Consider the following 227912-nt stretch of genomic DNA (forward strand, 5'->3'; position numbering starts at 1 on the left):
AGCGCGGCGCTCACCGGCCAGTCGTTCATCGTCAGCCACGGCTGGTTCATGCAATAAGGAGCCCATGATGGCGCAGCGCAAAGTAAAAAACGCGCGCGCCGACGCCCCCGTAGCGGAGGGCGGCGAGCGCGCTCGTGAGCAGGAGACGGATGAAAGCCCCCGCATCGTCGTGCCTGACTACGAGAGCATTGCGCTCGTTCTGCAGGGCGGGGGCGCGCTCGGTGCCTATCAGGCCGGCGTCTATCAGGGCCTCCACGAAGCCGGCATTCTTCCCAATCGGTTTTGCGGCATTTCGATCGGCGCGCTCAATACGGCGATCCTTGCCGGCAATGCGCCGGAGCAACGTGTGGAGAAGCTACTCGAGTTCTGGGAGCTGATCTGCCAGCCGGCGTTTGGGCCGCCAATGCCACCGATGGTCGAGCGGGCGCTGTTCAATTCGAACGATACGATGCGCAAGGCGTTTACGGCGATGCAGGCGTTTGGCGCGCTCGTCGATGGGCAGAAGGGATTCTTCGTGCCGCGCTTCCCGCCGCCCATGCCGACCGGGTTCGGGTCGCCGCTGACGGCGAGCTATTACGACACGACGCCGCTCAAGGCCACCCTCGAACGGTTCTGCGATTTCGATCGGATCAATTCGACCGAGGTGCGTGTCTCGGTGGGGGCCGTCAATGTCGGCACCGGTAATTTCGCTTACTTCGATAACACGCATATCAAGCTGCGGCCGGAGCATTTCATGGCGTCGGGCGCGCTTCCGCCAGGTTTCGCGGCGGTGGAAATCGATGGCGAGTTCTTCTGGGACGGCGGGTTGATGTCGAATACGCCGCTTCGGGAGGTGATTCAGACGACACCGCGACAAGATACGCTCGCGTTTCAAGTCGATTTGTGGAGCGCGCGCGGCCCGGTGCCGGACAACATCACCGACGTGCAAGGCCGCATGAAAGACATCCAGTATTCGAGCCGTACGCGTTTCGTCACAGACATGATGCAGCGCTCGCAGCGTTTTCGGCACGTGCTGCGGGAAGTGCTGACGCGTGTTCCGGAAGAGCACCGAAACGACCCGTGGTGCAAGCTTGCGGAAGAGCTTTCGTGTTCGAAGCGCTACGACGTGATTCACCTCGTCTATCACGACAAGCAGTACGAGGGTAATTACAAGGACTATCAGTTTGGCTTATCGACGATGCACGACCACTGGGAGAGTGGACTGCAGGATATACGCGCGAGTCTCGCGCAGCCCGGCTGGCTGGCGATGCCGGAAAACGACGCGGGTTTCGTGACGCACGATATTCATCGCGATCAGCGTTAGCTCGTTTGCCGCGCCCGCAGTGGCAGAAAGAAAAATGGCGCCCTGAGAAAGGCGCCATTTACGTCTGTCGTGAGTCGCAACCTACAGACTTCAAGTCGGCGAGCGGCGGCGCGAACACCGCGCCGCTACCGCAGCAGCCAAACCTTACTTCAACACTTGCGCGATGGCATTCGCCACCACGTCGATGTTGCGCGTGTTGAGCGCGGCCACACAGATACGGCCGGTGCCGACCGCATAGATGCCGAACTCTTCACGCAGGCGGTCCACCTGCGCGGCGTTCAGACCCGAGTACGAGAACATGCCGCGTTGTGCGTTGACGAAGCTGAAGTCGCGATCCACGCCCGCTGCCTTCAGGCGCTCGACGAGGCCGCCGCGCATCGCGCGGATGCGGTCGCGCATTTCGCCAAGTTCCTGCTCCCACGTCGCGCGCAGTTCCGGCGAGGCGAGCACAGCCGCGACCACCGAGCCGCCATGCGTCGGCGGGTTCGAGTAGTTCGTGCGGATTACGCGCTTGAGTTGCGACAGCACGCGCACGGCTTCGTCCTTGCTGTCGGTGATGATCGACAGTGCGCCGACGCGCTCGCCGTACAGCGAGAACGACTTCGAGAACGACGACGACACGAACACGTTCAGTTCCGATGCCGCGAACAGGCGCACGGCGGCGGCGTCGGCTTCGATGCTGTCGCCGAAGCCTTGGTAGGCGATGTCGAGGAACGGCACCAGTTGGCGCGCTTTCACGACTTCGACGACTTGCTTCCATTGCGTGTCGGTGAGGTCGACGCCCGTCGGGTTGTGGCAGCACGCATGCAGCACGACGATCGTGCCCGCGGCGTAGCTGTTCAGCGCGCTCAGCATGCCGTCGAAATTGACGCCGTTGGTTTGCGCGTCGTAGTACGGGTAGGCGACGACTTCGAAGCCCGCGCTTTCGAACAGCGCACGGTGGTTTTCCCAGCTCGGATCGCTGATCGCGACCTTGGCGTTCGGGTTCACGCGCTTCAGGAAATCCGCGCCGATCTTCAGCGCGCCCGTGCCGCCGAGCGCCTGCGCCGTCACGACGCGGCCGGCTGCGATCAGCGGCGAGTCGTTGCCGAGCAGCAGCTTTTGCACGGCTGCGTCGTAGGCCGCGATCCCTTCGATCGGCAGGTAGCCGCGCGGCAGCGCCGCGTCGACGCGCGCTTTTTCCGCGTCACGAACTGCGCGCAGCAGCGGGATCTTGCCCTCTTCGTTGGTATAGACGCCCACGCCGAGGTTGACTTTGGTGGTGCGGGTATCGGCGTTGAAGGCTTCGTTGAGGCCCAGGATCGGGTCGCGGGGAGCGAGTTCGACAGCGGAGAAGAGAGACATGATGGTTCGGCGGTTGTGAGAAGAAAGAGGCAGGCTCCCGGCCTAACGGGTCCGTCCAAATGCGGTTGGATACTACCCGGACGGGCGGCGCGCGAGCACAACGTGCCATTGTAGCGAATCCGAGCCCAGGATTCGGAAAAGCCAGGCACACAAAATCGCGGACGGTCGTGCGCTTTTGTCTGTGCTTTTATCTGCGATCCACGCCGATCTCGCCCCCGATCTCGCCCTCATTTCGCGGCGACAGGAGGCGCATCGCCCGAGTCGACAGCCCATCAGCCCGCCCAAGCCCGAGGCGCTAGAATAGCCTTTTGCCTGCCCTCGGCGAAGGAACCGCTTCCTCATGTCCGAACACCATCTGTCTCCAGTCGACGACACACTCGACGAATCGAAATTCGTCGAGTTCGAAGGCTCCCCGTTTCATCTGTACCAGCCGTATCCGCCCGCCGGCGATCAGCCCACTGCGATCCAGACGCTCGTCGAAGGCGTCGAGGACGGCCTGTCGTTCCAGACTCTGCTCGGCGTGACGGGCTCCGGCAAGACCTTCACGATGGCGAACACGATCGCGCAACTCGGCCGCCCGGCCATCGTATTCGCGCCGAACAAGACGCTCGCCGCGCAGCTCTATTCGGAGTTTCGCGAGTTCTTCCCGCGCAATGCGGTCGAGTACTTCGTCTCGTACTACGACTACTACCAGCCGGAAGCCTATGTGCCGCAGCGCGACTTGTTCATCGAGAAGGACTCGTCGATCAACGAGCACATCGAGCAGATGCGGCTGTCGGCAACGAAAAGCCTGATGGAGCGGCGCGACGTCGTGATCGTGGCGACGGTGTCGGCGATCTACGGTATCGGCAATCCGTCCGAGTACCACCAGATGATTCTGACGCTGCGCACGGGCGACAAGCTCGGCCAGCGCGACGTCATCGCGCGGCTGATCGCGATGCAGTACAGCCGCAACGAAGCCGAGTTTCAGCGCGGCGCGTTCCGCGTGCGCGGCGACACGATCGACATCTTCCCTGCCGAGCACGCGGAGATGGCGGTGCGCGTCGAGCTGTTCGACGACGAAGTCGACTCGCTGCAGCTGTTCGATCCGCTCACGGGCCGCGTGCGGCAGAAGATTCCGCGCTTCACCGTCTACCCGTCGTCGCACTATGTGACACCGCGCGAAACCGTGATGCGCGCTGTCGAGACGATCAAAACCGAATTGCGCGACCGGCTCGAGTTCTTCCATCAGGACGGCAAGCTCGTCGAGGCGCAGCGGCTCGAGCAGCGCACGCGGTTCGATTTGGAAATGCTGCAGGAGCTGGGTTTCTGCAAGGGCATCGAGAACTACTCGCGGCACTTTTCGGGGGCGGCGCCGGGCGAGCCGCCGCCGACGCTCGTCGACTATCTGCCGCCCGACGCGCTGATGCTGCTCGACGAGTCGCACGTGCTGATCGGCCAGCTGAACGGCATGTACAACGGCGACCGCGCGCGCAAGGAGAATCTCGTCGACTACGGGTTCCGGCTGCCGTCGGCGCTCGACAACCGGCCGCTCAAATTCCCTGAGTTCGAGCGCAAGATGCGCCAGGCGATCTTCGTGTCGGCGACGCCCGCCGACTACGAGCAAAAGACCTCGGGCCAGGTCGCAGAACAGGTCGTGCGGCCGACCGGCCTCGTCGATCCGGAGGTCGAAGTGCGGCCGGCGCGCACGCAGGTCGACGACGTGCTCTCCGAGATCAACGTGCGCGTCGCGGCCGGCGACCGCGTGCTCGTCACCGTGCTCACGAAGCGCATGGCCGAGCAGCTGACCGAGTTTCTTGCCGACCACGGCGTCAAGGTGCGCTACCTGCACAGCGATATCGATACGGTCGAGCGCGTCGAGATCATTCGCGACTTGCGTCTCGGCACGTTCGACGTGCTCGTCGGCATCAACTTGTTGCGCGAGGGGCTCGACATTCCCGAGGTGTCGCTCGTCGCGATTCTCGACGCGGACAAGGAAGGCTTCCTGCGCGCCGAGCGTTCGCTGATCCAGACGATCGGGCGCGCGGCGCGCAACGTCAACGGCAAGGCGCTGCTGTACGCGGACAGGATCACCGATTCGATGCGCCGCGCGATCGACGAAACCGAGCGGCGGCGCGTGAAGCAGATGGCGCACAACGAGAAAATGGGCATCGTGCCGCGTGGCGTCGTGAAGCGGATCAAGGACATCATCGACGGCGTCTATAACGCCGACGAAGTGCGCGCGGAGCTCAAGGAGCAGCAAGCGCGCGCGAAGTTCGAGGATATGTCCGAGAAGCAGATCGCAAAGGAGATCAAGCGGCTCGAGAAGCAGATGATGGAGCACGCGAAGAATCTCGAATTCGAAAAGGCCGCTCAGGTGCGCGACCAACTCGCGCTGTTGCGCGAACGTGTGTTCGGTGCGAATGTCGGCGACCATCTGACCGGCACGGATTGATGGTTGCGATGGTTGCGATGGTTGCGATGGTTACGTCAAGCTTTGCGGCAGCGCGCCGCACTACGAACCAAAGAGGATGCTCGTGAGAACCAAACTCGTACTGACCGACGAAGACGTCAAGAAAATGGCCGCCGCCGCCGAAGCGAATGCGGTCGCGAACCATTGGGCCGTGACCGTTGCGATCTTCGACGATGGGGGGCATCTGCTGTATCTGCACCGCATGGACGGCGCTGCGCCGAGCACGGTCGAAATGGCGATCGGCAAAGGACGCACTTCGGTGCTCGGCCGCCGCGAAAGCAAGGTCTACGAGGAGATCATCAAGCAGGGCCGCACGGCGTTTCTGAGCGCGCCGCTGGTCAGCATGGTGGAGGGCGGGGTGCCGATCGTCGTGGACGGCGAAGTGGTGGGCTCGATCGGCGTGTCGGGCGTGAAGTCGGAGCAGGATGCGGCGGTGGCGCGCGCCGGTATTGCGGCGCTGGGCCTGAGCGAATGAGTGTGCTCAGGCCGCGGTAATTCAGAAGGAAATTAGCAGGAAACCGCGCAAAAAAATGGCATGGCTCGCTTCGACGGCTGCTTGAAGGTGTCTGCACGAAGGGGTCTAGATCTCGCGTGCAAGCCGTCGTGGCTGGCTACTGCCCAACACCTCTCTGGAGGTGGTCCCCACAATACTCGGTGCTTACTTCGTCAGGATCAGCTTGCCCAATCGGGTTGCGCGAAGCTGGTAGGTCTCGCCGTTGTGCGCGATGCTGATGTGGCTGCGTCCTTGCAGCAGCGCATCGCTCTGCAAGACACGTTCGCCGTCATCGTTCGATCTGGCCGTTTTCGTGCGATCGACGCCCGTAGACGTTGCGACGTGCTTCGACCGGCTGCTGGGCGCGGCGCCGCTGTTGCGGCGCAGGGTGAGCGTGGGAGTCCGTGAGAAGTCGTTCATTTGTCGTTGTTGGTTCGTCGATTCGATGGGATTGAGTATAAATGAGAACCATTCCCATTTGCAACCGCAACGTATTCATCGGCGAAAATTTTCGATAGGACGAATCGGAACGGAGGACTGCCGGCGCTCAGTGCAGCGCGCCAGGCTCCTGCGGATTCTGTACTGCGTACTGCCGGATGAGCCGCACGGTGTCGATATCGGCTTCCCGGTAGGCCGACTTCACGATCTCCTGCGTTTGCCGTGCGTCTTCCGTATCGGCCACGGGCAGGGTGGTGCGATATTCGAAGCGCAGGAATAGCTGAAGCTCATCGGGCTGCTCGATGCTCATCGTCAACGAGCCGCCGACGTGCGCCTCGGTCGCGAGAATGTCGTAGCGCACGCTTTCCTGCGGCGTGAGCGTGACGCGATCGCGCACTGTCGCGTGGCCGTAGTGCAGCTCGCGCTCGAGCGTACTGTCGGTGCGCGACAGAATCGTGCAACTGTCGAGGCCGATCACGAACAATTGCGGCTGCTCGGCTCGCAGCACGAGCCCTTCCCAAAGTTGGGCGCGCGTCAGCGTATCGACGAACGGGTTCAGCGGATCGTTAATCTGAATCAGGTGTTCAAAATTCAAGGCTGGAGCTTCCTCTCAAAGCGTAAAGCGCTGCAAGCGTCGGATCATGCGCCCCTAATCAGACCGCGACAAGCCCCGTATTAATCTCGATGGGGTGCGACAGGATCTTGTGAACCGGGCACGCATTGGCGATTTGCAAGAGCCGTTCCCGCTGCTCGTCTGAGAGTTCGCCTTCGAGATGGATGTCGCGGGTGATCGTCGAGCCTTCCGCGCCCGTTTCCATCGACAGTTCGACGCGCACTGCGTCGAGCTGCCAGCCTTTGCGCTTCGCATACATCTTCAGCGTGATCGACGTGCACGTGCCGAGACTCGACAGCAGCAGCGAAACGGGCGTGGGTCCCGTGTCGCCGCCGCCCGCGGATTCGGGCTCGTCGCCGAGCCAGGTGTGGGTGCCGTCTTCGAGGCGGACCTGATAATCGACTGAACCGATGCTGGCGACGACCGTGGTTGCTGACATGCGTGCGCTCCGAAAGCGAGGTGGGGTTCCTGCAGCTAGGTGAATGTGTCGCCTATTGTGCCGCGATTTGCCCCATGCGGCCCGCTTGGTAGTCGACGACGGCCTGACGAATCTCGTCTTCGGTGTTCATCACGAACGGGCCGTAGCGCACGATCGGTTCATTCAGCGGCACGCCGCCGAGCAATAGCACGTCGAGCGGCTCGTCTGCGGCGGCGAAGCTGATGGCGTCGCCGTCGTTGCCGAACACGACCATATTCTGCGCGTCGATCTTGCGCCGCTCGTCGCCATACAACCCGCTGCCCGACAGCGGATAGGCGAACACGCGGTAGTCTCGCGGCACCGGTTGCACGACCGATGCTCCCGGCTGCAGCGTGAAGTGCTGATAGAGAATCGGCGTGTGCGTTTCGACTTTTGCGCTGACGCCGAACGCTTCACCGGCGATCACCTTCACGCGCACCTTGCCGTCGGCCGACGTGGCCGTCGGAATGCCGACCGATGGGATCTCCTGATAGCGCGGCGCGGTCATCTTGTCGCGGCGCGGCAGGTTCACCCACAGCTGCAAGCCGTGCACGCGGCCGCCTGCGCGGACGAACGCCGGGTCGGGCATTTCGCTATGCACGACGCCCGAGCCGGCCGTCATCCATTGAACGTCGCCCGCCCGCAAGGTACCCGAATGCCCCGCCGAATCGCGGTGCGAAGCCTGGCCTTCGAGCAGATAGGTCACGGTTTCGAAGCCGCGGTGCGGATGGTCGGGGGCGCCGATGGCCTCGCCCGGGGCGTAGTCGACCGGGCCCATTTCGTCGAGCAGGAGGAACGGATCGAAGTCCATCAGCATGCGGGTCGGAAACGGCCGATGGACGACGAAGCCGCCGCCCTCGATCGTGCGAACGGATGGGAAAGTACGTTGAATCGTGCGGATCGTAGTCATCAAAGGTCACCTGGAAATACGGGAATAGCGTTATTTTTGAAACGTAAAGCTATTATATGAACCGATTCATGGACTTCTAGACGCCCTTCGGCAATGGATTGTTCTATCAATGGAACGATAAGATGAAACTCGATCAGCACAATCTGAACGACCTGATGTACTTCTCGCAGGTCGTCGAGCACGGCGGTTTCTCGGCGGCCGAGCGCGTGCTCGGTATTTCGAAATCGCGTCTGTCGCGGCGCCTTTCCGAACTGGAGGCGTCGCTCGGCGTGCGGCTTTTGCAGCGCTCGACGCGCAAGCTCGCGCTCACCGAAGCCGGCCAATTGTTCTATCAGCATTGCCGGGCGATGTTGTCCGAGGCGGAGGCCGCCGTGACGGTGGTGCAGCAAATGCGGGCGTCGCCGCGCGGCACGGTGCGCGTGAGTGTGCCTGTGACGGTGTCGCAGACGATCCTGTCGAGCATCCTGCCCGAGTTCATGCATCGCTATCCGGAGGTGCGGGTCGTGGTGCGCGTGACGAATCGCGTGATCGATCTGTACGAGGATTCGGTCGACGTCGCGCTTCGCGTGCGCTCAGATCCGCCGGAAAACGCGAATATCGTCGTGCGGCCGCTATGGCGGACCGAGCAGATGCTGGTGGGCGCGCCGAGCCTCTTGAGCCAGAATTCGCCGCCGCTCGCGCCGGCCGATCTCGAGCGCTTCGAAACGCTCGATACGCCGAGCTCGGACGGACGCCACGCGTTCAATCTGATCGCACCGGACGGCACGCGCCACATTCACGAGCACGAGCCGCGTCTCGTGAGCGCCGATTTGCTGATGATTCGTGAGGCCGTGCTGGCCGGCGTAGGCATCGCCGCATTGCCGGAGATGATGTACGGGGCGGCGCTGCGTTCCGGCCAGTTGTCGCCGGTGATGCCGGGCTGGACTCTGCCGACGCCGCAGCTCTATGCGGTGTTCGTGTCGCGGCAGGGGATGGTGCCGTCGGTGCGCGCCTTTGTCGACTACCTCGTCGAGATGCTCGACGAGGGGAAGCTCGAGGCGACCGAGTGTCCGGAAGGCCGGCAGGCGGACTACCTGCGCAAGCTCAAGGCGGTGAGCGACGCGTCGGAAAAAATCGCGCCGTAACACGTGGTTCCAGCGGGCAAAGACCATGGCTCTCGGTACCGCTGTGTGATGACGCGTGATGGAAATCGGTTTTGCCATTTAAGCGTCATCGGCGATCAGTAGTTTCAATGGGCGTTTTCTTGAATGCGCGCGCTGCGCCGCCTATATTGAAATCCCTTTCGCAGTGGAGATTCCGCTACGGAAAATGATGGCTGCTCTTATAGCAAGCCTGATAGGGCTGAAACGCGCTGTCCGTGACGACCACGGCTGTCGCATACGGTGACTCCACGAGCTACTCCGATGGCAAGTGAGCCCGACGCCCGAAGGCGCTGCGTGCGCAAGACAAAAGGCCCTCATCCGACGATGAGGGCCTTTTACTTTGTACGACGCTGTCTGGGCGGTCGTTTGCGTTATATCGCCGGCTACTTCGTTTTCGGTTCGGTCACGAAGCCGATCTTCGTCAGCCCGCCTGCCTGCGCGGCGGACATCACATCGGCGACGCGCTCGTACGGCACCTTGCGGTCCGCGCGCAAATGCAGCTCCGGCTGTGGATCGGCTTGGGCGGCCTGGGCGATGTCGGCGCGCAGCACGTCGTCGGTGACCGGTTTGTCGTCCCAGAGAACGGTGCCGTCCGCCTGGACCGACACCGTCACGTGCGTGGGCTTGGTGTCCTGCTTCTGACTGCTAGCATGCGGCAAATCGATTTTCACCGCGTGATGAATTGCGGGAATCGTCACCAGGAAGATGATCAGGAGAACCAACATCACGTCGACGAGCGGCGTCATGTTGATCTCGTTCATCAGACCGTCGTCATCGTCTTCGGCGAAAGCGTTCATTGACATCGTCGCCTCGCCCTCAGTTCGTGCGTGCGGCGAGGCGCAGGCCGTCGCGCTTGGCCGATGCCACGTGCGAGCCGGTCACGAAGTACGCGTGCAGACCGTGCGCGAAGCGGCGCAGCTTGCCGACGACGGCCTTGTTGGCGCGGGTCAGCGCGTTGTAGCCGAGCACGGCGGGGATGGCGACGAAGAGGCCGAGCGCGGTCATGATGAGCGACTCGCCGACCGGGCCCGCGACCTGATCGATCGAGGTCTGCCCGGTTGCCCCGATGACGAGGAGGGCGTGATAGATGCCCCACACCGTGCCGAACAGGCCGACAAACGGCGCGACGCTGCCGATCGACGCGAGCACGGCCAGGCCGCCTTGCATGCGGGCGATGCCGTCGTCCATCGTGTCTTTCAGGCAGCGTGAGATCCAGTCCGACACGTCCATTTTGTCGTGCAGATGCGGTTGCGTCTGATGATGGTGATCGGCCGCTTCCTGCCCCGACAACGCGAGCGCGAGAAACGGGTTGGCGTTCGCGTTCGACGACGACGCGCCGAGCTTCTTGATGCCGTCCGAGAAGTCGTCGGAATGCCAGAACGCCTGCTCGGCGTTCTTCGTGAGGCGCTTCAGGCGCACCACGTTCATGCCCTTGATGACGATGACGCACCACGACAAGATCGACATGAAGATCAGCGCGACCGCGATGCCGCGCGTCACGAAATCCCCTTGCACCCAAACGTGCGAAAAACCGTAGTTCTGCATTTCAAGTCCTTTTCTTCTTTTCCAATCAATCGTTAAAGCCGAACGTGAACGGCTGCGTGTAGGCCGCGCGCACCGGCGTGCCGTTTTCGACGTAGGGGCGGCAGGCGCTTGCGCGCATCGCGGCCATGGCCGCTTCGTCGAGGCGAGAGAAGCCGCTGCTCTTTTTCAGTTCGACGTCTTCGATCCTGCCGGTCAATCCGACCACGAACCGCACGTAAGCGGTGCCCGCTTCGCCGCGGCGTTGCGACAGCGCGGGGTAGGCCGGCTTCGAGATGCTGCAGTCGAGGTGGGCGACATCCTTCGGCGCTGCGATCGCAAGCGTTTCGCGGCCGGTTGCCGGCCCGCCGGCCGCGCCGGTTGCCGGACCCGCCGGCGCTTCGGCGGCGGCGGGAGCTGTCGGGGCGGTTGAAGCCGAGGGAGCGGGTTCCGATGGCGCAACTACGTTTGGCGATGGCGCAGCCGCTTGCGGCAACGGTTCAGACTTCGTCTTGGGAATCGGGGCCGGTTTCGGCTCGACCTTCGGCTTGGCGTGCGGCACCGACGGCGCGGGTTTCGGCGCAGGCGCGCTCGACTGCAGCGCGGCGGGCGCTGCGGCAGGAGCAGGGCTTAGCAGTTCAGCGGTAATGGAGTGCGATTCGAGCGGGCGCGCGGGCGGCTCGTTTCGGATCGTCACCAGAAGGGCAATCAGCGCGGCGTGAAGCAGCACCACGACGGTGACCGCCGAGACCACACGGGAATTCATTGTTGTAAGCGCCGCCGACGCTGTGTCGACGGACATGGAAGGCTGAACCTGCATGTTAACTGGGTTGAGCGAGTGCGCGAACGACGCGCGCGCCGAAGCTTGCGTTAGGTCGCGTCATTTGCGAAAGATCAAAAGGGAGATGCCTAAGGTCACCACGAAGCCAAGCAGCAATTCCATCTCAGACTCCTTGAGGAACGAGTGGTCGCTGGCTAGTGTGAGACTGGCTTGCTGACGGGATTAAAGCGACAGGCTGGGCGAAAAGTTAAAGCGTGCCCTGGCCGGAAAAGCGCTGCTGGCGCGTGGCGGCGCCGGCTTGGAGGTTAGTAGCGTACGGAAACGATCAAGCGGCCTTGCGCTCGTAAAACGTGACCGGAATCGCATGCGTGTGATGCTCGGCGCCGCAATGGCTCTGGCAGACGCCGCTTTGGGCCATCACGTCGCGCACGGTTTCCTCGCACTTGCCGCAGCAGGTGGCGACGCCCAGCTCGAACTGAAGTTCGTCGAAGGTATCCATGCCTTCAGCGATGGCGGCGCGGATCTTCCGGTCGGAAACAGACTTGCACACGCAGACGATCATGATTAATGAGTACGATAGCTAACGTTAATGCGAACTATTATCATTATGATTGAGCCGCTTGGCAAGCTGTGAGGCCGGTTTTTTTGTAACAGAGCTGGGTGGCTGGCAGGGTTACTGCAGCAGGTGCGGGCGTGCGGCGACCTGCCGCTTAGCGGTGGTGTGGGATACAACGGGGTCGGAACAATAGATGGGCTGTCGACCGCTGTCGACCAGTCAAGCAGCTCGTGACGCGGTCGCCGCAGTGCGGCGCGATGGCACGTGCACCCGCTCGACCGGCGCTTCAAGACCGAGCAGCGTGCTGGCCAATAGGCGCAGATGCTCGCCGTCGCTGGTCGAGCAGAAGCGGGGCAGCCCAGGCGTTGCGCCGGGTTCGGCCGCGCTCGCCCGCAGTCCGTTCGCGTCGAGCACGCGTTCGAGCTGCCGCGCAATGGCGATGCTCGTATCGATCAGCATGAGACGATCGCCCGCGATGTCGCGGATGACGCGATCGAAGAACGGGTAGTGCGTGCAGCCGAGCACGAGCGTGTCGGCGCCGGCGTCGAGCATCGGGTCCAGATAGCTTTTGAGCAGCGCGCGCACTTCGGCAGAGTCGACGTCGCAGCGCTCGATGGCTTCCACCAGGCCATGCCCGGGCTGGCACAGGAACCGGCAATCGCCGGCATAGCGTTCTTGCAGCGCCTGGAAGCGAGCGCTCCTCAACGTGACCTGCGTGGCGAGCACGCCGGCCACGCGTGTTTTCGATAGCAGCGCCGCAGGCTTGATGCCGGGCTCCACGCCGATCAGCGGAATCGCGAGCCGCTCGCGCACGAGCGAGATGGCTTGCGCGGTGGCCGTATTGCATGCCACCACGAGCGCCTTCGCGCCCTGCGAGATCAGCCATTCGCCGATGGCGAGCGTGCGGTCGGCGATGAAGTCGTCGTCTTTCTCGCCGTATGGCGCGTAGGCCGAATCGGCGACGTAGATGAGCGCTTCATCGGGCAGTTGCGCACGCACTGCGCGCAGCACGGACAGGCCGCCGAGGCCTGAATCAAAGATGCCGACAGGCGCGCTCGACTGGCCGAAAGCGTCTGTCGAATCTCGGGCGGACCCGCTGGCGGGCGCGTCGTGCGGTGCGGTCATAGGAGCGTGCGGCTGGAACAAACACGAAGCGCGCATGTTACCAGCTTGGACTTACGACTCGTCCGCACCACCCATGGCGGACTGCTGGTAGTTCTGGATGCCGACCTTGTCGATGAGATCGAGCTGGGTTTCGAGCCAGTCGATGTGCTCTTCGGTGTCGTCGAGAATCTTCACGAAGATCTCACGCGAAATGAAATCGCGAACCGATTCGCAATACACGATCGCTTCCTTGCACGTGCCCTGAGAAATCTGCTCGAGCTTCAGATCGCACTCGAGGATTTCCTTCGTCTCTTCGCCGATCAGGAGCTTGTGCAGGTCTTGCAGATTCGGCAGGCCGTCGAGCATGAAAATGCGTTCGATGAGCCAGTCGGCGTGCTTCATCTCGCCGATGGATTCGTCGTACTCATGCTTGCCGAGCTTCTCGAGCCCCCAGTGCTTGTACATCCGCGCGTGCAGGAAGTACTGGTTGATGGCCGTCAACTCGTTCTTCAACTGGGCGTTCAGATATTCGATGACCTTTTTATCGCCTTGCATAGCTGTTCCTTATTGGGGGGTGACGTCGACTCACAACGATAAACGCTGCGGATTGAAAAGCCAAGATCGCAGTCTTTCGTTGACCGAAAGGGCGGCGTCTCGTGGCCGTGGGCCAGACAAAGAAAAAGCCGGGCACGAGGCCCGGCTCTCGCTTAAAAACCTGCGTAAATCAGGCCGCTGCGACCGGAATCTTGCCGATCTTCGCTTGCCATTCCTTCGGTCCGGTCTGGTGCACGGAGGTGCCGTTGGAATCTACAGCAACTGTTACAGGCATATCGACGACGTCGAATTCGTAGATCGCTTCCATGCCGAGATCTTCGAACGCGAGCACCTTCGCTTCGCGGATCGCCTTCGATACCAGGTACGCCGCGCCGCCCACCGCCATCAAGTAAGCCGCCTTGTGCTTCTTGATCGCCTCGATCGCGACCGGGCCGCGCTCGGCCTTGCCGATCATCGAAATGAGACCCGTTTGCGCGAGCATCGTCTCGGTGAACTTGTCCATGCGCGTCGCGGTGGTGGGACCGGCCGGGCCGACCGCTTCGTCGCGCACCGGATCGACCGGGCCGACGTAATAGATCACGCGGTTCGTGAAATCGACCGGCAGCTTTTCGCCCTTGGCGAGCATGTCTGCGATGCGCTTGTGCGCGGCGTCGCGGCCCGTGAGCATCTTGCCCGAGAGCAAGAGCGTCTGGCCCGGCTTCCAGCTCGCGACTTCTTCCGGCGTGAGCGTGTTCAGATCGACGCGCTGGCTCGTTTCCGTGTTCGGCTGCCACGTAACCTTCGGCCACGCGTCGAGCGGCGGCGCTTCGAGCTTGGCGGCGCCCGTGCCGTCGAGCGTGAAGTGCGCGTGGCGCGTCGCCGCGCAGTTCGGGATGATCGCGATCGGCTTGGAAGCCGCGTGCGTCGGCGCGGCCATGATCTTCACGTCGAGCACCGTCGACAGACCGCCCAGGCCTTGCGCGCCGATCCCGAGCGCGTTGACCTTCTCGTGCAGCTCGACACGCAGTTCTTCGATCCAGTCTTGCGGGCCGCGCGCGATGATCTCTTGAATGTCGATCGGGTCCATCAGCGATTCCTTCGCCATGACCATCGCCTTCTCGGCCGTGCCGCCGATGCCGATGCCGAGCATGCCCGGCGGACACCAGCCCGCGCCCATCGTCGGCACGGTCTTGAGCACCCAGTCGACGATCGAATCGGACGGGTTCAGCATCGCGAACTTCGACTTGTTCTCCGAGCCGCCGCCCTTGGCCGCGACCTGCACGTCGACCTTGTCGCCCGGCACGATCTCGTAGTGGATGACGGCCGGCGTGTTGTCTTTCGTGTTCTTGCGCGCGCCTTCGGGCGGGCTCACGATCGAGGCGCGCAGCACGTTGTCCGGGTTCAGATAACCGCGGCGCACGCCTTCGTTGATCATGTCGGTGACGCTCATCGTCGCGCCGTCCCAACGCACGTCCATGCCGACCTTCACGAACACCGTGACGATGCCGGTGTCCTGGCAGATCGGCCGATGGCCTTCGGCGCACATGCGGCTGTTGGTGAGGATCTGCGCGATGGCGTCCTTCGCGGCCGCGCTCTCTTCGAGCTCATACGCGCGGCCAAGCGCCTGGATGTAGTCGAGCGGGTGGTAGTAGCTGATGTACTGGAGCGAATCGGCGATGCTCTGGATCAGGTCTTCCTGTTTGATGACGGTCATGGCTTGGGCTCTGTGGGGACGAGGTGCTTTGTAGTGTGCTGGAAGGCGAAAAAAAGCGCGTTATTGTAACGCGCGAAGCATTTTTTCCGCTTTGCCGCTCACGGCGCGGCGGGCGCCGCGCGCTTGACCTTGAGGCTCGCGAGCGCGATGCCCGCGACGACGCAGGCGAGCGCGATGCCGTGCGCGAGCGTCGGACGCTCGCCGAGGAACACCATGCCGTAGACGGCCGCCGCGATGGGCAGCACGGCGCTGAACACGCCGGCAAGGCTGCCCGGCACGTGGCGAATACCCTTCATCCACAGCCAGAACGAGAAGATGCTGGCCGACAGTCCGTACCAGACCACGAGCGCCCAGACGTTGCCCGGCACGCTCGAATAGTCGAACGAGACGAGTGCGCCGATGCCGAGCGGCAGCATCAGCAGCAAGCCGAACAAGTGGGTGTAAGCGCAGATGTCGATGGGCGCGAGCGTTTGCGTGAGGCGCCGCGAGAGGATCACATAGAACGATTCGCAGCAGACGGCGCCAAGCACCATCAGGTTGCCGGTCAGCGAGCTTTCGCCTGATACCGCGCCTTGCGCCGAGCCGCCGTGCGCGAAGTTGATGACGACGACGCCCGTCATCGCGAGCGCGATCGAAATCAGCGCACGTCCGTTCGGTTTCTCGCCGAGAAAGAACCAGGAGAAGAGCGCGACCACGGCAGGAATCGTGCTCGTGATGACGCCCGCCGCCACCGCGCTCGTGCGTTGCACGCCGTTCAACATCAGGAGCGTGAACATGAAGGTGCCGAAGAACGCCTGCAGAAACAGATTCAGCCATTCGCCGCGCTTCACGCTTTTCATCTTGACGGGGCGAAAGAGCGGCCACAGCACGGCGATCGCCACCACGAAGCGCAGCAGGGCGAGGACGGAAACGGGAACGAAAGTGACAATCGATTTGCCGACGCCGACGTTGCTGCCGACGAGCAGCATCGCGGCAATGAGGAGTAAAGCGTAGCGGTTCAAGCTGGAATCCAAACGGGGAGTTCAGTTAGCATTGAGCATTGTAGGTTGTCGCTTAATACGGCGTAAAGGCGGCTGCAAGGTGCTGGCGCGACGATGGGCGTTCGGAGCAACCGCTTGGTGCGGCAGCGGTCGAATACGTAAATACGTATGACGTAGACCGATAAAGCGCGCTTTTGCGTGTCGTAAGTGCGCGGTAAGTTGATGTGGTTATCGTCACAGTTGAGTGCGCTGCCCGCGCTACATTCGGATGCTGCAATGCCGTATCCGCAGTCTCAGGCGCGGCACGTCGACGGCGCGTACCACGGCAAGCGGTACGCGTGAGGGTTTGGGGACAAGCGCAGCACCAAAGCTGCGTTCCATATACAAGGCGCGCCCAAGCGCGCCGGATACCGGATTCACTTTCACCTTCATGAAGGGGTTGTCGATGTCTACGATTGAATCGGTTCTTCACGAAAGCCGCGTTTTTCCGCCATCCGCGGACGTGGTGGCCAATGCGGCAATTTCCGGCATGGACGCCTACCGGGCGCTCGTCGCGGAAGCGGAACGCGATTACGAGGGCTTCTGGGCCAAGCTCGCACGCGAAACGCTCGCGTGGCACAAGCCGTTCACGAAGGTGCTCGATGAATCGAATGCGCCGTTCTACACGTGGTTCGAAGATGGCGAGCTGAACGCGTCGTACAACAGCCTCGATCGCCATGTCGAAGCGGGCAAGGGCGATACCGTCGCGATCATCTTCGAAGCCGACGACGGCACCGTCACGCGCGTCACCTATCAAGACCTGCTGCAGCGCGTGAGCCGCTTCGCGAATGCGCTCAAGAAGCGCGGCGTGAAGAAGGGCGACCGTGTCGTGATCTATATGCCGATGTCGATCGAAGGCGTCGTCGCGATGCAGGCGTGCGCGCGCATCGGTGCGCCGCACTCGGTGGTGTTCGGCGGCTTCTCGTCGAAGTCGCTCAACGAGCGGCTCGTCGACGTCGGCGCGGTCGCGTTGATCACCTCGGACGAGCAGATGCGCGGCGGCAAGGCGCTGCCGCTCAAGAACATCGCCGACGAGGCGCTCGCGATGGGCGGCTGCGAGGCGGTCAAGAGCGTGATCGTCTACCGGCGCACGGGCGGCAAGGTGGCCTGGAGCGAAGGCCGCGACTTGTGGATGCACGAACTCGTCGCCAACGAATCCGACACCTGCGCGCCCGAATGGGTCAGCGCCGAGCATCCGCTGTTCGTGCTTTACACGTCGGGCTCCACGGGCCGGCCGAAGGGCGTGCAGCACAGCACTGGCGGCTACGTGCTGTGGGCCGCGCAGACGCTCAAGTGGACCTTCGACTGGAAGCCCTCCGATATCTTCTGGTGCACCGCCGACATCGGCTGGATCACCGGACACACCTACATCGCCTACGGGCCGCTCGCGCTGGGAGCCACGCAGGTGATGTTCGAAGGCGTGCCGACCTACCCGGACGGCGGCCGCTTCTGGAACATGATCGAGAAGCACAAGGTCACGCTGTTCTACACGGCGCCGACCGCGATCCGCTCGCTGATCAAGATCGCCGAGGCTGACGCGAAGGTGCATCCGAAGAGCTACGACTTGTCGAGCCTGCGCGTGCTTGGCACGGTCGGCGAGCCGATCAACCCGGAAGCGTGGATGTGGTACTACGAGAACGTCGGCGGCGCGCGCTGCCCGATCGTCGATACCTGGTGGCAGACCGAAACCGGCGGCCACATGATCACGCCGCTGCCGGGCGCGACGCCGCTCGTGCCGGGCTCGTGCACGCTGCCGCTGCCGGGCATCACGGCTGCGATCGTCGACGAGACCGGGCAGGACGTGCCGAACGGGCAGGGCGGGATTCTGGTGGTGAAGCGTCCGTGGCCGTCGATGATCCGCACGATCTGGGGCGACCCCGAGCGCTTCAAGAAGAGCTACTACCCCGAGGAGCTCGGCGGCAAGCTGTACCTCGCCGGCGACGGCAGCGTGTGCGACAAGGTCACCGGAAACTTCACGATCATGGGCCGCATTGATGATGTGCTCAACGTGTCGGGCCACCGGCTTGGGACGATGGAGATCGAGTCGGCGCTGGTGTCGAATCCTTTGGTTGCCGAAGCGGCCGTCGTGGGACGTCCGGACGATACGACCGGCGAAGCCGTGGTTGCGTTCGTCGTCTTGAAGAGTGCGCGTCCGATGGGCGACGAGGCCGCGAAGCTCGCGAACGAACTGCGCGCGTGGGTCGGCAAGGAGATCGGGCCGATCGCGAAGCCGAAGGACATCCGCTTCGGCGACAACCTGCCCAAGACGCGCTCCGGCAAGATCATGCGCCGTCTCTTGCGCTCGCTCGCAAAGGGCGAGGCGATCACGCAGGATGTGTCGACGCTCGAGAATCCCGCGATTCTCGATCAGCTCGGCGAGGCGCTTTAAGCGGGCGGCGAGCGTCGGCGGCTGCGGTGCCGGGCTTCATAGCCTGGCGCATTGAGTCGTTGCAGGAAGTCGCCAAGTCGCGAAGTAGAGGCACGGCGCGGACAATCCCGATTGTCCGCGCCGTGCCTTTTTGATACATAGGCGCATGGCCGCGCCCCACACACCACACGCTCTCCCGCTGAACCCTCCACCCGAACCGCCGCCGGTCACGGAGGCGATGGCGCGCGCCCATCGGCGCTATTGGCGCTTCAATGTCGCGCTGATCGCCGTGCTGATGTCGATCGGCTTCTTCGTGTCGTTCGTCGTGCCGGCGCTGGCGCGACCGCTATCGGCCGTGCGGATCGCCGGTTTTCGACTGCCGTTCTATCTCGGCGCGCAGGGCGCGATCGTGATCTACCTCGTGCTGATCGCCGTCTATATCGTGCTGATGCAGCGCGCGGACCGCACGCTGCGGCGCGCCTTCGATGCGGACGCGGCCAACGCCGACAGCGCGACGGAAGCCGTTCGATGACGCTCACGCACCGGCTGATTCGCGCCTACGCGCTCTACACGCTCGGCTTCTTCGCGTTCATCTATGTGCTGTGGCGGATCGAGCGCACGACCGGCGCGGGCGTATGGGTCGGCTACGTGTTCCTGTTCGTGCCGATCGCGGTGTACGCGGTAATCGGGCTCTTGTCGCGCACGTCCGATCTCGTCGAATACTACGTGGCCGGGCGGCGTGTGCCGTCGGCGTTCAACGGGATGGCGACGGCGGCCGACTGGCTCTCGGCGGCATCGTTCATCGGCCTTGCCGGGTCGCTCTACGCGACCGGCTACGACGGTCTCGCGTACCTGATGGGCTGGACCGGCGGCTACTGCCTCACGGCTTTCCTGCTCGCGCCATATGTGCGCAAGCTCGCTCGCTATACGATTCCCGATTTTCTCGGCACGCGTTTTTCGAGCAACACGGTGCGCGCGCTTGCCGCGCTCGCCGCGATCCTCTGCTCGTTCGTCTATCTCGTCGCGCAGATCCAGGGGATCGGGCTGATCGCGACGCGCTTTATCGGCGTCGACTTTGCGATCGGTATTTCGTGCGGGTTGGCCGGGATACTCGTCTGTTCGTTCCTCGGCGGAATGCGCGCAGTGACGTGGACCCAGGTCGCGCAATACATCATCTTGATCAGCGCGTTTCTGATTCCGGTGTCGATGATCGCGCACAAGGACGGCCTCGGCTGGGTGCCGCAGTTGAGCTACGGCCGCTTGATGGAGAAGCTCGAAACGCTCGAGCACGACGTGCGCGTCGCGCCGAAAGAAGAGAGCGTGCGTGCGTGGTACCGGCAGCGCGCGACGCAGATCGATGCGCGGATCGCGGCGCTGCCTGCGTCGTATGACGACGAGAAAGGGCGGCTCGCCCACGAGATCACCGAACTGCGGCGGCACAACGGTCCGTTACGCGAGATCGACCAACGCGAGCGCGAGCTTTCCGAGTTTCCGCACGACGCCGCGGCGGCGCGCATCGTCTGGACACAGGAGCGCGACGAAATGCTTGCGCTTGCAACCGATCCGGTGCCGATGCACGAGGCGTTTCCCGCCCCGAGCGAGGACGAGCGGCGCATCCATGAACGCAATTTCCTGTCGCTCTTGCTGTGCTTGTCGCTTGGCACCGCGAGCCTGCCGCATATCCTGACGCGCTATAACACGACGACGTCGGTGAGCGCGGCGCGGCGTTCCGTCGGGTGGACGCTTTTCTTTGTCGCGCTGTTCTATGTGACCGTGCCGGTGCTTGCGGTGTTGATCAAGTACGAGATCCTGACGAACCTGGTCGGCCATTCGTTTGCCGACTGGCCGCAATGGGTGACGCAGTGGCATCGCGTCGAGCCGTCGCTGATCGGCGTCGCCGATACCAATCGCGACGGCATCATCCGCTGGTCCGAGATCCGGATGCAGCCCGACATGGTGGTGCTCGCCGCGCCGGAGATCGCCGGGCTGCCGTATGTGATGTCCGGGTTGATCGCGGCGGGGGCGCTGGCCGCCGCGCTTTCCACGGCCGATGGTCTGCTGCTGACGATCGCCAACGCGCTCTCTCACGATGTGTATTACCACATGGTCGATCCGTCGGCGTCGAGCCAGCGGCGCGTGACGATATCGAAGATCCTGCTGCTGGGCGTGGCGTTGTTCGCGTCGTATGTGGCGTCGCTCAATACGGGGAATATTCTGTTTCTCGTGGGGGCGGCGTTTTCGCTGGCGGCGTCGAGTTTGTTTCCGGTGCTGGTGCTGGGCGTGTTCTGGAAACGCACGACGAAGCTCGGCGCAGTGGCGGGCATGGTCGCGGGGCTCGTGGTGTGCGTCTATTACATCGTGTCGACGTACCCGTATTTCGCGCAGTTGACGGGCTTCGCCGGGCAGCGCTGGTTCGGCATCGAGCCGATCAGCTCGGGCGTGTTCGGCGTGCCGGCGGGGTTCGCGGTGACGATCGTCGTGAGCCTGCTGGATCGCAAGCCGGATGCTTATACGTCGGCGCTCGTGGACTACATTCGGCACCCGTGACAGGGGAGGAGTGGGAGGTGGGTGGCACAGGGCCCGAAGTTTGCTATAATGCGCGTCCCGCCGGAGAGATGGATGAGTGGTTTAAGTCGCACGCCTGGAAAGCGTGTATAGGTTAATCGCCTATCGGGGGTTCGAATCCCCCTCTCTCCGCCAGAAATATCAGCAAAGCCCTGTAAGTTCGACGACTTGCAGGGCTTTTGTGTTTTTGGCCGTCAGATCGCTTATCGGGCGAATTCAGCGACGTCGCGTGAGGCAGTAAGCGAGTGTGCTGAGTGCGAGTGGTGGTGAATGTTTGCGCCTATCTCGGCACGCGCAGCACGTTATCGCTTCTCCTCGTCCGGCTTTGCCTTCTCACTCGTCCCGCTGTCACGCGTCGCGTTATGAATCGCGTTCTTAGTCGCGTGGTACCCAAGCTCGGTGGTATTCGCCACCCAGTGCCCCGTTTTCTTCGCCCCGCAGGCCGTCGCATGCGCTGCATCACGCGCACCGTGCCCGACCTTCGTGCCGGCTTCCTTCACGTCTTCCTTGACTGCGATCGATTATGCAAACGATTGCTTATCCTGGCTCTTGAGTTGCACCGCACGCTACACCGCGACTAGGGTTAACGCCCAATTTCCCGGCACGTAATGACGCGTATATTCAGTTCCGTTATGCAAACGGTTGCATAGGAGCTGAATCGTGTCCCACTTAACCATTCCGAAAGGCGTTATCGACGACGTGGAGTCCGTCACCGAGGTCGTCAAAGCCGCCATGTCCGGCACGCAGGATTCGAGGCTGAAGGAAATCGTCGACGCGCTCGTCGATCACGGCCATGCGTTCCTGAAACAGGTGCGCTTGACGGACGAAGAGTTCGAAAAGGGCCTGGCATTCCTGAAAGACGTCGGGCAGGCATGTCACGAAAAGCACAATGAAATGGTCCTGCTCGCCGATGCGCTGGGCTTCTCGACGCTGGTGGCGTTGCTGAACAACTCGGACGCGAGCGAGCGGACTCCGGGCACGCTACTCGGGCCGTTCTACCGCGGTCGCTCGCCGGCCTACAAGAACGGCCAGTGCATCGCGTGCGAAGAGTCGCCCGGTTCGCCGCTGTTCGTTCGCGGACGTGTGCTCGACAAGCAAGGCCGCGCGGTCCCCAACGCGAAGGTCGACGTGTGGCAAGCATCGCCGGTCGGCTTGTACGAGAACCAGGATGCCAGTCAGCCCGACATGAACCTGCGGGGTCATTTCCATACGGACGCAAGCGGCGCGTTCCGTTTTAGGAGCGTCCGCCCCGCAGGCTATCCGGTGCCGACCGACGGCCCCGTCGGCACGTTGCTCGCGCTGCAGCAACGTCACCCATACCGGCCGGCGCACCTGCATTTCGCGATCTTCGCCGAGGGCTACGCGACGCTCGTGTCCCAGGTGTTTGCAGACGATTCGGAGCACCTCGAATCGGATGTCGTATTCGGTGTGAACCGGCGTCTTGTCGGTGTGTTCGAGCGTCATGAGAACGGTTCGGGGCCGCACGCGGAAGTCGGTGGGGCGTACTACACCCTCGATTTCGACTTCATCCTGGCCGAGGGGACGCCGACGTACCCCACGCCGCCCATTCAGTAGAGAGGAGCATGCCCGTGTCCAGCACGCTGCAAGGAAAGGTAGCCGTCATTCTCGGCGGCACAGGAGGGATCGGCGCCGCAACCGCGAAAGGTCTGGCCGTTGCGGGCGCGCGCGTGGTGATCGTCGGCCAGCGCGACGAGACGAAAGCGCGGCAGATAGCGGATACCTTGCCTGGTTCGGGGCACGGCTCGGCAGTCGCGTCGATCACGGACAGCAGCAGCCTGAACGCGCTCGCTGCGCAGGTCCGCGCGCAATACGGACGCGCTGACATGCTCGTGAACGCGTCGGGTTTCACTCAGGCTGTCAAGCACGCCGATCTGGATGCGCTGACCGACGAGCTGATCGACGAGATCATGAAGGTCAACTGGCGCGGCCAGTTCGCCGCCATCCGCGCGTTTCGCGCGCTGCTGGACGAGTCGGGAGATGGCCTCGTCGTCAACGTGTCGTCTATCGCGGGCTCTACCGGCTCGGGCAGCAACATCGCGTACTGCGCGGCCAAGGCGGGACTGGACGTGATGACGGCCTCGCTCGGCCGCGCGCTCGCGCCGCGCATCCGTGTGTTGAACGTGTCGCCGGGCGTCGTCGACACGGCATTCGTGCCGGGGCGCAGTGCCGATTTCAACGACAAGGCGGCAGCAACGACGCCGCTCGGCCGAATCGGAACACCTGACGACGTGGCGGCCGCGATCGAAGCGTGCGCCACGCACCTGACGTTCAGCACCGGCGTGACGATCGTCGTCGACGGCGGCCGACGCTTGAACTGATTCCCCGGAGGCCTGCATGCATTCCCGCAAGACCATCATTACCTGTGCGGTGACGGGCAACCTTACGCGCCCCGAGCAGCATCCCGGCTTGCCGATCACGCCCGAGCAGATCGCGACCGCGTCGCTCGAAGCCGCGCAGGCGGGCGCCGCGGCTGTCCACATTCACGTGCGCGACCCGGCGACAGGCCGGCCTTCGATGGGCGTTGCTTTGTACCGCGAAGTTATCGAACGGATCCGCGCCGTCGACGACGCGCTGATCATCAATCTCACCACGGGCCCCGGCGGGCGTTTCATACCGAGCGACAACGATCCGAAAATCGCGGCGCCGGGCACCACGCTCTTGCCGCCCGAAAAGCGCGTCGAACACATTCTCGAGCTCAGGCCGGACATCTGCAGCCTGGATCTGAACACGATGAATTCCGGGGGCGATGTCGTCATCAATACGCCGAAGAATGTGACGCGCATGGCGAACATCATTCGCGAGGCGGGCGTCAAGCCGGAGCTCGAGATCTTCGATTCCGGCGACTTGCACCTCGCGCGTGATCTGATCCAAGCGGGCGTGCTCGACGGACCCGGCCTCTGGACGATCGTGATGGGCGTCAAGTACGGATTCGCGGCCACGCCGGAGACCCTGCTTTATGCGCGCGACCTGCTGCCTGCGAGCGCGGTCTGGTCGGCGTTCGGCATCGGCCGCTTCGAGTTTCCGATCGTCGCGCAGGCGTGGCTCGCGGGCGGTCACGTCCGGGTCGGCCTGGAAGACAACATCTATATCGAGAAGGGCGTGCTTGCCGAAAGCAATGCCGCGCTCGTCGCGCGTGCGCGCGAGATCGTGGGCCTGCTCGGCGGCGAGGTGGCCAGCTGCCGCGAAGCGCGCGGCATGCTGGGACTGTCATGAAGGAGGGCGTACTCGAAACTCGCACGCCGGTCGTTGATCCGAGCGCGTATGTCGCGCGCGGCGCGGTGCTGGTCGGCGACGTGACGATCGGCCGCTCGGCATCGGTCTGGTTCAATTGCGTGCTGCGCGGCGACGTGCAACGCATCGTGGTCGGCTGCCGGACGAATATTCAGGACGGTACGGTGATTCACGGTTCGACCGGCGGCTCGCCGGTGATCATCGGGGATGACGTCACGGTGGGGCATGGCGCGATCCTGCATGCGTGCACCGTGGAGGATGCCGGCTTCGTGGGTTTCGGCGCGCGGGTGCTCGACGGCGCCGTGATCCGGTCTGGCGGCATGCTCGCCGCCGGCGCCGTACTGACATCCCGCAAAGTCGTCGGCGCCGGCGAGCTGTGGGCCGGCAATCCGGCGAGGCTACTGCGCACGCTGGCTCACGAAGAACGCGAGGGACTGTTGACGTCCGCCGCCAGATACGTGGCGTTAGCTGAACGTTACAAGGCAGCGAAGCCTGCCTACGTCGTCGTTTAGGAGACTTATCAGTATGAAAAACGTCCGTGTTCTGCAAAAAAGCATCGACATCGATTCGCTGGCGTTGCACATCGATACGCAATCCGTTCCACAGGTCGGGGCGGCGGAGTGTCTCGTCGAGATCGAGAGTGCAGGGGTGAACCCGAGCGACGTGAAGGCGGCGCTCGGCCTCATGCCCCATGCGGTGTGGCCGCGCACGCCCGGTCGTGATTACGCCGGCCGCGTGATCGACGGCCCCTCGCATCTGCTCGGCATGGACGTCTGGGGCAGCGGCGGCGAGCTGGGCATCCGGCGGGACGGAACGCATGCGCGCTACCTCGCCGTGCCCGCCCACAGCGTGCGCGAGAAACCGGCCAATCTCACGATGGATGAAGCGGGCGCCGTCGGGGTGCCGTTCATCACGGCTTTCGAGGGGCTGCGGCGCGCCGGTCGCGTGAAGCAGGGCGACGTGGTGCTGGTGCTCGGCGCCAACGGCAAGGTCGGTCAAGCCGCGATCCAGCTCGCTACGATGGCGGGCGCGACAGTGCTGGGCGTCGGGCGCAGTGAGCAGCCTTACATCGGTCATGCCAGCGGCGACGTGAAAATGATCGACGCGTCATCGGTCAACCTTGATGAGGTCGTCCTCGACATGACCGACGGTCATGGAGCGGACTACGTTTTCAATACGGTGGGCAGCCCGTATTTCGAGCGCGCCAACAAGGCAATGGCGGTTAGGGGCACGCAGATTTTCATCTCGACGATCGAGCGGCCGGTGCCTTTCGATATCTTCGCGTTCTATCGCGGGCAGCACACGTACGTCGGCGTCGATACGCTCGCACTCGACGCCAAGGACGCCGCGCTGATGTTCGACGTGCTGAGGCCGCATTTCGAGCAAGGCACGCTCAAGCCGTTTCCGATCGACGACGATTTCGTGTTCGATCTCGCCGATGCGACGCTGGCCTATCAGGCGGTGTATCGCGGCGCGGCCAACCGGGTGCTGCTCAAGCCATGAACGTGACCCGCTTTGATGAGGCGCCCGAGTACTTTCCCGCCAATCACGTTCTGATGCGCTGCGTGCGGTTGCAGGGCCACGAGGCGGGGCCGGCCGAATCGCTGTGGCTCGGCGTGTCCACGCTCGAACCGGGCGGATACACGTCGATGGACGCATCTTCGGTCGAAAAGCACTACGTGGTGCTCGAAGGCGAGGTCTGCGTAGCGACCGACGACGGGGAGGTCGCCCTGCGGACGTTCGATTCGTGCCGGCTCGCGCCTGGTGAGCGCCGCGCATTGCGTAACCGTTCCGATCGGCCTGCACGACTGCTGCTTGCCATGCCTTTCGCGCGACCGGCCCCGCGTTGAGCGAGCACATGCGGCGCGACGGCGATTCGCGGAGGCTGCGCGCGTGAGCGATCGCGCCTGCCACGTGGCGGACATGCAACTCGGGCCCTCGGAATGGCGCGATTTCCCGCGCGATGCGAGCGGACGGTTCGTCTATGTCGGGCGCGGCGGGATCTGGGTCGCCAGCGCACGCCGTGCATACTGCCTCACGCGCGGCAGCGGCATCTGGTTGCCGCCTTCGGCGGCGTTCCGGGTCTACGCGGCCTATGAGGCGCAATTGTGCGAGTTGCGGGTGGCGCCCGCGTTGAGCGCCGGATTTGTTCGCGCAGGGCGAGTCGAGCGTTGTTCGAGCGTGCTCGCGTCGCTTCTGTCCGCACACGGACGGCAGGCGCTCGCGCGCTCCCCGCAGGCCGCCGTTGCGTTGCTGTTCGACGAACTGCGCGCCGCAGGAAACGGGGCGTGGGGACTCGCCATCGACATGCCGTCGCCACGCAGCCGGGTCGCGAAACTGTGCGATGCGTTGATTCTGAATCCGCGCCGGGACATGCGTCTCGACGAGGTGGCCAGTCAGGCGGGGGTCAGCATCCGCACCCTGCATCGGATCTTCGTCGGCGAGCTTGGCACGAGCGCGGGGCGATGGCGCAGACATGCGCAGATCGGCGCCGGCATGTGCGCACTGGCTCTCGACTTCCCCGTTGCGGAAATCGCTCGCGGTCTAGGGTTCACCGCGAGCGCGTTTTCAACGTTCTTCAAGGCGCAGGTCGGCTATGCCCCGCGAGAATGGTTGGCGCAGCGTCGCGCGCTGGCCCATGAGGACCCGGCATGACCGCGGCGAAGGCGCGGCGGCTCAGCGCGCCTGTGCCGCTGAGCGCGAACGCGACGTGGCTTGGCGCGGCGCGGCTGTCGATCCTCGAACCATGAGTTCGGGGGGGAGCGTGATGCGCAGCGGCGCGGCGCCCGGTGTCGAGATCATGCCGAGCAGCAGGCGCGCCGCCTGCCGGCCCATCTCGTGATGCTGAATTCGCAACGTCGTCAGCGGGGGATGCAGCATGTCGACAAGCGGCATGTCGTTGTGGCCGATCAGCGAGATGTCTTTGGGACACTCGATCCGGAGCGCGGCGAACACGTCGTAGCAGCCGAGTGCGATGAGATCGTTTGCAGCCACGATCGCGGTGACGCTGCGGTGGGTCTTGAGCAATTGCTCGCACGCCACCCGGCCAGCCTCGCGCGTGAATTCCGCGGCCTCGAATACGACGGTCGAGCTCAGACCGTGCTGCTGCGTCGCGATCTGGAAACCCTGGAGCCGCGACAGGCCAGTGGCGAGCCGCTCCGGCCCGGACAAATGCGCGATGCACGTGTGCCCGAGCTTGACCAGATGCTCGACCGCAAGCCGCATGGAAAGGAAGTCGTCGTTGACGACTTCCGGAACCTGCCCGCCGTCCTCGCCGCGATTCACGAGCACCACGGGTACGCCGTCGCGCATGCAGCGGCGTACCAGCGGGTCGTGCCGTGACGCCGTCGCGAGCACCAGTCCGTCCACCTGGCGCTCGAGCATTTGTTCGAGCATGCGCTCCTGGTCCTTCGGCTTGCCGACGACATTGGCGATCAGCACGCCGTAGCCCTCGGCAGCCAACGCTTCCGAGACGCCGCAGACGATCGGCGGAAATACCGGGTTTTCGATGTCGGGCAGGCAGACCCCGATCACTTTTGACTGACCGCCGCGCAACGCGGAGGCGAGCCGGTTCTGGCGATAGCCGAGGGACTTCGCGGCCGCAAGCACTCTGCGCACCACTTCGTCGCCGATCAGGTGGCGCGTGGCCGGATTCAGAACTCTCGACACGGTGGAAGCGTTGACGGAGGCTGCAGCGGCGACTTCGCGAATGGTGACGCGGCCGGCGCCGCGCGTGTCTGGTGTATTGGCCATGGAACCTGTTGTTCGATTTCGGCCGATTATAGATGCAAAGGGTTGCTTTCGATGTCGCAGTAAAAACCCTCATGTTTTCAGGCGTTAAAACGCTTGGACATTGTGCGGTGCGTCGGTAGGATATGCACACGTTTGCATGAAACTGATTCGAGCTAATCGCTTGATGTGCTTCACGGTTGCGAAATGCGCGCTGCAATAAAGGTGTCAGAGTAAAGCGTCGATTAGCGGGTATTCATGCAAACGGTCGCATACGAGCATCTACAAGTGCCGCGACGCTGGCAGAGCCGCTTTCGCGTCTCGGCGTCGGCAATGTGCAGGATTACGTGGAGGGAGACGAACTTGAAAGTCGAACGGATGCCATCAGGCAAGAGGTCCAGGGGGCGCATCGCCATCGCATGCGCCGTCGCGCTCGGCGTGAGTCATGCATCGAGCGCATTCGCGGCAGGCGAAAATCTTGCCGCTTTCTACAAGAACCAGGTCGATCCGCATTTCGCGCTGGTGCACGCCGGCGTCGATGCGGAGGCCAAGCTGCTTGGCGTGTCGGTGACGCATTACGCGCCGACGCGGCCCAACGACCTAGGCGAGCAGTTGAGCGAACTCGAGGACGTGAGCGTCAAGAAACCGGGCGCGGTGCTGTTCATGGGGGTGAACCCGCGCGGCGTGGTGCCCGAGATCGAGAAGCTGAACACCATCGGCATTCCCGTCGTCAACTACAACGACCGGGTTGCGGGCGGCGCGTTCGCGTCGGTGGTGGTGGCCGACGACTTCAATCTCGGCCTCGAGATCGCGCGATACCTGTTCACGAACATGGGGGGCAAGGGCAATGTCGTCATCCTCGAGGGCGTGAAGGGTTCGACCACGAGTGACGAGCGCGTGCGGGGCTTCCACAAGGCACTCGAAGAATTCCCGGGCATCCATCTGCTCGCCTCGCAGCCGGCGAACTATCAACGCTTGCAGGCCCTGCAGGTGACGGAGAACCTGATCCAGGCGAACCCGAAGATCGACGGCGTGCTCGCTGCGGCGGACGTGATGGCGATGGGTGCCATCGAGGCGCTGGAGGCCGCCGGTCAGAAGCAGACGAAGGTGGTCGGCATTGGCGGCGTGCCGGAATCCGTCAAGGCGATCAAGGACGGCCGCCTGCTCGCCACCGCTGAATTCAACGGCTTCAAGATGGGCTGCATCGCGACGATGGCGGCGGTCCGAACCCTTCGCAAAGAACCCGTTCCGAAGACCATCTTGTTGAAGGGCATCGTCATCGACAAGACCAACTACGCGCCATTCGAGCTTCCCGGCGACCAGCGGCAATGCCCGGCATGGGATGACGTAGCCAGCAATTGACGCGACGGCGGGCCACGCGGGGCGCATTCAGGTGCGGCGCTCCAAGGCGCCTCGCGCGTCGTGGCCGCCGCCCTGTCAGCACCGCGGAGGCGAACATGGAAACCACGGCTTCGACCGAGTGCGTGCCGCGACTCGAATTACGCAAGATCTGCAAGAGCTTCCCCGGCGTTCGCGCGCTGACCGATGTCGATCTGCGGCTGTATCCCGGCGAGGTCCACATGCTGCTCGGCGAAAACGGCGCGGGAAAATCGTCGCTGATGAAGGTGCTGTTCGGCGCCTATCGAGCCGATTCCGGCGCGTTCTTCTTCGACGGCGAGCCGATTACGATCGACTCGCCGGCTGACGCGAAACGCTTGGGCATCGCGGTGATCTTTCAGGAATTCTCACTAGTTCCGCATCTGTCGATTGCGCAGAACATCTATCTCGGTCGCGAACCGCGCAATCGTCTTGGCCTCGTCGATCATCGCAGGATGCACGCCGACGCCTCGGCACTGCTCCGCGAACTGGGTCTCGCGTATGACACGCGTGCACATGTAGCGGATCTCGGCGTCGCGCAGCAGCAGATGGTCGAGATCGCGAAGGCGCTGTCGCACGACGCGCGCGTGCTCGTCATGGACGAGCCGACCGCGGCCATTTCGGACCGCGAGGCCGAAGCACTCTTCGCCGTTGTCCATAAGTTGCGCGATGCGGGCGTAGCGATCGTCTATATCTCGCATCGGATGAAGGAAGTCTTCGATCTCGGCGACCGAGTGACGGTATTGCGCGACGGACGCCTCGTGAAATCGATGCCGGCTGGCGAGACGACGGCCGAGGAACTGATCGCGCTGATGGTCGGCCGTCCGGTCGGAACCGTGTACCAGCGGCGCTATTTCGGCACGCCCGGCGAAGTTGCGCTCGACGTGCAGCGGCTGACGACCGCGACCGGTGTGAAGGGCGTCGATCTTCAGGTCAGACGCGGCGAAATCGTCGGCTTGTCGGGGCTCGTCGGTGCGGGGCGCACGGAAGTGGTCCGCGCGGTGTTCGGCGCCGATCCGATCCAGGGCGGCCGCATCGAGATCTTCGGCGAGCCGGTGACGGGCGGGCCCGACAAGGTGGCGGCGCGGGGCGTGGGCCTGATTCCGGAAAACCGCAAGCAGGAAGGGCTGGCGCTGAACCGCTCGGTCCACGAGAACCTGCTCGCGTCGAGCCTGTGGCGGCTCTTTCCAAAAGGCTGGTATCGCGCCGAGCGGGCGCGGCGCGCAACGCAGGAACTGATCGAGACACTGCGCATCGCGCCGGGCGATCCGGGCAAGCGCGCGCGGTTCCTGAGCGGCGGCAATCAGCAAAAGATCGTGATCGGCAAATGGCTCAGCGCCCGCTGCCGCCTCTTCATCTTCGACGAACCGACGCGCGGCATCGACATCGGCGCGAAGACGGAAATCTTCAACTTGATCGAGCGGCTGGTGGAAGAGGGGGCAGCCGTGCTGTTGATCAGTTCGGAACTCACGGAAATCGTGCACGTCTGCGACCGCGCGTACGTGATGCGCGATGGCGCCATCTCGGGTGAATTGCCGCGCGAGCGGTTGAGCGAGCAGAACATTCTTGGCCTGGCCATGCACGGAGGGTAACGATGTCACGCAATGAGAAGCAGGACAGGAAAGTCGAGACGGCACGGCGCAGCCGGCCGCTGCCGTCGATCGTGTGGGCGAGCGTCGCGCTTGCCGTGGCCGCGTCGATCGGCGTGCCGGGATTTGCATCGCGCGCCAACGTGACCGATATCGGTCTGCAAATCGCGATGCTCGTGATGATTGCGATGCCGATGACACTCGTCATCCTCAGCGAAGGGCTCGACCTCTCGGTGGGTGCGCTGCTCAGCCTGTGCGGTGTGGTGTTCGCCATGACGCTGGGAGCAGGGTTCGGCATGGCTATCGCGCTGCTGAGCGCGGCGGCGGTGGGCATGGCGATCGGCTTCGTGAACGGCACGCTCATCGCGAGGCTCGGGCTGCCGCCCTTCGTCGTGACGCTGGGCACGCTCGGCATCTCGCAGGGCATTGCGCTCGCCCTGACCGACGGCAACGCCGTCGTGGTCGGCACACCCGCCGTCGCGCAGCTGTACGCGTGGTCGGTGTGCGGCGTGCCATTTCCGGTCCTCTGCGCGCTGGCGGCCTATGCGGCGACGCATCTGCTGCTCTATCACACGAAGTTCGGCGCCTATGTGTTCGCCATCGGCGGAAATCGCGAAGCACTCGTGTTGGCAGGCGTGAAGGCGAGAGCATTTCACGTCGCGATCTACGCATTGAGCGGCCTCTTTGCCGGTCTCGCGGCACTGCTGCTGGTTGGCCGCATGAACGCCGCGGAACCGACGTCGGCGATCGGCATGGAGTTCGACGCGATTGCCGCGGTCGTGCTCGGAGGCACCTCGTTCGAGCGCGGCCAAGGCGGATTGCCCGGCACGGTGATGGGCGTCGTGACGATCGGGGTGCTGCGTAATGCGCTCAACCTGCTCGGCGTCGAGTCGTCCCTTCAGGTCGTGTCGGTGGGCATGCTGGTCCTGCTCGTCGTCGTGGTCGACAGCGTTCGCAAATCCCGCGTCATTGGAGTGCAAGCATGAATATCCCGAATCACACCCGGTCCTTGTGGGCTCAAGTGGGCCAGTTCGATGTCCGCCGTCGCGTACGCGAGGAGCCCGCCGGGCTGATCTCCCGCGCGATATTGGTGGCAGCGATCGCGTTGGCGCTCGCAGTGGCGACCGACGGATTCGCCACCTCCGCGAATCTGCTGAACGTGTTGCGGCAGGCGAGCCTGATGTTCCTGCTGGCCTCGGGCCTCACGCTCGTGATCCTTTCCGGCGGCTTCGATTTGTCGATTGCGGCCAACATGACGTTGTCCGCATGCCTTGCCGCTGGTGCGATGAAGTCGGGTGGATCGCCGATGCTGGCGGTCGCGACCGCGCTTCTATGCGGCACATCGATCGGGTTGCTGAACGGACTCGCCGTGACGTTCCTGAGGCTGCCGCCTTTTCTGGCGACATACGGAATGCTGTGGGTCGTGCAGGGGCTTGCCTTTCACTACATGGGCGGAAACGAGATCTTTGGGTTTCCTGAGGGATTTCGAGCGCTCGGTACCGGATTCTGGTGGCACGTGCCGTTGCCGGTCTACATGATGCTGTTCGTCTTGATCGGAGGCACGGTTGTCACCGCCTGCCTGAACTTCGGCCGCGAGATCTACGCCATCGGTGCCAATGCGGAAGCGGCACGGCTCTCCGGCATTCCGGTGCGGCGGCGCCGGATCGCTGTTTATACGATCAGCGGCTTGATGGCGGGGATCGCCGCTATCGTCTTTCTGGCACGAGTCAATGCGGCGGATTCGGCGATGGGAGAACCGGTTCTGCTGCCCGCGATCGCTGCGATCTTGATTGGCGGCGCGTCGCTATTTGGTGGAGCAGGGTCGTTGCTGGGCACGGTGTTCGGGTGCGTGATCCTCGCGCTCGTCATCGATGGGATGAACCTGTTGAACCTCAACGCGAACTGGCAGCCGCTCGTTGTGGGTTCTGTCTTGCTGGTCGCAGTGCTTACCGATGCTCTTGGTCGGCGGCGTGCGGAGAAGGCCCGCTAACCGTTGTCGCGTTGCGGGGCACAACAAAGAGACGATTTGATAAGCGGCGGGACTGTTCGGCGACCGCGCATTAGAGAGTTTTCCGTAGCATTGATGTAACGACGCCGCATGCGGCATGTCCTGACAACAGCGGCGAGGCACTAAGCCACTGCGGTCAATAGGGCGAACGATCCGTTATCGATTTTGAATGCCGCTGACCGGCATCGCTTCATCGAAACGGAATCGAAATAACAAAATAAATTCGCAGTACGAATCGGGTAACGATCGAAATGCGACATGCACCAGTTAATGGTTTGCTGACATGGAGGGGATGGTGGAGATGAAAAGAAGGATGATCGCGGCGTCAATTGTTGCGGCAATCAGCAGCACGGCGTTCGCACAGAGCAGTGTCACGCTTTCGGGCCGGATCGACGAAGGTCTAACGTATGTCTCGAAAGACGGAGGGAGCAACAACACGAAGATGGACAGCGGCGTGCTGTTTCCGAACCTGTGGATACTCTCGGGCACCGAGGATCTCGGCGGCGGAAACAAGACATTGTTCAAGCTGTCGTCGATCTACAACCTGAACAACGGAGAACTGGGCCAGCCCAACACGCTGTTCGGTCAGCAGGCCTGGGTGGGCTTGCAGACCAAGTACGGCACGCTCTCGTTCGGCAACCAGTTCGACTTGAGTGCCGATTACTTTGGGCAGTTCAACATCAGCTCGTCGGGCAGCGGCTATGCGATTCACCAGGGCGACTTCGACCACACCAACAACGACCGGCTGAAGAACTCGGTCAAGTACGTCAGTCCGACGTGGGGCGGGTTCTCGTTCGGCGCGATGTACGGTTTCAGCAACGCGGCGGGAAGCTTTCACGACAACAGTGGCTGGAGTGCGGGCGCGCAGTATGCGAACGGTCCGCTGACGGTCGCGGCTGCGTACACCTATGTCGCGACACCGACTGTGGATCCCTATGCACAGATCGGCACGCACTCGTTCTTCGGTTTGCCGGTGGCGAGCGTGGCGAACAATGTCGCTACCGATCTCGAACCCAATTTCCAGCTTCGCTCGCTCGGCACGTTGGGCGTCGGCGCGTCATACGCGATCGGTGACTTCACGCTGTACGGCAACTTCAGTGACACGGTGTTGAAGTACCTGAACGAGACGTCTGTCATGCACGTCTACGAAGGGGGCGCCAGCTGGCAGTTGTCACCTGCCACCCAATTGGTGGCGGGCTATCAGCACACGACGTTCGAAGGGCATGCATGGAATCAGGTGACGGCGGCCGCGCTTTACGCGCTGTCGAAGCGGACCCAGGTCTACGTGTCGTCCGACTACCTGAAGGCATCGGCCGGCGTCGATCCCGTGATCGGCGCGAGCTTCGCGCCATCGCTGGCGGGACAGCAGGCCGACGTGCGCATCGGTATCTATCACAACTTTTAGTCGAAGCCCGCCGCGCGCCGGCGGGCGTGCCGCGGGCGAACGGCTGCAACAACCTGTCCCAGCTTCGGCTGGAGCTATCAACGAGTGTAGGAGGAGGCGAACATGAAACGAGCATTGGGTGCAATCACATTGGCAGGCACGCTGGCAGCGTGCGCGTACGCATGGGCAAGCGATGCGGGCAACGCGCCGAAATGGCTCACCAACATCCCGATGACGAGCGCGAAGCCGTTCGGCTTCGACATCAGCGCGACGGCGGACGGTGCCTATTATTTGGCGGACGGTTCGAACGCGACGCTCGACGTATTCGACGCGAAGACGATGACGCTGCGCGATCGGATCTCCGCGGACTTCGCCGGCATCGGCCCGAGCCACGACAAGTCGGGGCCGTCGGGCGTGATCCCGGTGCCGGGGACGTCGCTCGTCTACGTCGGCGACGTCAACGCGGTGAAGGTGATCGACGTGGCGTCGAAGCAGCTCGTCAAGCGCATCGAAGTCAGCACGACTGGAATCCGGGCCGACGAGGGCTGTCTCGATCCGCAGCATCACATCGCCATGTTCTCGAGCGGCGCCGAGGAGCCGCCGTTCGCTACTTTCATCAACACCGAGACGCAGTCGGTCATCGCCAAGGTCACGTTGAGCGACTCGACCGGACTGGAAGCGTGCGCGTATGACCCGAAGGGCAACAACTTCGTCCTCAACAACGACGGTACGAAGGCCAATCCCAAGGGCGAGGTCGATGTGATTCCGGTGGCATCGGTGCTGGAGGGCAAGCCGGCCGTATCGAACGTCTTCAAGTTGAAGGGCTGCGAAGGGCCGAGCGGCATCGCCATGGGGCCGGGCAACGACGCATTGATCGGCTGCGACCCGGACGAAGGCGGCAAGCAGTCCACCGTGATCATCGATCGCACCAACGGCACGACGCTCGCCGAGTTGCCGTTCGGCGGCACGGACGAAGCTGTCTACGATCCGGTCTCGAACCGCTACTTCCTCGCCGCCGGCCATCACTCGGCGGACAACGTCTCGCGTGTCGGCAACAAGGCAGCGAAGTTCGATCCGGCTCTCGGCATCGTCAATGCGAGCACGCGCAGCCTGGTCGCGATCGTTCCGACCGGCGCTGGTGCGCACTCAGTGGCGGTCGACGGCGAATCGCATCACGTGTTCGTTCCGTTTGCCGCAGGCCCGTCGGAGCAATTCACGGGTACCGGTGTGTCGGTCTTCGAGACCGAATGACGGTTTCATCGTCGCGTGATTGAAGCGGCTTCCCCGTGAGACCGCCGGAGGGTCTCACGGGCTTTTTTCCCGCGCGGCGGTTTCGTCATGCCGTGTTGCGGTCCCGGCCGCGTTCAGGAGCCGGTGTGCTGAGCGGTGTCTGGCGCGGGCTGGCTGGAGTCGCCCTGACTCTGCGGCGGCGGCTGGTTACGCGTGCGGTCGTGTTCGTGATCGACGTGAAAGTGATTGCCCGCTACAGCCGGACCTGCCAGGAGCACGCCCAGCATCAGCGCGGCGCCATACATCAACGTTTTCATGAGGGTTCTCCAGGTTCTACGTTACGCAAACCTGAATTCAAGGCTAGGCAGATTTCGCCTGCCGCTCTAACTCGTGAATACCCGTAAAAGTGGCCGATTTTAAAAACATTTTGGATGTCGATTCGAATGACGGACGCGACCCGGTCGTCAGCAACAAGAAGGAGAGGGATGTGAAAGTCAGGTTTTCGATTCAGCGGCTGGCGCAGGTGGCGATCGCGTCGTTGGCATTCGCGGGTGTGGTTCATTCCGCGGCTGCCGACGAGACCGCCGCGCTCACGCCCGCGCCGGCCTATTCGCTCAGCTTCACGCAAACCGAAAAGCTGATCGGGCTCGCGGTCGCCGCAGCGAACGCGCGCCATCTCGCGATGAGCTTCGCGGTCGTCGATCCGGGCGGTCATCTGATCGCCGCCGCGCGCATGGACGGGGCGCCGTTCGCGAGTCTCGATTTCGCGCGCGGCAAGGCGTTCGCGTCGGTGGCGCTCGGCGGCCAATCGGGCACGACGCTCGAGCAGCGGTACCGCGACGATCCGTCGGAATACAGCAACGTGTCCGGCGCGGGCTATTACGCCCCTTTCCTGCCGGCGGGCGGCACCTTTCCCGTTTTCTCGAACGGCCATTTGCTGGGCGCATTGGGCGCCAGCGGCGCGCCGTCAGCGATTGACGACCAGGTGGTCAAGCAAGCGATCGAAGCGCTCGGCGCAAGCACCACGCGTTGAGCGCGCTTTGTCATTGAAACTTTGTCAGGATGACTTATGACACGCAACACAGAGATTGACCGCTCGGCCGAGATGGCGGCGAGCGGCCTGGAGACGACGGGCGCCGAGACGCGGGATGCGACGACGATCTGCCGGCGAACGATGCTGCGGCTCGGCTTCGGCGCGCTAGCCGCGGGCGCGGCCGGCATTGCCGGCGCGGCCCGTGCGCAATCGACTCATGCGGCCGCAGGCGGCGCGGGTCCCCATGCGGTGCGCGGCGGCAAGGTCGTTCGCCTCGTGCCGTCGTGGGACACGGTTCAGGTCGGGCGCATGGAGCCGAACGCGGCGCCGGCCGTCACGATCCATTCGGGCGATACCGTCTGGTACGACGGCACGTGGACCAATTGGGGCAACGAAGCGAAGTACGGGATGGGGTTCAAGGAACGCGAGCCGATTCGCAAGAAGTATCCGAACGGCGCCTTCTCGCTGATCGGCCCGGTTGTGATCGATGGCGCGGAGCCGGGCGATCTCGTCGAATGCCGGATGCTGAAAATGCGGACCATCGACTGGGGCTGGAACTCGGCGCCGCCGGGCGTCGGCGCGTTGCCGCACGATTTCAAGCCCTATCTTCGCTATCTGAAGATCAACAGCGAGCGTACCCATGCGGCGTTTGTGCCCGGCGTCGACATTCCGCTGAAGCCGTTTCAGGCCTATCTCGGCACGCAACCGCTGGGTGACCGGCCGGTCAGCGCGAACTTCGCAGGCAGCTACGGCGGCAATCTGGATTGCGCCGTGCTCGGCGTCGGCACCTCGATCTTTCTGCCGGTGCAGATGACAGGCGCGCGGGTTTGGACGGGCGGCTCGATGGGTGCGTCGGGCGAAGGCAACGTCGATCAGACGTCGATCGAAACGGCATTCGAAGAGATGCGGATCCAGTTTCTGCTGCACAAGCAGTCGGCTCTCGACGGCCCGATGGCGGAGACGCCGGAGCACTGGATCGGTTTCGGCTTCGCCGACAGTCTGGATAGCGCGCTGGTCGCCTGTCTGCGGCAGATGATCGGTTGGCTATCGGCCGCCACCGGCATCGCGCCGGAAGACTGCTATGGCATCTACAGCGTGGCGGGGAGCTTTCGCGTGTCGCAGTACGCGAATCAGACCGGCACGGTGTACGCGACCAAGCCGCCGAAAGGCATTCATTGCATGCTGCCCAAGCGCATTTTCTCGGCGGAGCTGCAACAACGCATCTCGGCCTACACGCGGGCGTGATGCGGCATTTCTTTCCAATGTATCGAGCAAACGGCGATGCCGGCGTCTCCGTGTTTCGAACGGGGGCGTGCAGGCTCGCGCCGTGAGGAGTGGATGTGATGGAAGTGAAAGAGAAGAAGGCCGCGGTCGCGGACGAAGTTTCAGTCGAGGTTTCAGTAATAGGCAGCACGGGCCGGTGTTTTGCGCTGGCGGTGTGCTTTCTGATCGTCGTGCTGGACGGATTCAATACGACGTCGATCTCGTTTGTCGTTCCGACGCTCGTGCGTGCGTGGCAACTGGCGCCGGCCTTGTTCACGCCGGTGTTCGTCGCGACGAACGTCGGTGCGGCGATCGGATTCGTCGTCACGGGGCCGCTCGCGCATCGCGTCGGACAGAGGTTCGTCGGGCTCGCGAGCGTCGTGCTGTTCGGCGGCTGCACGCTGCTCTCCGCGTACGCGGGCGACATCATGAGCCTGTCCGCGATGCGCCTGCTAGCGGCGATCGGACTGGGCGCGGCCTTGCCGATCGCCATCACGGCGTCGGCGGGCATCCTCGGCGCGAAGCACAAGGTCGCCGCATCGATTCTGGTGACGACCGGCATGTCCGTGGGGGCCGTCATCGGCGGCCTCGTGGGAGGGCCGCTCATGCATCGGTTCGGTTGGCAATCCGTCTTCGTGCTCGGCGGCACGCTGCCGTTCGTGGTGGTGCCCGCGTTTTACCGCGTCCTGCGAACAGCCGGGCAGGCGAGCGGAGATCACGCGGCGGGGCGGAGCGCGAATCAGTTTAAGGCGCTATTCAAGAACGGCCTTGCGGGCTACACGTGCCTGCTTTGGCTGTTCTCCTTTCTGATTTTCATGGACGTCTATGCGCTGCTGTTCTGGCTGCCGACGCTGTTGGTCGCATTCGGCTTCTCGCTCGATCATGCCCCGGCCGGGATGGCGGCATTCAGCGTCGGCGGGCTGAGCGGCAATCTGTTGATGACGGCGGCCGTTGCTGCGATGACGCTGAAGGGCAATCTGCGGATCAAGTCGGCTCTGACGATCGGCGTGGCGTGCGTGATCGCCAGCATCGCGGCGCTGAGCCAGGCCGCCTTGCCGCCGCCCGGTGTGCTGTTGCTGATCGGCGTGATCGGTGCGGGACTGGTCAACGGCATCATGGGACAAACCGCGCTCGCGGTCGCTTTCTATCCAGCGAACCTCCGCGCGACGGGTGTGGGCATGGGCCACGCGATGGGGCGCGTCGGATCGTTCGTCGGTCCGGCGATCGGCGGTGCATTGCTGTCCCTGGGCTGGGCGCCGCGCGACATCATCCTGACCGCGATCCTGCCGGCGCTCGGCGCGATCGTTACGCTCGTTGCCTTGTCGTTGGCCGGACGCCGGGCAGGTAGCCGGGCAGCCAGTCATGCGCTGGTCGAGCACTGAACTTCCAACTACCGCTTTCGTTTTTTTAACTCAACTCGAAATCACGTCTTAATCATGAAAATCATTGCTTATACGGACGCGGGTCGTACCGCGCTTGGCGTCGTCACCAGCGCGACCCACTTCATCGCCGTCCACGATGTCGCTCCTGACTTGCCTACCCGTCTCATCGATATCCTCGAAATGCGCGATGGCCTTGCGCGACTGCGGCAAGCGGTCGAGGGCAAATCGGGCGACCGGGCGCTCGCCGACGTGACCCTCAAGCCGTTCCTCGATCGGCCGAACGCGATGTGGGCGCTGGCGCTGAATTTCAAAAGCCACATCGCGGAAACCGGCTTGCAGACCAACCCCGACTACCCGCATCTCTTCATGCGCACGGCGGCGTCGTTCGTCGGCGCAGGAGAGCCGATCGTCGCGCCGCCGGACGAAGTGGCGCGCGCATTCGATTACGAGGGCGAACTGGCCGTCGTCATCGGCAAGCCGGGGCGCTATATCCCCGTCGAGCAAGCCATGGAGCACGTGGCGGGTTACACCTGCCTGAACGAAGGTTCGGTGCGCGAGTTTCAGATGCACAACCGGCAATTCGGCTTGGGCAAGAACTTCGAGGCATCCGGCTCGTATGGCCCTTGGCTGATGACACCCGACGAGTTCGGCGATCCGCAACGGCACACCGTGCTCACGCGCGTCAACGGCGTCGTGCGGCAGCGTGCGCCGTTGGACGACATGCTGATCGATGTCGCCAATGTGATCAGCTACCTGAGCTGCGGCTACTCGTTGCGCCCCGGCGACCTCATTGCGATGGGCACGCCCGGCGCATTGAAGCCGCAACCGGACGATACGGAGGGTCTCGATCTGTCGCGGCAATACGGGCCGTTCCCGACACCGGGTCTGGTCCACATGCGGCCGGGAGACTGCGTGGAGGTCGAGATCGACGGGCTGGGCGTCCTGCGCAATCGGGTGATTGCGGACCCGTCGTACGCTGGCGTCGAGTGATTGATGCTGCCCGCAGGCGCCTGGCGTATGAGCCGGGCGCGTGCGGCGGCGGGGCCGTCTTCGCGCGATCAGCCTTCGCGCGTATTCAGCGTGACCGAGTGCCGCCGGAATTCGCTCGGCGGCACGCCCATGTGCTGCGCGAAAAAGCGCGTGAAGTGACTGTGTTCCTCGAAGCCCAGTTCGTCTGCGATGTCGGCAAGCGGCTTGTCGCTTCCGCCGAGCAGCTGGATCGCGTGCGACATGCGCACCCAGTCGATGTAGTGCTGCGGCGAAATCCCCATGCAGCGCCGGAACTGCTCGAAGAAGCGCGATCGTGAAAGCCCGACCTCCGCGGCGACTTGCGCCACGCTCGGGTTCGCGACCGGTGACCGCTTGATGAAGTCGAGCGCCTTGCGGATCCGGAAGTCGACCGGACGACGTGACGGCACAATGCCCGTCGTGAGCGCAGGGTCCGCGAAATCACGCCCGAGCGCCTTGATCAGATCCTCCAGAATCGGCAGGCAGCCCTCGTCGTGTGCCACGAGGTGATTGGTGATCGCGGCGGCGAGACGGTCCACGTGATGACGCACATCCGGCGTCACCACGACCAAGCGGTTCGGGAAGAGGTCGGCCGATCCGTTGTCGGCCATCTGCAGCCTGTCGCGCAGCCACGAGGGTTCGATCACCAGCGAAAGGATCAGCGACGCACCTTCGCCGTTGCCGTCTTTCGCATGCTCGACCCAGGGGTTCAGGCAGATCGCGCGTTCGGCGGTCAGCGTGCAGTCCTGTGCCGCGATACGGAAATCGCAATCGCTTCCACCCAGCTTGAACAGGAACTGGTACTGCGAATGCGCGTGCGCGACGAGCGGGCGGACGATGAAGTTGACCGTCGCGCGGCCGAAATCGCCGCGCAAGATCCAGACCGGCTTCTCTGCGTTCTCTGCATCGGTGACTACGGTCGGCATACCCAATTTCTCTCTTGGCGGATCGGCTAAGCACGTGCCGTCACGCGTGTTTCGATCAAATGCTTGCGGCAAGCATCCCATTGCGCGCGCACTGTTTGGCTCCGGAATGCGCGCACGAACGTCACTTAATCAAATGCCTGCTAACACGTCAATCGGTGAAAGCCTATTCGCGCCGCTCACGCTGCGCAGTCGCACTTGGGTGAACGAACGATTCGTGTCCTGCCAGCGATGCAGGCAAATATCGGACGATTGGGTAAGTGACCGGCGCGTTCGACCAATCGCTGCGAGAGCGGCGACCCTATATTGAGAGCCATGCGCATCGTGGCGCGAACAGAACGACTCGACGTTTGACGAGAGGCTAGACATGGGATGGTTTGAACGCGAAGGAATCCGCTTCGCTTACGAGGAATTCGGCCCGCGCGCCGCACCGACGATCGTGTTCAGTCACGGCTTTCTGATGGACGGAGCGATGTTTCAGCCGAACGTTGCCGCGCTCAGCGACGTGTTTCGATGCATTGTTTGGGACCAGCGCGGCTTCGGTGCGACCGGACCGACCGATCGCACCTTCAGCTACTGGGATTCCGCTCGGGATCTGATCGGTTTGCTCGATCATCTGGAGGTCGATTCGGCTTCGCTCGTCGGCATGTCGCAAGGCGGGTTCCTGTCGATGCGAGCGGCGTTGCTCGAGCCCAACCGCTTTCGCGCGCTCGCGTTGATCTCGACTCGAAGCGATCTGGATGCCGAGCCGGTGAAACAATCGTTCGAACAACTGAAGAACGAATGGGCGCGTCATGGTGCGACGAACGTCGCGCCGCAAATGGCCGCCTTCCTGTTCGGTCCGGACTATTCCGCTTCGGCGTGGACCGCGAAATGGCTACAAATGAGTCGCGACCATTTCGAGCGCCCGGTCGATGCGCTGACGACGCGAGACGATATAACGCCTCGCCTTGACGGCATTACGCACGCGTCGATGGTGTTCCATGGCCGGGACGATGCTGCGATCAGCCCGAACTGTGGCGAGGCGCTCGCCTTGGCGCTGCCGAACTGCAAGGGGCTGGTGCTAGTGGAAGGCGCTGGGCACACGCCGAATCTCACGCACCCTGCGAGCGTCAATCCGGCGTTGCGGGAGTTCTTGTTGCGATACGGGCGTTGATGTGCGGCTCTATAGCGAGTCTTCCGCCTGCGGGTGCGCAGCGGAACGTTCGCGTCGACGCTCGAGGAGCGGGCCTTTTCGAGCCATCTGCACAGGCCTGCTCCGTGAGCGCGGCTTGCCGTTATTGTTTTCCCTCTTCCGGCTTTGCCTTCTCACTCGTCCCGCTGTCACGCGTCGCGTTATGAATCGCGCTCTTAGTCGCGTGATACCCATGCTCGGTGGTATTGGCCACCCAGTGCCCCGCTTTCTTTGCCCCGCTGGCCGTCGCATGCGCCGCATCGCGCGCACCGTGCCCGATCGCAGTGCCGGCTCCCTTCACATCTTCCTTGAACTGGTGGGCGGCTTCATGCACGTCCGCGTACGCCGCCGATTGAAACACGCCGAGCACCAGCGCGGCCAACAGCAGTTTTCGAGTTTTCATTAGTAAGGTCCCTTAAAAAATCACAAAGACAACAACGGCAGCGATCACGTACCCGCGTCCGGCTTCGCGGCTTCCCCCATCGAACCCAAACCGGAAGCATCGAGAATGACGGCGGCGCGTCCGGTCATCACAAGCCGTTCACCGCAGCGCAAAGTAAAACGGTAAAGCACGTTATTCGCGTCGCCACCAATACGATCGGCTTCGACGATCAATGGAGCGTCGAGCGTATCGAGTCGTTCCACCTGCATCTCGACGTTGCGCAAGCTCGCGAGAAATCCCGCGCGCGGACGTTGCGTCTGACTGGCGAGCACCGCCCCGTGCACGGCCATGGCCTGCGCCGCGTATTCGATGCCGCAGACCGCAGCAAGACGCCCATTCGATCGCAGCGGATTGGCTGGATCGAGATGAGTCGTCGCCACGCAGCGAATCGCTTCGTCGCTCCACGTCTCGACGGCATCGAGCAGACACATCGCGTCGCTGTGCGGAATGTGCGAAGCGATCCACGCATGATCCAGCTTAGGCGAAAGGGGAGTTGTCGAGCTCATCATGCGACGTCTCCACAAGACCCGCACATCGTGATGCCGACTGCGAGCCGTAGATCGTCCAGATAATCGAGCACGACGTTCGACGAGCGCCGCAACGCAAGCGCTTCGATCAACGGCAGCGCGCGTGCGGCGGGATTGTTGAGCCGCAGCGCCTCGAAATCGGAAGAGGCGAGTGTGGTCGCGGGTTCGTCGGCGAGTCGAATGTCGATGCGCGCCAGCGCTCGTTCGCTCTCTTGCGGCGTCAGCACGAGCGCCACCCCGAATGAATCCTCGACGGGACGCACGTCGCGAATGGGCCTGGGGTAGTCCGCATCGAACGCGATCAGGAGCGTCGGCTTCGCGTCGATCGCCACTTGCGTGACGCTTTCGAGCAGCCCCGCGGCGAAGCTGCCGTCATGCGCGCACAGCACGTTGGACGGAGCCATCGAGCCCATCGCGATGCCCCAGTATCCGGCCGGCGCGTTGTGGACGGAGTTGTGAAAACGCGTCGGCGACAAATCGCGGTCGTCGCCCGCCAGCGTTTCGCACACCACGTGGCAATTGTTGCCGTCGCCGCCCGATGCGGCGAACACGGTGGCGAGCGTCGCCGGATCGCGTCCGCTTGCGAGCGCGGCTTCGCGGCCGACCGCGAGCGAAAGCTTGACGGTGGCCACAGTGCGGCGGCGTTCGGGCCCAGGAAGTTCCGACGGCACGGGCAGTACGGTGCGCTGCGGTTCGTACGCGGCCTTGCCCGCCAGCACTTCCGCCGCTTGCTCCCAGTGGCTCAAGCCCGGCCCGAGCAGCCCGATGCCTTCGATGAATGCGCTCAAGCTCTTCTTCATGACGAAGCGTCCACGTTGCGTGCGGCGTCTACGCGGCCCAGCAGCAGCGCGCAATTCGTGCCGCCGAAACCGAACGAGTTGCTGAGCGCGGTGCGCAAGCGCGCGTCGCGGCTGGTCAACACGTAGTTGAGCCCCAACGCCGGATCGGGATGCGTCGTCTGCACACCGGCGGGCACGAACTGATCGCGCAAGGCGAGCGCCGCGATGACCGCTTCGAGCGCGCCGGCCGCGCCGAGCGTGTGGCCGGTCGCGCCTTTGGTGGAGCTGCAAGGCGTGCCGTCGAAGAGGGCATTGACCGCGTGGCTTTCGGCGGTGTCGTTGCTTGGCGTGGCCGTGCCGTGCAGATTGATGTAGTCGACTTCGCGCGCGTGGACCTTCGCCATCGTGAGCGCCTCTTGCATCGCGAGCCGTGCGCCGAGTCCTTCGGGATGCGGCGACGACATATGATGCGCGTCGCTCGATTCGCCGACGCCGAGCAGGGCGATGGCGTCGTGGTTCGATGCATTCGCACGTTCCGCCGCGTCGCTGGGACGTTCGATCAGAACGAACGCCGCAGCCTCGCCGATCGAAATGCCCTTGCGTGCGATGTCGAAGGGTTTGCAGGGCTGCGTCGACAGCAGTTCGAGCGAGTTGAAGCCGTACAGCGTCGTCAGGCACAGCGAATCGACGCCGCCGACCACGGCCGCGTCGATCAATCCGGCTTCCAGCATGCGGCGAGCCGACCCGAAAACCTTGGCGCCCGAGGAGCATGCCGACGATACCGACATCGCCGGCCCGCGCAAGCCAAAGAACACGCGCACGAACGCGGCGAGCGAATACGGATTGTGCGTGTGCGCGTAGTGGAAATGCGCGGGCAGGGCACCCGTTTGGGGATCGCGCTGACGAAAGGCTTGCTCGGTTTCGAGAATGCCCGCCGTGCTCGTGCCCATGAACACGCCGATACGTCCTGCGCCGTAGCGCGCGGCGGCCGCTTCGACCGCTTCGGCGAAACCGTCTTGCACGAGGCCGATTTGCGCGAGCCGATGATTGCGGCAATCGAAGTCGCTCAAGCGCGCTCGCACAGGTTCATCGTCGACGCCCGCGACGGCGCCGATCCACGTGTCGAGCGTCGCGCGCTCGAAGTCGCAAGGAGTCAGTCCGGTGCGCTGCTCGCGCAGGGCTTGCGCGGTGGCGTCAAGCCCGCGTCCGAGGCAGCTTGTGGCGGTGAAGTGCGTGAGAGGTAACGGGTTCACTGGGTTCCGTCCGGTTGTCGGCTCACTTCAGCGCGTGTGCCGACGATCTGTGGGTCAGGCGTCAGTGTGGAGTAGGTGGACGACGACGGCTGTGAATCCAGCGCCGCACGCAGCGTCGTCCAACGCAATTGCGCATCTTGCGCGGCGCGCAGGACCATCGGCAGCGTGTCCAACACGATCGGCCTGCCTTGCTCATCGCGCGCGGCGTTGCCGTCGTGCAGCAGCAGGATGTCGCGCGCTGCGAGCCCGGTGACGAGCCGCCGCGCGATGTCCGCGGCATCGCGGTTGCGCGTGTCGAAGCCGCGCCGCGTCCAGCTCGCCAGCTGCAAGCCCAGCGCGCACAGCACCGGCTCGAGAAACGGATTGCGCAATCCCGCAGGCGCGCGGAAGAACAGCGGACGAACGCCGCTGATTTCGGTCAGCGTGTTCTGCGCGGCTTCGATTTCGCGGCGCAGCGCGCGCGGGCCTTGAAGCGAGAAATTGTGGCGATGGCGCTGGCTGTGGTTCTCCACGGCATGGCCGCGCGCCACGATCGCCTCGACTAAGTGCGGATGCTGGCGCGCGGCATCGCCGATGCAGAAGAACGTCGCGCGCGCATCGTGGCGATCGAGCAGGTCGAGCACGCGTGGCGTGACTTCGGGATCGGGACCGTCGTCGATGGTGAGCGCGATTCGATTGCCCGCGCTCAGCGGCAGCGTCGTCCAGTTCGGTCCGAGCAGGCTGCTGCGCGGCCAGAGACCCGCCGCCGCCAAGGGGATATGCGACGCGATCACGCATCCCGCCGCCCATGGCCACAGCGCGTGTTGAGCCGCGACGGCAGCCACGGCCCCGGCGTGCAGCGCGATCGTGCCGCTGATGATCGGCGTGGGCTTCCAGCGGCGCGCGCCGATGCCGTTGGCCATGCTGTCCGCTGACATCGTGACGATAGGTGAGGTGGGCTTCATATCGGCTTCTCGGTGCGCTGGCCTTCTTGCTGGCGCAAGGGCGAGTGCGACGCTTGCGGCGCCAGGATAGCGGAGAACAGCAGCGCGAGGATCGCGCCGGGGCCGACGGTCAGACCGAACGATTCGAGCAGCGGCACGCGCGAGAGCGCCAGCAAGCCGAATCCCGCCACCGTCGCGAGATTTGCGATCAAGAGCGAGACGAGTGTGGGCGCGGCTATGAACGGTGTCTCATGCCGAGCCGCTTCGCTGCCACGGTTGCCCCGGTTGAAGAACAAAGCATAGTTCGATCCGACGGCCACGATCAGCAGGAGCCCGATCAAATGCAGGATCGTGAGCGGCACACGCGCGAGCGCGAACCCGGCGCTCACGACGAGCACGGCGGCAACGAGCGGCGCGAGCGTGCGCGCGACGCGCGCCGGATCGCGCAGCGAGACGAGCAACAAGACGACGATGGCCGCGAACCCCGCCAGTGAGAGGCGAATGTCCTCGTTCAGATAGTTCACGTAGAGCCGGTCGGCTTCGGCTTTCATGTCGACGAAGAGCGCGTCGGGCACGCCCGCTTGCGCGACGGCGGTTCGGATGGCGTTCGCGTCGAGGCTCGAATCGTCGTTTGAAGCGCTCAACGCTTGAGAGGCAGACGATGAAGTCGACGGCGCGCGCAGCGTCAGCATGGCGCTCCACCGGCCCGCGCGCTCGGTCAGGAGCGCATCGATCGCCAGCGCCATCGACGTGCCCCGCAGATCGGCGCGATTAAGCAACGGCTGTTGGCGCGCTCGCTCGACGTCGGAGAGGAATGGCGTCAACGCGTCCGGCTTCAAGTCGATCGATTGGTTGGCGAGTGCTGCGTGAAGGCGGGGCGCGAGAACGTCGGCCGCAGGCAGACTCGCGAGCCGCGCGCGCTGCATGGCGTCGCTAGGCAGATAGCGCGCGGGGCTCTCGTAACCGGCGAGGGTGCCCTGGTCCACGAGCGGCTGAAGTTGCGTGCCGATCTTTTCCGCGCCTTCGAGCACGGCTTGTTCGCTGTCGCCCGAGACCACCACCAGATAGCGCACGTCGGGCGCGCCGATGTCGGCGCGCAGCGAGGCGTCGAGCGCCTGGCTTTGCAACGGCACCGGGCTCAGCGCGGACAGCTCGTGACTCCACAACGCACCGCGATGCAGTGCGAGGATCGCGACCGAAGCCGCCAACAGCGCAAACAGCGCCCAACGCAGCGAAGGCGCGGCGCGGACCACGCGAGCCAGCACGTCCGCGAGCCGCGACACGTCGCGAATCGCGCCGGCCTTCTCGCGCATGTGGGGCAAGACGTAGCGCGTCACAGTGGCCGCGGCGACCAACCCGGCGATCGAATACAGCCCGAGTTGCACGAGGCCGGGAAAGCCGGAAAACAACATCGACGCGAAGCCGCACACCGAAGTCAGCACGCCGAGCCGGATCGTCGGCCAGTACGCCGCGATCCACTCGCGCATGGAATCCGCGCTGCGCGAGCCTGCCGCGCGCGAGGTTGGATTCGTCGATTGAACAAACAGATAGATCGAGTAATCGACGGCCTCGCCGATGAGCGTCGTGCCGAAGCCGAGCGTCAAGCCATGCACCGTGCCGAAGGCGAGACTGACCGCCGCAATCCCGGCGGCGACGCCCGTTAGCACCGGCAAGAGCCCGAACGCGAGCGTGAGCGGCGAGCGGTAGACGACGAGCAGCAAGCCGACGATCAACACGAGGCTCACGCTCGAGAGCCGTTCGACGTCGTGCTTGATCGTGTCGCGTGTGTCGACGGAAAACACGCCGGGGCCGCTGAGCAGCAAATGGTAGGGGGAGGCGTTTCCCGCTTCGTGCGCGGCGGCATCGAACGCTTGGCGCACCGCGCGCATCGCCCGTTCCTGCGCATCGGTATCGGAGCCTGCGCCGGCGGTCTCGACGACGAGCACCGCACGCTTGCCGTCGCGCGACGCCCAGGCGCCGTCGATCGACGACGGTTGCGCGCCGCTGTCGAGCTGGCTCGTGATTGAGGCCACTTCGCCCGTGGGATCGTGCGGCAGCAGCGCCTTGACCATCATCCCGGCCGACGAGCTCAGCAGATCGATGCTGTCGCCGAGCGCTTGATGCAGCCCTGCCTCGGTGAAGCGCTGCGGCGTCACCACTGGGCTCAGCAGGTAGCGATGATCGAAGACGAACTGCTGATCGCGCGTCTCGGTGACGGGCTCGCCGTTATTGACCGACGCAAACTGCGAGTCGCCGCGCAGGCTCGCCGCCATTTGCTTCGACAGCGCCGCGCGTCCCTGCGCATCGCCGCCTTCGATCGCGACGAGCATCAGCCGCGACACCAGCCCGTCGCGCAGCTGATCGACGAGGACGCGCTGCGCCGCGCTAGGCGCGCGCGGCAGGAACGCGGATAGGTCAGCCGTGAACGACGCGCGATGAATGAGGACCGCGCAGGCGACGAGAAACACCAGCCAGAGCTGCACCGCGCGCTTGGCGCACAGCGTGCGAAGCCATGGTCGCGCGGAACGTTGGAGCGCCGGCTCGTCCATCAGTCTCTCGATGCATCTTTGAGCTGCATCACCGAATGGTCCCCGTCGGCCTGCTCGATCGTGACGGTGCGCAGCGCGTCGCGCGCGCCGCACAGCGTCACGGTGCGGATCACCTTCGAGGTGCGCGCGTCGAGCGGCGTCAGCGTCAAGGTCCAGTCGTCGCGATTGCCGTCGAGCGCCACTTGGTAGACGCGTTCGAGCGCCGCGCGATCGCCGTCGAGCGTCGCGCGGATGCTCTCGATGAATGCCGACAGCTCCGGATAGCGGCTAAGCGCGAGCGTGACCGTGCGCTGATCGCGCTCGATGGTCAGCTTGTCGCCATCGACGACGAGGCGCTCGGGCTTCGGGCTCGTCGTGATTTTCTCCAGATGATCGGGCGCGGCGAATACGAGTTCACCCGAGGATTCCACGGGCTTCGCCGCGATCGAGAGGGTCTTGGTCTCGACGAACGTCGCACGGCCTGATTTGTTGTGCGCGAGCATCGACATGAGCGAGTCGAGTGTCCAGCCCGGCGTGCTTTGGGTGCTTGACGTGCTCGACGCGCCCGAGGCGCTTGCGGCAGACGCTTGTGCCCGGCACGGCGTCGCGCTCAAGGCGAGTACGGCCGCCGCCGTCATCGCGGCGAGCGATGCGGCGGCAGAGTGGCGAAAACCCAAGCGACGAAAACCCAAGCGGCCCCAGACAGTCATGCGTCACGACTCCTCGACGACGGGCACACGCAGCGCAGCCCGAGCTTTCGCATCGACGTCGCGCTTGACGCGCGGCGCCGCGACGGCCGCTTTGCCGCCTTGCCAGAAGTCGAAATAGTTGAACCAGTTGAAGGGCGCCGCACGGCAATGTGCTTCGAGCAGTGCGACGTATCGTCCGAGCGCGGCGCGGACTTCATCGTTGCGTTCGCTGCGCGGCACCGAAGAGAAATCGGCGATCGTGTCGAAGTGCACGTCGTAGCGATTGCCGCCGCGATAGAGGCCCGTCATGAAGATGACCGGGCGCCGCAGCATCGCAGCCATGCGCAGCGGCCCGAGCGGAAATGCGGCGGGCGCGCCGAGGAACGGAAGGTGTACAAGCGAGTCGCTGTCTTCGGAGAGCAATGTGCGGTCGGCGAGCATGCCGATCATGCAGCCTTCGTCGAGACTTTCACTTGCCTTGAGCATCGAATCGGCCCGTCCGAGACTGATGACGTTCGGTTTCGCGGCGGGGTTCACGGTCTCGAGAATCGCGTTGATGTTGCGCGCGTTCTCCTCATACATCATGACGGCGACGCGCAACTCGGGCAGCGTGCGGCCGATCGTGCGCACGACTTCGAAGCTGCCCAGGTGTCCGCCGAGCAGAAACGCGCCGTCGCCTTGCGCGAGCGCGGCAAGCACGTGCTCGCCGCCGTGCAGGCGGATGTCGAACAGATCGAAGCGCCCGGAGAGCAGGTAGATGCGATCGTGGATCGTCGTGCCGAAAGTCAGCATGTGCCGATAGACGTCGCGCCAGCCGGCGGGCCGTCCGAGCACGCGGCCGAGGTAGTCGCGCGAGGCTTCGCGCGCTTGCGGCGAGAACAGCATGAAATAGGCGGCGATGGCCCGCAGGACGACGCGGCCGAGCGGCCGTCCGAGCCGCAGCGAAAGCCACGTCATGATGCGCAGCAGCGTCGGATTGCTGCGTTCCTCGCGTTCGGCCCAGGCGGCGCGGGCGGTGGTGCCGGGGAGTTTCATGCTGTTGCTCCGCTTCGTTCGGTCAGCACGCCCGTCGCGACCGTGCGTGCGCCGGCCGTGACGGCAAACTGAATCGCGCCGTTGTCGGCCGTGCGATACGTGAGCTCGAGCGGTATGCCCGGCATCGCGGAGTTCGGAAACTTCGCGGAACTGATCTTGAACGCATGCAGAGGGCGCTCTAGCACGCGGCCGATGCTGCTGATCGCATGATCGAGGAGCACCACGCCGGGCACGATCGGATGCCCGGGGAAGTGACCGGGCAGGGCGGGATGGTCGAGCGGGATGTCGAAGATGAGCGGCTGGGCTTCGCGAGCGGTGTCTTTCGCTTCGCGACGCGCATGTTGAGCGGCAACCTGAGCGGAAAGCGAAACCAACGCTTCGCGTGGCAGCTTGCCGGCTTCGTTGCGCGGCAGCGCATCGACGAACAGTAGCGGACGCGGCATGAACGCGGCGTCGATGCGCTCGCGCAGGGCACGCTGCAGTTCGGCTGCGGAAAGCATAGGGGCCACGACGAACGCAGCGAGTCGCGTGACCGTTTCGCGCCGCTCGTCGTTGGCATGCGCCGAGGTGTCCGGCATGAAAAACACGCCGTCCGTCACGCCCGGTATCGCATTCAGTTGATGGTTCAGATAGCCGAGCGACGTGCGCTTGCCGGCGATGTTGATCAGGTCGGCCTTGCGCCCGTGCAGCAGGAAGTGCGACTCGTCGAGCGGCTCCAGCACGTCGCCCATTGGCGACGGTGCTTCGATGTGCCCGCCGGCGGCCCAAATTTCGGCCTCGCCATCGTTGATGTCCGGCGTCCCGCTGCGCACTTGCAGTTCGACCTCCGGCACAAGCTGCCAGGCGTCACCAAGCGCCGTGCGCCGGGTCGCGATCTTGCCCGTTTCGGTGCTGCCGTAGATTTCCACGAGCGGCGCGGCAAGACGCGTTTCGGCTTCCGAGGCCAGCGTCGCTGGAAGCGGCGCGGTGGCCGACAAGATCAGCGACACGCGCGGTTCAGGCGTGCTGTCGGACATCAGCAGCGCGCGCAGATGAATCGGCGACGTGACGAGCACGCGCGGCTCCGGCACGGCTTCGAGCGCCAGGCGGATGTCGGCGGGATAGAACGGCTGACGGTTGCTGAACGCCAGCCCGCCGATCAACGCGAGCAGGATCGTGTGCTCGAAACCGTACATGTGCTGCGGCGGCACCGTGCCCACGAGCGTGGCGCCGTGGGCGCCGGCCAGGCCGAGCGGCTCCAGTCCCGCGCGCACGCTCTTCACGAGCGCGCCCCAGGTCTTGCGGTGAGGGACGGGCGTGCCGGTCGAGCCCGACGTGAAGAGAGTCGCGGCAACGCGCGAGGCTTCGATGCGCGGCACGGCCTGATGCGCGCCGGCATCGGCGCCGCTTACGCTCGAGGCGGCGCGATCGAACTCGGGAAAGCGAAACCCCGGCAGCCCGATCGCCAACTCGTTTGAATCGTGCAGGCAGAACGTATCGGGTGCGAACGAGGCAAGCTGGCGTAAGGATTCCGGTGTGTGCGTCGAGGGCAGCAACGTCACTTTGGCGGCGACGAGCGCCGCGCAGAAGCCGACCGCGAACCGGTAGCGGTCCTTGCACGCGTTGAAGACGTGCCCGCCCGGCGGCAAGGCTGCGGCGAGCTGTGCCACGTCGGCGAGAAACTCGCGGACCGGAACCGGCGCGCCATCGCGCCAGGCAATCGGCTCATCGAGCGTCGAATGGGTTACGAGCGGAAAACTCGGCATAGCGTCAACAAAAGCAGTAGCAGTGCGCCCGCGACGCGTCGAAAGCGTGCGCTGCGGACGGCGGTTTCAACGTGCCCTCAGTGTGCATCGACGGCGGCGTTGCCGCGCATCGAGCGTTGGTAGGCGCGGACCCCGTCGAGAATGCTGGAGCGCTCCTCCGGCAAGGCGAAGCGGCGGCACCCGTACTCGGCGGCAAACATCAGCGCGACGAGCGGCAACATCAAGTAATTGGCGAACGTCGACCAGACCACGATCGAACTCAGCGCGAACAACAGCGTCGATACGCCGGCCATGGTTATGAAGAAAAGCGTCCACGCGAGCGTGATGCGACGCGTGTAGACGGCGACGGCCGGCGTGAGCGGCCCGTGCACCATCGCGGCGAACCGGCTGCACAGCGGCTCGTGTCCCGGGCGCAGCGTGCGGCCGAAAACGGCGGCCATCATGAGATTGAACGACAGGTGCTCGAGATACAGCCCCCATTCGAAATGCTGTGCAAGCGGCGCGCGCGCCATCCACAGCGCGGCGCTTGCGGCGAGCCACAGCGGCAGCATCCAGCTGCGACGGCTCGGCTGCAGCGCGACGGCGAGCGTGAGCGCCAGGAGCGGCGTCAGGGCCAGCGCGAGACCGACGCCTTGCAGGCCGGGCGTGCTCACCGCGTAGTGGGCGCCGATCTCGTACCCGGCGACGAACGCGATGCCGAGCGCCGCGCGCGCGAGGCGAGCCAGCGCGTTCACGCCGCGCCCCCCGTGCGGCCATGCAGCGGTTGCCGCTCGACTGTAAGCCGATGATTTAAAATACGGTCCATTCTAGTATCGCGAAGCCGGCAAAGAGCCGACGAAATCTGCCTGCGGCTGGGGAGCTGTCCCCAGGGTCCGAGTCGACGGATGTTACGGTTTTCCCATGACGCAAAGGTTGCGTTTTGTAACCGTTTGTATGGCGCGCGAGCGGGTGCGCAAGGTCGCAATTTTAACGCATGCGCCGCCTTTTCAAGATATCTGGGCGCTTTCGCCGCCAAGCGGAGCGCCGCTGAGGCAGGCAGACCAAGAGGTTCTGTAACCGTTTTTTCGCGTACCAGGCGTCACCCGTAGTTAGAATCGCTCCGAACCTGAGCGGGCCCCGTTTCCGGGCGTACCGGCTCCGGACGCCCCTGCCGCCGGCCCGGCTTGCCCGCGAGCGTGGCCGTCGTCCGTCGCTTGCTCAGGCCATTTTTCGCTGTCAATCGCCGATGCACGCATGATGAACGAACTGGAAAAAGAGCTTGCCGGATTGATCATCCGCGAACTGAACCTTGAAGACATTCGGCTCGAGGAGGTGTCCGCGGAGTCTCCGTTGTACGGCGAAGGCTTCGGGCTCGATTCCATCGACATTTTGGAAATCGCGCTCTTGATCTCCAAGAGGTACGGCTTTGCGCTGCGCTCGGACAATCCCGACAACGCGAAGATTTTCGCCACGCTGGGCGGGTTGGCCGCCTACGTCGCGGAGCATCGCGTCCGCTAGGCCCGCGCTCGCTCATTCACGCTCATTCAAGCTCACATCGGGAACATGACGAACGCACGGAAGAGAGCGCTGGTCACGGGCGGCAGCGGCGCGTTGGGGCAAGCGATCTGCGTTGCCTTGGCGCAGGCCGGCCACGAAGTTTGGGTCCATGCGAACAGCAGCCGCGCGCGTGCCGAAGACACGGTGCGGCGCATCGTCGAGACCGGCGGCGCGGCGCATGCGATCGCGTTCGACGTGACCGATGCCGACGCGGCACAAGCCGCATTGGAAGCCGCGCTCGAAGGCGGCGCGTTTCAGATCCTCGTCAACAACGCCGGCATTCACGATGACGCCCCGATGGCCGGCATGACGCAGCATCAATGGAAGCGCGTGATCGACGTCTCGCTCAACGGCTTCTTCAACGTCACGCAGCCGCTCCTGATGCCGATGATCCGCGCGCGCTGGGGGCGCATCGTCAACATCGCGTCGGTGGCCGGCGTGATGGGCAATCGCGGACAGGCCAACTATGCGGCCGCGAAGGCCGGCTTGATCGGCGCGACGAAATCGCTTTCGCTGGAGCTCGCGTCGCGCGGCATTACCGTCAATGCGGTGGCGCCCGGCATCATCGCGTCGCCGATGATCGAAAGCGCGTTTCCGCCCGAGCGCATCAAGCAGATCGTGCCGGCGGGCCGAGCAGGCGAGCCGGAGGAAGTGGCGGCGATGGTCGCGTACTTGGTCTCGGACGCAGCCGCTTACGTCACGGGGCAAGTGCTGTCGATCAACGGCGGACTCGCCTGACGCGCTCGAGTCGCTGTACCCATGCCCATTCCACGAGCGTCTTCCACCCACCTCGTCCTGATCCCGAGCTACAACTCGGGGGAGAAGCTCGACGAGACCGTGCGCAGTGCGCGAGCGCATTGGGCGCCCGTATGGGTCGTCGTCGACGGCAGCACCGACGGCAGCACGCCGCGTCTCCTGGCGATGGCCGAAAGCGATCCCGGGCTGCATGTCATCGTGTTGCCGGTCAATCAGGGCAAGGGCGCGGCCGTGCTCGCCGGGCTCGACGAAGCCGCGGCGCGCGGCTTCACGCACGTGCTCACGATGGATTCCGACGGGCAGCACCCAGAGCATTTGATCGAGGCGTTCATGGAGGCGTCGAAGGACGCGCCCGGATGCATGGTGCTAGGTCTGCCGAAATTCGACTCGACGGCGCCGCGTGCGCGCGTCTACGGGCGGCGGCTATCGAATCTTTGCGCCAACATCGAGACCCTCTGGGCCGGGATCGGCGATTCGCTGTTCGGTTTTCGCGTGTACCCGGTCGAGCCGCTACGCACGCTGATGCGCAGGCATGCGTGGATGCGGCGCTTCGACTTCGATCCCGAAGCGGCCGTGCGTTTGTGCTGGGCCGGCGTGTGGCCGATCAGGCTCGATGCACCGGTGCGTTACTTTCGTCGCGACGAGGGCGGGGTCTCGCATTTCAACTACCTGCGCGACAACGTTCTGTTGACGTCGATGCACCTGCGGCTGCTCTTCGGGTGTGTGCTGCGGCTGCCGTGGCTGATCGCGCGGCGTTTGGGCGGGCGCTAGGCAACAGTTGGGGCATGGTTAGGCAACGTCTCGCAGCGCATGTCATGATGCGCGCACTCAGCGCAATGGAACCAGACAATGACAAAAGAACGGCGCGGCATTCAATCGATTGAAGTCGGGGGCGCGTTGCTGCAGGCGCTCGTGGATCACGGCGGGCCAATGCTGCTCGGCGATCTCGCGAGGAAGGCGGGCATGTCGTCGGCCAAGGCGCATCCGTATCTCGTGAGTTATGGCGTGCTCGGCCTGATCCAGCAGGATGCGGCCACGGGCCGTTACGAACTGGGCCCGTTCGCGCTGCAGATGGGGCTCATCAGCCTGCAACGCTCGGACCCGGTGCGCACGGCGGTCTCGGTCATCGACGAAATGGCGGCCGGCATCGGCCATACCGTCGCGCTCGCGACGCCCGGCAGCAGCGGCCCGACCATCGTCTATATCCGGCACGCGAGCGATTCGATTTACGTGGCGATGCGTACCGGCACGGTGATGTCGCTCCTGCAGACGGCCACCGGCCTCGCGTTCGCCGCTTATCTGCCGCCGATGACCGTCGCGGCGCTCGTGGCGCTGGAGGAATCGAACGCGGCCCGGCTCGGCGTCGCGAACCGCAAGTTCAGCCAGAAGGAAATCGACGCGAAGCTCGCCGAAGTGCGGGAGCAGACGCTGGCGCGCAGCGTCGACGCGCCCGTCGCCGGCATCAGCGCGATGAGCGCGCCGGTGTTCGATCACACGCGCAACGTCGTGCTCGCGATCACGGCGATCGGCCCGAGCGGCTCGCTCGACACGGCCTGGCAAGGCGAACTCGCGAACACGCTGCGCGCGAGCGCGGCGGCTGTCTCCTCCCGGCTCGGTTTTACGGCCATCTAAGTCTCTTTCGCTTCCCCTTAGTTTCGTTTCTCGCGATGCACGCCGACGCGTGCGTCGCGGTTTTTGTTCGCCTGTTGTCTGAGGTTTTGGGGTAAACCGTGATTCACCATTGAGAAATCATTTATACAATGCTGAACCATGCGCAAGGGATTAACCCATTCGCATACAAATCGAGACATTTGGAGCGAGACAGCATGAGCTATTCCCTTTCCGCGGAGGCCGCGCCGCGCGCCGCTTCCGCCGCCGGCGATCAGGCGATGTTCCGCAAGGTGGCCTGGCGCATCATTCCGTTTCTGTTTCTTTGCTACGTCGTGTCGTTTCTGGACCGCATCAACATCGGCTTCGCGCAACTGCAGATGAAGCACGATCTCGGCTTCAGCGACGCGATGTACGGGCTCGGCGCGGCCGTGTTCTACATCGGCTACGTGCTGTGCGAAGTGCCGAGCAATCTGCTGCTCGCGCGCTTCGGCGCGCGCCGCACCTTCACGCGGATCATGCTGCTCTGGGGGCTTGCTTCGATCGGCATGATGTTCGTGTCGAAGCCCACGCATTTCTACGTCCTGCGCTTCATGCTCGGCGTGTTCGAGGCGGGGTTCTTTCCCGGCATCGTGCTGTATCTGTCGTACTGGTTTCCCGCGAACCGGCGCGCGGCGGTGATGGCGGTGTTCTTTGCGGGCGTGGCGGTGGCCGGCGTGCTCGGCGGGCTCATGTCCGGTTGGATCATGCGCGACATGGGCGGCGTGCTGGGGCTCTACGGATGGCAGTGGATGTTCGTGATCGAAGGCTTGCCCGCCGTGGTGCTCGCGTTTTTCGCGCTGTTTCGCCTGGTCGACCGGCCGCGCGACGCGCGCTGGCTCGAACCCGCGGAACAGGAGCGGATCGAGACGCTCTGCGCGAGCGATCAGCCCAAAGGCGCAGGCGGGGCGCACCAGGAGCGCAGCTTCGCCGCAGCGCTCGTCAACCCGCGCGTGTACCTGTTCGCGTTCATCTACTTCTCGCTGACCTGCGCATCGCTGACGCTGAACTTCTGGATGCCGCTCATGATCCGCGACTTCGGCATCAAAGATGTGCTCTCGGTGAGCCTCTACACCGTCGTGCCGAATGCGATCGGCGCCATCGGGCTGCTGCTGATCGCTCGCCGTTCCGACCGGACCGGCGAGCGGCGCAAGCATTTCGCGGCCTGCACGATCGGCGGCGGACTCGCGCTTGCGGCGCTGACGCTGCATCTCTCGAGCTTTGCCGCGATGCTCGCGATTCTGTCGGTCGCGTCGATCCTGATCTTCGCCGCGCTGCCGATTTTCTGGGCGATTCCGTCGAGCTATCTGTCGGGCGAGGCGGCCGCTTCCGGCATCGCGCTGATCAGCAGCATCGGCATCACGAGCGGCATCGTGAGCCCCTGGGTGATCGGCCAGATCCGCACGAGCACGGGGAGCATGGACCTCGCGATTTATCTGCTGGCCGGGCTGTTGCTCGTGAGCGGGATCGCGTTGATGGCGGGTATTCGGCCGAAGGCGAAGAAGCTTGGTTGACGGGTGCAGACATCGTGCGGTGCGGCACGAAGAAAGTCGGCGGAATCTGCGTCGCGTCGGTTGCTTGCTCTATAAATAAAGTGTCGGCGTGTGCTTGCGGCGATCACGTTTTACGTTCGGCGTCCAAGGCATCGACATCCTGCTATAGCGACCATAGCGACTGTTTTGGAGGTGCGTCGTGTTCCGCCGGTCTATTGCCCGCACCTTGCTCCCTGCTGCCGTCGCAGCCGGACTTCTCGGGAGCTATTCGCTTGCGCAGCCTGCGACGCTCGCCACCGGCGCCGCGCCGCCGCCCCCCAAGGAGAAACGGCTCGCGCCGCTCGGCGCCGCGTTGCCGATCGACTATCCCGCCATCGTCGAACGTTACGGGCGGGCGGTCGTCAACATCAGCGCGGCTTCAGACAAGCAAACGTCGCCGCCCGCTCCTGAAGCGGTCGATTCAGACGATCCCTTTGCTGCGTTTTTCAAACGCGTCGTGCCGCAACAACCGGAGTCTCCAAGCAACGCGCCGCGCGCCATAGCGGGCAGCGGCTCGGGTTTCATCGTCACCCCGGACGGCCTCATCGTGACCGCCGCGCATGTCGTCGATCAGGCGGCCGAGGTGATCGTCACGCTGACCGATCGACGCAAGTTCAAGGCAACGGTGCTCACCGTCGACACCGAAAGCGGCGTCGCGTTGCTGCAGATCGACGCCACGAAACTGCCGACCGTCAAACTGGGCGACTCGTCGCGCGTGCGCGTCGGCGAGCCGGTTCTGACGATCGGCTCGCTCGACAGCTTCGCGAATACCGTGACCGACGGCATCATCAGCGCGACGCCGCGCGCGTTGCCGGACGGCAGCCGTTTCCCGTTCTTTCAAACCGATGTCGCCGCCAATCCCGACAACTCGGGCGGCCCGCTGTTCAACCACGCCGGAGAAGTGATCGGCATCGACGTGCAGATCTACACGAATGCGGAGCCGTACCAAAGTCTCACCTTCGCCATCCCGATCAACCTGGTCAACACGGTGCGGATGCAGTGGCAGGCTCAGCGTGGCGACGGGGCGAGCGGCGGTCTTGGCGTAGACGTGCAGGACGTCGCTCCCGGGCTGGCGGCGGCTCTCGGGCTGCCGCGACCGGCCGGCGCGCTGGTCAACGCCGTCGCGCCCGGCACGCCGGCGGCCGCCAGCGGCCTCAAGGCGGGGGACGTCGTCACGCAGATCGGCGAGAAGGCCATCGATGGTTCCGCCGATCTCGTCGACTACGCCTCCGGTATGCAGGCGGGCACGAAAACGGTCGTTCGGGTGATTCGCGATCGGCGGCCGATGACGGTAAGACTCATGGCCGGCTCGGGCGGGGGAGGCCTGGCGGCTGGGCGTATTTCGCAGGCGAAGCAGAGTCCGGAGGCGAAGCAAGCTCCAGTCGCTGAGCCAGTCGCCGAGATGAAGCAGGTTCCTGCCGTCGGGCCAGTTCAAGAGGTGAAGCAAGTCCCTGCCGCTCAGCCTGTCCCGAAGGTGAAGCAAGTCCCTGACGCTCAGCCGGTCCAGGAGGTAAAGCAAGTCCCTGACGCACAGCCAATCACCGAGGCAAAGCAAGTCCCAGCCGTCGAGCCGGTCCTCGATGCAAAGCAAGTCCCAGCCGTCGAGCCAGTCCCCGAGGCGAAGCAAGTCCCTGCCGCTGACCCAGTCCAGGAGGTGAAGCAAGTTCCTGCCGTTGAATCAGTCCAGGAGGCGAAGCAAGTCCCCGCCGCCGAGCCACTCCCGCAGGCAAAACCGATTCCCGCCGCCGCGCGAGTCCCCACGGCTCAGCCAATCCCCGCCGCCGGACAGAACGCAGCCGTTGCGGCGGATCGCCTTGGCTTGAGCATGCATGCGCTCAGCGAGGACGAGAAACGCGCGAGCGATCTTCCGCTTGGCTTGATGGTCGACGAAGTAACGGGGCCTGCTGCACGCGCCGGCATTCAACCCGGCGATATCGTGCTGTCGTTCAACGGCGAACTGCTCGAGTCGCAGGACGACGCGAGCGCCCTGGAAGCCAAGGCGAAGAAGCCGATTGCGGTGCTGATCCAGCGCCATAACGTGCGCCGTTTCGTTTCGATCGAGGCGAGATGAACGGCGCGAGTGCGCGCGCGCCGCTCACTCGCTGCGGCGGGCGCTTTTGTTGATTCGATTTTGCGGCTATCCGCATTCGGCGGTTGATTCCGGCGCTCTCTACTGCATCGCAGAAGTTGGCACGCTTGCCGTGCGTCGCTCGGCGGGCGCATTTCGACCCGTTTCAGCCAGTCGCCTTTCCTCAAAGCGGCCGCTCAGGATAGTTTGCAATGCTTAAGGCCATTCAATACGTTGGAAACGTCGGAATGGAACCGAAAGCACCTACGTCAGTTGAGACGCTGACCGCTTGCCAACGATCTGCATCGGCTGCTCTTGCTTGCTCCGCCTGACGCGCCAAATGGAAAGCGTCGCTTCCGAGCAGAATGTGCGGCGGCACTGTCTCCGTGTCGGCGATCCGGAGAATAACCTGTGCAACTTTGATGGGGTCCCCAGACTCATTGCCCCAATAGCCCTCCAGCTGTTTCATGCTTGCACCGACTGAGGGTTCGTAATCCGGCAATAAGACCGGCCGGTCTGCGTTCGCACGCTTTCCCCAATTGGTACGCATTCCACCCGGCTCAAGCGCGGTAACCTTGACGCCGAACGGTGCAGTCTCCTCTGCCAGACCTTCGGTGAAGCCACCGACGGCCCACTTCGACGCGAAATAGGCCGCGTTGCCCGGGAACGCCGTACGACCACCCAACGAAGAAATCTGAATGATGTGTCCGCTACGCTGCCGCCGCATGATCGGAAGCGCCGCGCGAGTGAGATTCACGACACCGAAAAAGCACGTCTCGACCAGTCGGCGAAACTCATCCGAGGGAACCTGCTCGAACGGACGTGTGTCCCCGTACCCAGCATTGTTCACGAGCACGTCAAGTCGCCCGAAGCCATCGATCGCTGCATCGACGGCCGCCTGACCTTGAGACTCGTCCGTGACGTCGAGCTCGACCGCCCGGACATTCGCGCCGTATTGCGCTACCAGTGCGTCTAACTGGCGGACGTTACGGGCGGTCGCGACGACCTGGTTTCCAGCGGCCAAAGCTGCCTCGGCAATAATTCGACCCAGACCGCTTCCGCTTCCAGTAATTAGCCAAACTTTAGACATGTTGAATTTCCCTTTCGTTACATGTATGACTAGACAGTCATTTAAACGAGAAAAAATTTACCGCAATGCTTTCCACAGGAACTCGAATGTCGACATGCAGATCTCTTCGGCATGCTTCGGGTCCCGACTCATGAAATCCATCGTCGTGTTCGCCAGGGACTCCACGACTGCTCCGACGAACGCCAAATCCTGATTCCGCAACGCGCCGTGACGCGCAACCTGACGGATCAGGTTGACGGACCGATGGGCGGCAGCAAACCCCGCCGTTTTTGTCGATTCCAGTACGTCCTCCGACACGCTTAGCTGGGCCAGAACTCGCCGCTTCTCGTCATTGGCTGCGCCCCACCGAGTCCACCGCGCCCATATGTGCAGCAACTGCTCGCGCTCGTCCCCCGCGTTCGATAGACCATCGTCAACTGTGGAAATCAACTCTTCCTTGATCTCGATATAGAGCGCGTTGAACAGTTCGACCTTGGTCGGAAAATACGTGAACAGGGAGCCATTAGGCACCCCCGCTTCTTTCGCGATGGCAGCCGTAGCTGCACCCAAGCCTTCGCGGGCGATCAGCTTGATCGCACTATCGATGATCGTCTGGCGCCTCTCCTCACTTTTCGGTCTGGCCATCGCTTGGTCGCTCCAACTTCTTTGATAAGTGTCTGGTCAGTCATTTTATTCATCGCCGGATAGTTGTCAAGTGCTTCGTGTTGGGTGTTTCGATGGTGCACGATCCAGCAGAGGGGCTTGAACGGCAGAAACTGGCCGTTCTGCGAGGCCTCAGTGTCACTTGTACTCCGCTGCTTTCACTGCGCTACACAATGACAAATCAAGCGCGGAATACGAATACGAGATGTTGCATGCCTCTCGCCCGTGATTCCTGCCTAACTCTGAACGCGCTCAAAACGAAGCGGGGCGCGCGTCCATCGTCGCGGACTGCATGTATCGCGACGGATGGACGAGGTAGCGATTACCCCCGCGCCTCGACGATCTCCCTGATCGCCCGCCGAACGAGTTCGAGTTCGGTCGACTTGTCGAAGAAATGCTGCGCCCCTGCAGCCAGGCATTCGTGCTCGTATTCGGGTCTGGGGTTGTTGGTCACCACGATCGACACCACCGGCGACGCGCGCTCCGCGAGCTTCTTCAAGAGCGCGAGCCCGCTGCCCTTGGCAAGATGCAAATCGACGATAGCGACGTCCGCGGCGGCCTCGGCAATGCCGTCGAGCGCCGTGTCCGAATCCTCAGCCTCGCCGACGATCAGCACGCCGTCGATCGCGCCCACGAGCTTGCGAAGGCGCCGTCGAATCATCTCGGAGTCTTCGACCAGAAACACTTTCACGGGGGCGCTCGCGTTTGTCGATTTCATGCAGCCAGTATGGCGCGCGGGCAAGGCTGGCGAAATCAGCGATGGATAAGAGTCCTGTAGGAAGGAGGGAAGGCCTGTACGCCGATTCCTACAGGTTCGCTTGGCGCCGCCCCCGGCGTTCGGCCTCAATCACAACCCGCCGCTTTCCTCGTCCTCGAACAGCTTATTCTTGATCGCGTAGCGCACGAGCCCCGCATCGTGCGGGATCTGCATTTTCTCGAGGATGCGCGTCTTGTACGTGCTGACGGTTTTCGCGCTCACGCAGAGCTTGTCGGCGATTTCTGAAATCGTTTCCCCGGCGACGAGCCGCCGGAACACGTCGTACTCGCGGTCGGACAGCTTGTGATGCGGCGCTTCATCGGGCGGCGTGGAGAGGTTCATCGCGAAGCGCTCGGCCATCGCGACGCTCACGTAGGCGTTGCCCGAGGCGATCCGGGTCACGGCCTTGACGAGCTCGGTGGGCGCGCTTTCCTTGGTCAGATAGCCGGCGGCGCCGGCCTTGAAGGCGCGCACCGCGTACTGCTCCTCGGCGTGCATGGTGAGCACGAGGATGCGCAGCGCGGGCATTTCTTCGTGAATTTGCTTGAGGAGTTCGAGCCCGTTACGGCCGGGCATCGACAGATCGAGCACGAGAATCTGGGCGTCGCCCTTGCGCGCAAGCTGCAGGGTGGTGGCGGCGTCGGCGGCCTCGCCGACCACGGCCACCTCTGACGTGCTTTGCAGGATGCGGCGCAGACCATCGCGAACGAGGGCGTGGTCGTCGGCGAGCAAGACGCGGATCATTGCAAGGCTCCTTTGTCGCGATCGCATCCGGTGTGGCGGTCGCGTCGGTAGCGTAGGAGCAACGATTTTCCATCATACGAATGCGCTTGGCGAGCAGGGATTGCACGCAGTTCCCGCGAGGCGCGTCATTGGGCGCAAACGGAGTCGAACGCGGGAGTCGAACGCGCCGGCGCGCTCAGGCGGTTTCCGGCGCTTCGACGGCGCGCGAGGCGGCCGTCTTCAAGGTCTTCCCGGCGCGCGGCGGCGGGCAGCAGGCGCCGCACACCAGGCCGTCGCAGAGGTCGTATTTGTAAGCGACGAACTTGCCGCGGCAGCGGGTGCACGGGGCCATCTGCACGATGTTGGCGCTGAAGAAGCGCACCAGCGTCCAGGCGCGAGTCAGATCGAGCAGCAACTCGGCGCCCGTCGTGCGGCAGTGTTCGACGTAGATCCGGTACGCCTTGGTCAAGGCGTCGAGGTGGGTCTCGCCGGCGTCGTGGCGCATGAACAGGTACGCGTTGTAGAAGAGCGACGAGTGGATGTTCGCGAGCCACGTCATGTACCAATCCGCCGACGAGGGCAACAGGCCGCGCGGCGGCGCCTTGCCTTTGAGCTCGTGATAGAGGCGGATCATGCGCTCGCGCGGCAGCGTCAGCTCCGTTTCCAGCACCTGCATGCGCGCGCCCAGTTCGATCAGCTCGATGGCGCGCAGGACCTGCTGGGCGTCCTCGGCGACGCTTTTCCTGGCGGCGCTGGCGCCATTGGCGGCCGTGGCGGCGGACGATTTCATGCGAAGACCTCGGCGGGCTGCGCGGCGAGCACGATGGCGGCATGCGCCGGGATCACGTCCGCGTTCTTGGCCGCGTGCGTGAGCGACGCGAGGATCGAGTAGTCCTTGAAGCGGAAAAAGCACAGCAGGTGTTGCGTCGCGGCGATCTTGACGATCTGCGCCGGCGACAGGTTCTGCAGAATATCCGCGACTTCAGCCGAGATGCCGAGGCGATACATGCCGATCGCCTTGTCTTCGCGCAACAGCCGCTGCGCGAGGAGCATGTACGACAAGTTGAGTTCTCGAATCAAATCCAGCGGGTTCTCGATATCGTTCATTTCCTTTTCCCCGGTAGGTGGCGCCGCAAAGGGAGGGCTCGCGGCGTGCCGTGGCGGTCCTTGAGGGTCCTTGACGGTCCGCTCAGGCGGCCACGGATTCGCGCACGGCTTGAGCGAAACGCTCGAGCGACGTCAGCGAGCCGAACACGCTTTGATACTGCGAATTGCCGATGCAGCCATCGAGCGTGATCAGCATGCCCACGCCGCGGGCGAGGGCGACGATGTCGAGCGCATGGCTGGGCGCGGCCGGCGTTGTTAATGCGGTCGGCGTGGAGGGTGCTGCGCTCGCTTGCAGAGCGTTGGTGCGGCGACGTTCTTGAATGGCGTCGTTCGTATCGTAGTAAAGGCATGTCATGGCGAACCCCCGGTGGTGTGTGGACTGCGTCTCTCAGGTATGGCGCTTGGGTATGACGCTTAGGTACGACGATTTGTGAGCCAAGTATTGGTCACGACCGGGGGAATGAAAATCGGCGATGGCTTGAGTTTGCGTAGGCGTACGGGAACGCCTATAGGCGATTTCCTACAAGCCGGCAGAGGAGGCGGAAAGCGGGGCGGGTTTACGCGGGGCTGTCATCGCTGACGTCGGCGAGGGGCAGGTCGACCGTCAGGCGCAGGCCCCGGCCCGGCGAGGTTTCGATGGCGGCCGTGCCGTTCAAGAGGCGCACGCGCTCGCGAATGCCGAGCAAGCCGAACGATTTGTCCTTGCGCGGCGCGTCGGCGGCGATGCCGCGGCCGTTATCCGCGACGGTCACGCGCCATGCGTCGTCGACGAGCAGCGCCTCGACGTGCACTTGCGTCGCCTGCGCATGGCGCGCGACGTTCGTCAGCGCTTCCTGCACGATGCGGAACACCGCGGTCGAAGCGGCGGCGTTGAAGCTCGGCTCGCCCGTGGGGAAGTCGAGCAGCACGGGGATGCCGTAGCGGGTTTTGAAATCGCGCGCGAGCCATTCGAGCGCCGGCACCAGACCGAGATCGTCGAGCGCGACGGGCCGCAGACCGGCCGCGATACGCCGCACCGAAGTCACCGTTTCGTCGATCAGCGATTGCATCGACTGCGCCTGTGCGCGCAGTTCAGGCGACATCGTGCGGTCCTGCAGATCGGCTTCGAGCATCGTGAGGTCGATCTTGATGGCGGTCAGGCGCTGCCCGAGATCGTCGTGCAGTTCGCGGGCGATGCGTTTTTGTTCCTCTTCGCGCGCCGCCTGGATGCCGGCCGACAGCAGGCCCAAGTGCTCGAGCTCCTGCACGCGCATGCGCTCCTGCAGGTCGCGCCGCGTGAGCGCCGCGAGCCGCGCATAGAGCATGCCGCTTTCGACGAGCAGCACCACCAGCACGAAGCTCGCGGATAGCAGGCCATAGACCCGGCCGACGTAGAAGCCGAGATCGAAGCGGCTTTTGTTGAGCATCGCGGCGAGCGCGATGTCGATCATCCAGGCGCACAGGACGACGCGCAGCCACATATCGAGCTTCGAGTGCGTGCCGTAGCGCAGCAGCACGAAGAACGCGGCGAAGGTCGTCGACCAGACGAGCCCGATCGTGATGCGATATGTCAGCGTGTAGGTCGGCGCGAAATGCGCCGGGACGAGCAATGCGGGTAGCGCGTCGCGTCCTGCGGTTGCGAGGGCCGCAAGCCCGCACACGAGCGCGAGCACGAGCCCCGCGCATAGCGCGATGGCGCGGTGTGGCGAGGTTTCCTGAGTCGGGAGGCGCGCTCCGTCTTCGATGCGCTCATCCCTGAGCAGCGCATAGGCGATCACGAAGAGCGGAAACCCGGTGTGCCAGAACATATAGATCCACGCGGTGCTCTGCGGGCCCGCGCCGATCAGGCCGCCAGGCGCGAAGAGGCCGGGAAAGGTGAGCGCGTGCGAGACCGTCATGCCGGCCGTGAAGAGGTAGCCGCAGGCGAGCACGAGGAGGCGCTGGGATCTCAGGGAATAGAACTGCCCGAAGAGCAGCATCGAGGTGATCAAGTCGGTCACCACCAATGCCGATTCGTAGGTCGGGACGAATGCCCAGATGATCGGCCACTCGCGCTTGGCAAACGGGACGGCGATGAGAAACACGATGATGCTCACGAGCATCAGCGTGAGCGCAAGCCGCCGCTCGCCGGGCCCGGCCGGCACGGTCGACAGGAACATCCGATTGCCTTGCGCGAAATCGCGTCCAGCGTCGTTGCCAGGACCCCCCGAATAGCTGGCGAACTGTTCCATTCTTGACCTCACTTCACCGCTTGTTGGATTGCCGCGAAAGGCGAGCGGCGTTTTGGAAGTTGGTGCTGAGCTTGGTGCGGGAAGTGTACTACCGGGTAAGCGGATGAGCGAGATGTAGGGGCGGCTTACATGGACGCCCCTGCATCTCGCCTGACGTCGTGCGAACGATCACGCGATCGTGCCGCCGCCGTCGACGAGCACGGTGGAGCCGGTTGCAAAGGGCGTCGTCGCGAGATAGACGACGGCGTTGGCGATGTCGTCGGGTTGTCCGACGCGGCGTGCCGGCAGGCGCGCGGCGGCGCTGTCGTACATGGCTTGGCGCGCTTCGTCGCCGAGCTTGTTCCACAGCGGCGTGGCGATCAGGCCGGGCGACACCGTGTTGACGCGCACCGGCGAGAGTTCCAGCGCCAGCCCGCGCGCCAGCGCTTCCAGCGCGGCGTTGATCGCGCCTTGCAGTACCGACGACGCGCTCGGCCGAACGCTCAAGAAGCCCGACACGAAGGTCAGCGAGCCGCCCTCTGCGATCTTGGCTGCGCGCGCCACGCGGTAGGCGCCCCAGAACTTGCTTTCCATGGCGGCGTAGGCGTCGTCGAGCGCGAGCTGACGCACGGGGCCGCTCGGCGTTTGCGCAGCTGAGATCACAACGTGATCGAAGGCGCCGGCTTGCGCGAAGAAGGTTTCGACGCTTGCCGCATCGGTTGTATCGAGCACGGCCGTCGTGACGCGCTTGCCTATTTGCATGGCGGCCGCGTCGAGTTTCGCCTGATTGCGCGACGCGATGACGACGTCCGCGCCGCGTTCGGCAAACGCCTTCGCGGTTGCGGCGCCAATGCCGGAGCTGCCGCCGACGACAAGAATGCGTTGGGATGCAAGATCGCTCATATCAAGCCTCGAATCGTGAGTGGAGTGGAAGGTCGTTGCTACGACGTGACTCCATTCTGCGAATCGGACAGCGTTTTGATAATTGGCGTAGCTCTTGAATTACTTTCAACGGCTGTCAAAAGATCACGGCGGCCTTCACGCCACTGAACCCCTAACGCGGCGACGGATTCAAGTACGCGTCCAGCTCGCCGGACACCGCGTTGAAGCGCTCGATCAGAAAGTCGAGCAACGTCCGCACGCGCGGCGCCATGTAGCGGTTGCGTTGATAGATCGCGTGTACCGGCGCTTCGGGTGAGCGCCATTCGGGCATCACCACGCTCAAGCGGCCGGCGCGTAAATCAGCGCCGATGTCCCAGATCGACTTCATCGCGATGCCATAGCCCGCCACGGCCCATTCGCGGGCAACGGCGCCATCGTTGGTTTCGCGGGCGGCGGCCAAGGGCACCGTAAACGTTTCCCGCTCTTCGCCTCGCACGAAGTGCCACTCGTTGGCGTAGCCGCTGGCCGAGCCAAGCACGATGCAGGGGAACCGTTCGAGGTCGCGCGGCTGCTCGGGCGCGCCGTGTTTCGCGAGATAGTCCGGCGACGCGCACAGCACGCGCCGGTTTGCGGCGAGCGGCCGAGCGATCAGCCCGCTATCGGGCGGCACACCGAAGCGGATCGCCAGATCGAGATCGTCCTGCAACAGATTCGCGAGCGAATCGGACAGCACGAGCCCGAACGTGACCTCCGGATACTGCTGGTTGAACTCGTCGAGCCAGCCCTTGAGCACGTGACGGCCAAAGTCGGACGTCGCCGATATCCGGACCTTGCCGCGCACGACGGTGCTGCCGGCCTGCAGTGCGGCATGCGCATCGTCGAGCGCCTGCAGCGCCTGCTGGCAATGCGCGAGGTACATCCTGCCTTCCTCCGTCAGCCGCAACTGACGCGTCGTGCGCTCGAAGAGCCGCGTGTGCAGCGCCGCCTCCAGTTTGACGAGCCGCGCGCTCGCCGCGGCGGGGGACAGGCCGAGCTTGCGGCCTGCCGCCGATAGTCCACCAAGATTCGCCGCTTCGACAAAAAGCCGGATGTCGCCCAGGTTGTCCACGAGTTTTCCGTTTTGTTTGAAATTGATTCAAAGGCTACGCCAATTATCAATCGACAGCGTGGTTTGCAGAATGCGGACATTGCCTGTTTGCCACCGCAACCTCATGAAGCTCGATCACGCCACGATCGTTACGAAGGATCTCGAAGCCGCGCGGCATTTTTTCTGCGCGGTCGCGGGCCTGACCGACGGTTGGAGGCCGCCATTCGGTGTCCGTGGCCATTGGCTCTATGCCGACGGGCGGCCCGTCATTCACCTCGTCGAAGCGACCGTGCCGTCGCTCGAAGGCCCGCTCCTAGGCCGTATCGCGCCGCGTATCGACCACGTCGCGTTTCGCATCGGCGATGGCATCGAGTGGCGGGCGTTGCTCGAACGTCTGCGCGCGAACCGCGTGCCGTTTGAAGTCGCCGAGGTGCCGCTCATGGGCGAGCGGCAGGTGTTCGTCGCGCTGGAGTCGGGCGTCGTAGTCGAATTCGTAAGCCGGCTTGACGGCTTCTTCGAAGAAAACTTTCGAGGATAATGCGGACTAGCTAACTCCACTGGTCCCTCCCATGCGCGTGCTGATTTCGAGCGCTCGTCTCGTCTGCGTCTTGTTCATTTGGGTCGCCATCGCCAACGGCATCGTCGCCAAGTGGGACAACCCGGCCTTCGCGCTTTCCAACTACTTCAGCTACTTCACGAACATCAGCAATCTGTTTGCGTCGGCGGTGTTGCTGATCGGCGTATTCAGGCGCGGCAAGTCCGCGTCGCGCACCGTCGACATGCTTCGCGCGGCCGCGACGCTATACCTGCTCGTGACCGCCATCGTCTACGCGCTGCTGCTCGCGCCGATCGACGCGCTCACGCATGGGACGCCGTCGTTCAACAACTGGGTGCTGCATCGGATCATGCCGATGGCCATGGTCGCCGACTGGCTGATCGACCCGCCGCGCACGCGCTTGCGCATCCGCGAAGCGTGGATGCTGCTGATCTTCCCGATCGCCTATGTGACCTACACGCTGGTCCGCGGGCTGATCGTCGACTGGTATCCGTATTCGTTTCTCAACCCGCAGCGCAATGGCTATGGCTTCGTATTCGAGTATTTGCTCGGGATCGTCGCGGGTTCCATGCCGTTGATCGCGGCGATCGTGTGGTCGGGGAACGTGCGGCTCACGGCTAAGCCGATCGTCTAAGCCGGGCCGCGCGGCTGGGGTGGCCGGCGCCTCAGTGCGTCATGACGGCGGTCAGGCTCGACTCGTAGCTGATACCAACGTGGTTAATCGCGTTTGCCAATGCTTCGAATGGCGCCGAAAGCCGTTTCATTGCACGCGGGACTCGGAAATTTTCGAGGCGAATTGGCGATTTTCCAAAGGCGTGTGCGGCGTCCCTATCGAGGCAATTCTCTTTTCCGAGCCTTGAATCAACACGTGTCGCCGATGAGGATTTTCCGGACGGCGGCGCTGTCGTTTGCATCCGATTTGGCTATTTCATTCCCCTCGTCCGCCTATGCGGATGTCTTCGTGTGCGCGGTGGTTTTTTAGACGATCGGAGTGGCGTACGCGTGCTGAGACCGCCAGCCTGAGGCCGCCGCCGTTGTTTCAATTCGATGGCGCATATCCGTTTTATTGCGCGATTGTTTCAATTTGAATGGGATTTCAATTCGGCATATATGTAAAAGAAGTATCAATTCAATTCGATTTGCATAGTTCTTATACCGACTGTCACAAAGCCGCGTTGTATTTTCGTATCGAGTTATGAGATATTCGACGGAAACTGCCAATGCAAGGCGTTTTAAGCGGGGAATTTTCCGTGCTCTATTTCCGCATTGAATCGCGGCATAGCGCCGGTCAATCCCCTGACACTCCTTTTTATCGAGGTGCAAATGAAAACAATGACGATTGGCGCAGCACTTTTCCTCGCAGCAGCCGTGATTCAGCCGGCCATGGCGCAAGACTCGATGGCGAGCACCGCGCAGGCCATCGTGGCGACGTCGCCGGCTACGCACGTGAAGGCCACGATCGTCGGCATCGAGCAGACGACGCGCACGCTCACGCTCAAGGGGCCTAAGGGCAATATCGCCGTCGTCGCAGTCAATCCGGAAGTCACCGGGTTCGACAACCTGCATCTCGGCGATCGTGTCGACGTGCTGTACAAGAGCGCGGTGCTGCTGGCGGCCGACAAGGTCAAGAGCGACAACGACGGCATTCGCGAGCGCGTCGATACGCAAACCTACAAGCCAACCGGCACCGGTTACGACGCTGCGCATCGCGTCGATCTGATCGCCACGGTGCAGAAGATCGACAAGAAAGAGCGGCTCGTGACGCTGCGCGGCCCGAACCAGGCGCAGACGCTCCAAGCCGCGCCTGACATTTCGCTCGATAACGTGAAGGTCGGCGATACGGTTCACGCCGTGTTCGTTTCCGCGACCGCGGTGCAAGTGACGCCGCAAGGCGCAGCCGCAGCGCAGCCGGCGCCGCAGAGCTCGGGTGCAGCTGCCGCAAAGCCGCAAAGCTGATCGAAGGGCCCACCTAAGGGTCCACTGAAGGGCTTCACCGAAGGGCAGGCCGTCGCCTGCCCGTCACGGTGCTTCACATCACGGCGCCCGCTGTTCCTGCCGGCGCTCGACCTCCAACGCACCCAGGAGAATTTCATCGTGAGACGATCATGGGCACTCAGCCCGCATGCGCTTATTGTGTGCGCTGCATTGGCCGGCGCGCCGATGCTGATGTGCGTCGCGCCGACCGCCACGCTCGCGCAAACCGCCGCCAAGCTCTCCAGTCAGCAGCTCGATTCGCTGACGGCGCCCGTCGCGCTCTATCCCGATGCCTTGCTCGCGCAGGTGCTGATGGCCGCGACGTTCCCGCAGGACGTGGAGGCCGCGGCGGCCTGGTCGAAGTCGAATGCGAAGCTGCAGGGCGATGCGGCCGTGAAGGCCGTGGCGTCGGAGCCTTGGGACCCGAGCGTGCAATCGCTGGTCGCGTTTCCGCAAGTGCTGGCGACGATGTCGGCGAAACCCGACTGGGTCGCGCAGCTCGGCAATGCGTTTCTCGCGCAGCCGAACGACGTGATGGATTCGGTGCAGCGCTTGCGCAAGGAAGCGCAGAAGGCCGGCAATCTGCAAACGAATACGCAGCAGAAGGTGGTGGTCGAGCAAAGCACGATTCAGATCGTGCCAGCCAATCCGCAGGTCGTGTACGTGCCGACCTATAACCCGACCGTGGTCTATGGCGCATGGCCTTATCCGGCCTATCCGCCGGTTTATGTGCCGCCTCCGCCCGGGTACGCGTTTGCGAGCGGCGTTGCCGCCGGGATCGGCTTCGGTGTGGGCGTGGCGGTCACCAACGCGCTGTGGGGCGGCTTCGACTGGAATCACCACGACGTCAATATCAACGTCAATCACTACAACAACATCAACGTCAATCACCGGATCGACGCGACGACCCGCACGACGAGCTGGAATCGCAACACGACGAACGTCAACCGCAACGTGACGAACGTCAATCGCAACAACGCGAACTTCAGCAACACCGACCGCTCGCAGCGCGATCAATATCGCGGGCGCGATACGTCGGCGTCGCGCGACGCCTCACGCGATGCCGCGCGGCAAACGCTGCAGACGCGCACCGGCGAGAACCTGAGCGGCTCGGCGAGTCAGCGCGTGCAGGATATCCATCAGGGCGGCGCGGCCGGCAGCCATGAATTCGCCGACAACCATCCGAACGCACGCTCGAGCGCGTCGGCCAGCGACCTGCGCTCGAACGCGCAAGCGGCGAACCGCAACGGCGCGCTGCACGATGCGGGCGACGGCGACGCGAGCCGGCGCGACCTGCAGCGCGGCCAGACGAGCCGCGCGTCGGTTTCGAGCGCGCACAGCGGCGGCGTGCGCAATGCCGATTTACCCAGAGGCGGCGGGCTGAGAGGCGGCGAATCGGACCGTCGCGGCGGCCTGCGTCGATAAACGATAGAGAGGAGCTTCAGATGATTCGCTTTTCTGCACGCGCGATTTCGCGCGCACGTGCCGCGGCCTGCGCTGTCGTCCTCGGCAATGCGGGGCTCGCGGCCGGCTCGGCCGCCATGCTGCTCGCGCTCGCGTCCAATCCGGTTCACGCGCAGGCGGTCTATGCGACGCCTGACGCGGCCGCATCCGCCTTCGCCGATGCGTTGGCGAGCAACGATCGCGACGCCTTGCACAAGGTGCTCGGCAACGACTCCCCGCGCTTCGTCCCGGCCGAATCGTTCGACGAAGACGACGTGTATCGCTTCCTCGGCGCTTGGGCGCAGGGGCATCGGGTCGTCGACGATGCGGCGCCGTTGAACGGACGCCCGAGCGCGCATGTCGAGGTCGGCGCAAGCGGCTGGACGCTGCCGATTCCGCTCGTGAAAGCGGGGCAGGGGTGGCGCTTCGATCCGCAGGCCGCGCGCGACGAGATCCTGACGCGCACGATCGGCCGCAACGAGAACGCCGCGATGCTGACCTCGCTCGCCTATGTCGATGCGCAAGGCGACTATCACGATCTCACGCAGCACTACGCGTCGCGTTTCGTGAGCACGCCGGGCAAGCGTGACGGCCTCTACTGGAGCACGGCGCCGGGCGAAGCCGAGAGTCCGCTTGGCCCGCTCGCCGCGGTGATGGGGAAGGAGACGTCGCCGGATGACGCGTACCACGGTTACCACTACCGCATTCTCACTGGGCAGGGTACGCGAGCGTTGGGTGGCGCGAAGAGCTATGTGAAGGACGGTCAGCTCGAAAACGGCTTCGCGCTCGTCGCCTGGCCCGCGCAATACGGGAAGACCGGCGTAATGAGCTTCATCGTGAACCAGGACGGCCAGCTCTTCCAGAAGAACCTCGGGCCGCAGACGGCGCGCGTGGCCGATGCGATCAAGTCGTTCAATCCCGATGCGTCGTGGGCGGCGGTGACGCCGTGATTCAGCGCTGATGCGATAGCGCTCGGCATAGGAGCGCCGAGCGTTGAGCAAGTGTTCGCGCGCGGGGCTCGCGTGAGCGGCGAGCCTCCTCGGCTTACGGCTCGCGCGGCGCGCCCGTTGACGCTCTCACGACCAACCGCGGCGCCGATGTGACGCACAAGCGCGGCGCCGATTCCGCCGCGCCGACATAATCCGGCGACGCAGTCAGCAACTCCCTCAATAGCCCCACCGCAAGCTCAGCGGCTTCGGCTGTCGGCACCGCCACGGTCGTCAGCGCGGGACGCGCTTCGCGCGCCGGCTGAATGTCCGTGATGCCGACGACCGACAGGTCGTGCGGCACCTGCAGCCCCAGATCCGCCGCCGCATGGAGCGCGCCGAGCGCGGGCAAGTCGTTCGACGCGAAGATCGCGGTGATCCCCGGCTCCGCTTCGAGCAGCGCGCGCGTCGCGGCGTAGCCGCCTTGCACGGTGTCGGGCGCGTGCCGCAAGCGCGCGTCGGGTTCGTCGAGCCCCGCGTGCTGCATCGCATCGAGGAATCCTTGGTAACGCGCGGCGTGGATCCCCGACAGCTTGCTGCCGACGATCGCTCCGATCCGCCGATGCCCCAGCTCGACGAGATGCGTGCCCGCCAGCTCCCCCGCCAGCCTGAAATCGACCGCGACGCAATGCAGCCCCGGCGGCTCCTGCGGACGCTCCCACATGCACAGCACGACCGGCGCGCCGCGCGCTTCGGTCTTGTGCAGATCGGCGAAGTCGAGATTGGCGTTCGTCACGAGCACGCCTTCGGAGAGCGTGCCCGCGATCTGCTCGAGATAGGCGCGGCCCGTCGCCGGATCTTCGTTCGTATTGCAGACGATCACGAAATGGCCGCTCTCGCGCGCCGCGCGCTCGACCGCGAGCACGAACTCCGGATAGAACGGGTTGGCGATGCTCGACACCATCAGTGCGATAGTCGGCGCACGGCCTTCGGCCAGCGCGCGCGCCGCGAGGTGGGGGCGGTAGCCGAGCGCCTTCACGGCGTCGAGCACGCGCAGCCGCGTCTCTTCGCCGACCCGGCCGCGGCCGCGCAACACGTTCGACACGGTGGCGGCGGTGACGCCGGCATGGCGCGCGACTTCGCTGAGCGTGGGCATCGGTCTATCTCACTATTTAGGCTGATTGCTCAGCATTTGCATCCTGCGACATGACGCGGCACTATCGGCCCCATACACAGAACGACATCGGAGACGCCGCAAATCACGATCGCCATGCGATCGCTTTTTTCGGTCCAGCTGATTAAGCGCTTAATCTCCGATTGCGTGCCGATTAGATCACGGAGACGACGCGATGGCGAGCATTTCGTTAAGAGGCGTGCAGAAGGCTTACGGCGACGGGCCGCCGGTGATTCGCAACGTCGATCTTGAGATCGGCGAGAACGAGTTTTGCGTGTTCCTCGGGCCGTCGGGCTGCGGCAAGTCCACCTTGCTGCGCATGATCGCCGGCCTGGAAGACGTGACCGACGGCGACCTTTCGATCGGCGGCAAGCTCGTCAACGACGTGCCCGCCGCGGAGCGCGGCGTGGCGATGGTGTTCCAGAGCTACGCGCTGTTTCCTCACATGACCGTCTTCGAGAACATGGCGTTTGGCCTCAAGCTCGCCAAGAAGCCGAAGGACGAGATCGACCGCCGCGTGCGCGAAGCCGCGCGCATCCTGCAGCTCGAAGCGCTGCTCGAACGGCGTCCGAAGGCGCTCTCGGGCGGCCAGCGCCAGCGCGTCGCGATCGGCCGCGCGATCGTGCGCGAGCCCGGCGTTTTCCTGTTCGACGAGCCGCTTTCCAATCTCGATGCCACGCTGCGCGGACAGACGCGCGTCGAGATCGCGCGCCTGCACAAGCAGTTCGCGAAGGCGAGCGTCGTCTACGTGACGCACGACCAGATCGAAGCGATGACGCTCGCCGACAAGATCGTGCTCCTGCATTCCGGCAAGGACACCGAGCGCTACGGCAGCATCGCGCAGATCGGCGCGCCGCTCGAGCTCTATCACCGCCCGAAGAGCCGTTTCGTCGCCGGCTTCATCGGTGCGCCGCGCATGAACTTTCTGCCCGGGAAGGTGGCGTCGAGCGATGGACACGGTGTCGTGGTCACGCTCGCGGATACGGGGGAGGCGGTGCGCGTCGCCGTCGACGGCGAGCGCTTGCGTGCCGGGCAAACCGTCACGCTCGGTGTGCGCCCCGAGCATCTCGAACTCGCCGATGACGCGAGCGCGGAGGCGAGCGATCACGTGCAGCCCGAATGCGCGGTGCTCACGCGCACCGTCTCGCTTGTCGAGCAACTCGGCGAACACAGCTACGTGCATCTGGACCAGCCCGGCGGCGCCGCGCTGATCGCGAAGGCGCCCGGCGATACGCGCTTGAAGCAGGGCGATGCCGCGCGCTTGTTCGTGCCGTCCTCGGCCTGCCATCTATTTACTGAAGACGGCTTTGCGGTCGCCGCGCTCGAACCGCTCGAGCTTCACGCCTGAGCCGGCCGCGCCTCAATCCCCCATATACAAAGGACCTTAGATGCGCCTCGGAGTCTGCTACTACCCCGAACACTGGCCGGAATCGCTCTGGGAAGACGACGCCCGGCGCATGAAAGCACTCGGCATCGAGCAGGTGCGGATCGCCGAATTCGCGTGGAGCCGCATGGAGCCCTCGCCCGGCGAATACGATTGGGCGTGGCTCGATCGCGCGGTCGACGTGCTCGGCAACGCCGGCCTCAAAGTCGTGATGTGCACGCCGACCGCGACGCCGCCGAAGTGGCTGATCGACCGCCATCCCGACATCCTGCCCGTGGGCGCGGACGGCCGGCCGCGCGCGTTCGGCTCGCGCCGTCACTACGATTTTTCGTCGCCTTCGTATTACGAGGCGTCGCAGCGCATCTGCACGGCAGTGGCCGAGCGCTACGGCAAGCATCCCGCGGTCGCGTACTGGCAGACTGATAACGAATTCGGCTGCCATCAGACCGTGGTCAGCTATTCGCCCGCGGCGATCGCGCGCTTTCGCGAATGGCTCAAGGCGCGCTACGGCACGATCGATGCGCTGAACCGCGCGTGGGGTACCGTGTTCTGGAGCATGGAGTACCGCAGCTTCGACGAGGTCGACGCGCCGATCGCGACCGTCACCGAAGCGCATCCGTCGCATCGGCTCGATTACCGGCGCTTCGCGTCGGACGAAGTCGCGCGCTACAACCGCATGCAGGTCGAGATCATCCGCGCGCATTCGCCGGGGCGGCCGATCGCGCACAACTTCATGCAGCTTTTCACGGAGTTCGACCACTACAAGGTGGCGGCCGATCTCGACGTCGCCGCTTGGGACAGCTATCCGCTCGGCGCGCTCGAAGAGCAGTGGTTCGCGCCCGAGGTGAAGGCGAAGTGGCTGCGCACCGGGCATCCCGATTTCGCGTCGTTCAATCACGACGTCTATCGCGGCATGTCGAAGCTGCCGTTCTGGGTGATGGAGCAGCAGCCGGGGCCGGTCAACTGGGCAAGCTGGAACCCCGCGCCGCTGCCGGGGATGGTGCGGCTCTGGAGCTGGGAGGCGTTCGCGCACGGCGCGGGCTGCGTGTCGTATTTCCGCTGGCGGCAGGCGCCGTTCGCGCAGGAGCAGATGCACGCGGGCTTGAATACGCCGGATAACCAGCTCGATATCGGCGGGCGCGAAGCGGAGCAGGTGGCCGCGGACATCCGCAGCGTGCTCGGAGCCAACGCCGATGCGGATGCCAACATTCGCTCGAAAGTCGCGCTCGTCTACGACTACGAAGCGAAGTGGCTCTTCGAGATTCATCCGCAAGGCGACGACTTCCACTATCCGCGTTTCGCGTTCGAGTACTACTCGGCGCTGCGCGCGCTCGGCTTCGATGTCGATATCGTCTCCGCGCATGCGCCGCTCGACGGCTATCGCTTGATCGTCGTGCCGCCGCTGCCGATCGTGCCGGACGATTTCGCGGAGCGCCTCGCGCACTCCGGCGCGCAAGTCGTGATCGGCCCGCGCACGGGCTCGAAGACCGTCGACCTGCAGATCCCCGCCAACCTGCCGCCGGGCGCGCTGGGCTCCGTGTTGCCGATGCGCGTGTGGCGCGTCGAATCGATGCGGCCGAACGTGGCCGCGCCGGTGCGCTTCAACGGCAGCGCGCAAGGCACGAGCGACGGCGTCGCGCGTCACTGGCGCGACCTGATCGAGCCCACCAAGACGCGTTCGCTCGAAGTGCGCGCGCAATTCACCGACGGCCATCCTGCCTACGTGAAAAGTGGCGCATTCCACTACCTCGCGGGCCTGTTCGACGACGCGCTGACTCAGCGCCTCTTCGCGCACATTGCCCACGAAGCCGGGCTCGATTCTGCGCCGCTGGCGTACGGCGTGCGTATAAGCCGACGCGGTGCGCTGACCTACGTCTTCAACTACGGTGAGCAGGTCTACCAGCACGCAGGCATCGCGGCCGAACGCTACGTGATCGGCTCGCAGGCAATCGAACCCCAGGGCGTGGCTGTTTATCGATCGAACTGAAGATCAACGCCCAACCCCGCAGCACCGACGTACCGACGTACCGACGTATCGACGTATCGACGTATCGACGAAAACGACGCCATTCCAAGGACAAGGAGACACGCATGACTTCGAAACCACGCAGCATCTTCACCGCCGTCGCATTGGCTGCGGCCGTCGCGATGTCGACGGCCGGCACCGCCGATGCCAGCACGCTCTCGGTCAACATCGCGTTCAAGGGCGCCAGCCAGCGCGCGGTGTGGCAGTCGGTGATCGATTCGTTCGAGAAGGCGCATCCCGGCATCGACGTCAAAGTCTCGTTCATCGACGAAGAGGCGTACAAGGTGCAGCTGCCCGGCTGGCTCACGACGGTCTCGCCCGACGTGGTGAACTGGCACGACGGCGAGCGCATGGCGTACTACGCGAAGCGCGGCCTCTTCGACGACCTCACGGGCGACTGGAAGAAGAACGGCTGGGACGATATGTATGCGTCGACGAAGGAAGCGTCGTCGTATAAAGGCAAGCAGTACGCGGCGCCGACGTTCTACTACTCGTGGGGCCTGTTCTATCGCAAGGACCTGTTCCAGAAGGTCGGCATCACGAGCGAGCCGAAATCGTGGGATCAGTTCATGGATGCGTGCAAGAAGCTGAAGGCCGCGGGCATCACGCCGATCGCGGTCGGCGGACGCGACGCCTGGACGCTAGCGGGCTGGTTCGACTATCTCGACTTGCGTCTGAACGGCAACGCGTTCCATCAGCAGCTGATGGCGGGCGACATCGCGTACACGGACCCGCGCGTGAAGAAGGTCTACACGACGTGGAAGCAATTGATCGACGACGGCTACTTCATCGACAACTCGCTCTCGTACGATCTCGACGCCGCGCAGCCGTTCCTGTTCCAAGGCAAGGCCGCGATGATGCTGATGGGCACCTTCATCTCCGGAGGCTTCCCTGCGAACGTGAAGCAGGAGATGGGCTACTTCCAGTTCCCGGTCATCAACACGAGCGTGCCGACTGCCGAGGATGGTCCGGTGGAAACGCTGAATATTCCGTCGAAGGCAAAAAACAAGGCCGACGCCCGCACGTTCCTCGCTTTCGTCGAGACGCCGGAAATCGGCGCGCGGATCGCGACGGGGATGGGATCGCTGTCGGCGAACAGCAAGTCGCCCGAGCCGGATGACCCCATCGCGAAGATCGGCTTCCAGATCCTTTCGAACACGAAGGGCGGCATCGCGCAGTTCTACGATCGCGACATGACGAAGGAAATGGCCGATGAAGGCATGAAGGGCATGCAGCAGTTCGTCGCCGACCCGACCAAGATCGACGACGTGCTCGCGCAGCTCGAAGAGACGCGCAAGCGGATTTACCAGAAGTGATTGGTAGCGAGCGCAGGCGGTTCGGCGTTGTCGCGAGCCGCCGCGCGTTCGCTCAGGATTGACCGGGAGATTGGCCGTGCCACACATCGTCACCCATCACACCGCGCACCCGCTGCCGGATGCGAGCGCGAGCGGAGCGCCCGAATCGCAGACAACGGCGAACGGGCGTAACGCAGCGAGCGCGCACCGCCGGCGCGCCTCGCCGACTTCGCGCCGGCAGAATCGCGCGGCGTTCCTGTTTCTCGCGCCCGCGTGCGTGATGATCGGCCTCTATGTGATCTGGCCGATTCTCTCGACCATCCGCATCAGCTTCTACAACTGGGACGGGATGACGCCGCCGGCTTTTGTCGGCCTCGCGAACTACGTGGAGCTGGTTCACGCGCGCACGTTCTATACGGCGCTCAAGAACAACGTGATCTGGCTCCTGCTGTTCCTGCTCGCGCCGCCGATGGGACTCGCGGTGGCGCTCTATCTGAACCAGGCCGTGCGCGGCATCCGCTTCGTCAAATCGCTGTTTTTTGCGCCGTTCGTGCTGTCGGGCGTCGTGGTCGGATTGATCTTCACGTGGTTCTACGACCCGACCTTCGGCCTCCTGGCGATGATGCTCGGGCACGGCATCCCCGTGCTCGGCGACGCCCGCTATGCGACCTTCGGCATCGTGTTCGCGGCGCTCTGGCCGCAGACGGCGTACTGCATGATTCTCTATCTGACGGGGCTCACGACGCTCAACGCGGAGCAGCTCGAAGCCGCGCGCATGGAAGGCGCGCGCGGTTGGGCGCTGCTGTGGCATGTCGTGCTGCCGCAATTGCGGCCGACCACGTTCATGGCGATCGTCGTGACGGTGATCGGCGCGCTGCGCAGCTTCGATCTGATCTCGGTGATGACCGGAGGCGGCCCGTTCGAAAGCTCGACGGTGCTCGCGTATTACATGTACGACCAGGCCATCAAGTACTTCCGGCTCGGTTACTCGGCGTCTATCGCGGTCGTGCTGTTCGCGATCATGCTGGTTTATATCGTGTACCACCTGCGGCGGATGCTGCGGACTGAGCAATGAGCGAGCAATAAGGAGCCGATGCCATGTATCCGATGCCCGTCGAACAATGGAAGAGCCCGGTATCCCGGCGCCTTTATAAATTGAGCCTGCCCATCGCACTCGTGATCTGGCTGCTGCCGATGATCGCGGTGCTCGTCACCTCGGTGCGTTCGACCGAGGAACTGACCGAGGGCAACTACTGGGGATGGCCGAAGCATTTCGCGCTGATCGACAACTACCGCGAGGCGCTGACGACCTCGCCGATGCTTCATTACTTCTTCAACAGCGTGCTGATCACGGTGCCTTCGGTGATCGGCTCGATTGCGCTCGCCGCGATGGCCGGCTTCGCGCTGGCCACCTACCGGTTTCGCGGCAACACGGCGTTGTTCGCGACCTTCGTCGCGGGCAACTTCGTGCCGGTGCAGGTGCTGATGATTCCGGTGCGCGACTTGTCGCTGCAACTCGGATTGTTCAATACGCTAAGCGCGCTGATCCTGTTTCATGTGTCGTTTCAGACCGGCTTCTGCGCGCTCTTCTTGCGCAACTTCATCAAGCAGCTGCCGTTCGAGTTGATCGAGGCCGCGCGCATCGAAGGCGCGGGCGAATGGACCGTGTTCGTGCGGATCATCCTGCCGCTGATCCGCCCGGCGCTCGCGGCGCTCACGATCCTCGTGTTCACGTTCGTCTGGAACGACTACTTCTGGGCGCTGTGCTTGACGCAGGGCGACGACGCGGCGCCGCTCACGGTCGGCGTTGCTGCGCTCAAAGGAGAGTGGACGACCGCGTGGAATCTGGTGTCGGCGGGCTCGATTCTGGCGGCGCTGCCGTCTGTCGCGATGTTCTTTGCGATGCAGAAGCATTTTGTCGCCGGGCTCACGTTTGGGGCGAGCAAGGGGTAGGGGGCGTAGGCGCGATCGTCGCGCCTACGCTTTTCTAGTTACGCTCCGAGCAGCACGCCGGTGCGGATCGGCCGCACGCCCGTGACGCGCCCAAGCGGCGCGCCGGCCGTCACGAAGCGAATCGCGCGCCGCATGTAGAGCACGCCTTCGGTGTTGCTGCGCACGGTCGTCGTCTCGTCGGTCAGCGGATCGACGATGTCGAAGAGCGCGTCGCCCGCGCGGATCAGATCGCCGGTCGCCGCGCGATGCACGAGGATGCCGGAGACGGGCGCATAGAACTGCTCGCTGCCGGCCAGCGGCGTCGGTTCGCGAAGGAGCGGCGGCATGGGCTTCGCCTCGCCCTTCACGGCGCCGCGTGCGCGCAGGAAGTCGATGATCGCTTCGGCGTCGCGCCCGGCGGTTTCGTACGACACGTCGCGCTGCCCGCGGCATTCGATCGTCGCGGCGATCGTGCCCGGCGGCAGCAGCGCGGGGTCGGCGAGCGTCTGTTGCAGCGTCCACCACGGCAGGCTGTGCGCTTCGTCGAACGCCTGGCCGCCGGAATCGGTCGAGATCAGCGAGGCCTGCGCGCCCATGTAGCGCGCGAGCGATTCGAACTGCGGCCATGCGGCGTCGCTCGTGTAGAGATGCAGCGTGGCTTCGAGCGAGCAGTGCAGATCGATCACGACGTCGGCGTCGAGCGACAAATCGAGCAGCGCGCGCTGCAGCGATTCGAACTCGGTGCGCGGCGTGTGCTGCGCGAGCGCTTCGCGCATCAGGCGGCGCACGGTGGCCACGTTGGCTATCGGATCGTTGCCAAGCGCGCCTTCGATCTTTTGCGCCAGGCCGTCGAACGACGGAAAGTGCCGGTTGAAGTTGCGCCCGCTTGTCAGATCGAAGCGGCCGACGAACTGGCCGAGCACATGTTGCGCGAGCCCGACGGGGTTCGCGACCGGCACCAGTACGATCTGTGCGTTGAGCGCCCCGGCGGCGTCGAGTTCGGTCAGGCGCCGCCTGAGCATCACGGCGGTGAGCATCGCGGGAATTTCGTCGGCGTGCAGCGTCGATTGGATGTAGATCTTTTCGACGCCTTCGGCTGTGGCTTCGGGGCCGAAGTGAAAGCTGGTCAGTTCGCGGCGCGTGCCGATGGCCGGTGAAATCAGAAAGGTCGAGCGCGTGTGCATGAGCGGGTGAAGGTGGAGTAACGGAGGCGCCGGAGAGTGTCGCACGGCGTGCTCAATCGGTCGCGGATCAATTGCGAATCAAACGTGGATCAATCCCCGTACGGATCGAAATCGAAATAGCGGTGCGCGATGCGCGCATAGGTGCCGTCCGCGCGCATCGAAGCGATGGCGGCGTCGATCGAATTTTTCAGCGCGTCATCGTCCTTGCGCATGCCGATGCCCACTCCATGGTCGCCCATCGACAGCGGCTGACCCGCGAAGGCGAAACCCTTGCCTTGCGGCGTGCGCAGGAAGCCGTTTTCGGCTTCGACCGTGCCGAGCAGGGCGGCGTCGAGCCGTCCGTTGACGAGATCCGCGAACACTTCTTCCTGGCTCTTGTACGGCACGACGGATACGCCATGCTGCGCCCATTGCGCGAGGCCATAGCTTTCGAACTGGGTCCCCGACTGCACGCCGACTCGCTTGCCCGCGAGCGACGCGGCATCGCTGCCGAGCCCCGAGCCTTGCCGCGCGACGACGCGTGATTTGAACTGGTAGAGCTTCGAAGAGAAGGCGATCGCCTGCATGCGCTTCTCGGTGATCGCCATCGCCGACAATACCGCGTCGATCTTGCGTGCCTGCAGCGCCGGGATCATGCCCGAGAACTCCAGCTCGACCCACTTGCATTGCGCGTGGATGCGCCTGCAGATTTCGTTGCCGAGGTCGACGTCGAAGCCCTGGACGCTGCCGTCCGGCGCCTTCGAGTCCATCGGCGGGTAGGTCGGGTCGATGCCGAAGCGGACCACGCCGGCATCGGCCGCGTACGCGGCGCTCATGGCGCTCAGGAGGCCCAGTGCGGTCAGGCCCGCCAGCACGATCTTCTTCATCTCATCTCCTGGATTAGAGCGCCATCGTAGGGCCCCTCCGTGCCGCCGCGAAGTGCCGTCGCGGCTATCATGATCGTTTTTACCGATCACCCCGCGATTGCCCCCGACAACCCGCCCATGGCCCTGACCCTCGCCCAATTGCGCATCTTCTCCGCCGTCGCCAAGCACGGCAGCCTGCGCGGCGCGGCGCGCGCGCTCGACCTTGCGCAAAGCAGCGTCACGCAGCAACTGCAGAATCTCGAAGTGGAACTCGGCGCGCCGCTTTTTACGCGCACGAATCGCGGCATCGCGCTGACCGTCTACGGCGAACGGCTGCTGGCGCGTGCGGGCTCGATTCTCGGCGAGTGCGAGCGCACCGAAGAAGAGATGCGGCAGTTACGCGGCGACTACGAGGGCAGCGTGGCGTTCGGCATGAGCGCCGAGCCGATGATCGACACGCTCGCGCCCGTGCTCACGCAATACCGTGCGCGCTTCGACAAAGTTCGGGTGCATCTGGTGAGCGGCACGTCGCGCAAGATGATTTCGTGGCTGCGCGACGGCACGCTCGATTTCGCGGTCGCGCTCGTCGCGCCGAACACCGACACGCACGATCTCGCCGTGACGACGATCTACGCGTCCGATCCGGTCGTGGTGTGCCGACACGATCACCCGCTGCGCCACGCGCGCTCGCTTGCCGAGCTCGCCGACTGCGAGTGGATCGGCACGCGAGCGCCGAATGCATCGAATGCGCCTCCGAACCGGTTGATGGACCTGTTCGCGAGGAACGGCCTGCCGCCGCCGCGCATCGTCGCGACGACCGAGGCGCTGCTCGACACGCTGCACCTCGTCGTCGAGACGGACTGGCTGTCGCTGGAGCCGTCGATCGTCACGCGGCACGGTCTGTTTGGCGGCGCGCTCGCGTCGATCGCGATCGACGAGCGCGCGGCGCTATCGAACGTTTGCGTGCTGCAGCGCGCGAGCGTGCCGCTCACGCCCGCCGCGCAGGAACTCGCGACGATGATCGCGTCGTACGCGCGTATGATCAAACCCCATGATTGAATCCGCGCTTAGACCCACGATTAAACCCACGATTTGACCTGCGAACCCGCACGAGACCTATGAATTCCACTCCCGAAGTTTCCCCGCCGCGATCGATTCGCATCCTGAGCCCGCTGGAGGTGCGCGTGCTGGGCGTGCTGGTCGAAAAGCAGCACACGGTGCCCGATACCTACCCGCTGTCGCTCAACTCGCTCACGTCGGGCTGCAACCAAAAGACGGCGCGCGCGCCGGTGATGAACGTAACCGACGCCGAAGTGCTCAACGCGATCGAAGATCTCAAGCACCTGAGCCTGGTGTTCGAAGGCAGCAGCAGCCGCGTGCCGCGTTTCGAGCACAACCTGAATCGCGTGCTCGGCATTCCGAGCCAGGCCGCCGCGTTGCTGACGGTGCTGATGCTGCGCGGTCCGCAGACCGCGGCCGAGCTGCGGCTGAACTCGGCGCGTCTGCACGGGTTCGCCGACGCCTCGTCGGCCGAGGCGTTTCTGGAGGAACTCGCGGAGCGCGAGCCTCCGCTTGTCGTCAAGCTGGCGCGTGCGCCCGGCGAGCGCGAAAGCCGCTGGGCGCATCTGCTGTGCGGCGAGGTGAGCGCGCCCGTGAGCTTCGCTGCGGGCGATGCGGCGCCGGGCGGCGTCGCCGATGCGGCCATCTCGCTCGACGAATTCGATGCGCTCAAGAGCGAGCAAAAGCGCCTGGCCGCCGAAGTGGAGCGGCTGCAGGCCCTCGTCGAGCATATGGCCGCGGAGTTGGGCATTTCGATCGACAAAATCGGCGAGCGCTCATAGCGTTCGGCACGCGCGGCGCGCCCGGCTCATGTACGCGCGCCGGGAAAAAAACTACGGCAAACGCTATGCTTCCATAGTTCCGCGACGCGGCGCGGACGGGGTCATGCGGACCCCGCTCGGCATGCCGCGCGCAACCGCGCGAGGTGAAGGATGGATGGACGCGTTCGCGACGACCAGGCGCCGACGACGATAACGGCGCGCACCAGGCTCGCGATTCGAGAAGTGCTGGAAGGGCGCCGCACGGGGTGGTCGGTGATCGTGCCGCTGGCGGGGCCGGCGGTGGTCGTGTCGGTGGCCTACATGGACCCGGGCAACTTCGCGACCAACATCCAGGCGGGCGCGCGCTACGGCTATGCGCTGTTGTGGGTCGTGCTGGTCGCGAATGTCGTCGCGATGCTGTTCCAGTCGCTCTCGGCGAAGCTCGGCATCGTCACCGGCAAGAACCTCGCCGAACTGTGCCGCGCGTACTTCCCGATGCCCCTCGTGCTGCTGATGTGGGGCGTGAGCGAAATCGCCGCCATGGCGACCGATCTCGCCGAGTTCCTCGGCGGCGCGATCGGCCTCTCGCTGCTGTTCCACGTGCCGCTCGTCGCCGGCATGATCATCACGGCGATCGTCACCTATGTGCTCCTCTTGTTCGAGAAGGCCGGCTTCAGACCGCTCGAACTCGCGATCGGCGCGCTGGTCGGCATCATCGGGCTCTCGTATGTCGCCGAGCTGTTCATCACGAAGGTGGCGTGGCATGGCGTGTTCGGCGGCATGTTTTCGTTGCATCTGCCCGACTCCGACGCGGTGATGATCGCCGTCGGCATCATCGGAGCGACGGTGATGCCGCACGCGCTGTTTCTCCATTCGGGGCTCACGCAGAACCGCGCGATCGCGCACACGCCCGACGAGCAGCGCACGCTCGTCAAGTTCTCCGATATCGAAGTCGTGATCGCACTGACGGTCGCCGGGCTCATCAACATCGCGATGGTGATCATGGCGTCGGCCGCGTTTCATGCGGGTCACCCGGAGGTCGCCGAAATTCAGACGGCGTATCACACGCTCGCGCCGCTGCTCGGCATCGGTGCGGCGGGGATCTTCCTGCTCGCGCTGATCGCCTCGGGCATTTCGAGCTCGGTCGTCGGGACCATGGCGGGGCAGATGATCATGCAGGGCTTCGTCGGCTTTCAGATTCCGCTCTGGCTGCGAAGAGTCATCACGATGGTGCCGAGCATCGTGGTCGTGGCGATGGGCGTGAACGCGACGCGCGCGCTCGTCATCAGCCAGGTCGTGCTGAGTCTGGCGCTGCCGTTTCCGATGGCGGCGCTCGTGTGGTTCAGCTGCCGGCGCAATGTGATGGGCGAGCACCGCAGTTCGGTGCTGTTGGCCGCGACGGCGACGGTCGCCGCGGCCGGCGTGTTGGCGCTGAACTTGGTTCTCGTGCTGCAGACGTTCGGGGTGAATATGCCGGGGTTGCCTAGCTGATTTAGGCGTCAATTAGGCATCAATGAGGTGTCACACGGGTTTCAACGCCATCATTGCTTTGCGCAGAAACTCGCGAAATTCCGCATCGATCCAGGCCGAGCGCAAGTCCGGTTCGCGCTCGAGCGCGAGGCGAATCTTGGCGTGCGTCTCGGGGTTGTCGGTTGCGTACGAGCGGAACAGATCGAGCCAGCGCAACGCCAGCTGCTGCATTTTCGGATCGTCGGGCGCGGTGCCTTTCTTCAATTCCGCCCGCACTTCGCCGATCAGCGGCGGCCACTCGTGCATGCGCTTGCCGTAGTTCGCGCGCACGAAGCGCATTTCGTCGGGCGTCAAATAGCGCTCGAAGACGGCGAGCTTGGTCTCCTGATTCGTTTCGAGGATGTAGGTCCTCACCTCGGGCGAAATGCCGATGCGATCGTGCAGCGACGGCTCGTTCAGATGCATCTGGTCGAGCTTGGCGACCAGGATCGGGTCGGCGTTCGTGTCGCGTTCCAGCAGCGTCATCCAGCGCTTGCCGAGCGCCTGGGCTTCCGGCTCGCGCGGCGCGACGTTGCGCTGCATCGCGTCTCGCACCTCGTCCACAAGAGCGCGCCATTCGGCCGCTTGATGCGTGCTCGCGTCGAGCAGGGGGAGCTGTTTGATTTCGTCTTCGGTGAAGTATTTGTCGTACATGGTCATCGATTCCAGAGTCGTTAGCCATTCGGCGAGCTCCGGCTCTTCCCCGCATGCCAATTGATCGCGCAAGCGAGACAGACGCTCATGCAGTCTGGCCGCTTGCTCGATTTGGCTTTTGAGCATGCTCAATTGCCGCTCGACGATCGATGCGAGAGGGGAGCCGGGGCCCGCCAGGAACGCTCCGATATCGGCGAGCGACATGCCGAACCGCCGCAATGCCTGGATCTGATGCAGGCGGGCGATGTCGGCCTTGTCGTAGAGGCGGTAGCCGCTTTCGGAGCGGGCAGAAGGCGTGAGCAGGCCGATGTCGTCGTAGTGGTGAAGGGTCCGCACGGTCAAGCCTGACCGCTTGGCGAGTTCGCCTACTTTGAGCAACATCGGTTTCTCCTTGTTCTGCACGCTTGAAGGCTGGGGCCTTACGTTACGTGAGGGTCAAGCGGTCAACGGACTTAGAAAAAGGACTCGACAATACCCGCCCGGCGCGCTGTTTGACAAACGAGCGGCACGACGAGGCTTGGGTGTTCGTTCGGAACGAGTTCGCCGGCCTGGGGCTCGCATCCCTGCCTTGCTGGTTGCTTAACCACTACGTTAAAAGCGGCGAACTGGTGGCGGTCATGGAGCGCTGTATCCAGCCGCCGCAGGAGATCCATGTGGTCTGGCCGCAAACGCGCTATTTACCGCTGAAAACCCGCTATGCGATCGACGCGCTGGTCGCCGCTATCCCGCCCATGATCACCGCCTGAAAGCCATTCCCACACGCCGGAGCGGGGTATCGGGCCGCCAGATGGCGCGAACCTGTCAGCGCGCTGACGCGATGGACATTCTTTCGCGCAATGAAAAGGTTTCTTGTCGACTCAGGGATTTTTACCGTTCGTTTCAACGCCTATCCTTGACTCATTCGCCAAGGACATCGTGTTCGAAGCGGTTCATAAATCGATTTTCGAGGTAAAAATCATGAAGACCCAACTGTTTGCCGTCGCCGCTGCCGCCGTCCTGCTTTCCGCTCCGCTCGCTTCGTTCGCGCAACAATCGGACGCGCCGGTCACGCGCGCAGAAGTGCGTGCACAGCTGGTCGAAGCGCAGAAGGCCGGCTACAACGCCAATGACAACCTCACGTACCCCGCCGACATCCAGGCCGTCGATGCGAAGATCGCCGCGGCGGACAACCAGACTCAGCCGGTCAAGACGGGCTACGGCCCGGCAGTCGGCGGCATGTCGCAGTCGGGCGCGGCTCGTCCCGTGTCGAACGACGGCATGAAGCCGACCTTCTTCGGCCAATAAGGCGGCAAGGGCGGCAGCGGGATGCCTCGATAGCGTCCCGCGTCGCCACACTGTCTGCGCGCCGGTTTCACTGGCGCGAGGCTCGCCGCCACCGCTTGGCGGCAGCCATCTTTCCTTCGCTTCGGACACTCGTCCCGTAGCAGCGCTTCCCTCTTCAAGCATCGCTCCCCCCGCTATTGGTTAGACGCTTTCGTCGGCTTATCGTAAGATTCGGCCCTTGCCGGGCTTGAAAAGCCCTCGTTAATCCAACGCTCAAATATTCGCCTTAACAGATCCACACTAAGCGTATACACGCGGTGCGCGACGACGAAGCACGGTTTGACGCCGATATAAGCGCTACGACATGCGCTGCATGCTCCTGGCCCGATGGGACGTGATGTCGCGTTCGCCTAACCTTCGCTACGGCAAAGTGCAAATGGCGAGGCTGATAGAAAAGCGCGTCGTACAGCGCGAAAAAGCAGCCGACGCATCTGAAACGACGAGACGCACAACGACTCGCCCGTCCTCAAGACGTTGCTGACAAGCCTAAGCCTCTAACTCAATTAGATTCGAGACAAACCTGATGACGGTCCGACTAGCGCGGCCGTTTCAGCACGCTGATAAAGGAGCAAGCTCATGAGTGATACCCAGGCGCAGCCGGTCGTCGGCGTCGGCGCGGAAAGCGACTTCGGCACCAAGGGATTCATCGATCGATACTTCGGCATTTCCTCGCGTGGCAGCACGCAGCGTCAGGAAATCGTCGCGGGCGTCACCACGTTTCTGGCGATGGTGTATTCGGTGTTCGTCGTGCCGGGCATGTTCGGCAAAGCCGGCTTCGACACGAGCGCCGTGTTCGTCGCCGTGTGTCTCACGACGGCCTTCGGGTCGCTGTTGATGGGCCTGTGGGCGAAGCTGCCGATCGCGATCGGCTGCGCGATTTCGCTCACCGCGTTTACCGCGTTCGGCCTCGTGCTCGGCAAGGGGCTGCATCCGACCGTGGCGCTTGGCGCCGTGTTCCTGATGGGCCTCGTATTCACGGGCATTTCCGTCACCGGCGTGCGGTCGTGGATTCTGCGCAATTTGCCCGCGGGCATCGCGCACGGCACGGGGATCGGCATTGGCCTGTTCCTGTTGTTGATCGCCTCGAACGACGTGGGTCTCGTCGTCAAGAACCCGGGCGCTGGCCTGCCGGTGTCGCTCGGCCACGTCACGTCGTTCCCGGTGATCATGTCGGTGATCGGCCTCGCGGCGATCTTCGGCTTGATCCGCCGCCGCGTGCCGGGCTCGATCCTGCTCGTCGTGATCGCGATTTCGGCGGCCGGCGTCGCGTTCGATCCGGACGTGAAATTCCACGGCTTCTTCGCGCTGCCGTCGCTCTCCGCGCCGGGCCATGCGTCGCTGATCGGCGCGATGGACATCAAGGGTGCGCTCTCGCTCGCCGTGCTGCCTAGCGTGCTGGCGCTCGTGATGACCGCCGTGTTCGACGCGACCGGCACGATCCGCGCCGTGGCGGGGCAGGCGGGCCAGCTCGACGAGAACGGCCGCATCATCAACGGCGGCCGCGCGCTGACGGCCGATTCGCTGAGCTCGATCTTCTCGGGTTTCCTCGGCGGCGCGCCGGCGGCGGCTTACATCGAATCGACGGTCGGCGTGGCCGCCGGTGCGAAGACGGGTCTCGCTGCTGCAGTGGTCGGCCTGCTGTTCCTGGTGGTGATGTTCTTCTCGCCGCTCGCGGGCCTCGTGCCGTCGTATGCGACCGCCCCGGCGCTGATGTACGTGGGCCTCATGATGCTGTCGAGCGTGAGCAAGCTGCACATGGACGACATGGTCGATGCGATGTCGGGTCTCGTCTGCGCCGTGTTCATCGTGCTGACCGCCAACATCGTGACGGGCATCATGCTCGGCTTCTCGACGCTCGTGATCGGCCGCGTGGTGAGCGGCGAATTCCGCAAGCTCAATGTCGGCACCGTGGTGATCGCGGCTGTGCTGGTCGCCTTCTACCTCGGAGGCTGGGCGATCTAAATACGCATTCCGGGCGTTGCCGCTAAAGATGCGGCAACGCTTCGAGAGGACGTTGTCTCCTCCACCACATTTTCGTTGGTGGTCTTGAAGCCTGGGAACTCGCGTTCCCAGGCTCTTTTTGTTTGGGGCATGCGATTTGGTCGCTCCACCTAGGCGCTCCCACGTTTCTTCATTACGATAGGCGCTCTTCAACTTTAGACACGGCGCGCGGCCCCATCGTCGCCTTATCCGATGCTCAAATCCTTGCTGGCCTGTCTCGCCTCGGCGCTCGCGATCAGCTCCGCAGGGGCCCAAACGCCCGCCGCCGCGCCCCTTGAATCGTTTGCGCTTTACTACGGCAGGAATCCGCCGGTCGAGCCATTGTCGGCGTTCGATGTCGCGGTGATCGAGCCGGACAGCGGCTTCGAGCCGGGCGCGCATCGCCTCACACACACCATATGGTTCGCGTATGCGAGCGTCGGCGAAGTGCTGCCGTCGCGCCGCTATTACGCGGCGCTGCCCAAGCGCTGGCTAGCCGGACACAACGAGGCGTGGGCCTCGCGCGTGATCGACCAGAGCCATCCGGAGTGGCCCGCTTTCTACGTGAAGCATGTGATCGCGCCGCTGTGGGATGCCGGCTATCGTGGTTTCTTTCTCGACACGCTCGATTCCTACCAGCTCTTCGCGCGTACCGATGCTGAGCGCACGCGGCAGCAAGCCGGGCTCGTCGCTGTCGTGCGCGCGATCAAAGCGCGTTATCCGGAGGCGAAGCTGATCTTCAATCGCGGCTTCGAGATCCTGCCGCAAGTGCACGACCTCGTGTATGCGGTGGCGTTCGAGTCGCTGTATCAAGGCTGGGATCAGGCGCATCAACGCTATGTCGAGGTGCCGGAGGCGGATCGCGAGTGGCTGCTCGCGCAGGCCAAGACGATTCGCGAGCAATACCATTTGCCGGTGCTGTCGATCGACTATTGCGCGCCGAGCGATGCGGCATGCGCACGCGATACGGTCGCAAAGATCCGGGCGCTCGGCATCGTGCCGTATGTGACGGATGGAGCGCTGGCTACGGTCGGCACGGGGCCTTCCACGTCTTCCACGCCTTCGACGCCGTCCGAGTCTTCGAATTGATGTTTCGGGCATTCCGCATGACTGATTTCCGCGCGATTGTCACGCCATTCCCGGTATACAGCAGCCCCACCTTTGAATCGACGTTGTGACCCCTAGAATCGCTTGCCGATGTAGCAGTGCATAGCAGTGCCTATCGGCGCGATATTCAACAAACGCAAAGGGGTTGATCGTCATGAAAGAACGTATTTCGTTTTCCGAGTTGCCGGCCAAGCTGATCGAAGCGGTGCTGACGGTGGAGTCGTACGTCAATGGCTGCGGCTTCGATATGAAGCTGGTCGAATTGATCCGCTATCGCGTGTCGCAATTGAATGGCTGTGCATATTGTCTGGATCGGCATTACAAGGAAGGCATTCATGCAGGCGAAGGTGCCATGCGTTTGTACTCGCTGCCGGTTTGGCAGGAGACGCCGTTCTATTCCGACAAGGAACGCACCGCGCTGCGCTGGGCCGATGCCGTCACGCTGTTGACGGAAGACCAGATCGACGACGAATTGGTCGAGAGCATGTATGAGCACTTCAGCAAAGCGGAACTGGCGAACCTCACCCTGATCGTCGCGCAGATCAATACCTGGAACCGGATTGCCAAGCCGTTTGCGTTCTTGCCTGGGGAGTTTCAGGCGGGCTGAAGAATTCCTGCGCGCTGCCGTTAAACAGGGTGAACCCGCCTGCTCGGCCTGAAGTGGGTTGAGATCGTCGACGTCGAATCATCCCTTCCCGTCTGAAAGCGCACCATGAAAAACGTAGGCATACGCACGGGGCTGCTCGTCATCCTCGCGGTTTTTGCGGCGATGATCGTCGTCGGCGGAGTGGCAGGCATCGTTTCACTGCACACCTCGAACCAATCGACGACGCGCGTCCACGCGATCTCGGCGCAATGCATCCAGCTCAACGACGCGTACAAGGATATGCAGCGCTCGCGCGCCGGCCTCGGGCGTGCCTACAGTTCGGCGCGCGAGCAACCGGGCTCGCCGCCGGACAGCAAGGCACTCGACAGCGCGCAGGGCAAGCTCAAGACCTCGATGGCGGAGTTCCAGGCCTTTACCGAAGCGCCGCGTTTCGAAGGGCGCGATGAAGCCCTGCAGGAGACCATCGTGCAGGCGGCCCGCACGCACATGCAGGTCGTGCAGCACGCCATCGATCTTTTGCGCGCCAACGATACGGCCGGCTACGTGGCGCTCAACGACAAGGACGTGACGGACACCGGCGTCGCCTACTCGAACGCGCTCGAGCGCTTTCAGAAGCAGGCCAACGCGCTGGCCCAGGCCGAAACGGATCTCGGCGACGCGCGCTACGAGCTGATTCTCAAGCTGGTGGTGCTCGGCGTGCTGCTCGCGCTCGCCTTGATCGTGGCGGTGCATTTTGCGCTGCGGCGGCTCGTCTTGACGCCGCTGACCGAGGCGGCGAGCCTCCTCGACCAAGTCGCGGACGGCGACCTGACCATCGCCATCGCGAGCGCGGGCAACAACGAAGTGGGCCGGCTGCACGCCGCGATCGCGCGCATGAAGGAAGGGCTCACGGGCACGATGCGCCGGGTTCTCGACAGCTCCGGTTCGGTGAACATCAGCGCGCACGAAATTGCCGCGGGGAACATGGACTTGTCGTCGCGCACCGAGGAGCAATCGGCGGCCTTGGAGCAGACGTCGGCCAGCATGAAAGAGCTGACCGAGACGGTCACGCTCAACGCCCAGAGCGCCCGTCAGGCCAGCTCGCTCGCCAGTGACGCGGCGGAAATCGCGATGAAGAGCGGTGACGTGGTGCGCGGGGTGGTGACGACGATGAACGACATCAGCAGCAGTTCGGCGCGGATGGCCGACATCATCGGCACGATCGACGGCATCGCGTTCCAGACCAACATCCTTGCGCTGAACGCGGCGGTCGAAGCCGCGCGGGCCGGCGAACAGGGGCGCGGCTTCGCGGTGGTCGCCGGCGAGGTGCGCGCGCTCGCGCAGCGCAGCGCGAGCGCGGCGCGCGAGATCAAGACCTTGATCGACGACTCGATCACCAAGGTCCAGTCGGGCAATTCGCTGGTGGCGCGAGCGGGTGCGTCGATCGACGAAACGGTCGAGGCGGTGCGGCGCGTGGCCGGCATCGTGCAGGAGATCTCGGCGGAATCGGAGGAGCAGGCGAGCGGGATCGTGCAGATCGGCCAGGCTGTTGCGCAGATGGAGCAGGTGACGCAGCAGAATGCGGCACTCGTCGAGCAGGCCGCGGCGGCGGCCGGATCGCTCGAAGAGCAGGCGCGTCAGCTGGAGGCGGTGGTGGCGTCGTTCAGGTTGGCGGGGGCTTGAACGTCGATCCGAGAGGTCGATTTATTCGAACACATTACGAACGCCGCTCATGGACGCACTAAGCGGCCATGAGCGGCGCGTGCCCGACGTGTGCGTTAAGCGACCTTGTCCGCCTTGAGCTTGGCGACCTCCTCCGACGACATCCCCAGCAACTCGCCCAGCACCGCCTCGGTGTGCGAACCGAGCACGGGCGGCGCGGCACGTATGGGAAGCCGCGCGCCATCGAAGCGATAGGGCGGGGCGAGCACGTCCACTTGCCCGGCGACCGGATGCGCCTGCTTCGTAACGATGCCGCCGGACGTCGCGCGCCCGGACGTCAGCGCCTCGTGCAGCCCAAGCACTTCGCCACACGGAATGCCGGCATCGCCGATCGCCGCAAGCAAATCCGCGCGACGGCGCCGCGCGAGCTCGCCGAGAATCTCGGGCAGCAGCGCCTCGCGATTGGACGAGCGTCCGAGATTGGTTTTAAAGCGCTCGTCGCTCGCGAGATCGGGGCGTCCGATCGCTTCACAAAAGCGCGCGAATTGTGCGTTGTTGCCCACCGTGATGACGATCGGACCATCGGCCGCGTCGAACACGCCGTACGGCACGATCGACGGATGCGCGTTGCCGTAGCGTGGCGGATCATGCTCCAGCAAGAGCGCTTCGAGCCCGTAGTACGCGGTGATCATCAGCCCGCAGTCGAACAGGGCCATTTCGATGCGGCGTCCGCGGCCGGTCGAGGTGCGCTCGTAGAGCGCCGCGAGAATCGCCTGCGCCGAATACATGCCCGTGAAAAGATCCACCGCCGCGACGCCGAATTTGAGCGGCGGCTGATGTTCTTCGCCGTTCATCGCCATCAAGCCCGTTTCGCCTTGCACGACGAGGTCGTAGCCGGGCCGTCCCGCTTCGGGCCCGGTGCGGTCGTAGCCGGAAATCGCGCAATAGACGAGCTTCGGATTGATCTCGCGAAGCGCCTCGTAGCCGAGGCCGAGCTTTTCCGCGCCGCCGAGCTTGAAGTTGTGCACGACGACGTCGCTTTCCTTCACCAGTTCGCGCGCGATGCGTTGCCCTTCGGTGGTTTGCAAGTCGAGGCAGATCGAGCGCTTGTTGCGGTTCACGCTGTTGAAGTACGTCGTCTCCGTAGCGCCGACGCGCAAGCCCCAATCGCGCGTATCGTCGCCGCGGCCGGGCTGTTCGATCTTGATGACGTCCGCGCCGAAATCGCCGAGCACCATCGCGCACCACGGCCCAGCGAGCACACGCGAGAAGTCGAGCACGCGGATGCCTTGCAGCGGTTGCGCGTGAACGTTGTTGTTGTCGGTTGCCATCATGTTGTCCCCCCCACGAACGCTCATTGTTTTGAAAGCGCGATATAGCGCGCGAGATGGTGGTCCTCGTCGCCGAGCTGGTGGTCGATCATCACGAGGCGCTTCGCGTAGTGGGCGAGCGGCAGCTCCCATGTCATGCCGATGCCGCCGTGCAGTTGCACGGCTTCGGTCGCGACGAGCGCGCCGACGCGGCCGATCGTGACCTTCGCCGCCGACAGCGCGCGTTCGCGCACGAGGCGCGGGCCGTCGAGCGCGGCGGCCGCGTTGATCACCGCCGAGCGCGCCTGCTCGATTTCGAGCGCGACGTCGGCCATGCGATGCTGCAGTGCCTGGAAGCTGCCGATCGGCACGCCGAACTGCTTGCGCGTGCGCAGATACTCGAGCGTGTCGCGCTGCGCGACATCCATGGCGCCGACCGCTTCCGCGCATAGCGCGAGCACGCCGAACCCGAGCGCGGATTCGATCGTCGCAAAGGCTTCGCCTTCGGCGCCGAGCAGTGCATCCGAGCCAAGACGCGTGCCGGTGAACGTGAGTTCGGCCGCGCGCCCGCCGTCGATCAGCGGATAGCCGCGCAACGAGAGGCCCGACGTGTTGCGCGGCACGATGAAGAGCGAGATGCCCGCTTCGTCGTCCACGTTGCCGCTCGTGCGCGCCGAGACGACGAAGAAGTCCGCGCGCTCGCCATGCGGGACGACGGCCTTTGCGCCCGAGAGCACCCAACCGTCGCTCGCGCGGGCGGCGCGCGTCACCACGCGCGACGGCTCGTAATGCGTGTCCGGTTCGCCATGCGCGAACGCCGCCACCGCGCTGCCGTCGATCACGTCCGCGAGCCGCGCCTTTTGGTCGTCGGTGCCTGCGGACGAGATCGCGCGGCCGGCCATCAGCGTGCCGAGAAACGGCTCGACGACGAGCCCGCGCCCCAGGCTTTCGAAGACTACGGAAATGTCGAATGCGGCGCTGCCGAAGCCGCCGTCGGCTTCGCTAAAGAGCGCGCCGACCGCGCCCAATTCCGCAAAACGCCGCCACAGGTCGGGGCTATAGCCCGTATCGGAGTTGGCGATCTTGTCGCGCGTCTCGAAGCCGTATTCGCCGGCGATGAAGCGCTCGAGCGTATCCGCGAGCATGCGGCGGTCTTCGGTGTGTTGGAAGTTCATGTCCTTTCTCCCCTCACAGTCCCAGGATCATCTTGGCGATGATGTTCTTCTGGATTTCGTTGGAGCCGCCGAAGATCGACAGCTTGAGGTTGTTGAAATAGCTCGACGCAGCGCTCGCGGCGTCAAGTGGACCGACCGGCTCGCCGGCGTAGTCTGCGTCGAGCGCGTCTTCGATGAACGGCTGCGCGTAGGGACCCATCGCGCGGCGCGTGAGCGAAGCGATCTCCTGGCGGATCTCGGTGCCGCGAATCTTGAGCATCGAGCTTTGCGCGCCAGGAGCGCCGCCGCCGGCCGCCAGCGCGATCGTGCGCAGGTTGGTGGTCTTCATGTTCTCGAGGTCGATCTGCACGCGCGCGAGACGCGCGGCGAAGAGCGGATCGTCCGCGAGCGGCTTGCCGTTCTTCGTCTGCGTGGCGGCGATGCGCTGCAGGCGTTCGAGCGCCGCAACCGAAAAGCCCACGCCTGCGATATTCGTGCGCTCGTAGGTGAGCAGATACTTCGCGTAGGTCCAGCCCTTGTTCTCTTCGCCGATCAGGTTTTCCGCGGGCACGCGCACGTCGGTGAGGAATACCTCGTTGACCTCGTGCTCGCCGTCGAGCGTGATGATCGGACGCACTTCGACGCCGGGCGTCTTCATGTCGATCAAGAGGAAGCTGATGCCTTCTTGCTTGCGCACGTCAGTTGCAGTGCGCACGAGGCAGAAGATCATGTTCGCGTAGTGGCCGAGCGTGGTCCAGGTCTTCTGGCCGTTGACGATGTAGTGCGCGCCTCGATCGTCCATGCCGCGCACGGCCGAGGTTCGGACCGACGCCAGATCCGAACCCGATCCCGGCTCCGAATAGCCCTGGCACCACCAGTCCGAGCCGTCGAGAATGCGCGGCAGCCAATAGCGCTTTTGCGCCTCGTTGCCGTATTTGATCAGCACGGGGCCCAGCATGTTGACGCCGAACGGCACGATGCGCGGCGCGCCCGCAAGCGCGCATTCGTTGTCGAAGATGAACTTCTGCACGGCGCTCCAGCCCGGGCCGCCGTGGTCGGCCGGCCAGTGGCTCGCGAGCCAGCCGCGCTCGTTGAGGATCGCGTGCCACTGCGCCATGTCTTCGCGCGTCAGGCGCTTGCCGTTCTTGACCTTGCTCGAAATGCGCTCGGGCAGCTTGTCGCGCAGAAAACGCAGCACGTCGGCGCGAAACGCTTCTTCTTCGGGAGTGAAATTCAGATCCATGGGGTGGCCTTTATGGCTGAGTCATTGCTGACTCATTGTTGATTCAAGCTCGCGAAATCCGCGCCGCGCTCGACGAGTTCAACGATGAGCGGCGACGGCTTCCAGAACAGCGCGTCTTCTTTCTCGAACGCGCGCAGGTCGGCGAGGATGGTCGCGAGTCCCACCGTGTCCGCGTACTTCATCGGGCCGCCGCGATAGCGCGGAAAACCGTAGCCGTAGAGCAGCGTCATGTCGACGTCGAGCGGCCTCAAAGCGATGCCTTCGCGCACGATATTCGCGCCTTCGTTGATGACGATGGCCATCAAGCGGCGCACGATTTCCTCGTCGGTGAAACTGCGCGGCGTGATGCCGGCGCGCGCGCGCTCGGCGTCGATGATCGCTTCGACTTCGGGATCGGGCGTGCCGGTGCGCGCGCCTTCGGGGTACAGATAGAAGCCGCGTTGCGTTTTCTGTCCGAACCAGCCGCGCTCGCAGAGGCGGTCCGCGATCTCGACGTAGCGCGCGTTCGGATTGCGCGTCGGCGCGCGGCGTTTGCGCGCTGCCCAGCCGATGTCGCCGCCCGCGAGATCGACCACTTGATACGGTCCCATCGGATAGCCGAAATTGCGCATCGCGCTGTCGATCTGATAGGGCGACGCGCCGTCTTCCATGAGGTAGTCGGCGGCAGTGCGGTAGACGGCGAGAATCCGGTTGCCGATGAAGCCATCGCAGACGCCCGCGCGCACCGGCACCTTGCGCAGCTTCTTCGCGAGCTCGAACGCGGTGGCGACGACGTCCGCGCTGACCTTCGCGGGCACCACGATTTCGAGCAGCTTCATGATGTTGGCCGGCGAGAAGAAGTGCAGACCGATTACGTCGGAAGCGCGCGAGGTGCTCGCGGCGATCTCGTCGATGTCGAGGTACGAGGTGTTGGTCGCGAGCACGGCGCCGGGCTTGCAGACGCGATCGAGTTCGGCGAACACGGCCTTCTTGACCGCCATGTCTTCGAACACCGCTTCGATCACGAGATCGGCCGCGGCGAGCGCATCGTACGACGTGCTGCCGTTATAGCGCGCCATCACGGCGGCCTTCGCGTCGGCGCTCATGCGGCCCTTGCCGATGAGCCCGTCGTAGACGCGCTCGACATGCGCGCGGCCTCGGGCCAGCGCTTCGTCGTCGCGCTCGATCATCGTGACGGGCAGGCCCGAGTCGAGCACGGCGACCGCGATGCCCGCGCCCATCGTGCCGCCGCCGATCACGCCGACGCGCGCGATCTCGCGCGGCGACGCGCTGCGCGTTTCAGGGGCCTTGGCGACTTCGCGCTCGGCGAAGAACGCGTGGATCAAGCCCGCGCGCTGCGGACTGTCGAGGCATTGCAGGAACAGCTTCCGTTCGAGCGCGAGCCCTTGATCGAACGGCAGGTCGAGCGCCGCAACGGCTGCTTCGACGATCTTCAGCGGCGAGAAGAGGCCGCGCGATTTGCGCTCGGTGTCCTTGCGCGCGGCCTCGATGGCGGCGCGGCTCGCATCGCGATCGGCGAGCGCGTTGGCCGCGCGAGTGGGCCGCACGCTCGCATGCGACGCGAGCAGTTCCTGCGTGTAGGCGAGCCCTTCGGCGAGGATATCGTCGCTCTGCGCGAGGCGATCGACGAGGCCGAGCTTCGCCGCTTCCGTGCCGCTCGCGTGACGGCCGGAGAGCATCAGATCGAGCGCGGCGGCGGAGCCGATCAGACGCGGCGCACGCTGCGTGCCGCCCGCGCCGGGCATCAGGCCGAGCTGCACTTCGGGCAGCCCGAGCTTCGCGCTCGCGACAGCGATCCGGTAGTGCGCAGCGAGCGCGATCTCGAGACCGCCGCCGAGCGCCGCGCCATGGATCGCCGCGACGACCGGCTTCTTGCACGCCTCGATGCGGTTGCAGACATCCGGGAGCGCGGGCGCCTGCGGCGGCTTGCCGAACTCGCGGATGTCGGCGCCCGCGATGAAGTTGCGCCCCGCGCCGACGATCAGCACGGCGGCGACGCTCGCATCGGCATCGGCGGCTTCGATCGCGGCGAGCAGGCCGCGCCGGACCTCGACGCCGAGCGCATTGACGGGCGGGTTGTCGATGCCGACGAGCAGGATCTTGCCGTGCATCGTGCGCGTGACGGCGGGAGCGGAAGTGTCGGGGGAGAGGGGGGTGTCGGGCATGGCGTTGTCTCCGATAGTGGCTTTGGAGACGATTGTCGGGTGGCTAGGCACAATTGACAATCCGGGATCGGATTGACAGACTGTCAAGGAATTTTTGACAACCGGGCGCACAATGGATTTGAACTCCCTGTCCTTGCTCGTCGAGATCCTGGATGCCGGCAACCTCAGCGAGGCAGCGCGGCGCTTGAAGATGACGCGGGCGAACGTGAGCTACCACCTGAACCAGTTCGAGCGTTCACTGGGCTTGCAGCTCGTGCGGCGCACGACGCGGCGCGTCGAGCCGACCGAAGCGGGCCTGCGTCTCTACGAGCATGGCCGCGCGATCCGCAACGAGCTGCTGGCCGCGCGGGAATCGGTCGCCGCGCTGGGGTCGACCTTGCAGGGACGGGTGCGCCTGAGCGTGCCGAGCGGCTATGGGCAGCTCGTCATGTCGAGCTGGCTCATCGAGTTCAAGCGGCAGCATCCTGGGATCGTGCTCGACGTCATGTTCGAGAACCGCGTCGAAGATCTGATGCGCGACGAAGTCGATATCGCCGTGCGCGTGATGTCCGAGCCGCCGCAGAGCCTGGTCGCGCGCGACATGGGGCCGGTGCGCTATGTCGCGTGCGCGTCGCCGGCCTTCGCGGCCGAGCGCGGCATGCCCGTCCAGCTCGACGACTTGCGCACCGCGCCTGTGATCACGGCGGCGGTAGTGGGGCGGCAGTTGCGCGTGGCGGCCTACCTCGATGACGATCGGCACGAGGTGCTGCTCGAGCCGACGCTGATCTCGGAGAACTTTCTGTTTTTGCGGCAGGCGATTCTTGCCGGGCTCGGCGTTGGAATCGTGCCGGACTATGTCGTCGCGGATGTCTTGCGCAGCGGCGATGTCGTGACCGCGCTCGATGCGTGGCGCTTGAGCATCTTCGGCACACGGATGTACATGCTTTATATGTCCAACCGCCATCACACGCGGGCGGCTAGCGCATTCATCGAGTTCGTGCTGAACGAGGCGCACAAGCACGCGCCGTGACAAAAAACGCCATTAATCGCGACAAAAAGCGCCATTAATACTATTTATTCTGATATACCAGGCGAAGGTAATGCCGGGTAATGCGAGAAATCCGCTCGCGTGCAGCAATAACTCGCTTCAATTGAGAAAGCTCTGATAAAGTTAAGCGCCAACGGCGATTTCTTTGCAAACCGAGCCCATTCATTAGGCGGGAGGCAAAAACGTTTTCTCGCCGTTCAAATCGGGCTGAAGCTGCTTGCTTCAAGGTATATCGTGTGCCTTATGGATAAAATCGAAAATTTGAACGAGACGCTTGAATTGCTCGAATGCAAGGATATAAACGAATGGTCGGAATCCATCTTCAAGCTGGCTCGCCAGTATGACTTTCCATACGTCTACTTCGGCATCAAGTCATCCAGAGGGGCGTCATGCCGGTCGGCCTTCGTGCAAACCAATTTCCCGGCGGCCTGGCAGCGCATGTATGACGTGCACTATTACCCAATAGACCCGATCGCATTGCATTGCACTCAGCATATGCACCCGCTGGTCTGGGACGCCGAAACGTTCGCCACTGAGCGGCAGCGGGAATTCTTTGAAGAAGGCTGCCAATACGGGCTTCGCTCGGGGATCGGCTTTCCGATCCACGGGCCGCAGGGGCAGGCCGGCATTCTTTGTCTCGCTTCGGAGGGCAAGGCTCGCAACGACGCGCGAATTCGAGCCTCGCTGTCGATGCTGCGCGATTACGCATGCGAATCGTATCTCAAGGTCTCTCGTTCCCAGGCTGGCAGCCCGCCGTCCACCTCGTTGACGCCGCGCGAGCTCGAGTGCCTGAGATGGGTGACGGCCGGCAAGACGAGCTGGGAGATGTCGCGCATCCTGTCGTGCTCGGAAGCGACGATCAATTTTCATATCTCTAACCTGACCAAGAAGTTCGGCGTGCAAACGCGCCGGCAAGCCGTGATCCGCGCCATCTCCGAAGGCTTGGTCGCACCCGTTTGAAGCTTCGGGCACGCGAGTCGCTGCCCGGCACGAAGGACATATCTCCGATGGAATCCAACCTGCCGTTGCCGGCCAGTGAGGCCGGCCAAGCGAGCGCGATCGTCTGCGATCGCGCCGCGATCGAACAGCTCCTGCGGCATCGGGGGCACGCGCTGTTCCTGCACGCCGCGACCGTCACTCAGTGGCGCGTCGAGGCGCTGGCTTGCTGGGATGCCGCCCATCCTCATCTGCAGGGCCATTTCCCCGGACTGCCCATCGTGCCGGGCGTGTTCCTGGTCGAGGCCGCGGCTCAAGCGGTGGGTTTGGTTCTGGGCACCGTGCCGCAAGAGGAAAGCGGCGATGCGCCGGATCGTATGCCGGTGCTCGCCGGCCTCAATGGCTGCCGGTTGCACCATATGGTGCGGCCTGGGGACGTGGTGAGCTTCGAGGTGGAGGTGCGGGCCGTTGTCGACGGAAAGTACTACGAGGCGACGGCGCTCGCGCGGGGCGCAGGCGGCGTCAAGATCCTGAACGTCGAATTGAACGTGGCGATGGTGTCGCGCAGCGAGGCCGCCGGCTAGGAACCGGCGGCCTCGCTGCGGCCCGTTGGCGGCCGGCGCTCGCGAGCCGCCTCGGCTGTGCAGGCCGGGCCGCGCGGGCAAACCGGGTCAAGTGAACCGGCGGAACACCAGCGTGCCGTTCGTGCCGCCGAAGCCGAACGAATTGGACAGCGCGACATCGATCGGCATGTGCCGGGCGGTGATGGGCACGTAATCGAGGTCGCATTCCGGGTCGGGTCGGGTCAGGTTGGCGGTGGGCGGCGCGACCTGGTGATGGACAGCGAGCGCGGTGTACACCGCCTCGACGCCGCCAGCGGCGGCCAGCAAGTGTCCCGTCACCGATTTCGTCGAGCTGATCGCGAGGTGCTTGGCGTGCGCGCCGAAGGCGGCCTTCAACGCGGCCGTTTCCGCACGATCGCCGAGCGGCGTCGACGTGCCGTGCGCGTTGACGTATTGCACGCTGTCGGCCGTGACGCCCGCATTGCGCAGGGCATTGAGCATGCAGCGGGCCGCGCCGTCCCCGTTCTCCGCCGGGCTCGTGATGTGGAATGCGTCCCCGCTCAGGCCGAAGCCGGCCAGTTCCGCGTAAATCCGGGCGCCGCGCCGGCGCGCGTGCTCCAGTTCCTCGAGCACGACGATGCCCGCGCCTTCGCCGAGCACGAAGCCGTCCCGCTCGGCGTCCCACGGGCGGCTCGCCGTTTCGGGGCTGTCGTTGCGCGTCGAGAGCGCCTTGGCGCGGCCAAAGCCCGCGAGGCTGCTCTCCGTGATCGCCGCTTCCGCCGCGCCCGCGATCATCACGTCGGCATCGCCGTACTCGATCAGCCGGGCGGCGTCGCCGATCGCGTGCGTCGCGGTCGAGCACGCTGTCGCCATGGCGAGGTTCGGCCCCTTGAGCCCGTACAGGATCGAGAGGTGGCCCGCGACCATATTGATGATCGATGACGGCACGTAGAACGGCGACACCCGCCGCGGTCCCTTGTCCTTCATCGTGAAGGCGGTATCGACGATGGTCTGGACGCCGCCGATTCCCGAGCCGACGTGAACGCCCATTCGGTGTGCGTTCGCGTCGGTCACTTCGAGGCCGCTGTCGACGAATGCCTCCATGCCGGCCACGACGCCGAGCTGAATGAAGCGGTCCATATGGCGGACCTCTTTTTCCGAAATGAAGCGGGTTGCGTCGAACCCCTTGATCTCGCCTGCGATCTGCGCCGGAAAATCCGTCGTATCGAAAAAAGTGACCCGGCCGATCCCGCTGCGGCCGGCAACGATATTCGACCAGTTTTCCTCGACGCCAATCCCAACCGGGGAAATGGCGCCAAGACCGGTGACAACGACTCTTCGCTTGTTCATCTTTTTCCTCTTTGATATCGCATTGGAAACGTCATGGTTTCGAAAACGATTAATTGCCGCCATGCACGCGATACTGAGATCCCAATTGCGCCCGCAATTTCGCCGAGCTCGCTTCCAGGCGCTCGCGCAACGTCCCGGCGGGCGATTATGGCGTGGCTTTCCGCCTCCTTATACTGGTACTTTTTATAGGTTGGCCGTCTCGAATGCGATGTTAGAGTTTCGCGAAATCAAAAATAAGGAATGAGAGTGTTGAGAGAAACTCTTGATAATTGGATTAAAGAGAGTCGGGCAATAAGGCTAAATCAGCCAATTGAAATTCAGGTGGATGTAAAAGAGCTTCTGCCGCATCGGGGAAACATGCTGTTAATCGACGGCTTGACGCATATCGCTCGCGATCGGACTGCGATCGCGGCGAGGATGTCGGTCCGCCGCGGCGACCTCGTATTCGACGGGCATTTTCCGGGCGACCCCGTTTATCCGGGTGTGTTGCTCGTGGAAGCGATTGCCCAAGCCGGCGTTTGCCTCGTGAAACTCGCCTCGCACGACAGCGTCGCCGAGGCCTGCGCAGCCGGGGCGCGAGTGCGGGCCATCAAAGTGCTTTATGCCGAATTCACCGGCGAGGTGAAGCCCGGCGAGACGGTGAATATCGAAGTGAAGACATTCGAGGTGTCGTCATTCCTGTCCGTGTTCGGTGGCCGAATCGTAGGGAGTGACGGCGCGGTGCGGACTACTGCGATCGTGGAGGTGTACGTTGGCGAGTGAGCGTGACGAAATCGTAATAACGGGAATGTCGATCAATACGCCGCTCGGCGATACGCTCGACGGTTTCATCGATGCGCTGTACGAGGGCAAGTCCGCGCTCTCGAACTGGCATTCGATCGACGCTTCGCGAATCTACTCCAAGGTCGGCGCGGATCTCGGCGCCTATGATCTCGAAGCCAAGCTGCAATCGCTCGAGGGGCGGATTCCCGGCGACGTCTGGCGGCGTCTGCGCAAGCTGCACGTCAAGCTGCCGTGGAGCACCAAGATCACGACGACGCTGGCCGTGGACGCCTGCGCCGACGCCGGCCTGTTCGAGCGCAAGCCGGACCCCGCGCGCATCGGCGTGATCGTCTCGGGACACAACATCAACGTCAACTACGACTTCGACAATCGAACGCAATTCGATCGCGAGCCCGACTACATCGATTCGCTGTACGGCCTGCAGACGCTCGACACCGACCATGCGGCGGCGGTGTCGGAGGTGCTGGGCATCTATGGTCCCGTCTATACGATCGGCGCGGCGTGCGCGAGCGGCAACGTCGCGGTGCGCAACGCCATTGACGAGCTGAAGCATCACGGCCTCGAGACGATGATCGTCGTCGGTCCCGTGTTCGACTGGTCGCCGGTCATGCTGCACGGCATGGCGCTGCTCGGCGCGATCTCGTTCAATGGGTTCGTCGATTCGCCGCAGCAGGCAAGCCGCCCGTACGACATGCGGCGCGAAGGGTTCGTCCCGGCGCACGGGGGCGGGGCGCTCGTCCTGGAAAAGCGCCGGGCGGCGAGGTCCGCCGGCCAGACGTACTACGCGCAGGTCCTGGCCGCGGAGGCGACCTCGTCGGCCAGTCATTTGCCGACGCCGTCGGCCGAATGGCAGGCCGAAGCGATGCGCCGAGCGCTCGGCTCCGCGCAGATCGAGCCTTCCCTGATCGACTATGTGAGCGCGCACGCCACCTCGACGCCGCAAGGCGACCTCAGCGAGTTGCAGGCGATCCAGAACGTGTTCGGCGAGCACGCGCACGATCTGCATATCAATGCGCCCAAGAGCCTGCTCGGGCACACGTGCTGGTCGGCGCCGGTCGTCGAGCTGGTGGCGGCGGTGCTGCAGATGCAGCGCGGCAAGATCCACCGGACGATCAACGTCGACGAGCTCGATCCGCAGGTGACGCTCGACGTGACCGCGCACGCGAACCGCGAACTGGAGATCCGCTATTTGATGAAGAACTCCTTCGGCTTTGGCGGCATCAATTGCGTTTCGATCCTGAAAGCGCCGGAAACGGGGGAAGCGCGATGATTTTCGTCATTACAGGCGGCTCCCGCGGCATCGGCGCCGAGATCGTCGCGAAGGCCGTGGCCGCCGGGCACAGCGTCGCGTTTACGTACAACTCGAACGAGGCGGCGGCGCAGCGCGTCGTCGAGCAGGCTCGCTCGATCGAGGCGGATGCCATATGCAAGGCGTATCCGCTTGACGTGCGCAATTCCGCCGCGGTGGACGCGTTCGCCGACAGCGTGCTGCGCGACTTCGGCACGGTCGATGTCGTGGTCTCGAACGCAGGGGTGAATCGCAACGCGCTCCTGATGTCGATGTCGGACGAGGAGTGGTCCGACGTGTTGGCCGTCAATCTCACCGGCGCCTTCCATGTGGCGCGTGCGTTCGTGCCGGCGATGCTCGAGAAGCGCTTCGGCCGCTTCGTCTTCCTGTCCTCGCTGAGCCGGGACGGCCTGTCGGGGCAGGCGAACTACGCGGCGACGAAAGCAGGGCTCCTCGGCCTGTCGCGAACCATCGCGAAGGAATATGGCAAGCGCGGCATCACGAGCAACGTCGTGGCGCCGGGCATGATCGATACCGATATGTCGCGCGAAAACATGTCCGACGTGCACGGCCGATTCTGGGAGACCCATAGCACGCTGCGCCGCGTCGGCAGCGCCGCCGAGGTGGCCGCCGCGGTGATGTTTTTCGCGCAGCCCGAGGCGGCCTACATCAACGGAACCTGCCTGCCGGTCACTTCCGCGCTGGACTGGGTACCTTGAGAGGGCGGCGATGAAGACCTTGGTCGATTACGACAATCAAGCCGTCGTCGTGACGGGCGCGACGCGCGGCATCGGGCTGGAAACGGCGCTGGCCTTCGCGGCCGAAGGCGCGCATTGCTATCTGACGTTTCATCTCGGCAGCGCCGATCTGGACGGCGTGTACCGGCGCTTCGAGGCGATCGGCGCGCGGCCGCCGAGCATCCTCCAGTGCAACGCGGCGAACGAAGACGAGACGCAGGCGCTGTTCGACGCCGTCAGAGCGGAGCACGACCGGGTTGCGGCATGGATATCGAACGTTTCGGTTGCGCAGCTCGTGCCCGACTTCGAGAGCTATCGCAAACGGGCGCTGTTCCAGTCGATCGAATCGAGCGCGTGGCCGCTTTACGACGGCATCACGCGCATCAAGCGGACCTTCGGCGCCTATCCGAAGTACGCGATCGGGATGTCGAGCGCCGGAGCGGGGCAGTACCTGCATAACTACGACTTCATGTCGGCGTCCAAGAGCGTGCTCGAAACGCTGTGCCGGTACGCGAACTACCGGCTCTACGACGAGGACATCCGCATCAATGTGGTGAGAGCAGGCATGGTCAAGTCCGAGTCGATGCGCCTCACGTTCGGCGACGCGTTCGCCGGCAAGGCGCGCGAGTTCGAGCTCGACCGCTACTACCTCGATCCGCGCGCCGTGGCGAGCGCGATTCTCGGCTTGTGCAGCGGATACATGGATGCGGTGCGCGGCGAAGTGATTTCCGTCGACAAGGGATTCCACTTCTTCGACACCTTCATGAGGATTTACTCCGATCAGCAGCGCGAGGCGCGCTGATCGCTCAGTTTCAACTCGATTTCAACCTAAGGAGCAACCAGATGGCTGATGTTCAAGAAATCCGCGAAATCATTGTCGGCTTCGTCAAGCGCACGCTGCCCGAACTGAAGTACCAGGAGATCGACACGCGCCAGTCGATGAAGGAGCTGGGAGCGACGAGCATCGACATTCTCGAAGTCGTTTCGGCCAGCATGCGCAAGCTCAACGTGCAGGTTCCGCGCGACAAGCTGGGCCAGCTCAAATGTCTCGACGACCTGATCAATCTGCTGGCGTCGATCGTCGACGAAAAAGTGACGCAGTAACGGTTCGGCGCCGCTCAATCGGCAAATCGGGAATACATGCATATGGATACGCTAGAGCTTGGGCAAGCCGGGCTGAACGAGGTGGCTAAGCGGCTTTCGTCCATTTCGCTCAGTCCCGCCAAGGGATTGCATCAGCCGTTTACGCGCGTGGCTTATCAGGCGGAGCTGGACCGGAATCGTCCGCAGTTTCCGGAGGAGCTGCTGAGTCTCTACCACCATCCCATTTACGCCAGCCTGAGCGCCGAGCAGAAATGGAAACTGGGGCTGCTGGAGACGATCAACTTCTTTTCCATCAACATCCACGGCGAAAGAAAGCTCGTGCAGGGCCTGGAGGAGCGGCTCTACGTGCCGTCGAGGTTCGGCGGCTCGTGGGATATCGGCGATTACCTGCAGCATTTCATTCACGAAGAAAATGCCCACACGCACATGCTCGCGGGCTATTGCTATCGCTACGGGGACGGCGTGATGAAGGATTACGCCATTCAGGTGGAGGAGCCCAGGCTGAGCGATGTCGGCGCCGAACTGCTGTTCTTTGGCCGCGTCTTCGTCCTGGAAATGTTCCTCGACTACTTGAACACCAACGCGATGCGCGACGAGCGGCTCGATGTCACGGTGAGGCAGATTCATCGCTTTCACCATGACGAAGAAGCGCGTCACATGGCGTTCGACCGCGAAGTGATCGAGTGCTGCGTCAAACGCGCGGAAGCAGCGGGACTTCACGACGAGATGAAGCTGATCGCTAAGCTTCTGGACGACTATGGCCGGGTTGCGGTGAAGAGCCTCTATTCGCCTGTCGTCTACAAGAAGATCGGCATCAAGGATCCGACGGTGATTGCGCAGGAAGCGCAGGCGATCCCGCAGCGAGTGAAAGTCGAGAATGCGTGGCGCGCGAATGCACGCGCGTTCCTGGACAAGATGAGGCTCTCCGTCCACTGACGCAGCAAGGCCGTGAGGCCGCAGGCGCAGCGTCGACCTGCATTCGGATTCAAAGAATCTTTTCATATTCCATAGTCATCCTAACAGGCAAAAACATGATTACCTTATTCCGGGCGGTAGCGCTCGCCGTGTTCGCACTATTCGTCTTCTACGTCTTCGACATTCGGCACAAGAAAGGCATGAAGCCGCTCATCACCGGACCGTGGACTTCTCTGATGAAGCTGCTTTCCCTGGCGATGCTGATTCTGTACGCGTACCTGCTCGTCACGCTGAAGTCCATCGAATGGTTCGACATCGTCGCGCTCGCGGTCACCGCGGCCGGCGCCTCGCTCGTGATGGCCGCCAAGCTGACGCTCGGCCGCTATCACACCTGGGCCGGCTATCACTTGCCCGAGACGACCATCGTCAGCCACGGTATTTATTCGCGCCTGCGCCATCCCCTCTATACCGGGACGATCCTGTTCGAGATTGGCGCGTTCTTCGTGATTTTCCCGAGCATGTCGATCTATCCGGAGTACGCGTCTTACCTCATCGCGGGCATTTTCGCCTACATGATCTGCTTCAACATCTACCTGGCAACCTGCGAATCCAAGGCAATGAAGCAGAAGTTCGACAAGCAGTTCGACGATTACAAGGCGCGCGTGCGGGCCTTCATTCCGATCAATAAGTCTTCGAACATGGCGGGGCGGTAAGCATGTCGACCAACGATCAATCGAACGTGTTCGGCATCCATGCCATCGAGTACCTGGTGCCGCCGATTCGCCATTCAGTGCGCGAGCTGCACGACAAGGGGCTGCTGATCAGCACGCCCGAGGCCATGGAAGAGCTGGGCTTCGAGTACGGCCTGATGTGGGATCGTCCTGCCACGGCGGCGGCCGCCGAAGTGGTCGACCGCGTGCTCAAGCGCGCGAATATCGATCCCGCGGACGTCGATCTCCTGATCAACGCGACCGCGATCTCGGAGAGCTCGCTCGTGCCGCCGAGCTACTCGGCGCCGACAACTGACGAGAACCGGCATCTGCAGCAGTTCATGAATTCCAGCGCGCGGATTCAGGATGAGCTGGGCCTCGTCAACGCCAAGACGATGGGTTTGTGCGAAGTCAGTTGCTCCTCGCTCATGACGGCGATCTGGACTGCCCGGGCTCTGATGATCGAGGAAGGCAAGGACATCGCCGTGTGTGTGAACGTCGACAAATTTCCCGATGGTTACAAGCGGGAAGTCGTCTACAACGTCGTCAGCGATTCGGCGTGCGCCGTCGTCGTCAAGCGCGGCGAGACGCGCAACCGCATCGTCACGTACGAGGCGATGACGCGCGGCTACTACTGGGACAGCGATCGCCGCCAGAACGAGATGATGGCGTCGTACTTCACCACCGGCAGCCGGATCGTCCAGAAGACGCTGAAGAAGGCGGCCATGAAGCTCGACGACATCTCGCTGATGATTCCGCACAACGTCAGCTTGCGCAGCTGGCAGATCCTGAGTGACCTGATCGGCTATCCGATCGAGAACGTGTACACCGGCAACATCGCGCAGATGGGGCATTCGATCGCCGCCGACAACTTCATCAACCTCAAGGATGCGGCCGCCGAAGGGCGTCTTGCCGAAGGCGACCTGACGATGCTCTACACGTTCGGGCTCGGCGCGCATTGGGGCTGCATGATTCTCGAGGCTTAGGGAACTTAAGGCACTTAGGGCAGGGGATACCGCATGTTATTTGTTACGGGAATGACAGGAGCCTTCGGAGTCGAGATACTCCGCATCCTGTTGCGCGATCACAAGGACAAGGAAGTCGTCGCACTGATCCGCGCGAGCGATCCGCAAAAGCTCGAGGAGCGATGGACCAAGCTTCTTGCGATCGCATCGGACGGCGAATTGAAGCCGGAGGACGTGCCGGGCTTCACGCCGCTCGCCGGCGACATCACGAAGCCGCACTTGGGTCTGTCCGTCGCACAGACACAGTCGTTGTGCGAGCGCGTCGAGGAGATCATGCACAGCGCAGCGACCGTCGACTTCGACGAGCCGCTCGACAGCTGCCGCATCATCAACGTCGAGGGCACGCGCAACGTCCTTCGTCTGGCAACCGATTGCGCGCGCCTGAGGAAATTCGCGCACGTGAGCACGCTCTACGTGGCGGGGCGGCGCAGCGGGAACATCTTCGAGCACGAGCTGGAGCACAGCGACGGTTTCGTCACGATGGGCTATGAGGAGTCGAAGTACGAAGCCGAGCTGCTGATTCGCCAGTACATGCCGCGCCTGCCGATTACGGTCTATCGGATGTCGCTGCTGATGGGATGTTTGCGCGACGGCTATGTGAACGACTACGGGGCGATACACCGCTACCTGATGTTCATGTACAGGGGCATCGCGCCCTGCTTCCCGGGCATCCCGAGCTGTCCGCTGGATTTCCTGCCGTACGACTACTCCGCCGAATGCTTCATGACTTTGTTCGGCAAGCACTTCAAGGGCGGGGATACGTACCAGATCAGCGCCGGGGAACGATCGCCGACGACAGAGCGCTGGCTCGAGCTGACGGCGCAGACCTACGCGAAGCATTCGGCGTCGTGGCGCAAAGGTTCGTACAACTCGCCGGACATCGTCACATGGCCGACCTATCAGCTCTACAAGAAGACGATCCTGACGATCGAGAACATGGAGTTCATGAAGGTGGTCAGAATCCTCGACAGCTGCGCGGAGGAATGCTTCTGCCCGAAAGTGTTCAAGCGGGACAAGCTGAACGCCGCTCTTGGCGTGGGCATGGACAGCGTTCCGGACTACGAAGACTACTACCCTCGAATTCTCGAGCATTGCATCGAGATGAACTGGGGGCTGTCGCCAAAATATGTAAAGGCTTGAGTCATGGAAAACGACATTGCAGAAAAGAACGCGTTCATCGCCAAGGTGATCGGCATCCTGGAGCCAATCGTGGCGCGGAAAAAGCTGGAAATTCGCATCGAGCCGGACACGCCGCTGTTCGATTCGAGGATCCTGGACTCGGTCACCTTCGTCGAGTTCATCACGGCGCTCGAGGTCGAGTTGGACGTGAGCGTGCCGGACCAGAAGATGTCGACGCAATTCTTTGCGACACCCGCGCATATCGCGGAGCACTTCGGCAACTGAGAGGTTGCCGCGCGGCAAGCGAGCGCGCGGCGATTCCTGCGCCGATTCCTGCGCCAATTGCCGGCACATCAACGAGAGACGGATGAGGGCCCATGAGCGGTAACGTAGAAACGACATGCCACGCCGTGCACGCGGGCCTTTTCGAGCGTGCGGCGGCGAGTCCCGCCAGCATCGCGCTGGACTTCGGGGATCGGACCTGCAGTTACGGCGATCTGCAAAGGCTGTCGCTCGCCATCGCCGGCGCCGTCGGGGCCTGCGGCCCGGATGGCGCCGCCTCGCCTTGGGTCGGCATGCTGGCCGGCAAGAGCCTTCATGGCTATGCGGCCATGCTGGGCATCCTGGCGGCCCGCAAGGGCTACATGCCGTTGTCCTGCTCGGCGCCGGGAGTCCGCCTTGCCGACATGATCGAGCGCAGCGGCACATCGCTGATCTTTGCCGACGAGGAGGGCGTGCGTGCGTTGCCCTCGGTGCTGGCGCACATGGACCGGCGCTTGACCGTGCTTGTCGGCGTGGCCGGCTTGGCCGAAGAAGACGCGGCGGCTCAAGTCGAAGCCTTGGAGAAAGCGTGGCCATCGCATGCTTTCAGGCGGGTGGCGCCCGAAACGCTGGAGAGCAAAGCGCTGGCCAGCGAAGCGCTCGCGCTGGAGGTGCATCGCGATACGCCGGCTTATTTGCTGTTCACGTCCGGCAGTACGGGGCGCCCTAAGGGTGTGATGGTGAGCCACGGCAACGTGCGGCATTTTCTCGATGCGATGGCGGACCGGTATGCCTTCAAGGCGACCGACCGCTTCTCGCAGAACTTCGATTTCACGTTCGATCTGTCGGTGTTCGACGTCTTCGCGTGCCTGGAGGCCGGCGGTTGCATCTGCGTGCCTTCCGGCGGCGATAGGGTATTGCCCGCGCGCTATATCGATCGCTCACGTCTGACGGTGTGGTTTTCCGTTCCGTCCGCCGTGACGGCGATGCAGGCGGCACGGCAGCTGAAGCCAGGCGCCTTTGGCGGCCTGCGGTTCAGTTTCTTCTGCGGCGAAGCGCTGATCGTCAAGGCCGCGCGCGCATGGCAGGCGGCCGCGCCTGCCGGGAAGCTCGTCAACCTGTACGGCCCGACGGAAGCCACGATCTGCTGCACCGAGTATGTGTGGAGTGCTGACGACCGGTCGCTTGCCGACGAGCACGTCGTGCCGATCGGCAGCGCGTTTCGGGGGCTTCACGCAAGCGTGCGGGACGAGAGCGGGGTGGTGGTCGCCGGCGAGGAAATCGGCGAGCTGTGCATCGGCGGGCCGCAGGTGGCGCTGGGCTATCTCGACTCGCCTGAAGAGCACGAAAAGCGCTTCGTCGAAGACGTATCGAGCGGCCAACGTTTTTATCGAACGGGTGACCGGGTGTTCTTCGATGCGCGCGGTTGCTTGCGTTTCGTCGGACGCGTCGATCATCAGGTGAAGGTCAGAGGCTATCGAATCGAGCTCGGGGAAGTCGAGCAGGCGCTGCGTGCCTGCAACGCCGAGGCGAACGCCGTGGCGGTGCCCTGGCCGCCGCTGGCGCCGCACGAGCGCCTCATTGCAGTGTGCGAGGCCGGCGGGCGGGACGAGCGCGACGGCCAGCGCTTGATCGGCGAGCTGCGGCAACGGCTTCCCGACTATATGCTGCCCGGCGAAGTTGTCTTCATGGACCGGTTCCCGTTGAACGGCAATGGCAAGATCGACCGGCGCGCCGTGACACAAGCGCTGGCGGACCGGTTGAGTCAGCCGGCCGACTGACGGGGCGGCGCGGCTGCGCGCGGCGGATCACGTAACGAGGAAAACGTATGTCCGTATTCATGTTTCCCGGGCAGGGCTCGCAAAAGAAGGGCATGGGAGGCGAGCTGTTCGCGCGGTTTCCGAGCGAAGCGGCCGTGGCGAGCCGTATCGTCGGCTACTCGATGGAGGCGCTGTGCGTGGCTGACGCGGAGGGCAAGCTCGACAACACCCGCTATACGCAGCCGGCGCTCTTCACGGTCAACGCGTTGCACTATCTGGCGATGCAAGAGGAAGGCGGCTCGAAGCCGCGATACTTCATCGGCCATAGCCTTGGGGAGTACAACGCGCTCCATGCCGCCGGCGCGATCGACTTCTCCACGGGCGTCGAGCTGACGATGCTGCGCGGCCGCCTCATGAGCGAGGCGCGCGAGGGCGGCATGGCGGCGGTTCTGGGCATCGGCGAGGAGGACATCCGTGCCGGGTTGCGTGAGGCGAAGCTCGATCGCGTCTACGTCGCCAATCTCAACGCGCCGACGCAAACCGTGATTTCGGGCGAGACAGAGCAATTGCGCGCGGCGTTGCAGTGGCTGGGGGATCGCCTTGGCGCGGTGTGCGTAGAGCTCAATGTGAGCGGTGCATTTCATTCGCCCTTGATGGAAGACGCGCGCGCCGAGTTCGGCAATCGATTGGCGGCAGTGGCGTTTCGCGAGCCCGTCACGCCGGTTATCGCCAACGTCGGCGCAAGGCCGTATGTAGCAGGCGGCATGCGTGCAGGCCTGGAGCAACAGCTGACGTCTCCCGTGCGGTGGACCGATACGATTCGCTATTTGCTCGATCAAGGCGAAACGGAGTTCGTCGAAGTCGGCCCGGGCCGGGTACTGACGCAACTCGTCGACCGGATCAGGCGGAGTGCACATGTGTAGGTCGATTCGACGCTCAAGCCGCCAAGGAATTCGGGTGCGGCCCAATGGATCGCGACTTGCACCTCGGCGTCCGCATCGATCCCAACAGCTAGTGCAAGCATCGCCTCGTCGGTAACCGGTGTGCTCAGGAAGCGCCAGCCGTCCGGATGCGCTTCCTCGTCGGCATGAAATGCAACGCGCGGCGTATCGGACAGATCGAACGACACAGACGACAACGGCATGGACAGGCCGATGCCTTTAGCCTTGACGTACGCCTCCTTTAGGGTCCAATAGGCGTAAAAGCTGCGGCTCAGTTCGGCTTCGGGTGTCGCCGCGAGCCGTTCCGATTCGCTTGATGCAAAAAAGCCTCGCGCCATGGCGAGAAAATCTCTTTCCTGCGTGACGTTTTCGACGTCGATCCCGATTTGGGCAATCTCCGAGATCACGCAGGCAGTGAGCCCCAACGTGTGCGAGACGTTGAAATGCAGGTGACGGTACGCCGGCGGCGATTCAACGAACGGGCGGCCAAACGCGTTGCTGCCGAAGCACCACTGATTGGGAGGAACGTGCGTGCGGGTGTGCAGCAGCGATCGTAGAAACGCCTTGGACCGAATGAACAGAGTCTTCTCGCTGGCGATCAAGATCCGTTGTGCAGCCTCTTGCTCCGCGTTGCTTAGCAGGTCCAGATAGGGTGCGGCTGGAGCCGGCGAATGAGGGAGTGTCGGCAACAGCCACACGTCGAGCTGATGGTGCGGTGAAGTTCGCAAGGTTATCGAAGCGTGATGGTTCTAGTGCAGGCGCGGACGGCGGGGCGGTGAGCGCCCCGGTCACTCAGCGCGTCGTCAAGGTTTTCCAACGCAACGCCAGCTCTTGGCTACCGGAGGAGTAAAGCGGTTGTCATATTCGACCGTGCAACGGTCGATATTCCTTTCCAGCGGCTTGGCGAGGATGACGCTCGTTCCGGAATATTCGCAGCCGACCCAATAGGCGGTTTCCGATTTCGGCAGTATCCAGGTGGCCGTCGTGCTTGCAGCGTGATTGCGTTTTTGCTGCGAGGGCGCCAATTGGGCCTTTTGATCGGGCGTGCCGGACCAGAAGGAAACGCCCGAAAACGGATAGTCGTCTTTCGCGTCGTAACGTGTCCAGCCTTCAGGTGCGTTGCCGTCGAGATTTTGCGCGACGGATATTTTGGCGGGGCAAACCGGATTCTCATCCGCCATTGCCGGAAAACAAATGAATGCCGTTGCCGCCAGCACCGAGGGGAAAATAAAAGCGTGTACGGGATTCATGTTTATTTGATCACGGAAAATGCGTCGCCGTTGTTGCTCGGAGTAATGAAATGCCCGTTCTTGTCCTTGCCGAGAAAGGGCAGACGCCGTTTCTTGATCGTGCCGCTCGTCGACCACTGGTCGACGACGATGATGCCGCCCGCGTCTTGGCCGACATACAGGGCGGCGTGATTGCCGGAAGCGTGATTCTGGTAGCGGCCGTCGACGAATGTCGCGATTGCCGTGCCTTTCTTGAGTAACAGGTTGCCTTTGACGTTTTCGCCTTCGTGCCATAACGACGAGGCCGGTGCTCCGGCAAATTGCTTGACGAGCGCGACGCATTGTTTGTTGCCGACGGTCGGTAATTTTTCCAGAGATTCGGCATCTCCGTAGATATATGGCATTTACTTCTCCTCGTTTTCCGGTTGATTTCCCGGTTAAGGCAAATTTGCGGCGAAGATTCGGATGCCAATTCTAGCCGAATGAATTGAAATTGGATTGGGGGTTTTAGTGTTTTTAGTGTCCGTAATATGGCGGTTTCCTGGGTACATCGCCCGTTATTACTCCCTCACGCCTCTCGGCACTGCTAGCGATGTGTCGGCAAGATGAGCCTGAAGTCGAGGTCAGATTGTTTAAGGTTTACGCCTCGGCAGTGATCAAATCACGAAGTCGCATAGCATCGCGAAGTGGGGGCTCTCCGAACAGCCGCTTATATTCCCGGTTGAATTGGGACGGACTGTCGTAACCCACCGCGAAGGCCGCGGCGCCAGCATCGAGCTGTCGCGTGATAATCAGGCGCCGCGCCGAGTGCAATCGCAAATGCTTTTGATACTGTAACGGAGTCATCGACGTCACCGCCTTGAAGTGCTCGTGGAACGTCGAGAGACTCATGTTGGCGACTTCGGCGATCTCGTCGATCTTGATGGCTGACGCATAGTGAACCCTGATCCACTCGATGGCCTTCCGGATCTGCGACAGCCGGCTGTCGGCCTGCGCGATCTGCCGGATCAAGGCGCCCTGTGGACCGCATAACAGTCGATACACCACTTCCCGCTCGATGAGGGGCGCGAGTATGGCCGCGTCTTGAGGATTGGCCAACGCACCGACCAGTCGGGTCAGGCAGTCCGTCAGTTCAGTCGTCAACGGGCTCGTCATCATGCCCAGATTCGGCAATTGCCGTTTTCCGTCTACCGGCACGGCCAGCAGCATGTCGCTCAGTATGCTCATCTCGAACTTCAACATTAGGCCGAGAAACGGGCGCTTCGCCGTGGCATGTACAAGAACATTGGTCGCCGGCAGATCGACCGACACGATTGAGTACTGCCCGGCCTCGTAAAGGAACGGCATGACACCCAAGGTCGCCTGTTTGGAACCCTGCACGACCACGCACAGCGCCGGTTCGAGCATCTTGGGAGTTGAACGCTCAAAGGGGGCATCCGGAGTCGTTGCCCGAAATAGCCTCAGTTCGGGGATGGGGGTTCCGCACACCCCCTCGACATCTCCGCAGAATCGTTCAATTGAAGCCGTCAGGTTTTTGAGCATGGCCAGGCAAATCAGGTTTGAATTCCACGATAAATCATAACGCGGACACTTGGTGTCGCGCATCGGCGAAACCCGCTAGCCAGACAATTAGGCAATATTTCCGGAGAATCTTGCTGGCTGATCCGCTGCGGCCACCTTAGTCTTGGGCGTCAACCAGACTAGGAGTAACACCATGAATCAGCAAACCCTGGAGGCCCAACCTGCGTTCCTGCATGGGCCCAAGCAGCATTTCATCGACGGCCAATGGGCCGACGCCATTTCCGGCGAAACGTTCGCCTCGATCAATCCTTCGGATGGCCGTGAAATCGGCCGGCTCGCGCTCGGCGCGGCAGCGGATACGCCGAGTTAAATCCCGACTACACGCGTCGTCCCGAACCAGATCACCTCTTTCCTATCCTCGATCAACTCGCCCGCGCCAAGGGCGGCTGATACGCCGGGAATATCCCAACCTCCACTGCAAATGGATGGTTTCATGTCCGAATATCTTCTCGATCTCACCAAAGAATTTGCCGGCCGCCGCGCCCTTGTTACCGGCGGGTCGCGTGGCATCGGCGCGGCTACCGTGCAGCGCCTCATCGATGGCGGAGCAACCGTCGTCGTCACCGCCCGGAACACACACGCCGAAACGCCCAAGGACGCAACGTTTATCTCCGGGGACACCCGCACGCTGGAAGGTGCGCAGAAGGTGGCGAAGGAGGCAATCGCCGCGCTCGGCGGCCTCGACATCCTGGTCAACAGCTCCGGCGCCTCCCGACTCCACCTGCCGGCCTCGACCGCAATTCCGGACGAGGAATGGGTCGATAGTCTGAACGTCAACTTCCTGGCCGCGCTGCGTATCACCTACGCGTCGCTGGACGAGCTGGTGAAGACCAAGGGCTCGATCGTCAATGTCACCGCCGGCGGCCGCATCGCGCGCGGCGGCCCGATGGCGCACTACGGCGCCGCCAAGGCTGCGTTGAACAACTGGTCGGAAGCGCTCGCCAAGGAACTGGCCCCTAAGGGTGTGCGCGTCAACATCGTGTCGCCCGGCCCGATCCTCACCCCCGGCGGTAGTGCGGCCCGCAAGACCATCGCCGACGCGATGGGTATCACCGACCAGCAGATCGTCTCCTCAGTGCCGCTCGAAGGCCGGGCCGGCACGGCGCAGGAGGTGGCGGAAGCCATCGCCTTTCTCGTGTCGCCGCGGGCCTCCTACATCACTGGCGATACGCTTTTCGTCAGCGGTGGCTGGGGCACTTTGGCCGGCATGTGACCACAGCGCCTGTCGCCCGATCCTGTCTGACACTCCGTTTCAACACCGGGCGGCGGGCAACCCGGCTTTCCATTGAGAAGGTTCGTTCTATGAAAGCTCTCGTTTATGAAAAGGCGCACAGCCTCGCTGACTTCGCGATCCATCTTACGGATGTCGAAGAACCGGCGCTGCGTGACCAAGACGTGTTGGTCGAAGTTCGCGCCATAGGTATCAATCCCGGCGAAGCGGCCATCCGCAGGATGAAAACCGCCGAACCCGGTGGCCGTGTTCTGCTGGGTTGGGAGTTGGCCGGCGTCGTGGTCGGAACGGGCCCTGCGGTCGAGCGCTTCAAGGTCGGCGATCGGGTCTTCGGCACTGGCGACATGACGCGCGACGGTGCTTGGGCGGAGCGTGTGGCCGTCGATCACCGGATTGTTGCCCTCATTCCCGATCGGCTCTCGTTCACCGATGCGGCGAGTTTGCCCATCGGCGCCCTGACGGCATGGGAGGCTGTTTTCCGCGATCAGGACTCGCTCCCGGCTGGCGTGGATCGTGTGCTCGTCCTGGGCGGCGCCGGGGCTGTCGGTTCGCTTGCCACCCAGCTCCTAAAGGCCAGGACCAAGGCGTCCATCATCAGCACAGCGTCGCGCCCCGCGTCCAAAGAGTGGTGCCGCGAAATGGGCGCCGATCTTGTAGTGGATCACGCCGGCGACGTTATCGCGCAACTGACCGCGGCTGGCATTGCGCACGTCGATTGGGTGCTCTCCACTGCCAAGAGCACCGAAAATATCGGATGGATCGCGCAAGTGCTGCGACCGTTCGGACACCTCTCGATCGTGGACGCAGGCCCTTCGCTCAACGTGAGCCCCCTCGTGATGAAGGCGGCATCGCTCCACACGGAGATGGTGTTCAGCAGGATCATCCACGGCAGCGCCCCCGAAAAGCAGGGACGCATTCTCGAAACCCTCGTAGACCTCGTTCTGGAAGGGCGAGTGAAGCCGATCGCGACGACACGACTGGACGGTCTGAAGGCCGAAACGATGAAGGTGGCCCACGAGCTCGTTGAATCAGGACGGACCATCGGAAAGGTCGTGATCGCAGTTTGACCGAGTCGGGGCGGAGAGCATTTTTTCCGAACGTGGTCCTGAAAAACGTCTGTCTCTGATCGAAGGCGCTACAGCGTGACTGGAATGCTGGATGTAGATACGCCAGCTTCCAATGTGGCGCCGACGTTTAAATGCCAGCTCCAGCCTGTGAGCGAACGGCTTGTGGTGGCCGTACCGGGACACCTCGGTAGCCGCTTCCGTCCCATCGCTTTCACTGCACTGCGTAATGAAAAATCAACCGCGAAATACGGATATCGTTGGTTTTGAATTGGGTCGCCGCGCTTATATGCGGGACAAAAGCGGCGCGGCGTAAAGCGCGGTACGAAGAGAATCTCACTGCAGTTGGCGCGCAGCCTGCGCGATTGCTCGCCCATGCCGCGCGCCGTTGCCGTCATATCGGCATCCGAGCCCGACTAACGCTCGATTTGGCTATTCCACCGCGCATCCCACTGTGCGCGGTGAGCATTGATCACATCCCAATCAACCACATTGACCTTCTTCACCAGCTCGTCGACGTTACCGAGACTTTGCTGCATCGAAGCGGGCATCGTCGCGAGGCGGTTGGTCGGAATCTGCTTGCCCGCGATGGCGGCCTTGGTCTGCGCCGGCGCCGACAGCAGGAATTGCGCGAGCTTCTGCGCAAGCTGCGGATCGGGATTGTTATTGACGACGCACAGATCGACGAGCAGCAGCACCGGGCCTTCCTTCGGGCTCACATAGGCGACCGGGATGCCCTTGTCCTGCAGATCGCCGACGCCGGTCGGCGTGAGCGGGAACAAGCCGGCTTCACCCGTTTGCACCATCTCCGAGATCTTCGCCGAGTTCGGAATGTATTCGACGACGTTCGGCCCGACCGTGCTTTGCCACTTCGTGAAGCCCGGTTCGACGTTCTGCTCGCTGCCGCCCCACAGTCGGTTGATTTCAAGGAATCCATGCAGGCCGAACGTGCTGCTCGACGCCGATTGGAACACCACCTTGCCCTTGTATTTCGGATCGGCGAAGTCGAGCCACGAGGTGGGCGGCGTCCAGCCTTTTTCCTTGAAGAGCTTGGTGTTGTACGCAATGCCCGTCATGCCGAGCTGCACGCCCGCGCCCATGTCGTCCTTCATGCGCGCGAACGGATAGAGTTCCTTGAGGACCGGCGCATCGTCGAGCTTCTTGCACACGCCCATGCTGACCGCGCGCGCCATCACGCCGTCGTCGAGAAACACGACGTGAATCTGCGGATTGCTCTTGTTCGCGAGCAGCTTCGCGAGAATGTCCGACGACGTGCCCGGCACGACGACGACCTTCACATTATTGGCTTTCTCGAAGTCGGGCAGCACCTGGCTCGTGTAGGCCTTTTCCATCGGGCCGCCGTTCATGCCGATGTATATCGTCTTGCTTTGCGCGAAGGCGGGGATGGCGACGGTCAGGCCGCACAAAGCCGCGGCTGCCGCGATCGTTTTGATCAGTTTCATGATGCCTCCCGCCGGGCCGCCCCAAGGGAGGCATCGGGCCCCCTCGGGGGGCAGCGAACGAATGTGAGCGTGGGGGTAGTTCATATAGTCTCCTGAAGAGCGGATTCACTGCACCTGATGCGTAGCGGAAAGCGATGGTGTTGCGTCAACACATGTGAAGCGTTCGATCGAAAACGCGTCGATGGGCGTTGCCGTGGCGCCATCGGCAACGAGGTCTGCAAGGACTTCGCCGACGCCCGGCGCGAGCAGAAACCCGCCGCCGGAAAAACCGAAAGCATGCAACAGCCGAGGCGTCGTGGAGCTCGCGCCGATGATCGGGTTGTCGTCGGGCGTCGCGCCTTCGACGCCGCTCCACGTGCGAATCACGAGCGCGTGTTCGAGCAGCGGCAGCAACTGGCAGGCGTCGCGCATCACGCTGCGTGTGGTGTCGGTGGACGGCTGGCCGAATTCGCCGTTGCCGCTTCCGCGCCCGCCGCCGATCACGACATTGCCGCGCTCGACTTGCCGCGCGTAGATGCCGCCGCCGAACACGCCGAGGTTGTGCGTGATGAACAAGGGCAGCGGCTCGGTCACCCACATGTTCGGGTAGATCGGTTCCAGCGGAACCGCTTCGCCGAACTGGGCCGCGAGCGTGTTGCCCCATGCCCCTGACGAGTTGATGAGCCAATCGGCGGTAAAGGACGCCTCGCTCGTGCGCAGCTGGAAACGTGCGCCGTCGAAAACCGCCGCCGTTAGCGCGGTGTTTTCGCGAATGTCGGCGCCGGCCTCCCGTGCCGCGCGCGCAAAAGCAGGCGACACGAGCCGCGGATTCGCGTGGCCGTCACGCGCGCACAGCGAGCCGCCGACGGCGCGCGAGCCAAGCCACGGATAGCGGCGGCGAAATGCGTCGCCCGCCATCACCTGCAGATCGAGCCCGTGCTCGCGCGCCATCTGCGCATAGCGGTGGAGCCCGTCGAGATCGGCATCGCTGCGCGCCAGCCGCAAGTGTCCCGAGACGACGAACTCGCCGTCGCTGCCGATCAGCTCCGGCAAGCGGTCCCATACGCGGCGCGCGCGCAGCGCGAGCGGCAGTTGTTCGGCGGGGCGTCCTTGGCAGCGCACGCCGCCGTAGTTCACGCCGCTGGCCTGCGCGCCGCAGAAGCGCCGCTCGAACAGGCCGACGCGCAAGCCGCGCTTCGCGAGATTCAAAGCCGCCGACGCGCCGACGAGACCGCCGCCCGCGATCGCCACGTCGTAGTGCGTGCCGTCATTCATCGCGGGCCTCCTCGGCGATTTCGGGGACGACGCCGGAATGAAGCGCGAGCGAGATCGGCACGGGCTTGATCGGCGCTTGCGCTCGCAGGCGGCCGACCGCTTCGAGCGGGCGGCCGGTTTCTTCGGCGAGCAGCAGCGCGGCCGCTTCGCCGCACATGCGTCCTTGGCAGCGTCCCATGCCGGCGCGCGTCAGCGCCTTTAGCCGATTGATCTCGGTGACGCCGTCGTTGCGGATGCACGCGCGCAACGCGCCCGCGTCGATTTCTTCGCAGCGACAGACGAGCGTCTCGTCGGGCCAGGGCGACGCGCAGGGTTCGCGCGGCGTGAACGCGGCGTCGAGTCCCGCGCGGAATGCGGCGATGCGTTGCATGCGGTGTGCGATTGCGGCGTCGCTTTCGAGGTCCTGCATACGCGGGCGTGCTACGCCGAGATCGTCGATCAGCGCGAGCGCCGCACGGCGTCCCGCGAGTTCCGCCGCATCGGCGCCGGAGATGCCCGCGCCATCGCCTGCGAGATAGATTCCAGCCACCGAGCTGCGGCCTGCCTCATCGAGCGAGGGCAGCCATGTGCGGCTACTCGATTCGAAACGAAACGCGCAGCCGGCGAGATCGGCGAGTTGCGTTTCGGGGCGCAGGCCGAAGCCAAGGCCGATTGCATCGCAATCGATCGCGAGCGGCGCGCGTCCTTCCACTCGTCCTTCTGCGCGCCATTCGATGCCGGTAACGCTGCGCCCGCCGCGAATACGCACGAGCGTCGCGCCGCGCACGACGCGAATCCCTTGCGCGCGCAACCATCCTGCGTAGTAGAGCCCTTTAGCGAGCGTCGAAGGATTGCTCGCGAGGCGTGGCAGAGCGGCCGCTTGCTGCGCGAGCGAACTCGTATCGATCACTGCGGCGACCTGCGCGCCCGCCTTCGCGTATTGATACGCAACCAGATAGAGCAGGGGCCCCGTGCCGGCAAACACGACGCGCTTGCCGATCGCGCAGCCTTGCGCTTTCAGCGCGATCTGCGCGCCGCCGAGCGTATAGACGCCGGGCAGCGTCCAGCCGGGCAGCGGCAGCACGCGATCGGTCGCGCCGCCCGCGATGATGAGGTGTGAGAACGGCACGCTTTGCGCGCGGCCTGCACGAAGCGTATCGATGCGCTGCGCGCCGATGCCCCACGCGAGGGTGTCGGGCCGGTAGTCGATGTGCGGCAGCAGCGCGGCCATGGCCGCATGCACGCCTTGGGCCTTGTTCGCCTCGAAGCCATACAGAGTGCGCTTCGAGCGCTTGAAGCCGCCCGTTGCCGGCGGCTGACGATAGATCTGCCCGCCCCAGCGCGCGTTCTCGTCGAGCACGATCGGCGCGAGCCCCGCGGCGACGAGCGTCTCGGCGGCGCGCACGCCGGCCGGACCCGCGCCGACGATCACGATGCGAGGGGCGTTGTTCGATGTTGTGCTCATCGGGAGGGCTCCGCTTCGGCATGCTGCTGCTGAACATCCGGCGCGCGCGTGACGATCCGCATGCCGGCTTCGACGAGCGTCGAGCACGCGCGTATCCGCACACCGTCTTCCGTTCTCACCCAGCAGTCCTGGCACGCGCCCATGAGGCAGAAGCCGGCGCGCGGCGCGCCGCTGAATTCGCTGTCGCGCACGCGCTTGGCTTCGAGCAGGATCGCGGTCAACACGGTGTCGCCCGCGAGCGCGCTGACGCTGCGGCCATCGAGCATGAAAGCGACCGGCGCGCGGCCTTGCTCGGCAACGCGCACGAACTGCGGACCGCCGCCGCTCGCATGCGAGCGGCGTTCGCCGTTGACGTCGATATCGGGCGAGGTAGGTGCCATGAAAGACGAGGGGGCTGAGGAAGTCATCAGTGATGCCCGACCAGAATGCGATTGAGGCCGTAGGCGCGGTCGATCAGCAGCATCGCGCCGGCCGTGATGGCGATCACGAGCGCGGAGACCGACGCCATCATCGGGTCGATCGATTCGGTCGCGTACATGTACATGCGCACCGGCAGCGTGATGGTTTGCGGCGACGTGACGAAGATCGACATCGTCAGCTCGTCGAAGCTGTTGATGAATGCGAGGAGCCAGCCGCCGGTGATGCCGGGGATGATCATCGGCAGGGTAATGCGCTTGAACGTCGTCCACGGATCGGCGCCGAGCGAAGCGGCGGCGTGCTCGACGCTGCGTTCGAGCCCTGCCACCGATGCGAGCAAGAGCCGCATCATGAACGGCGTGACGATGATGATGTGCGCGATCGTGAGCCACACGAACGAGCCCGTGACGCCGATCAGCGCGAAGAAGCGCAGGAAGGCGATGCCGAGCACGAGGCTCGGAATCACGAGCGGCGAAAGCAGCAGGCCGTTCAACACGCTGCGTCCTGGAAAACGCATCCGTCCGATCGCGAGTGCCGCAGGCAAGGCAATCGCAAGCGACAGCGTCGCCGACAGAAACGCGAGCTTCACGCTATTGAAAAACGCGCTGATGAAATCCGGGTAGTCGAGAATCGCGTGGAACCAGCGCAGCGAGAAGCCGTGCGTCGGCAGCGTCAGTGTTTCGTCGGGCGTGAAGGCGACCAGCACGACGATCACGAGCGGCGCGAGCACGAAAAGAATCACGAGCGTGTGAAACGCCAGCGCGATAGGGCCGTTTTTTCTCATAGCTTCAGTCCTCGCGCCGTTAGCCCATGCTGCGCTGATAGCGCCGTTCGAGCATGCGGTAATACGTGAGCATGATCGCGAGATTGGCGATCAGGAGCAGCACCGCAAGCGTTGCGCCGAGCGGCCAATTGAGCGAGCTCAGAAACTCGTCGTAGACGGCGGTGGCGGCAACCTTGAGACGCCGTCCGCCCAAGAGACCCGGAATCGCGAACGCGCTTGCGGAGAGACCGAACACCATCAAGCTCCCGGACAGGATGCCCGGCATCAATTGCGGCAGGACGATGCGGCGCAGCGTCGTCGCGGGCGACGCCATCAGCGACAGCGCCGCGTTTTCCGTCTGCGGGTCGAGCTTTTGCAGCGAGGTCCAGACGGGAATGACCATGAACGGCAGCATCACGTGCACGAGCGCAATGACGATCGCGAACTTCGTGTATTCGAGCCGATAGGGGCCGAGTCCGAACACGCCGAGCGCCTGATTCACGAGGCCGTTCGTATTGAGCAGCATGCTCCAGCCGAACGCGCGCACCACGACCGACACCAGGAGCGGTGCGAGGATCGCGAGCAGGAAGAGCGAGCGCCATGGGTCGTGCATGCGGTAAAGCACATACGCCTCGGGCGCGCCGATCACCACGCACAGCAGCGTTGTGACGATCGCGATGCCGAAAGTGCGCGCGAAAATCTCGTGGTAGTACGACGAGCCGAGTACGTGGGCGTAGTTGCCGAACTGGAACGCGGCGATTGGGCCGCTTTGCGGGTCGAATCGGTAGAAGGTCAGGACGAGCGTCATCGCGAGCGGCACGAGCACGAGCACCGCGAACAGCACGAATGCAGGGGCGCACAGCAGCCACGCGGGGACGAACGCATGCCACGGTGCTTTCGATGACGAGGAGGCTGTAACGTTGGCAGCGTCGGCCGCCGCCGCGGCGCGCAGCGTGCTGGTCGTGCTAGTGGGCATGGCGGGCGTCCTCTTCGATGAAGCGCACGGCATCGCTCGTCCAATCGACGCCAACCGCATCGCCTTCCGAGAACGGCTCGCCGCCCTCGTTCTGGCAGCACACGAGCATGTCGCCGAGCTTGCTGTCGACGCGGTAGAGCCATTGGCTGCCGAGGAAGAAGCGGCTCGAGACGCGCGCGGCGAGGCGGCCCGCATCGGGCGCGCACAGGCGCAGCTTTTCCGGGCGGATGCAGAGCGTGACGGCGTCGCCGAGGCCAAGCGCGCGCTCGGCGCGTTGCGTAGACGAAGCATCGCGCGTCTCGATCAGATCGTGGCCGAGGTCGATACGGATTTGATCGTCGGCGGCATGCACGACGACGCCCGGCAGCATGTTCGCCTTGCCGAGAAACTGCGAGACGAACTGCGTTTGCGGACGTTCATAGGCGTGGTAAGGCGTATCGACTTGCGTGATGCGGCCGGCCTCCATCACGACGACGCGGTCGCTGATCGACAGCGCCTCGGCCTGATCATGCGTGACCATCACCGTCGTCGTGCCGACTTTGCGCTGGATCGCGCGCAGCTCGAACTGCATGTCCTCGCGCAGCTTCGCATCGAGATTCGACATCGGTTCGTCGAGCAGCAGCACGGGCGGCTCGATGACGAGCGCGCGGGCCAGCGCGACGCGCTGCCGTTGCCCGCCCGACAGCTCGCGCGGAAAGCGATCGCCGAGCTTGTCGAGACGCACGAGGCCGAGCGCGTCGCGAATCCGTCCGGCGCGCTCGGCTTTGGCGACGCCGCGCATTTCGAGCCCGAAGCTCACGTTTTCAGCGACCGTCATGTGCGGAAAGAGCGCGTAGCTCTGGAACACGACGCCGAGCCCGCGCTGGTTCGGCTTCACGTGCGTGATGTCGCGGCCGTCGAGCGCGATGCGCCCGCGCGTCACGTCGATGAATCCCGCGATCATCTGCAGCGTCGTCGTCTTGCCGCATCCGGACGGGCCGAGCAGCGAAACGAACTCGCCTTTTTCCACGGAGAGGTTGAGATCGGAGACGGCGTGCAGGTTGCCGTACGACTTCGAAAGATCGGTGAGCGTGAGGAACGACATGGTCTGGCCTCTGGGTGCGTCGGCGGACGATTGCCGGTGAAGCGACTCTAGCCAGCCAAATTACGCAGCGTCAATTTCAAATTCCGTTCAACGGGATGAAAATTAAAAAAATTCCGTTTAGCGGAATAAAAAGATCAGGGCCACAAGCCTTATTCCGTTGCTAGGGTTGGCAGGAAAGGCCGGAAAAGTAGGGGTAAATGCGGAGAGGCTGCGTCTGGTAGGGGCTTGAGCGTAGGAGTTATCGGCGGTTAAAAAACTCTATATGATTCCGCCTAATGGAATAAAGACACGAGAAAAGCGATGAACTCTGCCGATGATCGAATGAAGCCCGGGTCCGAAGGCGGTACAGCGGATCGCACACCCGCCGCGCCCGGCGCACTGCAACGCGCGTTCACGATCATCCGCGCGCTGGCGCATGCGCCGGCCGAAGGCGCGCGCGTCACCCGCATCGCGAAGGAGGCCGGGCTCACGCAGGCCACGGCGCACCGCATCCTGCAATCGCTCGCGGACGAAGGCGTCGTCGAGCAAGACGGCAACTCGAAGCTCTATCGCCTCGGCATCGATTTTTTCGCGCTGGCGGCGCAAGCGAGCAACCCGAGCGGCCTGCGTACGCTCTGCCGTCCGGCAATGCTGCGGCTGTGCGCGAGCCTCGGCGATACGATCTTCCTGCTCGTGCGAAGCGGGTTCGACGCCGTCTGCCTCGACATGTGCGAAGGCCCGTTCCCGATTCGCTCGTTCACCGGCGATATCGGCGGGCGCGTCGCGCTCGGCGTCGGGCAAGGCAGTCTCGCGATTCTCGCGTTCCTGCCCGAAGCGGAACGCGAAGAGATCATTCACTTCAACGTGCCGCGTCTGCGCGGCTATGGCGTGCTCGACGAGGTGTATCTGCGCACCGAGATCGAGCGCGTTCGCCAGCTCGGCTACGCGGGCAGCAACAGCGGGGTGCTGGATGGCATGGCGGGCGCGGCGGTGCCGATTCTGGACCGCTCGGGTGTGGCCGTCGCGGCGTTGAGCGTCGGCACGCTGGCGAGCCGCTTGACGCCGGAGCGCCTGCCGACGGTCGTCGAATTGCTCAAGCGCCAAGCCGATGCGATCGGACCGCGAACCAATCCATTCGACGTCGCGCTGCGCCGCACGGCGCAACGTCCGGCGATTGCGCCGATTGCGCCAAACGGCGACGGTATCGGCTGAAGCGTGCCTATCGCTCGGTGGTGTTCGCCGTCTTGTCGTCGCGGCCGATCAGCGGCTGCAGCGCGGGCGAGAGCGACTTGAGCAGCTGCACCGCGAGCGCGCTCGTATATTCGTAGTGCGCCGCATACGGCTCGTGCACGTACGCGGTCAGCGTGCCGTAGAAGTGCTGGCCGATCTCGAACACGAACGTCGCCGTGCGGTTGACCTTGCGCGACTCGATCAGCCGGTGGCCCGGCGCGTACACCTCGAAGCGCTGGTCGCCGGTGCCGGTTTTGCCGTACACGTCTAGCGTCTTGCCGTCGGCGAGCGGCATGCCGTAGGCGAGGCGCTTGGCCGTGCCGCCGGTCACGACGTCACGCAACAACCCCTGCACGACGCCGACGATCTCCGGCGACAGCACCGGATCGGTCGGCTGGCTCGCATGCTCCAAGTGGGTTTCGTATGGCGTGCCGGTTGCGAAGTCGAGCGAACTGATGCTTTCGGTCGGCAGCATCTTGCCGCCGCTTTCGACGATGCCGATCAATTTCGCGAGCGCCGCCGGCCGGTCGCCCGATGCGCCGATCGCTGCCGCGAACGACGGCGTGAGCGTCTCGAACGGATAGCCGAGCGCGCGCCACGACTGGCCGATCCGCTGATACGCCTGCAGCTCGACCATGTGCCGGATGCGCCGATCCTGCGTCAGGTGATAGCGCGTCTTGTAGAGCCACTTGTACGTGTAGAAACGCACGTCGCGGCTCGCGTCCTGCACTTGCGCCTCAGTCGCCTTCGGATGCTCGCGCAGATAGTTCACGGTCCACAGTTCGAGCGGATGCACCTTCGCGATATAGCCGCGGTCGTTGAGGTTGAACTTGTCGATGCCGTATTTCTCGTAGAGCCGCGAGAGATCGTAGATGTCGAGCGACGCATCCGGCGTGCCCTTGAGCGCGGTGCGCATCTGCGCGCTGAACCAGGTGATCGATGCGTCGGGCGCCTCGCTGCGCAGCACCGTCGCGACTCGCTTCGCCGACTTGTGCACGTGCTCGAGCAGCGTGGCGAGCGCGTCGTCGGGTGTCTTGCCGTAGTAGCGCGTGTAGAAGCGGTGCAAATAGACCTTGCTTTCCTGATCGACGAATTGCGCGAGATACGCCTGACGTACCGCGGGATCGGCATACCAGCTCTGCGACGGCCCCGCGGCCTGGATCATTTCATAGTGGACGATGTCGCGCATCAGACGCACGAACACGAGGTTCACCGAGTGCTGGAACGCGCGGTGCACGGTGAGGATCTGGCTGTTGTCGGAGGCTTCGAAGTTCGTGAAGGTCTGCTCGCCGCCGCCCGTGTAGAACATTTCTCCGGCGCTCGCCGAATACTTGCGTTCGGTCGCCGCGTTCAGCATCGCCGAGAGCGAATGATCCGGCGTGTGCAGCAAGTAGTCGACGGACCACTTCGTCAGATTGTCGAGCGGATCGGGTTCGACTTGCTTCAATTCAGCATTGCTCATCGACGCATAGCGCTCATGCAGTGCCGTCACGATCTGCAGATAGGTGATGATCGTGCGCAGCTTCGCGGTCGAGCCGAGGTTCAGGCGCGCGCCCTGGTTGATGTCGAACGGCTCGTTTACGCTGTCGGTTTGCACGCGTACGAGATTCTCGCCGTTGCGCCGCTCGTACAGCGTGAAGCTGAACGTGATCTTCGACGGGTCGTCGCCCGGGCGCAGCATCTCGAAGCCATAGAGGCCCGCGGCTTGCGCGCCGTCCTTGGTCGCGGCCAGCGCGAGACGGTCGCTCACGGCCTGCTGCACCGCGTTGTCGAGCGTCGCGCGGGCGGTGAGATCGAGCCGGTCGAGATCGTAGAAGCTCTTCACGCCGAGCGTGCTCAATAGATGCGCGCGCAACGAAGTGACCGCCTTGCGCGAGATGAACGAATCGGGGGGCGGCAGCGTCGTCTTGCGCTTGAGTTCGAGATGCGCGGCGAGCGCGGCGTCGCGCAGCGGCGCCGAGATCACGCCGTTGGCTGCCAGCACGCGCAGATAGCTGTCGGTCAGGGGCTCGAGTGCGGAGTTGCCGGGGCGCAGGAAGGACGACGGCGCGCGTTGCGCGACGAGCAGCGAGAGCACCTGCTTGAACGCGAGCGCTTGCGCGTCGAGCGCGCCGGGGGCGATCGGGCCGTTGCCAGTTTCGGCGTTGGCGTCGGCGAGAATCCGGTTGACCTCGTCGAAATCGCGTCCGTACCAGGCGGCGAGACCGTCGCCGAGACCTTCGATCTCGCCGATGCCGGGCTGCGCGGCAAGCGGCTCGGTGTTCAGGTAGTGCACCAGAATCTCTTTGCGCGCGGGCAGCGTTTCGGGGCCGTCGAGGTAAGCGAGCACCGATGCCGAAGCGATCTGCCGCAGTTTTTCGGGCGGCGTCGCGGTACGCCCGTTCGGCGAGTGGCGGAACTTCTCGATCTGCGTGGCGAGCGTGCTGCCGCCCGGCGTCGCCTGATGGCGATCGACGAGGCGCACGGCCTGGTCCATCAACGCGCGCGAGAAGCGCCCCCAGTCGATGGCGGGGTTGCGGTAGGGCGCACTGGGGTCGAGCAGATAGCGGTCTTCGATGAACGTCAGCGCGTCGACGACGAGCGGCGGAATTTGCTCGAAGCTGTCATAGGTGCGGATCGGATAGCGCGCGCTGTAAAGCGGCGCGCCTGTCGCGTCGAATAGCTGGAGGCCGGCGCGGTCCTTCTCGTCATAGGGAAGATAGAGGCCGCGGTTCGCGAGATCGAGCATCGCTTTCGAATCGCGCGCTTGGTTCGTGATCGCGAAGCCGCGTTCGGTGAGTCGCGCGATGAAGCTGGGCAGTTCCGCGTAGCCGAGCCGCACATCGTAGGGGCCGCCTGCGGGGAAGTGGATGCTGTTGCTCGGGCCCTGATCCAGCGAATAGTTCAGGTTGCGCGCGAGGTCCGACAGATAGCGCGCCTGCAGCCGCGACGTTTCGATTTCGATGTCGACGAAATGCGCGGCAATCCCGATCACCACCGCCGCGACGAGCAGCAGTAGCCACTTCAGGCGCCTTCCGAGCGGCATCGTGGCGATGGCGCGCAACGGCAAGCGAGGCAATCGAGCGAGAGGGCGGTTCATGGCGGCATCCCCGACGAGCCACGGTGCCGGGCTTGGATGCGGCGGGACTGCGGCGCGGGGCCGTGCGCGGCCGATTCTCTCGTAAGAAACCGGCGCTCGCACCCTCGCGCGACGTGTTTTCCGGCGCGCCCAGCACACTACGTCTTAAGTTTAATCATGCTGGATCGCGCTTGCAGCAGATGTGGGCTACCACACGTAGCGCGGGGGAGACAGATGCTGGAAAACCAGGGGTTTCCGGCAATGTTTGGCGCCTTCCAGGCGGCGCCGGCTGCCGCGCCGGTAATGTTTGCCGTCGCTTAATGGCGACACGCGGCGACCTTTCGCGCCGCACCAACATGGTGATGCAAATCGGCCCCCGTGCGATCGATGAGCATGCTCGGGAATTTTCATCTGTGCGCAAAGAAACGCTGTAACTGTCAGAACTAGCAGTTGTAGTCGGCGTTTTCGATAGGTGAAATCTAAGGCTACAGCCGTTCGCTGGAACGCACCGTTTGCGCGTTCCAGCGAATGGTTTCGAAAGCCGCCGGCGATGCCGCCCGTGCGCATATCAATCGGATGTTTGCCATTCAAAACGGGGGAGAGCGTCAATGGAGCTGAAAGCACATTCATTCGCGCGCAGCCATCATTCGTGCTGGACCGACGATCTGCAGGCCGACGCGTACGCGGGCGAGGTCGCATGCGACGCCGCCGAGGACGCGCTCACGCACGGCGGCGTCTATCCGCTCGAGCAAATGCAGCAGGCGCTCGGCGCGTACGACCGCGCCGCGCTGGCGGTGTTGCGGCGCCATCGCGAGCTGCGCGTCGAGACGCTGCCGGTCGTGCCGTCGCGGGCGCCGGGCGGCGCTTCGTTGCTGTCCCTCTATATCAACGCGCACGGACGCCTGCATATCCGGCCGGCTTCGCAAGAGAAGATCGATTGCGGCGGCGACGCTTGGATCAGCGTCGGCCAAGTTGCCGCCGGCGCGTCGGTGATGGCGGAAATCGTCGGCGTAAATGCCGCGTGGCAGCGCAGCGAAGCGGAGTACTTCGTGCAGGTTCGCGCGGCGATCGAACGCTTGTTTAGCGAGGGCGGATTGCAGCGGGCGCTGGAGCAGGTGATCGATCAAATCGACTACATCGACTCGCTGAGCTTCTACATCGGCGACCGCTATGTGACGCTGATCGACGAGGACGGCCGCCCCGGCTTCCTGTACTCGCTGCGCGAAAAGCCCTACGTGCGCTGGACAGACGACGAAGTGCTGATCGTCGCGGCGCTGCATGTGCTCGTCCGATCGGGACGCGCCTCATGCTTCGACGAGTTCAACGGCGCGCTCCTCACCGCACGCGATCTGATCGCGCGCATCGAGCACTATTCGCTCGGCGATGCGCGCGAAAGTCACGACCGTATGGCATTCGAAAGCCTGGACCTGTTCGAGCGCGTCGCGAAGATCCGCGCGCTCAAGCGCTTCTGATTTCGCGCATTCCCTTCCTCAGCCGGCGGGGCGCCACGTGTGCTACGTGACGCCGCCGGCATCCCCTCCGCTCGACGCTCGTGCTGCTCATCTTGAGCCGATAATGTGTGAACCGTCGCAACCTTAGCGATGCACACTCAACCGGAGACAGATGATGATTCAGCACGCACTGTTCGCACGCTTTGAAGCCAAGCCCGGCAAGGAAGCCGAAGTGGAAGCGTTTTTGCAGAAAGGGCTGGAGATGGCGAATCGGGAACACACCACGCCGATCTGGTTTGCGCTGAAACTGTCCGATCACGTGTTCGGCGTGTTCGACGCATTCCACAGCGAGGCCGACCGTCAGGCGCATCTCGACGGCGAAATCGCCAAGGCGCTGATGGCCAATGCCGAGACGCTGTTCGTGGCGCCCCCTGCGATCGCGAAGATCGAGGTGCTCGGGATGAAGAACACGCTATGAGCATCCGCATCGTCCAGCTCGGTAGTCCCCGCGCGGCCGGCGAGGGTACGCGCATCGGCACCGTGCGTCGGCCCCCGCGCGGCGTGCCGAAGGCGGAGTTCGCGACGCGCGATTACTACGACGTGTGGCTGCCGATCCTATCGCCGAGCGCCGGACTCATGGCGCAAGGCAAGGAGGCGGCGAGCGATGGAGAGTGGAATGCGTTCGTACGAAAATTCCGCGCGGAAATGAACGAAGGCGATGCGAGCAAGGTGCTCGATTTGCTCGCGGTGCTTTCACAGGGCACGCATTTTTCGGTCGGCTGCTATTGCGATGACGAAAGCCGCTGCCACCGCGGAATACTGCGGCAGTTGCTGACGGAGCGGGGCGCAGCTTTGGCCGACTGAGTCAGTGGCTGCCGCACACTGCTTGCAAATCGTCAGAAACGGCGCCGAGAATTTCCTTCGATAGCGCCTCGTCGCTAACCGCGCGCGACAGCACCACCGCGCCGACGAGTTCCGCCATCGTCGAGATCGCCATGCGGCGCCTCGCGGACGTGTCGGCGCCGGCTTCGCCTGGAATCAACGGCTCGAGCGATTGAATCATCGCCGTCACGCCGTCGGCGAAGCGCTGACGGATTTCGGGGCCTTCGCGCGCGGCGTCGCTGGCTAGCGCGGCGAGCATGCAGCCTTCGCCGGGGCTGTCGCGATGGCGCTCGGACAGGTACTGGCCGATGAGCGTCGCGAGCGCGCTATCGGGATGACTTTGCCGGTGTTCGCGCCACTTCTCGACCGTGCGCGCCATCGACGCCTCGCTCGCCTTCGCGGCGAGGTCTTCCTTCGACGCGAAATGGCGATAGAAGCCGCCGTGCGTCATGCCGGCGCCGTTCATGATGTCGGCGACGCCGACGCCATCGAACCCTTTCTCTCGAAACATCTTGCTCGCGACTTCGAGGATGCGTTCGCGATTCTCCAAAAATTGCTCACGGGACACTTTCATCGTCTGGCTCCCTGATGTTGACATTTTAGATTGTACAAAACATCATTAGGAAATTCGATGTTTATCGTCATCTATCAGGTGATTTTGCCATGGATATGGATACCCCGACCCGCTCGACCCGCTCAACACACGTCGAGAACGAACTCGATGGGCTTGCGCAGCTGCGCCAATTGATGGCGTCCGGAAAGAAGCCGGGGATATTGGTGTCGTTGGGTTTCGACTTCGTCGAATGCGATGTCGGGAAGGCCGTATTCGCGGGCAAGCCGGGCGATCACGCGTATAACCCGATCGGCACGATTCACGGCGGCTACGCGGCGACGCTGCTCGATTCGGCCTGCGGCTGTGCCGTGCATTCGTGTCTATCGGCGACGCAGGCTTATACGACGCTCGAATTGAAGGTGGCGTATCACAAGGCGATGACGCGCGACACGGGCGTGGTGAGAGCGGAAGGGCGAGTGGTGTCGATCGGGCGGCGCGCTGCGTTCGCGGAGGCGAGACTCGTCGATGATGACGGGAAGCTGTATGCGTCGGCGACGTCGACGCTCATGGTTTTCGAGCGGTCTTAACCGCGGGTTTTAGCCACAGTACGCGCTGCCGGATAGCAGGAATAGCAGCGCGGCGGGCGACAGGTAGCCCGCGAAGCACAACGTTACGATTGCGGCTCCCAGCAGCGATACTGCGGTCGCGATCAGTGTTCGGCGTAACGGCAGCGTGATGTGCAGCGCGCGTCTCATGCCGCAAGCGCCGCCGGTTGATCGAGACGCGCGACGCGCTCGTCGTCGATCGGCAAGTGGAGCAGACCCGCGACGATGCCAAGCGCGATCGCGCCATACCAGAGCCAATCGTAGGCATGGGTCGCGTCATAGACGATGCCGCCGAGCCAGACGCCCAGAAAGCTCCCGAGTTGATGGCCGAAGAACACGAAACCGAACAGCGTCGCGATATAGCGCACGCCGAACACTTGCGATACGAGTCCATTGGTTAGCGGCACCGTGCCGAGCCAGATCAAGCCCATCAGAAACGAGAACACGTAGACGCTTGCGGGCGTGAGCGGCGCAAGAAAGAACGCCGCCATCGCCGCCGAGCGAATGAAGTAGATCGCCGAGAGCACATACTTGCGGCGCAGGAAGTCGCCGACATAGCCGCACAGGTAGGTGCCGATCACGTTGGCGAGCGCGATCAGCGCGAGCGCCGCGCTCGCGTTGCGCGTGCTCAAGCCCTTGTCGAGCAGATACGAGGGCATGTGCGCAGCGATAAACGCGAGTTGAAAGCCGCACGCGAAAAAGCCGAAATTGAGCAGCCAGAAGCCGCGATGCGAGAGCGCTTCGCGAATCGCGGCGCCCATCGACTGCGTGGGCGCTTCGCCGGGCATGCGGCTCACAGGATACGCAGGACGATCGCGCAGCCACGCCGACAGCGGCGCGAGCACCACCATGACGGCCGCGAGCACGGCGAGCGTCGAGACCCAGCCGATGCCGCTCATCAACGTTTGCACGAACGGCACCGTGCAGAACTGCCCAAGGCCGCCGATCGCGCCTGCGACACCCAGCGCCCAGCTACGGCGCTCCGCGGGAAAGAGCCGGGACAGCGCGCCGTACACAGCGCCGAACGCCGAGCCCGACAGCCCGATGCCGACCAGCACGCCGGTGCCGAGCGTATAGACGCCCGGCGTGCTCGCATAGGCCATCGTGACGAGGCCGAGCGCGTAGACCAAGAGGCCTGCGAGGATCACCTTCGCCGAGCCGAAGCGGTCGGCGATCATGCCGGTGAACGGCTGCGCGACGCCCCACAGCAGGTTCTGCAGCGCGAGCGCAAGACCGAACGTTTCGCGCGACCAGCCGTGGTCGAGCGTCACAGGCGTCAGAAAGAGGCCCTGCACGTGCCGCACGCCCAGTGCGGCGCCCATCACCACGCCGCCGGCAACCACCAAGGGCCAGCGCTTGTGCCAAACGTCTTGTGGTCCGTTCACTTGATCTCCTCTTTCGTATTGCCGTGGCGCGCACGCCGCCGCATGCCATGCCGGCCATTAGAGGCCGGCGCGAGGCGCCGTTCAATCAATACTTTGGGAGGGTTCGCATGCATGCAGCGCATGCGAGAGAGAAGATGGCGCTAGCGCGCGGCTTGCTCGGCCAGCACGCGGCTGACGACCGCCTCGACCGCGCGCGCTTCCGCCTCGATCCACTCGACGACATCGAGCACGTCCTGGCGCGGTTTCGTTTCTGCCCGATAGAGCCAGTACCCGTAGGCCGTGGTGCGGCTCGCGGCGCCGTCGGCGAGCGCGACGAGCCGCCGGTCCGCGAGCATGGGCTCGATCAGCGCGATGCGGCCGAGCGCGATGCCCTGACCGGCGAGCGCCGCCTGGATGACCTGGTCGTATTGGTTAAAGCGCAGCATGCCGAGCGGCCGCGCGTCGTCGAGTCCCATCGCGGCGAGCTGGTCGGCCCAGCGCAGCAGCGGCCGGCGCGGCCCCTCGAATTCGAGCAGCACATGCCGGCCGATGGTGGCATCGTCGTCGAGCCGCGCGAGCCCGAGCGACGGATGGGCCACCGGCACGACCGCTTCCTCGAAGAGCCGCACCGCGCCGGGCGGCGCGCTCGCCGCCGAGCAGTAGCGGATGCCGAGATCGATGCCTTCGGCGCGCAAGTCGAGATTTCTGTCGTTGGCCGCGACACGCAGGTCGATGTTGGGGTAGCGTTGCTGAAACCGGTTGAGGCGTGGCAACAGCCACAGGCCCGTCACGCCGATGCTCGCCGTGATCGTGACAGGCAGCCGCTCTTGGGGCTGGCTCAGAATCTCGAAGACTTCCTGCAACTGCTGGACAGCGGCGTCGGCGGTGCGAAAGAGGCGCTCGCCCTCGGGCGTGAACGTGATCGACCGGTAGCCGCGATGAAAGAGCGCGACGCCGAGCAGGTCCTCGAGCGCATGGACCTGCCGGCTCAGCGCGGATTGCGTGAGGCACAGATCCTCGGCCGCGAGCGTGATGCTCATGCGCCGGCCTACGGCGACGAAGCCGCGGATCAGGTCGAGCGGCGCGAGCCGCACCAAAGGCGTTGGCATGCGTGGCCCTCATGCGAAAGATGCGAGAAGGTTGGTTGAGCGGGGCGATCGAGTCAAGTGCAATATCGAACTGTGTAGGTGCGACGCGGATGCCCCGCGTTGTTCGGCATGTGAGGAGGGAATGCAGTAATGACGGAGGAAAGGGAGTCGATGAGAGAAGCGATGACACTCGCACCCGAGCCCGAACCGATCGCGCTGAGCGCGGCCGACGGCTGCCCGATCAACGGCTTCGTCTGGCGCCATCGCACGCGCGACGTCAGAGAGGGCGTAGGCGCGCAGCACGGCACGGCCGTGGCCGCGCGGCCCGTGGTCATCGTCAACGCGGCGACCTCGGTGCGCTGCACCTACTACTTCCGTTTCGCGGCCTTCCTCTACCGGCATGGATACGACGCGATCGTCTACGACTACCGCGGCATCGGCGAATCACGGCCGGCCACGCTGCGCGGTTTTCGGGCGTCGTGGCTCGAATGGGGGCAGCTCGATTTCGAAGCGGTGCTGCAATACGCGTCGCGTGAATTCGCGGGCCAGCCCATCGACGTGGTCGCGCACAGCATCGGCGGTTTCGTCCTTGGGCTCGCGCCGTCGAGCGCGATGATCCGGCGCGTCGTCACGATGGGCGCGCAGTATGCGTATTGGCGCGACTATGCCCCGGCGCACCAGCGCGCAATGCTGTGGCGCTGGCATGTGCTGATGCCGATGCTCGCGGCGCTGGTGGGCTATGTGCCCGCGAAGCGGCTCGGCTGGATGGAGGACACGCCCAAGGGCGTGGCGCAATCGTGGAGTCGCAGCAAGGCGCGATTCGAGGATACGTACCGGCGCGGCGCGTTCGCTCGCGGCGACGCCGAGCGCGCGCGTCTGGTCGAGCAGTTCGCGGCGGTGCGCGCGCCGCTGCTGGCGATCAGCGTCACCGACGACGAGTTCGGCACAGTCCCCGCCATCGAGCGCCTGCTCGGCTATTTCACCGGCGCCGCGCTCACGCATCTGCGCATCGCGCCGCTGCAGATCGGCCATCCGGCCATTGGGCATTTCGCGTTCTTTCACAGCCGCTTCGAAGACAACTTGTGGTGGATCGCGCTGGCGTGGCTGAAGTCAGGAACGTTGCCGCAGGACGCGCCGGGCAGCGTCGTGTTCGAGCGGCATCGTCCGCTTGGCGATGACGCGGCGGCGCCTGAGAAGACGGCGAGTCTAAGTTGATGGCGCGCGTGGCGGAAAACGCTTTGACGCCGCTCGTGCTTTAGGAGGGATTCACATCCGATTTAGCCGACGCGGCCGCAGGCGGCGGCGCCGGCTCAGCCTCCTTCGCGGGGCTCTCGGACGCGCCGTCCGGCATCGTCCGGTTGCGTCCCTCGGCCTTCGCCGCGTAGAGCGCGGCGTCGGCGGCATCGATGAGCGAGCGCAGATCGGCGAAGTTGCGATCGGGGGTGCTCGCCACGCCGATGCTGATCGTCAGCACCTGATGCGTGCTGGCCACGTGCCGCAGGCCGAGCGCCTGCACGGACTCGCGCATGCTCTCCGCGACGAGCCGCGCGCCCGCGAGGTTCGTCGCCGGCAGCAGCACGACGAACTCTTCGCCGCCGTAGCGCGCGGCGTGATCAGCGGGGCGCCGCAAGCCATTCCGGATGCAGCGCGCGACCGCCGTCAGCGCGTCGTCGCCGGCAGCGTGCCCGTACAGATCGTTGAAGCCCTTGAAGTGATCGACATCGATCAAGAGCACCGACAGCGGCTGCCCGCCGCGCCGCGCGAGACGCCATTCCTTCTCGCCGACTTCGTCGAGCGCGCGGCGGTTGCCGAGGCTCGTCAGGCCGTCGGTGCGCGCGAGCATCCGCAGCTCGGCCTCGACGGCGGTGCGGCGCCGCAACTGCTGCGAGAACAGCACCGCGAACCAGATGATGAACGCGTCGAGCACCGCGACGATGGTCCCGAAGACCCACGCGCGGTGCCGCCAGTTCGCGTACATGTCGTCGGTCGAGAGCGCGACGTCGTAGATCATCGGGAACCGCGAGACGTGGCTGAACGCGTACCAGCGCTCGACGCCGTCGATCGCCGCGGTGCCGTAGAACGAACCGCTTTCCGCCTGCGTGAAGCGCGTGTAATTGGAGGTGTTCAGAAGGCTGCGGCCGATGATGTTCGGGTCGTACGGACGGCGCATCAGCATCGTGCCGTCGGCGAGCATCAGCGCCATCGAGCCGTGCGGCCCGAGCTTCATGCCGTCGAAGAGGTTATGGAAGTAGTCGAGCCGCAACGTGCCGACGACGATGCCCGCGAAGCTGCCGTCCGGATTCGACAGCCGGCGGCTCAGGGCGATGCTCGGGCTCGTGCTCGACAGGTGCGGAATGAATGGACGGCTCACGTAGAGACCCGCGTTCGCTGAATCGCGCTGCACCTTGAAGTAGTCGCGGTCGGCGACGTTGATCTTGCGCGGATGCTCCGATCGCGAGTCGTAGACCGGATTGCCCTGTGCGTCGACGACGAGGATCGAACCGAGGTGCGTCGCCATCGCCGAGCCGTCGAACAGCACCGCTTGCCGGATGTTGGCAGGCAGCTTGCCGATGCCCGGCTGATTGAGCCCGTCGATGACGGCTTGCAGCGACAGATCGTAGATCTCGAGATTGCGCGCCGTATCGCGCTCGACGAGCAGGAGCAGGTTGGTCGCGGCGTCCTGCGCGCGTTGCGCCGCGTCCAGCCGCATCTGAATCAGCACCGAGACGCAGATCGCGAGCACCATCGCCGCGAGCGCGACGCTGAGCGCGACGAGCAGGCCGGGGCGGCGCGTCAGCATCTCGGCGGCGCCGGCCGAGCGGCGCAAGGAAAGTGAGGCTCCAGTTTCATCGGACGATTATTAGTGCGATTGTTGCCGACGAGCGGCATCTGCGAGCACGTTTCAGACGGGGTTCGCAGGTACAGCGAAGCTCGGAAAGTATAGCGGTGAAGAGGGCGTTTGAAAGCGGCGAAAATGCGCGGGTTTTACCGGGGTTTAACGTTTTTGCCGGTGCCGCTGGGAAAGGCGTGGGGAGAGAGGCGGGGCGCGTTCGGCGACGGGGCACCGCTCCCGCCCGCTGCGCAAAGTCGCGCGCGGCGGGACCGGTGCCTCGCCCGGCGAGGCCGCTTGCAGCAAGACAGGTCTAGAAAGCCTGCCCGCGCTGCCTGCGGCCGCGTCAGGACTGCGTTTCTTTCAGTTCCTCCGAAGGCGTGTTGGTCGTCCGTATCGCTTCTGCAAAACGCGTAAGCGCCGCCAGCGAACCGCTGACGCTCACGTATTCCTCGCGCCCGATTTTTCCGTCGAGCAGGACGGCCATGCCAGACTCCTTCGCCAGTTCAATGATGTTCACTTGCGGTTCTCCGTGCGTTTCGCTCAATGCTCACGCTTTGTCGCGGTTGTCGTTCAAGGCGGCCGGATCGGTCCGGTCTCTTGCTTCTTCGAGTGTCCCGTGGTCGAGGCGGGCGGCTCACTTTGACTAAAGCATTGGCTATGCCCGTTTTCGCCTTTTTTGCGCCGGCGCTGCTTGCTGGCGCCGCAGTCCGCCGGGAACGCGAAACAGCGCGATTCCGGTGCGCCGGCGCATCCATTCTGGTGCGCGGCGCGCGCGCTCCTGGGGCGGACGGGGTAAGGGTTATCACGGGCCGTGGAGTTCTTTCAAAACCCGGGCGCGGCGGCGATTTCGCCGGTGTTGAGTCGGCGCCGCGCGGAGGATGTGTCTATACAAGTCGTTAGGCCGCGCGAATGGTCTTATTTAATGCCAGCGCGGCGGCATCGAATTTGCTGCAAAGCAGAAGTGAAGGGATTCTCAAGAGGCGAGAACGCCTCGATTGCACTAATGGAAAGCCCTTATCCTGAAATCGCAAAAACAAGTTGTATAGACAAGAACGCGGCGATAGACTGCCTCCACGTTTTTGATATCACAGGACCTTCCAAGCCATGTTGACTCTCACGCCCGGCAAACTGACTCTCCCGCAACTACGCCAAATCGCCCGCCGTCCTGTGAAGCTCCAGCTCGATCCGCAGAGCTTCGCCGCAATCGACGCCTGCGCCAAGGCCGTCGCCGATATCGCCGCGAAGGGCGAACCCGCCTACGGCATCAATACCGGCTTCGGACGCCTCGCCAGCACGCATATCCCGAACGACCAGCTCGAACTGCTGCAGCGCAATCTCGTGCTGTCGCATGCGGTCGGTGTCGGCGAGCCGATGGCGGCGCCGGTCGTGCGTCTGTTGATCGCGCTGAAATTGTCGAGCCTCGGCCGCGGCCACTCGGGCATCCGTCGCGAAGTCATCGACGCGCTCATCACGCTCTTCAATCACGACGTGCTGCCGGTGATCCCCGTGAAGGGTTCGGTCGGCGCATCGGGCGACCTGGCGCCGCTCGCGCATATGTCGGCTGCGCTGCTCGGCATCGGCGAAGTGTTCATCCGCGGTGAGCGCGCGAGCGCCGCCGACGGCCTCGCCGCCGCCGGCCTCGCGCCGCTGACGCTGCAAGCGAAGGAAGGCCTCGCGCTCTTGAACGGCACGCAGGCTTCGGCCGCGCTCGCGCTCTACAACATGTTCGCGATCGAAGACCTGTACCGCACCGGCCTCGTGGCGGGCGCGCTGTCGGTCGATGCGGCCGCGGGCTCGGTCAAGCCGTTCGACGCGCGCATTCACGAGCTGCGCGGCCATCAAGGCCAGATCGAAGCGGCCGAGGCCTACCGTACGCTGCTCGACGGCTCCGGCATCAACCTCTCGCACCGCGACTGCGGCAAAGTGCAGGACCCGTACAGCCTGCGCTGCCAGCCGCAAGTGATGGGCGCGTGTCTCGACCAGATGCGTCACGCGGCCGACGTGCTGCTCATCGAAGCGAACGCGGTCTCCGACAACCCGCTGATCTTCCCGGACACCGGCGAAGTGCTCTCGGGCGGCAACTTCCATGCGGAGCCCGTCGCGTTCGCCGCCGACAACCTCGCGCTGGCCGCCGCCGAAATCGGCGCGCTCGCGGAACGCCGCATCGCGTTGCTGATCGACGCGACGCTGTCGGGCCTGCCGCCGTTCCTCGTCAAGGATGGCGGCGTCAACTCTGGCTTCATGATTGCGCACGTGACGGCTGCCGCGCTCGCCTCGGAGAACAAGACGCTCGCGCATCCGGCTTCGGTCGATTCGCTGCCGACGTCGGCGAACCAGGAAGATCACGTGTCGATGGCGACCTTCGCCGCGCGCAAGCTCGCCGACATCGCCGAGAACACCGCGAACATCCTCGCGATCGAATTGCTCGCCGCCGCGCAAGGTGTGGACCTGCGCGGGCCGAACAAGACGAGCGGGGCATTGCAGCGCGTGATGGACACCGTGCGCGAGGCCGTGCCGCACTATGAGCTCGATCACTACTTCGCACCGGATATCGCGGCGATCGCGAAGCTGGTGCAAGGCGGCACGATCGCGTCGCACAGCCCGTTCTCGTTCGTTTCCGAGCAGCACTGAGCGAACAGCACTAAGGCACGCGGCCGAACGACAGCGAACACAGGCGAACAACCAAAGGCACCCTTATGAACGCTCCGGCATACCTGGAAATCAAGAACTTCATCCTCGGGCGCATCCATGCGGGCGAGTGGGCGGAGGGCGACCAGGTGCCATCGGAGAACGAGCTCGCGCGCGACTTCAAGGTGGCGCGCATGACGGTCAACCGCGCGTTGCGCGAGCTGACCTCGGAGCAAGTGCTCACGCGGGTGCAGGGCGCCGGTACGTTCGTCGCCCGGCCGAAGTACGAATCGACGCTCGTGGCGATCCGCAGCATCTCGGACGAGATCGTCGCGCGCGGTCATCGTCATCACGCGAGCGTGCTGCACCTGGGCGCCACGATCGCCGACGAGCCGCTCGCCGACGAAATGCAGGTGAGCGCCGGCAGCCCGGTGTTCCATTCGCGCGTGCTGCACTTCGAGAACGACGAGCCGGTGCAGCTCGAAGAACGCTGGGTCAACCCGGCGGTCGCGCCCGAATACGCGCTGCAGGACTTTGCGCTGACCACGCCGAACCAGTACCTCGTGCGCGTCGCCCCGTTGCAGCGCGTCGAGTACCGGATCGAAGCCGCGGTGCCCGAGGATGACACACGCAAGCACCTGACGATGACCGACACCGAGCCGTGCCTGATGCTGCATCGGCGTACGTGGTCGCAGGGCGTGGTCGCTTCGGTGGCGAATCTCTGGCACCCCGGCACCCGCTATCGCTTCACCGGACATTTCTGAACCGAATCTTTTTGCCATTGCGAGGTTGTCCGCACGGTCCCTCGCCAACTTGACGAACCCCGACGAACCTGAAGAGAGCCGACATGAACAACCCGAAGCACATCGACCCGCGCCTGGACCCGACCCGCACGATCCGCGCACCGCGCGGCACGGAGAAGAGCTGCAAGAGCTGGCTGACCGAAGCGGCGTTCCGGATGATCCAGAACAACCTCGATCCGGAAGTCGCCGAGCATCCGCATGCGCTCGTCGTGTACGGCGGCATCGGGCGCGCGGCGCGCAACTGGGATTGCTTCGATCAGATCCTCGCCTCGCTCAAGGACTTGAACGACGACGAGACGCTCCTGATTCAATCGGGCAAGCCGGTCGGCGTGTTCCGCACGCATGCCGACGCGCCGCGCGTGCTGCTCGCGAACTCGAACCTCGTGCCGCATTGGGCGACCTGGGAGCACTTCCACGAGCTCGACCGCAAGGGCCTCATGATGTACGGCCAGATGACGGCGGGCAGCTGGATCTACATCGGCAGCCAGGGCATCGTGCAGGGCACCTATGAGACCTTCTTCTCGGTCGCCAACCAGCACTTCAACGGCGACCCGAACGGCCGCTGGATTCTGACGGGCGGCTTGGGCGGCATGGGCGGCGCGCAGCCGCTCGCGGCGACGATGGCGGGCTTCTCGATGATCGCGGTCGAATGCGATGAGACGCGCATCGATTTCCGCCTGAAGACGCGCTACGTCGACAAGAAGGCGAAGACGCTCGACGAAGCGCTCGCGATGATCGAAGAGGCGAAGCAGGCGGGCAAGCCGGTGTCGATCGGTCTGCTCGGCAACGCGGCCGACGTGTTCGCGGAATGCGTCGCGCGCGGCATCACGCCCGATTGCGTGACCGATCAAACGAGCGCGCACGATCCGATCAACGGCTACCTGCCGCAAGGCTGGAACGTCGAGCAATGGCGCGAGCGCCAGAAGGTCGATCCGCAGAGCATCGTGCAGCCCGCGAAGCAATCGATGGCCAAGCAGGTCGAAGCGATGCTCGAGCTGCAAAAGCGCGGCGCGGCGACGCTCGATTACGGCAACAACATCCGTCAGATGGCGCTCGAAATGGGCGTGAAGAACGCGTTCGATTTCCCGGGCTTCGTGCCGGCGTATATCCGGCCGCTCTTCTGCGAAGGCAAGGGCCCGTTCCGTTGGGTCGCGCTGTCGGGCGATCCGGAAGACATCTACAAGACCGACGCCAAGGTCAAGGAACTGATCCCCGACGATCCGCACCTGCACAACTGGCTCGACATGGCGCGCGAACGCATCGCGTTCCAGGGCCTGCCCGCGCGCATTTGCTGGGTCGGCGTGAAGGACCGCTATCGCCTCGGCAAGGCATTCAACGAGATGGTCAAGAACGGCGAGCTGAAGGCGCCGGTCGTGATCGGGCGCGATCACCTCGATACGGGTTCGGTCGCGAGCCCGAACCGCGAGACCGAATCGATGAAGGACGGCTCGGATGCAGTCAGCGACTGGCCGCTGCTCAACGCGCTCTTGAACACCGCAGGCGGCGCGACGTGGGTGTCGCTGCACCATGGCGGCGGTGTCGGGATGGGCTTCTCGCAGCACTCGGGCGTTGTGATCGTCTGCGACGGCACGGATGCCGCCGCGCGCCGCGTCGAACGCGTGCTGTTCAACGATCCGGCCACGGGTGTGATGCGTCACGCGGATGCGGGCTACGAGCTCGCGCAGCAGACCGCGCGCGAAGCCGGCCTCAAGCTGCCGATGCTGGGGCGCTGAACATGGCCGCCGGCGCGGGTGAGGGAACCAGACAGCCGCACGAGGCACACGAGGGGCGCGCGGGCGCGGTCACGCTCTTGCGCGCAGCCGATCTCGTCGCGTCGCGCTGGAAGAACGGCGGCGGCGTCACGCGTGAAATCGCCGCGTATCCGTGGGGCTCGGATCTCGATACGTTCGTGTGGCGCGTGAGCGTCGCGGATGTCGAAAAGCCGGGAGCGTTCTCGCGTTTTCCGGGCATCGACCGCTCGCTCGTCCTGCTCTCGGGCAACGGCATGCTGCTCGACGAACGCGGCGGCATCACGTACTCGCTGATGAAGCCGCTCGACGCCGCGCACTTCAACGGCGAGACCGCGATCGATGCGAGCCTCGTCGACGGTCCGACGCGCGACTTCAACCTGATGCTGCGGCGCGGCCGCGTGCGAGGGTTGATCGACGTGTGGCGCGGCAACGCGGAGCACACGCTCGACGCGGACGTGATGCTGCTGTTCTGCGCGAGCGGGACCTTCGATGTCACGCTCGGCGGGGAGGCGTCCGATGCTGGCGCGCCGGTCACGCTCGGCGAGACCGATACGCTGTGCATCGAAGCGCCTCGCGCGCTGTCGTGCGCGGTGTCGGGCTCGGGCGTGATGCTCGCGGTGTATATCCGCTACGTGTGAGCACGCGATGAACGACACAGTCTGGCAGCACTTTCATCTCTGTCCGCAAGGTGATCCCGATCATGTGATCCGCGATGCGGCGCTCGCCGTGCGCGACGGCAAGGTCGCGTGGCTCGGCGCCGCGCGCGACCTGCCCGCCGAATTCTCGGCGTGGCCGCGCGAGAATCTGGACGGCGCGTGGGTCACGCCGGGTCTCGTCGATTGCCACACGCATCTGGTCTACGGCGGCCAGCGCGCCGACGAATTCGCGATGCGCCTCGCGGGCGTCAGCTACGAAGAGATCGCCAAGCGCGGCGGCGGCATCATCTCGACGGTGCGCGCGACACGCGCGGCGAGCGAGGCCGAGTTGCTGCGCGCAGCGGCGGCAAGGCTCGAGCCGCTGATCGCCGAAGGCGTGACCGCGATCGAAATCAAATCGGGCTATGGCCTCGACCTCGACAGCGAGCGCAAGATGCTGCGCGTCGCGCGTGAGCTGGGCCGTCGCTATCCCGTCTCGGTCTACACGACGTTTCTCGGCGCGCACGCGTTGCCGCCCGAATTCGCCAACCGCGCCGACGACTATATCGGCGAAGTCTGCGACCGCATGCTGCCGGCGCTCGCGGACGAAGGGCTCGTCGATGCGGTCGATGTGTTCTGCGAGCGCATCGGCTTCACGCTCGCGCAGAGCGAGCGTGTATTCGAAGCGGCCGCGCGTCGCAACCTGCCCGTCAAGATGCACGCCGAGCAGTTGAGCAACGGCGGCGGCACGGCGCTCGCGGCACGCTATCGCGCGCTTTCCGCCGACCACCTCGAATTCCTAGACGAAGCGGGCGTCGCGGCGATGAAGGAAGCGGGCACCGTCGCCGTGCTGCTGCCGGGCGCGTACTACTTCATCCGCGAAACGCAATTGCCGCCGATCGACCTGCTGCGCCGCTACGAGGTGCCGATCGCGATTTCGACCGACAGCAACCCCGGCACGTCGCCGTCCACTTCGCTCGTCGGGATGCTGAACCTTGCTTGCACGCTGTTTCGCCTGACCGTGCCCGAAGTGCTGAAGGGCGTCACGCAACATGCGGCGCGCGCACTTGGGCAACACGAGCGGCACGGCGAACTCGCGGTGGGGCGCGCGGCGGACTTCGTCGCGTGGTCCGTCGACACGCTCGCCGAGCTCGCCTACTGGATCGGGCGGCCGCTCACGCAGCGAGTCGTGCGCGCGGGCGACACCGTCTACGTGCGCGACGCGCATCCGATCCTGCAACCGGCACCTCTTCACGCTTTCGATCGATGACTGGAAATCACACGCTTTTTGCCGAGCACGCGTATTTGCCGGAGGGGTGGCGACGCGATGTCTTGCTCGAATGGAACGACGCGGGCGTGCTCGTGGCGGTGACGCCCGATAGCACGGCATCGCCTGACGTTGCACGCGCCGCCGGACCGGTCATGCCCGGCATGCCGAACCTGCACTCGCATGCATTTCAGCGCGCGATGGCGGGGCTCGCCGAATATCGCGCCAACGCCACCGACAACTTCTGGAGCTGGCGCGACCTGATGTACCGCTTCGCCGCGCGCATCACGCCCGAAGGGCTGGGCGCGATCGCGCGCTGGCTCTACATCGAGATGCTGAAGGCGGGCTATACGTCGGTGTGCGAGTTCCACTACGTGCATCACATGGCCGACGGCAGCCGCTACGCGAATGCGGCGGAGCTCGCCGAGCGCGTCGTCGATGCCGCGACGAGCACGGGCATCGGCATGACGATGCTGCCGGTGCTCTACCAGTACAGCGGCTTTGGCGCGCGTGCGCCGCGCGACGATCAGCGCCGCTTCATCAATACGCCGGACAGTCTGCTCGAATTGCTCGCGACGCTGCGCCGTGCGCGTCCCGAGCACGCCGCGCTGCGCTACGGTGTGGCGCCGCATTCGTTGCGCGCGGTGTCGGAGGAGTCGCTGCGCGCGCTGCTCGCCGGACTCGATGCCAACGCCCCCGTGCACATCCATATCGCCGAGCAAACGGGCGAAGTCGACGACTGCTTGGCGACAACGGGCGCACGCCCCGTGCAATGGTTGCTCGACCGCTTCGACGTCGACGCGCGCTGGTGCCTCGTGCACGCGACCCACATCGATGCAGATGAGACCGTCGCGCTCGCCAAGAGCCGCGCCGTGGCCGGACTGTGCCTGACGACCGAGGCGAACCTCGGCGACGGCATTTTCCCGGCGCACGCGTATCTCGATGCGCACGGGCGCTTTGGTGTCGGGTCGGACAGCCATATCGGTGTCGATTGGGGCGCCGAGCTGCGCTTGCTCGAATACGGGCAGCGTCTCGTGCGGCGGCAGCGCAACGTGCTGGCCTCGGACGCGCATTCGCACGTCGCCGACCGTCTCTTCGACGCGGCGCTTGGCGGCGGCGCGCAAGCGACGGGACGCGTGACGGGCGCGCTGCGCGCGGGGTGCCGCGCCGATTGGCTGGTGCTCGATCCGGATCACCCGAGTCTCGCCGAACATGCGCCTGGCAAGTGGCTCTCCGGCATCGTCTTCTGCGAGCATGGCGAAACGCCGGTGCGCGATGTGTACGCGGGCGGACGGCGAGTCGTCGAGGCGCGCCGGCACGCCGACGAGGCGACCGCCTACGCCGCTTATCGCGCGGCCGTCGCCGAGCTGCTCGACTAATTCGAAAACCATTGAGTCACGCGCACTGCCATGACTGATACCAACGATCTCCCGATCTACACCTTGCATCGCGGCAGCCTGCCGATGTTGATCTCGATCCCGCATCTCGGCACGCGCATCGCCGATGAAATCGCGCCGACGATGACCCCGGCCGCGCTGCGCGTCGATGATTGCGACTGGCATCTCGATCGCCTGTATGCGTTCGCGAAGCGGCTCGGTGCGTCGATTCTGAGCCCGACGTATGCGCGCTATGTGATCGACCTGAATCGCCCGCCTGATGGCGCGAATCTTTATCCGGGGCAGGACACGACCGGGCTGTTGCCTGTCGATACCTTCGACAAGGAGCCGCTATATCAGCCGGGGCGCGAACCGGACGAGGCAGAAGTTGCGCGCCGTCGCGAGCTTTACTGGAAGCCGTATCACGCGGCGCTCGTTGACGAGCTGGCCGCGCTCAAGGCGCGGCACGGCAAGGTGCTGCTGTGGGAGGCGCACTCGATTCGCTCGCACGTGCCGCGCTTTTTCGAAGGGCGCCTGCCGGACTTCAATTTCGGCACGTCAGGCGGCGTGACGGCGACCGCGGGCCTCGCGGAGGAACTGGCCGCGATCGTGACGAAGCAGGGCGGCTATACGGCGGTCGCGAACGGGCGTTTCAAGGGCGGTTACATCACGCGTCAATACGGCGTGCCCGCCAGCGGCATCCACGCGGTACAGCTCGAGCTGTCGCAGATCACCTATATGGAAGAGCGGATGCCGTATGCCTATGACGACGCGCTCGCGGCGAAAGTCGAACCGCTGCTGGAAACGCTGGTCAAGACCGCGCTTGAACGCGTCGCGTCAAACTGATTGTTGCCGGGCATCCGCCTTGCCGATTACAGCGTCGGAATCACGCTCGGAACCTCGAGGTGGTATTCCACGCGCTTGATGCCCGGCACGTCCTCGACCGCAATGCGGATGGCGCGCTTTTCCTCTTCGGATTCGATCATTCCCCAGAGGTGAGCGACACCGTCCTTGACGAGCACGCCTTGTTTCGGCAACCCCCAGCGCTGCCCGCGCATGGTCAGGACGATCGCGTCGCGCAGACTCGCATCATCGTGCGAAATCGAATCCACGGGAGGCGCCACGCTCGCGAGCGCGCGGATCAGATTTGAACGGCTGACGATGCCGACCAGCTTGCCGTCCTTCAGCACCGGCACGCTTTTCAGATGCCGGCGCTCCATGAGGTCTGCGATCTGATCGAGCCGCTTGTCCTCGGTGATCGACGTCACCTGGTCGCACATCACGTCGCCGACCACATGCCCGTGCTCCTTCACATACCTGGCGGCCTGCTCGCGAGGCGACGACAGCAGAAAATCAAGCCACCACGGGCGCTTCCCATGGACCGTGCCGTTCTCCACGCGATGCAGCAGATCGCCGTGGCTGACGATGCCGACAACCCGTCCTTCCGCATTGATCACCGGCATGCTGCTGATACGGTTGTCGACGAACAGCCGTGCAGCCTCGTGAATCGTCATCTCCGGTGTGGCGGTGATGACGGACGTCGTCATGATGTCGAGTGCGCGCATGATCGCTCCTCCATGGTGTTCGCGAAGGGTCCCCATTCGTGGGGCAACTATCTGCAAGCGGCAGTAGATCTGTCTGCTCGAATCGTGAAGGGCTCTTAAAAACTCGGCGACGGCGATTTGGTTACGCCGACCACGCTTTTCACGCTCGTCACGTTTTTCGCGTTTGTCGGCGAGCCGTCGGAGGCGACTTCTTTGACTTGCCCGTTGGGCACGTTCTGCGCCCAATACGCTTCGATCTTCCCGACCAGGTCCGGCGGCGGGGTGCCGTAATTTTCAACGGCTGCCTCTTTTCGGCCCTCATTGAGGGCCCACCGGAAGAACGCTAGCGCAGCGGTCGAGTCGGCCTTGCTCTCCGCTTTCAGCAAGATGAATACGACGCCGGGAATCGGCCACGCTTTGTCGCCCGGCGGATCGGCGACGCGCTGGTAGAAATCATCCGCATGGCCCCATGCCACGGTTTCCACCGCAGCTTTGAAACTCGCGGCCGATGGCTCGACAAACGCGCCGGTTTTGTTCTGTACGGTTGCGTAGGTGAGGGGCGCCGGACCCGTGTAGGCCAGTTCGACATAGCCGATCGCGCCCGTGATCCGCTTCACATAGGTGGCGACGAGCTGGCTGCTCGTGGCGTTGAGGCCCACGGGCCATTTGACCGTCAGGCCGCTGCCCACCTGTTCACGCCACTGCGTGCTCACGGCGCTCAAGTAGTTCGTCCAGTTGAAGGTCGACCCGGACCGATCACCCCGATGAACCACGACGATTTTCAGATCAGGAAGCGCGAGCCCGGGATTGAGCGCCTTGATGGCCGGGTCGTTCCAATCGGTGATCTTGCCCAGGTAGATGTCGGCCAGCAGCGCACCCGTCAAGCGAAGCTGTCCCGGCGAAATGCCATCGAGGTGGACCACGGGCACGAGGCCGCCGACCGCCACCGGAAACTGGATGAGTCCCGATGTGCGCAATTCCTCTGGTGTCAGCGGCATGTCCGAGGCACTAAAACTCACCGCGGCCGCTTTCAGCTGATCAATGCCGTTCCCGGAGCCATTGGCATGAAAACTCACTTGCTGACCGGTTTTGTCGTAATAGGAGGCGGCCCACTTCTGCACCAGCGGATCGAAGAAGCTCGAACCGGAACCCGTGATGCCGCCCGCGGCCTGCGCTGCCAGCGCATGACCCGCGACGAGGCACGCAACCGCGGTGCAACGAAACACCTGCCGCAGGTCACGAGCCGCTCCAGCAATGCGTGCGGAGATGGGAACGACAACGGTGCGCTGGAATCTGGTGTGCATGGCGGCGATCCCCATCGAGGAGTTGGGCTGCGCCTGCCTACCCCGCCCAAGGGTTGCGGTACTTCGACAGGTACCGCTGCACTGTATGCGCTGGCCGCATTCATATGAATCAGGCGCCGTTGCTAAAAGAGGCTAGGGGATCGCCCTATTCAGTGGTCGGGCTCCGCCCTATTGGCTCTCGATCCACTGAATGGCGAAGCGCATCAGCTCCTTGCCGTTGCGGATATTCAGCTTTTCCTTGATGTTGGCCTGATGGGCCTCGACGGTCTTCACGCTTCGATTCAGTTTCTCGGCGATTTCGCGGGTGCTGAAGCCGAGTCCGATCAGGTGCAGGACCTCGAATTCCCGTTCCGAAAGGTTCGCGATTCGGCCCTCCGGTTTTTTATGGGGGACGGTGAGGGCGCGCGCAAGCTTCTCATGCATGGCGGCGCTCACGTAGATATTGCCTGCCAGCACTTCGCGCACGGCGGTCATGACGTGCTCGGTGGCTTCGAGTTTCATCAAATACCCGTTCGCTCCCGACCGGAGTGCGCGCTCGGCAAATAGGCTTTCGTCGTGCATGCTGAGGACGAGGATGGCCAGATCCGGATAGCGGCGACGAAGCGTCTTGACGAGCTCCAGGCCGGAGTCCGATGGCAGACTGATGTCCACGATGGCCATGTCGGGATGGCAGTCCATCGCCGCCAGCGCTTCTTCCGCGCTGCCGGCTGCGCAGCAGACGCGCAGATCCTGTTGCAGATTCAGCAAGTGCGCCATCCCCTCCCGGATGATGGGGTGGTCATCCACGAGCAGGATTTGCGTCACCCGGCCAGGGCTAGCGGATTTCCCGTGCATGGTCAGGACCCTCCGGTTGCGGATAGCTGATGGCGACCGTGGTGCCGCCCAGACCATTGCGGGTCACGGCGCAGGAGCCGCCCAGCAGGCTTGCCCGGTGACGGAGGTTATGAAGTCCCAGTCCCGCGGCGCGCTCCATGTCTTCCTGGTCGACGCCCGCTCCGTCGTCGCTGATGGAAAGCGTCTGCAGACCGTCTGCCTGCTGCAGGTCGATCCAGATGCTGTTGCCGTGGCTATATTTCAGCGCGTTGTTGACGGCTTCCTGTGCCGCTCGATAGAGGTTGATCTGCATGAGCGGATCCACCAAGTCCACATCCGGCGCGATCCGCAGCATGCAATCCACGCCGTTGAGCGTGCGAGCCGTCTGCGCCAGCCCCTGCAAGGCGGCCACAAGCCCGCCATGTTCCATCGCGACGGGATCCAGGCCATGGGCAATCCGGCGGGTCATCACGGATGCCTCCTTCACCAATTCGACAATGGTAGCGGCGTCGGCGGAGGCCGGGTGGCCCAGCGCGTGCAGTTTCTGATTCAAGGCGGCGCAGTACAGACCCAGGCTGGTCAGGTGTTGCCCAAGTCCGTCGTGCAGTTCGCGGCCGATCAGTTTTTGCTGCTGATCGCCGATCCGGATCAGTTCTTCTTCCAGCAGATGGCGCTGCGCCATCTGCTCCTTAAGTTCGTTGTTTGTCTTCTGCAGGTCTTCGGTTCGCTCCTCCACGCGCCGTTCCAGTTCGACGTGGGATGCCCGCAGCAGGCGATGAGCACGCTTCTCCTGAGCACGTGCCGCCACCAGCAGCAGTCCGGTTATCGCCAGGACGTTCGCGAAGGTGCACCACCTCACGAGGCTATCCACCGGAGTATCGGCGGCGAAGGGGCCCGTGCCGTGGGTGGTACCCCAGATGGCCACGGCCGAGACCACCAGGGTCGAGGTGTTGATGCCCAGGTGATCGAAGCGCAGAGCCGCCCAGATAACGAACGGAAAGACCGCCAGGGCGGCAGGATAGTAGCCATGCCCGGCAAGTTGCGGGGCGCCGAAGATGAGGTAGCTCACCCACAACGTTGCAATGGTCAGCCCGCAGGCCTCTACGGTCTGCGGCGCGGAGCGCACAGGGTTCGAATACGTGAGGAAGCCGAACAGGGGTGGGGCCACGACCAGTACCCCCATCATGTCGCCGAGCCACCATTTCAGAAAGGTTGAGCCGTACTCGGTGGGCGGCACCAGACCCGCTCCATGCAGGGCGGTCGTGCCGATCAGCGCGCTGAGTGCCGTGCTCGCCACCGCAGCCAGGCCGATGAAGGCCAGCACGTCACGGATACGGTCGAGGGTGATTTGGAATCGGGCCGCGCGTTTCAGCAAGAGTGCTGCCGTCAATGCACCAATCATGGAGCCCGCGCCGATCAACGCGGCCGCTCCCACGGGCACGCCTCCCGACAGGTTCGCGAGGAAGGAGCCAATGGCAATTCCGGGGGCAACGGGGAAACCCAGTGCAAGCAGCGCAACAAGGGCGATGCCGCTGGAGGGCCACACCAGCGAGACGGCGCCGCCCACTACCGCGTAGGCAAGTCCTATCTTTGCGCCTGCGTAGTAGGCCAACGCAACAATCCCGGTGTTCAGGAAGAAGCTGAGCTTGAAATTGCCGCGAATGGTAACCAATGCTCGCTCCAAATCCTGGAGGACAGATCCTTGCGGGCGTCAACCTGACGTCATGATTGTGGTGGTAGCCACTGCGTTAATCAAACACTACACATCGTTTCTGGCCTCTACAGGAAGCGCGCCGATCCGCAAGGATGGCCACGCGACATTTCACATGAATAAGGCAATCCCCTAGTCCCTTTTAGAACGAAAGCCTTATTCAAGCGCTTGCGGTCCGCGCCTACAGTACGCGCGTGGTCTGATCGTTGGACGAGGTGGCCTCCGACCTGCCGCGAAGGAGGGCGATATGAAATCTGACATGAACGGCGCGATGGCAACCCCAGTCGCCTCCAAACCGGCAACAAGCCGCGAGACAACGATTGTGCAGTCGTTTGCCGTCCTGCTCGCTTTTCAGTGCCTCGGGGAACTCGTTGCCTATGTCACACGAGTCCCGATTCCCGGGCCTGTGATAGGCATGGTCCTGTTCCTTTGTGTTCTTTCCGCATCACCCGCGCTCGCGCAGCGGGTGGAGTCTGTGTCGCGCGGCTTGCTCAGTCATCTCTCGCTCCTTTTCGTTCCCGCCGGGGTGGGTGTGATGGTGCTCGCCGACGCGATGAAGGGGCAACTGATTGCGATCGCCGTCGCGATCGTCGCCAGTACGATCCTTTCGATTGCAGTAGGTGCTCTGGTCGCCGGCGGATTGATGGTCAGGCTTGAAAGGAAGCGGCGCCGCCTGAGCGCGCCGAATCCCACGCAAGCTTAGGGCATGACCGCACGGAGGTAGTCGTGAAAACCGGTGAAATATCCACGATGGCAGCCCCTTTCATGGGCGCATCGCCGCTGACCGCGCTCACCGCGACGATTGGCGTGTACGTTTTCGCATGCTGGGTCCACGCACTTGCTAAGCGAAATGCCTTGGCCAATCCAGTGGCGATCTCCGTTGCATTGCTCATAGCGCTCCTGAAGTTGTCAGGTACGCCATACAGCACCTATTTCGAAGGCGCGAAATTCATCCACTTCTTGTTAGGCCCGGCCATCATTGCGCTGGCGGTGCCGCTTCACCGGCAGATGCCGAAGCTGCGCGGAGCGCTGGTTCCTTTGCTTGGCGGTCTGATCGCCGGCTCGGCAACGGCGGCCGTCTCGGCTGTCGGGATAACGATGCTGCTGCACGGCTCCGGCGTTGCCGTGGCATCGATTGCGCCCAAGTCGGTCACCGCGGCCATTGCCATGTTGATCTCCAGCAGGATCGGCGGCATACCCTCATTGACCGCTGCGATGGTGATCGCCACTGGAATTTCCGGCGCGATGCTCGGAAGCCTCGTACTGGACGCGCTAGGTGTGCGGCGCGACGATGTGCGTGGCTTTGCGATAGGTGTCGCATCGCACGGCATTGGTACGGCGCGCGCCTTTCAGATCAGCGAAGAAGCGGGGGCGTTCGCCGGACTCGGCATGGCGATGAACGGCATTCTCTCCGCGTTCGTGCTGCCGATCGTCTTTCCTGTGATTTTGGTCTGGCTGTTGGCGTGACTTTAGCTCAGTCCACCGCTTCGTCATCTTCTCGCAGTCGCTTCCTCACTCACGCCAGGCGCGTAATTTGCTCGCCTCGCGACACGCCCGCCACGCCGTGCTCCCGCGCTTTTCTGGTGCGTCGCCTGCCTCGCGCCGCGGCGCTCGAACTCGCGCCCGGTAACGGATGTTTTCAATTTCGCGGATTGCGCGCAGCGCGGCGTAGCGGCTAGTCTTTTATCGATGAACAATTCCGACTACGCGCGGCGCGGCCCATGAGCGCGCGCCGCCTCCGCCTCGGAGGGCATGAATCGATGGACAACTCGGCAATGGAAGATTCCGACGAAGCCATGGTGCAGGTCTGGCGCGAGAACCTTGGCGTGCTGACGGAAGCGGTCGGCGCGGTCACGCGTCTTGCGCGGATGATGTCGCTATCCGCGAGCTTGTTGAAGCTGATCCTGGCCGGCCAGCGCGAATTCAGCGAAGAGTTCGTGCGCGGCGTCGAGACCGTGACCGGGCTGCCGGCCGGCTGGATGGACACGCCACATAGCGCCGGCGACATCCCCGAAAGCACCCAGACGGCGATCGACACCGAAACGCCTTTCGCCAGGTTCCGGGGCACCGTGCATCCGGTGCGCAAGCGGACGGTGCTCAAGAGCGGCAGCGAGCTTCTCGGGCGCAGCGACGGTGCCCGGCGCGCAGCCGAAGCGGCCAGCGACGAAGCCGAACAGAACCGGCGCCGCGCGCATTTCCGTAAAGTTCGCGATCTCGCCGCGCAGGAAGTGCGGCGGCTCGAATGGCACCTCAACCATCCACCAGCCGAATTGGCCGTGCTGCGCGCGAAAGTCGATGACGTGATGGACGCCGAGAACGATCTCGATGAACGGGCGGTCGCCGATCTCGCCGGGCGGATCGAGCAAATCGAGAAACATCACGATCTGCTCAAGCGCCATGTCGAGAAGCTGTATGCGCTGCTGACACGGCTCGATCTTGCCGAGCGTGGGAGCGAAGGTTCGGAGTAAGCGGTGCACCCACCGCTCAAACCCGCGCTCAAACCCGCAGCTCGCTCAATATCTGCTCGGCCAGAAAATCGCACGGCGCGCGGTTCGAACGCGCGCTGCGCGCGAGCACGATTTCGAGCGCGGGCAGGGCGGGCAACCCATCCGCGCGGCCTAGTTGCACGAAGCGCTCGGGGACCGCGCAGCGCGCGAGCGGCGCGATCGCGAGCCCGGCATCGACCATGCTGAACAACCCGAGCAGGCTGGGGCTTTCATACGAAGTCCGGTACGCGATCTTCGCGCGTTCGAGCGCATGCAGCGCATTGGCGCGCGCGACGCTGCCGGTGGCGAAGACCGCAATCGGCAGCGGCCGTTCCTTCCAGATTTCATGGCTCGTCGACGTGGCCGCGGCACTCGCCCACACCATCGGCTCGAGCCGGATGAATTCGCCGCTCGCCCCTTTCACGCGCGTCATGCACGCGAGGTCGACCTTGTTGTCCTTGACGAGCGGCACGAGCGCGTGGCTCGGCAGCCCAACCACTTGAATCTCCACCTTCGGATAGGTCGCCGAGAACTTGCGCAGCACCGATGGCAGCAGCGACGACGCGTAATCGTCCGGCACGCCGATCACGACGCGCCCCTTCACCTCGGGATGCACGAGCGACGCCCACGCTTCGTCGCGCAGGGCGAGCATGCGGCGCGCGTAGGCGATCAGCGTGTGTCCATCCTGCGTCGGGGTCACGCTGCGCGCGCGCCGGATGAAGAGCGTCTTGCCGAGTGCGGCTTCCAGCGTCTTCACCTGCATGCTGACGGCCGACTGCGAGCGATGCACGAGCGCGGCGCCGCGCACGAAGCTGCCGGCATCCGCGACGGCGACGACCATCGCTAGCACGTCGAGATCGAGGGCTTTCATTGGTTTTCGACCATGGATGAGGTATCAGAAAATCTGAACGAAGTCTTCAATATATCGCGTTTGTCTGAACGCATAGTGCTGGGCATACTTGGTGCACCGAATACCTAATTTTGTATGCCAAACACGCCGCCACCGGCGGGAGACGATGCCGATGACCTACGACGACTTCAAGCAGCTGGGACTTTCGATCGACATGACGCGCGGCAAGCCCGCGCCTGAACAACTGGACCTTTCGCGCGCGCTCGTCGACGAAGCGGGGACCGTGGGGTACTTGTCGCGTGACGGCATCGACTGCCGCAACTACGGTCACGTGCTCGGCTTGCCCGAAGCGCGCGAATTGGGCGCGCAACTGCTCGATATACCGGCGGCGCAAGTGGTCGCCGCCGGCAATTCGAGTCTCGAGCTGATGCACGATGCGCTCGCGTTCGGCATGCTCTTCGGCATGCCCGGCCACGAAGCGTGGCGCAAGGGCGGGGACATCGCGTTCCTGTGCCTGGTCCCCGGCTACGACCGGCATTTCGCGATTTGCGAAGCGCTCGGCATCCGCATGATTCCGGTGCCGATGCAAGACGACGGTCCGGACATGGCTTTCGTTGAAGCGCAGGTCGCCGCCGATCCCGCGATCAAAGGCATCTGGTGCGTGCCGCTCTACAGCAATCCGACCGGCGCGATCTATTCTGCCGACGTGGTCCGCCGTCTCGCCGCGATGCCCACGGCGGCCCCGGACTTCCGCCTCTTCTGGGACGACGCTTATCGCTTCCATCACTTGACCGAGCACGAGCACGCGAGCGAGAACATCCTCGAAGCGTGCGCGGCCGCCGGCCATCCGGATCGCGCGTTCGTGTTCGCATCGTTGTCGAAGGTGACATTCGGCGGCGGGGGTGTCGCGTTCTTCGCGTCGTCGCCGCGCAATGTCGAGTGGTGGCAGGGCCACGTGTCCATTCGCACGATCGGGCCGGATAAGCTCAACCAGTTGCGCCACGTGCGCTACTTGCGCGACCGCGCGGGGCTCGCGCAACTGATGGCGCGGCATCGTGCGCTGCTGCGTCCGAAATTCGATGTGGTCACAACCACTTTCGAGCGCATGCTCGAAGGCGTGCCGGGCATCTCGTGGAACGTGCCGCAAGGCGGCTACTTCATCAGCCTCTATACACCGGACGGGCTCGCGAAGCGCACGGTCGCGCTCGCCAAGGAAGCGGGCATCGTGCTGACGCCGGCGGGCGCGGCGTTCCCGTACGGCGTCGATCCGCGCGACCGGCACTTGCGTATCGCGCCGAGCTTCCCGAGCCTCGCGGTCGTCGGGCAAGCGGCTCAGGGCATCGCGCTGTCGCTCATGCGCGCGATCGAAGAGCGAGGGTGAGCGGCCGGCGGTTCGTGAAAGTCCACCGTAAGCGCGCAACGCACGCGGCACACCGCAAAAAGGCGTTTTGAGGTAAAAGGGAGCGCATGACCGAACGCTCCCGACTCATTCCGCTCATCGTTGCCTGCCCGCTCTTTCTGCAAAATCTCGATACCTCGATCATGGCGACGGCGCTGCCGTCCATCGCCCGCTCGCTCGATGTCGAAGCGCTGCATCTGAATCTCGCCATCACGTCCTACTTGCTGAGCCTCGCGGTGTTCCTGCCCGCGAGCGGCTGGCTGGCCGACCGCTTCGGGCCGCGCCGCGTGTTCTGCGGCGCCATCGTGTGCTTCTCGCTCGGCTCGGCGCTTTGCGGGCTCGCGCAGTCGCTGCCGCAACTCGTGCTGTTTCGCGTGCTGCAGGGGATGGGCGGCGCGATGATGGTGCCGGTAGGGCGCTTGATCCTGCTTAGAAGCGTGCCGAGTGCGCGCATGGTTGCCGCGATGGTTTGGTTCACCGTGCCGGGCGCGTTCGGGCGGCTTGCAGGACCGCTGTTCGGCGGGCTCATCGTGACGATCGCATCGTGGCGCTGGATCTTTTTGTTGAACATCCCATTCGGCGTGCTCGGCGTGACGCTCGCGTTGATCTTCATCGACAGCGAATACGAGCCGCTGATCGAACGCTTCGATCTGGCCGGCTTCGTGCTGCTGTCGACCGGCCTCGTCGGGATGGTCGGCGGGCTCGACACGGTCGGGCGCGGGCTCGTGCCGCATGCGGTGACGCTCGCGTTCGTCGGCGGCGGCGCGCTGTCGTTGCTCGCTTACGTGCTCTACGGACGCGCGCGCGAACGCACGATCATCGATCTGGGCATCCTGCGCTTCAAGGCGTACCGGACTGCCGTGGTCGGCGGCATGCCGCTGCGTATCGCGATCGGCGCGTCGCCGTTTTTGTTGCCGTTGATGCTGCAGCTCGGCTTCGGGCTGTCGCCGTTGCAATCGGGCTCGCTTTCGGTGGCGACGGCCGTCGGCTCGCTCAGCGTGCGCACCGTGATGACGACCGCGATTCGCCGTATCGGCTTTCGCACGTTGTTGATCGGCGCGACGTTCGCGACGAGCGTCTTCTACGCGTCCTACAGCCTGTTCAGGCCGACGACCCCGCATCTGTTGATCTTCGTCGTGCTGCTGTTCGGCGGCCTCTTCAATTCGCTCGCGATGGTGACGCTCAACACGCTCGGCTATTCCGACATGCCGAAGCCGAAGATGAGCCGCGCCACGGCGCTCTCGAGCATGATGCAGCAGTTGTCGGTGAGCTTGGGCGTTGCCTTCGGCGCGTCGCTCGTCGCGCTGACCGCGCATCTGCATGGCGGCAGCACGGCGCATCTCGCCGCGCGCGACTTCTCGCCGGCGTTCGTTGTGGTCGGTGCGATGACGCTGTGCTCGCTGATGTTCTTCGTGCGGCTTTCGCACGAGGAGGGCGCGGAGCTGCGCGGGACTTGAGGTGCTAGACCGCCAGGGCCTGTCGTTAGCCTTAGCGCGAGCAGCGAACTGAGCGTTCGACCCTTCAAATGCCCATACGCGTTGCGAGGAATTCCCCTTCGAGCCGCCACGCCAGAGCGCCGACGTCGCGCGCGTCGCCGATCCAGTGGAACGAATCGGGCGTGATCTCGGTGAAGCGCCAGCGCGTCGCGGCGCCGTTGGCGCGCGTGCCGAGCTGCACGATGTCGCGGCCATCGCGCCGGCCGATCTGCTCCTCGCGATGGCCGTTCACGGGATTGGTCCAAGTAATGCGCCAAGCGCGCAGCGAGGGGTCCCAGACGCGCTGCGTCGTGCCGTACATATTCCAGCCCGGATCGGGCGGGGCGCTGCGCTCGCCGCGCGCGGGCATGATCCAGACGTCCTGGATCGCGCGGCCTTCCAGCACCCAGCCGAAATGGGCTTCGCCCGTCAGCCGCGCGGCGGGGACTTCGCCGCGATAGTGCAGGACGTCGAGCTTCCAGCTGCCGACCAGCCAGCCGTAGAGATCGTCGGCGGCGTCGATTTCGGTGCTGCGCTGGGGCGTGCCGAGTGCCGAAAGGAAGGCGTTCGGCAAGCCGTTGTCGTCGAGCTTCATTACCAGTTCTCCATGTCGGGTAGACAGCACAGGCAGCCGGTAAGCCGGCCGGCGATGTGCTAAAACCATCGTAGGCACGGATGCGAGGCGAATCTTGGGGAAAATTGCGGCCGATCTGGAACGGGCGCTCGCGCGCCGCGAAGCGGAGGGCGTCAAGGGCGCCGTGACGCCGCGCGTGCTGGCGAGCGGGGCGGGCTGGTCCGTCGACGACGTGCTGTGCACGAGCGGCCCGCACGACAAGCCGTTCGAGGAGCGCCACGCGCAGGTTTGCGTCGCCATGGTGACGGCGGGCGCGTTCGAATACCGCTCGTCCGCCGGGGCCGGGCTGATGACGCCCGGCGCGGTCATGCTCGGCAATGCGGGGACATGCTACGAATGCGGTCACCGGCATCTTGCGGGCGACCGCTGCGTGGCCTTTCGCTACACGCCGGGCTTCTTCGAACAGATTGCGGCGGACGCGGGGATTCGCAGCCGCGACGCGCGCTTCGCCATCGTGCGCATTCCGCCGCTTCGTCCACTCGCGCCGCTGATCGCGGCCGCGTGCGCGGGCGTTATGTCGGCGAGCTCCGTCGCCTGGGACGAGCTGGCGCTAACCGTAGCCGGACAAGCCTTGCGGCAGGCGGCCGGCATGCCGGCAGTCGATGCGCGCGGCTTGCCCGAGACGGCGCTCGCGCGTATAGCGCCGATCCTGCGCTGGATCGACAGCGCGCCCGATGATGCTTTGAATGTGGAGCGTCTGGCGCAACACGCGGGCTTGAGCCCGTACCACTTCCTCCGCACGTTCGAGCGCGTAACGGGTGTCACGCCGCATCAATACCTGTTGCGTGCGCGCTTGCGCGCGGCGGCGCAAAGGCTCGCGGACGAGCGCACGAAGATCGTCGATATCGCGCTCGATTGCGGCTTCAACGACGTGTCGAATTTCAATCACGCGTTTCGCGCGGAGTTTGGCGCGAGTCCGCGCGCGTATCGCGTGCGGATGGGCGGCTAGGCGATGCGCATCCCAGTGCTGTCTCGTGCGCTCTGCGTCCGCCTGCTGCGATGCGCGGCCTGCGCGATTGCGCTCTCGCGTTGCCCGGCTGCACTGGCTCAGTCCGCCGGCGCGCCAGGCAACCCCGCGCCATTCACGATCGAATCCGACGTCCATGTGTTCGTCGTCCAGCACGACGGCACCGTGGAAGAGCATGACGACTCGACGCTGCGCGCCAACACAAAAGCCGGCGTGGACGACATCGCCGAGCGCTATGTCTGGTTCAACAAGGGCACCGAGAAAGTCGATCTGCTGACCGCCGAATCGATCGATCCGGACGGCCGCGCGCATCCGGTCGGCCCGGAGGCGATACGCGACGTGCAGGAGCCGCGCTCGGCAGGCGCGCCGACCTTCGAGGACGGCGTGCTGCGTACGGTGATCTTCCCCGGCGTCGAGCCCGGGTGGCGCGTGCACGTCGTGTTTGCGAAGAAGCGCGTGAAGCCGGTGCAGGCGGGCATGTTCGAGTATTTCGACGAGCCGACGCGAGACCCCGTGGAGCACCAGGAGCTCATCTTCGACCTGCCCGCCGACATGCCGCTCTACGCGGATGCGCGCGGCTACGCCGCGCTCGCGCCGGTGACGGCGAACGGGCGCACGCGCTACGCGTTCGATTACAGCCACGGACCGTACGCGTCGATCGAAAACGGCGCGGTGGGGTACACGGACTACGGCGACCGGCTGATGGTTTCGACGGTGCCCGATTTCGCCGCGTTTGCCGCGCGCTATCAGCAGGCCTCGGCGGACCCGAGCGCGAGCGATCCGGCAGTCGTTCGCTTTGCACAGGCGCTTACGGCGAACGCCCCCGACGAGCGTACGAAAGCGCGCGTGCTGTACGACTGGATGCGCGCGAACGTACGCTACGTCGCGCTCTTTCTGGGCGAAACGGCGGCGATGCCGCACCGCGTGACCGACATCCTGCGCAACCGCTATGGCGACTGCAAGGACCACGTCGCGCTTTACGGCGCGCTGCTGGCCGCGGTGGGCATACGGAGCGAACCGGCGCTGATCGGGCTGGGGCCCGTCTATGCGCTGCCGTCGGTGCCTGGCTACGGATCGACGGCGATCAATCACGTGATCGTATGGATTCCTGAGTTAGCGGTCTATGCCGATACGACTGCGGGCGGCACCGAGTTCGGCTATCTGCCGCCGATCCTGATGGACCGTCCGGCGCTGCTCGTCGACGAGGGCGTCCTCGCGCGCACGCCGGCCACGGAGCCGCGCGGGCGCACCGCGCGCTTGCAGATCGGTATCGACGATAGCGGCGACGCGCGCTACGCGTACCGTGTCGAAGACTCGGGCTGGACTGCGGAACTCGAGCGCAACGTGTTCCGGCGCGCGACCGGGCAGCGCGTGCAGCAGATCGCCTTCGACCGTTTGAAGCAGACCGGCCTGCAAGGCACCGCGCGACTCGATACGGACGACGTCGCGGCGACGGGCGGCCCGTTCTCGGTCTCGATGACGGGCACGCTCGAACATGTCGTGTGGCCGACGGGCATGACGGCGGTGCCGGCGTTATCCAGTCTTTCAGGTGGGATTGCGACACAGGTGCAGGGCTGGCTCGCTGAGCCGGTGCGCACGCAGCCGTACGTCTGCATCGGTGGCGAGTTCGATGAGACGGGGCACATCGTATTGCCCGCGAACGCGCGGATGGTGGGCTTGCCCAACGACCTCGCGGTGCACGACGCGTTCTACGATTACGAATCGCACTACGTGTTCGATCCGGCGACACGAGCCGTGCAGATCACGCGCCGTTTGCGCGCACGATTCGGCAAGCAGGTGTGCTCGCCGCAGGAGTTCGAAGACACGCGCGCCACGCTCGTGAAAATCGAGCGCGACGCGCTTGCGCAGATCGTCGTGCAGGGGACGGCGAAATAGCCGCTAGAACTGCACCGCGTGGCGTACTCCGCCAGCGCGCCGCGGAACCGCTCAAATCAAGTCGCGCTCTTCGTCACGATCGTGACCCACTGACCGTTTTTCACCTGATAGAGCGTCGACAAACCGCTCTTCAACGATCCGTCCGTATTGAACGAGATGCGTCCGGTGATGCCTTCGAAGTCGATCTTCTTGAGGTACGGGCGGTAGGCGTCGGGCGAGGTCGAGTTGGCCGCCTGCATCGCCTTGATCGCGGCCCACGCCGCGTCGTAGCCGAACGGCGCGTACGACAGCACGTCGACGCCGAAGCGCTTCTTGAAGCGCTCAGCGAAGGTCTTGCCTTGCGGCAGGTCGTCGAGCGGACGACCGTATTCCCACGCCATCGCGCCGTTGCCCGCATCGCCCGCGAGCTTGATGAATTCGGCATCCTTCACGCCGCCGCCGCCGAGGAACTGCGCGGTCATGCCGAGCTCCCGCATCTTCTTCACGACGCCCGCGGCCTGCGTGTCGAGGCCGCCGAAGAAGATCAGGTCGGCGTTGGTCGACTTGATTTTCGTGAGCTGCGTGGAGAAGTCGACCGCCTGGTTGTTGGTGTATTCGCGCGCGACGATCGTGCCGCCGTGCGCCTTCACCGCTTTCTCGAACTCGTCGGCTTCGCCCTGACCGAACGCGGTGCGGTCGTCGATGATCGCGATGCGCTTGGCCTTCGTGATGTCGACGGCATAGGCGCCCGCATTGCCCGCGTTTTGCGCGTCGTTCGAGATCACCATGAACACGTTGGCGAGGCCGCGGCCGCTGATCGTCGGATTCGTGGCGGCCGGGTCGATCATCGGGATGCCGGCCTTGTCGTAGATCGGAGAGGCGGGCAGCGTCGTGCCCGAGTTGAAGTGGCCGACCACCACTGCGACGTTCTGGTCGACGAGCTTCTGCGCGGCCTGGACGCCCGCGCGCGGGTCGGCCTGGTCGTCTTCGGCGACGAGCTCGAAGCTCGGCACCTTGCCGTTGATCAGGATCTTCTGCGCCTTTGCTTCTTCGAGCGCGAGTTGCACGCCGTCTTGCAAGTCTTTGCCGTAGCCGGCGTTTGCGCCGGTGAGCGGCGCGGCATAGCCGATCTTGATGGTGGCGTCCTGCGCGTAAGCCGCGAGGGGCGCCGCGGCGAGCAGGGTGCCGAAAGTGGCAGCAGCAATAGCGTATGGCTGAATCGTCATGCGAAGGCTCATGTTTTTCTCTCGGTTGTCGATCAGGAGGAAAAATCTCACGTGTGCCGCCTCTGCTGAACGGCTTGTTCAATGGCAAGCCATAGCGTCAATCGAAGCGGTCACATGGCGCGAATATAGGAAGCCAATATGGGCCCGTCTTGACTGTTCGCAGCGTCCGGCATGCGCATTTCGGCATAGGCGAAAAACGCGCGGCAGTAGGGGTAATACTGAGGAAAGGCTATACAGGCGGGCGCGCGGGCAAGTCCGCGTGTGCGAGTGGCGCGCGCTGTACCGAGTGGTCTCGGCACAGCGCGGCAGAAGTGTGTGTCAGTGCTCGTGCTGCAATTGCTGCAGGGTGTCGCGCAGTGCGACGAGTGGCGCTTTGGTTTCGTCGTCGGCCCAATGATCGAGATCGTCGAGCGCGCGCTCGCAGCCGTCGAGCAGCACGTCGAAGTCGATCGACACGCCGTTCGCGAGCGCGAAGCGGATCGTTTCGGCAAAGCGCTCGCACTCGTCGTCGCCGTACGAGATGTCGAGATTCTCCGCGATGATCGCGGCGATGTTGCTGCGTGCGCGATCGTCTTCGTCGACCATGTCGACGATGCCGCGTGCGACCGCGGGCGAGTAATACAACGCGATGTCGAGCCAATGCGCCGCGTCGAAATCAGGCTCGCCGATCTGCGCCTCGAAGCATTCGATGCCTTCCTGTTCGTGTGCTTCGTCCGCATCGATGCTGATGCACAACTGCTCGAAATATTCTTCCCGCTCGCTGCGGATGTTGCCGCCCATCTGATCCTCGTTGGCTGGTGATTCGCTGGTGATTCGCTGGTGATTCGATAGCGCCGTTCGGCGCGCATCGGATTATAGGCGTTCGGAAAGCGGCAAACGGCAGACGTGGCAGGAACCGGTGCCATCGATTCCTAATGCCGGGTATTGGCGAGGTCATGCAATGCTCAACAGGCCTGCTGGCCTGTGTGCAAAGCGACTGCACGAACGTTCGCGCTAGAGGAATTCCTCAAGTATTGGGATTCCCGGCCGTTATCGGGCCAGAGGATCACGAGTCCTCGAACGCCTATTCGTCGGAAGGAACCCTCCCCAATGTTTGATTCGATCCGCTCGCGCGTGCTGGCAGCTTGTCTTGCCATCGTCGTCTGCTCGCTCGTCGTGAACGCCGCGCTCAACTATTTCGTCGTCAGCTCGTACGACAACGATTCGATCAACAACAACCTGATCGCGCTCGCCAACGGACACGATGCCGGTATCGGCGATTGGGTCGCGTCGAAGACGGCGGCGATCGTCTCGCTCGAAGACGTCGCGCTCACCGCGGACCCGGTTCCGACCTTCAAGCAAGTCGCCACGGCGGGTGGCTTTACGAACGTCTATGTCGGCACCGCCGACAAAGTCGCCAAGTTCTCCGATCCGACCGGCGTGCCCGCCGATTACGATCCGACCGGCCGCCCGTGGTACAAGCAGGCCGCTGCGGCAGGCAAGCCGGTGGTCACGCCGCCGTATGTCGATGCGGGCTCGGGCAAGCTGGTCGTCACGTTCGCGGTGCCGATCGTGCGCGACGGCGCGTTGAAGGCGGTGGTGTCGGGCGACGTGAACATGGACAGCGTGATCGCCAACGTCAAGTCGATTCATCCGACGCCCTCGAGCTTCGGCATGCTGCTCGATGCGAGCGGCACGATCGTCGCGCATCCCGATTCGAAGCTCACGTTGAAGCCCGTCAGCGAGCTGATGCCGGATTTGAGCGTAGCGAACATCGCATCGCTGACGACGGCCGATCGTCCTCTCGAAGCGCATGTCGACGGTCAGGCGAAGCTGCTGCGCGGCCAAGCCGTGCCGGGCACCGACTGGATCACGGTCGTCGCGCTCGACAAGTCCGAGGCCACGGCCGGCATGCGCTCGTTCCTGACGACCTCGGCGATCGCGTTGATCGTGATCGTCGGGCTCGCGGCGGCCATCGTGAGCGCGATCACCGCGACCGCTTTCAAGCGCCTCTCGCTCGTGCGCGACGCGATGGATTCGATCGGTTCGGGCACGGGCGACCTGACTCAGCGTCTGCCGTCGGACGGCCGTGATGAAGTCGCGCAGATCGCGCGCTCGTTCAACACGTTCGTCGACAAGCTCAACCACGTGATGCGTCAGATCCGCGATACGAGCGAATCGGTGCGCGTCGCGGCGGACGAAATCGCGGCGGGCAACCTCGACCTCTCGGGCCGCACGGAATCGGCAGCGGCGAGCTTGCAGCAGACGGCGGCGTCGATGGAAGAGATCACGTCGACCGTCACGCAATCGGCGAGCGCCGCGCGCCAGGCGAACGAGATGGCGGGCTCGGCCTCGGCGGTCGCTTCGCGCGGCGGCGCGGTCGTGTCGGAAGTGGTGAGCACGATGGGCACGATCGAAACGGCGTCGGGCAAGATCGGCGACATCATCGGCGTGATCGACGGCATCGCGTTCCAGACCAACATCCTCGCGCTCAACGCGGCCGTCGAAGCGGCGCGCGCGGGCGAGCAGGGCCGCGGCTTCGCGGTGGTCGCGGGCGAGGTGCGCAGCCTCGCGCAACGCAGCGCGCAGGCGGCCAAGGAGATCAAGTCGCTGATCGAATCGACGATCGACAGCGTGTCTTCAGGCTCGAGCCAGGTACGGCGCGCGGGCGACACGATGACGGAAATCGTCAGCAACGTGTCGAGCGTGACGACCATCATGGCCGAGATCACGAACGCCGCCGACGAGCAGACGCGCGGGATTCAGGAAGTCAATCGCGCGGTGTCGCAGCTCGATGAGATGGTGCAGCAGAATGCGGCGTTGGTGGAGGAATCGGCCGCGGCTGCATCGGCGCTGCAGACGCAGGCGGTGCAGCTCGCGAGCGCGGTGGGGCAGTTCAGGCTGGATTGAAGGTGGCGCGGCGGCTTTGCGCCGAGCGTTAAATCAAGCCGCGTCCGTCACCCACGCCCCGAACCATTCGCTCGGCTGAGCAATTTCGTTTTGCGCGGCGATGATCTCGAGCTCGTAGCGGCCCGCATCGAAGGTCGCCTTGACGACCGCATGCACAGCCGCGAGCGTATGTTCGAACGCCGCGCGCACCGAGTCGCCAAGCAGGCGGCGCGCGACGAACACCGAGCTCGTCAGGTCGCCCACGCCGACCGGTTGCCGCGCGAACGGATAGAGCGGCCGCTGACCCATCCACGCTTCGTTCTCCGTGACAACGAGCATGTTGAAGCGGTCAGCGAGGCTGTTGCGGTCGAGCAAGTGCTTCACGAGAATCACCTGTGGTCCGCGCTTGATGATTTCGCGGCACGCCTGCACCGCTTCTTCGACCGTTTCGATCTTGCGTCCCGCGAGCTTTTGCAGCTCGCTGTGATTCGGCGCGAGACCGTCGGCCACTTCCGGCATCGTGTTGACCAGATACTCCTGAATGCCGGGTTCGACGGTGCAGCCGCCCGTCTGACCCATCACGGGGTCGCAGAAGTACCACGCGTGCGGATTGGTCGCCTTTACCGCGCGCACGATTTCGACCACCGCCTCGGCCTGCTCGGGCGAGCCGAGGTAGCCGGAGAGCACGGCGTCGCAGCGCCGAAGCATGCCGATCGCGCCGATGCCTTCGACGAGCTCTTGCATTTGCGACGCGTCGATCGCGGTGCCGGCCCAGTGACCGTACTGCGTGTGATTCGAGAACTGGACCGTGTTGAGCGGCCAGACGTTGACGCCTAGCCGCTGCATCGGGAACACGGATGCGCCGTTGCCTGCGTGGCCGAACACGACGTGCGACTGGATGCTGAGGACGTTTTTCATAATTGACTTCGCTGCGCCATGCGCGCTGTAGGTTCGAAGGGCGGGGCACCCTTGTGCCTGGGCTGTGCCGGAGGCGGCTTGGCGATGCGGGCTTGCGCTTGGGCAACGCTGCGATGCATCAACCGGACGCGCCCGGAGCGGACCGTTTTGTCTAGTAGCCGCGACCGCCACGGACGCGCCGCACCGCCGCATACCAAATAACAATACCTAGACTTTCGGCCGGCGCAAAGGGCCTAGGCGTCGAAATTGTTGCGCCGCGTCAGCGGATCAGCAGGCGGCCGGTGCGTTTTGCACGCGTCAGGCCGGACCTCGGCCGCCGCTTGCGCTCGCGTCAAACCAGTTCGCGATAGAGGGCGAGATAGTGCTGTGCCGATGCGCCCCAGCCGAAGTCCTGCGCCATCGCGCGGCGCTGCACCGCCTTCCATTCCTTGCGCCGTTCGTAGAGCGCGAACGCGCGCCGAATCGCCGCCGTGATCGAGGCCGGCTCGAAATGGTGGAACACGAAGCCGGTGGCGAGATCGTCGGCGAGGTTTTCGAGCGACGCATCGACGACCGTGTCCGCCAAGCCGCCGACGCAATGCACGAGCGGCAGCGACCCGTAGGCCAGCGCGTACATTTGCGTGAGTCCGCACGGCTCGAAGCGCGACGGCACCGCGACCACGTCGCTGCCCGCGATGACCGCATGCGCGAGCGCTTCGTCGAAGCCGAGCTGGACCGCGACCGCATCGGGATGCGCTTGCGCAACCCGCAGCAGCCCCGCCTCGAGCGCCGGTTCGCCGCTGCCGAGCACGGCGAGCTGGCCGCCGCGCTTGACGATCTCGGGCAGCACTTCGAGCAGCAGGTCGAGGCCCTTTTGCTCGGTCAGCCGCGAAACGACGCCGATGAGCAGCGCGTCGCTTTTCTGGGCGAGCGAGAGACGCGCCTGCAAGGCCGTCTTGCAGACGCCTTTCTTGGAGAGCTTGGCCGCCGTGTACGTCGCGGCGATCGTTTCGTCCTCGGCCGGGCTCCACACCGCGTAGTCGACGCCGTTGAGGATGCCCGTGAGCTCATGCGTGCGGCCGCGCAGCAGCCCGTCGAGCCCGGCGCCTTGCGCGACGGTGCGGATCTCGCGCGCGTAGGTCGGGCTCACGGTCGTGATGCGATCGGCGAAGTGCAGGCCCGCTTTGAGGAACGAGAGCTGACCGTAGAACTCGACGCCGTGCATGTCGAAGAAATCTTCCGGCAGGCCGAGCTGGCTGAACAGCGCCGCCGGAAAAATCCCCTGGTACGCAAGGTTGTGCACGGTGACGATCGAGTGCGCCAGCGGCTTGCCGAGCCGGCGCTCGGCCGCTTTCAGATAGGCCGGCGCGAGCCCCGCGTGCCAGTCGTGCGCGTGCACGATGTCGGGTTTCCAGTCCGGATCGAGATGCTGGGCCATGAGCGCCGCTACCCAGCCGAGCAAGGCGAATCGCTGTGCGTTGTCGCCGTACGGGACCTGCGCGGTGTCGAGGTAGGGGCTGCCGCCGCGGTCGTAGAACGAATCGGCGCGGATCACGTAGATGCCGACGTCGTTGGCGGGCAGCGTGCCGTATTCGAGGCGCACGTCCCGCGCGCCGAAGCGCGGTTCGAGCGTGGCGACCGGCGTCAGGTCCGCCAAGCCCGCGACGATGGAAGGAAAGCCCGGCAGCAGCACGCGCACGTCGGCGCCGTGCTCCATCAGGGCGGGCGGCAGCGCGCCGACGACATCGGCGAGCCCTCCGGTTTTCAGCAACGGATACAGCTCGCTTGCGACGTGCAGCGCGCGAATCGTCATGGGCTTGGCTCCGCTAATGCGTGTCCTGAGAAGGTGGCGATGAGGGGTTCCGTGCCAGTGGTTCCGTGCTCCAGCGGCTTAACTCTTGATCCGCGCGAGCGCGTCGCTCGTGACGAGCACGATGCCGGCTTCGGTCCGGTAGAAGCGCTCGTTGTCGAGCGCGGGGTCCTCGCCGATCACCGTGCCGTCGGGAATCGTGCAGCCGCGGTCGACGACCACGCGTTTCAAGCGGCACCCCTGGCCCACCTGCACCTGCGGCAACAAGACTGCCTCATCGAGATGACAGAACGACTTCACGCGCACACTCGACGACAGCACCGTGCGCGATACCTGCGAGCCCACGATCACGCAGCCGCCGCAGACGAGCAGATTCGTCGCGAGGCCCTGCTCGCCCTTGAGGTCGCGCACGAACTTGGCGGGCGGCAACTGCTCCATATGCGTCCAGATCGGCCAAGTGTTGTCGTACAGATCGAGCGCCGGAATCGTCGAAGCGAGATCAAGATTGGCCGCCCAGTACGCGTCGATCGTGCCCACGTCGCGCCAATACGGCTCGACGCTCTCATCCGACGACACGCACGACATCGAGAACGGATGCGCGATCGTATTGCCGACGGTGACGACGCGCGGAATGATGTCCTTGCCGAAGTCGTGGTCGGTGCCGTGGCTCGAAATGTTCTCTTCGAGCAGCGAATACAGGTAGTCGGCGTTGAACACGTAGATGCCCATGCTCGCGAGCGCGATGTCGGGGCGGCCCGGCATCGCGGGCGGGTCCTTCGGCTTTTCGACGAAGCCGGTTACGCGGCGCGACGCGTCGACGGCCATCACGCCGAACGCGGTCGCGTCCATGCGCGGCACCTCGATGCAGCCGACGGTGCAGTCGGCCTGGCTGTCGGCGTGATCGATCAGCATGCGCATGTAGTCCATCTTGTAGATGTGGTCGCCGGCCAGCACCACGATGTACTTCGGTCCCATCGAACGGATGATGTCGAGGTTCTGGAACACGGCGTCGGCGGTGCCGCGATACCAGTGCGCGCCCTCGACGCGCTGCTGCGCGGGCCACAGGTCGATGAACTCGTTGAACTCGCCGCGCAGGAAACCCCAGCCGCGCTGCAGGTGGCGCAACAGCGAATGGGCCTTGTATTGCGTCACGACGGCGATGCGCCGGATGCCCGAATTCAGGCAATTGGACAGCGCGAAATCAATGATCCGGTACTTGCCGCCGAAGTGGACGGCCGGCTTGACGCGCTTGTTGGTCAACGGGCCGAGCCGGGTGCCGCGGCCGCCCGCAAGCACGATCGCAAGCGTCTGGCGTTGGATCAGGTTGAGCCGGGGCGATGTCTCCATGTTCGTCTCCTAAAGCCATCTTCTTGGTAGCCCCCATTGCGGCGCTTGGTCTTTAGTCGTTGTTTTTCACACGGATTAAAGCGTTGTAGCACCGAAACGCGCGGCGCGGGTAGTCGCGTTTTTCTGTAGACGAGAGGCGCCGCGATGGCGCGCGGCCGCAAGCAAGTTGAGCGAAGGGCGGGGCGGCTGTCTGTGCGCGAAGACGCTTTTCGAACGCAGGTGCGTGTACTAAGCTAATTTTCAGACAAATAGCGGCACACGGATAAGCGACAGGCGCAAAGCAATACGCATTACCGGAGTTTCATTTCTTACGGAATGAAAACCGAAAACACGCCATTTGAATTTATCTGGGGGCGATATGAAAAATAAATGGTCGCTGTTGATTTGCGTGGTGGGAGTGCTGGCGGGGTGTGCTCAGTTTCCGAGCGGTGGCGGAGGAGGGCCGCTCACCGAATCGGCCGCATGCACCGGCTCGATCAACGTGCCCTACGGGCTCGTCGAAGTGACGGACGACAGCCTGCTCAAGCAAGCGGTCTATCCGGCCGGGCAAGGCGGACTATGCGACGCGAAAGTCTTCAAGGTGCAACAGCCTTTGACGGTGTATCGCGTGTGGGACAACGCCAATCAGAATTCGCAATACGGGCGCTGGTGGTCATTCAGTCCGCCGGCGGGGCCGGTGCCTGCTTATCGCGCGGCAAACGCGATTTGCCCGGAATTCAGCGCATTGAATCGCGTGAAGCAGTGCCGCTTGAAAGTCGGCGCTGAAGTCGTCATCGGCCCGGGGCAGAGCATGGTGTGCAAGAGCGACGTCTCGTATCCTCAATCGGCGGTCAATCAGGTCTTCGTTCCCAACGATACGAGAGACCCGGGCAACGTGAAGCTCGCGGTTGACGATTGCCTCGCGGACGCGAGCTGGCCGTGAGGTGGCTGTGACCCCGCTCACGGCGAGCGAAACCGCTCGCGATACTGCATCGGCGTCACGCCGATGCGCTTCGTGAAGACGATGCGCATGCGGTCGGGATTGCCGAAGCCGCAGTCGTAGGCAATCGCCTTGAGCGCCGCGCCGCCGCTTTCCAGCAGCTTGCGCGCAGCGTCCACGCGCGCGCGTTCGATGAATTCATGCGGCGTGATGTTGGTCTCCTGTACGAACACGCGCGCGAAGTTGCGCGCGCTCATGCCCGCCACCTTCGCGAGCTGCTGCACCGTGAAACGCTCGCCGATGTGCTGCATCACGTGCGCCTGGACTTTCGCCACGGGCGACGTGTCGTCGGCGGGGGCCGTCAAGTAAGGGCTGAATTGGGACTGGCCGCCTTGCCGCTGCGCGAACACCACGAGCCGCTTGGCGACGGCGAGCGCGACCTGCGGCCCGTGATCCTCGGCGACCAGCGCGAGCGCGAGATCGATGCCGGCCGTCACGCCGGCCGATGTCACGAGCCGCTCGTCGCGCAGATAGATCCGGTCGAAATCGACGTTGGCGCGCGGAAACTGCTCGGCGAGCTGGGCCGCGTGCTGCCAGTGCGTCGTCACGTTGCGGCCGTCGAGCAGGCCCGCGTGTCCGAGCGCGAACGCGCCGGTGCAGACCGAGCCGTAGCGCTCGCACTGCGCGGCGACGGTCGCGAGCCAGTCGACGAGCGGGGACTCGGGCGCTACTTCAGGCAGGGCGGGGCCGCCCGCGATCAGCGCGAGCGAGTAATGGCGCGGGGCGCGCTCGAAGGTCGTGTCGGCAGCGAGGCTGATGCCGTTCGACGCGCGCAGCGGGCCTTCCGTCGCGGCGAGCACGGTCACTTCGTAGCGCTCCTGCGGCGCGATGAAGCCATTGGCCTCGGCGAAGACATCCATCGGGCCCGTGACGTCGAGCGCCTGGACGCCGGGAAAGATCGCGATGGCGACGGTGTGCATCGGGGCTCCTGTTCTGCGTTTGTTCTTGAGCGTGAGGATACGTGGGCCGGCCGTCCGGGGGGGGCGTGCATACGCGGGGCGGCCATCCGCGCGGCGGCTGACTTCAAGGCGGCCATCAGCCGGGCGTCGCTACAATCGCCCCTCGTTCCTTCGTTCTCCCGTCGCGCACTCCGCCATCATGATCGTCAATTGCCGCCGTTTGCTTGCCTTCCTATTGCCCGCTGTTTGCGCTGTCGCGTCGTTGCTGTCATCGCCCGTGAGCGCCGCCGACAACAACGACGGCCCCGCGTACGGTCCCGAGCTCGAGGGCTTCACGTACCCGGCGCCGGTTGCGCATTTCACGTTCACGTCGCAGCGCGAGGCGCTCTCCATGGCCTACATGGACGTGAAGCCCGACACGCCGAACGGCCGCACCGTCGTGCTCTTGCATGGCAAGAACTTTTGCGCGGCGACCTGGGGCGACACGATCAAAGCGCTCGCAGCGGCCGGCTACCGCGTCATCGCGCCCGACCAGATCGGCTTTTGCAAATCGACCAAGCCCGCGCACTACCAGTACAGCTTCCAGCAACTCGCCCACAACACGCACGCGCTGCTCGAATCGCTCGGCGTGACGCAGGCGACGATCGTCGGCCATTCGACGGGCGGCATGCTCGCGATCCGCTATGCGCTCATGTATCCGCACGACACGCAGCAGCTCGTGCTGGTCGACCCGATCGGCCTCGAGGACTGGAAAGCGAAGGGTGTGCCGCCGCTCACCGTCGACGAGTGGTACGCGCGCGAACTGAAGACGACGGCCGACGGCATCCGCCGCTACGAACAGGCGACCTACTACGCCGGGCAATGGAAAGCGGACTACGAACCGTGGGTGCAGATGCTCGCGGGTATGTATCGGGGGCCGGGCAAGGAGATCGTCGCGTGGAATTCGGCGCTCCTCTACGACATGATTTACACGCAGCCGGTCGTCTATGAGCTCGGCAACCTGTCGATGCCGACGCTCTTGATCATCGGCGACAAGGACACGACGGCAATCGGCAAGGACGTCTCGCCACCCGAGGTGCGCGCGAAGATCGGCCGCTATCCGGAACTCGCGAAGGCGACGCAGGCGGCGATTCCGCATGCGACGCTCGTCGCGTTTTCCGACTACGGGCACGCGCCGCAAATGGAGGACCCGCCTGCGTTCCACAAGGCGCTGCTCGACTGGCTGGCGGCGCACTAGGCCGCCACCCGCGCTAGCCCGCCACCAGCTCCTCGCGCACGTGCGCTGCGATCTCGAACGAGCGCAGGCGCGCGACGTGGTCGTAGATCTGCGCGGTGATCATCAGTTCGTCAGCGCCGGTCTCGGCGATGATCGACGCGAGCCCGGCGCGCACGGCGTCGCGCGAGCCGACTACCGAATACGCGAGCGAGTGCGCGACGCTCGCCAGCTCCATTTCCGAGGCGTCGATCCGCTCGACGGGCGGCTGCAGCTGCCCGGGCGTGCCGCGCCGCAGGTTCACGAACTGCTGCTGCAGCGAGGTGAAGAGCCGTTGCGCCTCGGCTTCGGTCTCGGCGGCGAACACATTGACGCCGACCATCGCATACGGCTTGGCCAGCACTTCCGACGGACGGAACTGCGCGCGATAGACCCGCAGCGCGGCAAGCAGGTGGTCGGGCGCGAAATGCGACGCGAACGCGAACGGCAGTCCGAGCGCCGCCGCCAGTTGCGCGGAGAAGAGGCTCGAGCCGAGCAGCCAGATCGGCACCTCGAGCCCGGCGCCGGGCACCGCGCGCACGCGCTGCCCGGGCACGGGGTGCGCGAAGTAGCGCTGCAGTTCGACGACGTCGTCCGGAAACGATTCCGCGCTGTTGATGAGATCGCGCCGCAGCGCGCGGGCGGTGGTCTGGTCGGTGCCGGGCGCGCGGCCGAGTCCGAGGTCGATGCGGCCGGGGTAGAGCGAGGCGAGCGTGCCGAACTGCTCGGCGATCACGAGCGGCGCGTGGTTCGGCAGCATGACGCCGCCCGAGCCGACGCGGATCGTCTTCGTGCCGCCCGCCACGTGGCCGATCACGACGGCCGTGGCCGCGCTCGCGATGCCGGTCATGTTGTGATGTTCGGCGAGCCAGTAGCGCAGGTAGCCCCAGCGTTCGGCGTGCTGCGCGAGGTCGAGCGTGTTCGCGAACGCCTGCGAGGCAGTCGAACCGGCGGCGATCGGGGAAAGGTCGAGGACGGAAAACGGGATCATGAGGCGGGTCCGGTGGGGTTCGTGCGCCGCGGTCCGCTCGGGCGGCCGGCGTGCGGCCTAAGCGGAACGAACCCGCGGAGCGAACCCGGCGGCGCCAGGTAGAGCCCGATTGTGCCAAAGGGCGCGCGCGCCTGCTGGCGGGCCCGGCAAGCCCATGGGCCCAGCAGGGATGCTGGTTTGGCCGGGGTCGCCGCAGTCGAACTCGGGACAGATTGTTTCGCCGCACGCTTGCTGGCCCCAATAATCGATGCCGCCGTTTGGAATCGACGAACAACGCTAATCCCGTGGGAAAAATAGGGCTATTGTCAAGACGGGTTTAATCGGGTGCCCAAGCGAGGAAGCCGGCAGGCGGGCTCGGTGGCGCGTCGCAAAAGCCCGCCAGACGGGCTTTCCGGCGGGCTTCGACGGATTCGGCGCGTCATCTCCGACGATTGATGGCGTCGCACGGAAACACTGTTTCAGAAGTTTACGAGGGCAGCTCAGCGTTTTCACGGATGTCCTGCTAAAATTTCACGATTCCAAGAACCAACTTGCGGTTTCCGTTCAATCGATTGAACGCGTGGTATCTTGCGCGCGTCCTTTCGAGAACCTATTGCATTCGCAGCCTTGCTCCGCATCAACAGAATAGAAAGCATCTTGCCGACGGCTTGCCTATCGAATTGCTCCAATGAATCGCTGGCTAGTCCCATGCTTTTGCATTCTGTCGCGTTGCGCTCGCTGCGCCCGCACCGCAAAGCCGGATACCGGCCGCGTGCCGTGCCCAAGCCGGACCGGGCCCGCGACCGCACGCAGAACGAAGGAGCAGCGAACGTGTTTTGTCACAATTTGAACAGCCAGGCGCCCGGCAGGGCGGCGGCCGCGCGCGTCATGCGCACCCGGGGGGGCGGGCAATGACGGTGTCTTCCGTGTCTGACTGGCTTCTGGTCCTGCTGTGCTGTGTGGCGACGATCTATGCGGTGATAGCGGCAGCCGCCTTTACGGCGGGCCCAAGCGCGGTGCAGCGTGGCCGGCGCCGCGGCCGCGCGAGCGCGCCGCTGTCGGTGAGCGTGCTCAAGCCGCTGTGCGGCGCCGAGCCTCGCCTCTACGAGAATCTCGCGACCTTCTGCGAACAGGACCATCCGCGCTTCCAGTTGCTGTTCGGCGTGTCCTCGCCGGCCGATCCGGCCATCGCGGTCGTGCGCCGGCTGCAGGCGGCGTACCCGTCGCACGATATCGAGTTGGTCGTCGATTCGCGCGTGTACGGCCAGAACCTGAAGGTGAGCAACCTGATCAACATGGTCTCGCGCGCGAAGCACGAGGTGATCATCGTGGCCGACAGCGACATCGCGGTCGAGCCCGATTACCTCGAGACCGTCACGGCGCCGCTCGCGGACCGCAATGTCGGCATCGTCACGTGCTTGTACCGCGCGGTCAGCGTGGGCGGCTTCTGGCCGCGCGTCGGCGCGCTCTTCATCAACGAATGGTTCGCGCCCTCGGTGTGCGTCGCGCACGCGGGCGGCTCGACCGAGTTCGGCTTCGGCGCCACGCTCGCCTTGCGCGCCTCGACGCTCGAGGAAATCGGCGGTTTCGAGTCGTTGAAGGACGATCTCGCCGACGACTACTGGCTCGCCGAGCACGTACGCCGGCTCGGCCTCTCGACGGTGCTGTCCGAGGTGACGGTCGCCACCGACGTCGTCGAGCCGGATCTGGCAACGCTTTGGCTGCGCGAGACGCGCTGGCTGCGCACGATCCGCTCGATCAATCCGCTTGGTTTCGCGTTCCTGTTCATCACGTTCACGACGCCGTGGCTTCTGGCCGGCGCGCTGCTCGCGCACGGTTTCGAAGGGCTCAACGGTTCGGTGCGCGATATCGTGCTGTTGGCCAGCACCGGCGCGGGTGTGCTCGCGCGCGTCGCGTTGCATGCAAAGAGCGCGTGGCAGGGCAAGAACGGCACGTTCTGGCGCGATTTGCCGCTCGTGCCGCTGCGCGACGTCTTGCTCGCGCTGCAATGGCTCGTCGCCGCATTCGGCTCCTACGTGGTCTGGCGCGGTGCGCGCGTGCCGGTGGTCGGCGCGACGCGGGCGTCCGTGGTCGAAGGGTCGGACGGTTCGTAGACATATTCGGATAGCGGCGGTCGGCGCAGCCGGCCGCCCGAACCTTATCGAGTCTTATCGCGCATGAGTCGCACATAAGGTTCGCATAAGGTTCCTTGGTTTAAAGTTCTCAATCATTTATTCAAGCCCCATGCAAGTTGCCGGAGCACTCATGAAAACGCTGTTTTTGCAGGCCCCGTCCTATGACGGCTTCGACGGCGGTGCCGGTTCGCGTTATCAAGCGAAGCGCGAAATCCGTTCGTTCTGGTATCCGACGTGGCTCGCACAGCCCGCCGCACTGGTGCCGGGCAGCCGCGTGATCGATGCGCCCGCGGACGGCATGTCCGTCGAGGAAACGCTCAAGATCGCCGAGCAGTACGACCTCGTCTTCATCCACACGAGCACGCCGTCGTTCCCGACGGATGCGATGTTTGCGCAAGACCTGAAGAAGCACAAACCGTCGATCCTGGTCGGCATGGTCGGCGCGAAGGTGATGGTCGATCCGCACAACTCGCTCACGGCGACCGAAGCGATCGATTTCGTCTGCCGCGAAGAATTCGATTTCACCTGCAAGGAAATCGCCGAAGGCAAGCCGTTCGCCGAGATCAAGGGTTTGAGCTGGCGCGCGAAAGACGGCTCGATCGAGCACAACGAGGCGCGTCCGATCCTCGAGAACATGGACGAGCTGCCGTTCGTCGCGCCGATCTACAAGCGCGATCTCAAGATCGACAACTACTTCATCGGCTACCTGAACTACCCGTACGTCTCGATCTACACGGGCCGCGGCTGCAAGTCGCGCTGCACCTTCTGCCTGTGGCCGCAGACGGTCAGCGGCCACCGCTACCGCACGCGCTCGGTCGAGAACGTGCTCGAGGAAGCGAAGTGGATCCGCGACAACATGCCGGAAGTCAAGGAACTCATGTTCGACGACGACACCTTCACCGACGACCTGCCGCGCGCCGAAGCAATCGCGCTCGGCCTGGGCAAGCTCGGCATGACGTGGTCGTGCAATGCGAAGGCGAACGTGCCGTACAAGACGCTCAAGGTCATGAAGGAAAACGGCCTGCGCCTCTTGCTCGTGGGCTTCGAATCCGGCGACGACCAGATCCTCGTGAACATCAAGAAGGGCGTGCGCACGGACTTCGCGCGCCGCTTCAGCGCGGACTGCAAGAAGCTCGGCATCAAGATCCACGGCACCTTCATCCTCGGCCTGCCGGGCGAGACGAAGGAAACGATCAAGAAGACGATCGAGTACGCGAAGGAAATCAATCCGCACACGATCCAAGTGTCGCTCGCCGCGCCCTATCCGGGCACGACGCTCTACAAGCAGGCCGTCGAGAACGGCTGGATGGAAGAGAACAAGACCATCAACCTCGTGAGCAAGGAAGGCGTGCAGCTGGCGGCGATCGGCTATCAGCATCTGTCGCGCGACGAGATCTATCACCACCTCGAGCAGTTCTATCGCCAGTTCTACTTCCGCCCGTCGAAGATCTGGGAAATCGTGCGCGAAATGCTGATGAGCTGGGACATGATGAAGCGGCGTCTGCGCGAAGGCGTGGAGTTCTTCCGCTTCCTGCGCGCGCACGAGGCGTAAAGCGGGATGTCTTCGACGAGACCGGCGTCTTCGTTGCCGGCATCGGCTGAACGCGCGCTGATTTTCACGGCCGACGACTTCGGCCTGCATGAGCGCGTCAACGCAGCGGTCGAGCGGGCGCATCGCGATGGTGTGCTCACCGCAGCAAGCTTGATGGTGAGCGCGCCGGCGGCGCAGGATGCGGTCGAGCGCGCACGCGCGCTGCCGACCTTGCGCGTTGGCTTGCACCTCGTGCTCGCCGACGGCGCGGCGACCTTGCCGCACGCCGAGATTCCGGCGCTCGTCGGCCCCGACGGCCGCTTCGGCGACAACATGGTGCGCGACGGCTTCCGGTTCTTTTTTCTTCCCCACGTCCGCGCGCAGCTTGCCCGCGAGATCCGCGCGCAATTCGCGGCGTTTGCCGCGACCGGCTTGCCGCTCGATCACGTCAACACGCACAAGCATTTCCATCTGCATCCGACGATTTTGTCGCTGATCCTGTCGATCGGCCGCGAGTACGGGCTCGCCGCCGTGCGGCTGCCCGCCGAGGCGAACGAGCCGTGGTGGATCAAGCCGTGGATCGCGCTCGTGCGCTCGCGCCTCGCGCGCGCCGGGATCGCGCACAACGATTACGTCGTCGGCATCGCCAACACGGGCGGTATGGACGAAGCCGTGCTGCTCGACGCGATCGCGCGCCTGCCGCGCGGCGTCGGCGAGATCTACTGCCATCCGGCCGAGGCGGGTGAAGCGCTCACTCCGTCAATGCACGCTTACCGCCACGCCGACGAACTCGACGCGCTGCTCTCGCCGCGCGTCGCGGCGGCGCTCGCTGCGGCCGGCATCGGCCCGGGCTCGCGCGGCGGTTTCGCCGACGTGTTCGGCAAGGGCCGGGTACAGGCAGCGGCCGTGCAAGGAGCCCGCGCGTCATGATGGCGTGGGTCAAGCGCGCCGGCTGGCCGGTCGGCATCGCGATCCTGATCGCGCTCGTGCTGAAGGAAGGCGTCGGCGACGTGATGCACGTGATCGGCCAAGCCGGGTTCGTGCTGCTCTGGCTCGTGCCGTTCCATGCGCTGCCGCTCCTGCTCGATGCGTACGCCTGGCATTTGCTGCTAGCGCGCCGCGCGTCGCTTCCTTTCCTCTGGTGGGTCGCGACCGTGCGCGAAGCGGTGTCGCGGCTGTTGCCCTCGGCGGGCATCGGCGGCGAAATCGTCGGCATCCGGCTGGCGCGCTGGCGCGTGCGCGATGCGAGCTTCGTCACCGCATCGGTGATCGTCGAAGTGCTGGTGACGATCGCCGTCCAATACGCGTTCTCGGCACTCGGGCTCGTGCTCATCATCGCGTCCACGAACAACGGGGGCGCGACGTCGATCGGTCTCGCGTTGCTGCTGTCGCTGCCGTTGCCCGTGCTCGCCGTTTTGCTCTTGCGCCGCGGCGGCGTGTTCCATGCCATCGAGCGCTTCGCGACTCGCGTGCTCGGCAGCGAGCATCGTCTGTTGCAAGGCATCGACGGCAAGCGCCTCGATGCGGAAATCGACGCCCTGATGTGCAACACCGGCCTCGTGTTCCGCTCGTTCCTCTGGCAGCTCTCCGGCTACGTGATCGGCGCGCTCGAAACTTACTGGGCGCTCGCGATGCTGGGCCATCCGGTGTCGATCGGCGGCGCGCTCGCGATCGAAGCGCTGACGCAGGCCGTGCGCCACGCGGCGTTCATCGTGCCGGCGGGGCTCGGCATTCAGGAAGTGGCGGTGGTGCTGCTCGCCCAGATGTTCGGCGTCAATCACGACGTCGCGCTCTCGCTTGCGCTCGTCAAGCGGATGCGCGAGGTGCTGTTCGGCTGCCTCGCGCTCGGTTCCTGGCAGCTCGCCGAGCTGCGCCGCAGCCGCCGGCACGCGCTGGCGCAGGCGGACGAGCACGTGCCTGCCGCGGTGCCGGCTGTGGTGCCGGTGCACAGCGTCGGCCGCAAATCCGAAACCGAATCGACGCGCTGAACCTACGCATCGCGCGACACGGCTGGCCGCATTCGGGCTCTCGCCCGCGCCGCACGAGGCATCCGGAAAACATTACCGTTCGAACAGCGAAATAATCATCTGATTCGGTGTAAACACTCTCTGGCTGGAGCGCGGCGATACGTCTAAATTAATTGCACTGGACACGACATCGCACACATCGCACTAAGGCTAGACGACCGCGAGCAGAGGTCACATCCGAGGGGAGTGCGCGCAGGCAAGGACGCTTGGTTCTCGCCACCGCACGCGGAAGACGCTGCGAATTTCTTGACGCCGATCGGCCCTGTGTCCAGCCAGTTTTGCCGACGTATCTTTTGCGTCGCGCTTCAAGCGCTTACCGGCCGCCTACGCTATGTGACGGCCGGTTTCGTTTTTTCGGCAGGCGCAATGCTGCCAGCCACTGTCCCAACAGCTATCCCAGCCGCTACTCAGCCGTTATCCTATCGGCCATGACGGGCCCCAAATTCCCCACCGATGCGAATTCGTAGCCAATCGCGTATCCGGCTCCTCACCGCCGCGATGCTGTGCGCGTCCTTGGCGCTCACCGCATGCGACGATCGACAAAGCGACCTCGACGTGCAAAAACTCAAAGAGTGGTTCAACTCGATCAAACCGGAATCGATGCTGCTGCGAGGGCTGACGCCCGGCGTCACGACCGAAGCGCAGATCCGTGACCAGATGGGGCGCCCTGAAACGGAGCGCGACTTTCCCAACGGCGCCAAACGCCTCGAATATCCGCGCGGCCCGGCAGGCCTGAAAACCTTCATGGTCGATATCGGCCCTGATGGCCGGCTGAAGGCGGTCACGCAGGTGCTGACGGCCGCCAACTTCGCGAAGATCCACATCGGCATGAGCGAGGACGAAGTCCGCGAACTGCTCGGCAAACCGTCCGAGATCGCCGTCTATCGGCTCAAGCCGGAGACCGTGTGGAGCTGGCACTGGTTCGAAGGCGGCGTCAATCAGGATGCGTATTTCAACGTCCACTTTGCGCCGGACGGCCTGGTGTACACGACCTCCCGCTCGGATGTGATCCGCGGGCGCTGAATATCGAAAAAGCGACCCAAAACTTGCAAAAACGCGGCGCGGGCAGCGCCGCGAACCGCGAGGCGCACCGCTCGGACTAGACCGAAATCATCGTTGCCACGGGCATTTGCCGTCCGTCCCCGCGGCGGTGTGCGGCATGCTGCGCCGCAACACGGTCTTTCCTTTCAGATTGAGCAATTTAATTTCGCTTGCGAGTATCCGCCCACTCAACCCCAACCACAGACGGAGACGCGCGTGTTCCTCTACGGCTTTGGCCCGGTGCTGTTGGCCGGCACCATCAAGACGATCGAGCTGTCGGCGCTGTCGCTGGCGGTGGCCGTGCTGCTTGGTCTCTTCGGCGCGGTCGCGAAGCTCTCGCACAACCGCGTGCTGCGGTCCACGGCGACCGCCTATACGACGCTGATCCGCTCGGTGCCCGATCTGGTCCTGATGCTGCTGCTGTTCTACAGCATCCAGATCGCGGTGAACCAGATGACCGACGCGCTCGGCTGGGATCAGATCGACATCGACCCGTTCCTCGCCGGCGTGCTCACGCTCGGCTTCATCTACGGCGCGTACTTCACCGAGACGTTCCGCGGCGCCTTCCTTTCCGTGCCGCGCGGCCAGCTCGAGGCGGGCAGCGCGTACGGCATGAGCGGCATGCGCGTGTTCGTGCGGATCATGTTTCCGCAGATGATGCGCTTCGCGCTGCCGGGCATCGGCAACAACTGGCAGGTGCTCGTGAAGGCGACGGCGCTGGTGTCGATCATCGGCCTCGCCGACGTCGTCAAGGCGGCCCAGGACGCCGGCAAGAGCACCTTCAACATGTTCTTTTTCATCCTCGTTGCGGCGCTCATCTACCTCGCGATCACGACGGTGTCGAACGTCGTGCTCATCTGGCTCGAAAAGCGCTATTCCATCGGCGTGAGGCACGCGGAACTATGATCGAGATCCTTTCGCAATTCGGGCAGGCGTTTCTCTACTGGGACGGCCAGCGCTTCTCCGGGCTCGCCGTGACGGCATGGCTCCTGGTGGCGTCGATCGCCATCGGCTTCATGATGGCGGTGCCGCTCGCGGTGGCGCGCGTGTCGAAGAAGCGCTGGCTCTCGACGCCGGTGCGCCTCTACACCTACGTGTTTCGCGGCACGCCGCTCTACGTGCAGCTGCTGCTGATCTACACGGGCGTCTACAGCCTCGAAGTCGTGCGCTCGCATGAGCTGCTCGACGCGTTTTTCCGCAGCGGCTTTCACTGCGCGATTCTCGCGTTCGCGCTGAACACCGGCGCCTACACGACCGAGATTTTCGCGGGCGCGATCAAGGCGACGAACTACGGCGAGATCGAGGCGGCGCGCGCCTACGGCATGGGGTGGTTCACGATGTACCGGCGCATCATCCTGCCGTCGGCCTTGCGCCGGGCACTGCCGTTGTACAGTAACGAGGTGATCCTGATGCTGCACGCGACCACCGTCGCCTTCACGGCCACCGTGCCGGACATCCTGAAGGTCGCGCGCGACGCCAATTCGGCCACGTACATGTCGTTCCAGGCGTTCGGCATCGCCGCATTGATCTATCTTGCTGTATCGTTCGCACTCGTCGCGGCGTTCAGGCGCGCTGAAAAGCACTGGCTCGCGTATCTGGCCGTCGGCCGCCACTGAAATATACGGGAGAGCATGGTGTCCCAGACCCCAACATCCACCACCGCATCCGCCGCCATCAAACTTTCGGCGCGCGACATCCACAAGCGCTTCGGCGACAACGAAGTGCTCAAGGGCGTGTCGCTGAACGCCAAGGCCGGCGACGTCATCAGCATCATCGGCGCATCCGGCTCGGGCAAGAGCACGTTCCTGCGCTGCATCAACTTTCTCGAGCGGCCGAACGCGGGGCAGATCTTCGTCGACGGCGAGGCCGTGAAGACCAAGGCCGATCGCGCGGGCAATCTCGAAGTCGCCGATCACAAGCAGTTGCAGCGCATCCGCACCAAGCTCTCGATGGTGTTCCAGCACTTCAATCTGTGGGCGCACATGAACGTGCTCGAGAACGTGATCGAAGCGCCGATCCACGTGCTCGGCGTGCCGCGCAAGGAAGCCGAGGAACGCGCGCGGCAGTATCTGGAGAAGGTGGGGCTCGCGCCGCGCGTCGAGAAGCAATATCCGTCGCATTTGTCGGGCGGCCAGCAGCAGCGCGTTGCGATCGCGCGTGCACTCGCCATGAACCCCGACGTGATGCTGTTCGACGAGCCGACTTCGGCGCTCGACCCGGAGCTCGTCGGCGAAGTGCTGAAGGTGATGCAGAAGCTCGCCGAAGAAGGCCGCACGATGATCGTCGTGACCCACGAGATGGGCTTTGCGCGCAACGTGTCGAACCACGTGATGTTCCTGCATCAAGGGCGCACCGAGGAAGAGGGCGATCCGAAGATCGTGCTCACGCAGCCCACGAGCGAGCGCTTGAAGCAATTCCTCTCGGGCAGCCTGAAGTAAGCGGCGTCCCCGGTTCCATGCAGGACGCCGTACTTCTTTTGCCGTGCCGCTGATGGTCCGGCCCACAAGCCCCGCACACGCGACGCAGGTGGCGATCGTCGCGTTGCCGCCTGTCTCGATGTCGGGCATCGGGCCGATCGTCGATGCGCTCACGCTCGCCAACGAGATCGACGGGCGCCTCTTGTACCGCTGGCAAGTCTGTTCGTGGGACGGGCGGCCCGTGCCGCTCTCGGGCGGCGCGCTGTGGCCCGCCGATACCGCGTTCAACGACGGCATTGCCTGCGACTGGCTGATCCTCGTCTCCGAGCGCTTCCAGCAATTCGCCGACTACCGCCTTTTCCTCGCCAGCCTCGCGCGAGTGGGGCAGCGCACGCCGCTCGTCACCGGCATCCATCACGGCGTCTGGTGGCTCGCGATGGCGGGGCAGCTCTCCGGCTATCGCGTGAGCGTCAACTGGGAAACCTATCAGCAGTTCACCGAGCAGTTCGAGCGCTCGATTGTCACGCAGCAGATCTTCGAAATCGACCGCGATCGCGCGACCTGCGCGGGCGGTCAGGCGACCGTCGACTTCATGCTGGCGATGATCAAGCGGGACCACGGTCCGGAACTCGCGGAGCGGATCGCCGATGCGCTCGGCGTCGGCGTGTTGCGAGCCGGCGAAGAGCGCCAGCGCATTCCGTTCGTCACCGCGCCCGGCGAGCGGCATCCGCGATTGAACGATGCGCTGCAGCTGATGGAAGCGAACACCGAAGACCCGCTCACGACCGATGAAATCGCGAACCTCGTCGGCGTGTCGCGCCGTCAGCTCGAACGCCTCTTTCGCCAATATCTTGGCTCGATGCCGTCGAAGTACTACCTCGGCCTGCGCCTTCTGAAAGCGCGCACGCAACTGCAGCGCACGAGCAAATCGGTCGTGCAGGTGAGCCTGGCGTGCGGGTTTTCGTCGGCGGCGCATTTCTCGAATGCGTATCGCGAGCGCTTCGGCGTGACGCCGCGCGAGGATCGCCGCAACTGGATCGAAAAGCAGCACGGCGGCGCGCCCGACGGTGCCGCGAAAGGCCATGCAGGCGAGCCGCGCGCGGGCGCGATGATCGAGCGGCCCGAAGGGCCGTGATTGGTGTGACTAGAACCCCGATATTTTGCGTCGCGTATGCGCAAGACGATGCGCGATCCGTTTCCTACACTACTGAAATCTGTCCAACGAGGATTTGCCATGAACGACCTGACTGTGAACCGCCAGACCTTCGACGAAGTGATGGTGCCGGTGTTCTCGCCCGCCGCCTTCGTGCCGGACCGCGGCGAGGGCTCGCGCGTCTGGGACACGCAGGGCCGCGACTATATCGACTTCACCGGCGGCATTGCGGTGACGGCGCTCGGCCACTCGCATCCGGAATTGCTGCGCGTGCTGCGCGAGCAGGGCGAGAAGGTGTGGCACGTCAGCAATGCGTACACGAACGAGCCGGTGCTGCGTCTGGCGAAACGCCTCGAAGAACTGACGTTCGCGGATCGCGCGTTCTTCGCGAACTCGGGCGCCGAAGCGAACGAAGCGGCTTTGAAGCTCGCGCGTCGCGTGGCAGTCGAGCGTCATGGCGAGGACAAGTACGAGATCGTGTCGTTCACGCAGTCGTTCCACGGGCGCACGTTCTTCACGGTCAGCGTGGGCGGCCAGCCGAAATATGCGGAAGGCTTCGGCCCGCAGCCGGCCGGCATCATCCACCTGCCGTACAACGATATCGAAGCCGCCAAGAAGGCGATCGGCCCGAAGACCTGCGCGGTCATCGTCGAGCCGGTCCAGGGCGAAGGCGGTGTGATTCCCGCCGATCCGGCGTTCCTGCGCGCGCTGCGCGAGGCGTGCGACACGCACGGCGCGATGCTGATTTTTGACGAAGTGCAAACGGGCGTCGGCCGCACGGGTCATTTCTACGCGTACATGGACACGGGCGTGACGCCGGACATCCTCACCACGGCCAAGTCGCTCGGCAATGGCTTCCCGATCGGCGCGATGCTGACGACGAAGGAAGTCGCCGCGCACTTCAAGGTCGGCGTGCACGGCACGACGTATGGCGGCAATCCGCTCGGTGCGGCGATCGCGGACAAGGTCGTCGAACTCGTCAGCGCCCCGGCGCTGCTGGAAGGCGTGCAACAGCGCAGCGCCGCGATCAAGGCAAAGCTCGCCGAGTTGAACGAGCGCTTCGGCATCTTCACGGAAGTGCGCGGCAAGGGCCTCTTGATCGGCGCTGAGTTGACGAGCGCATACGAAGGCCGTGCGAAGGACTTCGTGAACGCGGCTGCCAAGCATGGCGCGATGCTGCTGATCGCCGGCCCGAACGTGCTGCGTTTCGCGCCGTCGCTGATCATCCCGCAGGCCGATATCGACGAAGGCTTCGCGCGTCTTGCGAAGGCCATCGAAGAAGTGGTCGGCGCGACGAACGAAGCGCACGCCAAGTAACGCATCCGGTGCCGCGCCTGGCTTTTCGCGAGCGCGGCTTCTGATGCGGTTCACTCAAACAATGGAACGATGATGCTCTACGTACGCCCGGGAAGACTGTCCGATCTCGATGCGCTCGAACACATGGCGCGCACCGCGCAGCCCGTGCTGCATTCGCTGCCGCGCGACAGGAAGGCGCTGGAGGCGCGCGTCGCGCTGTCCGAGGACTCGTTTCGCGCGGATGTCGATTTTCCGGGCGAGGAGTTCTATCTGTTCGTGCTCGAAGACGGCGCGAGCGGCAAGCTGCTCGGCACGGCGAGCGTCGTCGCCGCGGCCGGCTACTCCGAGCCGTTCTACGCCTTCCGCAACGACGCACTGATTCACGCGTCGCGCGAGCTGCACGTGAACCGCAAGATCCACGCGTTGACGATGTCGCACGAGCTGACCGGCAAGAGCCGCCTCGCGGGTTTCTATATCGACCCCACGCTGCGCGGCGATGCGGCCGCGCACCTGATGTCGCGTGCGCGGATGATGTATATCGCCGCGAACCGCAAGCGCTTCACGCCCGAAGTGTTTTCGCTGCTGCTCGGCGTGACCGACGAGAACGGCGTGTCGCCGTTCTGGGAAGCGGTGGGCCGCAAGTTCTTCGGCCGCGACTTCACGGATGTCGATCTCGCGTCGGGCGGCCGCAGCCGCACGTTCATCGCCGAGGTGATGCCGAGCTATCCGCTCTACGTGCCGCTGTTGCCGGAAGCGGCGCAGCGCGTGCTCGGCGAGCCTGACGAGCATGCGCTGCTCGCCTACGACATTCAGCTCGAAGAGGGCTTCGAGCCGGATCGCTACGTCGATATCTTCGACGCGGGTCCGGTGCTGACGGCGCAGGTCGATCGCAGCGCGTGCGTCGCGCGCAACGAAACGCGCACCGTGCATGAGAGCGCGGGGTCTAGCGATGCATCGGCCACGACCTACCTCGTGTCGAGCAACAACCGCGCGGGCGACTTCCGCTGCGTGCTGGCGGAGCTGCCGCAAGAACGCGCGTCGGGCGCGCCGCTCACAAGCGCCGTGCGTGCCGCGCTCGGCGTGCAGGACGGCGATGCGGTGCGCTGTGTTCCGCTGCATCAGCGCGAGTCGGAAGCCGACACGGATAACCAGCAAGGAGTTGGACAATGATCGTCGTTCGCGTCGTCAAGCCGAGCGATGTGGACGCGCTCGTCTCGCTCGCCCAGGAGACCGGGCCGGGCCTCACGACCTTCAAGCCCGACCGCGACGCGCTCGCCGCGCGCATCGCCCGCTCGCAAAAGACAATGGACGGGCACGCCGCGCCCTACGAGGCGGGCTACTTCTTCGTGATGGAAGACACCGCGACGGGCGACGTCGCGGGCGTTTGCGGCATCGAGACGCAAGTCGGCCTCGAGCAGCCGTTCTACAACTATCGCGTGAGCACGGTCGTGCATGCGAGCCAGGATCTCGGCGTGTGGACGCGGATGTCGGCGCTCAACATCTCGCACGACCTCACGGGCTATGCCGAGGTGTGCTCGCTGTTCTTGAGCCCGCGCTACCGGACGGGCGGCGTCGGCGGCTTGCTGTCGCGTTCGCGCTTCATGTTCATCGCGCAGTTCCGCGACCGCTTTCCGGAACGGATCTGCGCCGAGCTGCGCGGGCACTTCGACGATGACGGCACGTCGCCGTTCTGGCGCTCGGTCGGCTCGCACTTCTATCAGATCGATTTCAACGCGGCCGATTATCTGAGCGCGCATGGCCGCAAGTCGTTTCTTGCGGAGCTGATGCCGCGCTATCCGGTGTACGTCGACTTGCTGCCGCAGGAGGCGCAGGACTGCGTCGGCGTCACGCATCGCGACACGGCGCCGGCGCGCAAGATGCTCGAAGCCGAAGGGCTGCGCTATCAGAACCACGTCGACATCTTCGACGCGGGCCCTGTCCTCGAATGCCATATCGCGGACTTGCGCACGGTGCGCGAGAGCGTCGTGGTGCCGGTCGAGATCAGTGCGGTTTCGGCGGCGGCCGATGCGCCGCGTTCGCTCGTGTCGAATACGTCGCTTGGCGATTTTCGTGTGGGTGTGGCGGCGGGATTGGCCGATGAAGGCGTGTTCCGTTTGACCGCTGAAGAAGCGGCTGCGCTCGATGTCAAAGCAGGCGACCCCGTGCGCGTGTTGCCGCTCAAATCAAAGCAAGGATGACCATGACTCAAGAACTCTTTATCGACGGCGAATGGGCCGCCGCGAGCGGCCCCGCTTTTGCGTCGCGCAATCCGGGCACGGGCGCGACCGTATGGGAAGGCAAGAGCGCGTCGGCCGATGACGTCGATCGTGCTGTAAAAAGCGCGCGCCGCGCATTCGCGAAGTGGTCGGCGGTGAGCTTCGAAGAGCGCTGCGCCATCGCGCGCCGCTTCGCCGCGCTCTTGACCGAACGCAAGGAAGCGATCGCGCACGCGATCGGCCGCGAGACCGGCAAGCCGCTGTGGGAAGCACGTACCGAAGTCGCGACGATGGCGGCGAAGGTCGAGATCTCGATCACGTCGTACCAGGAGCGCACCGGCGAGAAGCGCGCGCCGATGGCCGATGGCGTGGCCGTGCTGCGCCACCGTCCGCATGGCGTCGTCGCCGTGTTCGGGCCGTATAACTTCCCGGGCCATTTGCCGAACGGGCACATCGTGCCCGCGCTGATCGCCGGCAACGCGGTCGTGTTCAAGCCGTCCGAGCTCGCGCCGGACGTTGCGCGCGCAACGGTCGAAGTGTGGCGCGACGCGGGCCTGCCCGCAGGCGTGCTCAATCTCGTGCAGGGCGAGAAGGACACGGGCATCGCGCTCGCGAATCACAAGCAGATCGACGGCCTCTTCTTCACGGGCAGCTCGGACACCGGCACGCTCCTGCACAAGCAGTTCGGCGGACGTCCCGAGATCGTGCTCGCGCTCGAGATGGGCGGCAACAATCCGCTCGTCGTCGCCGATGTCGACGATATTGATGCCGCCGTGCATCACACGATCCAGTCGGCGTTCCTGTCGGCGGGGCAGCGCTGCACGTGCGCCCGGCGCATCTTCGTGCCGAGCAACGCGTTCGGCGACCGCTACCTCGCGCGTTTTGTCGAAGTCAGCTCGCGCATCGCGTATGGCCTCTACGACGCCGATCCGCAGCCGTTCATGGGCGCGGTGGTGTCGGCGCGCGCGGCGTCGAAGCTGGTTCAGGCGCAAAGCCGTTTGATCGAGAGCGGCGCCAAGGCGCTCTTGACGATGGAGCAGCGCGACCCGCGGCTCGGTTTCGTGAGCCCGGCGATTCTCGATGTCACGGCGGTCAGCGATCTGCCCGACGAAGAACACTTCGGACCGCTGGCGCAAATCGTTCGCTACTCGAGCTTCGACGAAGCGATCGAGCGCGCGAACGACACCGTCTACGGCCTCTCGGCGGGCCTGCTCGCCGACGACGAGGCCACCTGGACGCATTTCCAGCGCACGATCCGCGCCGGCATCGTCAACTGGAACCGGCCGACCAACGGGGCGTCGTCCGCTGCGCCGTTCGGCGGCACCGGACGCTCGGGCAACCATCGCCCGAGCGCTTACTACGCAGCCGATTACTGCGCGTACCCGATGGCCTCGGTCGAAAGCGCACAACTGCAAATGCCCGCGAGCGTCTCGCCGGGCCTTCACTTCTAAGGACTGGCTATGGAAGCTCGGGAAGCCAATTTCGACGGACTCGTAGGTCCGACGCACAACTACGCAGGGCTCTCGTTCGGCAACGTGGCCTCGCAGAACAACGAGAAGTCGGTTGCCAATCCGAAGGCGGCGGCCAAGCAGGGCTTGCGGAAGATGAAGCAGCTTGCGGACCTCGGTTTCCAGCAAGGCGTGCTGCCGCCGCAGGAGCGTCCGTCGCTGCGCCTGTTGCGCGAGCTCGGGTTCTCGGGCAACGAGACGCGCGTGATCGAGCGTGCCGCGAAGGAAGCGCCGGAGCTGCTCGCGGCCGCGAGCTCGGCCTCGGCGATGTGGACGGCCAACGCGGCGACGGTGAGCCCGTCGGCCGATACGCACGATGGCCGCGTCCACTTCACGCCGGCGAATCTCACGAGCAAGCTGCACCGCGCGATCGAGCACGAAGCGACGCGCCGCACGCTGCGCGCGATCTTCGCCGACGAAGCGCGCTTCGCGGTGCACGAGGCGCTGCCGGGCACGCCCGCGCTCGGCGACGAGGGCGCGGCGAATCACACGCGTTTTTGCGCGGAGTACGGCAAGCGCGGCGTCGAGTTCTTCGTCTACGGCCGCAGCGAATATCGCCGCGGGCCGGAACCGAAGCGCTATCCGGCGCGCCAGACGTTTGAAGCGAGCCGCGCCGTGGCGCAACGCCATGGCCTTGACGACGCAGCGACCGTCTACGCGCAGCAGAGCCCCGACGTGATCGATGCCGGCGTCTTCCACAACGACGTGATCGCGGTCGGCAATCGCGAGACGCTCTTTTGCCACGAGCGTGCCTTTGTCGATCAGAGCGCCGTCTACGATCAGTTGCGCACGCAACTGTCGAAGCAAGGCGCGGCGTTCAATGTGATCGAGGTGCCGGATGCGCAAGTGAGCGTGGCCGATGCCGTCACGTCGTACCTGTTCAACAGCCAGTTGCTCACGCGCCCGGACGGGAAGCAAGCGCTCGTCGTGCCGCAGGAGTGCCGCGAGAACCCGCGCGTGGCCGAGTATCTGGACCGGCTCATGAGCGGCACGGGTCCGATCGACGATCTGCTCGTCTTCGATCTGCGCGAAAGCATGAAAAACGGCGGCGGCCCGGCGTGCCTGCGCCTGCGCGTGGTGCTGAACGAGCAAGAGCGCGCGGCGGTGAAGCCTGGCGTGTGGATCGACGACACGCTGTTCGGCCGGCTCGATGCCTGGATCGAAAAGCACTACCGCGACCGCCTGGCGCCTGTCGATCTGGCAGATCCGAGCCTGCTCGTCGAATCGCGCACGGCGCTCGATGAACTGACGCAAATCCTCGGCGTGGGCTCGCTCTATGACTTCCAGCGCTGAGCGCGGCACGGCGGATTTCGCCGCTGATTTTCTGGCATTTACGCTCGCAGGCGGGCGACCCGCAGCGGGGCAGGAAGCGCTGACGTGTGCGAACGGCGTGCGCGCGACGTGGCTCGACGACGGCGTCTTGCAACTGGAGCCGTCGACGGTCGACGGCGCGACGCGCAGCGTCCTGGTTTCGGCGGGCATCCACGGCGACGAAACCGCGCCGATCGAGCTGCTGTCGTTCATCGTGCGCGATATCGCGAGCGGGGCGCTGCCGCTTGCGTGCCGCCTGCTGATCGTGCTCGGCAACATCGACGCGATGCGGTCGTCGTGCCGCTACGTCGACGACGATTTGAACCGCCTGTTCAGCGGCAAGCATGCGCAACTGCCGCAAAGCCACGAAGCGCCGCGCGCTGCGGCGCTCGAGAAGGCAGCAAGCGATTTCTTCGCGCATGCCGCGAGCGGCGCCAACGCCCGTTGGCACATCGATATGCACACAGCGATTCGTGCTTCGGTGTTCGAGCAGTTTGCGCTGTTGCCGCATACGGGGGCGCCGTTGTCGCGCGCGATGTTCGAGTGGCTGCGCGATGCGCGGATCGCCGCTGTGCTGCTGCATACGGCCAAGGGCAATACGTACTCGCACTTCACCGCGGAAACCTGCGGCGCGCAGGCTTGCACGCTGGAATTGGGCAAGGTGCGGCCGTTCGGCGAGAACGATTTGACGCGCTTTGCCGGCGCGGACCATGCAGTACGTCAGATTGTGTCGGGCGGAGAGGGCGCAGAGAACGCATCGATGCCGCGCGTGTTTACCGTGATCGACCAAATCACCAAGCAGAGCGATCAGCTCGAATTGCACGTGGCTGCCGACGTGCCGAACTTCACGGCGTTCGCCAAGGGCACGGTGCTCGCGCAGGATGGCGACTACCGCTACACGGTGCGGCACGATGAGGAGCGGATCGTGTTCCCGAATCCTTCGGTCAAGCCCGGCTTGCGAGCGGGATTGATGGTCGTGGAGACGACGCAGCAGACGCTAGCCGCGCTAGTGGGATAAATGTCGTTGCGCCCGATAGGCCGCGACAAGCATTAAAGCCTTTTTAAATTGAGCAAGAACAAAGGCAAAAGAAATAAAAAACGAATCAACGACATTGCCCAATAGCGACATCAATTTACGCATTTCAATCGCGGAAAACGTGGCGCCGCACTGGCGCCATCCGCTGTAAAATCGCCGCCTCGCGCGTATTGCAACGCACCATTCAATCCACCTGGATTTGAACGGCGATTTTGTTATTGCGACGATGCGCGACAGGCTCGAAGCCTCAACTATTCAAACCTCTGTCCAGGATCACGCCGATGAAATTGAATTTGCGCACCACCACCGCCTTCGCGGCGCTCGCCGCTGCCGCACTGATGACCGGCACCGCCATGGCCGCCGACATCAAAGAGGTCCGCTTCGGCCTCGAAGCCTCGTATGCCCCATTCGAATCGAAGACGGCATCGGGTGAGCTGCAAGGCTTCGATATCGACGTCGGCAACGCGGTCTGCGCAAAGCTGAAGGCCAAATGCGTGTGGGTCGAAAACTCGTTCGACGGTCTGATTCCGGCGCTGCAAGCGCGCAAGTTCGGCGCGATCAACTCGGACATGACGATCACCGATCAGCGCAAACAAGCGATCGATTTCACCGACCCGATCTACTCGATCCCGAATCAGCTGATCGCAAAGAAGGGCAGTGGCCTGCTGCCGACGGTCGCGTCGCTCAAGGGCAAGCATGTCGGCGTGCTGCAAGGCACGATCCAGGAGACCTACGCGAAGGCGCGCTGGGCGACGGCGGGCGTCGACGTCGAGTCGTATCAGACGCAGGACCAGGTCTACGCCGACCTCGCATCGGGCCGCCTAGACGCGTCGTTCCAGGATTCCGAAGCGGCCTCCAAGGGCTTCCTCACGCGGCCGCAGGGCGCGGGCTTCGCGTTCGCGGGCCCGGCCGTCGTCGACGACAAACTGCTCGGCTCGGGCGTCGGCTACGGCGTGCGCAAGAACGATCAGGCGCTCAAGGCCGCACTCAATCAAGCGCTCAAGGAGCTGAAGGCCGACGGCACGATCGACAAAATCGCCGCCAAGTATTTCGACGTCAAAGTCGTGCTGAAGTAAGCGTTGCACCAAGCTGTTGCGCAACCAAAATACCGGCTGCGCAACAGCTAAGCGCTGAACTCGAATATCCCTCCAAGTAAGCACCTGCCTCACGGTCGCCATCGTATAATCACCGGCAAATTCGAGACGGAAGCCGCTCAGGTTTCCGACAAAAGACGCCGTAGTTAAAGATATCAAGCGCACGTGTGAGGGGAATTCGAGATGGAGACCAGGGACGGGCCCACGCTATATTCCAATGCCGGTCCTGGCGGCGCTGCTGCGCCATCCGGAACTCCCGAAGGTTTTGCGCATCTGGGCCGGCAGCCGGTGCTCGATCGCGACGGCATGCTGTGCGGTTTCGAGCTGCTGTTTCGCAGTAACGTCGAGAACCGCGCCGACATCGACAACGAAGACAGCGCCACCGCTCAAGTCATCATCCGCACGATCGGCGAATTCGGCGTGCGTGCCGCGCTCGGCGGCCACAAAGGCTATTTGAACGCGAGCCGCGCGATGCTGCTCGCCGATGCCATCACGCTGATTCCGCGCGATCGCTTTGTCTTCGAGCTGCCGCCCGATATCGAGGTGGACGCGGCGCTGCTCGGGCGGCTCGTCCAGCTGCATGCGAAGCGCTACCGTTTCGTGCTCGACGAAGTCGTGACGCCCGACGCCACGTTCGCGAAGCTCCTGCCGTACGTCGAGTCGGTCAAGATCGACGTCAGCCGCTGCTCGCCCGAGCTGCTGCCGAAACTCGCGAAAGTGCTGAAGTCGGCGGGCAAGATCCTGATCGCGATGAAGGTCGAAACGCAGGATGCGTTCGAAGAAGCGAAGGCGCTTGGCTTCGATCTGTTCCAGGGGTATTTCTTCGCGCGGCCGCAAATGCTGACCGCTCGCCGCGCGAGCGCGCCGCGTCAGGCGCTCCTCAATCTGCTGCAACTGCTGTCGACGGACCCGAGCGTCGCGCAGCTCGAAACGGAGCTCAAGCTCACGCCGGTGCTCGTCATGCATCTGATGCGGCTCGCGAATTCGGGTGAGGAGAGTTTCGGCCGCAAAGTGACGACGCTGCGCGACGCGATCATCGCGACCGGCACCAATCGCATTACGCGCTGGACGCAAATGCTGCTGTACGCGGACGGCCGCAAGGTGCCGCTCGAAGACGATCCGCTCCTGCAGCTCGCGGCCACGCGTGCGCGCTTCATGGAGCTGGCCGTCGCGCGCCTGCCGAACGCGAACCGGCAGGTGATCGACGCGGCGTTCCTGACGGGGGTGTTCTCGCTCGTCGACGCCGTGTTCGGCGATTCGCTCGAACGCACGCTCGAAGACCTCACGCTCTCGCGCCATATTCGCGCGGCGATTCTCAAGCGCGAAGGCATGCTGGGCACGCTGCTCTCGGCCGTGGAAGCGCTGGAGCACGGCGATTGGGCGACGCTCGACCGCGCGTGCGAGACGCTTGCGCCGCTCACGTCGTCGGAGCTTGCCGAGCTCGCATTGAACGCCGCGGCATGGGCGACCTCGGCCGATCACAGCGCGGATAGCCAAGGGCTCGAACGGCTCGAAGATTAATTGAAGGGAAGGGCAGGACAGCAGGCAGTGCGTCCGGCGTACCGGACGCACTGCCTGCAAATCAAAGCGTTTCGACCTCGCGCGTCGGCGCGTGCGCGAAGAAACGCCCCAGCTCGCGCGCGAGTTCGTTGAGCGCGCTCATCTCGCGCTGCGAGATCTTGCGCGGCTCCTTATCGCGCGACCAGTCCCCGTACATCAGCGCCACCGTCGAATGATTGGCGCTCACCGGCAACAGGACGAACGAACGCGCGTCGTCGAACGATTGCTTGAACCAGGCCGGCAGGCGCGCGACCATCTTCGAGTCGTGCGCGTTCTCGATGAAGATGCCGACCGAATTTGCGATCGCGAGATGAAAGACGTCGGGCTCGAACGCCTCGGGGAATTGCAGCGACGGCAGCAGCGTATCGACGTTGTGTCCGAAGCCCAAGCGCGCTTTGAACACGCCCGGCGCCTGCCGTACGAAGACGATCGTCCGGCAGAAATTGAGGCCCGCGAGCACCGTTTCCGACGCAAGCGCGAGCACGGGAGCCAGCGCATTCTCCGACGGCAGCGCGCGCAAGTCTTCAAGACCTTCGCCGATGCGCGCCTCGGGCGTGATGGCCGCGCGCGCGATCGCATCGGCGTTCGCGCGCAGCTCGACGATCTCGCGCATCACGCCGTCGTCGGTTTCTTCGTTCGCGAGCGCGACGCTCATCTGCACGAGCGTGTCGGCATCGGTCGCGAGCGGGCGGCTGTAGCGATTCGCGAGCTCGGCGATGCGCGTATCGCGCACGTGCTCGGCGACGTCGGGCGCGGTCAGCACGTCGGCGACTTCGGTCGAATAGTTCGTGATCGCGCGCAGCCACTGCACCTGGCGCGACTCGTTCTCGTTGGGCTCGTACGTGCCCATGCCCGAGCGGATCATGTCCGGCAGCCGCCAGCGCGAGGCCGCTTCCATCCCGAGTTCTTCGAAGCTCACGCCGAGCACGGCGACGCAGGCCGCTCCCTCGCCGATCTTTTCGGCCTCGGCTTTGCGGCGGATCTGATCCCACTCGCCTTCGAGGTAGAACACGACGAGCAGCTTGCCGACTTGCCGCATCAGCGTGCATACGACCGCTTCCTCGCTCGCGCGCAGGTCGCCCCACTCGGTGAGCTTGCGGGCGACACACCCCGAGAGCATCGTGCGGTTCAGCTCGAGCTTCGCGTCGATGCGGCGCGGCGCGCTGTGATGAAAGTGATCGACGAGCTTCAAGCCGACGACGAGATGCCCGACGGCATCCATGCCGAGCACCATCAGCGCACGCGTGACGGTCGTGATGTTGCCGCCGAAGGCCATGTACATCGCCGAGTTCGCGAGACGCAGCACCTTTTGCGTCAGCGCGAAATCCGACAGCACGACTTGCACGAGCGCCGTGAAGTCGAGGTCGTCGTTGTTCATCGCCGCCATCGTGGTGCGCAGCGATTGCGAGAGCATCGGAAAATCTCCGCGCTCGCTCATCCGCGCCCACAGCTTGTCCAGCAGCGCTGCCTTTACCATTTGAATACCATACGCATTTCAGTGTGTGCCGTGCCGCCGGTCAGCAGACGCTGGTCCTGGATGAGCGCATCAGTCATCGCCGCCCTCATGCAGGACTAGAGTCCGCGCTTCGAAGCGCCGGGCCAGCTCCTCGGACGGCAGCGCCTTGCAGACGAGCCAGCCCTGGATGTGATCGCAGCCCATTTCGGTGAGCAGCTCGCGCTGCGCTTCGGTTTCCACGCCTTCCGCGACGAGTTCGAGATCGAGCGTCTGCGCGAGCCCGACCACCGCGGAAACGATTGCTTGATCGTTGCGGGAGGTTAGCAGGTTCTCGACGAAACTGCGGTCGATTTTCAATTTAGCGAGCGGGAAGCGTTGCAAGTACGCAAGGCTCGAATAGCCGGTGCCGAAATCGTCGACGGCGAAGCGGATGCCGATGCTCGTCAACTCCTCGAGCAGCACCTTCGCATGCGCGGGGTCGTGCATCAGCAGGCTCTCGGTGATCTCGAACACGACGCGGCGCGGATCGAGCCCGGTCAGCTCGATCGCGTCCTTCACGCTCTGCGTGAAGCGCGGGTCGCGGAACTGCTGCGCCGACACGTTGACCGCCACGTATTGCAGCGGAATGCCTTGCGCGTCCCATTGGACGAGCTGCATGCACGCGATCTTGAGCACCCAGTTGCCGAGGTAGTTGATGAGCCCGATCGACTCCGCAAGCGGAATGAAAGTCGACGGCGGCACCAGCCCGTGCACGGGGTGGTGCCAGCGGATCAGCGCCTCCACGCCGACGACGCCGCGCGACGCGCTGCTCGTGATCGGCTGGAAGTGCAGCGAGAACTCGCCGTTGCGCACGCCGTCGTAGAGATCGGCTTCGAGCTTCAGACGTTCGGCGTCGGCCGGGTCCGATTCCGGCGTGTGGAACGTCAGCATGTTGCCGCCCGCCGCCTTCGCCTGCGCGAGCGCGTGATCGGCGCAGCGCAGCAATTGGCCATAGTGCGCATGCTCGGGGCCATGGCTGTGGCCGTGCCCGTCGTGAGGCTCGTCCGGATAGAGCGCGATGCCGATGCTCGCCGACAAGTGCACCGGCTGCCCGCTGAACGTGTACGGCTGCTGGACGGCGGTCATGAGGCGCCGGCCGAGCGCTTCGGCGGCGAGCGCCGCCTCTTCCTTGTTCGGCGCGGTGAGCAGGATCGCGAATTCGTCGCTCGCGATGCGCGCGAGCGTCTCGCCCTGGCTCGCGGTCGCCTGCAGGCGGCGCGCGGTTTCGCGCAGCATGTCGTCGCCCGCGTCGTAGCCGAGCGCGCGATTCACGCGCTGGTAGTCGTCGATGTCGAGCAAGAGCAGCGCCGCGCAGGTGCCGTGCTTGTCGGCGTCTTCCTGGGCGCGCGTGAGCATCGGCACGAGCCCGGAGATGTTGGCGAGGCCCGTCATGCGGTCGTGGTGCAGCTCGTAGGTGAGCCGCTCCTCGGTCGCGCGCCAGGCCGAGATGTCGAAGCCGGCGATCGCGAAGCCCGCCACGCCCGCGTGGCTGCTCTTGACGACGCGCAGCTCGACGGCGATCGGGTAGGTCAGCGACTTGACGATGTGCAGCGTCGCCTTCTCGACGCCGCCGGAGAGCTCCGCGCGCGCGAGCAGCGCGTCGAGCGCGGCCGCTTCGCCGGCCGGCACGAGGTCGTGCAGCGTGATGGTTTGCAGGTACTCGCGGCGGTAGCCGATGAAGCGCAGGCTCGCGTCGGACACGTAGAGGAAGCGCTGGCCGAGGTCGATGTGCGCGAGGAAGTCGACGGCGCCGACGGTCTCTTCGAGCCGGGCCTGCACGGCGGCGCCTGCCGCTACCTGGTCCGTGGCGTCGGTCTGCGTGCCGGCGGTTTCGCTCGAGCGCTTGCGCAACTTGTCGATGGCGGCGCGCCAGGAGGCCCGGAGCGGCGCAGTGGTCCTATTCGCTTCCATGTATCGTGTTGGCGACGGGTAGTCTCGTTGCGGCCGGCCATGGGGGCTTGCTGATTGGCCCCGGACCGGCGGGTTTTCGCGAGAGGCGGCGCCGGCTGCCGCCGAGTGGTCAGTCCGTGATGCCTCTCATCAGAACAAGATATCGGCGGTGCTCAGAATTTCTTTAGTGCAGCCAACCCAAAATGCGGACGGGGTTTTAGTTCATCTGCAGAAACGATAAATTTTGAGACAATGCTGGACAGCATGCCCGCCCGCCATGCTTACCAAGCCTTACAAGCGGATTTGATTGAATTCACTGAGCTCTGACTCATGGTCGAAAACCCGTCAACGCGCACAACGCAGGAATCCGAATGCGTGTACCTGGGGCGCCAGCCGATTATCGAGCGCAACGGCGCGCTCAACGCCTATGAGCTGCTGTTTCGCTCGAGCAGTCAAAATTACGCGCTCGTCACGAACGACGCCCAGGCGACCGCCCAAGTCGTCGCGCGCACGATCGGCGGCATCGGCGTGTCGGCCGCGCTCGGCACGCATCGCGGCTATGTGAACATCAGCCGCGAGCTGCTGTTCGACGACATCATCCACGTGATGTCGCCCGAGCGTTTCGTGCTCGAGGTGCTCGAGACCGTGTCGTTCGACGCGCCGCTGATCGCGCGGATCGACAAGTTGCGCCGCGCGGGCTATGCGGTGGCGCTCGACGACGTGTGCGAGCTATCGGACGGGTTGCTTTCGATCCTGAGCCACGTCGATATCGTCAAGGTCGACTTTCTGCAGACGCCGCGCCCGAAGCTCGCGGCGCTCGCGGAAGCCGTGCGCGCGCGCGGCAAGACGCTGATCGCCGAGAAGATCGAGACGCAAGAGGACTTCGCGCTCGCGCGGCAGCTCGGCTTCGACATGTTCCAGGGCTATTACTTTGCACGTCCGCAGGTGCTGACCGCGCGCCGCACCGATCCGTCGCGGCGCTCGCTATTGCGCATGCTCGCGCTCCTTGCGAGCGACGCCAAGCTCACCGAGCTCGAAGCGGAGCTCAAGCTCAATCCGGAAGTCGTCGTGCAACTGCTGCGGCTCGTCAATTCGAGCGCGTACGGGCTCGGGCGGCGCATCGCGTCGCTGCGCGAGGCGATCATCGCGGCCGGTACGCGCCAGATCGCGCGCTGGGCGCAGTTGCTGCTCTATGCCGACAGCGGCGATCTGCCGTGGCGCGTCGATCCGCTCGTGCAGCTGGCGGGCGCCCGTTCGCGCTTCATGGAGCTGGCCGCGAGCCGGGTGCGTCCGGACGATGAGCGTTTCGTCGACGCTGCGTTCATGACCGGCATCTTCTCGCTCGTGCACGTAGTGCTCGGGGTGGCCTCGCCGGCCGAGGCGCTCGACAAGCTCGGGCTCGTCTCGGAGATTCGCGACGCGATCGTCTACGGCGTCGGTCCGCTGGGCGCGCTGCTGGCGGTCGCGAAGGCGGCCGAGGAGGGCGGCGCCGAGCAGCTGACGGCTGTGGCGCAACGCACGGACGACCCGTTTGCGACGCTCACGCCCGAGGTGCTCGCCGAGTTGAATCTGGCGGCGGCCGCGTGGTTCGACGTGCACGCTGACGAGTGATGGCCTGATCCGCTGATTGCGACAGAACACAACGCTCGCTCGGCAAACGCGAAATTCCGGAGCGTGGTCCAATAGACGTCTGCGTGGCTCGCATGCCGCGCAGGCCGGATGCACGCGCCTGACGGCCGCGGTTTCATCCGCGACGTAGCCCGGCGCCGCGTTGTGCGCTGCATCGATGGAGCCGTCCAATGTTTCGAGGAGATGTTATGAAGCGAAGAGCAGGGCTGATGGCAAGTGCGGTGGCGTTGGGCTTGAGCTTGATTCTGGGAACGCTTCCGGCGCAGGCGGAACTCAAACCCGGCGACAAAGCCCCGGACTTCACCACGCAGGCGTCGCTCGGCGGCAAGTCCTTCGACTACTCGCTCGCCGACGCGCTCAAGAAGGGTCCGGTGGTGCTGTACTTCTATCCGGCGGCCTTCACGAAGGGCTGCACGATCGAAGCGCATTTGTTTGCCGATGCCGTCGACGAGTACAAGCAATACGGCGCGACCGTGATCGGCGTATCGCACGACAACATCGATACGCTGACCAAGTTCTCGGTGAGCGAATGCCGCAGCAAGTTCCCAGTCGCGGCCGATCCGGACAATCACATCATCGATGCCTACGACTCGGCGTTGCCGATGAAGAAATCGCTGGCGAATCGCGTGTCGTATGTGATCGCGCCGGACGGCACGATCATCTACGCGTACACGAGCCTGTCGCCCGACAAGCATGTCGAGAACACGTTGCAGGCGGTCAAGGATTGGTCCGCGACGCGCAAGTCGCAGTGAGCTATCGGTGAGCTAAGCGCGTAGCCGTGTAAGACTGAATCGACGGCGCCCGGGGGATGCGAGTCAACGCGTCCCCCGGGCGCTTTTGCATTTCTCGCGGCGGTTGAATGCCGCTGAGCCTTCCATCGCTCTATTAGAAAATGTTGCGCAGGCCGATCGAGACGCCCGTCTGATTGCTGCGGCCCGGCAGCTCGACCGTCGCCGCGCCGTTCACCTTGCTGAAATCGACCGTGCCGTAAATTTCGGTGCGCTTCGACAACGCGTATTCGGCGAGCGCGACAGCCGTATAGCGGTTGCCGCTCGCGAGCTGGCCGTTGGCAATCGAAGCGTTCTTCATGTGGTCGTAGTAGAACGCGCCCGTCAGCGTGACGTGCGACGAGGCTTGCCAGCTCACGCCCGCGAACGGACCGTCGTCGATGCGGCCAGTGCCCTTGAAGGCGTCGATGCTGGTTGCGATCGGCTGCTGATCGAGCGTGCTGTCGACGAAGCCCGTGTCGTCTTTCGAGTGCAGATAGCCGGCGTAGAGCTTCGCGGTGCTGAATGCGTAGACGATGTTCGCGTTGTAGATGGTTTGCTTGCGGTTCGCGTTGTCGCTGTTCTGCTGCACGCCCGCCGCGACGCTGACCGGCCCCGCCACATACGAGAGCGTGAAGCCGTACATGCTGCCCGCGCCCATATGGCCCGGAATCTCGCCGGAGAAGCCGGAAGCCCCCGTTTGCGTCGAATCCGTGCCGAACGAGTACATCGCGCCGACCGTCAGTCCGCCGAACGTGTTGCGGTACTTGACCGCGTTGTCCGCGTAGAGGCCCGCGCCGAGCGCGACCGGCAGCCAGGCGTTTTCGAGGTAGTTGCCGACGGTCAGGGGGTCGTAGGTGTCGCTCAACAGATCGAACAGCAGGGTCTTCTGGCGGCCCAGCGTGAGCGTGCCGTATTGGCTTGCGAGGCCGACATAGGCGGCGCGGTTGAAGATGCGGTGGCTGTCGGCGAATGAGCCGTCTTGCAGGTTTACGCCGCTTTCGAGGTTGAAGAGGGCCTTCATCCCGCTGCCGAGATCTTCGCTGCCGCGCAAGCCGAAGCGGCTGTTGGTGATCGCGCCGTTGGTCATGAAGAACTTGCCGTCGTTCTGCGCGTTGGCGTTCGACAGGTAGCGCAGGCTGACGTCGGCGACGCCCCATAGCGTGACCGAGCTTTGGGCTGCCGCGTGTTGCGCGGCGAGTGCGAGCGAGAGGCCACCGGCCAAGGCGGCCAGTTTTCGAAAGTGCTTCATTCGAGTTCCTGTGTTTGTTGTTGTGCGCGCGATGCGGACGCGGCCGCATGGCGGGCGTGCATCTTAATGCAATGCTGGAGATCGAAAAAGAGAATAGATGATTTCGATAAATCGGCTTTTGGCCTGAATCAATACTGACCGTTCAAGTATCGGAATATAAGTGGTTGTGTTCCTTAAATAAGGCGAGGCGCGCAAGTCTGGATATTAATTTATTTGCGTAATTCGCGACGCTAACTAAGCTGAATTAGCTGCGCATGATGAATTTGCGGCGAGCCTGATTTTCCTCCCTTCCTTCATTTCCATTCAATAAGGAGCGCGCAATGAGAATCTTTAAAGGCGGTCGCTCGACGTTGAATACGCTGCTCATGTCCACATTGCTGCTAGGTTTGTCGGGATTTGCCACACAGGCTCATGCGCAGTCGGCAACTTGCTTGGGATCGGAAACGGCGACCTTCAATCCGCCGATGACCAATACGTTGCGTAACTTGGAAATCACCGCCATCGCGAGCTATTCCACCTGTGTCGTCACAGGGGTATCCGGCATTACCTCCGTCACGGTGGACGATCAATTCACGCGCAGCTATTCGTGCACGGAGCTGCTCGGCGGCGGATCGGGCACACGGGTCTTCAACTGGTCGAACGGACAATCGAGCACGCTCAGCTATACGGCCTATAGCCAAGTGGTGAATGGCAATTACGTCATCATTTTTCTCGGGAAAGTTTCCGTGGGATTGTTCCAAGGCCAATCCGCCACCGTCGTGCTCACGCTCGCAAGCCTCAGCCAAGCCAATTTTCTTACCGCCTGCAGCGGTAGCGGCATTACGAGCGTGAACGGCCCCAGCTCGCTGACGATCCTGCCGCCGCTTTGAGCGGTTTCGCTTCGAATAGCGAATTCATACATCTTTGAAAAGGAGCGCGCGATGAGAATGTTTAAAGGCGGTCGCTCGATGTTTAAGGCGCTGATTGCGTCAGCGTTTCTGATGATCGGCTTGGCGGGATGGGTTACGCAAGCCAATGCTCAGGCCGCGGATTGTTTGGGAACGGAAGCCTCCACATACAACGTGCCCTTGACCAACACGCAGCAGGATCTGCAGGTCACGATTACGGCTAGTTATAGCCCGTGTGTTGTGACGGGTGTATCCGGCATTACCTCCGGATCCGTCTATTCGCAGGTGATGCGCGATCTCTCGTGTCAGACGCTGCTCGAGCAAGGGCAGGGGACGCGTGTCATCAATTGGTCGAACGGACAATCGAGCACGTTCACCTACACCTCTTCAATCAACGCGGTCAACGGCGACTACGTCATCACGCTGACCGGAAATATTTCTGCGGGGCTGTTTCAGGGGCAATCCGCTGTCGATGTCGTCACGCTCAATAGCCTCAGCCAAGCCAATTTTCTTACCGCCTGCGCTGGCAGCGGCATCACGAGCGTCAGCGGCCCGACCGTGCTGACGATCGCGCCGAAGCTCTGAGCGCTTTCTCGCCGGTACGGTCGGTGGCGGAGCACGCGGACCTTGAGTGCGGCTGACGAATGAAAAAAGAGAATCCACAAAAAGAAGCGCCGCCTCTCGGGCGGCGCTATTCGTCAGTCGATCAATAGCCCGGCGGTGGGGGCGGCGGAGCGTAGTAGGCGCCCGGCGGAGGAGGCGGCGGCGCGTAGTTGTAGTAATACGCGCCCGGAGGCGGGGCGGCGCTCATCGTGCGGTTGACCATCGGCACCTTGTTCCCCGACGCATACATGCACTGGATATACGCTTGATCGTAGCGTCGCTGCGAGCCGTAGCCGGACGCCTGCGCATTGCCCGCGCCGACCACGCTGCCTGCCAACAGACCCACGCCCGCGCCGACTGCGGCGCCTGAACCGCCGTTGAACGCCGCTCCGGCAGCAGCACCGAGCGCGGTGCCGACGACGGCGCTGCCGACCGCCGCGTTCGTCGCCGCCTGATTCGCGGTTACGCCGCCCACTTGCTGATAGGCGTAGTTGCGGCACGAGGCGTCGTCGGCCTTGAACTGATCGAAGGACTTGCCGGTGCCCGGGAGCGCCATCACGGACGGTCCATCGGGTGTCACGGCGCAAGCGCTCAGCCCGGCAAGGGCGGCGAACGCGAGCCATTTTGCTTGTTTCATGGCGAAACTCTTCCTGTCATTGATTCGGCGCCGGCGGTTGAGCCGGCACGGCGCGCCAGCCGCCCGCGCATTGCTTGATGTACGGGTAGTACGTCTTCGCGGCATCGCAGTAGTACCAGGTGCCCGGTTGCTGCTGAGGGCCGGCGTCAGGCCCGGCTTGACCCTGCTCGACGTAGACCGGCGCCGGATCGGCGGGCGCCACGACGACCGGCGCGGGGTAGTAATACGGAACCGGCGCAACGGGGTAGTACGGATAGAACGGCACCCCAATGCCGACACCGACGACCACGCGCGCTTGCGCGGCGCCGCTGACCCCGATCGCAGCCAGCGCGCAGACAGCGATGGAAGCTTTCAGCCACTTCACGATCGACTCCTGATTCAAATAAATAATTGGTGTAAATACGGTTGCAGTACGCGATTGAAGGCTAGGGCATCCCCGCCCTCAATACAATTACCGGGGGTAGCTGAGTTGTTTCAGTTGCTTACACGTGAAACGATTTCTTCAAAATAAGCGGCACGTAGGTCGTTTTTTGACGATGCGGGGAATGAGGGGCGAACCAGAAATTGGTAGTCCGATTCAAATGAAGGATGCGCCGGTGGCGATAAAAAGGGGCAGACAACTTTTGGTCGCGCACTTTATACGAATCGTAACAACGTGGCTGCCCAACCGCTTGAGCGTAGGCGATTCCGTATGAACGCTGTAACGAAGTAACGACTTGAAACAAGACTGTAGCCGTTTTGACTTCGCGGGCCTGTAGCATGCTTCGGACGACTTGAATGCGACTCAAGCTGAATGGAGAAGCGGATGCTCAGTCCTCACGAAATATCCACGCTGCTGCTGGTGCAGCGTGCCCCGTATCAAGTGGAAGTCCAGCGCCTCGATTTTGTGATGCTGGAGAAGAAGGCGCTCGTCGAGATCGAGCGGCGCGCAAGCGGCGCGAAGATTGCTCGATTGACGCCGCGCGGGTCGGCGTTGTTGCGCAAGCTTGGTCGGCTTGCCGTGGAAGACGAAGTCTGGGGCGACGAACCCGCCGCGTAAAACACAAAGGCCGCCGCCGCAAGAAGCGAAGCGGCGGCCTCCTCAAGCAATCAGGCCCTCAAGCCTGCTCGCCAGGCGCCAACCCTCGCGCCTTGCGGTTCTCCCACCGCACCCGAAGGCGGTCCATATACAAATACACGACCGGCGTCGTATAGAGCGTCAGCAACTGGCTGACGATCAGCCCGCCCACGATCGAGATCCCCAGCGGCGCCCGCAGCTCAGCGCCTTCACCGTTGCCGAACGCGAGCGGCAACGCACCAAGCATGGCCGCCATGGTCGTCATCATGATCGGGCGGAAGCGCAACAGACACGCCTGACGAATCGCGTCGAACGACGACATCCCTTGCCGCGACGCCTCGATGGCGAAGTCGATCATCATGATCGCGTTCTTCTTCACGATCCCGATCAGCAGAATCACGCCGATCAGCGAAATGATGCTGAACTCGGTCTTGAAGAGCAGCAGCGCGAGCAGGGCGCCCACGCCCGCCGACGGCAGCGTCGACAGAATCGTGATCGGGTGGATATAGCTCTCGTAGAGAATCCCGAGCACGATGTAGACCGCCGCGAGCGCCGCGAGAATCAAGAGCGGCTGGTCCGACATCGACTGCTGGAACGCCTGCGCGGTGCCCGAGAAGCTGCCGTGGATCGTGTCCGGCATGCCGATTTGGGCCATCGTCTCGTAGATCGCATTGGTCGCGTCCGAGAGCGACACGCCCGGCGGCAGGTTGAACGAGATCGTCGACGCGACGAACTGCCCCTGGTGGTTCACCGACAGCGGCGTGTTGCCGGGACCGAACGACGCGATCGCCGACAGCGGAATCATCGGCTCCTTCGAGGTCGATACCGACGCCCCCGTCGACGCGCTCGACTTGCCGCTCGCCGCGATCGAGTTGTTCGCGAGGTTGCGCGCGGAATCGGCCGCCACGCTTGCTGCGCTCGACGAGGACGAGCTGGAGGTGCTGCTGGTCTTCGATGCGGTGACGGTGCCCGCTACCGCGTTGGTCGTCTGCGCGCCGCTCGGCGTGCCGCCCGCCGTGCTGATGTAGATCTGCTTCAGCATGTCGGGGCTTTGCCAGTAGCGCGGCGCGACTTCCATCACCACGTGATACTGGTTCAGCGGGTTGTAGATCGTCGAGACCTGCCGCTGGCCGAACGCGTCGTAGAGCGTGTTGTCGATCTGCGAGGGCGTGATGCCGAGACGCGACGCTGTCGTGCGATCGAACGTCACCATCGATTCGAGGCCGCCTTGCTGCTGGTCGGAGTTCACGTCGGCGAGTTCGGGGCGCAGTTTCAAGGCGTCGGTGAGCTTCGGCCCCCACTTGTAGAGATCGGGCGTCGAATCGGCGAGCAGCGTGAACTGGTACTGCGCGTTCGATTGCCGGCCGCCGACGCGGATGTCCTGCACGGCCTGCAGGAACGTCTGGGCGCCGGCGACGTGCGAGAGCGGCTCGCGCAGCTCGGCGATCACTTGATCCGCTGACTTCTTGCGCTCGCTCTTCGGCTTGAGCGACACGAACATGAAGCCCGAGTTGGTCTGCCGTCCGCCCGTGAAGCCGGCGACGCTGTCCACGGCCGGGTTGCTCTGGACGATGCGCATCATCTCCGCGAACTTGACCTTCATCGACTGGAACGAGGTGGACTGGTCGGCCATGATGCCGCCGACGAGCCGCCCGGTGTCCTGCTGCGGGAAGAAGCCCTTCGGGATGACGATGTAGAGGAACACGTTCAGCGCGACCGTGGCGATCAGGATCGCGACGATCAGAAGCGGGCGGGCGAGCGCCCACGTGAGCGTGCGTTCGTAGCCGCCCTGCAGCTTCGCGAATCCGCGTTCGAGCCAACGGGCGAAGCGCCCCTCTGTCTCTTTGTCGTGCGTCTCGCGCAAAAGTCGCGAGCACATCATCGGCGTGACCGTCAGCGAGACGAGCAGCGACACGCCGATCGCGAGCGACAGCGTCAGCGCGAACTCGCGAAACAGCCGCCCGACGATGCCGCCCATCAGCAGAATCGGCAGGAACACGGCAACGAGCGAGATGCTGATCGACATCACCGTGAAGCCGACTTCGCGCGCGCCGAGGTAGGCCGCCCGCATGCGCGGCACGCCGGCCTCGATGTGCCGCGAGATGTTTTCGAGCACGACGATCGCATCGTCGACGACGAAGCCCGTCGCGATGATGAGCGCCATCAGCGAGAGGTTGTCGATCGAGAACCCCATCAGCCACATCGCGGCGAAGGTGCCGATGATCGAGATCGGCACCGCGACGCTCGGAATCAGCGTCGCGCGCCAGTTGCGCAGGAACAGGAACACGACCATCACGACGAGACCGACCGCGATCAGGAGCGTGTGCTCGGTGTCCTTGAGCGAGGCGCGGATCGTGGTCGAGCGGTCCACCGTCGGCGCCACCTCGACCGAGGCGGGCAGCGACGCCTTCAGCTGCGGGATCATCGCCTTCACGCGATCGACGGTCTCGATGATGTTCGCGCCGGGCTGCCGGTACAGGATCACGAGCACCGAGCGCTGGCCGTTCATGAGGCCGAGGTTGCGCAAGTCCTCGACCGAATCGACGACTTCGGAAACGTCCGAGAGCTTCACCGCCGCGCCGTTGCGGTAGGCGATCACGAGATCCTTGTATTGCTGGGCCTTGCTCGCCTGGTCGTTGGTATAGAGCTGGATGTGGTTCGGCCCGAACTCGATCGCCCCTTTGGGGCTGTTCGCATTGGCCGAAGCGAGCGCGGCGCGCACGTCTTCTAGCCCGATGCCGTAGTGAAACAGAGCCTGCGGTTCGAGCTCGACGCGCACGGCCGGGTTCGCCGAGCCGCTCACGTCGACTTCGCCGACGCCGTCCACTTGCGAGAGCGCCTGCTGCAGCACGGTGGCCGCCGAGTCGTAGAGCTGGCCGGCCGTCATCGTTGGCGAGGTCAGGCCGAGGATCAGGATCGGGGCGTCGGCGGGGTTGACCTTGTGATAGGTCGGGTTGCTTTTGAGGCTCGCGGGCAAGTCGGCGCGGGCGGCGTTGATGGCGGCCTGCACGTCGCGCGCGGCGCCGTCGATGTCGCGGTTCAGCCCGAACTGCAGCGTGATGCGCGTCTGGCCGACCGAGCTTTGCGACGTCATTTCGGTGACGTCGGCGATCGTGCCGAGGTGCCGTTCGAGCGGGCTCGCGACGCTCGTCGCGACCGTCTCCGGGCTCGCGCCCGGCAGCGACGCCTGCACGGAGATGGTCGGGAAGTCGACCTGCGGCAGCGGCGCCACGGGCAGCTTCACGAACGCGAAGCAGCCGGCGAGCGCGACGCCGACAGCGAGCAGCGTCGTCGCGACGGGGCGGGCGATGAAGGGGCGGGACAGGTTCATCACTTACGCCCCGGCATCGGTCGCGGGCTTGGAGCCGCCCTGAAAGCGTTCGCGCAGTCGCCGCGCAAGCGAATCGAAGCCGAGATAAATCACCGGCGTCGTGAACAACGTCAGCAACTGGCTCACGATCAGACCACCCGCAATCGCGATACCGAGCGGATGCCGCAGCTCCGAGCCCGCCCCGGTGCCGAGCATCAGCGGCAGCGCGCCGAGCAGGGCGGCCATCGTCGTCATTAGAATCGGCCGGAAGCGCAACAGGCACGCCTGATAGATCGCTTCGCGCGGCGACTTGCCTTGCTCGCGCTCCGCTTCGAGCGCGAAGTCGATCATCATGATCGCGTTCTTCTTCACGATGCCGATCAACAGCACGATGCCGATGATCCCGATGATGTCGAGGTCGTTGCCGGAGATGATCAGCGCGAGCAGCGCGCCGACGCCCGCGGAAGGCAGCGTCGAGAGGATCGTGATCGGATGGATGAAGCTCTCGTACAGCACGCCGAGCACGATATACATCGTGACGATCGCCGCGAGGATCAGGAACAGCTCGTTGGCGAGCGACGCCTGGAACGCGAGCGCGGCGCCCTGGAAGCGCGTCTGGAACGAGGCCGGCAGGCCGATGTCCTTCTCCGCTTGCTGGATCGCCTTGACGGCGGCGCCGAGCGACGCGCCCGGTGCGAGATTGAACGACACGGTCGTGGCCGGGAACTGCCCGAGGTGCGTGACGAGCAGCGGCGCCGGGCGCTCGATGAACTTGGCGATCGACGACAGCGGCACCTGCCCGCCCGATGCGGTCGACGACGGCAGATAGATCGATTTCAGCGAATCGATGTAGTGCTGCTGCGTGGGCTCGGCTTCGAGAATCACGCGGTACTGGTTCGACTGCGTGAAGATCGTCGAGACGATGCGCTGGCCGAACGCGTCGTACAGCGCGTTGTCGACCGTGGCCGGCGTGATGCCGAAGCGCGCCGCGGTGGCGCGGTCGATTTCGACGTAGACCGACTGGCCGTTTTCCTGCAGGTCGGTGGCGACATCGGCGAGTTCCGGCGCCTCTTTCAAGCGCTCGACGAGCTTCGGCACCCAGCTCGCGAATTCGTCCGGGTTCGGGTCGGTCAGCATGAACTGATACTGCGTCGGGCTCACCGTCGAATCGATCGACAGATCCTGCACGGGCTGCATGTAAAGCGTCGCGCCGGGCACATGCGCGACGTCTTTCTGGATATCGCGGATGACCTCGCTCGCGCTCTTGCTGCGGTCGTCGCGCGGTTTCAGGTTGATCAGCATGCGGCCGCTGTTCAGCGTGATGTTGCTGCCGTCGACGCCGATGAACGACGTCAGGCTATCGACGTCCGGATTCTTGAGAATCGCGTCCGCCAGCGCCTGCTGCCGCTCGGCCATCGACGCGTACGACACCGACTGCGGCGCCTGCGTGATCGCCTGAATCAAACCCGTGTCCTGCACGGGGAAGAAGCCCTTCGGAATGAAGACGTAGAGCACGCCGGTCAGGACGAGCGTGAGGAGGGCGACGAACAGCGTCGAGCGACGGCGGTCGAGCACCCAGCGCAGCGCGACGGCGTAGCGGTCGATCACGTAGTCGATGAAGCCGTGCACGCGCGCCTCGAAGGTATGGCTGCCCTTCGGCGGCGTGTGGCGCAAGAGATGCGCGCACATCATCGGCACGAGCGTGAGCGAGACGACCGCCGAGATCACGATCGTCACCGCGAGCGTGATCGCGAACTCGTGGAACAGGCGCCCGACCACGTCACCCATGAAGAGCAGCGGAATCAGCACCGCGATCAGCGACACCGTCAGCGAGATGATCGTGAAGCCGATCTGTTTGGAGCCCTTGAGCGCCGCTTCGAGCGGCGTGTCGCCTTCCTCGACGTAGCGCGCGATGTTTTCGATCATCACGATCGCGTCGTCGACGACGAAGCCGGTCGCGATCGTGAGCGCCATCAGTGACAGGTTGTCGAGCGAGAAGCCGCACAGGTACATCACGGCGAGCGTGCCGATCAGCGACAGCGGCACCGACAAGCTCGGAATGATCGTCGCGTAGAGGTTGGCGAGGAACAGGTACATCACCATCACGACCAGCACGACCGACATCGCCAGTTCGAACTGCACGTCGCGCACGGAGGCGCGGATCGTGGTCGTGCGGTCGGTGACGACCGAGACGTTGATCGACGCCGGCAGCGACGCCTGCAGTTGCGGCAGCAGCGCCTTGATGCTGTCGACGACCTGGATCACGTTCGCGCCCGGCTGGCGCTGCACGTTGAGGATGATCGCGGGCTTGACCGAGGGCGCGGCGCCAGGCGTGTCGGCGTTCTGGGTGCCGACCCACGCGCCGAGCTTCGTGTTCTCCGAGCCGTCGATGATCTTCGCGACGTCGGTGAGCATCACCGGCCGGCCGTTCTTGTACGCGATGACGGCGCTTTGGTACGCGTCGGCGTCGGTCAACTGGTCGTTCGCGTTGATCGTGTAGTTGCGCGTCGGGCCGTCGAAGTTGCCCTTCGGCGTGTTGACGTTCAGGTTCGAGATCGTCGTGCGCAGGTCGTCGAGATTCAACCCGTACGACGCGAGCGCGAGCGGGTTCGCCTGAATCCGCACGGCGGGCCGCTGGCCGCCGCTCAAGCTCACGAGACCGACGCCCGCCACCTGCGAAATCTTCTGCGCGAGACGGGTGTCGGCGAGGTCCTGGATTTGCGTGAGGGGCAGCGTGTCGGACGTGAGCGCGAGCGTGAGGATCGGCGCGTCGGCCGGATTCACTTTCGCGTAGATCGGCGGCGCGGGCAGGTCGGAGGGAAGCAGATTGCCGGCCGCGTTGATCGCGGCCTGCACTTCCTGCTCGGCGATGTCGAGCGGCAGATCGAGGCTGAACTGCAGCGTGATCACCGACGAGCCCGCCGAGCTTTGCGACGACATCTGGTTGAGAGACGGCATCTGCCCGAACTGGCGCTCGAGCGGCGCGGTGACGGACGAGGTCATCACGTCGGGGCTCGCGCCGGGGTAGAACGTTTGGACCTGGATCGTCGGATAGTCGACTTCCGGCAACGCGGAGATCGGCAGGAAGCGCAGGGCGACGAGCCCGACCAGCATGATGGCCGCCATCAAGAGGGCGGTGCCGACCGGGCGCAGGATAAAGGCGCGGGATGGATTCATGCAGTGTCAGCGAGTGTCGGCAAGAGTCAGCGGGGAGCGGGGCGTCATTGGCTGTCGCCGCTCGAGGCTGCGCGCTTGTGATGGCCGTGGTTCGCACCGGAGGCCGCCGCTGCTCCAGACGCTCCCGATGCCCCGCCCGCATGTGCGCCGGAAGCACCCGGCGCGCCTTTCGCGCGTTCGGCAGGGATCGACACCTTCGCGCCTTCCTTCAAGCGGTCGGAGCCGTCGGTGACCACGCGCTCGCCCACTTCGATTCCCGACGCGACGCTCGTGCGCTCGCCGTCGACCGGCCCGGTCTTGATCTGCCGCACGGTGACGGTGTTGTCCGGCTTGACGACGTAGACGAACGGTCCTTTCGAGCCGTTGAGCACGGCGGAAGTCGGCACGATCACCGCGTCATGGATCGTATCGACCAGGAGCCGCGCGTTGACGAACTGATTCGGGAACAGCATCAGTTCCTTGTTATCGAACAGCGCGCGCAGCTTGACCGTGCCGGTGGTGGTGTCGATCTGGTTGTCGAACGTGTCGAGGAAGCCGGATTCGAGCGGCGTCGTGTTGTTGCGGTCGTAAGCGGTGGTCGAGAGCTTCGCGCCGCTGCGCGTCTGCTTCATGATCGACTGCAGGTTGTCTTCCGAGGTCGTGAAGATCACGCTGATCGGCTGCAGCTGCGTGATGACGACGATGCCGTTGGTGTCGCCCGGCGTCACGTAGTTGCCCGGATCGACTTGGCGCAGGCCGACGCGCCCCGATACCGGCGCCGTGATGCGCGCATAGATGAGATCGAGCTTGTAGGTATCGATGTTCGCCTGGTCGGACTTGACCTGGCCTTCGTACTGCTTGACGAGCGAGGCTTGCGTGTCGACCTGCTGGCTCGCGATCGAGTCTTGCGCGAGCAGCGTCTGGTAGCGCTTCAAGTCGACGCGCGCCGTTTGCAGCAGCGCCTGATCCTTGAGGAGCGCGCCTTGCGCGTTGTCGAGCGAGATCTGGTACGGGCGCGGATCGATTTGAGCGAGCACGTCCCCCTTCTTCACCATCTGGCCTTCCTGGAACTCGACCGACTGGAGCGTGCCTGAGAGCTGCGTCTTGACCGTGACGGTGGCGAGCGGCGTGACCGTGCCGAGCGCGTTGAGGACGATCGGCATGTCGCCTTGCACGGCCGCGGCCACCTGCACCGGCTGTACCTGGTTCGCGAACCCGCCGCGTCCGCCGCGGCCTGCTTGCGGCGCGCCCGTGGCGCCCGAACCGTCGGGGCTCGTGCGGCTCCACGGATGCCACCAGGCGATCACGCCCGCCGCGATCAGCACGGCGACGACGAGCGTGCCGAGCCGGCGGCGCGGCTGACGCCCGCGAGCGATGGCCTGATCGGCGCTTGGCGTGCCCTTCACGGGCGTGAGGGAGCGTTGCGATTCAGTGACGTTTTCTTGTTCGGACATCGGTTCGATGAATAGCGTGAGTAGCGTGCGTGGAAATGTCGAAGCTGGCGCCATGCGTTCGCCCTCGTCGCCGTAATCGCTTGCGCGGCGCGTACGGAAAACACATTGGCTGAGTTCGCGATGCTTTGCGAAGAACATGAACAAACGCGAAAAGCGTGGCGTTCGCCCGATGTGCAAGGGGCCTGGCGGTGTGCCGGGAGCGCGGTGCGCTGGTGGCGTTTCGACGAAGCAAAGAGCGGTGGCGCGCGGCGCCGGTCCAAGGCGAGAAGCTGCCGCCGCGCGGAAAGCATGATCCTACAAGGGGGGCTCAGGTCCAGTCCAGCGCGGTATTTTTCAAGGAGTTACGGGCGTTACAGAGTGCATCGGCGCGGCGCGCGAGGTGGACTCGGCGTCTACTCCGCGCGGCGCTTTTTTGTAACGAGTCCCATGCGCGCTTCAGACATCGAGCCGATAGCCCGGCGAGCCGCCGATCTCGCGCATGATCTTCTCGACGCATTCGGTGAGGGCGGGCGCTGCGTGCTCGATCAGCCATTCGCGCGGGCACATATGCGCCGCGCCGCCGCAGTTCACCGCGTAGCGCGCGCCGGATGGCCCGACGAAGCCGGCCGCGATCGCGTTGAGCCCTTCGTACCACTCGCTCGTGGCGATCGCAAAGCCGTTCGTGCGCGTTTCCGCGAGTCCCGCCGTGAGACGCGCGTGCATGTGCGGCCAATCGTCGCCCGAGGCGACTTGCAGGCCCTTCAGCAACGTATCGAGTTCGTGAGGATCGAGTGCCGCCATGTAGGCGCGGCCGACGGCGGTGCGGGTGAGGTCCATCCGCGAGCCGACTTCGAGGCGCGAGACCAGAATCGCCGAGCGCGGCCGGATCGCGTCGATCACGACCATGTCGAGCCGGTCGCGCACGGCGAGATGCACGGACAGCGACGTGCGCTCAGCCAGCTCGATCAAGAACGGCCGCGAGCGCGAGCGGATGTCGAAGTTGCGCAGGAACCCGTTCGACAGCTCGAGCACCGACGCGGTCAGCACGAAGCGCTCGCTGTCGGGAAGCTGAAACAGGAAGCCGGCGTTGACGAGCGTTGCGGTGATGCGCGACACCGTCGGCTTGGGGATGCCAGTGAGTTCGGCCAGCTCGCGGTTGCTGACCGGGGCGTCGGCCGCGGCGATGCGGCGCAGCACAGTGAGGCCGCGCGCCAAGGCGGTGACTTCGTCGCCGGAGCCTTCTTTTTCGCGGGGTTCGTTGGCCGCGCCTGGTTTGCTTGGGAGAGTGGACATGGTCGTGGTGCGCTAATTTTTCTGAAACTTTATTTCATTTTTTTGGATTTGCTTGCATCCGGCGGCAGGATTTATTGCGTTGGGTGCCGCGCCGCACAGGTTTGAACAAGTTTCAGTTTCTTATTATGAAATCTTTGTGCACAGTGTAGTGCAGGGTGAGCAAATGCTCGGAGAATTTTCTTGACTTAGTCAGCATAACCATAAAAAATGGAACCCGATTTCGGTTTGAGGTCTCAGCAGACGCACGCTCAGCGTGTCTCCAAGCTGCTTTTCGAGGCCCTCGTCGCCTACGGCGAATGTCGAATCCCGTCTCTCAGGTTCTAGCACGGCCCTCGGAATGGCTAGAACTTTTTGATGGCGCCACGGTTACGTGGCGCCATTTTTTTTGCTAGATCGGGTTGCAACTAAGTCCCAACCTTCGCGAGATGGTTTGAAGATTGAACGATTAATGTACGCCAGTAGCAGCACTACCTACATTCCGTTTCGAACTTCATTAACGAGCGGCGGACTGGCTATGTGCTCCAGCTCCCTAAACGCTCCCTCGATCTGACGCAGGAGTTTCCGGTCAGCCCCGTACGCCTCGAAGGTCGTTTCCCACTCGCGCACCTCGCCCCAAACGCGCCTGATGATTTCAACCGCGAGCGAGCGCGCCGGCACGAAAGCCGAAAAATACGTCAGCGCGTTGTCCAAGGTGGCGAGTTTCCCCTGGTCTCCTACCTCCAGATGAAGCGTGCGTTCGTAGGCCACGCCCGGACGCGGTACGACGTCGTAGAGCGGACTCAAGGCCCAACCGCCTAAGCGCGGGTCGCGTACAAAGGCATGGTTGCGCAGATGGTCATCGTCATTGCTCACAAAGATGTTGAAGATCATGCGCGCGAACAGCTCTTCGCAATTGGCCTTGATGAGCGACGGATGAACGTACCGACGGATGGCCTGCGCCAAATCGTGGTACCCCTTGTTTCGCGACTCGAACTCGGAGCACCCCACGAGCGTCAATCCGCTTGCCAACGGCAGACGTCCTTCGGCCATGCCATCGCCGGGTCGACTGTCGTGCAGAACCGAGGTTTCGGCGGGCAGTTCTCCAGGTGCAGCCCAATAGCGGTCAAAGCGGCGAATCAGCATCACGGGCTTTTTTCCCACTGCGAGGTAACGTACTTCCGAGACCGTCAGTGCGCAGCGTCGCGCCAACTCCAGGGTGCAGCTTTCAGCTCGTGCGACATCGAATGCGTCGCCTTGGGCCGGGAACTTTGCCAACCACAACGCGCCCTGTTCATCCCGCACGGATGCCTTCGGGCGCGCACCGCCGGCCGAGGGCCCGGCTCCAAGGAACGCTTCAAGATTCGCGGGGACAGGAATACCTTGCTCGACGGCCTCGGCAGCCTGCAGCACGTATTTCAGCGATTGCATGTCACTGGCTGATGGTGAATCAGGACTCCGAATGTCGGGGCGAATATCCAACGCGCCCACCCGGTCTCCACCCGCTTCCAGGAGGTATTCGGCTTCGGAAAGCGTATTGGCTGGGACTTTGCGTTTGGCTTCAATGACGCGCCGCCCCCAGGCATCCGGCGCTGCATCCCGGATGCCGCCAAATTCGCCCAGACCGTTGACCGGAAACAGCGCTTGGCCCCGTACAGCCTCCCTGTCGGCTAAGCCCAGACTCACCGGATCGACCTCGAACGACGCGGGTCGTTTGAGATACCCGAGGCCGTATGCAAAACGTGACGTGAGTTCCCGATTCAGAGGATTGGCGCCGATGGTCTCCGAAAGATTCAGAAGCCCTGCAGGGACAAACTTGCTCTCAGGCTTGTCCGGCAGCCATGCAAAAACCGCCAATTCGAAATTCCGGGTGGCCATCAGAAGTCCAGCTTGTCCAGTTCAGACTTGGTCAGTGGCCGTACGCGTTTTGTTATTTCTTTGGCGCTGAGTGCGTTGAGCGACGGGTCGGTTTCCTGAAGCAGCCCCAGAAGCGTGAGTCCTGGGGCGATGGCGTCCAAATAGCGCAGGATTTGCGCCTGTGTACGGCTCAGGTCGCCCTTTTCGATCAGTGCGGCCGTCGAGCGTGCTAAGCCGGCCCGGGCTGCGGCATCGGCTTGCCGCAGGCGTCGGGCCATGCGCAAGCGCGCCAGCTTCTCGCCAAGCTCGCGAGCTTCCTGTATTCGAGCAGGAGTCAATAGTGGGGTCTCGTCACGCTTCATGTCCGGAATGTCAGACGTAATGCCGTTAATGTCTCTGATTACAGACAATCTATGTTCTTTGGTTTTGTAAGTCAAGTCCGTAATCACGGACGTAAAGTCGATAATGTCCGTGATTGTAGACATTACTTGCGGTGCCCGCGCTCAAAACCCAGGCAGTCAAGCCGTAGTCGTTTTGCTGATCCGGCATGTTGAGCGTCGCGTCCAGGTCGGGGAGGGCGCGAAGATGCCGGATACGCTCAAGTGCAGCGCGATGACGATGCCATGCTCGTGTGGGCTAATGAAGGAGAGTGTTCGAGCACTATGATGCATGCGGTGCACAAGCGTGGTACTTCAGTCCGGCTTGGTTGTTAGGGCTATGAAATGTTCCTTGCGGTCACAAGTGTTGTAACCCCTGAGGTGTGGACCTTAGTTGCGCCCATGGAGAAAATGCGTCGACCCGCTTCGAACCGAAGACCGACTTCGGGCCCTTAAGCAGCCTTCATGGCAAGCCGCTTGATGGGAGAAGCGATATTTTTTACCCAAATATCAGACATGTCAGATAAGCGCCGCTTTCTGGCAGTAAGTTCAATGGTCATGAACTGGCCACGTTGCGCCGTTGTGCTGAATGCGCGAGCGGTTTAGTGAGTGTGTATTTTGATGAAAGAACCTGATAACGGCGCTGTGGGCGCTGACCTCCACAACTCAGCCTTGAAGGCGCCGTGGGACTACATTGTTCGCAGCATCGCCCTGATCGTGCTGGCGGTTTGTCCGGCGATCATATGTGCCTGCCTTGCGCGGACCCCAGCAGGTTGGCATCTGTTTGAGCGGTCGGGATCGATAGTTACCATCGCCGGCCTTCTGTTGGCATCGCGCCGCTATTTTGAGCACACCGTGACGGATCTGGTTGGTGTCCACAAGAATGGCGCCGGATTCGAGTCTAGTAAAGCATTGGGTGACATCCTGGCTACCAGGCGGGGGCTGACGCTATCGGCGTTTGGGACGCTCATTTTGGGATGGGGAATATTTCTGCGATGGTGGAGCTTCGGCGTATTAGCCCTGTGGATGGCATTTGTAATTTACCGGGCCTTTCGTGACCCGGTTCTACGACGCCGTCGTGACGACGCGTTGGCGATCGGCTAATGGGGCCTTGTTAGATTGACGCCACCCGGTTGAGCACCGCGCTGAGTACAGGGCTAACGCGCGACTAATTCTCGCCGAATCGATTTCCCAGCCTTGCCAATCCGAGCTCGCTGATGACGTGTGCGAATTTCAACCCACGCGGCGCGAGAAGAGTCTCGGGTGTGGCGGCTTTCTAATGGTGCAACGCTTTTTCACGCGATCGGCGCTGCGAAGAAATTGCGAAGCCATGTAGAAAGGGAGCAACTCAATGAGATGCTCCCTTTTTCTGGGTTTCAGCTACTGCGAACAGTTACAACGTCGTCTCGGCATCAGCGTTTTCCTTCTCCGCTTCAGCCTGGCGCTTGCGCCCCGCCGCCAATGCGGCCGTTGTGCCATTGCTCAGGCGGATCAGGCTTGCAAAGACTTCCGCCGTTCCGGCGCCTTCTTCCACGTAGGGCAACTTCAATTTGCCCGAGGCGAGCGCTTCGAGCAACGCTGCGGTTTCCTCTGCTAATGGTGCCGCCGCCGCGCGCACGTCGTCGATCGATTGCGCTTTGGAAAGCGCTGCCGTCAAGGTCGCGCAACCCAACAGCAGCGCTAGCAGTGATTCCGTTGCGAAGATTTCCCGCAGAACGGGTTGGTCAATTGAGGCAAGGGCGTCTGAAACGGCGTCGATACGCGCTTGGCGAGGATCGACGGGCGGGGGTGTCAAAATTGACGTGGAAGGATAGGTCGGCCAAACGTAGCTCATTCAATTGCTCCTTTATCAAAACCCGACAGCGGCGTTATTGTTACCAGGCACGAACGATTGATTCGGGCTATACGGTGTCGGCGTATTCGACGTTTTGCCATTCGTTTCGTAAGCAGCGATCATGGCTTGATTCCAGGCCACGAAGCCCCTCTGGCAGTTCTCCGCGTAAGCGCCAACGGCGTGGACAGTCGAACCGTTGGCGGATCTGAAGCCTTCCACACATCGCTGCGCGATCGCACCCGGAACGATCAGACACCCAGCCCAATCCGCGAAGTAACCATAGTCCGAATCGGTCACGCTCGCACGTAGCGCTACAGGCCGGTTCGGACCAACGTCGTTGACGTGTGCCCAGCAAACACCACCGCTTTGAGCGTAAAAGCCAATGGCACAGCGTGCAGCAACTGCTCCATCGCAATAGAGGTAGGAATTACGAGTAGAGAAATAGGCATGGTAGACGTCGGCTATGCTCGACTCGCCCGCCCAGCAGCGCGACGTATCCTGTACGAGCAGTCCGTGGCTGTTGTCGGTGCCTTGATAAGGATTGACATGAGCGGGAATCGTCGTTCTCGTGCTCTTGCCTAGTCCCGTTACGACGAGCTTCGGGAAACTGCCCGTTGACCCCGAACCTACATTCACGGCCCAGGTGCTCACTTTACTGACACGCAAACCCTCGATGTCATAGCGCGACATCTGTTCGACATTCAGACCACCCCAGCCACCTTCGATAACGATGCTATTGGGCGGGCTCCAAACCCGACTCTGATCTCGAATTAGCAAACTGCGATGCGTAAAATTCGTCGCGCTCGCCTCTCCGATGAACTTGAATCCGGCCAGCGTCACGCCGCGCACGGAAGTGAAAATCAACCCGTGACTTTGCTTGTCCGCATCCGGCACGGACTTGATCGTGCATGCCGCCGGGTTTCCGACGTTCCCTTCAATCCGAATCCGATGCGCGTACGGTTGCGAAGTCAGGTCCATCCCCATCGTCTCATACACGCCATCCGCTACCTTGATGAGCACGTCAGCCTTCAACGATTTGCCATTGAGACTATTCCACGCATCGAGAATCGTTGCGAACGGCTTGCCTTTGCCGACCTCGAGCGTCGTATAGCCATCCACGCCCCACTTGCTGACGAACTGCTCGACACGTTGATCGATCAGCCCCATCTTGTTGGAGACAGCCTGCGTCAGCGCGTTCTGCGCGACGACGGCGTCGGAAATTTTCTGTTCTAGAGTCATCGTAGTCCCTGTCAGTTGAGATAGTGCTGCGTAAGAACAAGCCGGTTCGTATCGCACAGCGCTTGCAATACCGTCGCCAGATCCTCGGCGCGGCCCGTATCGACGTATTCGCGAGTGGCAAATACCACGCTCGGATCGATCTGCAGCGTGACGTCGGACGTGTTGGACACCGCCAACACCATCCTCACGTCCAACTGCTTGTCCGATCCCGCGGCGAGCATCGGCTTGTAGCTCTCCGGAAACTTGCCCACGGCGATCAGCGCGCCTGTGCTGTCGAATAGGCCGACTTCGCGGACGTACCAGCCGCCTGCGGTATCCGGGATCACCAGATTGGCGACGATCTGGTTGGCGTTCTTCGGATCGACGTACAAGTTGTTGATCGGACCGCGCCACACTTCGTGCTTCAGCGTCGTCTGCGCTTCAGCCGGCGTGTAATACGCGCCCTTGTCGCCATCGCCCACGGCCATCTGGGTCAGGGCCAGCGGCGTATTGGTGGCCGCGGCGTTGGCCAGCTTGTTTCGGCCGGCGGTGGTCAAGATTGTGAAAAACTCGCTGCTCATAAGGATTCCTACTTTCGGCGACCGCTTCGAAGCGACAAACGCATGCAACGGTCACCGGCTTTGAGTCCCGCGACGGTGCGGGCTAAACGGACAACATCCGCCACGACGAATGCGCTGTCCGCTTGGAGAGGGATGCCGGCTTTCCCTGCTAAACGCCAGCGGCAATGAACTCTGGAGCGACAGGCAAATCGACCGAGGGCCACCCTTCGACACTCGGCAGGTCGCGCAGCGCCTTACGGTATGCAAGCAGCGCATCGAGCTGGGCCTGCGCCAGCGTTGTCTCATCGCCGGTCATAAGTTCGTCCTGGTGGCGACCCACCAGCCAATCCGTTGCGGCGAGAGCCGTCTCGCGCGTTGCGCGCTTCATCTCCGCAAGCCGCGCCACGGACATCGGAAGTTGGTCGGTCAGTACGGGTACACCGTTTTCATCGACCGCAAGGCGCCGGCCTTTTGACTGTCCAGCAAGCAGCGCCTGGTGCTGCTCGTCCGTGATCGCAACAAGTTGCGCATCACCTGGTAGAACGCTGATTGCCTCGTCGTAAAACGCGACGATGGACCGTTGAGCATCATATTCGGCGAATTTCTGTCCCATGATTTCCCTGTCTTAGTAGCCGATGGCGATCCAACCAAACGCTGTCGATTGATAGTTCGCGTTTCCTCCAACCCTGCCGTAGGCGCGAAACGACGTCCTTCCGTTGGCAACGGCCGCACACGTAATGCAGCCGGGCCCAAAATCGGTTCCCACAACACGCAGACAGTCACTTGGAAACGAAATCGGGAAATAGACGATGTCGCCGTTTCCGGTCGGCACAGCTCCCCCCCCCCACTGCACAACGAGGCCGCCAAGCCAAGTCGGAAATGCGATATAGCCCGTCGCGGTTAAGGAAGCTGAAAACCCAGCCCGCAACTTCTTCGGCGTAACAACCGTCGCATCGTCAGTCCCCGCATTCACCTGCGCCTGCGTCGCCACCTTCGCCATGCCAAGCACCGATTCCGTCGCCTGCTTGACCCATGCCAACAACTTCTTCGGCGTAACAACCGTCGCATCGTCAGTCCCCGCATTCACCTGCGCCTGCGTCGCCACCTTCGCCATGCCAAGCACCGATTCCGTCGCCTGCTTGACCCATGCGAACAATTTCTTCGGCGTGACAATCGTCGTATCGTCAGTCCCCGTGTTCGTCGCCGTCTGCGTGGCGATCTTCGCGGTGCCCTGCACGATCTCCGTAGCCTGAACAGCGAACTTATCGTCCACGTACTTGCGCGAAGCCGTAACAACCGTCGAACTGATCTGCAGCGTCACCGCCGCCGCATTGGACACCTCCAGAATCATCCGCACGTAAAACTGCTTGTTCGACCCCGACGCCAGCACCGGCTTGAAGCTCTCCGGAAACTTGCCCACCGCGATCAACGTGCCCGTGCTGTCGTACAGCCCCACCTCGCGGACGTACCAGCCGCCAACGTCATCCGGGATCAATAGCTCGGCGACGATCCAGTTGGTGTTGTTCGAATCGACATAGAGATCATTGAGCGCACCGCGCCAGACTTCATGCTTTAGCGCGGTCTGGGTGTCGAAGGGGTCGTAGTACGCGCCCTTGTCGCCATCGCCCACGGCCATGTGCGTCAAAGACAGCGCCTTGCCAGTCGCCGTGGCATTGGCCAGCTTGTCGCGGCCGGTAGCGGTCAGAATCGTAAAAAACTCGTTGCTCATGAGGTTTCCTTCGGGTTAAGCGGTCTGCGGATACACCCAGACGGTCTCGACACACCAATGTCCCGCGCCGACGTAAGGCACTTCGCTCAGCTGATCGAGGTTGCCCGGCCGGTACGGCTCGACCGTGGCCAGCTCGCCGCCGAGCGTCGCGGCGGCGATCACCGGCACCGCGCTGCGGTTGGTCTGCCATAGCGCCAGCGCTTCGAGCAGCGAGCGCACGTTCTTGTATTCGTTGATCAGCGCGACCAGCGAATCGAACGTCTCGGCGTCCATGCCGCGCGCCGCAAGCTCGATGTCGATCTTGAAGCGGTAGGGCGCACCGCCGTACTCGAACCACTCGCTGACCTTGCCGTTGAGCGCCAGCGTCTCAAGCACCTGTTCGACCGACCAACGCGTGCCCTTGTAGCGGTGCAGTTCGATCGAGCGCTTGAGCAAGCGGCGGCGCTCGTCATCGTCGCGGGCGAATTGCCAGCCTTCGCCAAGCAAGTGCAACTGGTCCGCCAGGTACGGCAGCGCGGACGCGTCAACCGTATCGACTAGGTACACGAGCAGCGGCGCAAGATCGACATCGCTCAAGCGCTCGGCGAGCTGCCCAAGCGCATGGAAGCGCGCGTCGCCGGCAAGTGGCGGCGGCAGCAGCAGGTCAGCCATGCACCACTCCCGTCACGGTGAGCTTGATGCCGGTGCAGCGCGGCCATTCGTTCTCGGCGAGCACCTTGAGCGCCGGGTTCTTCAATTCGACGGCGTAGACGCCCGGCACTTGCAGCGCCGCGATCACCTGGCTCGGCACGATGTCGCGGCCAAGTCCTGCCGCGCGCTCTGTGCTGAACGCCTGGGCGCTTGCTAGCGCCTGGTCGCGCACGCTCGCCGCATCGACCTTTTCGTAGAGCGTCAGGTTCGCCTCGATCGCATATTCGACGATCGCGGGCGCAAGCGCCTTCACCTCGTCGGTCAGCGGCCGCACGCGGTCGGCCGAGCAGGTCGCTTCGACGAGCGACAAGATCGCGTCTTCCGGCAGCCCCGTCTCCACCAGCGGATAGAGCCGCACCTTGCCCGGCTCGGGTGACAGCACCGCGACGTCGATGATGCTTTGGTGCGCCTTCAGCGCATGAAAGCGGTAGGCGAGGCGGCTGCCCGCATTCGAGAACGATTCGGGCGCGAGCTTGATGCGTTCGCGCAGGCGGTCGTCGTCTTCCGCATCGGCGCCGCCCGCGGTCGACGTGACGTTCACCACGGCGATGTCGCTGTCGTCGAAGGCATCGACGCTGCGATTGATCTGGTTCGGCTGCCAGCCATTGCCCACGTTGCCCGCTTCGATGCACGTGGCAACGATGTCGACCGACAGCTTCTCCGGCGGCACGACAGCCTCGGCATCGGTGGCGAATGTCACTGCGCCGTTGCCGCCCTCGACGCGCGTGCCAGCCGGAATCAGGCGCTTACGAGGCAGCGCCGCGGGGAATGTGAAGCGCAGCGTGGTGCGCGCGGGCTGCGCCGCGAGACGCGTCACGCCCACCAATTCGCCGAGATAGTCGAGCATCGGCGCGCGTGCAAACGCGACGAGATTCTGTTTCGCCGCCTCCTGAATGCCGACGCGCAACAGCGTTTCGCGGTAGGCGATCACGTCGATCAAAAGCCGCTCGACTTGCGCCGGATAAAGCGTCTTGCCGCTCAGCAGCTCGTAGTCGGCGATGATCTCGCTCGTGATGGCTTGCGGGTCGCGCGCGATGAAGTTCGGTTCGGGCAGGCTCACGCCTTCGACCCGGTTGTTCTGAGTGGTCACAGACGGACCTCCGTTTCGCGTTGAATGCCGTCGGCGAGCTTCCACTGCACACGCAGCGTCAACTGCGAGCCCTCGCTCGACGGAATGACTTTGACGAGCTCGCAGCGCGGCTCCCAGCGGCGCACCGCTTCGACGGTTTCGCGCACGACATGCGGAATCGCTTGAGCCACCGGGTAGTCGAGATAGCGTTGCAGATCGGATCCGAAATCGGGGCGATGCGGGTCGCTGCCTTTCGGTGTCCCGAGAATGATGCGGATCGACTGGTCGATGTCGGCTTGGGCTTCGACGACGCCGAAGCCTTGCAGCGCGGGCTGCCAGTGGATCGAGGTGATGTCGGATAGGCGGGTCATGGAGGTATGTTGCCTCCGCGACCCGAGGGGGGATATTAAAGTGCGTTAGGGTCTGCTCGATTGGGCAGAGCGAAAGCGGGCGGCGCATGCAGGGCGCAAGCGCCGCCCGCTCGTTGAACAGGCAAATGGATAGGTGATGGGGCAGGGGCGCAAGCGAGCGCCGCCGGGCGTCAGTTCACGCCGCCCGTATTGCCGCCTTGCGGAACGGGGTGGGTATGCGGCAGGAAGCGCTTGCCTTGCACGGTCACGTCGCCGCCGTTGATCGTCAGGTTGCCGGTGATCGCCGCTGCCGCACCGCTGCTTCCGCCCGAGCCCGCCATGCCGCCCTGATAGGTCAGTTGGCCCTTGACCAGCAGGTTGCCCGTCACGGTCGTGCTCGGCGCATCGATCGTCACGGCCGTGGCGGCTTTGAGCTCGACGGATGCCGTGGTCTGCACCACCAGCTTCTCGACGCCGCCCTGCACGGTCAGTTGGTGCTTCTTGCGGTCGTACTCGATCTGCGCGCCGTCGGCAAAGCGGATCTGGTGCACGTCGGGGCTCGCGGCGGGCGGCGCATCGGCGCTCGAATAGATGGCGCCGAGCACCACGCCATCTTCTCCGTGCGCATCGAGCAGCACCACGACGTGCTCGCCCAAGTCGGGCAAGCGGTAGTGCTTGTCGCGCAGCGTCTTCGCTTGCAGCACGGGCAGCCATGCGGTGCGTAGGTTGTCGAAGTCGGGCAGGCACACGCGCACTCGGCACGCGGCCGCGTCGACGCTCTCTACCGTGCCGAACTTGAAGCTCGAACCGGCTTCCTGGAGGGTTGGGTTCATGGTTGTCTCAGACGTGGATCGTTTTCGTGGGAGGCGGCTGCTTGCCTGGCTTCGAAGCCTTCTTCGCCGGCGCGGCCTTTTTCTTCGTGTCCGGCGCCGGTTTCACGACGCGCTGCACTTCCAGGTCGCTCGTATAGCCGCTGCGCGAAATCCGGTGCCGCGCCGACGAAATCTGAAACGTGCCGGACAAACGCCCGCAGCCGGTCAGCTCGAAGGTCACGCCAGCCACGAGCCTTGGATCGCCAGGCACGGTCACGCTGCCCGTGGTCTGCCGCAGATTGGCCTCGGCGAGCGCGGCATCGGTCTTCGTTTGCAGTTCGGCCTTCGAGCTCGCGCGCACGGTCAGCTTCAGCGTGTCGCTGCTCGTTTCCTTGTCGCCCGATTTCGCGTTGTACGAAGTCAGTTCGCGCGTCTTCGGATCGAAGTAGCGGCCCTTCGCTTCGGGGTACACACCCTTGATCTTGTCGGTCAGGCGAATCGAGATCAGATCCTGCACGCTGAGCGTGACGACCGGCTTCTGCTCGCGCAGTTTCGCGAGTTCGGTGAACACCAGCTGCTTGCCCACGATCTTGAACGCGTAGCCGTATTCCTTGGCGATCCGCGTGAGGAACTTGACATCGCTTTCGTGCAATTGCGTCGCGCGCTCGATGCGGACTTGGCCAATCTCGCCTTTGAGCGTCTGTCCGTTCTTCTTGGCCACGAAGTTCGCGATGGCTTCGAGCGTCGTGTTCTCGAACGCGCGGTTCTCGGCGGTGCGCACGGGGGTCGCGACGCTCGTCGAGAGCGCGCGGATCGTCACGGTCGACGGCGGCTGCGCGAATTCGATTTCGTCGATGTCGAAGGTGCCGCACGGCAAGAGCGGCTCGTGCTCGTAGCCGATCTTCAGCGTGAGCGTGTCGCCCTTGCCGGGATACCAGGCGTTCGACCAGCGGCCATCGGCGTCTTCGAGCTGGACCTCGATCTCGTCGGACTTGCCCGTGAGGTTATCGGAGTACGTCACGGACAGCACATACGGCGTGATGTCGTTGGTGATGTCCTTTTGCTCTTGGGTTTCCTCTTTCCCCTGAGTGCTCTTTGAGGCCTCGGCGCTTTTTTGTCCGTAAGTCAGCACGAAGCGCGGATGCGGCACGCGCGCGACGACTGCGGGCTGTTGCGTATCGTCGTTTAGCGCAGCCATGGCGGCAAATCCTCCGTCAAGTCAGCGGCCTCGATCACCGGCACGGACAAAATGAGCCCGCCGGGCAAAGTCGGCGTGAGCTGCACGTGCGGGTTCGTCGCGATGATCATCTCGTACGTGTTCGGGTTGCCGTAGTAGCGCTGCGAGAGTTGGTCCCAGCGCTCGCCTTCGGTGGTGATGTGGGTCAGAAACATTAGAAGATCCTCTTTGCGATCTTGTCGGCCAAGGCGCGAATCGCCGGCTGGGCTTTTTCGAGCGCATCGACAGCGCGACTCATCGGGGCTTCGAGCGCATTGATGCGTTCAACGGCGTTATCGAGCGTGATGCCATCGAGTGCCTCACGCGCGGCCTTCAACGCCTCCCATGCGGTGTTGGCGGCTTCTTTGAGCGTTTTGGTTTGCTCCTGCTTCGCCGCGTCGGGCTCTTTCTGCGCGAACTCGGCAAGCTTGGGCACCGCTTCGGCAAGCGGCTTGATCGCGGCTTCGATTTCCTTGTACAAGTCCGGGGCTTTCTTGAGCGCCTCGCGCGGGTCATTGCGCAGCGTGCGCAAGAAATCGGCCGTCGCCTTGGCGGCTCTGAGCGCCGGGCGCGCCGCCTCGATATACGGCAGCGCTTCGCGCAGCACTTCACGCAATGCGTCAGCCCCAGTTCGAAGCGCCTCGCTGAACGACCCCACGCGGGTGGCCAAGTCGGCCGAGAGTTTGCTCACGATCGGCGCGACGCTGTCCAGCGCCGCGGCGGCGTCGTCCATGGCCATGGCGACGCTTTCGATGCGGGCCGTCACGTTATCGAGCGTGACGTCCTTGAGCGCGTCGGCTG

The 227912-nt window shown here is 64.2% G+C and carries 211 protein-coding genes, 1 tRNA gene and 1 pseudogene (1 of these 213 running past the window's edge); 115 read left to right on the top strand and 98 right to left on the bottom strand.

Annotation, left to right across the window (positions count from 1 at the left end; genetic code table 11):
• Positions 1–67: 67 nt before the first annotated feature.
• Positions 68–1303, top strand: a complete 1236-nt coding sequence (locus AAHK20_RS00005) for a DUF3734 domain-containing protein (RefSeq protein ID WP_449179360.1) — start codon at positions 68–70, stop codon at positions 1301–1303.
• 144 nt (positions 1304–1447) lie between these two features.
• Here AAHK20_RS00005 and AAHK20_RS00010 read toward each other — a convergent pair whose 3' ends face one another.
• Entirely contained in the window at positions 1448–2647 is a 1200-nt protein-coding gene (locus AAHK20_RS00010; RefSeq protein WP_449179361.1) for an amino acid aminotransferase, read from the bottom strand.
• 340 nt (positions 2648–2987) lie between these two features.
• On the opposite strand from AAHK20_RS00010, the gene uvrB reads away from it, so the two are divergent.
• On the top strand, positions 2988–5081 hold the full coding sequence (gene uvrB, locus AAHK20_RS00015; protein ID WP_449179362.1) for an excinuclease ABC subunit UvrB: 2094 nt from the start codon (positions 2988–2990) through the stop codon (positions 5079–5081).
• 82 nt (positions 5082–5163) lie between these two features.
• Positions 5164–5574: a GlcG/HbpS family heme-binding protein gene (locus AAHK20_RS00020; RefSeq protein WP_449179363.1), complete on the top strand. Its 411-nt coding sequence runs from the start codon at positions 5164–5166 to the stop codon at positions 5572–5574.
• A gap of 183 nt (positions 5575–5757) precedes the next feature.
• Here AAHK20_RS00020 and hemP read toward each other — a convergent pair whose 3' ends face one another.
• The 4 genes from hemP to AAHK20_RS00040 form a co-directional block, all read right to left on the bottom strand.
• A complete protein-coding gene (gene hemP, locus AAHK20_RS00025; RefSeq protein WP_449179364.1) occupies positions 5758–6012 on the bottom strand; it encodes a hemin uptake protein HemP in 255 nt (84 codons plus the stop codon).
• 127 nt (positions 6013–6139) lie between these two features.
• Entirely contained in the window at positions 6140–6625 is a 486-nt protein-coding gene (locus AAHK20_RS00030) for an SRPBCC family protein (RefSeq protein ID WP_449179365.1), read from the bottom strand.
• Positions 6626–6683: 58 nt separating this feature from the next.
• Positions 6684–7082, bottom strand: coding sequence for an OsmC family protein (locus AAHK20_RS00035; protein WP_449179367.1), 399 nt, complete (start codon positions 7080–7082; stop codon positions 6684–6686).
• A 52-nt stretch (positions 7083–7134) separates the two neighbouring features.
• Positions 7135–8010: a pirin family protein gene (locus tag AAHK20_RS00040; protein ID WP_449179369.1), complete on the bottom strand. Its 876-nt coding sequence runs from the start codon at positions 8008–8010 to the stop codon at positions 7135–7137.
• 122 nt (positions 8011–8132) lie between these two features.
• On the opposite strand from AAHK20_RS00040, the gene AAHK20_RS00045 reads away from it, so the two are divergent.
• Positions 8133–9134, top strand: a complete 1002-nt coding sequence (locus tag AAHK20_RS00045; RefSeq protein ID WP_449179371.1) for a LysR substrate-binding domain-containing protein — start codon at positions 8133–8135, stop codon at positions 9132–9134.
• Positions 9135–9535: 401 nt separating this feature from the next.
• Here AAHK20_RS00045 and AAHK20_RS00050 read toward each other — a convergent pair whose 3' ends face one another.
• The 8 genes from AAHK20_RS00050 to AAHK20_RS00085 form a co-directional block, all read right to left on the bottom strand.
• Positions 9536–9955, bottom strand: coding sequence for an ExbD/TolR family protein (locus tag AAHK20_RS00050; RefSeq protein ID WP_449179373.1), 420 nt, complete (start codon positions 9953–9955; stop codon positions 9536–9538).
• 13 nt (positions 9956–9968) lie between these two features.
• Positions 9969–10697, bottom strand: a complete 729-nt coding sequence (locus AAHK20_RS00055; RefSeq protein ID WP_449179375.1) for a MotA/TolQ/ExbB proton channel family protein — start codon at positions 10695–10697, stop codon at positions 9969–9971.
• A 25-nt stretch (positions 10698–10722) separates the two neighbouring features.
• The gene (locus tag AAHK20_RS00060; protein ID WP_449179376.1) at positions 10723–11493 is read right to left on the bottom strand and encodes an energy transducer TonB; all 771 of its coding nucleotides are present in this window, start codon (positions 11491–11493) and stop codon (positions 10723–10725) included.
• 286 nt (positions 11494–11779) lie between these two features.
• Entirely contained in the window at positions 11780–12016 is a 237-nt protein-coding gene (locus AAHK20_RS00065; protein ID WP_449179378.1) for a (2Fe-2S)-binding protein, read from the bottom strand.
• A gap of 213 nt (positions 12017–12229) precedes the next feature.
• The gene (gene murI / locus AAHK20_RS00070; RefSeq protein WP_449179380.1) at positions 12230–13135 is read right to left on the bottom strand and encodes a glutamate racemase; all 906 of its coding nucleotides are present in this window, start codon (positions 13133–13135) and stop codon (positions 12230–12232) included.
• A gap of 51 nt (positions 13136–13186) precedes the next feature.
• A complete protein-coding gene (gene bfr / locus AAHK20_RS00075; protein ID WP_449179382.1) occupies positions 13187–13669 on the bottom strand; it encodes a bacterioferritin in 483 nt (160 codons plus the stop codon).
• Positions 13670–13838: 169 nt separating this feature from the next.
• Positions 13839–15362, bottom strand: coding sequence for a fumarate hydratase (locus AAHK20_RS00080; protein WP_449179384.1), 1524 nt, complete (start codon positions 15360–15362; stop codon positions 13839–13841).
• A gap of 98 nt (positions 15363–15460) precedes the next feature.
• Positions 15461–16363: a DMT family transporter gene (locus AAHK20_RS00085; protein ID WP_449179386.1), complete on the bottom strand. Its 903-nt coding sequence runs from the start codon at positions 16361–16363 to the stop codon at positions 15461–15463.
• A gap of 424 nt (positions 16364–16787) precedes the next feature.
• Between AAHK20_RS00085 and acs the strand changes: the two genes are divergently transcribed.
• The 11 genes from acs to AAHK20_RS00140 all read left to right on the top strand — a co-directional run bounded on the left by acs (position 16788) and on the right by AAHK20_RS00140 (position 27221).
• Positions 16788–18770, top strand: a complete 1983-nt coding sequence (gene acs / locus AAHK20_RS00090) for an acetate--CoA ligase (RefSeq protein WP_449179388.1) — start codon at positions 16788–16790, stop codon at positions 18768–18770.
• 145 nt (positions 18771–18915) lie between these two features.
• Positions 18916–19281: a DUF4212 domain-containing protein gene (locus AAHK20_RS00095; protein ID WP_449179389.1), complete on the top strand. Its 366-nt coding sequence runs from the start codon at positions 18916–18918 to the stop codon at positions 19279–19281.
• Positions 19278–21296: a sodium:solute symporter family protein gene (locus AAHK20_RS00100; RefSeq protein WP_449179390.1), complete on the top strand. Its 2019-nt coding sequence runs from the start codon at positions 19278–19280 to the stop codon at positions 21294–21296. Before AAHK20_RS00095 ends, AAHK20_RS00100 begins: the two co-directional genes overlap by 4 nt.
• A 62-nt stretch (positions 21297–21358) precedes the next feature.
• Positions 21359–21449, top strand: a tRNA-Ser gene (locus AAHK20_RS00105).
• Between the two features lie 597 nt (positions 21450–22046).
• A complete protein-coding gene (locus AAHK20_RS00110) occupies positions 22047–22889 on the top strand; it encodes a dioxygenase family protein (RefSeq protein WP_449180028.1) in 843 nt (280 codons plus the stop codon).
• An 8-nt stretch (positions 22890–22897) separates the two neighbouring features.
• A complete protein-coding gene (locus AAHK20_RS00115; protein ID WP_449179392.1) occupies positions 22898–23653 on the top strand; it encodes an SDR family NAD(P)-dependent oxidoreductase in 756 nt (251 codons plus the stop codon).
• A gap of 16 nt (positions 23654–23669) precedes the next feature.
• Positions 23670–24548 carry a beta-keto acid cleavage family enzyme gene (locus AAHK20_RS00120; protein ID WP_449179393.1) on the top strand — a complete coding sequence of 293 codons (879 nt, stop codon included), beginning with the start codon at positions 23670–23672 and terminating at the stop codon, positions 24546–24548.
• Positions 24545–25078, top strand: coding sequence for a gamma carbonic anhydrase family protein (locus AAHK20_RS00125; protein WP_449179394.1), 534 nt, complete (start codon positions 24545–24547; stop codon positions 25076–25078). The genes AAHK20_RS00120 and AAHK20_RS00125 overlap by 4 nt, the downstream gene beginning before the upstream one ends.
• A 13-nt stretch (positions 25079–25091) precedes the next feature.
• Complete coding sequence (locus tag AAHK20_RS00130; protein WP_449179396.1) at positions 25092–26069, top strand: quinone oxidoreductase family protein; 978 nt, start codon at positions 25092–25094, stop codon at positions 26067–26069.
• Complete coding sequence (locus tag AAHK20_RS00135) at positions 26066–26416, top strand: cupin domain-containing protein (protein WP_449179397.1); 351 nt, start codon at positions 26066–26068, stop codon at positions 26414–26416. Before AAHK20_RS00130 ends, AAHK20_RS00135 begins: the two co-directional genes overlap by 4 nt.
• A 43-nt stretch (positions 26417–26459) precedes the next feature.
• The gene (locus tag AAHK20_RS00140; RefSeq protein ID WP_449179398.1) at positions 26460–27221 is read left to right on the top strand and encodes a helix-turn-helix domain-containing protein; all 762 of its coding nucleotides are present in this window, start codon (positions 26460–26462) and stop codon (positions 27219–27221) included.
• Between the two features lie 21 nt (positions 27222–27242).
• On the opposite strand, the gene AAHK20_RS00145 is transcribed toward AAHK20_RS00140, so the two are convergent.
• Positions 27243–28319, bottom strand: a complete 1077-nt coding sequence (locus AAHK20_RS00145; protein WP_449179399.1) for a LacI family DNA-binding transcriptional regulator — start codon at positions 28317–28319, stop codon at positions 27243–27245.
• Between the two features lie 339 nt (positions 28320–28658).
• On the opposite strand from AAHK20_RS00145, the gene AAHK20_RS00150 reads away from it, so the two are divergent.
• The 6 genes from AAHK20_RS00150 (at position 28659) to AAHK20_RS00175 (ending at position 35904) form a co-directional block, all read left to right on the top strand.
• Positions 28659–29657: a sugar ABC transporter substrate-binding protein gene (locus tag AAHK20_RS00150; protein WP_449179400.1), complete on the top strand. Its 999-nt coding sequence runs from the start codon at positions 28659–28661 to the stop codon at positions 29655–29657.
• Positions 29658–29752: 95 nt separating this feature from the next.
• Complete coding sequence (locus AAHK20_RS00155; RefSeq protein ID WP_449179401.1) at positions 29753–31264, top strand: sugar ABC transporter ATP-binding protein; 1512 nt, start codon at positions 29753–29755, stop codon at positions 31262–31264.
• A gap of 2 nt (positions 31265–31266) precedes the next feature.
• Entirely contained in the window at positions 31267–32247 is a 981-nt protein-coding gene (locus AAHK20_RS00160; protein ID WP_449179402.1) for an ABC transporter permease, read from the top strand.
• Positions 32244–33251: an ABC transporter permease gene (locus AAHK20_RS00165; RefSeq protein ID WP_449179403.1), complete on the top strand. Its 1008-nt coding sequence runs from the start codon at positions 32244–32246 to the stop codon at positions 33249–33251. The genes AAHK20_RS00160 and AAHK20_RS00165 overlap by 4 nt, the downstream gene beginning before the upstream one ends.
• A 319-nt stretch (positions 33252–33570) precedes the next feature.
• Entirely contained in the window at positions 33571–34674 is a 1104-nt protein-coding gene (locus AAHK20_RS00170) for a porin (protein WP_449179404.1), read from the top strand.
• 102 nt (positions 34675–34776) lie between these two features.
• Complete coding sequence (locus AAHK20_RS00175) at positions 34777–35904, top strand: YncE family protein (RefSeq protein WP_449179405.1); 1128 nt, start codon at positions 34777–34779, stop codon at positions 35902–35904.
• A gap of 113 nt (positions 35905–36017) precedes the next feature.
• Here the strand turns inward: AAHK20_RS00175 and AAHK20_RS00180 are convergent, their stop codons facing one another.
• Entirely contained in the window at positions 36018–36200 is a 183-nt protein-coding gene (locus tag AAHK20_RS00180) for a hypothetical protein (protein ID WP_449179406.1), read from the bottom strand.
• Positions 36201–36370: 170 nt separating this feature from the next.
• On the opposite strand from AAHK20_RS00180, the gene AAHK20_RS00185 reads away from it, so the two are divergent.
• From AAHK20_RS00185 to AAHK20_RS00200, 4 genes are all read left to right on the top strand, one after another.
• Positions 36371–36916 carry a GlcG/HbpS family heme-binding protein gene (locus AAHK20_RS00185; RefSeq protein WP_449179407.1) on the top strand — a complete coding sequence of 182 codons (546 nt, stop codon included), beginning with the start codon at positions 36371–36373 and terminating at the stop codon, positions 36914–36916.
• 36 nt (positions 36917–36952) lie between these two features.
• Complete coding sequence (locus tag AAHK20_RS00190; RefSeq protein WP_449179408.1) at positions 36953–38161, top strand: acetamidase/formamidase family protein; 1209 nt, start codon at positions 36953–36955, stop codon at positions 38159–38161.
• Positions 38162–38259: 98 nt separating this feature from the next.
• A complete protein-coding gene (locus tag AAHK20_RS00195) occupies positions 38260–39561 on the top strand; it encodes an MFS transporter (RefSeq protein WP_449179409.1) in 1302 nt (433 codons plus the stop codon).
• Between the two features lie 54 nt (positions 39562–39615).
• A complete protein-coding gene (locus AAHK20_RS00200) occupies positions 39616–40551 on the top strand; it encodes a fumarylacetoacetate hydrolase family protein (protein WP_449179410.1) in 936 nt (311 codons plus the stop codon).
• A 68-nt stretch (positions 40552–40619) separates the two neighbouring features.
• Here the strand turns inward: AAHK20_RS00200 and AAHK20_RS00205 are convergent, their stop codons facing one another.
• Positions 40620–41495: a helix-turn-helix domain-containing protein gene (locus AAHK20_RS00205; RefSeq protein ID WP_449179411.1), complete on the bottom strand. Its 876-nt coding sequence runs from the start codon at positions 41493–41495 to the stop codon at positions 40620–40622.
• A gap of 364 nt (positions 41496–41859) precedes the next feature.
• On the opposite strand from AAHK20_RS00205, the gene AAHK20_RS00210 reads away from it, so the two are divergent.
• On the top strand, positions 41860–42648 hold the full coding sequence (locus tag AAHK20_RS00210) for an alpha/beta fold hydrolase (RefSeq protein WP_449179412.1): 789 nt from the start codon (positions 41860–41862) through the stop codon (positions 42646–42648).
• 121 nt (positions 42649–42769) lie between these two features.
• On the opposite strand, the gene AAHK20_RS00215 is transcribed toward AAHK20_RS00210, so the two are convergent.
• From AAHK20_RS00215 to AAHK20_RS00260, 10 genes are all read right to left on the bottom strand, one after another.
• Positions 42770–43069, bottom strand: coding sequence for a hypothetical protein (locus AAHK20_RS00215; protein WP_449179413.1), 300 nt, complete (start codon positions 43067–43069; stop codon positions 42770–42772).
• A 44-nt stretch (positions 43070–43113) separates the two neighbouring features.
• Complete coding sequence (locus tag AAHK20_RS00220) at positions 43114–43614, bottom strand: hotdog family protein (protein WP_449180029.1); 501 nt, start codon at positions 43612–43614, stop codon at positions 43114–43116.
• On the bottom strand, positions 43614–44435 hold the full coding sequence (locus AAHK20_RS00225; RefSeq protein ID WP_449179414.1) for a beta-ketoacyl synthase chain length factor: 822 nt from the start codon (positions 44433–44435) through the stop codon (positions 43614–43616). Before AAHK20_RS00225 ends, AAHK20_RS00220 begins: the two co-directional genes overlap by 1 nt.
• Complete coding sequence (locus AAHK20_RS00230; RefSeq protein ID WP_449179415.1) at positions 44432–45667, bottom strand: beta-ketoacyl-[acyl-carrier-protein] synthase family protein; 1236 nt, start codon at positions 45665–45667, stop codon at positions 44432–44434. The genes AAHK20_RS00225 and AAHK20_RS00230 overlap by 4 nt, the downstream gene beginning before the upstream one ends.
• Positions 45664–46584, bottom strand: coding sequence for a polysaccharide deacetylase family protein (locus tag AAHK20_RS00235; RefSeq protein WP_449180030.1), 921 nt, complete (start codon positions 46582–46584; stop codon positions 45664–45666). The genes AAHK20_RS00230 and AAHK20_RS00235 overlap by 4 nt, the downstream gene beginning before the upstream one ends.
• Before the next feature lie 23 nt (positions 46585–46607).
• Positions 46608–49139: an MMPL family transporter gene (locus tag AAHK20_RS00240; RefSeq protein ID WP_449179416.1), complete on the bottom strand. Its 2532-nt coding sequence runs from the start codon at positions 49137–49139 to the stop codon at positions 46608–46610.
• Positions 49139–49756 carry a LolA-related protein gene (locus AAHK20_RS00245; RefSeq protein WP_449180031.1) on the bottom strand — a complete coding sequence of 206 codons (618 nt, stop codon included), beginning with the start codon at positions 49754–49756 and terminating at the stop codon, positions 49139–49141. The genes AAHK20_RS00240 and AAHK20_RS00245 overlap by 1 nt, the downstream gene beginning before the upstream one ends.
• Positions 49757–49831: 75 nt before the next feature.
• The gene (locus AAHK20_RS00250) at positions 49832–50842 is read right to left on the bottom strand and encodes a lysophospholipid acyltransferase family protein (RefSeq protein ID WP_449179417.1); all 1011 of its coding nucleotides are present in this window, start codon (positions 50840–50842) and stop codon (positions 49832–49834) included.
• On the bottom strand, positions 50839–52587 hold the full coding sequence (locus AAHK20_RS00255; RefSeq protein ID WP_449179418.1) for an AMP-binding protein: 1749 nt from the start codon (positions 52585–52587) through the stop codon (positions 50839–50841). Before AAHK20_RS00255 ends, AAHK20_RS00250 begins: the two co-directional genes overlap by 4 nt.
• Positions 52588–52664: 77 nt before the next feature.
• Entirely contained in the window at positions 52665–53321 is a 657-nt protein-coding gene (locus AAHK20_RS00260; RefSeq protein ID WP_449179419.1) for a COG4648 family protein, read from the bottom strand.
• 502 nt (positions 53322–53823) lie between these two features.
• On the opposite strand from AAHK20_RS00260, the gene AAHK20_RS00265 reads away from it, so the two are divergent.
• The 6 genes from AAHK20_RS00265 to AAHK20_RS00290 all read left to right on the top strand — a co-directional run bounded on the left by AAHK20_RS00265 (position 53824) and on the right by AAHK20_RS00290 (position 60129).
• Positions 53824–54084, top strand: a complete 261-nt coding sequence (locus tag AAHK20_RS00265; RefSeq protein WP_449180032.1) for a phosphopantetheine-binding protein — start codon at positions 53824–53826, stop codon at positions 54082–54084.
• A gap of 45 nt (positions 54085–54129) precedes the next feature.
• Positions 54130–54861 carry a 3-oxoacyl-ACP reductase FabG gene (fabG, locus tag AAHK20_RS00270; protein ID WP_449179420.1) on the top strand — a complete coding sequence of 244 codons (732 nt, stop codon included), beginning with the start codon at positions 54130–54132 and terminating at the stop codon, positions 54859–54861.
• A 21-nt stretch (positions 54862–54882) separates the two neighbouring features.
• Positions 54883–55650, top strand: coding sequence for a glycosyltransferase family 2 protein (locus AAHK20_RS00275; protein ID WP_449179421.1), 768 nt, complete (start codon positions 54883–54885; stop codon positions 55648–55650).
• Between the two features lie 78 nt (positions 55651–55728).
• The gene (locus tag AAHK20_RS00280) at positions 55729–56511 is read left to right on the top strand and encodes an IclR family transcriptional regulator (RefSeq protein ID WP_449179423.1); all 783 of its coding nucleotides are present in this window, start codon (positions 55729–55731) and stop codon (positions 56509–56511) included.
• Between the two features lie 194 nt (positions 56512–56705).
• A complete protein-coding gene (locus AAHK20_RS00285; RefSeq protein ID WP_449179425.1) occupies positions 56706–58040 on the top strand; it encodes an MFS transporter in 1335 nt (444 codons plus the stop codon).
• Between the two features lie 178 nt (positions 58041–58218).
• A complete protein-coding gene (locus AAHK20_RS00290) occupies positions 58219–60129 on the top strand; it encodes a trypsin-like peptidase domain-containing protein (RefSeq protein ID WP_449179427.1) in 1911 nt (636 codons plus the stop codon).
• Between the two features lie 223 nt (positions 60130–60352).
• On the opposite strand, the gene AAHK20_RS00295 is transcribed toward AAHK20_RS00290, so the two are convergent.
• The 10 genes from AAHK20_RS00295 to AAHK20_RS00340 form a co-directional block, all read right to left on the bottom strand.
• Positions 60353–61216 carry an oxidoreductase gene (locus AAHK20_RS00295; RefSeq protein ID WP_449179428.1) on the bottom strand — a complete coding sequence of 288 codons (864 nt, stop codon included), beginning with the start codon at positions 61214–61216 and terminating at the stop codon, positions 60353–60355.
• Between the two features lie 57 nt (positions 61217–61273).
• Positions 61274–61840: a TetR/AcrR family transcriptional regulator gene (locus AAHK20_RS00300; RefSeq protein WP_449179429.1), complete on the bottom strand. Its 567-nt coding sequence runs from the start codon at positions 61838–61840 to the stop codon at positions 61274–61276.
• Positions 61841–62180: 340 nt separating this feature from the next.
• Entirely contained in the window at positions 62181–62549 is a 369-nt protein-coding gene (locus tag AAHK20_RS00305; RefSeq protein ID WP_449179430.1) for a response regulator, read from the bottom strand.
• 156 nt (positions 62550–62705) lie between these two features.
• Entirely contained in the window at positions 62706–63359 is a 654-nt protein-coding gene (locus tag AAHK20_RS00310; RefSeq protein WP_449179431.1) for a response regulator, read from the bottom strand.
• Positions 63360–63534: 175 nt separating this feature from the next.
• Positions 63535–64128, bottom strand: coding sequence for a flagellar transcriptional regulator FlhC (flhC, locus tag AAHK20_RS00315; protein WP_449179432.1), 594 nt, complete (start codon positions 64126–64128; stop codon positions 63535–63537).
• Positions 64125–64445: a flagellar transcriptional regulator FlhD gene (flhD, locus tag AAHK20_RS00320; RefSeq protein ID WP_449179433.1), complete on the bottom strand. Its 321-nt coding sequence runs from the start codon at positions 64443–64445 to the stop codon at positions 64125–64127. The genes flhC and flhD overlap by 4 nt, the downstream gene beginning before the upstream one ends.
• Before the next feature lie 82 nt (positions 64446–64527).
• Positions 64528–64800 (bottom strand): hypothetical protein, encoded by a 273-nt coding sequence (locus AAHK20_RS00325; RefSeq protein ID WP_449179434.1) that lies wholly within the window; start codon positions 64798–64800, stop codon positions 64528–64530.
• Positions 64801–65002: 202 nt separating this feature from the next.
• Positions 65003–66655, bottom strand: a complete 1653-nt coding sequence (locus tag AAHK20_RS00330) for a sensor histidine kinase (RefSeq protein WP_449179435.1) — start codon at positions 66653–66655, stop codon at positions 65003–65005.
• 168 nt (positions 66656–66823) lie between these two features.
• The gene (locus tag AAHK20_RS00335; protein WP_449179436.1) at positions 66824–67537 is read right to left on the bottom strand and encodes an SDR family oxidoreductase; all 714 of its coding nucleotides are present in this window, start codon (positions 67535–67537) and stop codon (positions 66824–66826) included.
• Between the two features lie 151 nt (positions 67538–67688).
• On the bottom strand, positions 67689–68624 hold the full coding sequence (locus AAHK20_RS00340; RefSeq protein ID WP_449179437.1) for a LysR family transcriptional regulator: 936 nt from the start codon (positions 68622–68624) through the stop codon (positions 67689–67691).
• 103 nt (positions 68625–68727) lie between these two features.
• On the opposite strand from AAHK20_RS00340, the gene AAHK20_RS00345 reads away from it, so the two are divergent.
• From AAHK20_RS00345 to AAHK20_RS00365, 5 genes are all read left to right on the top strand, one after another.
• The gene (locus tag AAHK20_RS00345; RefSeq protein ID WP_449179438.1) at positions 68728–69141 is read left to right on the top strand and encodes a VOC family protein; all 414 of its coding nucleotides are present in this window, start codon (positions 68728–68730) and stop codon (positions 69139–69141) included.
• 31 nt (positions 69142–69172) lie between these two features.
• Positions 69173–69793, top strand: a complete 621-nt coding sequence (locus tag AAHK20_RS00350) for a Pr6Pr family membrane protein (RefSeq protein ID WP_449179439.1) — start codon at positions 69173–69175, stop codon at positions 69791–69793.
• A gap of 689 nt (positions 69794–70482) precedes the next feature.
• Entirely contained in the window at positions 70483–71115 is a 633-nt protein-coding gene (locus AAHK20_RS00355; RefSeq protein ID WP_449179440.1) for a hypothetical protein, read from the top strand.
• 138 nt (positions 71116–71253) lie between these two features.
• Positions 71254–72558, top strand: coding sequence for a DUF3300 domain-containing protein (locus tag AAHK20_RS00360; protein WP_449179441.1), 1305 nt, complete (start codon positions 71254–71256; stop codon positions 72556–72558).
• A 20-nt stretch (positions 72559–72578) separates the two neighbouring features.
• A complete protein-coding gene (locus AAHK20_RS00365) occupies positions 72579–73526 on the top strand; it encodes a DUF2950 domain-containing protein (RefSeq protein ID WP_449179442.1) in 948 nt (315 codons plus the stop codon).
• A gap of 94 nt (positions 73527–73620) precedes the next feature.
• Here AAHK20_RS00365 and AAHK20_RS00370 read toward each other — a convergent pair whose 3' ends face one another.
• On the bottom strand, positions 73621–74658 hold the full coding sequence (locus AAHK20_RS00370) for a LacI family DNA-binding transcriptional regulator (protein WP_449179443.1): 1038 nt from the start codon (positions 74656–74658) through the stop codon (positions 73621–73623).
• Between the two features lie 193 nt (positions 74659–74851).
• Here AAHK20_RS00370 and AAHK20_RS00375 point away from each other — a divergent pair, with 193 nt between their 5' ends.
• The 5 genes from AAHK20_RS00375 (at position 74852) to AAHK20_RS00395 (ending at position 81334) form a co-directional block, all read left to right on the top strand.
• Positions 74852–76024, top strand: a complete 1173-nt coding sequence (locus tag AAHK20_RS00375) for an ABC transporter ATP-binding protein (RefSeq protein WP_449179444.1) — start codon at positions 74852–74854, stop codon at positions 76022–76024.
• A 40-nt stretch (positions 76025–76064) separates the two neighbouring features.
• Positions 76065–78047, top strand: coding sequence for a beta-galactosidase (locus AAHK20_RS00380; protein WP_449179445.1), 1983 nt, complete (start codon positions 76065–76067; stop codon positions 78045–78047).
• A 104-nt stretch (positions 78048–78151) separates the two neighbouring features.
• Positions 78152–79402 (top strand): ABC transporter substrate-binding protein, encoded by a 1251-nt coding sequence (locus AAHK20_RS00385; RefSeq protein WP_449179446.1) that lies wholly within the window; start codon positions 78152–78154, stop codon positions 79400–79402.
• Positions 79403–79478: 76 nt separating this feature from the next.
• Entirely contained in the window at positions 79479–80456 is a 978-nt protein-coding gene (locus AAHK20_RS00390) for a carbohydrate ABC transporter permease (protein ID WP_449179447.1), read from the top strand.
• A 23-nt stretch (positions 80457–80479) separates the two neighbouring features.
• A complete protein-coding gene (locus AAHK20_RS00395) occupies positions 80480–81334 on the top strand; it encodes a carbohydrate ABC transporter permease (protein WP_449179448.1) in 855 nt (284 codons plus the stop codon).
• A gap of 38 nt (positions 81335–81372) precedes the next feature.
• On the opposite strand, the gene AAHK20_RS00400 is transcribed toward AAHK20_RS00395, so the two are convergent.
• Together AAHK20_RS00400 and AAHK20_RS00405 are read right to left on the bottom strand one after the other, a co-directional pair.
• The gene (locus AAHK20_RS00400) at positions 81373–82497 is read right to left on the bottom strand and encodes a succinylglutamate desuccinylase/aspartoacylase family protein (RefSeq protein WP_449179449.1); all 1125 of its coding nucleotides are present in this window, start codon (positions 82495–82497) and stop codon (positions 81373–81375) included.
• Positions 82498–82586: 89 nt separating this feature from the next.
• Positions 82587–83363, bottom strand: coding sequence for a transporter substrate-binding domain-containing protein (locus AAHK20_RS00405; RefSeq protein ID WP_449179450.1), 777 nt, complete (start codon positions 83361–83363; stop codon positions 82587–82589).
• A 117-nt stretch (positions 83364–83480) separates the two neighbouring features.
• Between AAHK20_RS00405 and AAHK20_RS00410 the strand changes: the two genes are divergently transcribed.
• The 3 genes from AAHK20_RS00410 (at position 83481) to AAHK20_RS00420 (ending at position 86653) form a co-directional block, all read left to right on the top strand.
• Positions 83481–84401 carry a LysR substrate-binding domain-containing protein gene (locus AAHK20_RS00410; protein ID WP_449180033.1) on the top strand — a complete coding sequence of 307 codons (921 nt, stop codon included), beginning with the start codon at positions 83481–83483 and terminating at the stop codon, positions 84399–84401.
• 59 nt (positions 84402–84460) lie between these two features.
• Positions 84461–85183: a YceH family protein gene (locus tag AAHK20_RS00415; RefSeq protein WP_449179451.1), complete on the top strand. Its 723-nt coding sequence runs from the start codon at positions 84461–84463 to the stop codon at positions 85181–85183.
• A gap of 150 nt (positions 85184–85333) precedes the next feature.
• Positions 85334–86653, top strand: a complete 1320-nt coding sequence (locus AAHK20_RS00420) for an Nramp family divalent metal transporter (RefSeq protein ID WP_449179452.1) — start codon at positions 85334–85336, stop codon at positions 86651–86653.
• Between the two features lie 30 nt (positions 86654–86683).
• Here the strand turns inward: AAHK20_RS00420 and AAHK20_RS00425 are convergent, their stop codons facing one another.
• On the bottom strand, positions 86684–87706 hold the full coding sequence (locus AAHK20_RS00425; protein ID WP_449179453.1) for a MerR family transcriptional regulator: 1023 nt from the start codon (positions 87704–87706) through the stop codon (positions 86684–86686).
• 161 nt (positions 87707–87867) lie between these two features.
• Between AAHK20_RS00425 and AAHK20_RS00430 the strand changes: the two are divergent.
• The 6 genes and pseudogenes from AAHK20_RS00430 to AAHK20_RS00455 form a co-directional block, all read left to right on the top strand.
• Positions 87868–88071 (top strand): annotated as a pseudogene (locus tag AAHK20_RS00430) (LysR substrate-binding domain-containing protein); the annotation flags it as partial.
• A 211-nt stretch (positions 88072–88282) separates the two neighbouring features.
• Complete coding sequence (locus AAHK20_RS00435; RefSeq protein WP_449179454.1) at positions 88283–88609, top strand: DUF4148 domain-containing protein; 327 nt, start codon at positions 88283–88285, stop codon at positions 88607–88609.
• 615 nt (positions 88610–89224) lie between these two features.
• Positions 89225–90610: an NCS2 family permease gene (locus AAHK20_RS00440; protein WP_449179455.1), complete on the top strand. Its 1386-nt coding sequence runs from the start codon at positions 89225–89227 to the stop codon at positions 90608–90610.
• 231 nt (positions 90611–90841) lie between these two features.
• A complete protein-coding gene (locus AAHK20_RS00445) occupies positions 90842–91717 on the top strand; it encodes an endo alpha-1,4 polygalactosaminidase (RefSeq protein WP_449179456.1) in 876 nt (291 codons plus the stop codon).
• Positions 91718–91889: 172 nt separating this feature from the next.
• The gene (locus tag AAHK20_RS00450) at positions 91890–92342 is read left to right on the top strand and encodes a carboxymuconolactone decarboxylase family protein (RefSeq protein WP_449179457.1); all 453 of its coding nucleotides are present in this window, start codon (positions 91890–91892) and stop codon (positions 92340–92342) included.
• Between the two features lie 105 nt (positions 92343–92447).
• Positions 92448–94004, top strand: coding sequence for a methyl-accepting chemotaxis protein (locus tag AAHK20_RS00455; protein WP_449179458.1), 1557 nt, complete (start codon positions 92448–92450; stop codon positions 94002–94004).
• A gap of 95 nt (positions 94005–94099) precedes the next feature.
• Here the strand turns inward: AAHK20_RS00455 and AAHK20_RS00460 are convergent, their stop codons facing one another.
• The 4 genes from AAHK20_RS00460 to AAHK20_RS00475 are packed head-to-tail and all read right to left on the bottom strand — an operon-like array spanning position 94100 to position 99855.
• On the bottom strand, positions 94100–95314 hold the full coding sequence (locus AAHK20_RS00460) for a CaiB/BaiF CoA transferase family protein (protein WP_449179459.1): 1215 nt from the start codon (positions 95312–95314) through the stop codon (positions 94100–94102).
• Positions 95315–95337: 23 nt separating this feature from the next.
• A complete protein-coding gene (locus AAHK20_RS00465) occupies positions 95338–96468 on the bottom strand; it encodes an acyl-CoA dehydrogenase family protein (protein WP_449179460.1) in 1131 nt (376 codons plus the stop codon).
• A gap of 13 nt (positions 96469–96481) precedes the next feature.
• Positions 96482–97690 (bottom strand): acyl-CoA dehydrogenase family protein, encoded by a 1209-nt coding sequence (locus tag AAHK20_RS00470; RefSeq protein ID WP_449179461.1) that lies wholly within the window; start codon positions 97688–97690, stop codon positions 96482–96484.
• 32 nt (positions 97691–97722) lie between these two features.
• Positions 97723–99855, bottom strand: a complete 2133-nt coding sequence (locus AAHK20_RS00475) for a 3-hydroxyacyl-CoA dehydrogenase NAD-binding domain-containing protein (protein WP_449179462.1) — start codon at positions 99853–99855, stop codon at positions 97723–97725.
• A 112-nt stretch (positions 99856–99967) separates the two neighbouring features.
• On the opposite strand from AAHK20_RS00475, the gene AAHK20_RS00480 reads away from it, so the two are divergent.
• The 3 genes from AAHK20_RS00480 (at position 99968) to AAHK20_RS00490 (ending at position 102402) form a co-directional block, all read left to right on the top strand.
• Positions 99968–100864 (top strand): LysR family transcriptional regulator, encoded by an 897-nt coding sequence (locus tag AAHK20_RS00480; RefSeq protein ID WP_449179463.1) that lies wholly within the window; start codon positions 99968–99970, stop codon positions 100862–100864.
• Between the two features lie 261 nt (positions 100865–101125).
• A complete protein-coding gene (locus AAHK20_RS00485) occupies positions 101126–101842 on the top strand; it encodes an autoinducer binding domain-containing protein (protein ID WP_449179464.1) in 717 nt (238 codons plus the stop codon).
• A 47-nt stretch (positions 101843–101889) separates the two neighbouring features.
• The gene (locus AAHK20_RS00490; protein WP_449179465.1) at positions 101890–102402 is read left to right on the top strand and encodes a 3-hydroxyacyl-ACP dehydratase FabZ family protein; all 513 of its coding nucleotides are present in this window, start codon (positions 101890–101892) and stop codon (positions 102400–102402) included.
• 87 nt (positions 102403–102489) lie between these two features.
• On the opposite strand, the gene fabF is transcribed toward AAHK20_RS00490, so the two are convergent.
• Positions 102490–103731: a beta-ketoacyl-ACP synthase II gene (fabF, locus tag AAHK20_RS00495; RefSeq protein ID WP_449179466.1), complete on the bottom strand. Its 1242-nt coding sequence runs from the start codon at positions 103729–103731 to the stop codon at positions 102490–102492.
• A 246-nt stretch (positions 103732–103977) separates the two neighbouring features.
• Here fabF and AAHK20_RS00500 point away from each other — a divergent pair, with 246 nt between their 5' ends.
• From AAHK20_RS00500 to fabD, 12 genes are all read left to right on the top strand, one after another.
• Positions 103978–104493 carry a 3-hydroxyacyl-ACP dehydratase FabZ family protein gene (locus AAHK20_RS00500; RefSeq protein WP_449179467.1) on the top strand — a complete coding sequence of 172 codons (516 nt, stop codon included), beginning with the start codon at positions 103978–103980 and terminating at the stop codon, positions 104491–104493.
• Positions 104441–105784, top strand: a complete 1344-nt coding sequence (locus AAHK20_RS00505) for a beta-ketoacyl-[acyl-carrier-protein] synthase family protein (protein ID WP_449179468.1) — start codon at positions 104441–104443, stop codon at positions 105782–105784. The genes AAHK20_RS00500 and AAHK20_RS00505 overlap by 53 nt, the downstream gene beginning before the upstream one ends.
• Complete coding sequence (locus AAHK20_RS00510; RefSeq protein ID WP_449179469.1) at positions 105781–106521, top strand: SDR family oxidoreductase; 741 nt, start codon at positions 105781–105783, stop codon at positions 106519–106521. The genes AAHK20_RS00505 and AAHK20_RS00510 overlap by 4 nt, the downstream gene beginning before the upstream one ends.
• Before the next feature lie 10 nt (positions 106522–106531).
• Positions 106532–107341 carry an SDR family oxidoreductase gene (locus tag AAHK20_RS00515; protein ID WP_449179470.1) on the top strand — a complete coding sequence of 270 codons (810 nt, stop codon included), beginning with the start codon at positions 106532–106534 and terminating at the stop codon, positions 107339–107341.
• 41 nt (positions 107342–107382) lie between these two features.
• Entirely contained in the window at positions 107383–107643 is a 261-nt protein-coding gene (locus AAHK20_RS00520) for a phosphopantetheine-binding protein (protein ID WP_449179471.1), read from the top strand.
• 42 nt (positions 107644–107685) lie between these two features.
• Positions 107686–108579, top strand: coding sequence for a diiron oxygenase (locus tag AAHK20_RS00525; RefSeq protein WP_449179472.1), 894 nt, complete (start codon positions 107686–107688; stop codon positions 108577–108579).
• 95 nt (positions 108580–108674) lie between these two features.
• The gene (locus tag AAHK20_RS00530) at positions 108675–109271 is read left to right on the top strand and encodes a methyltransferase family protein (RefSeq protein ID WP_449179473.1); all 597 of its coding nucleotides are present in this window, start codon (positions 108675–108677) and stop codon (positions 109269–109271) included.
• Positions 109272–109273: 2 nt separating this feature from the next.
• The gene (locus AAHK20_RS00535) at positions 109274–110254 is read left to right on the top strand and encodes a 3-oxoacyl-ACP synthase III family protein (RefSeq protein ID WP_449179474.1); all 981 of its coding nucleotides are present in this window, start codon (positions 109274–109276) and stop codon (positions 110252–110254) included.
• A gap of 51 nt (positions 110255–110305) precedes the next feature.
• Positions 110306–111433: an SDR family oxidoreductase gene (locus AAHK20_RS00540; RefSeq protein WP_449179475.1), complete on the top strand. Its 1128-nt coding sequence runs from the start codon at positions 110306–110308 to the stop codon at positions 111431–111433.
• A gap of 3 nt (positions 111434–111436) precedes the next feature.
• On the top strand, positions 111437–111697 hold the full coding sequence (locus AAHK20_RS00545) for an acyl carrier protein (protein ID WP_449179476.1): 261 nt from the start codon (positions 111437–111439) through the stop codon (positions 111695–111697).
• A gap of 92 nt (positions 111698–111789) precedes the next feature.
• Positions 111790–113454: an amino acid adenylation domain-containing protein gene (locus AAHK20_RS00550; RefSeq protein WP_449179477.1), complete on the top strand. Its 1665-nt coding sequence runs from the start codon at positions 111790–111792 to the stop codon at positions 113452–113454.
• A 47-nt stretch (positions 113455–113501) separates the two neighbouring features.
• Positions 113502–114356 (top strand): ACP S-malonyltransferase, encoded by an 855-nt coding sequence (fabD, locus tag AAHK20_RS00555; RefSeq protein WP_449179478.1) that lies wholly within the window; start codon positions 113502–113504, stop codon positions 114354–114356.
• On the opposite strand, the gene AAHK20_RS00560 is transcribed toward fabD, so the two are convergent.
• From AAHK20_RS00560 to AAHK20_RS00575, 4 genes are all read right to left on the bottom strand, one after another.
• Complete coding sequence (locus tag AAHK20_RS00560) at positions 114269–115102, bottom strand: 4'-phosphopantetheinyl transferase family protein (protein ID WP_449179479.1); 834 nt, start codon at positions 115100–115102, stop codon at positions 114269–114271. The genes fabD and AAHK20_RS00560 overlap by 88 nt on opposite strands.
• Positions 115103–115177: 75 nt before the next feature.
• Entirely contained in the window at positions 115178–115624 is a 447-nt protein-coding gene (locus tag AAHK20_RS00565; RefSeq protein ID WP_449179480.1) for an STY0301 family protein, read from the bottom strand.
• 2 nt (positions 115625–115626) lie between these two features.
• Positions 115627–116007, bottom strand: a complete 381-nt coding sequence (locus AAHK20_RS00570) for a BPSL0067 family protein (protein ID WP_449179481.1) — start codon at positions 116005–116007, stop codon at positions 115627–115629.
• A 235-nt stretch (positions 116008–116242) separates the two neighbouring features.
• On the bottom strand, positions 116243–117208 hold the full coding sequence (locus tag AAHK20_RS00575) for an AraC family transcriptional regulator (protein WP_449179482.1): 966 nt from the start codon (positions 117206–117208) through the stop codon (positions 116243–116245).
• 109 nt (positions 117209–117317) lie between these two features.
• On the opposite strand from AAHK20_RS00575, the gene AAHK20_RS00580 reads away from it, so the two are divergent.
• From AAHK20_RS00580 to AAHK20_RS00590, 3 genes are all read left to right on the top strand, one after another.
• Positions 117318–117494, top strand: a complete 177-nt coding sequence (locus AAHK20_RS00580) for a hypothetical protein (RefSeq protein WP_449179483.1) — start codon at positions 117318–117320, stop codon at positions 117492–117494.
• Positions 117495–117617: 123 nt separating this feature from the next.
• Positions 117618–118397: an oxidoreductase gene (locus tag AAHK20_RS00585; RefSeq protein ID WP_449179484.1), complete on the top strand. Its 780-nt coding sequence runs from the start codon at positions 117618–117620 to the stop codon at positions 118395–118397.
• Positions 118398–118486: 89 nt separating this feature from the next.
• Complete coding sequence (locus tag AAHK20_RS00590; protein WP_449179485.1) at positions 118487–119482, top strand: zinc-binding alcohol dehydrogenase family protein; 996 nt, start codon at positions 118487–118489, stop codon at positions 119480–119482.
• 413 nt (positions 119483–119895) lie between these two features.
• Here the strand turns inward: AAHK20_RS00590 and AAHK20_RS00595 are convergent, their stop codons facing one another.
• The 7 genes from AAHK20_RS00595 to AAHK20_RS00625 all read right to left on the bottom strand — a co-directional run bounded on the left by AAHK20_RS00595 (position 119896) and on the right by AAHK20_RS00625 (position 126880).
• On the bottom strand, positions 119896–120942 hold the full coding sequence (locus tag AAHK20_RS00595; protein ID WP_449179486.1) for an ABC transporter substrate-binding protein: 1047 nt from the start codon (positions 120940–120942) through the stop codon (positions 119896–119898).
• Between the two features lie 105 nt (positions 120943–121047).
• On the bottom strand, positions 121048–122196 hold the full coding sequence (locus AAHK20_RS00600) for an NAD(P)/FAD-dependent oxidoreductase (RefSeq protein ID WP_449179487.1): 1149 nt from the start codon (positions 122194–122196) through the stop codon (positions 121048–121050).
• Positions 122189–123640: an FAD/NAD(P)-dependent oxidoreductase gene (locus AAHK20_RS00605; protein WP_449179488.1), complete on the bottom strand. Its 1452-nt coding sequence runs from the start codon at positions 123638–123640 to the stop codon at positions 122189–122191. The genes AAHK20_RS00600 and AAHK20_RS00605 overlap by 8 nt, the downstream gene beginning before the upstream one ends.
• On the bottom strand, positions 123637–124020 hold the full coding sequence (locus AAHK20_RS00610) for a (2Fe-2S)-binding protein (protein WP_449179489.1): 384 nt from the start codon (positions 124018–124020) through the stop codon (positions 123637–123639). Before AAHK20_RS00610 ends, AAHK20_RS00605 begins: the two co-directional genes overlap by 4 nt.
• A gap of 26 nt (positions 124021–124046) precedes the next feature.
• Positions 124047–124841, bottom strand: coding sequence for an ABC transporter permease (locus tag AAHK20_RS00615; protein WP_449179490.1), 795 nt, complete (start codon positions 124839–124841; stop codon positions 124047–124049).
• A gap of 19 nt (positions 124842–124860) precedes the next feature.
• A complete protein-coding gene (locus AAHK20_RS00620; RefSeq protein ID WP_449179491.1) occupies positions 124861–125796 on the bottom strand; it encodes an ABC transporter permease in 936 nt (311 codons plus the stop codon).
• Positions 125786–126880 (bottom strand): ABC transporter ATP-binding protein, encoded by a 1095-nt coding sequence (locus AAHK20_RS00625; RefSeq protein WP_449179492.1) that lies wholly within the window; start codon positions 126878–126880, stop codon positions 125786–125788. Before AAHK20_RS00625 ends, AAHK20_RS00620 begins: the two co-directional genes overlap by 11 nt.
• 321 nt (positions 126881–127201) lie before the next feature.
• Between AAHK20_RS00625 and AAHK20_RS00630 the strand changes: the two genes are divergently transcribed.
• Positions 127202–128071, top strand: a complete 870-nt coding sequence (locus AAHK20_RS00630) for an IclR family transcriptional regulator (protein ID WP_449180034.1) — start codon at positions 127202–127204, stop codon at positions 128069–128071.
• 7 nt (positions 128072–128078) lie between these two features.
• On the opposite strand, the gene AAHK20_RS00635 is transcribed toward AAHK20_RS00630, so the two are convergent.
• Complete coding sequence (locus AAHK20_RS00635) at positions 128079–131168, bottom strand: transglycosylase domain-containing protein (protein ID WP_449179493.1); 3090 nt, start codon at positions 131166–131168, stop codon at positions 128079–128081.
• A 587-nt stretch (positions 131169–131755) separates the two neighbouring features.
• On the opposite strand from AAHK20_RS00635, the gene AAHK20_RS00640 reads away from it, so the two are divergent.
• The 3 genes from AAHK20_RS00640 (at position 131756) to AAHK20_RS00650 (ending at position 133462) form a co-directional block, all read left to right on the top strand.
• Positions 131756–132619, top strand: coding sequence for a hypothetical protein (locus AAHK20_RS00640; protein ID WP_449179494.1), 864 nt, complete (start codon positions 131756–131758; stop codon positions 132617–132619).
• A 154-nt stretch (positions 132620–132773) separates the two neighbouring features.
• The gene (locus AAHK20_RS00645) at positions 132774–133076 is read left to right on the top strand and encodes a putative quinol monooxygenase (RefSeq protein ID WP_449179495.1); all 303 of its coding nucleotides are present in this window, start codon (positions 132774–132776) and stop codon (positions 133074–133076) included.
• On the top strand, positions 133073–133462 hold the full coding sequence (locus AAHK20_RS00650) for a DUF488 domain-containing protein (protein ID WP_449179496.1): 390 nt from the start codon (positions 133073–133075) through the stop codon (positions 133460–133462). The genes AAHK20_RS00645 and AAHK20_RS00650 overlap by 4 nt, the downstream gene beginning before the upstream one ends.
• Before the next feature lies 1 nt (position 133463).
• Here the strand turns inward: AAHK20_RS00650 and AAHK20_RS00655 are convergent, their stop codons facing one another.
• Entirely contained in the window at positions 133464–134054 is a 591-nt protein-coding gene (locus AAHK20_RS00655) for a TetR/AcrR family transcriptional regulator (protein WP_449179497.1), read from the bottom strand.
• Between the two features lie 89 nt (positions 134055–134143).
• On the opposite strand from AAHK20_RS00655, the gene AAHK20_RS00660 reads away from it, so the two are divergent.
• Positions 134144–134620 carry a PaaI family thioesterase gene (locus AAHK20_RS00660; protein ID WP_449179498.1) on the top strand — a complete coding sequence of 159 codons (477 nt, stop codon included), beginning with the start codon at positions 134144–134146 and terminating at the stop codon, positions 134618–134620.
• Between the two features lie 164 nt (positions 134621–134784).
• Here AAHK20_RS00660 and AAHK20_RS00665 read toward each other — a convergent pair whose 3' ends face one another.
• Complete coding sequence (locus AAHK20_RS00665; RefSeq protein ID WP_449179499.1) at positions 134785–136023, bottom strand: MFS transporter; 1239 nt, start codon at positions 136021–136023, stop codon at positions 134785–134787.
• Between the two features lie 140 nt (positions 136024–136163).
• A complete protein-coding gene (locus tag AAHK20_RS00670; RefSeq protein ID WP_449179500.1) occupies positions 136164–137111 on the bottom strand; it encodes a LysR substrate-binding domain-containing protein in 948 nt (315 codons plus the stop codon).
• A gap of 162 nt (positions 137112–137273) precedes the next feature.
• Here AAHK20_RS00670 and AAHK20_RS00675 point away from each other — a divergent pair, with 162 nt between their 5' ends.
• Entirely contained in the window at positions 137274–138305 is a 1032-nt protein-coding gene (locus AAHK20_RS00675; protein ID WP_449179501.1) for an alpha/beta hydrolase family protein, read from the top strand.
• Between the two features lie 40 nt (positions 138306–138345).
• Here AAHK20_RS00675 and AAHK20_RS00680 read toward each other — a convergent pair whose 3' ends face one another.
• On the bottom strand, positions 138346–139890 hold the full coding sequence (locus AAHK20_RS00680; RefSeq protein WP_449180035.1) for a sensor domain-containing diguanylate cyclase: 1545 nt from the start codon (positions 139888–139890) through the stop codon (positions 138346–138348).
• A 376-nt stretch (positions 139891–140266) separates the two neighbouring features.
• Entirely contained in the window at positions 140267–140440 is a 174-nt protein-coding gene (locus tag AAHK20_RS00685) for a hypothetical protein (RefSeq protein WP_449179502.1), read from the bottom strand.
• A gap of 587 nt (positions 140441–141027) precedes the next feature.
• On the opposite strand from AAHK20_RS00685, the gene hutH reads away from it, so the two are divergent.
• The 7 genes from hutH (at position 141028) to hutG (ending at position 149229) form a co-directional block, all read left to right on the top strand.
• Complete coding sequence (hutH, locus tag AAHK20_RS00690; protein WP_449179503.1) at positions 141028–142554, top strand: histidine ammonia-lyase; 1527 nt, start codon at positions 141028–141030, stop codon at positions 142552–142554.
• A 65-nt stretch (positions 142555–142619) separates the two neighbouring features.
• The gene (gene hutC / locus AAHK20_RS00695; protein ID WP_449179504.1) at positions 142620–143315 is read left to right on the top strand and encodes a histidine utilization transcriptional repressor HutC; all 696 of its coding nucleotides are present in this window, start codon (positions 142620–142622) and stop codon (positions 143313–143315) included.
• Positions 143316–143398: 83 nt separating this feature from the next.
• Positions 143399–145087, top strand: coding sequence for a urocanate hydratase (gene hutU / locus AAHK20_RS00700; protein WP_449179505.1), 1689 nt, complete (start codon positions 143399–143401; stop codon positions 145085–145087).
• Positions 145088–145089: 2 nt separating this feature from the next.
• Positions 145090–145743, top strand: a complete 654-nt coding sequence (locus tag AAHK20_RS00705; RefSeq protein WP_449179506.1) for a HutD/Ves family protein — start codon at positions 145090–145092, stop codon at positions 145741–145743.
• A gap of 7 nt (positions 145744–145750) precedes the next feature.
• Positions 145751–147010 carry an imidazolonepropionase gene (hutI, locus tag AAHK20_RS00710; protein ID WP_449179507.1) on the top strand — a complete coding sequence of 420 codons (1260 nt, stop codon included), beginning with the start codon at positions 145751–145753 and terminating at the stop codon, positions 147008–147010.
• Complete coding sequence (locus tag AAHK20_RS00715) at positions 147007–148386, top strand: formimidoylglutamate deiminase (protein ID WP_449179508.1); 1380 nt, start codon at positions 147007–147009, stop codon at positions 148384–148386. The genes hutI and AAHK20_RS00715 overlap by 4 nt, the downstream gene beginning before the upstream one ends.
• 30 nt (positions 148387–148416) lie before the next feature.
• Positions 148417–149229, top strand: coding sequence for an N-formylglutamate deformylase (hutG, locus tag AAHK20_RS00720; RefSeq protein ID WP_449179509.1), 813 nt, complete (start codon positions 148417–148419; stop codon positions 149227–149229).
• Between the two features lie 26 nt (positions 149230–149255).
• Here hutG and AAHK20_RS00725 read toward each other — a convergent pair whose 3' ends face one another.
• From AAHK20_RS00725 to AAHK20_RS00740, 4 genes are all read right to left on the bottom strand, one after another.
• Positions 149256–149948 (bottom strand): CBS domain-containing protein, encoded by a 693-nt coding sequence (locus AAHK20_RS00725; RefSeq protein WP_449179510.1) that lies wholly within the window; start codon positions 149946–149948, stop codon positions 149256–149258.
• A 95-nt stretch (positions 149949–150043) separates the two neighbouring features.
• Positions 150044–151246 (bottom strand): phosphate ABC transporter substrate-binding protein PstS, encoded by a 1203-nt coding sequence (gene pstS / locus AAHK20_RS00730; protein WP_449179511.1) that lies wholly within the window; start codon positions 151244–151246, stop codon positions 150044–150046.
• A gap of 153 nt (positions 151247–151399) precedes the next feature.
• Positions 151400–152065 (bottom strand): response regulator, encoded by a 666-nt coding sequence (locus tag AAHK20_RS00735; protein ID WP_449179512.1) that lies wholly within the window; start codon positions 152063–152065, stop codon positions 151400–151402.
• Positions 152046–153716, bottom strand: coding sequence for an MASE1 domain-containing protein (locus tag AAHK20_RS00740; protein ID WP_449179513.1), 1671 nt, complete (start codon positions 153714–153716; stop codon positions 152046–152048). Before AAHK20_RS00740 ends, AAHK20_RS00735 begins: the two co-directional genes overlap by 20 nt.
• Positions 153717–154074: 358 nt before the next feature.
• Here AAHK20_RS00740 and AAHK20_RS00745 point away from each other — a divergent pair, with 358 nt between their 5' ends.
• The 3 genes from AAHK20_RS00745 (at position 154075) to AAHK20_RS00755 (ending at position 156223) form a co-directional block, all read left to right on the top strand.
• Entirely contained in the window at positions 154075–154458 is a 384-nt protein-coding gene (locus AAHK20_RS00745; RefSeq protein WP_449180036.1) for a CidA/LrgA family protein, read from the top strand.
• A 47-nt stretch (positions 154459–154505) separates the two neighbouring features.
• Positions 154506–155222 (top strand): LrgB family protein, encoded by a 717-nt coding sequence (locus AAHK20_RS00750; RefSeq protein ID WP_449180037.1) that lies wholly within the window; start codon positions 154506–154508, stop codon positions 155220–155222.
• Positions 155223–155530: 308 nt separating this feature from the next.
• A complete protein-coding gene (locus tag AAHK20_RS00755) occupies positions 155531–156223 on the top strand; it encodes a hypothetical protein (protein WP_449179514.1) in 693 nt (230 codons plus the stop codon).
• Positions 156224–156251: 28 nt separating this feature from the next.
• Here AAHK20_RS00755 and AAHK20_RS00760 read toward each other — a convergent pair whose 3' ends face one another.
• A complete protein-coding gene (locus tag AAHK20_RS00760) occupies positions 156252–157112 on the bottom strand; it encodes a LysR substrate-binding domain-containing protein (RefSeq protein ID WP_449179515.1) in 861 nt (286 codons plus the stop codon).
• A gap of 145 nt (positions 157113–157257) precedes the next feature.
• Here AAHK20_RS00760 and AAHK20_RS00765 point away from each other — a divergent pair, with 145 nt between their 5' ends.
• Both AAHK20_RS00765 and AAHK20_RS00770 read left to right on the top strand, forming a co-directional pair.
• A complete protein-coding gene (locus AAHK20_RS00765; RefSeq protein WP_498063310.1) occupies positions 157258–158472 on the top strand; it encodes an aspartate aminotransferase type Ic in 1215 nt (404 codons plus the stop codon).
• Between the two features lie 86 nt (positions 158473–158558).
• A complete protein-coding gene (locus tag AAHK20_RS00770; protein WP_449179517.1) occupies positions 158559–159947 on the top strand; it encodes an MFS transporter in 1389 nt (462 codons plus the stop codon).
• A 64-nt stretch (positions 159948–160011) separates the two neighbouring features.
• Here the strand turns inward: AAHK20_RS00770 and AAHK20_RS00775 are convergent, their stop codons facing one another.
• Complete coding sequence (locus AAHK20_RS00775; protein WP_449179518.1) at positions 160012–160560, bottom strand: hypothetical protein; 549 nt, start codon at positions 160558–160560, stop codon at positions 160012–160014.
• 94 nt (positions 160561–160654) lie between these two features.
• Between AAHK20_RS00775 and AAHK20_RS00780 the strand changes: the two genes are divergently transcribed.
• Positions 160655–161548: a helix-turn-helix transcriptional regulator gene (locus AAHK20_RS00780; RefSeq protein WP_449179519.1), complete on the top strand. Its 894-nt coding sequence runs from the start codon at positions 160655–160657 to the stop codon at positions 161546–161548.
• Positions 161549–161551: 3 nt separating this feature from the next.
• Positions 161552–163462 carry a DUF3857 domain-containing transglutaminase family protein gene (locus AAHK20_RS00785; protein ID WP_449179520.1) on the top strand — a complete coding sequence of 637 codons (1911 nt, stop codon included), beginning with the start codon at positions 161552–161554 and terminating at the stop codon, positions 163460–163462.
• Positions 163463–163518: 56 nt separating this feature from the next.
• Here the strand turns inward: AAHK20_RS00785 and AAHK20_RS00790 are convergent, their stop codons facing one another.
• Both AAHK20_RS00790 and AAHK20_RS00795 read right to left on the bottom strand, forming a co-directional pair.
• Positions 163519–164679, bottom strand: a complete 1161-nt coding sequence (locus tag AAHK20_RS00790) for a branched-chain amino acid ABC transporter substrate-binding protein (protein ID WP_449179521.1) — start codon at positions 164677–164679, stop codon at positions 163519–163521.
• 306 nt (positions 164680–164985) lie between these two features.
• Positions 164986–165447, bottom strand: coding sequence for a hypothetical protein (locus tag AAHK20_RS00795; RefSeq protein ID WP_449179522.1), 462 nt, complete (start codon positions 165445–165447; stop codon positions 164986–164988).
• Between the two features lie 309 nt (positions 165448–165756).
• Between AAHK20_RS00795 and AAHK20_RS00800 the strand changes: the two genes are divergently transcribed.
• Complete coding sequence (locus AAHK20_RS00800) at positions 165757–167556, top strand: methyl-accepting chemotaxis protein (protein WP_449179523.1); 1800 nt, start codon at positions 165757–165759, stop codon at positions 167554–167556.
• Between the two features lie 33 nt (positions 167557–167589).
• Here the strand turns inward: AAHK20_RS00800 and pdxY are convergent, their stop codons facing one another.
• The 3 genes from pdxY to glgC all read right to left on the bottom strand — a co-directional run bounded on the left by pdxY (position 167590) and on the right by glgC (position 171589).
• Positions 167590–168453 (bottom strand): pyridoxal kinase PdxY, encoded by an 864-nt coding sequence (gene pdxY, locus AAHK20_RS00805; protein ID WP_449179524.1) that lies wholly within the window; start codon positions 168451–168453, stop codon positions 167590–167592.
• Between the two features lie 331 nt (positions 168454–168784).
• Positions 168785–170245 (bottom strand): glycogen synthase GlgA, encoded by a 1461-nt coding sequence (glgA, locus tag AAHK20_RS00810; protein WP_449179525.1) that lies wholly within the window; start codon positions 170243–170245, stop codon positions 168785–168787.
• 78 nt (positions 170246–170323) lie between these two features.
• Positions 170324–171589, bottom strand: a complete 1266-nt coding sequence (glgC, locus tag AAHK20_RS00815; protein WP_449179526.1) for a glucose-1-phosphate adenylyltransferase — start codon at positions 171587–171589, stop codon at positions 170324–170326.
• Positions 171590–171947: 358 nt separating this feature from the next.
• Between glgC and AAHK20_RS00820 the strand changes: the two genes are divergently transcribed.
• Positions 171948–172511: a hypothetical protein gene (locus AAHK20_RS00820; RefSeq protein ID WP_449179527.1), complete on the top strand. Its 564-nt coding sequence runs from the start codon at positions 171948–171950 to the stop codon at positions 172509–172511.
• Between the two features lie 17 nt (positions 172512–172528).
• Here the strand turns inward: AAHK20_RS00820 and AAHK20_RS00825 are convergent, their stop codons facing one another.
• Positions 172529–173488, bottom strand: a complete 960-nt coding sequence (locus tag AAHK20_RS00825; RefSeq protein ID WP_449179528.1) for a GlxA family transcriptional regulator — start codon at positions 173486–173488, stop codon at positions 172529–172531.
• A 178-nt stretch (positions 173489–173666) separates the two neighbouring features.
• Here AAHK20_RS00825 and AAHK20_RS00830 point away from each other — a divergent pair, with 178 nt between their 5' ends.
• The gene (locus AAHK20_RS00830) at positions 173667–174704 is read left to right on the top strand and encodes an alpha/beta fold hydrolase (protein ID WP_449179529.1); all 1038 of its coding nucleotides are present in this window, start codon (positions 173667–173669) and stop codon (positions 174702–174704) included.
• Between the two features lie 13 nt (positions 174705–174717).
• On the opposite strand, the gene AAHK20_RS00835 is transcribed toward AAHK20_RS00830, so the two are convergent.
• Positions 174718–175710: an LLM class flavin-dependent oxidoreductase gene (locus AAHK20_RS00835; RefSeq protein ID WP_449179530.1), complete on the bottom strand. Its 993-nt coding sequence runs from the start codon at positions 175708–175710 to the stop codon at positions 174718–174720.
• 890 nt (positions 175711–176600) lie between these two features.
• Between AAHK20_RS00835 and hpnI the strand changes: the two genes are divergently transcribed.
• The 17 genes from hpnI (at position 176601) to AAHK20_RS00920 (ending at position 195975) form a co-directional block, all read left to right on the top strand.
• A complete protein-coding gene (gene hpnI, locus AAHK20_RS00840) occupies positions 176601–177803 on the top strand; it encodes a bacteriohopanetetrol glucosamine biosynthesis glycosyltransferase HpnI (protein WP_449179531.1) in 1203 nt (400 codons plus the stop codon).
• 151 nt (positions 177804–177954) lie between these two features.
• Positions 177955–179376 carry a hopanoid biosynthesis associated radical SAM protein HpnJ gene (gene hpnJ, locus AAHK20_RS00845; protein WP_449179532.1) on the top strand — a complete coding sequence of 474 codons (1422 nt, stop codon included), beginning with the start codon at positions 177955–177957 and terminating at the stop codon, positions 179374–179376.
• Between the two features lie 6 nt (positions 179377–179382).
• Complete coding sequence (gene hpnK, locus AAHK20_RS00850; protein WP_449179533.1) at positions 179383–180285, top strand: hopanoid biosynthesis-associated protein HpnK; 903 nt, start codon at positions 179383–179385, stop codon at positions 180283–180285.
• Positions 180282–181343, top strand: a complete 1062-nt coding sequence (locus AAHK20_RS00855; protein ID WP_449179534.1) for a lysylphosphatidylglycerol synthase domain-containing protein — start codon at positions 180282–180284, stop codon at positions 181341–181343. The genes hpnK and AAHK20_RS00855 overlap by 4 nt, the downstream gene beginning before the upstream one ends.
• 492 nt (positions 181344–181835) lie before the next feature.
• Positions 181836–182405 carry a hypothetical protein gene (locus tag AAHK20_RS00860; RefSeq protein WP_449179535.1) on the top strand — a complete coding sequence of 190 codons (570 nt, stop codon included), beginning with the start codon at positions 181836–181838 and terminating at the stop codon, positions 182403–182405.
• A 234-nt stretch (positions 182406–182639) separates the two neighbouring features.
• Positions 182640–183329, top strand: coding sequence for an ABC transporter permease (locus tag AAHK20_RS00865; RefSeq protein ID WP_449179536.1), 690 nt, complete (start codon positions 182640–182642; stop codon positions 183327–183329).
• Positions 183326–184039 (top strand): ABC transporter permease, encoded by a 714-nt coding sequence (locus tag AAHK20_RS00870; RefSeq protein WP_449179537.1) that lies wholly within the window; start codon positions 183326–183328, stop codon positions 184037–184039. Before AAHK20_RS00865 ends, AAHK20_RS00870 begins: the two co-directional genes overlap by 4 nt.
• Positions 184040–184057: 18 nt before the next feature.
• Complete coding sequence (locus AAHK20_RS00875) at positions 184058–184861, top strand: ABC transporter ATP-binding protein (protein ID WP_449179538.1); 804 nt, start codon at positions 184058–184060, stop codon at positions 184859–184861.
• Between the two features lie 52 nt (positions 184862–184913).
• Complete coding sequence (locus AAHK20_RS00880) at positions 184914–185975, top strand: GlxA family transcriptional regulator (protein ID WP_449179539.1); 1062 nt, start codon at positions 184914–184916, stop codon at positions 185973–185975.
• 99 nt (positions 185976–186074) lie between these two features.
• Positions 186075–187310: an aspartate aminotransferase family protein gene (locus AAHK20_RS00885; RefSeq protein WP_449179540.1), complete on the top strand. Its 1236-nt coding sequence runs from the start codon at positions 186075–186077 to the stop codon at positions 187308–187310.
• A gap of 72 nt (positions 187311–187382) precedes the next feature.
• Positions 187383–188459 carry an arginine/ornithine succinyltransferase subunit alpha gene (aruF, locus tag AAHK20_RS00890; protein ID WP_449179541.1) on the top strand — a complete coding sequence of 359 codons (1077 nt, stop codon included), beginning with the start codon at positions 187383–187385 and terminating at the stop codon, positions 188457–188459.
• Positions 188456–189487: an arginine N-succinyltransferase gene (gene astA, locus AAHK20_RS00895; RefSeq protein WP_449179542.1), complete on the top strand. Its 1032-nt coding sequence runs from the start codon at positions 188456–188458 to the stop codon at positions 189485–189487. Before aruF ends, astA begins: the two co-directional genes overlap by 4 nt.
• A gap of 2 nt (positions 189488–189489) precedes the next feature.
• Positions 189490–190956 carry a succinylglutamate-semialdehyde dehydrogenase gene (gene astD / locus AAHK20_RS00900; RefSeq protein ID WP_449179543.1) on the top strand — a complete coding sequence of 489 codons (1467 nt, stop codon included), beginning with the start codon at positions 189490–189492 and terminating at the stop codon, positions 190954–190956.
• A 9-nt stretch (positions 190957–190965) separates the two neighbouring features.
• Entirely contained in the window at positions 190966–192306 is a 1341-nt protein-coding gene (astB, locus tag AAHK20_RS00905; protein ID WP_449179544.1) for an N-succinylarginine dihydrolase, read from the top strand.
• Positions 192290–193342, top strand: coding sequence for a succinylglutamate desuccinylase (gene astE, locus AAHK20_RS00910; protein ID WP_449179545.1), 1053 nt, complete (start codon positions 192290–192292; stop codon positions 193340–193342). The genes astB and astE overlap by 17 nt, the downstream gene beginning before the upstream one ends.
• Before the next feature lie 299 nt (positions 193343–193641).
• A complete protein-coding gene (locus AAHK20_RS00915; protein WP_449179546.1) occupies positions 193642–194436 on the top strand; it encodes an ABC transporter substrate-binding protein in 795 nt (264 codons plus the stop codon).
• Positions 194437–194637: 201 nt separating this feature from the next.
• A complete protein-coding gene (locus AAHK20_RS00920) occupies positions 194638–195975 on the top strand; it encodes an EAL and HDOD domain-containing protein (protein WP_449179547.1) in 1338 nt (445 codons plus the stop codon).
• Positions 195976–196036: 61 nt separating this feature from the next.
• On the opposite strand, the gene AAHK20_RS00925 is transcribed toward AAHK20_RS00920, so the two are convergent.
• Together AAHK20_RS00925 and AAHK20_RS00930 are read right to left on the bottom strand one after the other, a co-directional pair.
• Positions 196037–197491, bottom strand: a complete 1455-nt coding sequence (locus tag AAHK20_RS00925) for an HDOD domain-containing protein (RefSeq protein WP_449179548.1) — start codon at positions 197489–197491, stop codon at positions 196037–196039.
• A gap of 69 nt (positions 197492–197560) precedes the next feature.
• A complete protein-coding gene (locus AAHK20_RS00930) occupies positions 197561–199420 on the bottom strand; it encodes a putative bifunctional diguanylate cyclase/phosphodiesterase (protein ID WP_449179549.1) in 1860 nt (619 codons plus the stop codon).
• 309 nt (positions 199421–199729) lie between these two features.
• Here AAHK20_RS00930 and AAHK20_RS00935 point away from each other — a divergent pair, with 309 nt between their 5' ends.
• On the top strand, positions 199730–201010 hold the full coding sequence (locus AAHK20_RS00935; RefSeq protein WP_449179550.1) for an EAL and HDOD domain-containing protein: 1281 nt from the start codon (positions 199730–199732) through the stop codon (positions 201008–201010).
• Between the two features lie 227 nt (positions 201011–201237).
• Entirely contained in the window at positions 201238–201780 is a 543-nt protein-coding gene (locus AAHK20_RS00940; protein ID WP_449180038.1) for a peroxiredoxin, read from the top strand.
• Between the two features lie 133 nt (positions 201781–201913).
• Here the strand turns inward: AAHK20_RS00940 and AAHK20_RS00945 are convergent, their stop codons facing one another.
• Positions 201914–203047, bottom strand: coding sequence for a porin (locus AAHK20_RS00945; protein ID WP_449179551.1), 1134 nt, complete (start codon positions 203045–203047; stop codon positions 201914–201916).
• Between the two features lie 350 nt (positions 203048–203397).
• Between AAHK20_RS00945 and AAHK20_RS00950 the strand changes: the two genes are divergently transcribed.
• Complete coding sequence (locus tag AAHK20_RS00950) at positions 203398–203916, top strand: hypothetical protein (RefSeq protein ID WP_449179552.1); 519 nt, start codon at positions 203398–203400, stop codon at positions 203914–203916.
• A 51-nt stretch (positions 203917–203967) separates the two neighbouring features.
• Entirely contained in the window at positions 203968–204519 is a 552-nt protein-coding gene (locus AAHK20_RS00955; RefSeq protein ID WP_449179553.1) for a hypothetical protein, read from the top strand.
• Between the two features lie 121 nt (positions 204520–204640).
• Here the strand turns inward: AAHK20_RS00955 and AAHK20_RS00960 are convergent, their stop codons facing one another.
• Positions 204641–205174 (bottom strand): hypothetical protein, encoded by a 534-nt coding sequence (locus AAHK20_RS00960; protein WP_449179554.1) that lies wholly within the window; start codon positions 205172–205174, stop codon positions 204641–204643.
• A 16-nt stretch (positions 205175–205190) separates the two neighbouring features.
• Positions 205191–205538 carry a hypothetical protein gene (locus AAHK20_RS00965; RefSeq protein WP_449179555.1) on the bottom strand — a complete coding sequence of 116 codons (348 nt, stop codon included), beginning with the start codon at positions 205536–205538 and terminating at the stop codon, positions 205191–205193.
• 441 nt (positions 205539–205979) lie between these two features.
• Here AAHK20_RS00965 and AAHK20_RS00970 point away from each other — a divergent pair, with 441 nt between their 5' ends.
• Complete coding sequence (locus AAHK20_RS00970) at positions 205980–206213, top strand: hypothetical protein (protein WP_449179556.1); 234 nt, start codon at positions 205980–205982, stop codon at positions 206211–206213.
• Between the two features lie 58 nt (positions 206214–206271).
• Here AAHK20_RS00970 and AAHK20_RS00975 read toward each other — a convergent pair whose 3' ends face one another.
• The 6 genes from AAHK20_RS00975 to AAHK20_RS01000 all read right to left on the bottom strand — a co-directional run bounded on the left by AAHK20_RS00975 (position 206272) and on the right by AAHK20_RS01000 (position 217741).
• On the bottom strand, positions 206272–209562 hold the full coding sequence (locus AAHK20_RS00975; RefSeq protein WP_449179557.1) for an efflux RND transporter permease subunit: 3291 nt from the start codon (positions 209560–209562) through the stop codon (positions 206272–206274).
• Between the two features lie 3 nt (positions 209563–209565).
• Positions 209566–212718: an MdtB/MuxB family multidrug efflux RND transporter permease subunit gene (locus AAHK20_RS00980; RefSeq protein ID WP_449179558.1), complete on the bottom strand. Its 3153-nt coding sequence runs from the start codon at positions 212716–212718 to the stop codon at positions 209566–209568.
• Between the two features lie 44 nt (positions 212719–212762).
• On the bottom strand, positions 212763–214151 hold the full coding sequence (locus AAHK20_RS00985; RefSeq protein ID WP_449179559.1) for an MdtA/MuxA family multidrug efflux RND transporter periplasmic adaptor subunit: 1389 nt from the start codon (positions 214149–214151) through the stop codon (positions 212763–212765).
• 435 nt (positions 214152–214586) lie between these two features.
• On the bottom strand, positions 214587–215423 hold the full coding sequence (locus tag AAHK20_RS00990) for an IclR family transcriptional regulator (protein WP_449179560.1): 837 nt from the start codon (positions 215421–215423) through the stop codon (positions 214587–214589).
• A 471-nt stretch (positions 215424–215894) separates the two neighbouring features.
• Positions 215895–217277, bottom strand: a complete 1383-nt coding sequence (locus AAHK20_RS00995; protein WP_449179561.1) for a type II toxin-antitoxin system HipA family toxin — start codon at positions 217275–217277, stop codon at positions 215895–215897.
• The gene (locus AAHK20_RS01000) at positions 217277–217741 is read right to left on the bottom strand and encodes a helix-turn-helix domain-containing protein (protein ID WP_449179562.1); all 465 of its coding nucleotides are present in this window, start codon (positions 217739–217741) and stop codon (positions 217277–217279) included. Before AAHK20_RS01000 ends, AAHK20_RS00995 begins: the two co-directional genes overlap by 1 nt.
• Positions 217742–218254: 513 nt before the next feature.
• Between AAHK20_RS01000 and AAHK20_RS01005 the strand changes: the two genes are divergently transcribed.
• On the top strand, positions 218255–218737 hold the full coding sequence (locus AAHK20_RS01005) for a hypothetical protein (protein WP_449179563.1): 483 nt from the start codon (positions 218255–218257) through the stop codon (positions 218735–218737).
• Between the two features lie 289 nt (positions 218738–219026).
• On the opposite strand, the gene AAHK20_RS01010 is transcribed toward AAHK20_RS01005, so the two are convergent.
• The 12 genes from AAHK20_RS01010 to AAHK20_RS01065 all read right to left on the bottom strand — a co-directional run.
• Entirely contained in the window at positions 219027–219467 is a 441-nt protein-coding gene (locus AAHK20_RS01010) for a hypothetical protein (RefSeq protein ID WP_449179564.1), read from the bottom strand.
• Between the two features lie 15 nt (positions 219468–219482).
• A complete protein-coding gene (locus AAHK20_RS01015) occupies positions 219483–220706 on the bottom strand; it encodes a hypothetical protein (protein WP_449179565.1) in 1224 nt (407 codons plus the stop codon).
• An 11-nt stretch (positions 220707–220717) separates the two neighbouring features.
• A complete protein-coding gene (locus tag AAHK20_RS01020; RefSeq protein WP_449179566.1) occupies positions 220718–221266 on the bottom strand; it encodes a phage tail protein in 549 nt (182 codons plus the stop codon).
• A gap of 148 nt (positions 221267–221414) precedes the next feature.
• A complete protein-coding gene (locus AAHK20_RS01025) occupies positions 221415–221858 on the bottom strand; it encodes a phage tail assembly chaperone (RefSeq protein ID WP_449179567.1) in 444 nt (147 codons plus the stop codon).
• A gap of 12 nt (positions 221859–221870) precedes the next feature.
• Positions 221871–222974: a phage tail protein gene (locus tag AAHK20_RS01030; protein ID WP_449179568.1), complete on the bottom strand. Its 1104-nt coding sequence runs from the start codon at positions 222972–222974 to the stop codon at positions 221871–221873.
• Between the two features lie 15 nt (positions 222975–222989).
• Positions 222990–223625: a phage tail protein I gene (locus tag AAHK20_RS01035; RefSeq protein WP_449179569.1), complete on the bottom strand. Its 636-nt coding sequence runs from the start codon at positions 223623–223625 to the stop codon at positions 222990–222992.
• Positions 223618–224724, bottom strand: coding sequence for a baseplate assembly protein (locus tag AAHK20_RS01040; RefSeq protein WP_449180039.1), 1107 nt, complete (start codon positions 224722–224724; stop codon positions 223618–223620). The genes AAHK20_RS01035 and AAHK20_RS01040 overlap by 8 nt, the downstream gene beginning before the upstream one ends.
• Before the next feature lie 26 nt (positions 224725–224750).
• Positions 224751–225104, bottom strand: coding sequence for a GPW/gp25 family protein (locus AAHK20_RS01045; protein ID WP_449179570.1), 354 nt, complete (start codon positions 225102–225104; stop codon positions 224751–224753).
• A 170-nt stretch (positions 225105–225274) separates the two neighbouring features.
• Positions 225275–225916, bottom strand: a complete 642-nt coding sequence (locus tag AAHK20_RS01050; RefSeq protein ID WP_449179571.1) for a phage baseplate assembly protein V — start codon at positions 225914–225916, stop codon at positions 225275–225277.
• A gap of 7 nt (positions 225917–225923) precedes the next feature.
• A complete protein-coding gene (locus AAHK20_RS01055) occupies positions 225924–227093 on the bottom strand; it encodes a phage late control D family protein (protein ID WP_449179572.1) in 1170 nt (389 codons plus the stop codon).
• Positions 227081–227287, bottom strand: coding sequence for a tail protein X (locus AAHK20_RS01060; protein WP_449179573.1), 207 nt, complete (start codon positions 227285–227287; stop codon positions 227081–227083). Before AAHK20_RS01060 ends, AAHK20_RS01055 begins: the two co-directional genes overlap by 13 nt.
• Positions 227287–227912, bottom strand: the final stretch of a protein-coding gene (locus AAHK20_RS01065; RefSeq protein ID WP_449179574.1) for a phage tail protein. The gene runs 763 nt beyond the window's last position; 626 of the gene's 1389 nt are visible here — the last part of the coding sequence; the start codon falls outside the window, past its right edge; its stop codon occupies positions 227287–227289. The genes AAHK20_RS01060 and AAHK20_RS01065 overlap by 1 nt, the downstream gene beginning before the upstream one ends.

This window comes from Trinickia camelliae (assembly GCF_053525655.1).

Coding starts and splice junctions, on each gene's coding strand:
- AAHK20_RS00265 (WP_449180032.1), top strand. CDS start 53,824: ATGAACGAACTGGAAAAAGAGCTTGCCGGATTGATCATCCGCGAACTG.
- AAHK20_RS00475 (WP_449179462.1), bottom strand. CDS start 99,855: ATGCCCGACACCCCCCTCTCCCCCGACACTTCCGCTCCCGCCGTCACG.
- AAHK20_RS00615 (WP_449179490.1), bottom strand. CDS start 124,841: ATGAGAAAAAACGGCCCTATCGCGCTGGCGTTTCACACGCTCGTGATT.
- AAHK20_RS00995 (WP_449179561.1), bottom strand. CDS start 217,277: ATGGCCACCCGGAATTTCGAATTGGCGGTTTTTGCATGGCTGCCGGAC.
- AAHK20_RS00735 (WP_449179512.1), bottom strand. CDS start 152,065: ATGCACGGGAAATCCGCTAGCCCTGGCCGGGTGACGCAAATCCTGCTC.
- acs (WP_449179388.1), top strand. CDS start 16,788: ATGTCTACGATTGAATCGGTTCTTCACGAAAGCCGCGTTTTTCCGCCA.
- AAHK20_RS00345 (WP_449179438.1), top strand. CDS start 68,728: ATGAAGCTCGATCACGCCACGATCGTTACGAAGGATCTCGAAGCCGCG.
- AAHK20_RS00325 (WP_449179434.1), bottom strand. CDS start 64,800: ATGACATGCCTTTACTACGATACGAACGACGCCATTCAAGAACGTCGC.
- AAHK20_RS00640 (WP_449179494.1), top strand. CDS start 131,756: ATGGAGCTGAAAGCACATTCATTCGCGCGCAGCCATCATTCGTGCTGG.
- AAHK20_RS00620 (WP_449179491.1), bottom strand. CDS start 125,796: ATGCCCACTAGCACGACCAGCACGCTGCGCGCCGCGGCGGCGGCCGAC.
- AAHK20_RS00550 (WP_449179477.1), top strand. CDS start 111,790: ATGAGCGGTAACGTAGAAACGACATGCCACGCCGTGCACGCGGGCCTT.
- AAHK20_RS00945 (WP_449179551.1), bottom strand. CDS start 203,047: ATGAAGCACTTTCGAAAACTGGCCGCCTTGGCCGGTGGCCTCTCGCTC.
- AAHK20_RS00225 (WP_449179414.1), bottom strand. CDS start 44,435: ATGAAGAAGAGCTTGAGCGCATTCATCGAAGGCATCGGGCTGCTCGGG.
- AAHK20_RS00530 (WP_449179473.1), top strand. CDS start 108,675: ATGATTACCTTATTCCGGGCGGTAGCGCTCGCCGTGTTCGCACTATTC.
- AAHK20_RS00465 (WP_449179460.1), bottom strand. CDS start 96,468: ATGAACTTCCAACACACCGAAGACCGCCGCATGCTCGCGGATACGCTC.
- AAHK20_RS00120 (WP_449179393.1), top strand. CDS start 23,670: ATGCATTCCCGCAAGACCATCATTACCTGTGCGGTGACGGGCAACCTT.
- AAHK20_RS00660 (WP_449179498.1), top strand. CDS start 134,144: ATGGATATGGATACCCCGACCCGCTCGACCCGCTCAACACACGTCGAG.
- pstS (WP_449179511.1), bottom strand. CDS start 151,246: ATGGGGATCGCCGCCATGCACACCAGATTCCAGCGCACCGTTGTCGTT.
- AAHK20_RS00825 (WP_449179528.1), bottom strand. CDS start 173,488: ATGCACACCGTCGCCATCGCGATCTTTCCCGGCGTCCAGGCGCTCGAC.
- AAHK20_RS00125 (WP_449179394.1), top strand. CDS start 24,545: ATGAAGGAGGGCGTACTCGAAACTCGCACGCCGGTCGTTGATCCGAGC.
- AAHK20_RS00195 (WP_449179409.1), top strand. CDS start 38,260: ATGGAAGTGAAAGAGAAGAAGGCCGCGGTCGCGGACGAAGTTTCAGTC.
- AAHK20_RS00410 (WP_449180033.1), top strand. CDS start 83,481: ATGGCCCTGACCCTCGCCCAATTGCGCATCTTCTCCGCCGTCGCCAAG.
- AAHK20_RS00860 (WP_449179535.1), top strand. CDS start 181,836: ATGCGAATTCGTAGCCAATCGCGTATCCGGCTCCTCACCGCCGCGATG.
- fabF (WP_449179466.1), bottom strand. CDS start 103,731: ATGAACAAGCGAAGAGTCGTTGTCACCGGTCTTGGCGCCATTTCCCCG.
- AAHK20_RS00795 (WP_449179522.1), bottom strand. CDS start 165,447: ATGGGCGGCAACATCCGCAGCGAGCGGGAAGAATATTTCGAGCAGTTG.
- AAHK20_RS00400 (WP_449179449.1), bottom strand. CDS start 82,497: ATGCACACGCGCTCGACCTTTCTGATTTCACCGGCCATCGGCACGCGC.
- AAHK20_RS00180 (WP_449179406.1), bottom strand. CDS start 36,200: ATGAAAACGTTGATGTATGGCGCCGCGCTGATGCTGGGCGTGCTCCTG.
- AAHK20_RS00535 (WP_449179474.1), top strand. CDS start 109,274: ATGTCGACCAACGATCAATCGAACGTGTTCGGCATCCATGCCATCGAG.
- AAHK20_RS00725 (WP_449179510.1), bottom strand. CDS start 149,948: ATGCGCGCACTCGACATCATGACGACGTCCGTCATCACCGCCACACCG.
- AAHK20_RS00650 (WP_449179496.1), top strand. CDS start 133,073: ATGAGCATCCGCATCGTCCAGCTCGGTAGTCCCCGCGCGGCCGGCGAG.
- AAHK20_RS00055 (WP_449179375.1), bottom strand. CDS start 10,697: ATGCAGAACTACGGTTTTTCGCACGTTTGGGTGCAAGGGGATTTCGTG.
- AAHK20_RS00155 (WP_449179401.1), top strand. CDS start 29,753: ATGGAAACCACGGCTTCGACCGAGTGCGTGCCGCGACTCGAATTACGC.
- AAHK20_RS00275 (WP_449179421.1), top strand. CDS start 54,883: ATGCCCATTCCACGAGCGTCTTCCACCCACCTCGTCCTGATCCCGAGC.
- AAHK20_RS00165 (WP_449179403.1), top strand. CDS start 32,244: ATGAATATCCCGAATCACACCCGGTCCTTGTGGGCTCAAGTGGGCCAG.
- AAHK20_RS01045 (WP_449179570.1), bottom strand. CDS start 225,104: ATGACCCGCCTATCCGACATCACCTCGATCCACTGGCAGCCCGCGCTG.
- hpnK (WP_449179533.1), top strand. CDS start 179,383: ATGTCTTCGACGAGACCGGCGTCTTCGTTGCCGGCATCGGCTGAACGC.
- AAHK20_RS00590 (WP_449179485.1), top strand. CDS start 118,487: ATGAAAGCTCTCGTTTATGAAAAGGCGCACAGCCTCGCTGACTTCGCG.
- AAHK20_RS00960 (WP_449179554.1), bottom strand. CDS start 205,174: ATGAAACAAGCAAAATGGCTCGCGTTCGCCGCCCTTGCCGGGCTGAGC.
- AAHK20_RS00630 (WP_449180034.1), top strand. CDS start 127,202: ATGAAGCCCGGGTCCGAAGGCGGTACAGCGGATCGCACACCCGCCGCG.
- hutI (WP_449179507.1), top strand. CDS start 145,751: ATGAACGACACAGTCTGGCAGCACTTTCATCTCTGTCCGCAAGGTGAT.
- AAHK20_RS00820 (WP_449179527.1), top strand. CDS start 171,948: ATGAAAAATAAATGGTCGCTGTTGATTTGCGTGGTGGGAGTGCTGGCG.
- AAHK20_RS00380 (WP_449179445.1), top strand. CDS start 76,065: ATGCGCCTCGGAGTCTGCTACTACCCCGAACACTGGCCGGAATCGCTC.
- AAHK20_RS00940 (WP_449180038.1), top strand. CDS start 201,238: ATGGCAAGTGCGGTGGCGTTGGGCTTGAGCTTGATTCTGGGAACGCTT.
- AAHK20_RS00765 (WP_498063310.1), top strand. CDS start 157,258: ATGCCGATGACCTACGACGACTTCAAGCAGCTGGGACTTTCGATCGAC.
- AAHK20_RS00095 (WP_449179389.1), top strand. CDS start 18,916: ATGGCCGCGCCCCACACACCACACGCTCTCCCGCTGAACCCTCCACCC.
- AAHK20_RS00300 (WP_449179429.1), bottom strand. CDS start 61,840: ATGGCCAGACCGAAAAGTGAGGAGAGGCGCCAGACGATCATCGATAGT.
- AAHK20_RS00415 (WP_449179451.1), top strand. CDS start 84,461: ATGAATTCCACTCCCGAAGTTTCCCCGCCGCGATCGATTCGCATCCTG.
- AAHK20_RS00330 (WP_449179435.1), bottom strand. CDS start 66,655: ATGGAACAGTTCGCCAGCTATTCGGGGGGTCCTGGCAACGACGCTGGA.
- AAHK20_RS00935 (WP_449179550.1), top strand. CDS start 199,730: ATGGTCGAAAACCCGTCAACGCGCACAACGCAGGAATCCGAATGCGTG.
- AAHK20_RS00595 (WP_449179486.1), bottom strand. CDS start 120,942: ATGAAACTGATCAAAACGATCGCGGCAGCCGCGGCTTTGTGCGGCCTG.
- AAHK20_RS01000 (WP_449179562.1), bottom strand. CDS start 217,741: ATGTCTACAATCACGGACATTATCGACTTTACGTCCGTGATTACGGAC.
- AAHK20_RS00350 (WP_449179439.1), top strand. CDS start 69,173: ATGCGCGTGCTGATTTCGAGCGCTCGTCTCGTCTGCGTCTTGTTCATT.
- AAHK20_RS00040 (WP_449179369.1), bottom strand. CDS start 8,010: ATGACTACGATCCGCACGATTCAACGTACTTTCCCATCCGTTCGCACG.
- AAHK20_RS00220 (WP_449180029.1), bottom strand. CDS start 43,614: ATGAGCTCGACAACTCCCCTTTCGCCTAAGCTGGATCATGCGTGGATC.
- AAHK20_RS01015 (WP_449179565.1), bottom strand. CDS start 220,706: ATGACTCTAGAACAGAAAATTTCCGACGCCGTCGTCGCGCAGAACGCG.
- AAHK20_RS00250 (WP_449179417.1), bottom strand. CDS start 50,842: ATGAAACTCCCCGGCACCACCGCCCGCGCCGCCTGGGCCGAACGCGAG.
- AAHK20_RS00610 (WP_449179489.1), bottom strand. CDS start 124,020: ATGGCACCTACCTCGCCCGATATCGACGTCAACGGCGAACGCCGCTCG.
- hpnJ (WP_449179532.1), top strand. CDS start 177,955: ATGAAAACGCTGTTTTTGCAGGCCCCGTCCTATGACGGCTTCGACGGC.
- AAHK20_RS00405 (WP_449179450.1), bottom strand. CDS start 83,363: ATGAAGAAGATCGTGCTGGCGGGCCTGACCGCACTGGGCCTCCTGAGC.
- AAHK20_RS01010 (WP_449179564.1), bottom strand. CDS start 219,467: ATGAGCTACGTTTGGCCGACCTATCCTTCCACGTCAATTTTGACACCC.
- AAHK20_RS00110 (WP_449180028.1), top strand. CDS start 22,047: ATGTCCGGCACGCAGGATTCGAGGCTGAAGGAAATCGTCGACGCGCTC.
- bfr (WP_449179382.1), bottom strand. CDS start 13,669: ATGCAAGGCGATAAAAAGGTCATCGAATATCTGAACGCCCAGTTGAAG.
- AAHK20_RS01050 (WP_449179571.1), bottom strand. CDS start 225,916: ATGAACCCAACCCTCCAGGAAGCCGGTTCGAGCTTCAAGTTCGGCACG.
- astD (WP_449179543.1), top strand. CDS start 189,490: ATGACTCAAGAACTCTTTATCGACGGCGAATGGGCCGCCGCGAGCGGC.
- AAHK20_RS00855 (WP_449179534.1), top strand. CDS start 180,282: ATGATGGCGTGGGTCAAGCGCGCCGGCTGGCCGGTCGGCATCGCGATC.
- AAHK20_RS00010 (WP_449179361.1), bottom strand. CDS start 2,647: ATGTCTCTCTTCTCCGCTGTCGAACTCGCTCCCCGCGACCCGATCCTG.
- AAHK20_RS00175 (WP_449179405.1), top strand. CDS start 34,777: ATGAAACGAGCATTGGGTGCAATCACATTGGCAGGCACGCTGGCAGCG.
- AAHK20_RS00510 (WP_449179469.1), top strand. CDS start 105,781: ATGATTTTCGTCATTACAGGCGGCTCCCGCGGCATCGGCGCCGAGATC.
- glgC (WP_449179526.1), bottom strand. CDS start 171,589: ATGGAGACATCGCCCCGGCTCAACCTGATCCAACGCCAGACGCTTGCG.
- AAHK20_RS00790 (WP_449179521.1), bottom strand. CDS start 164,679: ATGAGCCTTCGCATGACGATTCAGCCATACGCTATTGCTGCTGCCACT.
- AAHK20_RS00975 (WP_449179557.1), bottom strand. CDS start 209,562: ATGAACCTGTCCCGCCCCTTCATCGCCCGCCCCGTCGCGACGACGCTG.
- AAHK20_RS00680 (WP_449180035.1), bottom strand. CDS start 139,890: ATGCTGACGCGCCGCCCCGGCCTGCTCGTCGCGCTCAGCGTCGCGCTC.
- AAHK20_RS00985 (WP_449179559.1), bottom strand. CDS start 214,151: ATGTCCGAACAAGAAAACGTCACTGAATCGCAACGCTCCCTCACGCCC.
- AAHK20_RS01005 (WP_449179563.1), top strand. CDS start 218,255: ATGAAAGAACCTGATAACGGCGCTGTGGGCGCTGACCTCCACAACTCA.
- AAHK20_RS00980 (WP_449179558.1), bottom strand. CDS start 212,718: ATGAATCCATCCCGCGCCTTTATCCTGCGCCCGGTCGGCACCGCCCTC.
- AAHK20_RS00570 (WP_449179481.1), bottom strand. CDS start 116,007: ATGCCATATATCTACGGAGATGCCGAATCTCTGGAAAAATTACCGACC.
- uvrB (WP_449179362.1), top strand. CDS start 2,988: ATGTCCGAACACCATCTGTCTCCAGTCGACGACACACTCGACGAATCG.
- AAHK20_RS00655 (WP_449179497.1), bottom strand. CDS start 134,054: ATGAAAGTGTCCCGTGAGCAATTTTTGGAGAATCGCGAACGCATCCTC.
- AAHK20_RS00210 (WP_449179412.1), top strand. CDS start 41,860: ATGGGATGGTTTGAACGCGAAGGAATCCGCTTCGCTTACGAGGAATTC.
- AAHK20_RS01055 (WP_449179572.1), bottom strand. CDS start 227,093: ATGGCTGCGCTAAACGACGATACGCAACAGCCCGCAGTCGTCGCGCGC.
- AAHK20_RS00365 (WP_449179442.1), top strand. CDS start 72,579: ATGATTCGCTTTTCTGCACGCGCGATTTCGCGCGCACGTGCCGCGGCC.
- AAHK20_RS00190 (WP_449179408.1), top strand. CDS start 36,953: ATGACACGCAACACAGAGATTGACCGCTCGGCCGAGATGGCGGCGAGC.
- AAHK20_RS01025 (WP_449179567.1), bottom strand. CDS start 221,858: ATGGGACAGAAATTCGCCGAATATGATGCTCAACGGTCCATCGTCGCG.
- flhD (WP_449179433.1), bottom strand. CDS start 64,445: ATGAACGATATCGAGAACCCGCTGGATTTGATTCGAGAACTCAACTTG.
- AAHK20_RS00160 (WP_449179402.1), top strand. CDS start 31,267: ATGTCACGCAATGAGAAGCAGGACAGGAAAGTCGAGACGGCACGGCGC.
- AAHK20_RS00925 (WP_449179548.1), bottom strand. CDS start 197,491: ATGGTAAAGGCAGCGCTGCTGGACAAGCTGTGGGCGCGGATGAGCGAG.
- AAHK20_RS00215 (WP_449179413.1), bottom strand. CDS start 43,069: ATGAAAACTCGAAAACTGCTGTTGGCCGCGCTGGTGCTCGGCGTGTTT.
- AAHK20_RS00170 (WP_449179404.1), top strand. CDS start 33,571: ATGAAAAGAAGGATGATCGCGGCGTCAATTGTTGCGGCAATCAGCAGC.
- hutC (WP_449179504.1), top strand. CDS start 142,620: ATGAACGCTCCGGCATACCTGGAAATCAAGAACTTCATCCTCGGGCGC.
- fabG (WP_449179420.1), top strand. CDS start 54,130: ATGACGAACGCACGGAAGAGAGCGCTGGTCACGGGCGGCAGCGGCGCG.
- AAHK20_RS00625 (WP_449179492.1), bottom strand. CDS start 126,880: ATGTCGTTCCTCACGCTCACCGATCTTTCGAAGTCGTACGGCAACCTG.
- AAHK20_RS00970 (WP_449179556.1), top strand. CDS start 205,980: ATGCTCAGTCCTCACGAAATATCCACGCTGCTGCTGGTGCAGCGTGCC.
- AAHK20_RS00460 (WP_449179459.1), bottom strand. CDS start 95,314: ATGGCAACCGACAACAACAACGTTCACGCGCAACCGCTGCAAGGCATC.
- AAHK20_RS00480 (WP_449179463.1), top strand. CDS start 99,968: ATGGATTTGAACTCCCTGTCCTTGCTCGTCGAGATCCTGGATGCCGGC.
- hutG (WP_449179509.1), top strand. CDS start 148,417: ATGACTGATACCAACGATCTCCCGATCTACACCTTGCATCGCGGCAGC.
- astA (WP_449179542.1), top strand. CDS start 188,456: ATGATCGTCGTTCGCGTCGTCAAGCCGAGCGATGTGGACGCGCTCGTC.
- AAHK20_RS00115 (WP_449179392.1), top strand. CDS start 22,898: ATGCCCGTGTCCAGCACGCTGCAAGGAAAGGTAGCCGTCATTCTCGGC.
- AAHK20_RS00800 (WP_449179523.1), top strand. CDS start 165,757: ATGTTTGATTCGATCCGCTCGCGCGTGCTGGCAGCTTGTCTTGCCATC.
- hpnI (WP_449179531.1), top strand. CDS start 176,601: ATGACGGTGTCTTCCGTGTCTGACTGGCTTCTGGTCCTGCTGTGCTGT.
- astB (WP_449179544.1), top strand. CDS start 190,966: ATGGAAGCTCGGGAAGCCAATTTCGACGGACTCGTAGGTCCGACGCAC.
- AAHK20_RS01035 (WP_449179569.1), bottom strand. CDS start 223,625: ATGGCTGACCTGCTGCTGCCGCCGCCACTTGCCGGCGACGCGCGCTTC.
- AAHK20_RS00670 (WP_449179500.1), bottom strand. CDS start 137,111: ATGCCAACGCCTTTGGTGCGGCTCGCGCCGCTCGACCTGATCCGCGGC.
- AAHK20_RS00830 (WP_449179529.1), top strand. CDS start 173,667: ATGATCGTCAATTGCCGCCGTTTGCTTGCCTTCCTATTGCCCGCTGTT.
- AAHK20_RS00145 (WP_449179399.1), bottom strand. CDS start 28,319: ATGGCCAATACACCAGACACGCGCGGCGCCGGCCGCGTCACCATTCGC.
- AAHK20_RS01020 (WP_449179566.1), bottom strand. CDS start 221,266: ATGAGCAGCGAGTTTTTCACAATCTTGACCACCGCCGGCCGAAACAAG.
- AAHK20_RS00580 (WP_449179483.1), top strand. CDS start 117,318: ATGAATCAGCAAACCCTGGAGGCCCAACCTGCGTTCCTGCATGGGCCC.
- AAHK20_RS00885 (WP_449179540.1), top strand. CDS start 186,075: ATGAACGACCTGACTGTGAACCGCCAGACCTTCGACGAAGTGATGGTG.
- AAHK20_RS00525 (WP_449179472.1), top strand. CDS start 107,686: ATGGATACGCTAGAGCTTGGGCAAGCCGGGCTGAACGAGGTGGCTAAG.
- AAHK20_RS00200 (WP_449179410.1), top strand. CDS start 39,616: ATGAAAATCATTGCTTATACGGACGCGGGTCGTACCGCGCTTGGCGTC.
- AAHK20_RS00065 (WP_449179378.1), bottom strand. CDS start 12,016: ATGATCGTCTGCGTGTGCAAGTCTGTTTCCGACCGGAAGATCCGCGCC.
- AAHK20_RS00445 (WP_449179456.1), top strand. CDS start 90,842: ATGCTCAAATCCTTGCTGGCCTGTCTCGCCTCGGCGCTCGCGATCAGC.
- pdxY (WP_449179524.1), bottom strand. CDS start 168,453: ATGAAAAACGTCCTCAGCATCCAGTCGCACGTCGTGTTCGGCCACGCA.
- fabD (WP_449179478.1), top strand. CDS start 113,502: ATGTCCGTATTCATGTTTCCCGGGCAGGGCTCGCAAAAGAAGGGCATG.
- AAHK20_RS00470 (WP_449179461.1), bottom strand. CDS start 97,690: ATGGATCTGAATTTCACTCCCGAAGAAGAAGCGTTTCGCGCCGACGTG.
- AAHK20_RS00255 (WP_449179418.1), bottom strand. CDS start 52,587: ATGCCGAGTTTTCCGCTCGTAACCCATTCGACGCTCGATGAGCCGATT.
- AAHK20_RS00045 (WP_449179371.1), top strand. CDS start 8,133: ATGAAACTCGATCAGCACAATCTGAACGACCTGATGTACTTCTCGCAG.
- AAHK20_RS00235 (WP_449180030.1), bottom strand. CDS start 46,584: ATGTCAGCGGACAGCATGGCCAACGGCATCGGCGCGCGCCGCTGGAAG.
- AAHK20_RS00080 (WP_449179384.1), bottom strand. CDS start 15,362: ATGACCGTCATCAAACAGGAAGACCTGATCCAGAGCATCGCCGATTCG.
- AAHK20_RS00565 (WP_449179480.1), bottom strand. CDS start 115,624: ATGAATCCCGTACACGCTTTTATTTTCCCCTCGGTGCTGGCGGCAACG.
- astE (WP_449179545.1), top strand. CDS start 192,290: ATGACTTCCAGCGCTGAGCGCGGCACGGCGGATTTCGCCGCTGATTTT.
- hutU (WP_449179505.1), top strand. CDS start 143,399: ATGAACAACCCGAAGCACATCGACCCGCGCCTGGACCCGACCCGCACG.
- AAHK20_RS00035 (WP_449179367.1), bottom strand. CDS start 7,082: ATGTCAGCAACCACGGTCGTCGCCAGCATCGGTTCAGTCGATTATCAG.
- glgA (WP_449179525.1), bottom strand. CDS start 170,245: ATGACGATTCGCGCGCTGCACGTCGCAAGCGAGCTGTATCCGTTGCTG.
- AAHK20_RS00425 (WP_449179453.1), bottom strand. CDS start 87,706: ATGTTGCTCAAAGTAGGCGAACTCGCCAAGCGGTCAGGCTTGACCGTG.
- AAHK20_RS00285 (WP_449179425.1), top strand. CDS start 56,706: ATGAGCTATTCCCTTTCCGCGGAGGCCGCGCCGCGCGCCGCTTCCGCC.
- AAHK20_RS00955 (WP_449179553.1), top strand. CDS start 203,968: ATGAGAATGTTTAAAGGCGGTCGCTCGATGTTTAAGGCGCTGATTGCG.
- AAHK20_RS00485 (WP_449179464.1), top strand. CDS start 101,126: ATGGATAAAATCGAAAATTTGAACGAGACGCTTGAATTGCTCGAATGC.
- AAHK20_RS00370 (WP_449179443.1), bottom strand. CDS start 74,658: ATGCCCACGCTCAGCGAAGTCGCGCGCCATGCCGGCGTCACCGCCGCC.
- hemP (WP_449179364.1), bottom strand. CDS start 6,012: ATGAACGACTTCTCACGGACTCCCACGCTCACCCTGCGCCGCAACAGC.
- AAHK20_RS00060 (WP_449179376.1), bottom strand. CDS start 11,493: ATGCAGGTTCAGCCTTCCATGTCCGTCGACACAGCGTCGGCGGCGCTT.
- AAHK20_RS00545 (WP_449179476.1), top strand. CDS start 111,437: ATGGAAAACGACATTGCAGAAAAGAACGCGTTCATCGCCAAGGTGATC.
- AAHK20_RS00715 (WP_449179508.1), top strand. CDS start 147,007: ATGACTGGAAATCACACGCTTTTTGCCGAGCACGCGTATTTGCCGGAG.
- AAHK20_RS00930 (WP_449179549.1), bottom strand. CDS start 199,420: ATGGAAGCGAATAGGACCACTGCGCCGCTCCGGGCCTCCTGGCGCGCC.
- AAHK20_RS00490 (WP_449179465.1), top strand. CDS start 101,890: ATGGAATCCAACCTGCCGTTGCCGGCCAGTGAGGCCGGCCAAGCGAGC.
- AAHK20_RS00770 (WP_449179517.1), top strand. CDS start 158,559: ATGACCGAACGCTCCCGACTCATTCCGCTCATCGTTGCCTGCCCGCTC.
- AAHK20_RS01060 (WP_449179573.1), bottom strand. CDS start 227,287: ATGTTTCTGACCCACATCACCACCGAAGGCGAGCGCTGGGACCAACTC.
- AAHK20_RS00870 (WP_449179537.1), top strand. CDS start 183,326: ATGATCGAGATCCTTTCGCAATTCGGGCAGGCGTTTCTCTACTGGGAC.
- AAHK20_RS00775 (WP_449179518.1), bottom strand. CDS start 160,560: ATGAAGCTCGACGACAACGGCTTGCCGAACGCCTTCCTTTCGGCACTC.
- AAHK20_RS00675 (WP_449179501.1), top strand. CDS start 137,274: ATGACACTCGCACCCGAGCCCGAACCGATCGCGCTGAGCGCGGCCGAC.
- AAHK20_RS00420 (WP_449179452.1), top strand. CDS start 85,334: ATGGATGGACGCGTTCGCGACGACCAGGCGCCGACGACGATAACGGCG.
- AAHK20_RS00755 (WP_449179514.1), top strand. CDS start 155,531: ATGGAAGATTCCGACGAAGCCATGGTGCAGGTCTGGCGCGAGAACCTT.
- AAHK20_RS01030 (WP_449179568.1), bottom strand. CDS start 222,974: ATGAGCAACGAGTTTTTTACGATTCTGACCGCTACCGGCCGCGACAAG.
- AAHK20_RS00920 (WP_449179547.1), top strand. CDS start 194,638: ATGGAGACCAGGGACGGGCCCACGCTATATTCCAATGCCGGTCCTGGC.
- AAHK20_RS00880 (WP_449179539.1), top strand. CDS start 184,914: ATGGTCCGGCCCACAAGCCCCGCACACGCGACGCAGGTGGCGATCGTC.
- AAHK20_RS00835 (WP_449179530.1), bottom strand. CDS start 175,710: ATGATCCCGTTTTCCGTCCTCGACCTTTCCCCGATCGCCGCCGGTTCG.
- AAHK20_RS00375 (WP_449179444.1), top strand. CDS start 74,852: ATGGCGAGCATTTCGTTAAGAGGCGTGCAGAAGGCTTACGGCGACGGG.
- AAHK20_RS00050 (WP_449179373.1), bottom strand. CDS start 9,955: ATGTCAATGAACGCTTTCGCCGAAGACGATGACGACGGTCTGATGAAC.
- AAHK20_RS00760 (WP_449179515.1), bottom strand. CDS start 157,112: ATGAAAGCCCTCGATCTCGACGTGCTAGCGATGGTCGTCGCCGTCGCG.
- AAHK20_RS00100 (WP_449179390.1), top strand. CDS start 19,278: ATGACGCTCACGCACCGGCTGATTCGCGCCTACGCGCTCTACACGCTC.
- AAHK20_RS00600 (WP_449179487.1), bottom strand. CDS start 122,196: ATGAATGACGGCACGCACTACGACGTGGCGATCGCGGGCGGCGGTCTC.
- AAHK20_RS00540 (WP_449179475.1), top strand. CDS start 110,306: ATGACAGGAGCCTTCGGAGTCGAGATACTCCGCATCCTGTTGCGCGAT.
- AAHK20_RS00395 (WP_449179448.1), top strand. CDS start 80,480: ATGTATCCGATGCCCGTCGAACAATGGAAGAGCCCGGTATCCCGGCGC.
- hutH (WP_449179503.1), top strand. CDS start 141,028: ATGTTGACTCTCACGCCCGGCAAACTGACTCTCCCGCAACTACGCCAA.
- AAHK20_RS00450 (WP_449179457.1), top strand. CDS start 91,890: ATGAAAGAACGTATTTCGTTTTCCGAGTTGCCGGCCAAGCTGATCGAA.
- AAHK20_RS00520 (WP_449179471.1), top strand. CDS start 107,383: ATGGCTGATGTTCAAGAAATCCGCGAAATCATTGTCGGCTTCGTCAAG.
- AAHK20_RS00005 (WP_449179360.1), top strand. CDS start 68: ATGGCGCAGCGCAAAGTAAAAAACGCGCGCGCCGACGCCCCCGTAGCG.
- AAHK20_RS00785 (WP_449179520.1), top strand. CDS start 161,552: ATGCGCATCCCAGTGCTGTCTCGTGCGCTCTGCGTCCGCCTGCTGCGA.
- AAHK20_RS00635 (WP_449179493.1), bottom strand. CDS start 131,168: ATGAACCGCCCTCTCGCTCGATTGCCTCGCTTGCCGTTGCGCGCCATC.
- AAHK20_RS00455 (WP_449179458.1), top strand. CDS start 92,448: ATGAAAAACGTAGGCATACGCACGGGGCTGCTCGTCATCCTCGCGGTT.
- AAHK20_RS00245 (WP_449180031.1), bottom strand. CDS start 49,756: ATGACGGCGGCGGCCGTACTCGCCTTGAGCGCGACGCCGTGCCGGGCA.
- AAHK20_RS00585 (WP_449179484.1), top strand. CDS start 117,618: ATGTCCGAATATCTTCTCGATCTCACCAAAGAATTTGCCGGCCGCCGC.
- AAHK20_RS00605 (WP_449179488.1), bottom strand. CDS start 123,640: ATGAGCACAACATCGAACAACGCCCCTCGCATCGTGATCGTCGGCGCG.
- murI (WP_449179380.1), bottom strand. CDS start 13,135: ATGACCGCACCGCACGACGCGCCCGCCAGCGGGTCCGCCCGAGATTCG.
- AAHK20_RS00335 (WP_449179436.1), bottom strand. CDS start 67,537: ATGAGCGATCTTGCATCCCAACGCATTCTTGTCGTCGGCGGCAGCTCC.
- AAHK20_RS00240 (WP_449179416.1), bottom strand. CDS start 49,139: ATGGACGAGCCGGCGCTCCAACGTTCCGCGCGACCATGGCTTCGCACG.
- AAHK20_RS00575 (WP_449179482.1), bottom strand. CDS start 117,208: ATGCGCGACACCAAGTGTCCGCGTTATGATTTATCGTGGAATTCAAAC.
- AAHK20_RS00645 (WP_449179495.1), top strand. CDS start 132,774: ATGATTCAGCACGCACTGTTCGCACGCTTTGAAGCCAAGCCCGGCAAG.
- AAHK20_RS00295 (WP_449179428.1), bottom strand. CDS start 61,216: ATGTCTAAAGTTTGGCTAATTACTGGAAGCGGAAGCGGTCTGGGTCGA.
- AAHK20_RS00915 (WP_449179546.1), top strand. CDS start 193,642: ATGAAATTGAATTTGCGCACCACCACCGCCTTCGCGGCGCTCGCCGCT.
- AAHK20_RS00135 (WP_449179397.1), top strand. CDS start 26,066: ATGAACGTGACCCGCTTTGATGAGGCGCCCGAGTACTTTCCCGCCAAT.
- flhC (WP_449179432.1), bottom strand. CDS start 64,128: ATGAAATCGTCCGCCGCCACGGCCGCCAATGGCGCCAGCGCCGCCAGG.
- AAHK20_RS00355 (WP_449179440.1), top strand. CDS start 70,483: ATGAAAACAATGACGATTGGCGCAGCACTTTTCCTCGCAGCAGCCGTG.
- AAHK20_RS00310 (WP_449179431.1), bottom strand. CDS start 63,359: ATGATCCGCGTCTTGCTCGCCGACGACCACGCCCTCGTTCGCGATGGT.
- AAHK20_RS00515 (WP_449179470.1), top strand. CDS start 106,532: ATGAAGACCTTGGTCGATTACGACAATCAAGCCGTCGTCGTGACGGGC.
- AAHK20_RS00205 (WP_449179411.1), bottom strand. CDS start 41,495: ATGCCGACCGTAGTCACCGATGCAGAGAACGCAGAGAAGCCGGTCTGG.
- AAHK20_RS00750 (WP_449180037.1), top strand. CDS start 154,506: ATGGCAGCCCCTTTCATGGGCGCATCGCCGCTGACCGCGCTCACCGCG.
- AAHK20_RS00435 (WP_449179454.1), top strand. CDS start 88,283: ATGAAGACCCAACTGTTTGCCGTCGCCGCTGCCGCCGTCCTGCTTTCC.
- AAHK20_RS00990 (WP_449179560.1), bottom strand. CDS start 215,423: ATGTCCACTCTCCCAAGCAAACCAGGCGCGGCCAACGAACCCCGCGAA.
- aruF (WP_449179541.1), top strand. CDS start 187,383: ATGCTCTACGTACGCCCGGGAAGACTGTCCGATCTCGATGCGCTCGAA.
- AAHK20_RS00705 (WP_449179506.1), top strand. CDS start 145,090: ATGGCCGCCGGCGCGGGTGAGGGAACCAGACAGCCGCACGAGGCACAC.
- AAHK20_RS00440 (WP_449179455.1), top strand. CDS start 89,225: ATGAGTGATACCCAGGCGCAGCCGGTCGTCGGCGTCGGCGCGGAAAGC.
- AAHK20_RS00130 (WP_449179396.1), top strand. CDS start 25,092: ATGAAAAACGTCCGTGTTCTGCAAAAAAGCATCGACATCGATTCGCTG.
- AAHK20_RS00385 (WP_449179446.1), top strand. CDS start 78,152: ATGACTTCGAAACCACGCAGCATCTTCACCGCCGTCGCATTGGCTGCG.
- AAHK20_RS00280 (WP_449179423.1), top strand. CDS start 55,729: ATGACAAAAGAACGGCGCGGCATTCAATCGATTGAAGTCGGGGGCGCG.